The sequence below is a fragment of the Mesorhizobium sp. 2RAF21 genome, from assembly GCF_052115345.1.
Taxonomy (GTDB): Bacteria; Pseudomonadota; Alphaproteobacteria; order Rhizobiales; family Rhizobiaceae; genus Mesorhizobium; species Mesorhizobium terrae.
In genome coordinates this window covers 1-223,188 of the sequence record NZ_JBFRGM010000008.1, presented here as the reverse complement: position 1 = coordinate 223,188, position 223,188 = coordinate 1, and the positions used below count along the sequence as shown (strand labels likewise).

The following is a 223,188-nucleotide window of genomic DNA, read 5'->3' as shown; positions in this document are numbered from 1 at the left end:
GTATCGGTTGCGCCGTTAAAGCCTTTGCCGGAACCGAAAGGGCCCGAAACGATCATAAGCGAGATTGGCCGGCGCAGGCCGATGAAAGGGCGGTTCAATGAACAGTGCGTGCGCGTCCGATTCAGCAAACTCGGAGCAAGTCCCACAATTTCATAGCGGAATGGTGTGCCCACAAAGGCGGTCGCAGCGGCATGATTTGTTGGCCTGTCGGGAAACACGCGACCTGTGTCTACACTCAGCCCAAGCGTATTTCTCGTTCGGCGGCGGAAATCATGGATTTTGGAGGCTGATGGCGGAGAGAGCGGGATTCGAACCCGCGTTACGGTCTCCCGTAAACACACTTTCCAGGCGTGCGCCTTCAACCACTCGGCCACCTCTCCGTCCTTGCGCGTGATCGCGGCTGGTTGCACCGCGCCGGTCGATGGGATGCGCTCCCCTGGAAACCGGACCTTGGTCCGCGCCGGATTTCCTTATCGACCAAAGGCAATCCGTTTCCCGCGCCCTGAGCCGTCGAAGCTTCGGGCGCGGGGCTCATCTAGTCGATCCGACGCGGAATGCCAAGTCATATCGGCAGCGATCGTGGTGCTTCTCCGCCGCTTTCGGTCGCTGGTGCCCAAATGCCGGTCAAGCGTCGGCCATTGCCGGGTGAAATTCCGAGGTTCATGCGCGGGCCAGGCCTCAAGCAAATGCCAAGCCGAGGTGTCGGCGTCGCGGTGCGATCAACTGCGGGTAAAGTCGTCGCGCCGATTGCGCGAGCGGGCGCCAGGCCATATCTCTAGGGGCGAAACAGACGCTGGAAGGGCCTGCATGTTGCGTTTCCTGTTCAGGCTTGCCGCCATGGTGGCGCTTGCGATCGCGGTCATCATGGCCGTGCTCGACGCCACGCGCACGGTGGCTGCCTCGCATCTGGTGGTGACGCCGCTCAAGACGAGTTGGGGAGCGGTCTCGCCCGATACGCTTGCCGCCACGGAGGCTTTCGTGCGCGAAAAGGCCGGTGTCGTTGCCTGGGACGGGTTCGTCGACAAGGCGCTCGATCTGCCCGGATTCGCCTTGTTCGCGCTCCTGGCCTTCCTTCTCTACGCGATCGGTTATCGGCGGCAGCGGCGAACCGGGCGTGTCGCCACCAGTGCGTAACATTTTGGCGTCCGCAGCGAATTAGCTTTCGACGAAACAAGGAGAAATCACATGTTTTTCCTCAGTGACATGTTGAACAAGAAGCTCAACCTGCCGAAGCCGGAAGAGGCGTTGCCCGGCCGCGACAGGCCGATCCCGACCGCCTCGAAGCACTATGTCTCGAAACGGGCTCTGAAAGGCCCCTATCCGGAAGGCTTGGAAACGGCGCTGTTCGGCCTTGGCTGCTTCTGGGGCGCCGAGCGCCTGTTCTGGCAGACCGAAGGGGTCTGGGTGACGGCGGTCGGTTATGCCGGCGGCGTCACCGCCAATCCGACCTATCAGGAAACCTGCACGGGGCTCACCGGCCACGCCGAGGTGGTGCTGGTGGTGTTCGATCCGAAGATCGTGTCCTATGCCGAATTGCTCAAGCTGTTCTGGGAGGCACATGACCCGACGCAAGGCATGCGCCAGGGTAACGATGTCGGCACCACCTATCGTTCCGCCATCTACACCTTCTCGGATGCACAATATCAGGCCGCGGTTGCCTCGCGCGATGCCTATGAGGCGTCGTTGCGCAGTGCTGGACGCGGCAAGATCACGACCGAGATCGCCCCGGCGCCGACGTTCTATTTCGCCGAAGAGGATCACCAGCAATATCTGGCGAAGAACCCCTATGGCTATTGCGGGCTGAAGGGCACGGGCGTGTCCTGCGCCATTCCCGCCGCCGCGCCGGCCTGACGAACGGCTTTCGCCGGAAACCGCCAGCCTTGACGATGGCGGTTTTCCATTGCCGGCAAAGGATTTTTCATGGCGCCGCTTCGGCGCCATGCTTTTTCCAAAGGGTCAAAATTCCACGTGAATTTTGTCCGCAGCCGTGCAAGATAAAGCTTGAGCGGGAGGGAGAAGCTCCTGCCGGACGTCGCAAGCCGGGCCGGAACCTGGATTTGCGACCAAATTGGAAAAATAAACCGACAGGGTGTGGATCCTATGAAACGTATCGTTCTCGGCCTTCTGGCCGCAACCGCGATGATCTTCCCGGCCGTCGCCGAAGAGATCAAGCCGGCGCTGCTTTACGACCTCGGCGGCAAGTTCGACAAATCCTTCAACGAGGCTGCCTTTAACGGCGCCGAGAAATTCAAGAAGGAGAGCGGCGTCTCCTATGTGGAATTCGAAGTTTCGAACGCCTCGCAGCGCGAACAGGCGCTGCGCCGCTTCGCCGAAGACGGTCGCAGCCCGATCGTCATGGCCGGCTTCTCCTGGGTTGATTCCCTGACCAAGGTGGCCAAGGAATATCCGGAGCTGAAATTCGCCATCATCGACGATCAGGTCGATCTGCCCAACGTGCGCTCGCTGAAGTTCAAGGAACAGGAAGGCTCCTACATCGTCGGCCTGCTCGGTGCGATGGCCTCCAAGACCAAGAAGGTCGGTTTCATCGGCGGCATGGACATTCCGCTCATCCGCAAGTTCGGCTGCGGCTATGTCGGCGGCGCCAAGGCAAACGGCGCGACCGATGTCATCTACAACATGACCGGCGACACGCCGGCTGCCTGGAACGACCCGGCCAAGGGCGGCGAAATCGCCAAGACCCAGATCGATCAGGGCGCCGACGTGATCTACGCGGCGGCTGGTGGCACGGGCGTGGGCGTGCTGCAGGCGGCGGCTGATGCGGGCAAGCTCGGCATCGGCGTCGATTCCAACCAGAACGGCCTGCAGCCCGGCAAGGTGCTGACCTCGATGCTGAAGCGCGTCGACGTTGCTGTCTACAGCGCTTTCACCGACGCCAAGAATGGCAAGTTCACCGGTGGCATCAATAATCTCGGCCTCAAGGAAGGCGGCGTCGACTACGCCCTGGACGACAACAACAAGGCTCTCATCACGCCGGAGATGAAGGCTGCCGCCGACAAGGCCAAGGAAGACATCATTGGCGGCAAGATCCAGGTGCATGACTATTCGAGCGACAACAAGTGCCCTTACTGATCGGCATTTGACGGACGAATGACGAACCGCCGGGCGAAAGTCCGGCGGTTCTTTTTTGAGAACCGATAGGTCCGGCGTGGTCTATCCCGGCGATGCACTGTGCGCCTTGCCCTTGTGCGACCATGGCGGCAGAGGGTGGCGGTAATTCGAGGCGCTTTTGCCGACACTGACGAGAACCGCCATGCCCCCAGTCATTCGCAAGATGCGACATTCCGATCTCGCCGCGCTGGTGAAGCTACGCCACGTTACTTTCTTTGACGACGGCAAGATTTCGCGGGAAGCCGACCGGGCCGGGCTGGCGAAACTCATCGACGGCGATGGTTTCGAAGCCGGTTTCGTCGCCGAGATCGATGGCGAGCCGATCGGCTCGTGCCTGTTCGTGCGCGAGGAGATCGAGCCGCTGCATGAGGTGTCGCCATGGCTCGCCGGCCTGGTCGTCGCCGAAAATCATCGCGGACAAGGTCTCGGCACAACGCTGATCGCGGCGGTCGAACGCCATGCCCATGCAGTCGGCTGCCGCGAGTTCTATCTCTACACCGATAGCGCCGAGGCGCTCTACATCAAGCTCGGCTGGACGGTCGCCGAAAGGATGGTCATCGACGGCGAGCCACTGGTGCTGATGAAACGGAAACTTTAGCACGCTCTCAAAAGCCGGTCGCCGAACTGCCTCATCTGTCGTTGCCGCGTGCTAGAGTGCCTCGGCTGGGGATGCTGCAAGGGGAGATGACAGCATGGCGAGGGTAACCGGTATTGGTGGCGTGTTCTTTCGCGCCCAAGATCCGAAGCTGTTGGCCGAATGGTACGAGCGCCATCTCGGCATCGATGACATCGCCAAGACCGTATGGCGCCAGGATGCCGGGCTTACTGTGTTCAGTCCATTCGCTCAGGACACGGACTATTTCGGCCGCGACGAACAGCAGTGGATGGTCAATTTCCGCGTCGACGATCTGGATGGACTGATCGCCGGCCTAAAGGCCGCCGGCATCGCGGTCGAGACGCGGGGCGAGTGGGATTCCGAGGTCGGCCGCTTCGCCCGCATCCATGACCCCGAAGGCAATCCGATCGAATTGTGGGAGCCTTCGGCAGGCTCGTCGGCCATGGCGGATGAAGCCGGCGAAGGCTGACGATGTCCTGACGGCGATCAGCCGGCGAAACGCCCGGCAAGGTAGCCAAGCGCAAAGGCGATGATCAGCCCCGCGGCCACCGATAGGGCCAGCCGGCCGGGCAATGCTTGCAGGCCGATGCCTATCGGCGGGCGCGGGCCGTCGATGACGGGCTTGCCGCTTCCCACCCGATCCTGGCCGAGCGGCGGCATCTGTGGCAGCGCGGCGATATGGGCGGCGATGTCCTGCCAGGGGCGGCTGGTGTTTTCCGTGTCGCTGCCGGCGCGATCGAACAGATGCATGCGCTCGGCAAGTTGCATGACGGCATTGCGGAAGGCCGGATCGATTTCGAGGTCACGTTCGGCCCGCTCGCGGTCCCGTTCGTTCATCAGGCCAAGTACGTAGTCACTGGCCCGCGCAATGCGGTCGCCTTCTCCGGTCATCGCTGCGCCTCCCTCATCCCCCAAAACTCCTTCTACCAGTGCGGCGGCTTGGTGACCGGAACGTCCGGCGCCGTCTGCTCTTCCAGCGCGAGAAAGCGGCTGGTCAGCGCGTCGAGCTTCTTCTGGATGCGCTCGATCGTCTTCCACTGCTCCGCGATCTGGCCGGACAGCTCCTCGATGGTCTTGGCCTGTTCGGCGACGTGGATCTCCAGCGTCATCAATCGGTTGTCGGTCATGTCAATTTCCCTGGGGACCCTGCTCTCGCGGGCTTGAGTTGCACAACGGCGCCTGTCAATGGCGCATGCCGCGCGTGTTCGAAATTGACAAGCATGCCGGGATTTGTCGAGAGTGGGCGTCATAGCCGGCCAATTGGCAGGGGACAGGTGCCGTGCTAGTCATTTTGACCAAACGATAAAAAAATTATGGGAACGATCGCATGGCGGAAGCCGCAATCGAGCTGATCGGCATCAACAAGAGTTTTGGCGCCGTGCGCGCCAATCGCGACATCAATCTCGAGATCGCCCGCGGGACGATCCATGGCATCGTTGGCGAAAACGGCGCCGGCAAGTCCACGCTGATGTCGATCCTCTACGGCTTCTATCAGGCCGACAGCGGCGAAATCCGGGTCAACGGCAAGCCGGCTTCGATCAAGAGCTCCAACGACGCCATCGCCGCCGGTATCGGCATGGTGCATCAGCATTTCATGCTGGTCGACAATTTCACGGTGCTGGAAAACATCATCCTCGGCGCCGAGAGCGACGCGCTGCTCAAATCCTCGATCGCCAAGGCGCGCGCCGAGCTTGATCGGCTGGAGCATGAATACGGGCTGGAGGTCGACCCCGACGCGATCATCGAGGAGCTGCCGGTCGGCCTGCAGCAGCGCGTCGAAATCCTCAAGGCGCTCTATCGCGGTGCCGAAATCCTCATTCTCGATGAGCCGACGGGCGTGCTGACACCGGCCGAAGCCGACCATCTGTTCCGCATCCTCAAACAGCTCAAGGACCAGGGCAAGACGATCGTGCTGATCACGCACAAGCTGCGTGAAATCATGGCGATCACCGACACTGTTTCCGTCATGCGCCAGGGCACGATGGTGGCGACGCGCGTGACCAAGCAGACCACCGTCGAGGAACTGGCCGAGCTGATGGTCGGGCGCCGCGTGTTGCTGCGGGTCGAGAAGGGCGAGGCCAAGGCCGGCGAAGTCAAGCTTTCGGTCAAGAACCTCGTGGTGAAGGACCAACGCGGCGTCACCATGGTTGACGATGTTTCATTTGACGTGCGCGCCGGCGAGATCGTCGGCATCGCCGGCGTCGCCGGCAACGGCCAGTCTGAGTTGCTGGAGGCGATCTCCGGCATCCGCAAGGCGGTTTCGGGCAGCGTCACGCTGGACGGCAAGCCGATCGATCTGACAGGGGCCGCCGATCCGGCCGAATTGCGTCGGCGCGGGCTCGCGCATGTGCCGGAGGACCGGCATCACGTCGGCCTTGTGCTGGCCTTCGAGGAGCATGAGAATTCGATCCTCGGCTATCACGCGGACAAGCGCTACGTGAAAGGGCCGCTGCTCGACATCGACGCCATCGTCGCCGACGCCGAGGACAAGATCGCGAAATACGATATCCGGCCCGCCAATGCGCGCTTGAAGACCGCCAATTTCTCTGGCGGCAACCAGCAGAAGATCGTGCTCGCGCGAGAAATTGAACAAGATCCCGGGGTGCTCATCGTTGGCCAGCCGACGCGCGGCGTCGATGTCGGCGCCATCGAGTTCATCCACAAGCGGCTGATCGCCATGCGCGATCAGGGCAAGGCGGTGTTGCTGGTCTCGGTCGAACTCGACGAGATCCGCTCGCTTTCCGACCGCATCCTTGTGATGTTCGCCGGCCGTGTCGTCGGCGAGCGCGGACCGGATGCGAGCGAAGGCGAACTCGGCCTGCTGATGGCAGGTGTCGAGCAGAAAGAGGCAGCCGAATGAGCACACCTTATGCCAAGCTGCCGGCCTGGGCCGACTATGGCCTGATCCCGCTCATCAATCTTGCGGTCGCCTTTGCCGTCGCCGGCCTGGTGGTGTTGCTGGTTGGGGAAAATCCCTTGCGCGCCGCGGTCATCCTGGTGGAGGGGGCGTTCGGCCGCGGACAGGGCATCGCCTACACGCTGTTCTACGCCACCAATTTCATCTTCACCGGCCTTGCGGTTGCGGTGGCCATGCATGCCGGCCTGTTCAACATCGGTGGCGAAGGCCAGGCCTATGTCGCCGGGCTCGGTGTCGGCCTGGTCTGCCTGGCGCTCGACAGGGTCGTGCCCTGGTTCGTCACTTTCCCGTTCGCCATCGCCGGCGCCGCTCTCTTCGGCGCGGCTTGGGCCTTTATCCCGGCCTATCTGCAAGCCAAGCGCGGCTCACACATCGTCATCACCACGATCATGTTCAACATGATCGCGGCGAGCCTGATGATCTACATGTTGCGCGACGTGCTGAAACCGGAGGCGATGCAGGAGGTCAAGACACGCACGTTCGAAGCGGGCGCCCAATTGCCCCGGCTGAACTGGATCATCGAACTGTTCGGCGCCAAGATCCGTTCGGCGCCGTTCAACGTCTCCTTCCTGCTGGCCCTGGTCATGGCCTATCTGGTCTGGCTGCTGATCTGGCGAACGAAGCTCGGCTACGAGATACGCACCTTCGGCTTCAGCCAGAAGGCCGCGCGTTATGCCGGCATTTCGGAAGTGCGGGTGACAATCATCGCCATGCTGATTTCGGGCGCGCTCGCCGGCATGATGTCGATCAACGCGATCATGGGCGACCAGCACAGCGTCTATGTCGATCTGGCCGGCGGCGCCGGCTTCATCGGCATCGCCGTTGCGCTGATGGGACGCGCGCATCCGGTGGGTATCATCCTGGCGTCGATCCTGTTCGGCATGCTCTATCAGGGCGGCGCCGAGCTCTCCTTCGAGATGCCGGCCATCAGCCGCGACATGATCGTCATCATCCAGGGTCTCGTCATCCTGTTCGCCGGCGCGCTGGAGCACATGTTCCGGCCCTATATCCAGACACTGTTCGCTTCGTTCAGTCCGAAATCGGTCGGCATGGCGGCGGTGAAGGGCGAGGGGGCCTGACATGGATTTCTTCAACATCGTCATCCAGACGCTGGACTCCACCATCCGTCTGTCGGTGCCTTTGCTTCTGGCCTGCCTGGCAGGGCTCTATTCCGAGCGGTCAGGCATTTTCGACATCGGCCTCGAAGGCAAGATGCTGGCCGCCGCTTTCGCAGGTGCCGCCGCTGCATCGGTCTTCCACTCGGCCTGGATTGGCCTCGGCATCGCAATCCTGATTTCGGTGTCGCTGGCCCTGGTGCATGGCTTCGCCTCGATCACCCATCGCGGCAACCAGATCGTCTCCGGCCTCGCGATCAACTTCGTCGCCGCCGGCTCGACCATTATTCTCGGCCAGGCATGGTTCCAGCAGGGCGGCCGCACGCCGGCTCTGGCGCCGAACGAACGGTTCGAGGCGATCACGCTTCCCGGCGCCGACGCCATGCGCGACGTGCCGATCATCGGACCGATCTATTCGGAGCTGATCTCCGGCCACTCGTTGCTGGTCTACGTCGCCTTCCTGGCGGTTCCATTCACCTGGTGGGTGTTGTTTCGCACCCGCTTCGGCTTGCGTCTCCGCGCCGTCGGCGAGAACCCGGCGGCGGTCGACACCGCCGGCATCTCGGTCACCTGGCTGCGCTACCGCGCGGTCATCTGCACCGGTATCCTGACCGGCATCGCGGGCGTCTATCTTTCGATGGTGCAGAGCGGCGGCTTCGTGAAGGACATGACGGCGGGCAAGGGTTACATCGCGCTTGCCGCGCTGATCTTCGCCAAATGGCGGCCGGTCAACGCCATGTTCGCCTGCCTGCTGTTCGGCTTCCTCGACGCGTTGGCGATCCGCCTGCAAGGAACGCCGCTGCCCATCATCGGCAAGGTGCCGGTGCAGTTCATGCAGGCGTTGCCTTATGTGCTTACCGTGATCCTGCTTGCCGGCTTCATCGGCAAGGCGATCCCGCCGCGCGCCGGCGGCGTGCCCTATGTGAAGGAACGCTGACCGATGTCGCATGACCTCTACCTCGCCGCCAAGGCGGCCATGGCCAAGGCCTATGCGCCTTATTCGAAATTCCCGGTGGGTGCAGCGCTGCGCACCGAGGATGGGCGCGTGTTTTCCGGCGCCAACATCGAAGTGGCGTCCTATCCGGAAGGCTGGTGCGCCGAGACGACCGCATTGGGCCATTACATCATGGGTGGCGGCGGCAAGATCGTCGAGATCGCGGTCATCGCCGAACGCATGGCCAAATGCTCGCCTTGCGGCGGTTGCCGCCAGCGGCTCGCCGAATTCACCCGGCCCGATACCAAACTCTATCTCTGCGACGAGACCGGCGTGGCCGAGACGGTGACCATGGGCGAGATGCTGCCCTATGGGTTCCGGGGCGACATCCTCAAATGAAGGACGCGATCGATCGCCTCGTCGAGCGGCTGGACGGTCTTGTGCCGAGTGCCGCGCTCGTGCTGGGCTCCGGGCTCGGCGGACTGGTCGATGAGGTCAAGGACGCCATCCGCATTCCTTATGCCGAATTGCCCGGCTTTCCGCAGAGCGGCGTGACCGGTCATGCCGGCGCGGTGGTGGCGGGACACTTCGCCGGCAAGCCGGTGCTGATGCTGGCCGGTCGGGCGCACTACTATGAACATGGCAATGCCGCCGCGATGCGCCCGGTCATCGAAACGCTGGCCGGCATCGGCGTGACGAAGTTGCTTTTGACCAACGCCGCCGGCTCCGTCGACCCGGACATGCCGCCCGGATCGGTGATGCTGATCGACGACCACATCAATTTCTCCGGCTCCAATCCGCTGTTCGGCGAGCCAACCGACAGGCGTTTCGTCGGGCTGACCGAGGCCTATGATGCTGGCATGCGGGCGGCGATCGAGCGGGCGGCGAAGTCGACCGGCACTGTCTTGCACAAAGGCGTCTACATGTGGTTCTCCGGCCCGTCCTTCGAGACGCCGGCGGAAATCCGCATGGCGCGCATCATGGGCGCCAACGCGGTCGGCATGTCGACCGTGCCGGAGGTGATCCTTGCCCGGTTCTTCGGCCTGCGCGTGGCGGCCTGCTCGGTCATCACCAATCTGGCCGCCGGCATGACCGGTGCGGAACTCTCCCACACCGAGACCAAGGACATGGCGCCGATCGGCGGAGCCAAGCTCGCCACGGTGCTGAAGAAGATGTTCCAGGACGGCTTGCTGGACGGGTGAGCCTTCATGCTGCCTCAGGAAATCATCCGCAAGAAACGCGACGGCTTCAGGCTGTCGGCTGACGAAATCGCTGCCTTCGTCGCCGGCATCACCATCGGCTCGGTCAGCGAGGGACAGGCGGCGGCGCTGGCCATGGCCGTCTTCTTCAACGGCATGAGCCGGGAGGAGGCGGTGGCGCTGACGCTCGCCATGCGCGATTCCGGCGACGTGCTCGACTGGTCCGACCTGCCGGGCCCGGTCACCGACAAACACTCCACCGGCGGGGTTGGCGACAATGTCTCGCTGATGCTGGCGCCGATGGTGGCGGCCTGCGGCGCCTATGTACCGATGATCTCGGGACGCGGTCTCGGCCATACCGGCGGGACATTGGACAAGATGGATTCGATCCCTGGCTATATCAGTCAGCCAGATGTCGCTCTGCTGCGCAAGGCGGTACTCGAGGCGGGTGCGGCCATCATTGGCCAGACCGGCGATCTCGCCCCCGCCGACCGGCGCCTCTATGGCATTCGCGATGTCACCGCCACGGTGGAGTCGGTGCCGTTGATCACGGCCTCGATCCTGTCGAAGAAACTGGCGGCCGGCCTGCAATCGCTGGTGCTCGACGTGAAGCTCGGCAACGGCGCCTTCATGGAAAAGTCGCGCGATGCGACGGCGCTGGCCACCAGCCTGGTCGAGGTGGCGAATGGCGCGGGTCTGAAGACCAGCGCGCTGATCACCGGCATGAACGAGCCGCTCGCTTCCGCCGCCGGCAATGCCGTCGAAGTCTTGAATGCGGTCGATTTCCTGACCGGCCGTTATCGCGACAAGCGGCTGGAAACGGTGGCGCTGGCGCTGGCCGCGGAAATGCTGCAGTCGGCGGGTCTCGTTTCGTCCAATCAGGATGGCATGCAGCGCGCCACTGAGGCGCTGGCCAGCGGCCGGGCGGCGGCCGTGTTCGGCCGTATGGTCAGGGCGCTCGGTGGGCCGGCCGATTTCGTGGAAAAGCCTGGAAAATACGTGCCCGTGGCGCCGGTTCAGTTCCCGGTGAAAGCCCCGCGCAGCGGTTTCGTCACCGGTATCGCGACCCGCGACATCGGTCTTGCCGTGGTGACCCTGGGCGGCGGCCGCATCCGCCCACATGACAGCATCGACCACACGGTCGGGCTCACCCGGCTCCTGCCGGTCGGTTCCGAAGTGCGCATCGGCGAAGCGCTGGCGCTTGTCCATGCCCGCTCGCAAGGTGACGCCGAGATAGCCGCCGCCGCAGTGATTTCGGCCTATACGATCGGTCCCGCCAAGCCGGCCGGCGAAAAGGCGATCATTCGAAGGATCGCACCGCGCGCCTGACGCCGACGGCGCTATTGCGCCATCATCAGCGCGCCATTCTCGACCGTGTATTTGTCGAGCCGTTTCAGGAAGCTCATGCCGATGAGGTTGGTTCCGAGCGACCTGTCGTCGATGATGACGGCGTCGACATCGTCGAGCGCGATCTTGCCGATCTGCAGGCTGGAGAGGCGAACCAGCGCCACCTTGACCGGGCCGTTGGCAGTGTTGACCTGATGGTTGAAATCGGCCGGGCCGACGGAGACGCCGACGCGGCGCGCCGTCGAGGCGTTGAGCGCCACCAATGTGGCGCCCGTGTCGACCATGGCGTCGACCTGACGACCGTTGATCTTGAAGCTCGCCAGGAAATGCCCAGTCGCATTGGCCTCGATCAGCACCTTGCGGCCCAGCGGCTGTTGCGGCGCGGAGTTTGCCGTTGCCTGAGCGGCAGGCGAGGAGATGTTCTGGACCGGCGCGTTGGAGCCGGTTCCCAACAGCCGCTCGAGCAACTGCGGGTTTGCCTGAAAGATGCTGGGTATGGCGGCGGAACCGCCGGCGAAGATACCCAGGATGACCAGTTTACGCAGCATGAAACGCCCCTATGCGAGGCGCACCCTAAGCCGTCTTGGTATTCGACGCTTTAATGCCGGCCCGTGAATGCGTGCCTTGGCGTTGAAACCGCTGGGCTGCGTAAACGAAGGGTAAAGGCAGCCTATTTGGTGCCGAACATACGGTCGCCGGCATCGCCGAGGCCGGGCAGGATGTAGCCCTTCTCGTTGAGCTGGCGGTCGATGGAGGCGGTGTAGACCGGAACATCCGGATGGGCGCTGGTGAAACGCTCGATGCCCTCGGGCGCGGCAAGCAGGCACAGGAAGCGGATGTTGGTGGCGCCGCGCTCCTTCAACTTGTCGATGGCCGCGATCGCCGAATTGGCGGTGGCAAGCATCGGGTCGACGACGATGATGAGGCGGTCGGCGAGGTCGCTTGGCGCCTTGAAGAAATACTCCACCGCCTGCAGCGTCTCGTGGTCGCGATACAGGCCGATATGGGCGACGCGCGCCGCCGGCACCAGATCGAGCAGCCCTTCGAGCAAGCCGTTGCCGGCGCGCAGGACCGAAGCGAAGACAAGTTTCTTGCCTTCCAGCGTGGGGGCTTCGATCGTCTCGAGCGGGGTCTCGATGGTCGTCTTAGTCAGTTCGAGATTGCGGGTCACCTCATAGCCGAGCAGCAGCGAGATCTCGCGCAGCAGCCGCCGGAAGGAAGCCGTCGAGGTATCCTTGTTGCGCATGATGGTCAGCTTGTGCTGGACAAGCGGATGGTCGACGACGGTTACGCCCTTCATGGTCTTCTCCTCGATGCTTGGAAAAGACCCTAGCGGCTATGGCTTGGCCGATAAACGCCCAAGCCTGCTGGAACCACAGTTTTTGCGGGCGTTCAGCGCGCGCCGGCCTTGTCCAGCCGTGCGATGAGAGTGGCTTTGGTCTTCTTGTCGACGAAGGCAGCCTCGATCGCGGTACGGGTCACGGCGGTCAGCGCCTTTTCGTTCATGCCGAAATGCTCGGCCGCGATGTCGTATTCGCGCTTCAGCGAAGTCCAGAAATAGGGCGGGTCGTCGGAGTTCAGCGTCACCTTGCAGTCGGCGGCCTTCAGGGCCGGAAAGGGATGTTCGGCGAAACTGTCGAACACCTTGAGCGCGATGTTGGAACCCGGGCAGCATTCCAGAACGACGCCTTCGTCGGCGATGCGGCGCACGAGGTCTGGGTTTTCGATGGCGCGCACGCCATGGCCGATGCGGGAGGGGCGGATATGGTCGAGAGCCGCCTGCACGCTTTCCCAGCCCATCAGTTCCCCGGCATGGATGGTGATGCCAAGGCCGGCCTCGCGCGCGATCTCGAAGGCCCGCACATAGTCCTCGAAGTCGCCCATGCGCTCGTCGCCGGCAACACCGAAACCGGTCACCAGCGGGTGGTTGCATTTGGCGGCGAAACGGGCGGCTTTCTCGATCGCCTCGACGCCGACATGGCGCACGCCGGTGACGATCATGCGCCCTTCGATGCCGGTCTTGGCCTTGGCGCGCACCATGCCTTCGCCGAGCGCGTCGGTATAAGCCTTGGGCGACAGGCCGGCGCGGATGGCATGATCGGGCGAGGTGAAGACCTCTGAATAGATGGCGCCGTCGCGCGCCAGGCTGGTCAGATAATGTTCGGCCAGCAGGACATAATCCTCCTCGGTGCGGAAGAGATCGGCGGAGAAGTTGTAGGCGGCAAGAAACGAGGTGAAGTCATGCCACACGAAAGACCCGTCGCGGATGAAGGGCGAGGGGTCCTTGCCATATTTCCGCGCCTGCTGGATGACGAGTTCGGGCGCCGCCGCCCCTTCGACATGGCAGTGCAATTCGGCTTTCAAGATCATGAGGCATTCCTGTGAACGGGCCGGCCGGCGCGGCCGAACACCGCGCCTTTGACAATAGCGTCGCGTATCTCGATCGGCTATGGTCCGGCCGATTTTATGGCGGATCGAAAAGATGTCAGTTGAGAGAACCACTGCGGCCGGTGGCATGGAGACCTCCTACGGCTTCAGGCAGGTGGGCAGCGGCGAGAAACAGCCGCTGGTCAACGAGGTGTTCCACAAGGTCGCCAAGCGCTACGACCTGATGAACGACCTGATGTCGGCCGGCATGCACCGGTTGTGGAAGGACGCCATGGTCGCTTGGCTCAATCCACCGAAGCGGCCGGGCTGGAAGGTGCTGGATGTGGCGGGCGGCACCGGCGATATCGCATTCCGCATCATCGACGCCAGCCAGGGTCAGGTGCATGCCACCGTGCTCGACATCAATGGCTCGATGCTGGCCGTCGGTCGTGAGCGGGCGGAAAAGCGCGGGCTGGCGGCGAATACGGATTTCGTCGAAGCCAATGCAGAGGAACTGCCCTTCGCCGACAACTCCTTCGACGCCTATACGATCGCCTTCGGCATCCGCAACGTGCCACGCATCGAAGTTGCGCTTGGCGAGGCATTCCGGGTGCTGAAGCCCGGCGGGCGGTTCCTGTGCCTCGAATTCTCCGAGGTTGAGATGCCGTTGCTCGACAAGGTTTATGAGAGCTGGTCGTTCAACGCCATTCCGAAGATCGGCAAGGCCGTGACCGGTGACGGCGAGCCATACGCCTATCTGGTCGAATCCATCGCCAAGTTCCCGAATCAGCAGAATTTCGCCGCCATGATCGGCGCGGCCGGTTTCGAACGCGTCAGCTTCCGCAACTATACCGGCGGCATTGCCGCCGCGCATTCGGGCTGGAAGCTTTGAGGCAGGTGCGTTCATGAGTTCGGTCGGCGCTGCATTCCGCCTCGTTCGGGCCGGCTGGGTGCTGGTGCGCGAGGGCGTCGTCGCGGCGATTCCCGGCGACCAGCTTTCCGGCCTGCCTAAATTCGGCTGGCGGATGGCGCGGCTGTTCACCCGCCGCCGGGCGTTGCGGGAAGGCAGAAGCGATCGCATGGCGCATGCGGTGGCCCGCCTCGGGCCGTCTTACGTCAAGCTTGGGCAATTCCTGGCCACGCGGCCGGATGTGGTCGGCAACGACATCGCGCTCGATCTTGCGCTGCTGCAGGACAAGATGGGAACCTTCCCGCAATCGCAGGCCATTGCCGCCATCGAGTCTTCGCTCGGCCGGTCGCTTTCCGACCTCTATGCACGTTTCGACGAACCGGTAGCTGCCGCCTCGATCGCGCAGGTGCATGAAGCCGAAGCGTTGCTGGAAGGGGTGCCGACCAGGGTAGCGGTCAAGGTGATCCGACCTGGCGTGCGCAGGCGCTTCCATCACGATCTCGAAAGCTACTTCCTCGCCGCGCGCCTGCAGGAAAAATACATCCCGTCGTCGCGGCGCCTGCGCCCCGTAGAAGTGACGGAGACGCTCGCCCAGACCACCAAGATCGAAATGGACCTGCGTCTCGAGGGTGCTGCGCTTTCCGAACTCGGCGAGAACACCAAGGCCGATCCCGGCTTCCGCGTGCCTTCGGTCGACTGGGAGCGCACCGGCCGCGACGTGCTCACCATGGAGTGGGTCGACGGCGTCAAGATGAACGACATAGCGGGGCTGGCCGCCGCCGGCCACGACCTCAAGGCGATCGCCGCCAATCTGATCCAGTCGTTCCTGCGCCATACGCTGCGCGACGGCTTTTTCCACGCCGACATGCATCCGGGCAATTTGTTCGTGGAAGCCGATGGCACCATCGTGGCGGTCGATCTCGGTATCGCGGGCCGCCTTGGCAAGAAGGAGCGCCGGTTCCTCGCCGAAATCCTCTACGGCTTCATCACGCGCAACTATCTGCGCGTCGCGGAAGTGCATTTTGAGGCAGGCTACGTGCCGCACAAGCACGACGTTGCCGCCTTCGCCCAGGCGATCCGCGCCATCGGCGAACCGATCCACGGCCAGCCGGCCGAAACCATCTCCATGGCGAAGCTCTTGACGCTGCTGTTCGAGGTGACCGAACTGTTCGACATGCAGACGCGCCCGGAACTGGTGCTTTTGCAGAAGACCATGGTGGTGGTGGAAGGCGTGGCCCGCACGCTCGACCCGGCCTTCAACATGTGGAAGACCGCCGAGCCGGTGGTGGGCGACTGGATCCGCTCCAATCTCGGCCCGCGCGGCATGCTGGAAGATGCGCGCGAAGGCGTCGGCGCGCTGGTTTCGCTGGCCCGGCAGGCGCCTGACCTCGCGGCGCGCGCCGAGCGGCTGTCGCGCGAGATTGACCTGATGGCCGAACATGGCCTGCGGTTCGACGACGCAACCGCCAAGGCGATCGGCAAGGCGGAAGCCCGCCACACACGGTCGGGCCGCGTTGCGCTTTGGGTGATCGCGCTGACCTTGATCTTCATTGCCTGGAAGCTAATCTGACAGCATTGCTGTTGAGAGCAAAGCATGACCCTTTCCGGAAAACGCATCCTGCTTGTCATCGGTGGCGGCATCGCCGCCTACAAGTCGCTGGACCTGATCCGGCGGCTGCGCGAGCGGGGTGCCGCGGTGCGCTGCGTGATGACGGCGGCGGCGCAGCAATTCGTCACCCAGCTCTCGGTCGGCGCGCTGTCGGCCGACCATGTCTTCGCCGATCTGTTCGATCGCCAGGATGAGCACGATGTCGGCCATATCCGGCTGTCGCGCGAGGCCGACCTCATCGTGGTCGCGCCGGCGACCGCCGACCTGATGGCCAAGCTTGCCAATGGTCACGCCAACGACCTCGCCTCCACGGTTCTGCTCGCCACCGACAAGAAGGTGCTGATGGCGCCGGCGATGAATCCCAGGATGTGGGCGCATCCGGCGACGCGGCGCAACCACGCTACGCTCGTCAAGGACGGCGTCAGTTTTGTGGGGCCTACGAAAGGCGAGATGGCTGAAAGCGGCGAAGCCGGCGAGGGCCGCATGGCCGAGCCGCTGGAGATCGTGGCGGCAATCGAGGCGCAATTCGACAGCCGGCCGAAGCCATTGGCCGGCAGGAAGATCATCGTCACCTCCGGGCCGACGCATGAGCCGATCGATCCGGTGCGCTACCTCGCCAACCGTTCGTCCGGCAAGCAGGGGCATTCGCTGGCTGCCGCCCTGGCCAAGCTTGGCGCCGAAGTGCATCTGGTCTCGGGTCCGGTCGCCATCGCCGATCCGGCGGGCGTGGCAACGGTCCATGTCGAGACAGCGCGGCAGATGCAGGCAGCCGTGGAAAGCCTGCTACCGGCCGATGCGGCGGTTTTCGTCGCGGCGGTGGCGGATTGGCGGACAGCGGGTTCCGCCGAAGAGAAGATCAAGAAGGTGGCCGGAGAGGGGCCGCCGGCACTGCAGATGGTGGAGAACCCCGACATTCTCGCCGGTGTGGGCCACCATGCGAAGCGGCCATATCTGGTGGTCGGCTTCGCTGCGGAAACGCAGGATATTTTGAAGAATGCGGCTGCCAAACTCAGCAAGAAGGGCGCTGACTTCATTGTTGCCAACGACGTCTCGCAAGACAGTGGCATCGGCCCCGGCGGCGTCATGGGCGGCGACCGCAACCGGGTGCGCATCGTCTCGAAATCGGGCGTCGAGGAATGGCCGGAACTCAGCAAGGAAGCCGTCGCGGCGCGCCTTGCCGAGCTGATCGCGGAACGCCTGAAAACGACGGTCGTCTAGCCTCGCCCGCACGAGGGGCGGGTTTCGCGGCTCCAGCCAAGCGGACTGCCACGCAATGGTCGGGCCGGGCGAAGACGCCCGACCCTCGCGCTCAACTTTTACTTCAGCGAATGCTGCAGCTCGAGCGAAGTCACGGCGGCAGCGACATTGAGGCCGGTCTGCGCCTGTACCGAGAGCGGCTGCAGCGCGTAGGAGTTGTCGAAGCCGCCGACCAAAACGTTGAGGCCGCCGCCGGTGACGACGCTCGCTTCGGCGTTGACGCCGAAATACTTGCCGGCCAGAGCACCTGAATCGTAGCTGCTCGATGCCGCCAGAACCGCCCAGGACAACTGGCCCTGATGGGTCATGCCGAGATCGACGCCGAGTTTCGAGATGACGCCGGTGTAGAGTTCGGACTTGCGGCTGTTATAGGGGCGGAAGGTGCAGGTGACGCCCTTGTTCGAGGCGATGATGTAGGACTGACCGCCATCGATGACGCAATCGAGGACGCCGAGTTCCAGCTTGCCGGCATGAGCCGGGGCCGCGAAGGCGAGCGTTGCCAGTGCGGCGGAAATGACGAGCTTTTTCATGGGGACGGGTCCTTCCAATGTTCCATGCCGGATAACGGTCCAGCGCGCGCAGCGTTCCAGAAAACCATGGCGCGACAGCGGCAAGGTCGGAGCGTGGTCAAAATAGGAGATGGCCGTTGCTCATCGGCAACGGTGAAACAGCAACGGCTCAGCCGGCGCTGCTCACTCTGGAGAGGCCGTCCTTGGCCGGCTGGTAGGTTGGCGCCAGTCGCGCCGCCTCGCGATAGGACTTGGCGGCCTTGGCCTTGTCGCCGCGCCGTTCATAGATCAGGCCCTGGTTGGTCCAGGCTTCGGCGTTCTTGCCGTCGAGCTTGATGGCCATGTTGAAGTCGGCGAAGGCGTTGTCGTCCTGGTTGAGCGCCAGGTAGGAGAGGCCACGACCGTTATAGGGCTCGGAAGCGTCCGGCGACAGCGAGATGGCGGTCGAGAAATCCTCGATCGCGAGATTGTGCTGGCCCTGGGTCTGATAGATCAGGCCGCGATTGTGATAGGCGCGCGCGTCGGTGGTATCGAGCTGGATCGCCTTCTGGAAATCGTTGAAGGCGTCCTGCGTGCGGTTGGCCTTGCGGTAGAGGTTGCCGCGGCCGATATAGGCGGCGTCGTAGTTCGCGTTGATCTGGATGGCACGATTGTAGTCGGCAAGCGCCTTCTGCTGGTCGCCGATGAAACGGTAGATCAGCGCGCGGTTTGAATAGGCCTGGTAGAAATCGGGCTTCAGCTGGATCGCCGTGTCGAAGTCCTTCAGCGCGGCCTGGTATTTGCCGCCGCGGCCGAGCGCCGAGCCACGCACATTATAGGCTTCCGGGTCGCGCGGGTTGCGGTCGACGACTGACGACAGCGAGGAGATGTTCTCGCTCGATCCCTGCGCCTGGTCGATGGAGCCGAGCTCGCCGGTCGGGGTCGACTGGCATCCCGCGAGCGCCAGGCCCGACAGCAAGGCTGCTGTCAGAACGAGCCTGTTCACGGAGTTTCCACGCTCTGCGGTCAAAACATGCATCGGCTGCCGTATCCTCAATATCCGACGCCCGGCATTCCGGATCATCGCACCGGCCCCTATCCCGCAGTCCTGCGTATACAAATACCGGCTTGCGTCAAACAAAAAGGTGGCGGCGATTTCCATCGCGCCACCTTGGCTATCCTTCGAAAAGGACGAAAACTTGGCAGGATCAGCGCGGAGCGCGCGCTGCACCGGCGCCAGCAGGAGCCGGACGCGGGGTCGAGGGCAACAGGCCTTCGCGCTGAGCGCGCTTACGGGCCAGCTTGCGGGCGCGGCGCACGGCCTCGGCCTTCTCGCGAGCACGCTTCTCGGACGGCTTCTCATAGTGACCGCGCATCTTCATTTCACGGAAGATGCCTTCGCGCTGCATTTTCTTCTTGAGCGCGCGAAGCGCCTGATCAACGTTGTTGTCGCGGACGAGTACCTGCACGGGCGATCCTGTCTTTCAATTTGAAATCATTGGGCTATCGGCAATAGCCCTAAGCTTCCGCAGCGGCTTCCACCGCGAATTCTGGCGGCTGATAGCAGAATCGGGATGGAATGTCCACAGTTCAAGCGGAAAACTTGGTGCTTTCCGTGCGCCACGCCGGACACACGGAAAGCCGTTCCTCTTCTTATCCTGTTATCCGACCGCGCGCCACCGCCTCGTTAGGATCATGTCGAAGATGAGAACGAAAATCAGCGATGCGCCGACAAGCGGATAGATGGCGCCGCCAATGGCGAGGATGGTGACGACGCCGGCGAGCTTCCTGCGGTCGCCGGGCAGCGGCGGAACGCCGAGCCGCCCTATCGGCCGGCGTTTCCACCACATGATGGCCGCGCTGACCGCCAAAATCACGATGGCGATGCAGGCGGCAAGCAGCACATATTGATTGAGGGCGCCATATTGCTGGCCGAGATGCACATTGATGCCCCATTCCATTGCCTTCGCGCCCGGCCCGTAATCGGCATAGCTCAAATCGATCAATGGCTTGCCGCTATACTGGTCGAGGTGGACAACGCGCTGCTTGTCGAGATCGTCGGGGTAGACGGAGCCGGTATAGACGCCTTCGGCGGTCGTCGGGATGTTGACGGCGTAGCCTGGCGCCAGCCCAAGCCGATCGAAGGTCTTCATCGCTTGGTCGACGGAGATAGCAGCGGTTCCGGACACCGAGGATAGCGGGACTTCCGCCTGCTGGAGCGACCAGCTGGTCTGGCCGAGATGGTTCATGTGCTCGTCGGACATTGGCACATTGACCCTCAGGCCGGTGGGGTAGCCGAAATTGCTGCCATTGGCCCACTCGTTCACCTTGTCTCCCCAGAAGACGGACCAAGGCATGCCGGTGATGGCGAGGAACAGGATTACCGCGCCGACGAAAATGCCGGTCACGGCATGGAGGTCGCGCCAGAAGATGCGCTGGCTGGGTGCGCCGCGTACGCTGACCACGCCGCCGCGGCCCTTGCGAGGCCACCACAGATAGATGCCGGTCGCCACAAGGAGGATTGCCCAGCCGCCCGCTATCTCGATGGCGGTCCGGCCGATGGTTCCGAAAAAGCTCAAGCTGTGAAGATCGCGGACGAAGGTCATGATCGTGCCCTTGTCCGGCAAGGTACCAAGCACCGCGCCCGAATAAGGGTTCACATAGACCGCCAGCTTTTCGCCGTCGGTCTTCTTCACGGTTATCTCGGCCGATGAGGTTGGGGTGGCCGGTGTCGTGAATTTCACCGCTGTGCCCGGAACGCGCGCGATGGCGGCTTCGATCATCGCCGACGGGGTCGCCGTGGTCGCGGCGACCTCGACACGCTTCAGATCGGCGTGGACGAGGGCATCGATCTCATCGCGGAAGAGATAGAGCGCGCCGGTGACGGCGAGCGTGATCAAAAAGGGCAGCACAAGCAGCCCCGCATAGAAATGCCAGCGCCAAACAGCGCGGTAGAGGTCGGATGCATTGGTAGGGCTGGCCGGACGCGCCGCCTGCCTGAGAGCAAGATCAGTCATGGTCTTTCACCGAAATGGAGGAATGGTTCGACGGTCCCGCACCGGCACGTCAAAAGACGCGGCGACCGCGGAACTGTCGTTGGTTCTCGTCAGTGAAAGGGTGCGGGCGGTCCCCGGGCGTCGAACGCAAGGTCGCGAACGGAAGGCAGACGGCCGTCTTCATTCGGGACATTGAAGTGGAGATCGCGATATGCTGGCGGCGGCGCAAGCAGCGATGCCGGTGTGGTCGTGGGGACCGCGATCAGCCCCGCCGATATCTGGCACAGGCTTCCACAGGGACAAAGGTTCTTCTGGTGGGTATTGGATGGGTTTGGCGGTGCATCGCCCGACGGCGCGCAGATGACAAAGCCGGCATCGTCGAACGCCGCCGCCATCGCCCCGGAGGAAAAGCCGGAGACCAATGCCTGGATGACGATGAAATAGACGAAGAGCGCGGCAACGATGTTCCGCGTCAGCCTGTCTTTCAGAGCGCCCCTCATCTCCTCCATGGACGAGGTGAATAGCGGGAGACGCCGCGCCTGTCACCGCGACAGGCTGTAGCTGGCACGGGCTGGGTGCATGGCCTCTCTTGTCCGGCGAAAATATCTCGAAGTCTCACCCCTTCTCCAGCATTGGCCGGAGAAGGGATGAATTCAGGGAAATTGAGATCGATTGGAGCTCAGGTGCGGTTGATGGAGACGCCGCCGTCGGCGAACAAAGCCGTGCCGGTGGTGAAGGACGATGCGTCCGAAGCGAGATAAAGCGCCGAGCGGGCGATCTCTTCGGGGCGGGCGATGCGCTTCAGCGCATGCAACCCCTCGACGAAAGCACGTTCATCGGCGGTCTTGAAGGTCGCCGCCGGCGTGTCGGTACCGCCCGGCAGCAATGCATTCACGCGGATGCCTTCGCGTCCGTATTCGGCGGCGAGCACCTGGGTCAGGCCGACCAGGCCGGCCTTGGCGGCGGCGTAGGCGGCCATGCCTGGCATGCCGGCGGTGACGCCGACAAAACTCGAGGTGAAGATCAGCGAGCCGCCACCACGCGCCAGCAGCGCGGGGATCTGATGCTTGGCGGCGAGGAAGGCACTGGTCAGATTGGTGTCGAGGACGTCTTCCCAGGTTTTGCGCGGCATATCGGATACCGGGCCCATCGGGCCGACGGCGCCGGCATTGTTGAAGGCGACATCCAGTCCGCCGAAGCGGGCCTGCGCCAGTTCAACCAGAGCCTTGGCATGGGTTTCGTCATTGACGTCGCCGGCAAGGGCGACGGCCTCGCCACCTTCCTCGGCGATTTCGGCGACGAGCGCATCGAGCTCGGCCTGCCGGCGGCCGGCGACGATGAGCTTGGCGCCTTCGCGGGCAAAGAGCAGCGCGGTGGCGCGGCCGATGCCTGAAGACGCGCCGGTGACGATGGCGACCTTGTTGGTCAATGCGAGCATATGCTTGGTCCTTTCCAGAAGTGGATGGCGCTTGCTCGCAGATCGATGGAAGGCGAACCACCCGAAACGCGCCGGATCTGATGCCCCTTGCTGCCGAATGAAAGTCAGGTTATCGAAAACCTCTGAAAACATGCGGGTGGACGCGCCACCCTTTTCAAATGACTCCCCAAAAAATGATCGAGAGGTTGCTCGAACCCGAGTTCGAGGACGTGAGCAAATTAATCTGGGATGTCTACGGCCAATTCTACGACGGATTTCCGATTGCGAACCTTCGGCCCTTGATTACTTCGCCGTCTGAGGAGGTGCTGCGGCGAGGCGCTTTTCTAGCCAATGAACTTGGTTGGAAGGTGAGGGCGCTGACGCAGGAAATAGCTGCGCTTCTGGATTGTTCCAATTCAGGCATTCGCTTTTATGCGATTGGGGCTCTAACTGCTTGTACTACGCCAGAAGATGGTGAGGTTTTGGGAAAGCTACTTCAGCATCTCGAAGACCCCGACAGTGGTGTCCGATGGCGTATGGTTGAGTTTGTTCGCTTGGCTGGTTCCAAACAATTTTCAGCAGCGATCAAAAATGCGGCATTGCAGCGGCCTGACTCGATTTATACTGAAATCAGCAAAGTCATCAGATGGTCTATGCCTGTGTCGGAGGCTCAAGTTCGAGGGTTGGCAAACCACTCAGATCCAGGGGTCCGTTTACTTGCGGCAGGTATCGCCTTGAGACCGCGCAAGATCATAGATGAAAAGTTCGCCGAGATTGTCTTGGAAGCCGGTGAGCCCGAACTAAGTGATCTGATTTCGCGAGCGTTTCAACACCACGCGATACCTATCGACGCCGAATTCGGGCGAGTTGAGAAATCCAGGCTAAAAGACTGAAGTAGTCATGTCTCTTGCATCGTTCGTGTTGGATTTTCGAGTGAAGGCACGGCACAAAACGGCAATTGCCGTCGCAAACAGCGCTGGGATGGCAGCCATGTTTCGCTAGTGATACACCTCGCGCGTCGGACGCCCGATTGCCCATACGCGAGGCTAGGTAACGTGAAAAAATATTCGGTATTCGCCATCGCCCGCGAGGCCATGCGCGGCCACAAGGGCTGGGAGGAGCAATGGCCCTCGCCGGAGCCGAAAAAGAGCTATGACATCATCATCGTCGGTGCCGGCGGGCATGGGTTGGCCACTGCCTATTATCTGGCCAAGGAACATGGCCTGACCAACATCGCGGTGCTGGAAAAGGGCTGGCTCGGCGGCGGCAACACTGGCCGCAACACCACCATCATCCGCTCCAACTATCTCTATGACGAGAGCGCCGGCATCTACGACCATGCCGTGAAGCTGTGGGACGGCCTGTCACAGGACCTCAACTACAACGTCATGTATTCGGCGCGCGGCGTGATGATGCTGGCGCACAACGTGCACGACGTCCAGGTACTGAAGCGCCACGTCCATGCCAACCGCCTGAACGGTATCGACAATGAATGGCTGACGCCGGAAGAGGCGAAGGCCTACTGCCCGCCGCTCAACATTTCGCGCAACGCGCGCTATCCGGTGGTGGGCGCCACCCTGCAGCGCCGGGGCGGCACCGCCCGTCACGATGCAGTCGCCTGGGGTTATGCCCGTGGCGCGGCGGCGCGCGGCGTCGACATCATCCAGAATTGCGAGGTTACCGGCATCCGGCGTGGCGCCGACGGCGCGGTAACCGGCGTCGATACCTCGAAAGGCTTCATCGGCGCGCGCAAGGTTGGCGTCGTCGCAGCTGGCCATTCCTCGGTCATCATGCAGATGGCCGACGTGCGCATGCCGCTGGAAAGCTACCCGCTGCAGGCGCTGGTGTCGGAACCGGTCAAGCCGGTTTTCCCCTGCGTGGTCATGTCCAATACGGTGCATGCCTATATCTCGCAGTCCGACAAGGGCGAACTGGTGATCGGCGCCGGCACCGACCAGTATGTCTCCTATTCGCAGACCGGAGGCCTGCACATCCTCACCCATACGCTGGATGCCATCTGCGAGATGTTCCCCATGTTCACGCGCATGAAGATGCTGCGGTCCTGGGGCGGCATCGTCGACGTCACGCCGGATCGCTCGCCGATCCTGGCCAAGACGCCGGTCAAGGGGCTCTATGTCAATTGCGGCTGGGGTACGGGCGGTTTCAAGGCGACGCCGGGTTCGGGGCACGTCTTTGCGCACACCATCGCGCGCGACGAGCCGCATCCCATCAACGCGCCTTTCACCATCGAACGGTTCCGCACCGGCCGCCTGATCGACGAGGCGGCGGCCGCCGCCGTCGCGCACTGATGCAGACGCTGGCGGCGACGATGGCTGTGGCTGCGCCCTTCGTGTTGACCGGCGAGAAGGGGATGTTCCACCTTCCGCAAGCCAGCGAGGTTCGGCTGCAGGAGATCAATCGCGTCGCTCACGAGGATGACTGGCCGTTTTCGGTGCCGTCCGGTTTTCTCGCCTGTGTCTGGAGCGGTGGTCGTAAGACCGTTAGTTTCGTGGAAAAGCGGGAACACGACGGGGATGACACGCCAGCACTGCGCACCGTCATCATCTCCACGGACCCCTTTCAGGTCACCCTGTTGAACATGGCAAACCGCGACCTCTTCCAGCCGATGGATTCGGTAGAAACACTGATCAAGCGCGTGGCGCCCTTCGAAGCGCTCGGACAACGGCTTTGCGACCAGCCGCAAGGCGCGCGCATCGGCGACGGTGAATTATAGGAAACAGACAATGCTTCTCATCCGCTGCCCCTATTGCGAGGAAGAGCGTCCGGAACTCGAATTCCGTAACGCCGGCGAAGCGCATATCGCGCGATCGTCCGACATCGCCGCCGTCAGCGACGACGATTTCGAGAAGTTCTTCTTCATCCGCTCGAACACCAAGGGCATCATCTATGAACGCTGGCGGCATGTGCATGGCTGCGCGCGCTTCTTCAACGCGGTGCGCGACACCGTCACCGACAAGTTCGTGATGACCTACAAGGCCGGCGAGCCGAAGCCTTCGAAGCTGCCCGGAGTTTCCAAATGAGCGGCGCTTTCCGCATCAGCAATGCCGGCCGCCTGACGCCGGCCAAGACCGCCCGCTTCACCTTCGACGGCAAGGCTTTCACCGGCGTCGAGGGCGATACGCTGGCCTCGGCGCTTCTGGCCAATGGCGTTCATCTGGTCGGCCGCTCGTTCAAGTATCATCGCCCGCGCGGTTTCCTGTCCGCGGGCGCGGAAGAGCCGAATGCGCTGGTCGAGATCGCCCGCGATGGCGCGCGCAAGACGCCCAATGTGCGCGCCACCGTGCAGGAACTCTATGACGGGCTTGTCGCCAAGTCGCAGAACCGTTGGCCGTCATTGTCCTTCGACGTCGGCGCGGTCAACAACCTTGCCTCGCCGATGTTCTCGGCCGGCTTCTACTACAAGACCTTCATGTGGCCGAAGTCGGCCTGGAAGAACTTCTACGAACCGAACATCCGTTCCGCCGCCGGCCTCGGCGTGGCGCCGGACCAGCCGGATCCCGACCACTACGCATCGCGCTTCGCGCATTGCGACGTGCTGGTGCTGGGCGGCGGCGCGGCTGGCCTTGCCGCCGCCCTGGCCGCGGCCGAGACGGGCGCGCGGGTCATCGTTGCCGACGAACAGGCGGAATTCGGCGGCGCGCTGCGCTTCGAAAGCGGCGCGCGCATCGAAGGTCAGGCCGGCTGGGCCTGGGCGCAGGGCGCTGTCGCCCGGCTGAAGGCCATGGGCAATGTGCGGGTTCTGTCGCGCACGACCGCCTTCGGCTATTACGCGCAGAATTTCGTCGGCCTGGTGGAACGCGCCGGCGACCATCTCGCCAATCCCGGTCACGACCTGCCGCGCGAGCGGCTATGGCAGGTGCGCGCGAAGCGTGTCGTGCTCGCCACCGGCGCGATCGAGCGGCATATGGTGTTCGCCGACAACGACCGTCCGGGCGTGATGCTGGCTTCCGCCGCACGCACCTATCTCAATCACTACGGCGTTGCGGTGGGCCGCAATGTCGGCGTCTACACCGCCAACGATTCCGCCTATGCGGCGGCGATCGACCTGAAGAAGGCCGGTGTCAATGTCGCCGCCATCGTCGACCTGCGCGACAACCCGTCCGGCGCCTTGATCGACCAGGCGCGGGCGGCTGGCATCGAGATCCACGACGGCCGCGCCGTCGTGCGCGTCGGCGGCAAGCTGCGCGTTTCGTCGATGACCGTGCAGCCGAAGAATGGCGGCGGCGAGCGCACCATCGCCATCGACGCGCTGCTGATGTCGGCAGGCTGGACGCCGTCCGTGCATCTTTTCTCGCAGTCGCGCGGCAAGGTCGCCTTCAACGAGGACAAGCGTTTCGTGCCCGGCACCTATGCGCAGGATTGCGTGTCGGCCGGCGCCTGCAACGGCACCGACGGCTTGGCCGCCTCGGTCGACGAGGGGTATGCAGCCGGTGCCAAGGCCGCGAAGGAAGCGGGCGGCAAGGCTGCCAAGGCCGCAAAGCCCAAGGTCGAGGTTGGAGAGACCTGGTCACGCGGCATGCTCGGCTCGGCGCCCGGCGCCGGCCCGGACACCACCGTGAAGGCCTTCGTCGACTTCCAGAACGACGTTACCGCCAAGGACATCCGCCAGGCGGTGCGCGAAGGCATGCGCTCGATCGAGCACGTCAAGCGCTTCACCACCAACGGCATGGCCACCGACCAGGGCAAGACTTCCAACATGCACGGCCTGGCGATCGCCGCGGACATGCTGGGCAAGCCGATCCCCGAGGTCGGCCTGACCACCTTCCGCGCGCCTTATACGCCGGTGACTTTCGGCGCCATCGTCAACCATGCGCGCGGGCCGCTGTTCGATCCGACGCGGCGCACGCCGATGCACGGCTGGGCTGAGAAGCACGGCGCTGTGTTCGAGGATGTCGGCCAGTGGAAGCGCGCCTGGTATTTCCCGCGTGCCGGCGAGGACATGCATGCCGCGGTCGACCGCGAATGCGTGACGGTGCGCAAGACGGCCGGCCTGTTCGACGCTTCGACGCTGGGCAAGATCGAAGTGGTCGGTCCCGACGCGGCGAAATTCATGGAGCTGCTCTACACCAATCCGTGGGAGAAGCTGGAGCCCGGCCGCTGCCGCTATGGCATCATGCTGCGCGAGGACGGTTTCATCTATGACGACGGCGTCGTCGGGCGCCTGGCGTCGGACCGCTTCCATGTGACGACGACCACCGGCGGTGCCGCTCGCGTCATGAACATGATGGAGGACTACCTCCAGACCGAATTCCCGCATCTCAATGTCTGGCTGACCTCGATTTCCGAGCAATGGGCGGTGATCGCGGTGCAGGGGCCGAAGTCGCGTGACATCATCGCTCCGCTGGTCGAGGGCATCGATATGTCGGACGAGGCGCTGCCGCATATGTCGGTGCGCGAAGGCAAGATCTGCGGCGTGCCGACCCGGCTCTTCCGCATGTCGTTCACCGGCGACCGCGGCTTCGAGGTCAACGTACCGGCCGACTACGGCCAGGCGGTTTGGGAAGCGTTGTGGGCCGAAGGCCAGAAGCACGGCGCCTCGGCCTACGGCACCGAGGCGATGCACGTGCTGCGCGCCGAGAAGGGTTACATCATCGTCGGCCAGGACACCGACGGCACCGTGACGCCGAACGACGCCGGGCTGGATTGGGCGGTCGGCAAGAAGAAGACCGATTTCGTCGGCATTCGCGGTATGATGCGGCCAGACCTCGTTGCCAAAGGCCGCAAGCAGCTTGTCGGCCTCAAGACCAAGGATCCGAAAGTGGTTTTGGAAGAGGGCGCGCAGATCGTCGACAATCCGAACCAGCCTGTGCCGATGAAGATGCTGGGTCACGTCACCTCGAGCTACTGGTCGCAGAATTGCGGACGCTCGATCGCACTGGCGCTTGTCGCAGGCGGGCGCGATCGCATGGGCGAAACGCTCTATGTGCCGATGCCCGACCGTGTGATTGAAGTCGAAGTCACCGGCATGGTGTTCTTCGACGAGAAGGGGGAACGCCTCAATGGCTAAGGCTGCCCAGAAAACCACAACCGCTCTGGCCGAGCGGCATCCGGCACTTGCCGGTCGAAATGCCTCGGCCGCCCATGTCACGTTGACCGCGCTGGAGCCGGCCGAACGCATCTCGCTGCGCGCGCCGGAAGCCTCGCTGGCGGCGCTGTCCAAGGCGCTCGGGCTGACATTGCCGAAGAAGCCGAAGACCTCTGCCGCCAAGGATGGCCGCTTCGCGCTGTGGCTCGGGCCGGACGAATGGCTGATCATCGACGAGACCGGCGCTGATCCGCTGGCCGATTGCACCAAGGTCAAGCAGTTGCATTCCGCGGTCGGCGTCTCGCACCGCAATGTGGCGATCGCGGTCGCCGGTCCGGGCGCCGAGGCGACGCTGAACGCCGGCTGCCCACAGGACCTGTCGCTCGCTGCATTCCCGGTCGGCGCATGTTCCCGTACCATCCTCGGCAAGGTCGAGATCGTGCTTTACCGCACGGCCGAAGAAACCTTCCGCGTCGAGTGCTGGCGCTCCTTCTCGGATTATGTTTTCACTTTCCTGTCCGAGGCAGCACGCGACGCGGCAGCATAGGAACCATTGCCGGGCGGCGCCGTTCTGTCCCCAGAGCCCGTCATGGGCTTTGGATAGAGGGAGTTGCCCATGGCCGATCCGTCGAAATCCGCAACATCCGGGAAGCCGAAGAAGACGGCGGCGGTGCGCTCGTTCGAGAAACGTCGGCGCAGCGAGCCCAACCGCGAGGAAAAACTCGAGGAGGGGTTGGAGGATACGTTTCCGGCCAGCGATCCCATCTCGGTGATATCGACGTCGATCTCGGGCGCGCCGAGGCGCAAGAAGACATAGCACCTGATGACGCCATGGTTGGCGCAAGGCTGCGGCGGTCGTCAACGGCGCGTGCCTACGGTTTTCGACATGCAAAAAGGGCGGCTGGTTTAATCAGCCGCCCTTTTTGTTTGCCGTTCTCAACCAGACGGTTGGGGGAACCTTACTGGGAGATCGGCATGACCCACGGGCTGACGTCGATGCCGAGGCGCGGGCCGGCGGTGCCAGCCTTCGAGCCTGCCTTGTCGACCGAGCCGGTGGTGGCATAGTCGAGCTTGCCCTTCACGGTGGTTTCGGCGTGGGCGGCGGGAGCCTTGATCTGCTTGGTGGTGGCCTGGCCAGCGAAGGCGGTACCCGACAGGGCAACGAGGGTGGCGAGGGCAAGAGCTGTCGTTTTCATCGACTTTCTCCGGTTCAATATCTGAATTTCTATTTCCGTACATGTACGTTGCATCGTCCATGTATGCCCCTCTCAGCGGGATTTCAATGAAAAATCGTACGCGTACGGAAAATTTTTTGGACGCGACTTCTGGCGCGAACCAACCTTGCCGGCTTGCCTGGCTTCAACACATTGAAAGGGCTGGGTAAAAAATGGCGCTCGTCAAAATCGTGTCGGCGGGCTCGGTTTGTCGCAGGGCGGCAATTTCCGGCGACTAACGCCGATGCGTCAAAAAACAGACGCGGAAACGGGCAGTTTGCGGATTTCTCCGGCAGCCGGCTTGGCGTTGCTGCCTGCTTCCTGTCTCAGCAGGGCTTGGCCGGCTGGTCGCTTAACGCTTTGACTTCATCGCTGCTCAGTGCGGCGAGACTGAAGTCGCACATGCGCTTCACGAATGCCTGATGGTCGCCAAACGGGTAGAAGGGGTGGGTCACCAGCAGCGAGATGGTGCCGTGGCCGACAGCCCAAAGCATGGTTGCGATGGCATGCGGGTCGCCCTTCAGCCGGCCAGCAGCAACGCAGGCCTCGACACGGCTGATCAGCACGGCCATCGCCGGATTGTTGTTCTCCATTTCCTCGAATGTACGGCCGGCCGGCGGCTTCACCTTCTCGGTCATGAAGACGGTGCGGTATTCGTTGGGGTTGCCGAGGCCAAAGGCGGCATATTCGGTCATCACCGCGCGCAGCGCATCCATCGGATCGTCGGGCGCGTTCTGCTCGATGCGCTTGGCCAGCGTCTGGAAAGCGTCTTCGGCGAGCGCGAACAGGATGTCCTGCTTGTCAGCGAAATAGGAATAGACCGACATCGGCGCATAGCCGACCATCTTGGCCAGCTTGCGGATGGTCAGGCCTTCATAGCCTTCTTGCTGCACCAGCTTATGGGCTGCGGCCACAAGTTCGGATCGCAAGGTCGCTTTTTGTTGTTCGCGACGTGTTTGCGCAGTTTGCGGCAATCCTGTTGCCTTTCTCGCTCCCATTTCCCCTCTTTTTCAGTATATACTCAGTACGGTCATCCGCAAGTTATCGTTGGGGAATTACCGGCCGGGGTCTTTCTCAAATCGCGCCGACGCCACCGTCGACGGCGAGCGTGTGGCCCGTCATAAAGGTATTTTTGGGATCGGCCGCGAACAGCATCGCTTCGACGATCTCCGGGACTTCGCCCACCCGCTTCATCGGTACGCCGCGTGTCAGTTCCGACAGCGCCAGATCCTGCGGGGCGCCTGAGATCTTGACGAAATCGTCGACCATCTTCGTGCGGGTGTGGGCCGGGCAGATCGCGTTCACACGCACGCCTTTGGTGGCATATTCCGCCGCTGCCGATTTGGTCAGGCCGACCACGCCGTGTTTGGCTGCGGCATAGACGGACAGTTTCGGCGCACCGACCAGTCCGGCTACTGAGGCGATGTTGACGACCGTGCCACCCTTGCCGCGAGCCTTGAATTGCCGTTCCATCTGCGGCAGCTGATGTTTCATCGCGTAGAAGACGCCGAGCAGGTCGATCTCGAGGATGCGGCGCGCCTCGTCGGAGGGAACCTGCGGCAGGCGCACGAAGCTCTGGGCGATGCCGGCATTGTTGACGGCGATGTCCAGCCGGCCGAAGCGGTCGACGGCCAGTTTCACCAGCGCTTCGGAAAGGTCTTCGTCGGCAATATTGCCGGCAAGCGTGGCCGTCTCCGTGCCGAGCGTCGCGGCAAAGCGTTCCAGCGCGGCCCTATCGATATCAGACAGGATCAGCTTGGCGCCCTCGGCCGCGAAGCCTTTGGCTGCCCCCTGGCCAAGCCCACCGGTGGCGCCGGTGATCAGCACGGCAGCACCATCGAAACGGCCCATGATCACTTCTCTCCTTCGATCAGTCGCGCTGCCAGATGCGTCAGCAGTTTCACGGCGTCGGCATAGACCTTGGCCTTGGCAGGATTGGAGGCATTGCCGTCCAGCGCGCGCTTGTAGACACCCTGACAGATCGCCGCGAGCCGGAAGAAGGAGAAGGCAAGCAGGAAGGTCCAGTTGGCGATGCCGCCGAGTCCGCGCCGACGGCAATAGGCGGCGACATAGTCTTCTTCCGAAGGCAGGCCGACTGCCGCGCGGTCGATGCCGCCAAGGCCTTTGAAGCCGGACTGGTGCGGCAGGCGCCATTGCATGCACTGATAGGCGATGTCGGCGAAGGGGTGGCCGAGCGTCGACAGCTCCCAGTCGAGCAGCGCAATCACCTCAGCCTGGTCCTTGGCGAAGATCATATTGTCCAGCCGGTAGTCGCCATGCACAAGCGAGAGCCGGCCGTCATCGGCGGGCTGGTTCGCCTCCAGCCAGGCGATCAGCGCGTCCATCTCGCCATTGGTTTCGGTTTCGGAAGCGCGGTACTGGCTGGTCCAGCGTGCGAGCTGGCGCTCGAAATAGTTGCCGGGCCGGCCGTAATCGCCGAGGCCGACGGCCTCGACGTCGACATCGTGCAGGATTGCCAGTGTCGCGTTCATCGCGTCGTAGACCGCCGCTCGCTCACTGCTGGATGCTTCCGGCAAAGCCGGGTCCCAGAAGATGCGTCCGTCGACGAAGGCCATCAGATAGAACATGCGCCCGATCGGCGAATTCTCGTCCGAGAGATGCAACATCTGCGGCACCGGCACGCCGGTCCCGGCAAGGGCCTTCATGACGCGGAATTCGCGGTCGACCTGATGCGCCGATTTCAGCAACTGTCCCGGCGGCTTGGCGCGCAGCACGTAGCGGCCGCTTTTCGCGGTCAACAGATAGGTCGGGTTGGACTGGCCGGACTTGAACTTCTCGATCGCTCCCAGCCCTGAAAAGCCTGGAACTTCGCGCTCCAGATAAGGAGCCAGAAGGGCGGGATCGAGCGTGTTCGGATCGGTCATGCGTCCTGCGTTTCGGGTTCCACGAAGGTGAGTGTCAGCCAGCGCGCGGTCAATGCCGGCTTCAGCGAGCCTTCGATCTCGATGGTGACGTCATGGGAGGCCTGCACCCAGCCCGACGGGCGCGCCTTCACTTCGGCCAGCACGAAGCGGGTGCGGATGCGCGCGCCGGTCTTGACCGGGGCCGGGAAGCGGAGCTCGTCGAAGCCATGGTTGACGCCCATCTTGCCTTTGGCCAGCGGGGGCAAGGTCTCGAATGTCATCGCCGACAGCAGCGACAGGGTGAGGAAGCCGTGCGCGATGGTGCCGCCGAAGGGGGCTTCGGCCGCGGCCCGCGCGGGATCGCAATGGATGAACTGATGGTCGTCGGTGGCGTCGGCGAACTGGTCGATCATCGTCTGGGTGACGACGCGCCAGGGCGAAAGGCCGACTTCCTTGCCGACGCTGGCGAGCAATGTTTCGAGACTGATGGGTTGCACGGGCATCTCCTGGTGGCGGCGCGGCCGTCATTCCTTGAATAGGGTCAGGCCGTGCTGCACCGATTGTCCGCCATCGATCGGCAGGATCGCGCCGGTGACATAGCTGCCAGCCCGGCTGCACAAATAGAGCGTGGCGCCGCCAATGTCATCCGGCTCGCCGATGCGACCGATGGGAACATGGCCACCGACATGTTTCGCCTTCTCCTCGGTGCCGGTGGCGAACGCCGTCATGCGGCTCTGGAAGGGGCCTGGCGCAAAGGCGTTGACGGTGATGCGCCGCGCCGCCAGCTCGATAGCCAGCGTGCGGGTGAGGTGGTGAACGGCGGCCTTGGAGGCGGTGTAGGAATAGGCGTCATCGGCCAGCGGTTGCGTGCCCATCACCGAGCCCAGATTGATGACGCGCGCCGGATCGGCATCGGAGGCGGCCTTCTCAAGCAGCGGCAGCAGGTCGCGTGTCAGCTGGAACACCGCCGTCACGTTGACGCCGAACACCTTGGCCCAGGCATGATACGGGAAGGTCTCCAGCGGTGCGCCCCAGGAAATGCCGGCATTGTTGATCAATATGTGCAGCCGATCGGTGCGTGCCTTGACCGCTTCGACAAGGGCGGCAATACCGGCTTCGGAGGAGACATCGCCGGCAAAACCCTCTGCTTTGCCGAGTGCGCCAACTGCATTCAGCTCATCGGCGACCTTGGTGCAATCTTCGCCCTTGCGCGAGGCGATCATGACGGTGGCGCCGGCGCGAACGAGCGCGGTGGCGGCCATGCGGCCAATGCCGGTGGCGGCGCCGGTGACCAGGGCGATCTTGCCGGTTACCGAGAACATGTCGTCGAGGTAGCTCATCGGCCCTCCCTACAATCAGTCCGCTCGTCGCCGATGCTTCTATGAGTATCGAAAATCGGCATTCGGATTGACAACATACCGAGTAGTATGTTGAACTTCGCATGTTGTAAAGCCGGCAAATCGAGGGGCAATGGCAGCGAGACCGCACTTGGCGGAGCGGGAAGAGGAGGCCGGAGCCGTCGGTGGCACCATCGCCGCCGACGGCTCCCGCGCCGCGATCCTCGACGCTGCTGCCGCCTGTTTCATGGCGCGGGGCTATGCTGCCAGCTCCATCGACGATGTCGCCCGCAGCCTCGGCTCGACCAAGGGCCGCATCTATCATCACTATCCATCCAAGGGCGATCTGTTCGCGGACGTGTTTCGCACCGGCATGGCGATGAACTATGCCGCGATCGAGCCGGCGCGCCGCCTTGCCGGCACGGCGGTGGAACAATGGCGGCATATGGCGACGATCCATACGCGCCAGATGATCGTGACACGCAGCTATCAGCGCGTGGTGTGGGAAGGCGTCGAGCTTTATCTGCGCGGTGCGACCACGCCGGAGCAACGCGAGGAATTCGCGCGGCTGATGCAGGTTCGCAACGACTATGGCGCGATCTTCCGGCAGGTGATCGTGGCGGCGCGCCAGGCGGGCGCCATGCGCTTCGACGATCCCGGCATCACCGAACAGCTCATGTTCGTGTCGCTCAATTCTCCGCTGTTCTGGTACACGCCGCGCCCCGGCGAAACCAAGGATGACATCGAGGCGATCGTGGCGCAGGTCGTCCATTTCACCGCGCGTGGACTGGGCGTCGGGGAAGGGAACCTGTGATGGCCGACATGAATCTCGGCATGACCGAAAAGCTGAAGCCGATCCACGCCCAGGTCGCTGCCATGGTGCGCGACGAGGTGATGCCGCTCGACGAGGAGTTCCTGGCGGAGGTCGGCAAGGCCGGTGACCGCTGGGCCTATTCGAAACGTCAGACCGAAATCCTCGAAGGGCTCAAGGCCAAGGCGCGTGAGCGCGGCCTGTGGAACTTCTGGTTGACCGGCTCCGATCGCGGCTACGGGCTGACCACGGTCGAATATGCCTATCTGGCCGAGGAGATGGGCAAGGCGCATCTGGGTGCGGAGACCTTCAACTGCTCGGCGCCCGACACCGGCAACATGGAGGTGCTGGAACGCTACGGTTCGGCCGAACACAAGAAGGCGTGGCTGGGTCCCTTGCTCGAAGGCAAAATTCGCTCGGCCTATCTGATGACCGAGCCGGATGTGGCCTCCTCGGACGCGACCAACATTTCCATGCGTTGCGGGCGCGACGGCGGCGACTATGTGCTGAATGGCGAGAAATGGTGGGCTTCCGGCGCCGGCGATCCGCGCTGCGCGATCTATATCGTCATGGTGAAAACCGGCGGCGCCGGCGAGCCGAAGCACAAGCAGCACTCGATGATCCTGGTGCCGGCGGATACGAAAGGCGTCACCAAAATTCGCGCCATGCAGGTCTATGGCGATGACGATGCGCCGCATGGGCATATGCATCTGCGCTTCGACAATGTCCGCGTGCCGGCCACGAACATGATCTTGGGCGAGGGCAGGGGCTTCGAGATCGCGCAGGGCCGGCTTGGCCCCGGCCGCATCCATCACTGCATGCGCGCCATCGGTCAGGCCGAGATGGCGCTGGAATTGCTGTCGCGCCGCTCGGTGCGGCGTGAAGCGTTCGGCCAGCCGCTGGCCAGGCTCGGCGCCAATTTCGACATCATCGCCGAGTGCCGCATGGAGATCGAGATGGCCAGGCTGCTCTGCCTCAAGGCAGCCTGGATGATCGACCGGGGCGACGCGCGCGCGGCAGCTCCATGGATCAGCCAGATCAAGGTTGTGGCGCCGCGCGTGGCGCTGAAGGTGGTCGACGAGGCCGTGCAGATGCACGGCGCGCAAGGCATCAGCCAGGATACGCCGCTGGCGCGAGCCTGGACGCACCTGCGCACGCTGAGACTCGCCGATGGGCCCGACGCGGTGCATCGCCGCCAGGTGGCGCGCGAGGAACTGAAGAAATACACGCAGGAAAAGCTGTAAGGTCCGTTCAGGGCAAAATGCTCGATCCGGGAGGAGAGACATGAAAGCCGTCATCGCTCGTGCCTTCGCGCCGCTCGATCAGCTCGCCTATGGCGATTGGCCGGAGCCGGAAGCGAAAGGCGATGGCGTGGTGATCGCCGCCGAGGCGATCGGCGTCAACTATCCCGATGGCCTGCTGGTCCAGGGCCTCTATCAGATGAAGCCTCCGGTGCCGTTCGTGCCGGGCATGGAAGTGGCCGGGCGGGTGATCGCGGCCGGTTCGAAAGTGCAAAGCATCAAAGTCGGCGACCGGGTCGCCGCGCTGACCGTCATCGGCGGCTATGCGGAGAAGGTCGCGTTTCCCGAGACGATGGCGATGAAGCTGCCGGATGCGATGAGCGCGGCGGACGCCTGTGCGCTGATTTGCGGCTATGGCACATCCCATCATGCGCTCAAGCAGCGCGGCCAGCTCGAACAAGGCGAAACGCTGTGCGTTCTGGGTGCGGCCGGTGCCACCGGCGTTGCCGCCGTGCAGATCGGCAAGGCGATGGGCGCCAAGGTCATCGGTGTCGCCTCGTCGCCGCAAAAGCAGCGCATCGCCGCCGAGGCCGGCGCCGACATCGTGCTCGGCTACGACAATTTGAAGGACGCGCTCAAGGAAATCACCGGCGGCAAGGGCGTCGATGTCGGCTTCGATCCGGTTGGCGGCGATGCCTTCGAGGCACTGGCGCGCGCCATGGGCTGGAACGGACGGCTGCTCGTCATCGGCTTCGCGTCGGGCACCATCCCGAAACTGGCGGTCAACCTGACACTGGTGAAAGGTTTCTCCGTCGTCGGTGTTTATTGGGGCGATTTCACCGTTCGCGAGCCGCAGACCTATGCCGGCAACATGCGCGAACTGGTCGATTGGTATCTCGCCGGAAAGGTCAAGCCGGTAATCGAGGGCGTCTACCCGCTGGCCGATGCGGCCAGCGTTCTGAAACGCGTGCTGGGGCGCGGCGCGTCCGGCAAGTTGATCCTCAAACCCTAACCACCCCTGGGCAAGGAGCATTGCGATGACCATTGCATCCGAAATGAAGGCGCTACTCCTGGTCGGCGACGGCTACGCCCGACAGCCGAGCGGAAGCGCACTGGAAGCCATGGAGCCTTATGTGCGTCCGGGCGTGATCGGCGTGCCGGTGCCTGAAGCAACGCAGGTGCTCATCAAGGTGAGCCTGGCTTCGATCAACCCGTCCGACGTGATGTTCGTGAAGGGCCTCTATGGCCAACCGCGCGTGCAGGGGCAGCCGGCCGGCTTCGAAGGGGTTGGCACGGTGGTCGCCGCCGGCGACGATGCCTATGCGCAGAGCCTTGTTGGCAAGCGCATTGCCTTCGCCACGGGCCTGACCAATTGGGGCGCCTGGGCCGACTATGCTCTGGCCGAGGCGCTCGCCTGCATTCCGCTGATCGATGCGGTCCGCGACGAGGATGCGGCCGCGATGATCGTCAACCCGCTGACCGCCATTGCCATGTACGGCATCGTCAAGGACGAGGGGCACAAGGCCTTCGTGATGACGGCCGGCGCCAGCCAGCTCTGCAAGCTGATCATCGGCCTGGCCAAGGAGGACGGCTATCATCCGATCGTGACCGTGCGCCGCGACGACCAGATCCCGCTGCTGAAGGAACTGGGGGCCGCCCATGTGCTCAACGAGAAGGCGCCGGATTTCGTGCAGACGCTGCGCGAGGTGATGAAGGTCGAACAGCCTCGCATCTTCCTCGACGCGGTCACCGGTCCGCTGGCTTCGCTGGTGTTCGACGCCATGCCCAAGCGCTCGCGCTGGATCATCTATGGCCGGCTCGACCCGTCTGACACGATGATCCGCGAGCCCGGCCAGCTCATCTTCCAGCAGAAGCATGTCGAGGGTTTCTGGCTGACCGACTGGATGCGTCGCAACAAGGATCGCCGCGGCCCGGCGGCGCTTGAGGCGCAGAGGCGCTTTGCCGACGGCCGCTGGTCCACTGACGTCACGGCGGTGGTGCCGCTGGCCGAGGCGATGGCGCGCCTACCCGAAGAACTGGCCAAACCCAACGGCAAGGTCTTCATCCGGCCCTGATCGCAATTCCCGCGCAATGTTGGGCCCATAGACACCGGACCCGAAAAGACGCTCGTCGTGGAGCGTTCCCGGTTCGCGGGCTGTACCGAACAGCCTTGGCCATGATATGCCCGCGCCCTGATAAAAGGCGGCTCAGGTTCATCGGAAGCCGCCGGCATTGGGCAATGTTGGGCAATGGCAAAATCTAGACAGGCTTGGGATTGGGGCGGCCTGGCACTTTGGCTTGGCGGGTTCGCGGCGATCCTTATTATATCCGGCATGGCGCCAGACCATCGGTCCGTGATGCGCAGCTACCGCACGGCCAGCGAGTTGTTCCTCGACGGTAAGCCGCTCTACAATCTCGATATCGCCATGGGCTATCTCTATTCACCGGCCTTCGCAGTGCTCTATGTGCCGTTCATGAAGCTTGGCCCCGTGGTCGGCGACGGCTTGTGGCGGGTAGTCGGTTTCGCAGTCCTGACCTATGCCGCATGGCGGCAGGTCCGCACGATCGATCCGGCCAACCGGCTCTGGATGTTGTCCTATGCACTTTTCCTGGCGGTGCCGATCACGGCCGGAGCCTTGCGCAACGGCCAGGCGACCATCCTGCTCGCGGGTGCCTGCTGGCTGCTGGTTCTGTCGGCGCTCGAAGGCCGACGTGTCGAAACCTTCCTGTGGGCGATGGTGGCAGTGATTGCCAAGCCGACCGCCATCATCGTTTTGCTCCTTGTCGGAGCGCTGCGGCTGCGGTTGATCCCTTTGCTGTTGGCGTCGCTGCTTTTTGTGCTGGCCATTCCCTATGCCTTTGCCCCGGCGGACTACGTCACCCAGCTTTATCGCGATTTCGCCACGCTGATGACGTCAATGTCGGTCGACAAAGCCGTCGTTTTCGAAACGGCCGATTTCACCGCGCCGTTCACCGCCTTAGGCATGCCTATCTCTAGTGAGGCGGCGACATTGGTGCGGATCGCCGTGGCGCTGCCGACGCTCGGATTGGTACTCTGGTACGATCGCAATCTCGACCGGCGCCTGGCGGGCCTCGCCATTTTCCTGACCGCCGCCTTCTATATGAGCCTGCTCAACCCGCGCGTCGAGTATAACACCTTCGCCGTGTTAGCGATGCCGGCTGGCATGGCACTGGCGGTGATGTGGGACAATGAAGAGGGTGGCATTCTGCCCTCCGTGCTCGCCATCGCCTTGTTCGCGACGGGGCTGACGGGCATCAATTCACATCTTCACGAGGCCCTGCGCCTCTGGTTCCGGCCCATCGCCATGAGCGCGATCGTCCTGCCGGTGTTGTGGTGGTTCTGGTCGGTTGCGCATGGCAGGTTCAAACGGATCGGAGCACAAGCGCATGCCTGAGCGCCAGCCCACGCTCGACATTGTCACGCCGTTCTGGAACGAGGCCGCCTCGGCGGAAGGTTTCGCGCGGCTTTTGTTGGAACTGGAGACCGAGGTTTCCCGTCGCTTCGGTTTCGCCACGCGCAAGATCCTGATCGATGACGGCAGCGTCGACGACAGCGCCGCGCGCTTTGCCGAGGCACTGGGTGGCGAATGGGAAATCGTCCGGCTCAGCCGCAATTTCGGCAAGGAAGTGGCCGTGCTGGCCGGTCTCGACAGGACACGCGGCGACATGGTTTTGATCATGGACGCCGATCTGCAGCACTCGCTGGAGGTGAGCCTGAAGTTGATCGGCGAACTGGTCGAGAACCCGGACGTCGACGTGGTCTATGCCCGCACCAATCGCGAAGGTGCGAGCTGGAAGCGCAGCCAGTCGGCCAAGCTGTTCTACAGTCTGATCAATTCGAGCCAGCGCTTCGATATCCCCGAAAATGCCGGCGACTTCCGCGTCATGCGCGGGACGGTGGCGCGCGCGTTGACTAAGCTTCGCGACAAGCGGCGTTTCAACAAGGGGCTCTATGCCTGGGCGGGGTTCCGGCACAAGGCGGTGACCTACACGCCGGGGCAGCGCATTAGCGGCACGAGCAAATGGAGCCGGCTCAACCTGCTTGCCTTTTCGATGGAAGGCTTTGCCTCCTTCTCCGTGCTGCCGCTGCGCATCCTCAGCCTGTCGGGGCTTGCCGTTGCGCTGGCCGGCGGCATTTATGGCCTCAAGGTCTTTTTGGAAGTGTTTTTCTACGGCGTCGCCGTGCCCGGTTATCCTTCCCTGCTTGTCGCCATTGTCGTGCTCGGCGGTTTCAACCTCGCGCTGCTCGGCCTGATCGGCGAATATGTCTGGGTGGCGCTCAGCGAGAGCAAGGACCGTCCTGTCTACATCGTGCGCGATATCGTCAGCGGCGCGGGTGAGCAGAAGCCTGACGCATGATCCGCTCTATCCGCCTGATCGCCGACGACTACGGCCTATCGCCCGGCGTGTCGGACGCGATCCTTGACCTGATCGGGCGCGGACGGTTGACCGGCACCAGTTGCATGACCGGCTTCCCGGAATGGGAACAGGCCGCCGAAAGGATCAAGCCGTTCGTCGGCCGTGCCGCGATCGGCCTGCATCTCACGCTGACCGACCAGCCGGCGCTGACGGCGCCTTCGGGCCTTGCGCCGCAAGGGCAATTGCCCTCACTCGGCGACCTGGCGTCGCCGCTCAAGCGTCGGCGCTTCGGCACCATCGACATCCACACTGAGCTCGACGCGCAGCATCGTCGTTTCGTCGAGGCGCTCGGCCGTGAGCCCGATTTCATCGACGGACATCAACATGTGCATTTCCTGCCTGTGGTGCGGGATTGGCTGAAGACGCGTTTCGCCGGTTCTCAAAGGCCGATGTTGCGCGGCGCGCCCGTTTTGTCGCGGGGCGTCGGCGTGACGGCACTGAAAGTCGCTGCCATTGCAACGCTGGCGCGCGGGTTCGACCGGTCGATGCAAGCAGCCGGCTTTCCCGTGATGAAGCCGCTCGCAGGCATCTATGACTGGCGCCAGCCGTCGGATTTCGCGCCGGCCGTGCGCCGCGCAGTCGAGGATTTGCCGGAAGGGGGCGTGTTCATGTGCCATCCGGGCCATGTCGATGCCATTCTGGCCACACGCGATCCGATGCAGGCGGTGCGGCAGGCGGAATATGACTTCCTGGCTTCGAACAAATTCGGTGCCATGCTTGCCGCAGCCGGTGTTACCATCCAAGGCGGCACGCGATGAGCGACGATCCCCGTCGTACGCTTGGCAGCAAGATGGGGCGCTTCGCCGTGGTCGGCGTGGCGAATACGGTCATCGACCTCGCGGCCTTCTCGGCCCTGCTGTGGATTGCCGTGCCGCCGCTGGCCGCCAATGTCGGGGCCTGGCTCGTCGCCGTCGCCTTCTCCTTCACGGCCAACCGATTCTGGTCGTTCGAGCGCGACCGTTCGATCCCGCTTGGCCGTTCCGTTTTCCGTTTCGTCTCGCTGGGGGCATTGATCTCGCTCGGCGTATCCAGCCTGTTCATCGCCGCACTCGCCGGCTGGATCGGTGTGTGGCCGGCCAAGATTGCCGGCATCGTGGTCGCTGCCGTCCTGAACTTCCTGGCGGCGCGCTGGTCGATCGAGGGGCGGCTGGTCCGGTGAGAGGCTGGCGTTAGCGCAGGCCTTCCATTTCGCGAATACGCCTGGCGCTTTCCGGTTCCATCTGGCGGGTGACGGCGCCGATCAACGTTTCGGCCACCACGAACAGCGCCGCCGATGAGTCCCAGGGCGAGGGGACGGCGGTGCGACCGGCAATCACGTGGCGGGCGAAACGCGCGATGGGCGACAGCCACTGGTCGGTGAACAATACGATCTGCACGCCGCGCTGATGCGCCTTCTCGGCGAAGCGGATGAGGCTGTCCTGGTAGCGGCGGATGTCGAAGATGACCAGAACGTCGCGCTTGCCCATGTCGATCAGCCGGTCGCGCCACATGCTTTCCTGGCCGACGAGGTGGAAGACGTTGGGACGGATGATGGCGAGGTGGGCAGCCATGTAGCGCGCCAGCGGATCGGTGAAACGGCCGCCGATGAGGAACATGTGGCCGCGGCGGTCGGCCATCTTCTCGGCGATCTCGTTCAATTGCCTGTCCGAGAGGTGGCGGAACGTCTCGCGCAGATTGTCGAGTGTCGCCTCGATCATCGGCGAGGCGGCATCGCTGCGGCTCGGCGCCGTGGCGGCGCGCGAGGCCGGCGATTGCAATTGCGCGGCGAGTTCGTCCTGCAGCGCCGACTGGAATTCCGGGTAGTTCTGGAAGCCGAGGCGGGCGACGAAACGCAGGATGGTGGGCGACGAAACGCCCGCCTGCTGGGAGAAGTCGGCCACGGTCTTCAAGCCGATCACCGGATAGTTGGCGACCAACGTCTGCGCCGCCCTGCGCTCGCCCGCTGGCATCGCGTCGATGCGGTCGGCGATCAGTTCGGCGATGGAAGTGGTTGTCGTCTGCGTTTCCAACCCGGCACCCCCAAGCATTTCGGAAAAGGCGTTTGACAAAGTTCGGCAAACTGTATGAAATCATCCATGGGAGCGCAATGACACAAAATACGTAACATACGATACGCTCCCAGGGGACGGCGGATCGATGGAGACGACAAGCCGGGGAAAGCTTGCGACGGCGGATTCCGTGAGGGTGACGAACCCGGACGGAAACGGCGCCTATGTCTTTACCTGCGACCACGCCTCCAACTTTCTGCCCGCCGAATATGGAACGCTCGGCCTCGCGGCATCGGAGCTCACCCGCCACATAGCCTGGGACCCCGGCGCGCTGCCGGTGGCGCAGATATTGAGCGAACGGCTCGGTGCGCCGCTGGTCGAGACCTGCATTTCGCGCCTGGTGCTCGACTGCAACCGTCCGCTCGATGCGCCCGACCTGATCTCGCCCGTCAGCGAGACAACTGCCATCCCCGGCAATGAAGGCCTGTCCGCCGCGGACCGGCAGGCACGTATCGACCGTTGCTGGAAACCGTTTCACGAAACGATCGACAGGCTTATCGAGACGCGCGCGGCACGCGGACTGGAGACGCGGCTGGTCTCCGTGCATTCGTTCACGCCCGTCTACAAGGGTGTCGACCGTCCCTGGCACATCGGCATCATTCATGACGATGACGCCCGGTTGTCGGCTCCGCTGATCGCCGCCCTGCAACAGCAGGGTGGCTTCACCGTTGGCGCCAACCAGCCTTACTCGCCCGCCGACCGCGTCTACTTCACCCTGGAGCGGCACGCGCGCTCGCGTGGCCTGTTGTGCGCAATGATTGAAATTCGCAACGATGAGATCCGGGACAAAGCCGGACAGAAAAAATGGGGAGAACGACTGGCGGGCATCTTTACCGGTCTTGAGCCGGCGCGGCTGCCAAAGCCGCCGCCGTTCCGGCCGCTCCACTCGATTGAAGGCACCATCTGAAGGTATAAAAAAGGGAACACTCTCATGGCAGCGCCTGGTAATGTCGAACACAATAGTGAGGACGTGAAGGTCCTCCATTCTATGGGCTACGCGCAAGAATTGGCGCGTCGCATGAGTGGCTTTTCAAATTTCGCGATCTCCTTCTCGATTATCTGCATTTTGGCGGGTGGCATCACGTCTTTTCCGCTAGCGATGGCTACCGGGGCTGGCTTTGAGGCTACCATCGGTTGGGTTATCGGCGGCTTGTTCGCGTTGGTTGTTGCCGCGTCGCTTGGTCAAATTGGCTCGGCCTATCCAACTGCGGGCGGCCTCTATCACTGGTCGTCGATCCTAGGAGGTCGAGGCTGGGGTTGGGCAACGGCCTGGATCAATCTACTTGGCCTCATTTTCGTCGTCGCATCGGTCAATGTCGGTGTTTTCCTGTTGTTCAGGGACCTAGTATGGGCCGGTGTGTTCGGCCACGACGTGTCGCAATGGGGTTATCAGGAGCAGGTAATCGGTGTCGCGCTGATCACCCTGACCCAAGCCCTCTTCAACCATTTCGGCATCAGAATCACGACGGCGCTGACGGATTTCTCCGGTTATCTGATCTTGGTCGTCGCCGTGGTTCTTACAGCTATGTTCCTAATCTGGGGCGCGAGTTGGGACTTCTCGCGGCTGACCACCTTCGTCAACAACACTGGCGAAGCGGGTGGCGGCTATGTGCCGGAGGCAAGAACGGCGCTGGTCGCCTTCCTGATTGGCCTACTCTATCCGCTCTATACGATCACCGGTTTCGACGCTTCCGCACATACTTCGGAAGAGACCCACAACGCGCGCGTTGCCGTTCCGCGCGGCATGATTCATTCCGTGTTGTGGTCGCTGGTCTTCGGCTTCGTGATGGCGGTTTCGTTCATCCTTGCGAGCCCGGATCTCGCGGCTACAGCCAAGGACGGCGCCAACGCATGGTTCAATCTGTTCAATAATTTGCCGGCACCAGGCTGGTTGAAGGACATCATCGCCATTGCAATCGTGCTGGCCAACTACATCTGCGCGCTGGCCGGTCTCACTTCCACTTCGCGCATGATTTTCGCTTTCGCGCGCGACGGCGGCCTGCCGGGCTCCTCGATGTGGAAGTCGGTCAGCCCGACATGGCGTACGCCCGTACCGGCTATTTGGCTGGGTGCGGTGCTTTCGGTTGCGGCGACACTCTACTCGCCGGCGTTCGCGGCGCTCGCGGCAGGTTGTGCGCTGTTCCTCTACGTGTCCTACGCGATGCCGGTAGCAGCGGGCTTCCTGGCGGAAGGTAAAACCTGGACCGAATTCGGGCCTTTCCGTCTAGGCGTCTGGTCCAAGCCGTTCGCCGGCATCACCGTGCTCGGTGTTCTGATCCTGATGTATGCCGGCATCCAGCCGCCCTTCGACATCCTGATCAACTACGCCATCGGCTTGCTCATCCTGTTGGTGGTGCTCTGGTTTGGTATCGAGCGCCGCCGCTTCCAGGGTCCGCCGATCGGTGACGAGGTGGCCAAGCGTGCCGCCGAGATCGCCGCCGCGGAACGCGCCGTCGGCGAGACGGCTGGCGGCCACTAAGTCCCAAAAACACGACCATGGCCGGCGGTCGCCGGCCATGGTCGCCCTTCCATCAAATCCGTTCCTAAAAAATGAAAACCGGAGTGCTCTAAGAATGGCAGGCAACCTTTCGTTCGATCAGTTGAAGAAGGCGGTGCAGGCAGGGGAGATCGACACCGTTCTCGCCTGTGCCGTCGACATGCAGGGTCGCCTCGTCGGCAAGCGTTTCCTGGCTCAGTATTTCGTCGAGTCCGCGCATGACGAGACGCATGGCTGCAACTATCTGCTGGCGGACGACATCGATATGGAGCCGGTGCCCGGCTACAAGGCGGCGAGCTGGTCGAAGGGTTATGGCGACTTCGTCATGAAGCCGGACCTCGCAACGCTGCGGCAGGTGCCGTGGCTCGAAAAGACCGCGTTGGTGCTGTGCGACCTGCTCGACCACCACAGCCATGAAGACCTCGCCCATTCGCCGCGCGCCATCCTGCGCAAGCAGGTCAAGCGGCTGACCGAACGCGGCTATATCGGCTATTTCGCCTCCGAACTCGAATTCTACCTGTTCAGCGAAGGCTATGACGCCGCCCGCAAGAAGCACTGGCAAGGCATCGAGACCGCGTCGCCCTATATCGGCGACTACCAGATCGGCATCACCACCAAGGAAGAAGGCATCATGCGCCGCCTGCGCAACGAGATGCAGGCCGCCGGCATTCCGATCGAGAATTCCAAGGGCGAGTGGGGCCCGGGCCAGGAAGAGATCAATGTGCGCTACGCCGAAGCGCTGGAGATGGCCGACCGCCACGTTATCCTCAAGAACGGCGCCAAGGAGATCGCCGATTCCGAAGGCAAGGCGATCACCTTCATGGCCAAGTACAATTACGGCCTGGCCGGTAATTCCAGCCATATCCACAATTCGCTGTGGAGCGCCGACGGCAAGACGCCGCTGTTCTTCGACAAAAAGGGCCCGTGGACGCTGTCCAGCCTCGGCCAGCAATGGTCCGCGGGCCAGCTCAAATATGCCAAGGAATTCACCTGGTTCCTGGCGCCCTACATCAATTCCTACAAGCGCTTCCAGTCTGGTACCTTCGCACCGACCAAGATCATGTGGTCGGAAGACAACCGCACGGCGGGCTTCCGCCTGTGCGGCGAGGGCACCAAGGGCATCCGCATGGAATGCCGCATCGGCGGCGCCGACCTGAACCCCTATCTCGCCTTCGCGGCGCTGATCGCCGCCGGTCTTGCCGGCATCGACGAGAAGTTGGAACTACAGAAGCCGTTCGTGGGTGATGCCTACCAGGCTTCGCGCCTGCCGGAGATACCGAAGACGCTGCGCGAGGCGACCGAGACCATGGCCAAGTCAAAGATGCTCAAGGCCGCTTTCGGCGAGGACGTCATCGACCATTACGTGCACACGGCGCGCTGGGAGCAGTTCGAATACGACCGACGCATCACCGATTGGGAACTGCACCGGGGGTTCGAGCGATATTGAGGAGGGAGCCGGCCTTCCCTCTTGTGGGAGGGCGCGGTGACCGGATATCGCAAGGCGAAGTTGGTGAGACGGGGCAGGGCGAACAGGGTTCGGTCTGCCCTTTCGCCCGCGCCACGACAAGACGTTAGCGGACCGGCCTTTGCCGAGATGGCGGGCTAGGACGCGCAATGAGGAAAAACGAAGCATGACTGAAACCGTAAAGCTTACTTCCCCCATCGATGGCTCGATCTATGTCGAACGGCCGATCGCCAGCGATCAGGCGGTTAACGCCGCCGTTGAGCGCGCCCGCGCGGCGCAGGCCGACTGGGCGAAGGTGCCCGTCGCCGAGCGCGCCAAATACATGCTGAAGATGCTGGAAGCGCTGGTTGCCATGAGCGACGAGATCGTTCCGGAACTGGCATGGCAGATGGGGCGTCCGGTGCGCTACGGCGGCGAATTCGGCGGCGTCAAGGAACGCACGCAATACATGGTCGAGATCGCCGAGCGCGCACTGGCGCCGGTGCCAGCCTCCAATCCGAAGGACGGTTTCCGCCGCTATGTGAAGAAGGACCCGCTCGGCGTGGTCATGGTGATCGCGCCGTGGAACTACCCGTACCTCACGTCCGTCAACACCATCGTGCCGGCGCTGATCGCGGGCTCGACCGTCATCCTCAAGCACGCCGCGCAGACGCTGCTGGTCGGCGAGCGCTTCGCCAAGGCCTTCGAGGCGGCCGGCCTGCCGAAACATGTCTTCCAGAACATGGTGCTCAACCACGCCCAGACGGAAAAGCTGCTCGGCTCGGGCAAGATCGACCACGTTAACTTCACCGGCTCGGTCGCCGGTGGTCGCGCCATCGAAAAGGCCGCGGCCGGCACCTTCATGACGCTGGGTCTCGAACTCGGCGGCAAGGATCCCGCCTATGTGTTGCCCGACGCCAAGCTCGACCATGCGGTGGCCAATCTCGTCGAAGGTGCCTTCTTCAATTCCGGCCAGTGCTGCTGCGGCATCGAGCGCGTCTACGTGCACGAGAAGATCTATGACGATTTCGTCGAGGGCTTCATCGCCGAGACGAAGAGCTATGTTCTCGGCAATCCGCTCGACCAGGCAACGACGATGGGCCCGATGGCGCAGGCGCGTTTTGCCGACTTCATTCGCGAGCAGAAGGCCGAAGCGCTGCGCAAGGGCGCGACGGCTCACATGAACACCAGGGACGCGGCCGACAAGGCTGGTTCGCCCTATCTGCCGGCCGAGGTGCTGACCAATGTCGACCACCAGATGTCGGTCATGCGCGAGGAGAGCTTTGGCCCGATCGTCGGCATCATGAAGGTGCGCAACGACGAGGAGGCGGTCGCCCTTATGAACGACAGCCCCTATGGCCTCACCGCCTCGATCTGGACCGCCGACACCGAGCGCGCCGTGGCCATCGGCGACCGCGTCGAGACCGGCACCGTGTTCATGAACCGCTGCGATTACCTCGATCCCGCGCTTGTCTGGACCGGCGTCAAGGACACCGGCAAGGGCGCGGCGCTTTCGCAGATCGGCTACGACAATCTGACCCGGCCGAAGTCGTATCACCTGCGCGAGAAGATCTAGTTAGCCGCCCATTCCAAGGAAAACTGCATGTCCAAGCTCGTCTCCAAATGGAACTACCCGACCACCATCCGCTTCGGCGCCGGCCGCATTTCCGAATTGCCGGACGCGCTGGCCGCGACTGGCATCAAGCGTCCGTTGTTCGTCACTGATCCCGGTCTCGCAAAGCTGCCGGTGGTGGCCTCGACGTTGAAAATCCTCGACGATGCGAAGATCCCCTACGGCGTCTTTTCCGATGTCCGCCCGAACCCGGTGGAATCGAACCTCACCGCTGGCATCGCCGTCTTCAAGAAGGGCAAGCATGACGGCGTCATCGCCTTCGGCGGCGGCTCGGCGCTCGATCTCGGCAAGCTGATCGCCTTCCAGGCCGGCCAGACCCGCCCGGTCTGGGATTTCGAGGATATCGGCGACTGGTGGACGCGCGCCGACAGCAACGCCATCGCCCCGATCGTCGCCGTTCCGACGACCGCCGGCACCGGCTCGGAGGTTGGCCGCGCCAGCGTGCTGACCCACGAGGCGACGCACACCAAGAAGGTCATCTTCCATCCGAAGATCCTTCCCGCCATCGTCATCGCCGATCCCGCGCTGTCGGTCGGCATGCCGCAATTCATCACCGCCGGTACCGGCATGGACGCGCTGGCGCACTGCCTCGAAGCTTATTGCGCGCCGGGCTATCACCCGATGGCCGACGGCATCGCGGTCGAAGGCGTACGGCTGGTGTTCGAGAACCTGCCCAAAGCCTATGCCAACGGCAAGGACCTGACCGCCCGCGCGCATATGATGAGCGCCGCTGCGATGGGCGCCACCGCCTTCCAGAAGGGGCTCGGCGCCATCCACTCGCTGTCGCATCCGATCGGCGGCCTCTATGACACCCATCACGGCATGACCAATGCCGTGTTCATGCCTTATGTGCTGGCCTTCAACCGCGACGTCATCGAGGGCAAGATCGAGCGCCTCGCAGCCTATTGCGGCATCAAGGGCGGCTTCGACGGTTTCGCCAAGGCGATCACCAAGCTGCGCAAGGAACTGAAGGTTCCGCACACGCTCGGCGGCCTCATCAAGGACCTCGACATGGACAAGAAGCGCAAGGGCCTGATCGCCGACATGGCAATCGTCGATCCGACTGCCGGCGGCAATCCGGTGAAGCTGACTAAGAAAGCGGCGCTGTCGCTCTTGGAAAACTCTTTGTCGGGAACGGTATAAGAGACGCGCGAGGCAGGTGCGACTGTCTTTCGCGAACTTGCGAAAAATAAAAAAAGCAAGGGGAACGAAAGGGCTGGGAGGAGGCGCCAGAAAGTTTAGCCGGAAAACGAACGGGCACCCGATTGCGGGTGTCCGGCAAAAGTAGTTAACTTTCCGTGCCTTTCGGGGCGCGGGGCGGTCCGCCTTCATCGGACTGTCATATAACGGGGATACCGCATCGCAGGCGTCCCTCGGCGTCAGTTCAACGGAGAGAAAAATGTTCAGATTCACGGGAAAAGTGCTTTCCCTTACGGCAGTCGCCCTGATGGCCTCTTCCGCTTTCGCTTCGGCCTCGTCGCTGGACGAGCTGGCAGCTGCGGCCAAGAAGGAAGGCCAGCTCACCACGATCGCGCTGCCGCATGACTGGTGCGGCTACGGCGCCGTCATCGATGGCTTCAAGAAGAAGTACCCGGAAATCAAGATCAACGAACTCAATCCCGACGCCGGTTCGGGCGACGAGATCGAGGCGATCAAGGCCAACAAGGACAACAAGGGCCCGCAGGCTCCCGACGTCATCGACGTTGGTCTCTCCTTCGGCCCGTCCGCCAAGGCCGACGGCCTGATCCAGCCCTACAAGGTCTCGACCTGGGATTCGATCCCCGACAGCGCCAAGGATGCCGACGGCTTCTGGTACGGCGACTATTACGGCGTTCTCTCGTTCATGGTGAACAAGGACCTGGTCAAGAACGCCCCGACCGACTGGGCCGATCTCTTGAAGCCGGAATACGCCAACTCGATCGCGCTTGCCGGTGACCCGCGTGCGTCCAACCAGGCCATCCAGGCTGTCTATGCCTCGGGTCTGTCGGGCGGCGCCGCTGCTGGTGAAGCCGCTGGCAAGGCCGGCCTCGAATACTTCAAGAAGCTCAATGCCGCCGGCAATTTCGTTCCGGTGATCGGCAAGCCGGCAACGCTCGCCCAGGGCCAGACGCCGATCCTGATCAACTGGGACTACAATGCGCTCGCCGGTCGCGACACGCTGAAGGACAATCCTCCGGTTGAGGTCGTCGTGCCGAAGACCGGTGTCGTCGCCGGCGTCTACGTTCAGGCGATCAGCGCCTACGCGCCGCACCCGAACGCAGCCAAGCTCTGGATGGAGTATCTCTATTCCGACGAAGGTCAGCTCGGCTGGCTGAAGGGCTACTGCCACCCGATCCGCTTCAACGATCTCGCCAAGAAGGGCGCGATTCCGAAGGAGCTGCTCGCGAAGATGCCGCCGGCCGCTGCCTATGAAAAAGCCGCGTTCCCGACGCTCGACGAGCAGAAGGTGTCGAAGGAAGCGATCACCAAGAACTGGGATTCGATGGTCGGCGCCAACGTCAAGTAAGTTCACGACAATTGTCCGGGCGGCTCCACGCCGCCCGGACTTTATCTAACGAAGACAGGCCGGCATGACCGATATCAGTCTTTCAGGACCGGCTGCTGCCGGAAAGATCGTACCGCCAGCACAGGCGCGGGCCATGCGGCTGCCCACGCAATGGTTGGGCGTGGCGCCGTTCATCATCTTCGCGCTGATGTTCCTGATCCTGCCGACGCTGTATCTCATCCTCGGCGCGTTCCAGAACAGTGACGGTGCCGTCACGCTGGAAAACATCATCGAGCTGGCGCAACCGTCCATCGTCGCCGCCTATCTGATCTCCATCAAGGTTTCCGTTGCCTCGGCGCTTCTCGGGGCGTTTATCGGCCTTGCCATCGCGATCGCCATCGTGCGCGGCGGCCTGCCCAACTGGACGCGCTCGGCAACGCTCACCTTTTCCGGCGTGGCCTCGCAGTTCGCCGGCGTGCCGTTGGCCTTTGCCTTCCTGGCGACGCTCGGCCGGCTCGGCCTTGTCACCGTTTTCCTGCGCGCGCTTGGCTTCGACCCCTACCAGCACGGCTTCAACGTCCTGTCCTTCTGGGGCCTGACGCTCACCTATCTCTATTTCCAGATTCCGCTGATGGTGGTCATCATCACGCCGGCCATCGATGGCCTGAAGAAGGAATGGGGCGAGGCTGCCGCGACCTTGGGTGCCACGCAGTGGCAGTACTGGCGCATGGTGGTGATCCCGGTGATCTGGCCGAGCTTCCTCGGCACCGTGATCCTGCTCTTCGCCAATGCCTTCGGCGCCATTGCCACCGCCTATGCGCTGACCGGTTCGTCGCTCAATATCGTGCCGATCCTGCTCTATGCGCAGATCCGTGGCGACGTGCTGCACAATCCACATCTCGGCTATGCCATCGCTTTCGGCATGATCTTCATCACGGGCCTCGCCAATGTCTTCTACATCTGGTTCCGGACCCGTTCGGAAAGGTGGCTGAAATGAAGTCGGGCAGATTCTGGGCCTGGGTCACTTTTATCCTCGGCGCCGCCTATTTCTTCATTCCGCTGATCGCGACCATGGAATTCTCCATGCGTATGCGGCGCGGCACCTATTCCTTCGACGCCTACAAGGTGGTTCTGGGCGACGAGCGCTTCCAGGCAACGTTCACCTTCTCGGTGCTAGCCGCGGTCTTCACCATCATCCTCGGTGTGCTGCTGGTCGTGCCAACCGCCTACTGGATCAGGCTACGCCTGCCGCAGCTCCGGCCGGTCGTCGAGTTCGTGACGCTTCTGCCGCTGGTCATCCCGGCCATCGTCATCGTCTTCGGCTACATCCGCATGTATGGCTCGAACTCGCCGCTGCCGTTCCTGTCGAGCGACATGGGCACCAACGCGCTTCTGGTCATCGGCTATGCGACGCTGGCGCTGCCCTATATGTACCGCGCCGTCGACACCGGCCTCAGGACCATCGACGTGCGCACGCTGACCGAGGCGGCGCAGATCCTCGGCGCCGGCTGGACCACCATCATCGGCCGCGTCATCCTGCCCAACGTGCTGATCGCGGTGCTGTCGGGCGCATTCCTGACCTTCGCCATCGTCATCGGTGAGTTCACCATGGCCAGCCTGCTCAACCGTCCGGCCTTCGGCCCGTATCTTCAGAACATCGGCGCCAACCGCGCCTATGAGCCGGCGGCGCTTGCCATCATCGCCTTCGTCATCACCTGGGGCTGCATGTCGGTCATCCAGGTTCTGTCCCGTTTCGCGCCGAAATCGGCGAATCGCCCGAATTGAGCCCGAGAAAGTCCTGAACCCATGGCTGATCCGTTCCTTTCCATCCAGCATGTGAAGAAAGCCTTCGGCGCCACCACCGTGGTCGAGGACTTCAACCTCGATATCGCACGCGGCGAGTTTGTCTCGTTCCTCGGGCCTTCGGGCTGCGGCAAGACGACGGTGCTGCGCATGGTCGCCGGCTTCGAGGAGCCGACGGCCGGCCAGATCATCGTCGGCGGCAAGGATGTCACCCGGCTGAAGCCGAACCAGCGCAATGTCGGCATGGTGTTCCAGGCCTATGCGCTGTTCCCGAATCTTACCGTGGCGCAGAACGTCGCCTTCGGTCTCAAGGTCGCCGGCATACCGAAGGCTGACAGCGACAAGCGCGTCGCCGAAATGCTCGACCTGATCAAGCTGCCGCAACTCGGCGACCGCTATCCCTACCAGCTTTCCGGCGGCCAGCAGCAGCGCGTGGCGCTTGCTCGTGCATTGGCGCCGAAGCCGAAACTGCTTCTGCTCGACGAGCCGCTGTCGGCACTCGACGCCAAGGTGCGCGTGTCGCTGCGCGACGAAATCCGCGCCATTCAAAAAGAGCTCGGCATCACCACCATCTTCGTCACGCATGACCAGGAAGAAGCGCTGTCGATCTCCGACCGCATCGCGGTCATGTATGGCGGCAAGGCCGAGCAGGTCGGCGCGCCCTTCGAGATCTACAACCGTCCGGCCACCAAATTCGTCGCCAATTTCGTCGGTACCCTCAATGTGCTGGAAGGCGTGGTCAGCGATGCCGGTTCCGGCCGGGTGCGCATCAATGCCGAGGAAATCGGGCTTAAAGGTAAGTTGAACGGTTCCAAGACCGGTGACACGCTGTCGCTGGCGCTGCGCCCCGAGGCGATCGCGCTCGGCGAACGTCCCGGCAACGACGCCAAGCTCACCGGCGAAATCTCCGACGTGCATTTCCTGGGCTCGGTGATCCGGGTGCGGGTTGGCATCGGCCAGTCCAAGATTTCGCTCGACACCTTCAACAATTCCTCGACGCCGCCGCCGAATGTCGGCGACAAGGCCGAGATTTCATTCTCCTCCGGCGACGTGCTGGTTCTGCACTAGGGCTGAAACGCCGCCGCTTCCATCCTTAGTGGGATGGGGCGGTGCGCACGGCGCAAAGACCAATTGTTTGGCTGTTTTGAATGCCACGCGCCCAGAGCCTGCGCAGGGCAGGCGTAGCTTTACGCGCCGTGTTTCGCCTTTATCTCAATCGATGGTGGGAAGCGACGGATCGCCATCGGCGGGTTCCTGGTCCAAGAATCCAGGCCTTGCCTGCCCATTGCCCGGCCTCTCGCGGCGGGTTATGCCTTCAATGAACCTAAGCCGGGTAACAGATTGCCGGCAAATCGGTTCTTCGAAGTGGGCACCATTTTCACGGCCGATCACGACACGCAATGAGCCTTCTGGTCTTCCTGGCGGTGCTGTCCGCCGCCGCCATGCATGCCACCTGGAACGCCATGGTCAAGGTTCATCTCGACCGCTTCCTGTCGGTGACGGTGCTGACGCTTGGCATGGCGTCGATGGCGCTGGTGGCGGTGCCCTTCGTCGAATTTCCTCGGGCCGAGGTCTGGCCCTGGATCTTCGCCTCGACGCTCTTCCACATGGGCTACAAACTCTGCCTGATCGGCGCCTACAAGGCCGGCGATCTGGCCCAGACCTACCCGCTGGCGCGCGGTACCGCGCCCTTGCTGGCGGCCATTGGTGGCATCTTCGTTGTTTCGGAAATCCCGGGCACTTTGTCGATCGTCGGCATCGTGCTGCTCTGTGGCGGCACGCTGCTGATGTCCTTCCGCGGCGGCGCGCATCTGGAAAAGCTCAATCTGCGCGCGGTCGGTTTCGCGCTGGCGACGTCGGTGTTCATCGCCAGCTACACGCTGTCCGACGGCAGTGGCGCGCGCCTTGCCGCGACCGCGTCGAGCTATGCCGTCTATCTGTTCCTCTGCGACGGCATCTGGTCGCTGATCCTGTGCCTTCTGGTGCGCGGGCGGCAATCGCTGCCGGCGATGGCGCGCGACTGGAAGGCGGGCATCATCACCGGCTGTCTGAGCGGCACGGCCTACTGGATCGTCATGTGGGCGATGACCAAGGCGCCGATCGCCTCGGTGGCGTCATTGCGCGAAAGCTCGATCCTGTTCGCCATGATGATCTCGGTCTTCGCGCTCGGCGAAAAGATGACGGCCTGGCGCGGCGCCGCGGCCTTGTCCATCGTGGCCGGCGTCATCGCGCTGCGCATGGGCTAGTGCGCCGATCCGGACCGCTCTGAACATCTGCAGGCTCAGGCGCCGGCAGTCTCCAGATCGAACACCATCAGCCCGTCCGTGCCGCCGTCGAGCGCGGCGACCAGCCTCGCGCCGGCTTTCTGGTGCGCCTCATGCACCAGATAGGCGTCGCGGGCGGCGGCATCGCCGAAGTCGATGGTGAAGCCATGCGTGAAGCCGCGCGCGAAAGGCTCCGGACTGACATTGGCGCTGAAATGCACGGCGCCCATGCCATCGATCAGGCCGCGCAAAGCCGACAGGTCGGCATGGATCGCGGCGCGCTCCGTCGTCGATACGTCGGCACGGAATTTCACGAAGACGCAGTGGCGGATCATGGCTGTTTTTCCTTCACGCCGCGCGGTTGCCGGCAAAGACGGCCGGCGGCAGCGGCTCACGGCCGAGGATGATGTCGCCGCCTTTTTCACCAACCATGATGGTCGGTGCATTGGTGTTGGAAGAAGGCACGCGCGGCATGATCGAGGCGTCGCAGACGCGCAACCCCTCGATGCCGCGCACTTTCAGTTCCGGTGTCACCACCGCCATCGCATCATGGCCCATGCGGCAGGTGCCGACCGGATGATGATCGGTCTTGGCCGCACGGCAGGCATAGTCGGCAAGTTCGTCGTCGCTGGCGAGTGATGGGCCTGGCAGAACCTCCCGCAGCACATAGGGCTTCAGCGCGTTCTGGCGCATGATTTCGCGGGCAAGCCGCAGGCCCTTGATCGACATCTCGCGATCGTACGGGTCGGCCCAATAGTTGGGGTCGATCAGCGGCATGGCGGCCGGGTCGGCGCTGCCCAGTCTCACCGTGCCGCGCGAGCGTGGGCGCAGGAAAGCGGAATTCAGCGTCACACCCGGATTGTTCAGCTTCTCCACGCCGGCCTCGATGCCGGATCCCAGGCCGAGATGGAACTGGATGTCGGGATGGGACGCGGTCGGGTCGGCATACCAGAAGCCGCCTGTCTCGAAGAGGCTGGAGGCGACGGGTCCCTTCTTCAACAGCACATATTGCAATCCGGCCCAGAGGGTGCGGTGGAATTTGGCGTAATTGTCATAGGTGTGATCGCCGGTACATTCGGCGATCACGAAGAGATCGAGGTGGTCCTGCATGTTGGAGCCGACGCCGGGCAGGTCGTGTAGCGGCGTGACGCCGACCGATTTCAGATGGTCGGCCGGGCCGATGCCCGATTGCATCAGCAGTTTCGGCGAACCGATGGCGCCAGAAGACACGATCACCTCGCGCTCAGCCCGCAGGATCTGCGGTTGGCCGCCGGGCTTGTCGACCACCTCGACGCCAACGGCGCGGCTGCCTTCCAGAACGATGCGCGTCACCAAAACGTCGGTGCGCACGGTGAGGTTCTTGCGGTCGCGGATCGGCTTCAGATAGGCGACCGAGGCGGAGGAGCGGCGCGCATCCTTCTGGGTCAGCTGGTAGTAGCCGACACCATCCTGCGCGGCGCCGTTGAAGTCGGGATTGAACGGGATGCCCATTTCCTGCGCGGCGCGGAAATAGGCCTCGCAGATCGGCAATGGCGAGATCGGATTGGAGACGCCGAGCGGGCCCTGGTCGCCGTGATAGTCGTTGGCATAACGCTGGTTGTTCTCGGCGCGCTTGAAATAGGGCAGCACGTCGCGATACCCCCAGCCGGCCAGCCCTTCCTCCTTTTCCCAGGCGTCGTAATCGCGGGCATTGCCGCGCGTGTAGATCTGCGCGTTGATGGAGGAGCCGCCGCCGATAACCTTGGCTTGGGTGTACCAGAACACGCGGTCCTTCATGTGTTTCTGCGGCACGGTCGACCAACCCCAGGAAGCGATGCCCTTGGTCATCTTGGCGAAGCCCGCCGGCATGTGGATCAGCGGATGCCAGTCCTTGCCGCCGGCTTCCAGGAGCAGCACGGAATTCGCCGGGTCTTCCGACAACCGGTTGGCGAGCACGCAGCCTGCAGGGCCGGCGCCGACGATGATGAAGTCGGTCATGGGATCATCCGTTCATAGTCTGGGCACCGACAGCGCACCGTCGACACGGATCACCGAGCCGGTGGCGAAGCCGAGCCTGCCACCCGCAAGAGCAGCGACCGCGGCGCCGATGTCGGCGGCCTCGCCCCAGCGCTTGGCCGGCACCAGCCCGCCCTCGATCAAGGCATCGTATTTGGAGGCCACGCCGGCGGTCATTTCCGTTCGGATGATGCCGGGGCGCACCTCGAACACGCCGATATTCTCCGGCGCCAACCGTAGCGCCAGCGTCTTTACCCACATGGCGAGGCCCGCTTTGGAGACGCAGTAATCCGCACGTTCGGGCGAGGCCATTTCGGCACTCACGGAGGTGACGGTGACGATCGATCTCGGATGATGCGGCGGCTGCGCCAGCATCGCCTTGGCGACGGCCTGGGTGAAGAAGACCGTGCCGCGCAGGTTGACGTCGATCACCCGGTCGAAGTTTTCGGGCTTCAGCTCCAGCAGATCGCCGCGTACCACGGCGCCGATGCCGGCATTATTGACGAGGCAGTCGATGTGGCCGAAGGCGTCGAGCGCGGTCTCGATCACCGCCGGGTGGTTGGCGAGATTGGCGATGTCGCAGCGGCGATAGGCAAGCCGCGCGCCGCGTAAGCCGACGCTTGCGGCCAGTTCCGGGCTTGGCTCGGGGGTGAGGTCGGCGGCGGCGATGTCGAAGCCAGTTTCGGCAAGCGCGTTGGCGCAGGCGAGGCCAATGCCGCGATTGGCGCCGGTGACGATGGCGACGGGACGGGTCATGCCTTCAACTCCGTCTTGCGAATATGGTCTGCTACCCTCAGCGCCTGCGCGGCGATGGTCAATGCCGGGTTGACGGCGGCGGAAGTCGGCAGGAAACCGCCGTCGACGACGAACAGGTTGCCGTGATCCCAGGCACGGCAGAAGGTATCGAGCGGGGACGTGGCCGGGTCGCTGCCCATGCGGACCGTGCCGCACTGGTGCGAGGGCGTGCGCTTGTCGAATGGCCTGGACAGCACGATCGGATAGCCGCAGGCGCGAAAATGCTCGCGCATCACCTGGGTCAGCCGGTCGAGCGCTTGCATGTTGCTGCGGCGCCATTGCAGGACGATGTCGTTGCCGTCGACCATGACGCGGCTTTCGGGATCCGGCAGGTCTTCGCACATCAGGTACCAGTCGACCGCATGGCTGGCCATGAAATCGAGCGCGAATTTTGGCGCTAGGCGGACATTGGCCTTCAGCATGGTGCCGTCGATCTTGCCCAGAAGCTGGACATTGCCGAGCGGCTTTCCGCCCTTGCCGTCGGAGAGGTAGTAGTCGTTCAGCATCAGCGTCTTCTGGTAGACGCTGTCGTTTCTGCGGCGCGGATCGATCGCTAGCATGGCGGCCGAATTGTGGTTCATGAAATTGCGTCCGACCTGGTCGGAACGGTTGGCGATGCTCTTGCCGCCGGGCGCCGGTGAACGCAGCAGGATGACAGCGGAGTTGATGGCGCCGGCCGACAGGACGACCAGTTTCGGCGTGACGCGCTTGGCCTCGCCGTTGCGGTGATAGTGTACGGCGGCGACCGTCTTGCCGCCGGGCGTCAGTTCGAGATGGTCGACAGCGGCTCCCGTTTCGAGGCAGATGTTGTTGTCGGCCAGCGCGACCGGAAGCGGGCCGGTCTCGGCATCGATCTTGCCGATGCCAGTGTTCGGGAAAGCGTCCCACGGCGTCTTTCCATCCCGCAGCCAGGCATCGATATCGACGCCGAGCGGCAGCGACGCGGGATTGAGGCTGATGCCCTTCAACTCGGCGCGGGCGCGCGCGATTGCCGGCTCGTCCGGCACCGGCGGGAAGGCGTAGGGTACGGAATGAAAAGGCTCTGTCGGGTCCTCGCCGAGCCTGCCGCGCACGCGGAACAGTTGCTCGGCTTTCGAATACCAGGGTTCCAGTTCTTCATAGCCGAAGGGCCAGGCTGGCGAGATGCCGCCGAAATGCTCCATCGCCGCGAAGTCTTCGCGCCGGTAGCGGATCAGCACCGCGCCATAGAATTTCGAATTGCCGCCGACATAGTAGTAGTTGCCGGGGTTGAAGGGCTGGCCACCGGCCTCTCGCCACATCTCCTTCGGCCGGTAGTGGCCGTCGACGAAGATCGAGCGGCTGTCGCGTGCATGCGCGGTCGCAGGCAACTTCTCTCCGCGCTCGAGGATCAGCACCGAGGCGCCGCTTCCGGCCAAACCGGAGGCGATCGTGGCGCCGCCGATGCCGGAGCCGATGATGACGATATCGGGAGACATGGTTGCCCGCTACGCAATCCGTTCCTGGGTCGCCGGATCGAAAAACACCGCCTTGGTCAGATTGAAGGTCAGCGGCGCGGTGGTGCCCGGCTTGATGCGCGCGTCGGCGCGCAACCGCGCCACCACGCCCTTGCCGCCCAGATTGGTCACCGCGAAAGTATCGGAGCCGGCCGGCTCCACCACCTCGATGTGACAGTCCGCCGTCACCAGATGGGTGGCGTTGCGGTCGGCGCCGTCCGGATCGGTCAGCGCTTCGGGGCGGATGCCGAACATCACCTGCTTGCCACGATAGGCCGACAGCCCTTGCGGCGCGCCGTTCAGCGCAAGAGACACCGGTGCCGAACCGTTGCGGGCAAGCTCGACGCTGAGCTGGTTGCCGGTTTCCCCAATGGTGGCCGGCACCAGGTTCATGGCCGGCGAGCCCATGAAGTCGGCAACGAACATGTTGACCGGGTTGTTGTAGATCTCCTCCGGAGTACCGAACTGCTGCAGGATGCCGTCCTTCAACACTGCGATCTTGGTCGCCAGCGTCATCGCCTCGATCTGGTCGTGGGTGACGTAGACGATGGTCGTCTTCATGCGGTGGTGCAGGCGCTTGATCTCGGTGCGCATGTCGATGCGCAGCTTGGCGTCGAGATTGGACAGCGGTTCGTCGAACAGGAAGACCTGCGGCTTGCGCACCAGGGCGCGGCCCATGGCGACGCGCTGGCGCTGGCCGCCGGAAAGCTGGCTCGGCTTGCGGTCGAGCAGGTGGCCGATCTGCAGCAATTGCGACACATCGGCGATCGCCTTGTCGCGTTCCGCCTTGGCGATGCCGCGGATTTCCATGCCGAAGCCGATATTCTCGCCCACGGTCATGTTGGGATAGAGCGCGTAGGACTGGAACACCATCGCGATGTCGCGCTTCGACGGGTGCAGGTCGTTAACCCTTTTGCCGGCGATGCGGATTTCGCCGCCGGTGATCTGCTCCAGCCCGGCTATGGTGTTGAGCAGAGTGGACTTGCCGCAGCCGGACGGGCCGACCAGCACCAGGAAGCCACCTTCCTCGATGCCGAGCGTCACCCCTTTGAGGATTTTGGTGGCGCCGAAGGACTTTTCGAGATTGTCGATCTCAAGAAAGGGCATTGTATCTCAGCCTTTCACGGCGCCGGCCATCAGGCCACGCACGAAATAGCGTCCGGAGACGATGTAGACGATGAGGGTAGGGAGCGCCGCCAGGATCGCCCCGGCGAAGTGGACGTTGTATTCCTTCACGCCCGTCGAGGAGTTGACCAGATTGTTCAGCGCCACGGTGATGGGAATGGAATCGACGCTGGAGAAGGACGAACCGAACAGGAAGTCGTTCCAGATGTTGGTGAATTGCCAGATCACGGTAACCACGATGATCGGTCCCGACGACGGCAGGAGGATGCGCCGGAAGATCTGGAAGAAGGATGCGCCGTCGATCTGCGCCGCCCGCACCAATTCGGTCGGGAAGGCCTCGTAGTAGTTGCGGAAGAACAGCGTGGTAAAGCCGAGGCCGTAGATGGCGTGGATCAGGATCAGGCCCGGCACCGTTCCGGCGAGGCCGAGCAGGCCGAGGATGCGGGCCGACGGAATCAGCACGATCTGGAAGGGGATGAAACAGGCCAGAAGCATCATGCCGAAAACGATGTTGTCGCCCTTGAAGCGCCATTTGGTCAGCACGTAGCCATTCAATGCACCGAGGATGGTCGAGATCGCCACCGCGGGCACCACCATCATCACCGAGTTCAGGAAATAGGGTTTCAGCCCGGTCGGCGAGACGCCGATTTGCGCCGTCGACCAGGCCGACAGCCATGGCGCGATCGTCCATTGCTGCGGCAGCGCCAGCATGTTGCCCTGGCGGATCTCCTCCAGCGGCTTCAGCGAGTTTACCAGCATTACGTAGAGCGGCAAAAGATAGTAGACCGCGAAGACGATCAGCAGGGCGTAGATCAGGGCACGGACAAAAATGCCGTTGCGGGTGGCGACGTCCTGGGAGGGGGCGCTCATTTCTTCTTCCCCCCGAGTTCGGAGTAGAGATAGGGCACGATGATGGCGAAGATCATCATCATCATGATGATCGCCGAGGCCGCGCCCATGCCCATCTCGTTGCGGCCGAAGGTGAATTTCTGCATGAACAGCGCCGGCGTCCAGGTGGCTGTACCCGGGCCGCCATCGGTCATCGCCACCACGAGGTCATAGGACTTGATGGCAAGGTGGGCGAGCACCACGAAGGCCGACAGGAAGACCGGGCGCATCAGCGGAATGATGATGCGGCGGTAGATGGTCATGGTCGAGGCGCCGTCGATCTGGGCGGCCTTGATGATCTCGTTGTCGACGCCGCGCAGGCCGGCGAGGAACATCGCCATGACAAAGCCGGACGACTGCCAGACGGCAGCAATCACGATGGTGTAGATCGCCATCTTGCCGTCCTTGATCCAGCGGAACGAAAAGCTTTCCCAGCCGATCGACTGCATGACGTGCTCGAGGCCGATGCCGGGGTCGAGAAACCATTTCCAGGCGACGCCGGTGACGATGAAGGACAGCGCCATGGGGTAAAGATAGATGGGGCGCAGCAGGCCTTCGCCGCGGATTTTCTGGTCGAGGAAGATGGCAAGCGCCAGGCCGATCACCGAGCAGACGACGATGTAGAGGATCGAGAAGATCGCCAGGTTCTGCAGCGCCGTGATCCAGTTGGGATGGTTGAACAGGCGCACATAGTTATTGAGCCCGACCCAGGTCGAGAAATCCGGCAGGAGCTTCGAACCCGAGAAAGAGAGCACGGCCGTGAAGGCGATGAAGCCGTAAACGAAGATGAGGATCACGGCGAAGCTCGGCGCCAGCACGATCTTCGGCAAGAGGTCTTGCAAGGTGGCGCGCGGATTCGCTGCAGCAGCACGCGCGGTCATGGTGGCGTCGGCCATGGGTTCAGCCCCGGTTTATTAAAGAGTGGGTGCCTCGACCGGAGCCGAGGCACTGCGTTTCAGACGCTATCAGCCCTTCGCGGCGGCAACTGCTTCAGCCAGTGCCTTGGCGGCGGCCTTGGAGTCCAGCTCGCCGTTGAAGTGGCGGGTGATGACGTCATACATGGCGTTCTTCACCGCCGCCGGCACTGCATAGCCGTGAGCCATGGAGCCGAACAGCTTGCCCGAGGAGTTGGCTTCCGCCAGGTCCTTGATGCCCTTCTTGCCGCAATCGTCGAAGGCGGTGTCCGGCACGTCGGTGCGCGCCGGCACCGAGCCCTTGACCACGTTGAAGGACGACTGGAAGTCCGGGCTCTCGATGTCGGATGCCATCGTGAGCTGCCCGGCCTTCTTGTCGTCGCCGACCTTGAACATCATGAACATGTCGGAGTTGAAGGTGACGGCGCCTTGCGTGCCCGGGAAGCGGATGCAGACGAAGTCGGTACCAGGCTTCTGCTTGGCCTTGAGGAACTCGCCCTTGGCCCAGTCGCCCATCATCTGCATGCCGGCCTTGCCTTCGATGACCATGGCCGAGGCAAGGTTCCAGTCGCGGCCGGAGAAGTCCTTGTCGACATAGCTCTTCAGCTTGGCCATGCGGTCGAAAGCCTCGACCATCTTGTCGCCGCCAAGAGCCTTGGGATCGTTGTCGATAAACGCGGCCTTGTAGAAGTCGGTGCCGAGCGAGAGCACGACTGCGTCGAAGATGGTGGCGTCCTGCCAGGCCTGGCCGCCATGGGCGAGCGGGGTGATGCCGTTGGCCTTCATCTTGTCGAGCACGGCGATCAGTTCGTCCCAGTTCTCCGGCACCTTGCCGCCAGCGGCATCGAGTGCCTTCTTGGAGATCCAGACCCAGTTGGTCGAGTGCACGTTGACGGGTGCCGCGATCCACTTGCCGTCGTGCTTAGCGAAGTTCTGAAGGGCCGTCGGGATGACCTTGTCCCAGCCTTCCTTGTTGGCCACATCGCCGAGATCGCCGACCACGCCCTGCTTGGCCCAGTCAGTGATGTCGAAGCCTAGCGCCTGCACGGCGGTCGGCGGGTCACCAGCGGTGACACGGGCGCGCAGCGCGGTCATGGCGGCTTCGCCGCCGCCACCGGCCACGGGCATGTCCTTCCAGGTGATACCCTGGCTTTCCAGCTTCTTCTTCAAGACGTCGAGCGCGGCGGCCTCGCCGCCCGAGGTCCACCAGTGCAGCACTTCGACCGAGCCGCCAGCGGCATAGGTCGATGCGGTATAGCCGACGGTAAGCGCCGAGCCGAGCATCGTTCCGATTAGCAGTTTGCGCAACATGTACTACCTCCCTTGTTGCAGTCACACGACCGGCTATCGCCGGCTACCTCCCAACTCAGCTCGCCCACCACCCGGTGCGCGGGCCGCGATGAAACTGGATCGTTTTTTCCTCGGTGTAATCCTCGACGGCGCGCCTGCCCAATTCGCGCCCAAGCCCGGATTGCTTGTATCCACCGAAAGGCAATTCCGGATAGCCTTCCATGAATGTGTTGACCCAAACGGTGCCCGAACGCACGCCGCGCGCCACCGACATGCAGGTATCGATATCGGCGCTCCAGACGCCCGCAGAAAGACCATAGGGCGTGTTGTTGGCGATATGCAATGCCCTTTCAATCGTTTCAAAAGTCAGCACCGAAAGCACCGGTCCGAACACTTCCTCGCGGGCGATGGCCATGTCTTCCCTGACGCCGCTGACGATGGTCGGCGCCAGATAATCGCCGGCGCTGGAGGCGAGCTTCACACCACCTGTGGCCAACTTGGCGCCTTCGCTGGAGGCGGCGCCGACATAGGCGGTGACCTTGCCGAGATGGTCCGGCGAGATCATCGCGCCGACCTTGGTGCGGTCGTCGAGCGGATCGCCGACGGTGACCTTGGCGGTCAGCGATTTCACGGCTTCGAGGAAGTCGTTGGCGATCGCTTCATGGACGATCAGGCGCGAGCCGGCGTTGCAGCATTCGCCCGCATTGAAGAAGCCGCCGAACACGGCAGCATCCGCCGCGGCCTCGAGATCGGCATCGGGGAAGACGATCTGGCCGTTCTTGCCGCCGAGTTCCATCGACACCTTCTTCAGCGAATTGGCGGCGGCCGCCATGGTCATCTTGCCGACGCGGGTCGAGCCGGTGAAGGAGACCATCTCGGCCAGCGGGTGCGAAACCATCGGCGCGCCGACATCGGCGCCGAGGCCGGCAAGGATATTGACGCCGCCGTCCGGCAGGCCGGCCTCCATCAGCAGGTCGCCGAGCAAAAGGGTCGAGGCCGAGGTCATTTCGCTGGGCTTGACCACCGCGGTGCAACCGGCGGCGAGCGCGAAGGGCAGTTTCTGGCTGACGATGAGGAAAGGGAAGTTCCAGGGCGTGATGATGGAAACGACGCCGACCGGCTCGCGTAGCACGACGCCCAGCATGGCGTCGCCCAGATTGGCGTAGGACTCGCCGGAAAGCGTGCGGGCAAGGGCTGCCGAATAACGCCAGATGTCGGCCGCGCCGGCGATCTCGCCGCGCGCCTGGGCGATCGGCTTGCCGGATTCCAGCGCTTCGAGCCTGGCGATGTCTTCCAGCCGGGAGTCGATGAGGTTGGCGGTCTTCAAAAGCAGGGCAGCGCGCTCGGCCGCCTTCATGCGTGGCCACGGCCCGCTCTCGAAAGCCTTGTGGGCAGCCAACATCGCTGCCTCGACCTCGGCCTCGCCGGCCTGCGCATACCGCGAAACGACAAAGCCGTGGCCGGGCGAGCGACGCTCCAGCGTGCGGCCGTCGCGTGCATCGACATGTTTGCCGCCGATCAGCAGCTTGTAACCCTTCGGCGCGACCGAGGCCTCAGAGGGCATTTTGATGTTCAGCGGGGCATTCATCATTGTCGTCCTAGCTCCGCGAAAAAGCGGGCTTCTGTTTGGTTCGGAAGGCGGAGACACCGGCCTTCAGGTCTTTAGTCAGCGCGATGAAGCCGCTGGCCAGCGCCTCGGTCGCGGCGGCGGTTTCCTCGCCTTCGGCAACGGCGATCATCAGCTTGGCGGCCTCGGTGGCCAGCGGTCCGCGCTCGGCGATCTTTGCGGCCCAGTTTTTAGCTTCTGCCAATGCCTCGCCGGTAGCTGCCACGCGGTCGACAATGCCGAGCGCAAGCGCGTCGGTCGCCGCAAAGACCTCGCCACCCAGCGCCATGCGCCGCACTGCCTGGGCGCCGAAGCGGCGCACGGCGCGCTGCGTGCCGGACCAGCCGGGCACGACGCCGATCGAGGTCTCGGGAAAACCGAGCTTCGCTTGCGTTTCCGCGACACGGAAATCGCACGCGGCGGCAAGTTCCAACCCGCCGCCCAGCGCATGACCGGACAACACCGCGATGGTGGGCTGCCTGAGGCGCGCCAGTCGGTCGAAGACACGATGGCCATAGCGCACCCACTGAACCTGGAAATCGGCGGCGCTCATCGCCGCCCAGGCATCGACGTCGCCGCCGGCGCAGAAACCCTTGCCTTCACCGCACAGGAGCACGACGCGCACGCTTTCGGCAGCCTCAGCTTCGTCCAGCGCTTTTTCCAGCGCCCGCAGCATCGGGATATCGAGCGCATTGAATTTTTCGGGCCGCCTCAGCGTGACAATGCCGATCGCGCCTTCAGCCTGGAATGTGACGAGTTCAGCCATGCGCGCCTCCCGCTGTCCGTGCCGGCTTTTGCGGCAGCGAGAGCCCGATCGGCGCCTCGGCAAAAAGAGCAGCATCCATCGTCTTCAGCCTGTCGGAGACGATGAGCGGGAATTCCGACTGGTCGAGGATATGCGCCTTGAGATCGACGCCCGGTGCGATCTCGTTCAGCACGATGCCTTGCGGTGTCAGCTTCATCACCGCCCGTTCGGTTATGTAGGTGACGTCCTGGCCCTGCTCGACGCCGCGCCGGCCGGAGAAGGTGACGTGTTCGACCTCGTTGACCAGCTTCTTCAGCTTGCCGTCCTTCTCGATCACCAGCCTGCCGTCGGCGACCGCGAGCTTCGCGCCGGCGTTAAACATGCCGGAGAAGACGATCTTCTTGGCGCGCGCGGTGATGTCGACAAAGCCGCCGGCGCCGGCCGTCACATGCGGGCGGAAGGAGAGCTTCGAGACGTTGACGGAGCCGTTCCGGTCGATCTCCAGGAAGGACAGCAGCGAGGCGTCGAAACCGGCGCCCTGAAAGTAGGTGAACTGGTAAGGCGAGGGCATGAAGGCGTCGGCGTTGGAGGCGCAGCCGAAGGCGAAGTCGAGCAGCGGCACGCCGCCGACCGCACCCTGTTCGATCACCCAGGTGACGGCGCCATGCAGGCCTTCCTCGATCAGGATACGCGGCACGTTAGCGGAAATGCCGAAGCCGAGATTGACGGCACTGCCGGCCTCAAGCTCCTGCGCGACACGGCGGGCAATGACCTTCTGCACGTTGAATTCCGGCACGCGGAACGAACCCAGCGGGCGCATGATCTCGCCGGAGATCGCCGGGTCGTAGCCAGTCTGCGTGGTCTGTTTCTGGTCTGGGTCGATGACGATGTAGTCGACCAGCACGCCCGGCACGCGCACGTCGTGCGGGCGCAGCGAACCGTCCTTGGTGACGCGCTTGACCTGCGCAATGACGATGCCGCCATTGTTGCGGGCGGCGAGCGCCTGGTCGAGGCCGCCGAGATAGGCGCCTTCATGCTCGTAGGTCAGGTTGCCGCGCTCGTCGGCGGTGGTGGCGCGGATGATGGCGACGTCCGGCCGGATCGCCGGGAAATAGAGCCAGTCCTCGCCTTCGAATTCGACCTTCTTCAACACCGGTTCGCTTGCAGCGCGCGCATTCATGGCGCAGCCTTGCCGGTCGGGGTCGACGAAAGTGTCGAGGCCGACCTTGGTCAAGACGCCGGGACGCTTGGCGGCGGCCTCGCGATGCATGTCGAAGAGGATGCCGGAGGGGATGTTGTAGGCGGCAACCTCCTCATTGCCGATCATCTGCCAGATTAGCGGCGGTTCGGCGGAGGACGGCCCGGAAGGATAGGAGCCGCCAATGATCTTCTTCAGCAGGCCCTTTCTTGCGATGTAGTCAACGCCCTTGATGCCACTCATGTCGCCGGCGGCGATCGGGTGCAGCGTGGTGAGGTCGCGCGGATGGCCTTCCGCCTCGAAACGTTCGCCGATCGCCTTCAGCATCAGGTCCGGGCAGCCGAGACCGCTGGAAGACGAGACCGAAACGGTCATGCCGTCCTTGATCAATCGCGCAGCGGCTGAGGCGGAGACGAGCTTGCTCATGCCGAGGCTCCGAGCCCGGTCTCGATGGTCACGGCGCGACCGGTCTTCGCCGAGGCCAGCGCTGCCTCGGCGCAGGCGAGCGACCAGACGCCGTCCTCGCCGGTCGCCGAAGGCTTGCCTTCGGTGCGGATGGCGGCGTGGAAGGCGCGCAGCGAGCGGGTGTAGAGGTCCTCGCGGTCGAAGGAGAGTTCTTCCTCGCCGGTTGCCGTGCGCAGGGTAACCGAGCCAACCGGCTTCTGGGTCATCACACCCCTGGCGATCAGCGAACCTTCGGTGCCGTGCACCTCGAAACCGGTGCCTGCGAATTTGGTGGTGAAACCCTCATGGCTCTGGGCGATGAGGCCCGACTGGAAGCGCCACACGCACATGGCGCCGTCTTCCAGCCCGCTGCCGGCCATGCCGGCCGACTGGGTGAAGGCGGAAATCTCGACCGGGTCTTCGCCGAGCACGAAGCGCAACGTGTCTGCGTCATGCACGGTGATATCCAGCACCACGCCGCCGCCGGCCTCCGGCTTGGTGATGCGCCAGCCCTGCAGATGTTCGGGCAGATAGACCGAGTGGAAAACGCGGGCGGCGACCGGCCTGCCGATCTTGCCTGCCGCGATGGCCTCTCGCATGGCCCGATGGGCGCCGGCATTGCGCAGATGATGGTTGGTGCCGAGCACGACGCCGGCGGCCTTGCACGCGGCAAGGATCTTGCGGGCATCGCCGCTGGTCAGCGCCAGCGGCTTCTCGCACAGCACATGCTTGCCGGCCTTGGCGGCGGCCACCGCCTGTTCCAGATGCAGTTCATTGGTGGTGGAGATATAGACAGCGTCGATATCGGCATCGAGCAGGGCGTTGAGCGAGGAGAAGGCGGCAGGAATGCCGTTTTCCCTGGCGTAGGCTGCCGCGCGTTCCGGGCTGGAGCTCATCACGGCCACCACCTCGCCGTCGGCTTGCGCGCGGATGGCGTCGATCACGAATTGCCTGGCGATCGTGCTCGCGCCGATCAGGCCCCAACGGACGGTCATGCCGCACCTCCCGGCGAATGAATGCGGGTCTCGTGGCTGCGGTTCGGGCCGCAGCTTTCGCGTACCACCAGATTGACGGCGCCGATATGGTCTTCCGCGCGCGTCGTGCGGGACTGGATCATCTTCAGGACGACATGGGCGGCGCGCTCGCCAAGGCCGGGCGTATCCACCGCCACGCTGGTCAGCGCCGGAATGTAGTGTTCGGCCTCGACCACGTCGTCGAAACCGACGACGGCGAAATCGCGGCCCGGCTCCAGTCCCTGCTTGCGCAGCGCCAGCATTGCGCCGAAGGCGACCGCGTCGTTGAAACACAGCGCGCCCGTCGGTGGCTGCGGCAGGGCGAGCACCGCATCCAGACAGGCCATGCCGCCACGACGGCTGGTCTCGCCCTCGACAATGGCTGTTTCGTCCGGGCCGATGCCCTCGGCCTCGCAGGCCTCGCGGAAACCGCCGAGGCGTTCGTGATAGACGACCAGATCGGACGAGCCGCCGAGGAAGGCGAGGCGGCGGTGACCCTTGGCGATCAGGTGGCGCGTGGCGAGATAGGCGCCGCGATGGTTGTCGGGCGCGATTACCGGGATGCGGCTCTCCGGCAGCCGGCGCATGGCGAAGACCACCGGGATGCCCGCCGTTTCCAGGCGACGGAAGGCATCCGGCCGGGTGCCACGCGCCGGCGACACGATGAGGCCGGCGACATCCTGCTCCATCAGCGATTTCAGCACCTCTTCCTGGCGCACCGGATTTTCGGCCGTGTTGGCGATGAACGGCACGATGCCCGCCGACTGGAAAACGCGTTCCATGCCGACCGCGAGCTCCGCGAAGAAGGGATTGGTCAGATCGTTGATGACCATGCCGATGACGTTGGAATGAGCCTTGCGCAGGTTGGCGGCGCCGCGGTTGTAGACATAACCGACATCCTCGATCGCCTTGCGGACCCGGTTCGCCGTTTCCGGCCGGATCAGCCCGCTGCCCTGAAGCACCAGCGACACGGTCGACTTGGATACGCCGGCCTCGCGGGCGATGTCCAAAATCGTTGCCTTGGCCCGGCTGGCCATTCCGATGCGTCCTCCCTGATCGCAATTTATTCTTTGGAACGTTCTAAACACAATCGATCGGAGGCGTCAATCGGAATTGTTCATGGAGTATGATGAATATGGAAACCCAAGGCAGTATGCGGATATACGACTTAATTCGTTGTGCGTCGCAGCAAAATTTTGTGCGCTGCCACGAATCGTAAATCTTCTTGATTTATTGGAACGTTCCATTTATGGCGAAACTCAAGGGAGCGAGCATCATGGACATCATCTTGCCAGTGGAGGATGGTCGCCGGGCGTCATACCGCCTTATTGGTCGGCCGGTCGAAGCCGTGGCGGGCGCGCGATTTCCGCGCATCGCCTATGCCGCCGCCCATGTCGTCGCCGACCCGCTCGCGATGTCCGATCCCTGGTCGAAACCGGTCGTCGACTGGGACCGCACGATGGCGTTCCGCCATCATCTGTGGCGTCTCGGCTTCCGCATCGCCGAGGCGATGGACACATCCCAGCGCGGCATGGGTTTCGACTGGAGCAGTGCCAGGGAATTGATCCGCCGCTCGATCGTGGAAGCGCGCACGGTGGAGGGTGCCGATCTCGCCTCGGGCGCTGGCACGGATCATCTCGAGGTCCGCGCAGGGCTGACGTTGGACGACATCATTGCTGCCTATGAGGAGCAGTTCGGCTTCATCGAGGGCGAGGGTGGCAAGGCGATCATGATGGCCAGCCGTGCGCTGGCGGCAACTGCAAGAAGCGCGGACGATTACGCAAAAGTTTACGACCGTGTTCTCTCGCAGGCCTCCGGCAAGGTCATCCTGCATTGGCTGGGCGACATGTTCGACCCGGCGCTGAAGGGCTATTGGGGCGCGGACAACTTCGAAAACGCGCTAGATACGGTTGTCGCCATCATCGAGCGCCATGCCCACAAGGTCGAAGGCATCAAGATCTCGCTGCTTGACGCCGACAAGGAGGTCGCGCTGCGCAACCGTCTGCCGGACGGGGTCGTCATGTTCACCGGCGACGATTTCAACTATCCCGAACTGATTGCGGGCGACGGCCACCGTCATTCGCATGCGCTGCTCGGCATCTTCGACGCGATCGCGCCGGTCGCCAATTCAGCGCTTGCCAGATTGGCCGCCGGCGACCGCGCCGGCTATGACGCGCTGATGGCGCCGACGGTGCCTTTGTCGCGCAAGATCTTCGAGGCACCGACCGAATATTACAAGGCCGGCATCGTCTTCATGGCCTGGCTGAACGGTCATCAGGACCATTTCACCATGGTCGGCGGCATGCAGTCGGCGCGCGGCATCTGCCATTATGCCGAGGTGTTCCGGCTGGCCGACCAGGCCGGGCTGCTGGCTGATCCCGATCTTGCTGTCTCGCGCATGAAAAGTCTGTGCGCAGTGGCCGGTATCTGAGCGGACACGGCTCCATCCCGGTTCGAAATATTCGGGTTGCGGCCGGCGCTGAGGACGGAAAAATCTTTCATCCGATCTTCCGTTGTGGCGAAATACGCCTTCATCCTGCCCTAATCGCGCAAGAACAAGAAGGTGAGGGGGACTTTTGTTTAAATATCGAATGGAGGATAACATGCTTCGTAGGGTTGTTTTGGCGACCGCAGCCGTCGCCGTGTTCAGCATGCCAGCTTTTGCCGCGACCGAATTCTGGGTGGCCAAGTCTGCCGCGACCAAGAAGTGCGAAATCGTCGACAAGAAGCCGGACGGCACCAAGATGATGGACATGGGCAAGAAGTCCTATGCCACCAAGGGCAACGCCGAAAAGGCGCTGAAAGAACTCAAGGACTGCAAGTGATCTGACGGAAACTTCGCGTTCCTCGGTCCACAGCCCGTCCCGATCTTTCGGGGCGGGCTTTTCATTTGTGCTGTTTGGGCTATCAGCCGGCCCGTGTATGCTGGCGATCCGGAGGTTGCCCATGGCGTTTTTCGACATCGACCAGCAGGAACGGCTGAAAACCGCCAAGGGCAAGGAGATGCTGGATACGGTTCCGGTCCATGACGTTGTGCCGACGCATGTCGCGCCGCCGCCGACTGATCTCGGCGGCAAGGTGGAAATCAGCCTTGGCAAGGACGGCAAGGTGATCGCCAAAATCAAGGATCCGACACTGCGCTGACATGCGCGGGGCCATCCTGGCAAACTCCAGGCGCGATTGTCCCGCGCGGCGCTTCCAGGCGCGCCCCGGATGGCGGCTGGCCGAACGAGGCGACAAGGCGCTCGTCGGCAGTATCTAAAATTGTCAGGATCGAATGGTGGGCGTGACAGGGATTGAACCTGTGACCCCTACGATGTCAACGTAGTGCTCTCCCGCTGAGCTACACGCCCATCCGATGCCGCGCATACACCACTTTTGTTTCGGTGCGTCAATAGCGAGAAACACGAAAGAAAGCCGACATCCAAAATGCCGCGATGGGATTGTCTCATGTGGCCCCGGGAGTTGGCGGAATCGTGCGTGCCGAGCGCAATTTGCTTGTGAAAAGGTCGCACCAAGGCCGCAGGTGAGGCCTGCCAACCGGTTCACGGCCGATACTGGGGAATAGCTATCTGGAGCTGTTTAGGCCGCGTGCAGCATCTTCTCGACCTCATTGACGAGGTCGCGCAGGTGGAACGGCTTCGACAGAACCTTGGCGTCGCGCGGCGCTTTCGAATCGGGGTTCAGCGCGACCGCGGCAAAACCGGTGATGAACATCACCTTCAGGTCCGGATCGATCTCGGTGGCGCGGCGGGCTAGTTCGATGCCGTCCATTTCGGGCATGACGATGTCGGTCAGGAGCAGCGAGAACGGCTCTTCGCGCAGCCGCTCATAGGCGCTGGCGCCGTTGTCGAAATCGCTGACCTGGTAGCCTGCACGCTCGAGCGCCTTGACCAGGAACCGGCGCATATCGTCATCGTCTTCCGCCAGCAGAATGCGTGCCATTCTTGTCCCGTCCGAATCATCCCCCCGGAGATTGTAGAGAAACAATCCCGTTAACCATCTCGTATATGGAATCACAGCGGTAAACATCAAGTGAATGTTGGCGCCTCATCCCCAGCGTCACGTCATCAAAGAGTGCCGAAATGCTGGACATGCGGCCAGTGCGATGGCACGGTGGAGCCATGAAACGCCTGTGTCAGTGGGTTCCTGAGATTTGACGTCGGCAGCCGAGGATTTTGCGGTCGTCCCGCCCTTCGAAATCCGCTCGGGCGCTGAACAGCGCGTTCCTTTCGTCTTCAACTCGCCGCACAGCGGCAGGCATTATCCCGACCGCTTCCTGGCCATGGCCAAGCTCGATCGCACGGCGATCCGCCGTTCGGAGGATTGTTATGTCGACGAGCTATTCGGCGCGGCGGTCGCACTCGGCGCGCCGATGCTGGCCGCGAATTTCCCACGCGCCTATCTCGATGTGAACCGGGAGCCGTGGGAACTCGACCCGCGCATGTTCGCCGAGCCGGTGCCGCCTTATTGCAATATCCGCTCGGCCCGGGTGGCAGGCGGGCTCGGCACCATTCCCAGGCTGGTCGGCGAGGGGCTCGACATCTACGCCGCAAGGCTGCCGTTGTCGGAAGCGTTCGGGCGCATCGAGACCGTCTACAAGCCCTATCACGACACGCTGAAGAAGCTGATCGCCGGTACCCACACCCGCTTTGGTTTCGCCGTGTTGATCGACTGCCATTCGATGCCGGCCAGCGTGCGGACCGGCGACCAGGGCATGCGGCCAGACTTCATTGTCGGCGACCGTTTCGGCACCTCGGCATCGGCCGCGCTGACGCAATGCGCGATCAGCCTCCTGACCGGTATGGGTTATTCGGTCGCCTACAACAAACCCTATGCCGGCGGCTTCATCACCGAACATTACGGGCGGACGGCGCGAAACCTGCATGCACTGCAGATCGAGGTCAATCGCGGCCTCTACATGAACGAGCGGACCCTCCAGAAATCCGCCGGCTTCAGTGCCTTGGCGGATGATCTCGCCCGCTTCGCGGCCGATCTGATGGCGATACCGGACCACCATTTCCTCGACCTGCCGGAAGCGGCGGAGTGAGGAGTGGATAGAGAGTAGGGAATAGTGAGTAGGGAATAGTGAGTAGTGAGTGGGGAAACGGTACTGACGCCCCGGCTCGCGCCAAGGCTACCTGACTACTCACTGAAATCTCACGGAAATCCAGCCTATAAAAAAGGACCGCATCGTTGACACGACGCGGTCGAAGTCTAGGGAGGAAACGCCCAAGGTGGGCATGGACAGGAGAACCTGTCCGCATCCGAGATTATTGTGCGCTGCACAAAAGTCAAGCGAGTTATTAATTCAAAATGAAATATGAAATGTCGGCCGCGCGTCGCACGTGACATTGCGGCAACGCGTTTGGTAAGTACGACGGCCGGACGCGAGGGCGCGTTGAGGTTAGAGAAAAGCCGGCCAGCAGGGGCCTCAGGAGAAAACATTGAACATTTCCCCCGATTTCATGCGGCGGATCGCCGGCGCGGCCGCAGCCGAGACCTTGCCGCGTTTCCGCAGCCAGGGCGCGGTGGTCAACAAGCTCGCCGCCGGTTTCGACCCGGTCACCGAGGCTGATCGCGAGGCCGAGCGCGCTATCCGCGCGCTGATCGGCGCGGAGTTTCCGGACCATGGCATCCTTGGCGAAGAGCATGGCAGCGAGAACCTGGCCAGCCGCCATGTCTGGGTGATCGATCCGATCGACGGCACCCGCGCCTTCATCTCGGGTCTACCGGTGTGGGGCACGCTGGTCGGGCTGACGGTGGATGGCGATGCTGTGGCCGGCATGATGTCACAACCCTTCACCGGCGAATTGTTCTACGCCAATGCCGATGGCGCCTTCTATGAAGGACCGGGCGGCCCGCGCAAACTCGCGGCGCGCAGGACGACGAAGCTGGAGGACGCGACGCTGTTCACCACCACGCCGGCACTGTTCAAGGGTGAGGCGCGTGGCCGCTTCGACCGCTTCGAGACCAGGGTGCAGCTCTCGCGCTACGGCACCGATTGTTATGCCTTCGCGATGGTGGCGGCCGGCAGCGTCGACATCGTCGTCGATCCGGGCCTGAAACCCTATGACATCGTGGCGCTGATCCCGATCATCGAGAAGGCCGGTGGCGTTATCACCACCTTCGACGGCCGGCCAGCCGAGAATGGCGGCGACATCCTGGCCGCCGCAACGCCCGAACTGCACGAGGCGGCCATGGAAGCGTTGCGGGCCTGAGAAGCTGGTTCGCCGAAGGCGAATTGAAAGGTCCGGTGGACCTTTCAAAGCTACAAATGCCCGAGGGCTTGCGGCAGCCGGTCAGAAACCGTCGCAGTTCTCGGCGAGACGCTTCTGGCGGGCGTCGACGATCTTGCCGTCGGCGACGCTGTAGGTTTCCTGGTTGAGGGTGAGACCCGGCTGGAAATCGTAACAGACGATCATCGTGATCGAGGTTTCGCCTTTTTCCTGCAGCCTGTGGCGGATGTCGGCATTGGCCAGGATGTCCTGCGACTGCTCCATATAGGCGATGAATTCATCGCGGCTCTGCGACTTGCCGGAAGCCTCGGTGTGGAATGTGGCGCTCGGTGCGATCAGGCCGGCAAGGCCGGCAATATCGGGTTGGTCGAGCAGCCGGTACCATTCCTGCATCACCCGCTCCGGCTCGTCGGCCGCCGCCGGCGCAACAGCGAAGGCGGCCAGCGCCAATGCGGCTGCGAACTTGAGGCTGCGGGTCGTCATGGCCGGTATCCTCGTCTCGCTCTATCCCGTCAGCCCGCGGCCAAAGCCGCCTGCGCTTCGCTGCCGGGAATGAAGGCATCGAAGGCCGCCAGCAGCTGTTCGCGATAATAATCCTTTTCCTGCAGGATCTCGTGTTCGGCGCCGTCGATCATCAGGAAGGAGCCCAGCCGCACATGCCGGGCGAAATGCTCGACGGCACGGGTCGAGACGACCCGGTCGGCGCTCGCGCCGATGATCAGCGTCGGCACTTTCATCGCGGCCATGAATTCGGGATCTCGCACCGTCTCGGCGGCGATCGCGGCGGCACGCAGCCAGCGCACCGTCGGCCCGCCGAGCGCGAGCTGCGGATAGGCCTGGTAAAGGCCGGTGTTGCGCTTGTAGCGGTCCGGGTCGCTGGTCAGCTTGTTCTCCTCGAACGGCGTCGGCAGCGCCTTTCGCGGTCCCCAGGCAGCGTAGAGGCGGCCGAGGCCGAGCACAGTCGCCGCCGTGGTCAGGCCGCGCAGCGTCTTCATCGACACCGGCTGGCCGGGCAGGGCCAGGAAGGGCGCGATCAGCACCATGCGCTGCACCCGGTTCACCATGGTGGGCGCCGAAAGCAACGCCACCAGCGCGCCGGCCGAATGCGCCAGGATGTAGTACGGCCCGCGGCAATCCGGCAGTACTACCTCGGCAAACAGCTGTTCGAGGTCGCGGGCATAATCGCGGAAGCTCTTCACATAGCCGCGCTGCGGGTTGCGCAGCAGCCGGTCCGACGCGCCCTGGCCGCGCCAGTCGAGGATGGCAACACCGAACCCCCGGCTGGAGAGATCGCGGATGGTCTCGAAATATTTCTCGATGCACTCGTTGCGGCCGGGCAGCAGCACCACTGTCCCCTTGAGCGGTCGGCCGGTGGCGGCGAAGCGGGCGTAGCGAATCTGCTTGCGGTCGCGCGTGGTGAAGAAGCCCGCAACGGCATTTTCAGGAACGGGATTGCCGGGGAGGTCGTAGAACAGGTCGGTCATCGCGCGCAATCAGGCGGTTCGCGCCCGCAACCGGGCCAATCATCAGGTGATAGAAGCAAACGGGTAAAATGCAAAGCAAATCCGGTCGGCCGCGAATGCGCGAAGCCGGAAGCCGCCTTCAGGCGCGCTTCCGGCTCCTGTCGATCCGGGAGGAAGGGACGTTGCTACCCGGCTCGGCCTCGTCGCGGCGCCTTTGTTGCCGCCGCTCATCGCGATGTTGAGGCAAGCCTAACGCAAGCCGTCTGAACGGCGGCAAAAGGGGCGGTTCATCCGCCGTTCATCTAGGGTCTGGAGCGTAGATGCCCTTCGAGGCCGGCAAAGGCGCTCGGTACGATCTTCGGCGAATGTCTTGAAACACTTTTCGAGGCCACCCAAATGTCCTGTGCGGCCGCCGATGTCGGGGTCGCTGGTCCGTTGGGAACGCCGCAAGGGTTTCGTCAGGGCCATTACGCAAACCATGTTGCTCAACAGGAGAACACACCATGCGTCATGTCGATTTTTCCCCGCTCTATCGCTCGACCGTCGGTTTCGACCGGCTGTTCACCATGCTGGATTCGCTGGCCCAGCCGGAAGGCGGCCAGAGCTATCCGCCCTACAACATCGAGCGCACCGGCGAGGATTCCTACCGGATTTCGATGGCGGTCGCCGGCTTCGCGGAAGATGAAGTCTCGATCGAGGCCCACCGCAACGTGCTGACCATCAAGGGTGAGCGCAAGGACGAGACCAATGGCGAAGGTTCCGAAGTGCTTTATCGCGGCATCGCCGCGCGTGCCTTCGAGCGCCGCTTCCAGCTTGCCGACCATGTCGATGTCGTCGGTGCCGCGCTCAAGAACGGCCTGCTTCACATCGACCTGAAGCGCAACATTCCCGAAGAGCTGAAGCCCCGCAAGATCGCCATCTCGGCTGCTCCGGCCAAGGCCAAGCAGATCGAGGCCAAGGCCGCCAACTAAAGCGGTCGGCTTCGCAAAGCCTCCCTCCCAAGACGAAAGCGGCGCCGCGAGGCGCTGCTTTTTGTTTGTCGTGTCCCGATCAGCGCCTGTTCCCGCCGTCGCCTTTCAGCGCGATGGCCGCGCAGATGATGGCGAGGACCGCAAGGCCGCTCGCGGCGGCAAGATAGGCCTCCTGATAGCCGAAGGCCTCAATCAGCGGTTGGCTGGCGAAGGGCGAGGTGAAATGGCCGATGAACATCGAGGCCGTGACCATGCCGGCCAGCCTGCCGCGCGTGGTGGGACTGGTCAGCGCGATGATGGCCGATATCAGGTTGGGAATGGTGAGGCCGAGGCCTGCTCCAGCGACGGCCATGGCGAAAAGCACCGAGGTCATCGTCGTCGAGAACGAGATGAGCACGAACCCTAGCGTCATCAGGCAAAGGCCAATGACGAAGATCGTCGAAACGGACAATCTCGAGCGCAGGCGGCCATAGGCGAGGGCCGATCCAGCCATCACCAGATTGTGCAGCCCCAGCGTGAAGCCGGCGCTGCTGGCGGCGCCGATGCCGACCGCGCGCATGTAGAACGGTAGCTGCGAGGGGATGAAATAGAAGATCATGTTGACGAGGAAGGCGAGCAGACAGAGCGCCGCGACCGGCAGCCACCGGATCGCGTTTTCGCCGGTCGGTGCAGGCGCCTGGGTGACGCGGACGGCGCGCGTGGGCTCGGTCAGGAAAGCGACGACCGCGGGGATAATGGCGAAGGCCACGGCATAGACGGCGAAGGGGGCGCGCCAGTGATAGTCGGCGAGGAGCCCGCCTGCGGCGACGAAGGCGACGCCGCCAATGCCGGTGAAAGCCTGCTGCAGCCCGAGATAGCGTTCGCGTTCGGCGCCGCTGAAATAATCGCCGACGAGCGCCGTGGCCAGCGTCATGATACCGCCAATGGCCACGCCAAGTGCCGCGCGGCCGACCAGCAGCGACATCAGACTGTCGGCGAACAGGCCCGAAATGCCGGCGAGCCCATAAAGCAGGATCGAGCCGACCAGCAGCCTTAGCCGCCCGTAACGGTCGGCGAGGCCGCCGATGAGCGGCGCGCAGAAGGCGACGAACAGCGCCGGCAGGGTCAGCATCATGCGGCTGAGCAGCTTGACGCCGTCGACCCGGGCAAAGGCCGTCTCGATTGCCGGCAGCGCGGGCGAGATCGTCGTGCCGGCCATGATGGTCAAGGTCGCGACGAGCAGAAGGGACGCCTTGCGGCCAATTCCCGGTCGTGTCGCACTGGCGGGAAATGCTGTTTCTGCCCATGTCATATTGTCGTCTCCTTGCTGCGGACCGCTCCGGCAATGCCCGGCGGCGCGGCCCCATCCTTGAATTGCGATTGTCCTGGAAGCCGCCTGACGGCGGTCCGGATCGACCGTTTCGCGGTTCTACAAGTTCAAGTTAACTTGAAGTCAAGTGGGCTGAAGACGGAATTTTGGCGCCGGCGCCCCTATCTCCCCCCTTGCGGGGGAGAAAGCGATTTCAGCATCTTAGCGAGCACGCCCGCAGGGCGGCACAGTCTAAGTGCTAGAAATCGCAAGAGAGGGGATTTGTCGGCAATGCGTCAACCGGTCAGACCGTCACATCGTGGCTTTGCCCGCTCTATGCGCGCCCACGCGACCAAGGCCGAGACCATGCTTTGGCAGGCTTTGCGCAACCGCCAACTCAACGGCTTGAAGTTCAAGCGACAGGTTCCGCTCGACGGCTTTATTCTCGACTTCGTCTGTTTCGAGGCGCGGCTGATCATCGAGGTTGACGGCAGTCAGCATGCAGATTCGCAAGGTGATGTTGTTCGCGATCGCCATTTCGAAGCGCACAGCTTCCGCATCCTGCGTTTCTGGAACGAGGAGGTGGAGAGGAATCTCGACGCGGTCTGCGAGGCGATCCTGCAGGAAACCAAAGGTCGCGGCTGAATATCCCCTCTCTTGCGATTTCTAGCACTTAGACTGCGCCGCCCTGCAGGCGTGCTCGCTAAGATGCTGAAATCGCTTTCTCCCCCGCAAGGGGGGAGATAGGTCGCTTCCCTCACGTCCTCTGCAGGGCCAAATGCGCGCCGAGCCCGACCAATAGCGTGCCGCCGGCGCGGCGCATCAGGCGCTGGGCGCCGCTCGAGCGCTTGAGCCGGGCGACAAGCACGCCCGCCAGCATCACGCAGACCAAGTCCGCCGACGAGAAGATCAGGTTGACGATCGTTCCCAGGATCAGGAACTGAGCCCAGACCGGCAGGCCGGCGGAGGCGTCGATGAACTGCGGCAGGAAGGCCAGGAAGAACAGTGCGGTCTTGGGATTGAGCACTTCGACGGTGATGCTCTCCAGGAAGGCGCGTCGGCCGGATTTTGCTTCCAGCGCGGGCAGCGCGGCATCGCCGCCTTCCGCCTTGGCGCGGAGCATCGAAATGCCCAGCCAGACCAGATAGGCGGCGCCTGCGAGCTTCACCACCAGATAGAGCACCGGCACGGCATGGAAGAGTACCGAGAGGCCGGCGGCCGCGGCCATGACGTGGACATAGCAGCCGAGATGGATGCCCAGCGTCGCCATCAGTCCAGACCAGCGGCCACGCGCAATCGTCTGCGCCGCGGCATAGAGCATGGCAGGCCCCGGAATGTAGGCGAAGATCGCCGTGGTGACGAAGAAGGCGATCAGCAGCTCGGTCGATGGCATGGTCTTTACCCATATCGTTGGCAGAGGCGGCCGCGCCGGAACGGGCGCGCCGGCATCAGGATAGGTGGATTTCCGCTTCCATGAAAGTCACGGCCTTGCCGGTGATTAGCACCCGTTCGCCGGCAAGCTCGCACAAAAGATGTCCGCCGCGCGCCGAGGCCTGAAATGCCGACAGCCGGTTCTTGCCAAGCTTGTCCGCCCAATGGGGAACAAGCGTGGCGTGGATCGAACCTGTCACCGGGTCTTCCGGAATGCCGGCGCCGGGCGCGAAATAACGCGAGACGAAATCGTGGGCCTGGCCCTTCGCGGTGATCACAAGGCCCTGCGCGCCCAGTTTAGCGATGTTCGGTAAATCCGGAACGAAGGCGCGCACCGCCGCTTCGTCCGGCAGTTCGGCGAAGACGTTCTCGAAATTGCGGAAAATCGCGCGGGCGACACCTTCGAGCGGCCCGGCAATCGTCGCCGGCAATTCGTGCAGTGTTTCGGGGGCGAAGCATGGCAGGTCGAGCTGATAACCGCCTTCGACTGGCGCGACGCGCAACTCGCCGACACGGGTCGAAAACGCCATGATGCCGGTGACGCCAAGATGGGCCGCCAGCACATGCGCCGTCGCCAGCGTTGCATGACCGCAGAAGTCGACCTCGTGGACCGGCGTGAACCAGCGCAGGTCCCAGCCCTTGCCGTTGGGGCGGGCGAAGGCTGTTTCGGCGAGATTGTTCTCGGCCGCGATCGACTGCATGACGGCATCGGCCAGCCAGTCGTCGAGAACAAGCACTGCGGCGGGGTTGCCACCGAAAATCCTGTCCGAGAATGCATCGACCTGAAACATCGCGGTCATCGCGGCTACTCCCGTGCCTTTCAGGAAGATCGCTCAGGCCTTGAGCAGGTCGGCGAAGCGATCGACGTCCTTTTCGGTGGTGGCGAAGCTGGTCACGAAACGGTAGAGCCCTTCGTTCTCGCCGATATGGCTGTCGAAGCCATGCGGCTTGTGCCAATCGTAGAAAGCGGCGCCCGCCGCCTTCAGTTTCTCGACTTTCTTCCTGTCGATGACGGCGAACACCTCGTTGGCCTGCGGCAGCCAGGCCAACCTGGAGCTCGATGCATCCTCCAGCGCGGCGGCCAGGCGCGCCGCCATGGCGTTGGCGTGGCGGGCCACTTCCAGCCACAGATCGTCCTTGAAATAGGCTTCGAACTGGGCGGCGATGAAACGCGACTTGGAGAAGAGCTGGGCGGCGCGCTTGCGCAGGAAGGCGAGTTCCTCGGCGCGGTCGAGATCGAACAGCACGATCGCCTCGGCGCACCAGCAGCCATTCTTGGTACCGCCGAAGGAGAGGATGTCGACGCCGCGTTTCCAGGTCATATCGGCCGGCGTTGCCTCCAGCGAGACCAGCGCGTTGGCGAAGCGGGCGCCGTCCATGTGCAATGGCAGGCGGTATTTTTTGGCGATCCTGGAAATGGCGTCGATGTCGTCGAGGCCGTGCACAGTGCCGGTCTCGGTCGCCTGGGTGATCGACACGGCCATCGGCCGGCCAGCATGCACATTGTCGACGGCGAAGCGGGCGACTGCCCTTTCGAGGTTCTTTGGCTCCATGCGGCCGAGCGCGCCGTCCACCGGATGCAGGCGCGCGCCGCCGCTGAGATATTCGGCTGCGCCGCACTCGTCCTCGATGAGGTGGGCTTCCCGGTGGCAGAAGGCGATGCCGCCAGATTTGTTGTAGGCGGTCAGCGAAAGCACGTTGGCGGCGGTGCCGGTAGCCACGAAGAAGACCGCTACCTCGCGCTCGAAGATTTCGCTGAAGCGCTGCGTCACGGCCCGGTCGATCTCGCTGTCGCCATAGGCGGTGGCGAAGCCGCTGTTGTGCGCGCCGAGCGCGGCATTGATGCGGGGATGGGCGCCAGCCCAGTTGTCGGAGGCAAAAAACATGCTGTAGCCCGTCTTTCCTGGGAATTAGAGCGAGACGAGGCCGGGTCGATGCATTCCGATCGCACCTCGCCTCGGGGAAGGCGCGAACCATGATCGCATTCCGCTTGTGTCCGCAAGGCCCAGCACTGTCCTGATGTTTGGAGCCAGAGGCTGGACGTGCTACCGAGCCACAAAGTTTCGATGTCGGGCAGTCTGAGGTAATTTTCTTTCGTCAAATGACCGTGAATTTTCCGAATCGGTCTTGAATGGCGTCGGGAATTCTGCCATAGAAATTTAGGACAGTATTGCTGTCTTATTTACCGATACCAACCAGGCTGGATTGGCGTATGATCGACGCCGGTCCGGCTGCCGCCGCGATCGGCGAGCGATGACAGGCCGGAACCCGGCCGGACAGTGCCCGGTCCAGGGCATGTTCGCCAGGATTTCGCGACAGGTGCGAGAATTATGAACGGGAAGCGCCAAGCTTCCCTTGGAGAAGAGGCGCCCAAAAGGCGCAGAACGGAGGACAGGACGATGACGGAAGCGACGCTATCTGTGACGACGGATTTTGCACCGGTTGCACAGACGAAAGCGGCCACCGTCAAAACCGCCCTGCGAACCACCACTACCCCGACTACGGGGCTCTTCGATCGATCGCCTTCGGCTCAAGGCATGTACGATCCGCGCAACGAGCATGATGCCTGCGGTGTCGGCTTCATCGCGCAGATGAAGGGCGTGAAGTCGCACCAGATCGTCAAGGACGGCCTGTTCATGCTGGAAAACCTGACCCATCGCGGCGCGGTGGGTGCGGACCCGCTGATGGGCGACGGCGCCGGCGTGCTGGTGCAGATCCCCGACAGGTTCTTCCGCGAGGAGATGGCCAAGCAGGACATCGAGCTGCCGCCGGTCGGCCAATATGGCGTCGGCCACTGGTTCATGCCGCGCGATCCCGAGCTGCGCGCGCATGTCGACGAGATCATCCGCGACTCAGCGCAGTCGGAAGGCCTGCCGCTGATCGGTTTTCGCGATGTGCCGGTCGACAACTCCTCTTTGTCGAAGGCGCCCGATATCGCGGCTGCCGAACCGTACCACCGCCAGGTCTTCATCGGACGCACGCCGGATATCGACAATGACGAGGAATACGAGGCACGCCTCTATCTCCTGCGCAAGGTCATCTCCGGCCGCATCTATGCCGAGAACAACAACAAGGACATCGGCTCCTACTGCGTCTCGCTGTCGGCGCGCACCATCGTCTACAAGGGCATGTTCCTGGCCTACCAGGTCGGCGCCTATTACAAGGACCTGTCCGACCCGCGTTTCGAGACGGCGCTGATCCTCGTCCACCAGCGCTTCTCCACCAACACCTTCCCGTCGTGGAAGCTGGCGCATCCCTACCGCATGGTCGCCCACAATGGCGAAATCAACACGGTGCGCGGCAACAACAACTGGATGGCGGCGCGCCAGGCCTCGGTCGACAGCGAGCTGTTCGGCAACAACATCTCGAAGCTGTGGCCGATTTCCTATGAAGGACAGTCGGACACGGCCTGCTTCGACAACGCGCTCGAGTTCCTGTTCCAGGGCGGCTACTCGCTTGCCCATTCGATGATGATGCTGATCCCGGAAGCCTGGGCCGGCAACAAGTCGATGGATGCCGACCGCAAGGCCTTCTACGAATATCACGCCGCCCTGATGGAACCGTGGGACGGGCCGGCCGCCGTCTGCTTCACCGACGGGCGCCAGATTGGCGCCACGCTCGACCGCAACGGCCTGCGTCCGGCCCGCTACATCGCCACCGACGACGACCGCGTCATCCTGGCTTCGGAAGCCGGCGTGCTGCCGGTTGAGGAAAAGAGCATTGTCCGGAAGTGGCGCCTGCAGCCGGGCAAAATGCTGCTCATCGACCTGGTCGAGGGTCGCATCATCTCCGACGAGGACATCAAGAAGGAGATCGCCGCGCAGCATCCCTACAAGGATTGGCTGAAGCGCACCCAGCTCGTGCTGGAAGACCTGAACCCGGTGGAGCCGCGCGCGCTGCGCAAGGATGTCACCTTGCTCGACCGCCAGCAGGCGTTCGGCTACAGCCAGGAAGACCTGAAGCTTTTGATGGCGCCGATGGCCGTCACCGGCCAGGAAGCCGTCGGCTCGATGGGCACCGACACGCCGATTTCGGCGATGTCGGACAAGTCGAAGCTGCTCTACACCTATTTCAAGCAGAACTTCGCCCAGGTCACCAACCCGCCGATCGACCCGATCCGCGAGGAACTGGTGATGAGCCTGGTCTCCTTCATCGGGCCGCGGCCTAACATTTTCGACCTCGTCGGCACCTCGCGCAAGAAGCGGCTGGAAGTGCGCCAGCCGATCCTGACCAATGGCGATCTGGAGAAGATCCGCTCCATCGGCCACACCGAGGATCGTTTCGACACCAAGACCATCGACATCACCTACGCGGTCGCCGAAGGCGTGTCGGGCATGGCGGGCGCGGTCGAGCGCCTGTGTGACCGTGCCGAGGCGGCGGTTGCCGGCGGTTACAACATCATCATCCTGTCCGATCGCCAGATCGGCCCGGACCGCATCGCCATCCCGGCGCTTCTGGCCACGGCCTCGGTGCACCATCACCTGATCCGCAAGGGCCTGCGCACGTCGGTCGGCCTCGTCGTGGAATCGGGCGAGCCGCGCGAAGTGCACCATTTCTGCTGCCTTGCCGGCTTTGGCGCCGAGGCGATCAACCCCTATCTCGCTTTCGACACGCTGCTCGACATGCACAGGAAGGGCGAGCTGCCGGAAGAGGTCGACGCCTACGAAGTGGTCTCGCGCTACATCAAGTCGCTCGGCAAGGGCGTGCTCAAGGTCATGTCCAAGATGGGCATCTCGACCTACCAGTCCTATTGCGGGGCGCAGATCTTCGACGCGGTCGGGCTGAAGAGCGAGTTCATCGAGAAGTACTTCACCGGCACTGCCACCCTCATCGAGGGCGTCGGGCTGGACGAAGTCTCGGCTGAAACGGTCGAGCGGCACGGCGATGCCTTCGGCGACGATCCGGTGCTGCGCAACAGCCTGCAGGTTGGCGGCGAATATATGTACCGCATGCGCGGCGAAGCCCATATGTGGACGCCCGACGCGGTCGCCACGCTGCAGCACGCCGTGCGCAAGGGGTCGTGGTCGACCTTCAAGGAGTTCTCGGCCCAGATCGACAGCGAAGCGGCGCGCGCCCAGCAGATTCGCGGCCTGTTCCGCATCAGAAAGGCCGAAGAGACCGGCCGCAAGAAGGTTGCGCTGGACGAGGTGATGACGGCGGCAGAGATCGTCAAGCGCTTCTCCACCGGCGCGATGTCCTTCGGCTCAATCTCCAGGGAGGCGCACACCACGCTGGCGGTCGCCATGAACACCATCGGCGGCAAGTCGAACACCGGCGAGGGTGGCGAGGAGCCGGACCGCTACCTGCCGCTTCCGGGCGGCGGCCGCAATCTGGAGCGCTCCGCCATCAAGCAGGTGGCATCGGGCCGCTTCGGGGTGAGCGCGGAATATCTCGTCAACTCCGACATGATGCAGATCAAGGTGGCGCAGGGTGCCAAGCCCGGCGAGGGCGGCCAGCTGCCCGGCCATAAGGTCGACGCGACGATCGCCAAGGTGCGCCATTCGACGCAAGGCGTCGGCCTGATCTCGCCGCCGCCGCACCATGACATCTATTCGATCGAAGATCTGGCGCAGCTGATCTACGATCTGAAGAACGTCAACCCGGCCGCCGACGTGTCGGTCAAGCTGGTGTCGGAAGTTGGCGTCGGCACGGTCGCGGCGGGTGTCGCCAAGGCACGCGCCGACCACATCACCATCTCCGGTTATGACGGCGGCACCGGCGCATCTCCGCTCACCTCGCTGAAGCATGCCGGCAGCCCTTGGGAAATGGGTCTTGCCGAAACGCACCAGACGCTGGTGCTGAACGGGCTGCGTTCCCGCGTGGCGTTGCAGGTCGACGGCGGCCTGCGCACCGGTCGCGACGTCATCATCGGCGCGTTGCTCGGTGCCGACGAGTTCGGCTTCTCGACCGCGCCGCTGATCGCGGCCGGCTGCATCATGATGCGCAAGTGCCATCTCAACACCTGCCCGGTCGGCGTCGCCACCCAGGACCCGGTTTTGAGGAAGCGCTTCAAGGGCACGCCCGAGCACGTCATCAACTACTTCTTCTACGTGGCGGAAGAGGTGCGCGAGCTTTTGGCCGAAATGGGATACACTCATCTCGACCAGATCATCGGTGACACCGACCTCCTCGAAAAGCGCGAGCTGATCGATCACTGGAAGGCGCGTGGGCTCGACTTCTCGAAAATGTTCTACAAGCCCGAGGCGCCGCGCGAGGCCGTGCACTGGACCGAGCGCCAGAAGCATCCGATCGACGACGTGCTCGACCGCCAGATGATCGAACAGGCCAAGCCCGCTCTCGAAGCGCGCCAGCCGGTCGAGATCGCGCTGCCGATCCGCAACGTCGACCGCTCGGCCGGCGCCATGCTGTCGGGCGAGGTCGCCAAGCGCTTCCGCCACAAGGGGCTGCGCGAGGACACCATCAAGGTGACGTTGACCGGCACCGCCGGCCAGTCCTTCGGCGCCTTCCTGGCGCGCGGCATTTCGTTCGATCTGATCGGCGCCGGCAACGACTATGTCGCCAAGGGCCTGTCGGGCGGACGCATCGTCATCCGCCCGCCGGATGATGCCAGGATCGTCGCCGAGGATTCGATCATCGTCGGCAACACCGTGCTCTACGGGGCCATCGAAGGCGAGTGCTACTTCCGCGGTGTCGCCGGCGAACGTTTCGCGGTGCGCAACTCCGGCGCGGTCACGGTCGTCGAGGGTGTCGGCGACCACGGCTGCGAATACATGACCGGCGGTGTCGTTGTCGTCATCGGCAAAACCGGGCGTAACTTCGCCGCCGGCATGTCCGGCGGCGTCGCCTATGTGCTGGACGAGGAGGGCGATTTCGCGCTCCGCTGCAACATGGCCATGGTCGAGCTGGAGCCGGTTCCCGAAGAGGACGACCTGATGGAAAAACTGCTCCATCACGGCGGCGACATCGACCACAAGGGCCGCGTCGACGTATCGGGCGACATGACCAGCCACGACGAGGAGCGCCTCTACCAGCTGATCTCGAACCATGTGCATTACACCGGTTCGACGCGGGGCAAGGAGATCCTCGACAATTGGGCGACCTTCCGGCCGAAATTCCGGAAAGTCATGCCGGTCGAATATCGCCGCGCGCTGCAGGAGATGGAGCGCGCCCGCATGAGCGTGGCGGCCGAATAGGCAATTGGTCGGCCGGGAGGCAATCGCTTCCCGGCGCCCATCACCACCCAGCCAATCAATGACCCGATCCCGCGGTTGCGCTCGCGACCGGATGAGGATAACGGGTGCGGCGGTAACCCCGCCACGTGCTCTACAGGAACCGAGACATGGGCAAGGTAACAGGTTTTCTCGAGATCGACCGGCAGGTGCACAAGTACCAGCCGGCATCCGATCGTATCCGGCATTTTCGCGAATTCACGCTGCCGATGTCGCAGCCGGAAGTCGAGAAGCAAGCCGCGCGCTGCATGGATTGCGGCATTCCCTTCTGCCACGGCCCGACGGGCTGTCCGATCCACAACCAGATCCCGGACTGGAACGATCTCGTCTACAATGGCGACTGGGACGCGGCGATCCGCAACCTGCACTCGACCAACAATTTTCCGGAATTCACCGGCCGCATCTGCCCGGCGCCCTGCGAGGAAGCCTGCACGCTGAACCTCGAGGACATCCCGGTCGCGATCAAGACGGTTGAACAGGCACTGGCCGACAAGGCCTATGAGACCGGTTATGTCCGTCCCTATCCGCCGGAGAAGAAGACCGGCAAGAAGGTCGCCATCATCGGCTCGGGTCCCGCCGGCATGGCGGCGGCCCAGCAGCTTGGCCGCGCCGGCCATGACGTGCATGTCTATGAGCGCGAGAGCCGCCCCGGCGGCCTGCTGCGCTTCGGCATTCCCGACTTCAAGATGGAAAAGCACTATATCGACCGCCGCGTCGAACAGATGGCGGGCGAAGGCGTGACCTTCCATTGCGGCGTCAATGTCGGCGTCGACAAGAAGGTGGAGGAGTTGCTCGCCGAGTTCGACGCCGTGCTTTATTGCGGCGGTTCGGAAACGCCGCGTCCTGCCGGCATTCCGGGCGACGATCTCGAGGGCGTGCATGACGCGATGCCCTATCTCGTCCAGCAGAACAAGCGCGTCGGCGGCGAGGACATCCAGTCGGTTGCCTGGCAGTCAGAGCCGATCACGGCCGGTGGCCAGCATGTCGTGGTGGTCGGTGGTGGCGACACCGCTTCCGACTGTGTCGGCACCGCCTTCCGCCAGGGCGCGGTGCGCGTCACCCAGCTCGACATCCGCCCGCAGCCGCCGGAGAAGGAAGACAAGCTCGCCGTATGGCCCTACTGGGCGACCAAGATGCGCACGTCCTCGTCGCAGGCCGAAGGCGCTGAACGCGAGTTCCAGGTGGCGACGTTGGAGTTCATCGGCGAGGAAGGCCAGCTCACCGGCGTGAAATGCTGCGAAGTGGACGAGAAGCGCAAGCCGATCCCGGGTTCGGAATTCGTCATCCGCGCCGATCTCGCCTTCATCGCCATCGGCTTCGCCGGACCGATCGACGGCGCGGTGACCGCTGAACTGGATGGCAAGCTCGACATCGCCACCGACGCACGGCGCTCCAGGAATGTCGCCGCCAACGACAGCGACTACCGCACCAGTGTTGACCGGCTTTATGCCGCCGGCGACATCCGCCGCGGCCAGTCGCTGGTGGTCTGGGCGATCCGCGAGGGTCGCCAGGCAGCGCGCGCCATTGATGAGGCGCTGACCGGTTCGAGCGTTCTGCCGCGCTGACGCGGCCTGGCGCCGGGGCCTTTCAAGGAAATCCGGCGCTTCGTTCTCCCCTTTATCGTAGAGGCTTGTCCGCTTAGGGCCGCAAGGCGCCGGTCTTGTCCGGTGCAGCGGCCGGCTGCGATTTTGGCGACAGCGAGAAGTCGTCCGCCCGGCCGGGCGAAGCGGGCGGCGCGATACCCTGCACCGCCAGTTTTTCGCCGGGAAGCACCAAGGCGGGTTTCGCGGGCGGTGTCGCACCCAAAAGCTCCGAGCCGCCGTCGAGCGCCGGGTCGCCGAGCGCCATCGGCTCGGTGCGGTCGATCGGGATCGGTGCCGCCGCCGGCGGCATCAGCATGCCCGGCGGTGAAGGACTGGCCGGCAGCGCGGCGGGTGCGGCACCGAGCAGCCCTGAAAGCCCGAGGATCTTCAGGAGCGGCTTTTCGGCATAGAAGGCCACCTTGCGCTTGCCGCCGCGCGTCAGGTTGATGCCGTCGTCGCCACGCAGGCGGGCCGGCTGGCCGTTGACGTCGGGACCAGTCGAAACGAAGGCGCCGTTCTCGTCGACGAAGCCGTCCCATATGTCGACGAACTCGCCGTTATAGGCTTCGGCGGCAGCGCGGTAGATGCCGTTGAAGGCCAGCATGTCGGCGGTCATCTTCGAAGGCTTGAAGGCCGGCATGCCGACCCACAGATAGGGCACCTTCGTGCCGGCCAGCGCCTTGGCCAGCGCCTGGGTGCGCAATTCGTAGGCCTTGGTCCACACTTCCGAACGCGGGGTTTCGCGCTCGTCGCCCACCTTCATCTGCTGGCGGTCGTTGGAACCCATCATGACGATGACGGCGGCGGGCTTCTCCGCCGCCACCAGTGCGGCGATCTCCTGCGGCCAATTGTAGACGTCGTCGCGCACGAAGCCGGACGAGCCCTTGGCGCGGTCGACGACCTTGATGGCCGGATTGTTGGCGAAGAACTCGTTCAGCCCTTCGGCAAGGCCGCTGGCCAGGAAGTCGCCAACCACCAGGATGACGCGGGCGTCGGTCGTCTTCTCGACGGCGGTGACCGGCGGCTCGACGGGCTTGCGCACGACCGGCTTCGGTTTGTGCTTCGGCTTCTGCGGCTGGCCGATCTGGCCGGGTGGCACCAGCCGCTCGCTACGGCGGGGAAAGAACAGGTCGCGCAGCGACCACGGCCGCGCCTCCGGGTCTTCCTGGGCGAAGGCCGGCGCCTGCCAGGCGGCGGCGATGCCGACGGCAAGGAAGCCGGCGGCCAGGAGCAGAACCGGCAGGCGGCGCAAAGGTGCCAAGAACCGCGATGCCAAGCTATGCGTCTCCGTTGCCTATGCGGTCATTTCCGCCGCAATACCTTCAGCACTTCCATGCTCGGATGGCCGTCCGGGGTCAAGCCGGCGCTCGACTGATAGGCGGAGATGGCATCCTTGGAGGCCTGGCCGATCTTGCCGTCGAACTTGCCGTCGTAATAGCCGTGCTCGGCCAGGCGCTGCTGCAGTTCCTGTTTCTCGGCGAAGCTCAGTTTGGTGAAGGGCCGGCTCCAGTCGTTGACCAGCGCGCCGCGGCCGGCAATCTGGTCGGCCAGCAAGCCGACGGCGAAGGCGTATTTGTCGGCGTTGTTGTAGCGCTTGATCACCTGGAAATTCTTGATGATCAGGAAGGCGGGGCCTTCGCGGCCGCCCGGCAGCTTCAGTTCGGCGCGGTCGGTGCCGTTCTTGAACGGCTTGCCGCTGGCCCGGGTTACGCCCAGCGCCTGCCATTTCGACAGCGACATGGAGCCGCCCGGCACTTTTCCGTCGGGCAGGGTCACTTCGTAGCCCCAGGTCTTGCCCGACTGCCAGCCGTTCTTCTTGAGCAGGTTCGCGGCGGTGGCCAGCGCGTCCGGCACCGAGTTCCAGATGTCGCGCTTGCCGTTGCCGTCGAAATCCACGGCATAGGTCTGGTAGCTGGTCGGAATGAACTGGGTGTGGCCCATCGCGCCGGCCCAAGAGCCCTGCAGGTGGCTTTCGTCGATGTCGCCCGTCTGCAGGATCTTCAGCGCGGCGATCAGCTGGGTGCGGGCATATTTCGAGCGCTTCTGGTCGCCGTAGCCGAGGGTGGCCAGCGAGCGGATGACGTTGCGCATGACGTCGTCGCGCTTCAGCATCTCGCCATAGTTCGATTCCATCGACCAGATCGCGAGCAGGATGTAGCGGTCGACGCCGAAGCGGGCCTCGATCTTGTCCAGCCACGGCTTCCATTTGCGGGCCATCGCCTGGCCGTTGGAAATCGCCTGCTCATGCACGCGGTTGTCGAAATAATCCCAGGCCGGCGCCGTGAATTCGGGCTGGAAGCGCGCCTTCTGCAGCACTTCCGGGTCGGGGTCCTTGATGTCTCGGAATGCGGCGTCATAGACGGCGCCGGAAACGCCCGCCTGCACCGCGCTGGCGCGGAAGGACGCGACCCAATGACGGAAGCCGGCGTCGGCGAAAGCCGGGCCCGCCGGCAGAATAAGAGCAAGCGAAAGCGCCGCTGCCGAGATCATGCCGGCAAACTTTTTGGCGGCGGTGCGAATGGGCATCATGTCCTCCATTATCATCGCAGGAAGAGCATTCATGGCCGAACCCGGTTAGGATTTGGTTTACCATAGACCCGACGCGAGGCCAAAAGCAGTGCTGATATAATTTTTAATGATTTTTGACTGCAAAGCCCTAGTCTGGCAGCCTGTTCACTAGTCTTCAATTCCGGCATGGAAATGTCGTGAAGCAGGGATTGACCCTGTCATCCGCAATGGATCGTTGATTGATGAAAAGAGTACGCAAGGCAGTTTTCCCGGTCGCCGGCCTCGGCACGCGCTTCCTTCCCGCCACCAAGGCCATCCCGAAGGAGATGCTGACCGTCGTCGACAGACCGGTCATCCAATATGTCGTCGATGAGGCCCGCGAAGCCGGCATCGAACATTTTATTTTTGTCACCGGCCGCAACAAGGCGGTCATCGAGGATCATTTCGACGTCCAGTTCGAGCTCTATGACACGCTCGCCCAGCGCGGCAAGGACGAGGTGCTGTCGCGCCTGCAGCGCCTGCAGCCGGCGCCTGGACAGACCTCGTTCACCCGCCAGCAGGTGCCGCTCGGCCTTGGCCACGCGGTGTGGTGTGCGCGCGACCTGGTCGGCGACGAACCGTTCGCGCTTCTCTTGCCCGACATGATCATGCAGTCTGAAAAAAGCTGCATGAAGGACATGGTCGAGCTCTACGAGGAGACCGGCAACAACATCATCGCGGTGCAGGAGTGCGATCCGCAAGAGACGCACAAATACGGCATCGTCGGGCGTGGCGAGGACACCCACACCGGCTTCCGCATCACCGAAATGGTCGAGAAGCCGAAGAAGGGCACGGCGCCGTCCAATTTCTACATCAACGGCCGCTACATCCTGCAGCCGGAAATCTTCGGCATCCTGGAAAACCAGGAACGCGGCGCCGGCAACGAGATCCAGCTCACCGACGGCATGCTGAAGCTGAAGGACAAGCAATCCTTCTACGGCTATCACTACCAGGGCCGCACTTTCGATTGCGGCTCGCCCGAAGGTTTCATCGAGGCCAATGTCGCTTTCGCGCTCTGGCGCAAGGACGTGAACGGCAACATGGCGAGCGTCATCCGCACATTGCTCGACGAGTTCGAGAAGGCCGGCGTGAAGGCTTCGGTCGTCTGACCGCTTTCCACATCTTCGATCCCTGTCGAAACCGGTCGCCGCAAGGCGGCCGGTTTTGTTTCGGGCCTGCATTTGGTCTTGGGCAGCCTCAGCGCTGCAGCGTCAGCCCCAGATAGACGCTGTTGGTCTTCGAGGGGCGGCCCTCGACATTGCTGCTCAGCCGTTCGTGGCGGAGATACGAGGTGACGCCGAGATAGCGGTTGAGCCACCAGGTGGCGCCGACCTGGCCACTGTAGATCAGGTCGTGGTCGCTGGAGCCGATATAGTCGCGATAGGCGAGGCCAAGGGCGGCGTTGCCGGTCAGGTTGGCGCGCAGCTGGCGTTCGAAGGTGAGGCCGCTGGAATAGAGGATCGAGCCGCTCTGGCCAGGCGTGGTGGTGTCTTCCAGCGTGGTTTCGCCAGTCAGGCCGACGATGGTTCCGCGCACCGGCGACCAGCGCATATTGGCGGCAACGGTGGCGCCCGAAACCGGCTGCAAGCGGTTGTCCTGGAAGGCTTCGCGCATCCAGCCGGCCGAAACCTCGCCGCTCAACTTTTCGCCCATGTCGAGTTCGAGGCCGCCGCGCACGCCAAGCCGGTTGGACGAACGCTCGAAGCCGTTGAGGTCCGCGGTCTGGTCGAAGACGCGCCGGCCGACCTCAATTTCGGTGAAGGGGGTGAGGGCCGGCGAGATCTGGTAACCGCCGCGCAGGGTGGCGGTGTAGAGGGTGGAGTTGCGCGTCTCCTGCGACTGGATGGTGCCGTCGCCCAGGGTGGCGTCGCCAAAGACGTCGCGCTGGGCGGCACCTTTCAGCCCAAGCCGCAGCTTGCCGATGTTCTTCTGGATGGCGAGGCTGCCGTCGAACGTGTTGCGCTGCGGCTGCGTGATCGCGCCCGGCACGCCGGCTGGCGAGGTCGCGCCCTCAGGCGCCGTTTCGTAGCCCAGCTTGGCAATGGCGCGCCAATCATGGTCGAGGTCGACATTCAGCGTTCCCTCGATGCGGCCGCGCCGCTCCTTCACATCCTGGCCGGAGAAGCTCTTGCGGAAGGTGCCATAGCCGTCGATGACGGCCGAATTGGTCGCCCACTCGGACGTCGCGTTGAGACGCAGCGTGCTTTGCGAGATCGTTGCCGAGCGGCCGTTCGCGCTGGAATCGGCATTGGAGGTGGCCAGCACGCCCTGTCCCAGCGAAGGCCGCAGCGTGAAGGAACCGACCTTGATGCCGAGCGGTGCGTAAGGCGTGTCGTCCGGCCGCGCGCGGCCGCCCTCGATAGGGCCGGTGCGTTGGGCGCGGGGGTCGAGCGGTTGGCGATCGGCCAGATCGACGGTTCCCGTGCGCAGGTTACGGTCGACCTCGGCTTCCGCTCCGGCTGCCGCCGCGGTCGCCGTCGCGCCTGGCCGGCGAGGGGCATTGCGCCGCGCCGTCGCGCGGTTGTTTTGCCCGTTGTTCCGCGCGGTCGTCGCATCGTTGCGGTTGCGCTGTCCGGTCGTGTTGGCGCGGGCGGCATTGGCCGCGGGTGTCCTTGCCGAAGCGCCGGCCTGGCGCCGGTTGGTCGTCAGGGGCTGGTCGGCGAAGGGGTCCGCCGGAGCGGCTGCTGCCGCACCGTTGGCGCCGCCATTGTCGGCGGGCAACGCGTTGCCGGCGGCGTCGACATTGCCGGTGGCATCGGCGGGTGCCGCGTTGAGGTCCTGGGGCAGGGCGCCGCGGCTCGTTGGCCGGTAGGCCGGTTCGGCGATGCCGGCCGCAGGTGCTGCAGGCGCGGCCGCGCCGTTGAGCGGCTGGTTCTGCGCGACGCCCGGCTGGTTGGCGGGGGGCAGGGCACCCGGCTGGGCTTGCGGCGTGAACGGGTCGTTGACGGCGCCGCGCAGGTCGAGTTGCTGGGCAAAGGAGGGCTGCATCAAAAGCAATGGCAAAGCCGTCGCCGCCAGCAGCAAAGCGCCGGCGGCCGTCCTTTTCTGGCTGCTCTTGTCAGGCTGGGCCCGCGACATCGTCACCACACATTCGTGGCGCACCCCCGCGCCATGCTTACCGAACCGTAAATTGTGATGGTTAATGGAGTGTTAGGCCGGGGCCTGTTCACGGCCCTGGACGATTGAATTGGACAGATTGTGCATGAAGCGCTAAGCGCTTCGTCCATGCATGCTGCAAGCTTGAAGAGGAAGCGGGCGGACCGTCAGGCCGCGATCGCTTCGGCGCTCAGAACCGTAGCCACCGAACAGGCGGGATTGGCCGCGCTCAGCACGGCCCTTGAAGACGGCCTGGCCGAGCCGTTCGCGCAGGCTGTCGACGCGCTTTCGCGCATCACCGGCCGCGTTATCGTCACTGGCGTCGGCAAGAGCGGCCATATCGGCTCCAAGATCGCCGCGACGCTGGCTTCGACCGGCACGCCGGCTTTCTTTGTTCATCCCGTCGAGGCCAATCACGGCGATCTCGGCATGATCGCGCCGGACGATGCCATCATCGCGCTGTCGTGGTCGGGCGAGAGCTTGGAGCTCAAGGGCATCATCGACTATTCGCGGCGCTTTTCCATTCCGCTCATCGGCCTCACCGCCGGCGAGAAATCGGCGCTGGCGCGCGCCGCCGACGTGGTGCTGGCGCTGCCCAAGGCGCAGGAAGCCTGCCCGCACGGACTGGCACCGACCACCTCGACGCTTTTGCAGCTGGCGATGGGCGATGCACTCGCCATCGCGCTGCTTGAGGCGCGCGGCTTCACGCCGGACCATTTCCGCACCTTCCATCCCGGCGGCCAGCTCGGCGCCAATCTGACGCTGATCTCCGAGATCATGCGCACCGGCGACCAGATTCCGCTCGTTGCGCTCGGCACCAAGATGCCCGAGGCGGTGATGACGCTGGCGCAGAAGAAGGTCGGCTGTGTGTGCGTGGTCGACAGCGACGGCAAGCTGGCCGGCATCGTCACCGACGGTGACCTGGGTCGTAACCTGCACCGCAACCTCGCCGAGACCACGGTCGACAGCATCATGACCCGCTCGCCGAAGACGATCGAGCCGAGCTTGATGGCAGGCGCGGCGATCGCCTTGATCAACAAGCATAATATCGGTGCGCTGGTTGTGGTTGAAAACGGCGTGCCGGTGGGCCTCGTGCATTTCCACGATTTGCTGCGCATCGGCGCGGCCTGACCTTTTTTCATCGCGAAGCCAGTCCTTGAATGACCGCCGGCTTCGCGCCCGAGCGGGAGCAACGTCATGGACGAAGTGATCGAAATCGGCGGTGCGCGCGTGCTGCATTGCGCCAAGGAAGGCGCGCTGCTTGCCCGCGAGGCCGACATCAACGATTTCATCGGGACGGCCTTTTCGCACCAGGCCGATGTCGTCGCCATTCCGGTCGAGCGGCTGGGGCCGGATTTCCTGAAACTCTCCACCGGTCTTGCCGGCGCGACATTCCAGAAGATGGTCAACTATCAGCTGAAATGCGCGATCGTCGGCGATATCGGCGATACGCTGGAACGCAGCGGGCCGCTGCGCGACTTCGTGCGCGAAACCAACAAGGGCAGTTCGATCTGGTTCGTGCCCGGCTTCGAGGTGCTGAAAGAGAAGCTGCTGTTGCGAGCGGGTGCGGCGTAGGTCGTTCACGTAACCCTCCCCACACAGGGGAGGGGTAAAGCTCAGATCTTCTCGACCGTCAGCTCCAGGTCGGTTTCCGCGGCACCTGTCACCTTGACGCGGGTGCCCGCCGGCAGGTCCGGCCCGGAGACACGCCACAGCGTATCGCCCAGCTGGATGCGGCCGCGACCCTCGCGGATCGGCTCGGCCAAAGTCGCGGTGCGGCCGATCATCTGTTCTCCACGCCGGTTGAGCAATGGCTGGTCGCTCTTGGCGTGCTGGCTGCTGAAGAAGCGCTTGCCGGCATAGGCCGACACCAGCGCCAGCACCAGAAAGGCCAGCACCTGCACCTGCCAGGTCCAGAAGGCGGCGTCCCACAGGAGGAGCGAGGCGGCGCCGATCAATAGCGCCGCGATGCCGATCCATATCAGGAAGACGCCGGGGGCGAGGATTTCGGCGACCAGCAGGACAAAACCCAGAACCATCCAGTTCCAGGGGCCGAGTTCGACGATCAAGCGTTCGATCATGGCGTTGTTCCCGACAGCGCTCAGCTTTCGCCGGGCCGCACCAGCGGCGGGCGGGTCGATTGCCGCTGGCTGGTGCCGCCCCGGCCATCGTCCCTGAACACTTCCTTGGCGATCTCGCCGATGCCGCCCAGCGTGCCGATCAGCGAGGAAGCCTCCATCGGCATCAGCACGATCTTGGAATTGCCGGCGGTGCCGATCTTGGCCAAGGCCTCGGTGTATTTCTGCGCCACGAAATAGTTGATCGCCTGCACGTCGCCCTTGGCGATCGCCTCCGACACCACCTGGGTGGCGCGGGCTTCTGCTTCGGCCGAACGCTCGCGCGCCTCGGCATCGCGGAAGGCAGCTTCGCGACGACCTTCGGCTTCCAGGATCTGCGACTGCTTCAGGCCCTCGGCGGCCAGGATCTGCGCGCGCTTGTCGCGCTCGGCCATCATCTGGCGGGCCATGGAATCGACCAGATTGGCCGGCGGGTTGATGTCCTTGATTTCGACGCGGGTGATCTTGACGCCCCAGGGATGCGCCGCCTCGTCGACCACGCGCAACAGCCGCTCATTGATGGCGTCGCGGTTGGACAGGAGTTCATCCAGGTCCATCGAGCCCATCACCGTGCGGATGTTGGTCATGGTCAGGTTGAGGATGGCGTTCTGCAGCCCCGACACCTGGTAGGCGGCCTGGGCGGCGTTCAGGATCTGGAAGAAGGCGATGCCGTCGACGCCGACAATGGCGTTGTCGCGGGTGATGATTTCCTGGGTGGGAACATCGAGCACCTGTTCCATCATGTTCAGCTTGGCGCCGATGCGCTCGAAGATGGGGTTGATGATGTTCAGGCCCGGCGTCAGCGTCTTGGTGTAGCGGCCAAAGCGCTCGACCGTATGGTTGTATCCCTGCGGCACCGTGCGGATGCCCTTGAACAACAGGATGAGCACCAGGGCGACCAAAACAACGATCGCAATGTCGAAACCCGTGAAACCGCTGACGTCCATTCGGCTCTCCCTCAATTGCCTCACAAAACACTTAAGTGTGTTTCAGCGCCGTTACAATCGAAAGAGGCGGTAGGGATTGGGATGCCGCTTCGTGGCGGCCAGCCGAAGTCTCGGCGAAAGCTTAAATCCAGCCGGCCAGTTCGCCGCGCGCCAGCGTCTCGATCACGTCCATGCCTTCGGGACTGTCGTTGAGGCAAGGGATGTGGGCGAACTTCTCGCCGCCGGCGTGCAGGAAGATTTCCCGCGCCTCCTGCGCGATCTCTTCCAGCGTCTCGATGCAGTCCGAGGAAAAGCCGGGATTGACGACGGCGATGCGCTTCACGCCTTCCTTGCCGAGCCGCTCCATCGTCTTGTCGGTGTAGGGCTGCAGCCATTCCTGCGCGCCGAAGCGCGACTGGAAGGTGGTGATCAGCTTCTTCTCGCTCCAGCCCAGCCTTTCGCGCAAGAGCCGCGTCGTTTCCAGGCAATGCGCCTGATAGGGATCGCCCTTGTCGGAATAGGGTTTGGGAATGCCGTGATAGGAGGCGGCAATCACCTCCGGTTCGAAATCCAGCGTGGCGAGGTGCTTTTCGATCGAGCGGGCGAGCGCGTCGATATAGACGGGCTCGGCATAGTAAGGTGGCACTGAGCGGACCGCCGGTGCCCGCCGCAGCTTCATCAGCGCGCGAAACAGCTGGTCGTTGGCGGTCGCTGTCGTGGTCGCCGAATATTGCGGATAGAGCGGGAAGGTGAGGATGCGGTCGCAGCCCTGGCCGACCAGCTTTTCGACGACCGCGCGGGTCGAGGGGGTGCCATAACGCATCGCCCAGTCGACGCTGACATTGTCGAGGTCGGCGAGACGCTCCGTCAGTCTTTCGCTCTGCCCGCGCGTATAGGTGCGCAGCGGCGATTCGTTCTTCTCGCGGTTCCAGATCTTGGCGTAGTTGGCGCCCGATTTCTTTGGGCGCGTCGTCAACACCAGGCCGTAGAGGATCGGATACCAGAGCCAGCGCGGCATCTCGATGACGCGCGGGTCGGATAGGAATTCGCGCAGATAGCGCCACATCGGCCCGTATTCGGTGCCGTCGGGCGTGCCGAGATTGACCAGCATCAGGCCGACCTTTTGCGGTGCGGCGTTGGGCAGGCTGCCGGCAGGCGCGGCGGCGGCTTTGGGGTCGGTGGCGAGCGTCATGGCAGTGTATCTAGCAGCGGCGTCGCAGGTTGCAATGTCGCGTCTGGCCGCACCTTTGCGCCAATCCACCCTCTCCCCTTGCGGGAGAAGGTGGCCGAGCCGCAGGCGAAGCCGCCTTAGGTGAGGTCGGATGAGGGGTTGGACGGAGCGCGACATTCCCCGACATAGCTCGTCAGGACAGGGCGGTTCCCTTGCGCCGCCTCATTCCTTGCAACACCCCTCATCCGTCTTGTCGCTGCGCGCCGATCCACCTTCTCCCACAAGGGGGAGAAGGTAAGTTCCTCACTTCGCCGGTATCTTCAGCTCCGAACCGACCAGCAGGCGGTGCGCCTCCTGGCCGGGGTTGGCATTGGCGATGCGGCGCCATTTGGTGCCGTCGCCATAGGCCTTGACCGCGATATCCCAATAGGTGTCGCCCTTGACGATGGTGTGCGTGCCACCGGCCTGGATCGGGGCGGCGGTCTCCGCCGGCTTGGCCGTTTCGACGGGTTTTGCAGCCTCTGCCGGCTTGGCTGTCTCAGAGGAAGCTGCATCGGCGGGCTTCGCCGCCGGGGCTGCGGTGCCGCCGGCCTGCGCCGTGTCTGCCGGTTTGGCGGCCTCCGTCGCGGCAGCCGGTTGCGTTGCCGCCGCCAGCTCGGTGATGCGACCGTCCAGTTTCGGCGTATAGGGGCTGTGCGTTCCGACATAATCGGCCACGACCTGCTCCAGGCTCGGGCCGTAGTCGTAGGCGTCCTTGGCGTCGACGAACAGCTTGTAGCCGTCGCCGCCCTGGCGCACGTAATTGTTGGAAGCGACGATGTATTCCTTGGCCGGGTCGATCGGCTTCCACTGGCCGCCTTCCATCACCTCGACCGACTTGACGCGGCCGCCATTGGCCGGCGCCGACTTGTCGAAGGCGTATTTCAGCCCGGCCACCTGCGGGAACTGGCCCTTGCCTTCCTCGACGCCGGAAACGCCGTGTTCCAGTGCGCCGACGATAGTCTTGCCGGGCACCTTGAAGGTGGCGACGGTGTTCTGGAACGGCAGCACGGTGAGCACGTCGCCCATCGTCACCTTGCCTTCCTTGATCGAAGCACGCAGGCCGCCGCCATTGGTGAAGACGATCTCGACGCCCTGGCCCTTCACGCGGTCGAGCACGGCGTCGGAAACAAGATTGCCCATCGTGCATTCGCGCGCGCGGCAATTGTCGCGGCTGCCGTCGATGGCGGCGGTGGTCTCGCCGACCTGCTTGGCCTTCAGTTCCTCGATCGGCGCGCCGAGTTCCTTGATGCGGGCCAGAACCTGCGGGTCCGGTGTCACCGACTTGTCAAGCGGGATCGGGTTGCCGCTGGCTTCCTTGACGACGCCGTTGTCGTCGAACACCACCTTGAACTCGCCGAGCAGCTTCGAATAGGAGGCGGCCTGGGTCACCGGCACCTTATAGCCGCCCGGGTTGTCGATCATCGTCGGGTAGGGACCCTCGGCCTTCGGGTCGGTGTTGGACAGAAGCGAATGCGAATGTCCGCCCACCACCACGTCGATGCCGGGGATCTTGGCGATCATCTCCTTGTCGCGCGGATAGCCGACATGTGTGAGCGCGATGATCTTGTTGACGCCCTGGCCCTTCAGTTTCTCCACCTCGGCGGTGATCGTCTTGACGTCGTCCTCGATGGTGATGTTGGGGCCGGGCGAGGCGAGTTCGGGCGTGTCGTTGGTGACGGCGCCGATGATGCCGATCTTCTGACCGCCGACCTCGACCACGACCGAAGGCTTGATGCGGTCGCCGACCTTGGCGGCGGCGCTCGCCTTCACATTGGCCGACAGGACCGGGAATTTGATGACGTCGAGGAACGGCGCCAGCGCGTCCTCGCCATCGTCGAACTCGTGATTGCCGACGGTCATGGCGTCGAACTTCATCTCGTTGAGGAACTCGGCCTCCACCTTGCCCTTGTAGGTGGTGTAGAAAAGCGAGCCCTGGAAATTGTCGCCGCCGTTCAGCAACAGCACGTTCTGGCCTTCCAGCTTCTTGCGCTCCTGGGCAATCGCGGTGATCAGGCGCGCGGCGCCGCCAAAGCATTCGCCCTTGGTCTCTTCCTCGGCCGAACAGGTGGATTCGTATTTGTTGTTGCTTTCGATGCGGCTGTGCCAGTCGTTGATGTGCAGGATGTTGAGTGTATAGTCGGCAAAGGAAACGCCGCTGCTCATGGCAAGCGCCGAGGCCGAAAGGGCCATTACGACAGCGATCTTCTTCATTCCTGCTCTCCCTCTTGTCGTGGCGGCTCGCCTTCGCCCCAGCCGGGCGTCTTTCGGGGCGATGCGCGCGAGCCCGTTCACGGCGTTGTAGCCGCCCTGCTTGACTGGAATTTTACATGCCCTCTGGCGGCATGTTCCCATCGCCTCCCGGCCGATGCAAGCGGATTCGGGTCAGGCTTTGCCGGCGAAAAATGTTGAGTAAACGAAAACAGCCGCATCGCGACGATGCGGCTGTTTTCGAAATGAGAGCCGGTGGTGAAGCCTTGTCGCGCCTGGAATCGGCGCGGTCAGCTCCGCCGCGTCAGCACGAAGTTCTGGCCGGCCTGGCTGGTGCAGTTGAGCTGGTTGATGGAAACCAGCAGGCAGTTGAAGGCGATCGGCGACTGGCGGATCAGCGACGTGCCGTTGATCTCGATCGAGGTCTGGCTGGTCAGCCGGTAGCTGCCGTCGGCCAGTTTCTGGCCGGTGTCGGTCGCCACCGTCTGGAACTTGCCGCCTGAAATGGTGGAAAGGCCGGTGCCCTGTGCGTCGATCCACGAGCCCTCGACGCCCTTGGGAGCGGCGTTACGTGGCGGCTCGGCCGGGCCGCCGGTCTGGCACGCGGCCAACGCCATGGTTGCGCCGGCGGCGAGGCCAGCCAAGACAAGTTTGCGCGCTGTCGTCATGTCGAAAAAACCTCTCCTCGGTCCGCACCCTTTCCTTCGCTCGAATTGCGGATGAAAACAAGGCTCGCCAATCTAAGGGCGATGCCGAGCGTTGCGATCCGGCAACAGTCGGTCAGTCCACCACTTTGTCGGGCTGGTCGATTGACAGCTTCTTGAAACATTGCAACTTTCGTATATCGAAGAACACAAATGTTCTGGAGAAACCGCACCGGAAACCAATCGGGCGGTCTTGGGGAGGGAAAATGGACAGTTTCTTGACCGGCCTGAAAGCGGCCGTGGACACGCTTGGCGCAACGGTGCTGTTGCCCATCGTCATCTTTATCATCGCCGTCGTGCTGGGGGCCAAGGTCGGCCGCGCCTTCCGCGCCGCCGTCACCATCGGCGTCGCCTTCATCGGTATCAACCTGGTGCTCGGCCTGATGCTCAATTCGATCGGCGACGTGGCCAAGGCCATCGTCACCAACACTGGCATTCATCGCGACATCGTTGACGTGGGTTGGCCGTCGGCCGCGGCCATCGCCTTCGGCTCGTCGGTTGGCCTGTGGGTCATCCCGATCGGCATCGCGGTCAACGTCGCGCTTCTGCTTCTGCGCCTCACCCGCACGCTCAATGTCGACGTCTGGAACTTCTGGCACTTCGCCTTTGTCGGCTCGCTGGCCACCGCCGCCACGGGCAGCCTGGGTTACGGCCTGGCAGTGGCGGCACTTGTCGCGGCACTTGCGCTGCTGTTCGCCGACTGGTCGGCGCGCGCGGTGCAGCAGTTCTACGGCATTCCGGGCGTCTCGGTGCCGCATCTGGCCTCGGCGCAGATCCTGCCCATCGCCATCGTGCTCAACTGGGTGATCGACCGTATCCCCGGCATCAACAAGATCAACATCTCGACCGAGACCATCGAAAAGCGCTTCGGCGTGTTCGGCGAGCCGGTGGTGCTCGGCCTCATCATCGGCCTCGTGCTCGGCGCCATCGCTTATTACAACGCCGGCGATTTTGGCACGGTGTTGTCCAAGGTCCTCACCACCGGCATGACGCTGGCCGCCGTGATGCTGCTTCTGCCGCGCATGGTGAAGGTCTTGATGGAAGGCCTGCTGCCGGTCTCGGACGCCGCCCAGGAATTCGTGCGCAAGCGCACCGGCGACCGCGAGCTTCTGGTCGGCCTCGATTCGGCGATCCTGATTGGCCACCCGGCCGCCATCTCGTCGTCGCTGATCCTGGTGCCGATCGCCATCATCCTGTCGGTGATCCTGCCGGGCAACCGCGTCATCCTGTTCGCCGACCTCGCCGTCATCCCCTTCATCGTGGCGATGACCGCGCCGCTCCTGAAAGGCAACGTCTTCCGCATGGTCGTGGTCGGCACCGTCACGCTGGCGCTCGGCTTCTATGTCGCCAACGCTCTGGCGCCGCTGTTCACCAGCGCGGCCATCTCGTCGGGCTTCAAGATGCCGGAAAACGCGGTGCAGATCACCTCGGTGGTCGACGGCTTCCTCTGGGTGCCCTACGTGATCATCGAGGCGATCCAGGGTCTCGGCATCGCCGGCCTTGGCCTGCTGGCGGTGGTGATAGCGGCCGTCTTCGTGCTCTATCGCCGCAACACGCTGGCCTGGGAGCGCGCCGCCGGCGCCGAGGATGAGCAGTCCGCCTGAAAGCGGGCGCTTTCGCCTGCATGATTAAGAAGGGGCCGGTGGCGTGACAGCCGCCGGCCCCGAACATTGGAGAAGACTTGATGGCGCAAGCCTTGATCGACCATATCGACCCCGAAGCCATCCTGCTTGGCGTGGACGCCGACACAAGCGAGGCGGTGATCCGCCAGCTCGCCTCCAGGCTGGAGACGCTCGGCTACGTCAAGCCAAGCTATGCCGACGCCGTGGTGAAGCGCGAACAGACGATGCCAACCGGCCTGCCGCTGGGTCTCGCGGAAAACGTGGCGGTTCCCCACACGGACCCGGTGCATGTCAACAGAGCGGGCGTGGCGCTGGCGGTGCTGTCGAAGCCGGTCACCTTCGCCAATATGGAAGAGCCGGACGAGGCGGTACCGGTCGGCATCGTCTTCCTGCTTGCCATCAACGACAAGGACAAGCAGATAGAAATGCTGCAGGAGATCATGGGCACCATCCAGAGCCCGGAAGCGCTGGCCGGCCTGAAGCGGGCAGCAAGCGTCGACGACGTCAGAGCGGTTCTGGGTTAAGCGGGAAAGGACATTTACATGGCCAGACAGAAGACCATTCTATTTGCCTGCGGCACCGGCGTCGCCACCTCGACGGCGGTCAACGTCGCGGTGACCGAAGCCATGAAGGCGCGCGGGCTCACCTTCAACGCCATGCAGTGCAAGGCGACCGAAGTGGCCTCGATGGCCGACAATGTCGACCTTATCGTCTCGACCACGCCGATCTCGGCTTCGGTGACGGTGCCGCTCGTCAAGGGCCTCGCCTTTCTCACCGGCATCGGCAAGGACAAGGCGCTGGACGATATCGAGGCCGAGCTGCGGAAGTAGAGACGGCCGCAGCGACAGCAGCCGTCACGGCCGGTTAAATGAAAAAGGGCGTCGATGACGCCCTTTTTTGTTTTGGATCTGCTGGTGCTTACCGCACCAGGATGTTGCGGAACTGCCAGGGGTCTTTCTCGTCGATGTCTTCCGGGAACAGGCCGGGGCGGCCGTCCAGCGGGGTCCAGTCGGTGTAGTGGCCGTTCACCGGGCCGAGATAGGGCTTCTGCACTTCCAGGCAGCGGTTGAAATCCATCTCGTCGGCCTCGACGATGCCGGCTTCCGGGTTTTCCAGTGCCCAGACCATGCCGGCCAGCACCGCCGACGATACCTGCAGGCCGGTGGCGTTCTGGTAGGGAGCGAGCTTGCGCGCCTCTTCGAGCGTCAGCTGCGAGCCGTACCAGTAGGCGTTTTTCTTGTGGCCGTAGAGCAGGACGCCCAACTCGTCGGAGCCGTCGACCAGTTCGTTCTCCTCGAGCACGTGGTGCACAGGCTGCGCCTTGCCGGCGGCGCCGAACATCTCGTGCAGCGACAGCACGGCGTCGTTGCTCGGGTGATAGGCATAGTGGCAGGTCGGGCGGTAGGTCACTTCGCCATGCTTGTCGCGCACGGTGAAGAAATCGGAGATCGAGATCGCCTCATTGTGGGTGACGAGGAAGCCATATTGCGGGCCGGGCGTCGGGCACCAGGTGCGCACGCGGGTGTTGGCGCCGGGCTGTTCTAGATAGATGGCGGCCTTGGAGCCCTTCTTGTGCTTTTTGGCGTTCTTCGGCAGCCACTTCTCATGCGTGCCCCAGCCAAGTTCGGCGGGCTGCAGGCCTTCCGAAATGAAACCTTCCACCGACCAGGTGTTCCAGAACACATTCATCGGCTTCGGCTTCTTGGTGCGCTGAGTGTCGCGCTCGGCGATGTGCACGCCCTTGACGCCGGCCTTTTTCATCAACCTGGCCCAGCCTTCGCGGTCGTCCTGCGCCGGCGTCTCGGCATCGAGGCCGAGCTCCTTGGCGAGGTCGACCAGCGCCTGCTTGACGAACCAGGAAACCATGCCGGGATTGGCGCCGCAGGTCGAAACGGCGGTCGGACCGCCCGGATGCTTGCGCTTCTCGGCCAGCAGGCTTTCGCGCAGCGCATAGTTGGTGCGCGAGGCATTGGAAGCCTCGGTGTCGAAATAGAAGCCCAACCACGGCTCGACGACGGTGTCGACATAAAGCGCGCCGAGCTTGCGGGTCAGCCGCATGATGTCGACCGAGCCGGTGTCGACCGACAGGTTGACGCAGAAACCCCGGCCGCCGCCATTGGTCAGCAGCGGCGTCAGCAGTTCCTTGTAATTATCCTTGGTGACAGATTCCTTCAGGAAGGTGATGCCGCGCTCATCCGCCAGTTTGCGGTTCTCTTCGCTGGGATCGATGATCACCATGCGCGACTTGTCGAACTTGAAATGGCGCTCGATGAGCGGAAGCGAGCCACGGCCGATCGAACCGAAGCCAATCATCACGATCGGGCCGGTGATCTCACCGTAGACGGGCCATTTTTCATTCGCCATTTTTTGCGGCACTCCTTCTTTGACGCATTGTCCTCATAAGAAAGCCGGACGCGGATGCGCCCGGCTGCAACTGCTAAACCATACATGCTTGTCACAATAAAGCGAATCCGGCCGCTGGCGCCTAACCTTCTCCCACAAGGGGAGAAGGAGATGCCGCCATCTCGCCAAGATAGACCACCAGCCGGTCGCGGTCGGCGGTCAGCCCCTTGTAGTCGAGCTGCGCCTCGTCCAGTTCGCCAAGCTGCGTGGCGAAGGAGGCGGCGATGCGGGCGCGCTCGGGATGGCGGGCGAGCACCGCCAGCGGGTCGAGATGGATGCGGATGGTGAACAGGATGTCGCGCGACAGAGGTAGCTTGCGCAATGTCTGCCGCTCGACGCGGATGAAGGCATGCGCGTTGATGTCGCCGTCGGGGAAGTTCGACGGCCGGTCGGCGGCGCGGGCGATGCGCTGGCGGTCCGACAGCGGGTGGTAAAGCGCATCGTTGGCCTGGACCGACCAGTTGAAGCGTTCCACCGCCTGGCCTTGCAGATTGTCGAACATGCGGCTGATCACTTCGGCGGGCCGCGTGCCGGTGCCGAAACCCGGCACCGGATCATGGATCCGGTGCAGCGGCTTGCCGAATTTCTCGGTCAGCGACCAGGAGGAGGGGAAGCACAATGAGCCGGCGGCAAGCCGCCAGCCGTCCTCGCCGCGCCGCATCAGGATGAGATCGTCCTGAACCATCAGCGAGGCCGCCACCAGCGGTGCGTCGGCCGGCGCGCTGGAGCCTGCGCCGCCCGCCGCCCGCGCCTCATCCAGCATCCCTGGGTGATAGGCGGCCATATGCGCCTCGACCAGCTCCAGCACCTCGCGCTGCGCGTCGCGGGTTCCCGCCTCCTCGACAAAGACCTTGTCGGGCAGTTCGGCATAGAGCCGGCGCTTCTCGGTCAGATAGGCACCGAAATCATCGTCGATCTCCAGCCAGCGGTCGAGTTCGAGCGGCTTCAGGCCGATGGCGAACAGCTTGGAGGAACCGTCATAGGGGGTGTGGGGAGGCATCATGACCAATCAAGTGGGCGCAAACGGGCGGTGTGGAAGACGCGAAGGATGATCACCCTTTCGGCCTCTACACGGTAGGGGATGAGGTAGGGCAGGCCCGGAACGGACCATTCGTGTCGCCTGGCGCCAGTGGCGCCCTGCCGGCCAATCGCCGGGCGTTCCGCGATCATTTTCAGCGCCTTGACCAGCCGGCGCATGACGTCATTCGCCGCTGACGGGTCATCATGCGCAATATAGGAGTGGATGTCGTCCAGATCGCGCGCGGCTCTGGGGGTGACGACGAGGATCAAGATTTGCCATCATTGGCCGGAAAGACATCCGGTTCGGGCCGCGGCAATTCCTTGTCCGTGCCCCAAGACTCCATCCATTTGAATACCGCCTCGCCCGAAACGAAGACGCCGAGATCGGCCTCGCGTTCGCCCTCTTCGATCGCCTCTAGATAGGCGCGGCGCTCCGCCAGATGTGCCTCGACAGCCTCCTTGACGATGAAGGCGCTGGAGCGCTTTGTGGCCTTGGCATACTCCTCCAACTCTCGTTTCGTCTCCGGGGGGAGGCGCACCGAAAACGTGCCGCCGGCTGCCATCGTCGTCTCCATGAACACAGGTGAACACAATGTATGCGCCGCTGGTCGGAAGGTCAATAAACCAGCCTTGCGGCGATCAGCCCGCGCAGTGAATTGCCGACGTAAAGTTGCTTCGCTGCGGCGAGGTCGGCCAAGGTTAGAACCGCTTCGTGCGCCTTGCCTTGATCCAGCAGTTCGCCGCGCAATATGCCTGGCAACAGCCCGCAACCGAGCGCGGGAGTAAGCAACGGGCCGCCGTCGCCAGCATCGACGAAGAGGTTGGTGATGGTGCCCTCGCAAATCTCGTCGCGCTCATTGGCCAGCAGCACTTCGTCGGCTTCCGCCGGGGCGTATTCGGCGCGCGCCGCCAGATAGGCCTCGCGGCGGCTTGTCTTGTGGCGCAGCAACGCGTCTGTGGAAGCGAGCCGGGTCTGCGCCAGCCGCAGTGTCCATACCATCCCCGTTGGCAAAGGCTGGAACGGTTGCGCGGTCGCTTCGACGGTCCCGTCGGCAGCGAGCGTCAGGCGCATGCGCAGCGGGCCGTCGGCGTCTCGGATGGCATCGTCCAGCGCGGTTCGCACTGTTGCCGGTTCGTGGCGGAAGCCAAGCGTCTTGGCCGAGCTTGCCAGTCGCGCCAGATGCCGGTCCAAGCGCAGGAAGCCGTCGCCGGGCTGCCAGCGCAACGTCTCGATCAGCGTGAAGCCGGGGCGGTTCCCGTCGCGAAGCGGGCCTTCAGCAGGCATTCCTCATACTCCTCCTGCGCCGTGGAATCGAACACCACGCCGCCGCCGACATTGTAGACGGCCTCGCCGTCGGCGAAGAGCGAGATGGTCCTGATGGCCACCGAAAAGCGCATCGTGCCATTGGGCGCTATCCAGCCGATGGCGCCGCAATAGACGTCGCGCGGCACGCCTTCCAGCTCGCGCAGGATTTCCATGGCGCGGATCTTCGGCGCGCCGGTGATCGAGCCGCATGGAAAGAGTGCCGAAAAGATGCGGCGGATGCTGAGATCGGGCAGCAATCTTGCGCGCACGGTCGACACCATCTGGTGCACGGTCGGATAGCTTTCGATGCGGAACAGGTCCGGCACATCCAGCGTGCCGACCTCGGAGATCAGCGAGATGTCGTTGCGCAACAGGTCGACGATCATGCGGTTTTCGGCCTGGTTCTTCTCGTCGTTGCGCAAAAACTCCTTCAGCGCCGCGTCTTCCTCTGGCGTTGCGCCGCGCGGTGCGGTGCCCTTCATCGGATGTGTCTCGATCCAGCCATTGCCGTCGATCTGGAAGAACAGTTCGGGCGAGCGCGACAAGACGGTCGGGCCGGCCAGCGAAACGAGCGCGCCATATTTCACCGGCTGGCGCGCGACCAGCGCGTTGAAAGCGGCGAGCGGATCGCCCGACCAATGCGCGTTGATGGGGAAGGTGAGGTTGCCCTGGTAGCAGTCGCCTTCGCGCAGATGGCGGTGCAGGCGCGCAAAGCGTTTCTCGTAATCCTCGAACGACCAACGTGCGGTCGCATCGAAGATCGGCCCGTTGGTGTCGGGCTGGCCAGACGGCAGGCTGCGGTCGGAGGGTCCGTCAAAGACGCCGAGCGCCACCAGCGGCGCGCGCCGGCCCTCGGGCAGCAGTGGCTTCAGCTTCGATTCCAGCAGGTAGCCGGCTTCGTATGAAAAGTAACCAGCCAGCCATTTTCCGGCGCGACGCGCTGCCTCGGCCTGTTCCAGCGCCGCTTCGAAATCATGGGCTTCGTCGGCGACGATTAGCGCCGACGGCTCCTCGAACAGCACTTCGCGGCCGGCCTGATCGTCGCGGAAGAGAGCGAAAGGGGCTACCGTCAATTTGTCTTATACCCCCAACCCGATCCGTCGCGCGGATCGCCCCTCCCCGCAAAGGGGGGGGTAAGCCGTCCTAATCCAGCGCTTCCAGTTCGTCGATCAGGTTGGAGATGATGCCAAGCCCGATCTGCCAGAAGGCCGGGTCCGAGGCATCCAATCCGAACGGTTTCAACAGCTCGGAATGATGCTTGGTGCCGCCGGCGCGCAGCATGTCGAAATACTTCTCCTGGAAGCCGCGTTCGGCGTTCTGGTAGACGGCGTAGAGCGAGTTCACCAGGCAGTCGCCGAAGGCATAGGCATAGACGTAGAACGGCGAATGGATGAAGTGCGGGATGTAGGCCCAGAAGGTCTCGTAGCCCTCGCGCAGCTTGATCGCTGGGCCCAGGCTTTCCGCCTGCACCTCCAGCCAGAACTTGCCGAGCTGGTCGGAGGTCAGCTCGCCGTTCTTGCGCTCGGTGTGCACCTTGCGCTCGAATTCGTAGAAGGCGATCTGGCGCACCACCGTGTTGATCATGTCCTCGACCTTCTGGGCGAGCATGGCCTTGCGTTCGCGCCGGTCCTCGGTTTTGTCGAGCAGGGAACGGAAGGTCAGCATCTCGCCGAACACCGAGGCGGTCTCGGCCAAGGTCAGCGGGGTTGAAGCCATCAGCGCGCCCTGGCCGCCGGCCAGCACCTGATGCACGCCATGGCCGAGTTCGTGCGCCAGCGTCATCACGTCGCGCGGCTTGCCCATATAGTTCAACAAAACATAGGGATGCGCCGACGGCACCGTCGGATGGGCGAAGGCGCCGGGCGACTTGCCGGGCCGCACGGGCGCGTCGATCCAGTTGCGGTCGAAGAAGCGGCGCGCAATATCGGCCATCTCCGGCGAGAAGCGGTGATAGGCTGACAGAACGGTGTTCCTGGCTTCGTCCCACGGTATCGTCGCTTGCGGCGTTTCGGGCAGCGGCGCGTTGCGGTCCCAGTGGTTCATCTCGTCCATGCCGAGCCAGCGCGCCTTCATGCGATAATAGCGGTGCGACAGGCGCGGATAGGCGTCGCGAACGGCGCTCGCCAGCGCATCCACGACGCTGCGCTCGACGCGATTGGCGAGGTGGCGTGAATCGGCGATGTCCTGGAAGCCGCGCCAGCGGTCGGAGATTTCCTTGTCCTTGGCCAGTGTGTTGGTGATCAGCGTGAAGGTGCGAAGGTTCTTGGCGAAGGTCGCGGCCAGCGCCTCGGAAGCCTGGCGGCGCACCGCGCCGTCTGCGTCCTGCAGCCGGTTGAGCGTCGGCTCCAGCGCCAGCTGTTCGCCATCGATGTCGAAGCGCAGCTCCGTCATCGTCTCGTCGAACAGCCGGTTCCAGGCGCCGCGCCCGGTCACCGACTTTTCGTGGAACAATTGCTCGATGCGGTCCTCGAGCTGGTAGGGCTTGTCCATCCTGAGGTCGAGCACCCAGGGTCGGTAGTGGCCGAATTCCGGGTCGGCGGCGAGCGCCTGCTCGATCGCCGCGTCGTCCACCAGGTTCAGCTCCAGCCCGAAGAACAGGAGATGCGAGGAGGCATCCGTCATCTTCTCCTGGACGTCGCCGTAAAGCTTGGCGCGCTGCGGGTCGGAGGTGTCGCCGGCATAGACCAGCCCGGCATAGGAGACGATCCTGCCGATCAGCTCTTCCAGCGCTTCATAGGATTTCAGCGCCTCGCCGAGCTTGCCGTCGGCGCCGCGCGCGGCTTCGGCCGCCAAGGTGCCCTTCCAGCGGTCCTCGAAGGCGGCGGCATCGGCGCCGGCCTTGTCGATGTCGCGCTTCAGTTCCGGCGCGTTCATGCCGGCGTAGAGGTCGGCCAGGTTCCATTCGGGCAGATTGCCGAGTTCGGCTGCCTTGCGGCCGATTTGGGCCGGCGCATGAAGCCGGTCAAAAAACGTTTGCATTTCAACACCTTCCGGAAAATGCCGCGCGGGCCGGTCAAATCCTAAGCAATTCGTTCACCGGCTTTTTTGAAAGCTTATTTAGAACCCTGTGCCAAGATGATCCATAGGGCACAAGCGATGGCGACGGGGAAATCGCGACACTCATGACAGGTTCCATCCTCATCGTCGACGACGATCCGGTCCAGCGCAGGCTGGTGGAGGCCGCGCTCAGCCGTTTCGGCCATTCGGCGCTCACCGCCGATGGCGGCGAGGCCGGGCTGGCGGCGATGGATGGGCCGGGCGCCCGCGACGTGTCGGTCGTGGTGCTCGACCTCGCCATGCCCGGCATGGACGGTATCGCCGTACTCAAGGCAATGCGCGAGCGCGACATCCGCATCCCGGTCATCGTGCAGACCGCGCAAGGCGGCATCGAAACGGTGGTGAAGGCGATGCGCCACGGCGCTTTCGACTTCGTCGTCAAGCCGGCCTCGCCGGAGCGCCTGCAGGCGGCAATCGCCAGCGCGCTCAAGGTCGAGGAGGTCGAGGTGGCGGTGAAGCGCACCGCGCGCCGCGCCGGCCAGACACTCTCCTTCAAGGACCTCGCCACGCGAAGTGCTGCGATGGAGCGCGTCATCCGGCTCGGCCAGAAGGCGGCGGCTTCGTCCATCCCGATCCTCATCGAGGGCGAATCGGGCGTCGGCAAGGAAATGGTGGCGCGCGCCATCCAGGGCAGCGGCGACCGTCGCTCGAAACCCTTCGTCACCGTCAATTGCGGCGCCATCCCCGCCAATCTGGTCGAATCGATCCTGTTCGGCCACGAGAAGGGTTCCTTCACCGGCGCTTCCGAAAAACATGCGGGCAAGTTCGTCGAGGCGCATTCGGGCACGCTGTTCCTCGACGAGATCGGCGACCTGCCGCTCGATGTGCAAGTAAAACTCCTGCGTGCCGTGCAGGAGGGCGAGGTCGACCCGGTCGGCGCCCGCGCCACGGTCAAGGTCGATATCCGGCTGATCTCGGCCACTCACCGCGACCTGTTGCAGCAGGTCAAGGATGGCGGCTTCCGCGAGGATTTGTTCTATCGCCTCAATGTCTTCCCGATCATGGTGCCGCCGCTGCGCCGCCGTAAGGAGGACATCCCCTTCCTGGTCCGGCATTTCATGGACAAGGTCACGCCGGTCGGCCCGAAGCGCCGGCTGTCGATCGCCGAACCGGCGCTGGCCATGCTCCAGGCCTATGACTGGCCGGGCAACATCCGCCAGCTCGAAAACGCCATCTACCGCGCCTCGGTTCTGGCCGAAGGCGAGACGCTGACGGTGGAGGAATTCCCGCAGATCCGTGCCCAGGTCGAAGGTACCGTGGTGCTGGAAGCGGCCGCGCCGTCCGTGGTGCCCGACCTTGCCGACGAGGCGGTGGAGCCAGTGCCGCAAATGCCTGCTCACGCAAGCCTGCCGCCGCGCCTGGAACAGCGCTTCGGCACGCTGGCCGCGCTCGACGATCGTGGCGATGTGCGTTCGCTGGCGGCGGTCGAACTGGAGATGATCCGGCTTGCCATCGACCACTACAATGGCCAGATGAGCGAGGTGGCGCGGCGGCTTGGCATTGGTCGCTCGACGCTGTACAGAAAACTCAAGGAATATGGCATTGATCCCGAAACCGGTCGGGCGGAAAAGATAGCCTCCTGATTCCCGCGCAAGCTTCGGGCGAGTTTCCTCGTTTAAACCAGTGGTTTACCAAGAAGCGAATTGCGGAAATTAGGGCGGGATATCGCCACGGTGTTACCGCATTTCGGCTTCAATAAGTGTCGATTAACCATTAGGATCGATTATCGGGTGTGAATCCACCATGCCCGTTTGATCAAATCCGGGGACAAACGGCAGTCTGCAAGGCCTTTTGATTTGAGCAGAATCGAACGACACCAGAACAGGCGTCAATCCTCGTTGAGCGTCTGGCGGAAATGGCTTGCCGGCGCCACGATGGCGGCTGGCCTGCTTGCCGTCTCGGCTGGCGCCGCCCATGCCGAGGTGCGCGCGCTCAAGCTGCGCAATCTGCACACCGGCGAAGTCGACGAAATCGTCTTCAAGCGCAACGGCCGCTATGATCAGGCCGGCCTCAAGAAGCTGAACTTCTTCCTGCGCGACTGGCGTCGCAACGAACCGACCAAGATGGACCCGCGCCTGATGGATCTGGTGTGGGAAGCCTATCGCCAGAGCGGTTCGCGCGGCTATATCCAGGTCATCTGCGGCTATCGCGCGCCGTCCACCAACGCCATGCTGAAATCGCGCAGCCGCCGCAGCGGCGTCGCCGAGAAGAGCCAGCATATCCTTGGCCGCGCGATGGACTTCTACATCGAAGGCGTGCCGCTGAAGAAGCTGCGCGACATCGGCCTGAAGATGCAGGGCGGCGGCGTCGGCTACTATCCGACCTCCGGCTCGCCTTTCGTGCACATGGACGTCGGCAATGTGCGCCATTGGCCGGGCATCAGCCGCCAGGAACTGGCGCGCCTGTTCCCGAACGGCAAGACGCTGCATGTGCCGAGCGACGGTCGCCCGCTGCCGGGTTACGAGCAGGCGATGGCCTCCTACAAGGCGCGCAAGTCCAACGGCACGCCGAATATCGAACTGGCCAGCGCCGGCGGCACCACCCACAAGTCGGGTGGCTTCCTGGCTGCCTTCTTTGGCGGCGGCGAGGACGAGGAAGACGATTCCGCCGATGTCGCGATGACGCCGGCGCCGAAGCCGAAGGCCGCGATGAAGCCGGCCGCGGCATCGAAGCCTGGCATCGCCATCGTTTCGCCTGAGAACGCGCAGCGCACCGACGTTCCGGCCGTGGCCGAAACGCCGGAAGAGCCGCAGCTGGCCGACGAGCCGAAGAAGGAAACGCCGGAGACGATCATCGCGGCGCTGCCGGCCCGTTCCGTGCCGCTGCCGGGTGCGGCGCCGCGTCCGAAGGCGGATGTCGGCGTGCAGACGCCGCCGACGCCCGAGACCGTTCCATTCGGCGTGGCGGACGCCAGCGCGACCAGCCAGGCCGAGCAGCCGACTGTCGTGGCCGCCGCGGCACCTGTTTCGCCTGACACCGTGCCGTTCGGCATGGCCGATGCCAATGCGCCGCAGCCGGTTGCCGCCGCTAGCGCGGATGATCAGGCTGTCGCCGCCAATGTGCCGGTTCCGACCCGGCGACCGGAAACAGCGACGGCCCAGGCCGAACCCAACCAGCAGGCGGTGCTTCTGGCGCTTGCCGACACCGGTAAGGGCTCGCGACCGACGGCCACCGACGCGTTCGCGGTACCGCCCGGCGGGCGTACCGACGCGGTCAAGGCCGTGCTGGAGCAGTCCTCCGCCGCCGACACCTATCAGGTCGCCGCCGTCACGCCGAGCCCGGCGCCGCGTTCGGCCTTCAACGATCCGTCCGGCGTCGATGCCGCCACGCCGCGTGGCGCCGTCGCCGCCCGTCCCGCCGGCTCCGATCCGGCCGCGGCCATGGGCGGCAGCGTGAAGACGACGCGCAAGGAAGCCCGCGCCAACGTGCAGGATGCCAAGCCGACCGCGAAGTCCGTGGTGCTTCCGGCCGCGCCGAAGGCGGCGCGCTGGGCGCTGCAGGCCAACGAGCAGATCGCCAAGGTGACGGATTCCACCACCGCGCCGCGTCTGGCCTACAATCTGGTGCGTTCGGCGCCGAGCGAGGTCTACACCGCCGGCTTCCAGCCGGACGGCCAGCCGACCGACGCCAGCCGCTTCACCGGCACCGCCGTGAAGTTCCTCTCGGTGGCCCGCTTCCAGACCAAGTAAGTCTGTGGGTTCCCAAAACGAAAAACCGCGCCCATGAGGCGCGGTTTTTGTTTGCGGCTTAGTTTTTGATCTCCCACGCGGGGAGGGACAAGTCACTTCTTGCGCAGCTTGCTCGCTTCGCGCGCCAGCGCCTCGATGCCGGCCCAGTCGCCGGCCTTGACCATCTCGTCGGGCGCCACCCAGGAACCGCCGACGCAGATCACGTTCGGCAGGCCGAGATAGTCCTTGGCGTTGTTTGCACCGATGCCGCCGGTCGGGCAGAAGTGGATGCCGCCGAAGGGCGAAGCCAGCGATTTTAGGAAAGCGGCCCCGCCGGCCTGTTCGGCCGGGAAGAATTTCAGGAAATCGAGCCCGGCCTCGGCGGCAGCCATGATTTCGCCCGGCGTGATGACGCCGGGCAGCAGCGGCACGTCGCTGCCGCTGGCGGCCGCGATCACTTCCCGGGTCAGGCCGGGGCTGACGATGAAACGCGAGCCGGCCTTGGCCGCCTCGTCGAACTGGCGGGCATTGAGGATGGTGCCGGCGCCGACCACTGCCTCCTCGACCTCGGCCGCCACGCGGCGGATGGAGTCGAGCGCCGCGTCGGTGCGCAGCGTGATTTCGATGGCCGGCAGGCCGCCACGCGCCAGGGCACGCGCCAGCGGCACGGCATCCTTGACGTCGGCGATCTTGATCACCGGGATCACCGGCTGGCCGTCGAGCAGCGAAAGCAGCTTTGCGGTCTTGTTCGACATTCCTGTTGTCCTTGGCTTGTTGTTCCCGGCTTCTCGCCGACGCCGTTTTCCGGCAAAAATTCAACCGATTTAAATTTGTCTAGCAGAGGGCCATGTCCAAGTCCACGTAGCTTCGCACTGATAGGAGGCCACACCGGCGCTTGGCCTGAAGGATAGCGTCGGTCGGCCGGATAACCAGTGTCAGCCGGTGGAAAATCTTAAGCCTGGCGTTTGCCATCGACCGGCGGTGTGGAGCCGACGTTTAGCGACCGACCTGTCGGCCGAGCCAGTTGAGAACGCGGCGGTGGAGCGGATCGGCGGACGGCGCCGGGGGCTCATCCTTGTCCAGTTCTTCAAACGTGCCGATGGCCAGGCCGGCATGGCGCCGGTAGGCGGCGGCAAGCTTGCGGTCATAGGCGTTGCGGCGATAGCCGGGGCCGTTATAGCCGCGCGCGAAAGCGGTCCAGTCGCGGTTGCGCAGCGCCGGCGCCAGACCGGCCTTGTCGACATAGCGCAGCATCAGCCGCAACTGGCCCTCGATACCGGAGCGCGCTTCGGCCACCAGCGCCTCGACGTCCGCAAACCCCAGCCAGGCCCAGTGCGCGCCCATGACCTGGCCGACACCCCAGGAGGTCGATTCATAGGCGGCCTTGCGGTCGATGGCCGCCGCCCGCGTCAGCAGCGCCCAGCGCGCCGCCTGGGTTCGCGGATTGGCGACCGCTCCCGCGACGGGAGAGGCGAGACCGGCAGCCTGTGCTGCCTCGCGGGAGGCCCCTTGCAGCCGGCGGTCGAAATAGTGTCCCTCGAAGCGGATCGGCGGTTCGGCCCTGCCGTCCATTTTCGTGAAAAACCGGCCGCCGCTTTCCACCTCGACGAGAGCAAACAGGGCTGCGGCGTCGAGATCGGCGGCGCGGGCGGCGCGACGGATTGCGGTGTTGACGGTTTCATCGAACATGACGGACGGTTCTCCATTTTTCGACCGATTTTCGAACCGTTCGCGGGCCTGTGTATAAATTCGGGCGCCGGAATCCGGCCCCTGCCGCGCAAGGGCTTGAACGGGCAGGCGCTTTTTTGTGCACCGGAGCCGCCACCCCGTGCTTGTGTCCACAGGCGCGAGGGGGTACGGACGTGCCCGATGAACCAATCCGCGCCGCCCAGACCCGTTCGCGTCGCCGCGCTCTACCGCTTCGCCAGGCTTGCCGACCACGAAGCGCTGCGCGCGCCGCTGGCCGCTTTCTGCTGCGGACACGGCATCAAGGGCACGCTGCTTTTGGCGCATGAAGGCATCAACGGCACCGTCGCCGGCAGCGCCGAGGCCATTGCGGCGCTCATCGAACATCTTGAATCCATTGCGGAATTGTCCGGGCTCGAGGTCAAGTATTCGGAAGCGGCCGAGATGCCGTTCCATCGCATGAAAGTGCGGCTTAAGCGCGAGATCGTCACCATGGGCGTCTCGGACATCGACCCGCTCGGCGCTGTCGGCACCTATGTCGAGGCCAAGGACTGGAACGCGCTGATCTCAGATCCGGGCACCGTCGTCATCGACACCCGCAACGACTACGAGGTGTCATTGGGCACCTTCGAGGGTGCGATCGATCCGCAAACCAAGAGTTTTCGCGATTTCCCGCAATGGGCGCGCGACCACAGCGCCGAGCTGGAAGGTAAGAAGGTCGCTATGTTCTGCACCGGCGGCATCCGCTGCGAGAAGGCGACCGCCTATGTGAAATCGCTCGGTTTCGACGAGGTTTTCCACCTCAAGGGTGGCATCCTGAAATATCTCGAAGACGTACCGGAAGACGCAAGTCTCTGGAAAGGCGAGTGTTTTGTCTTTGACGAGCGCGTCTCCGTCTCGCATGGGCTGGCCGAGGGCGAGGCTGAGCTGTGCCGCGCCTGCCGGCATCCGCTGACGCCGCAGGAGCGGGCTTCGCCTCATTACAAGGCCGGCATCTCGTGTCCGCATTGCCATGAGGCGCGCTCCGACGACGACCGCGCCCGTTATGCCGAGCGCCACCGCCAGGTCGAACTGGCCGCCCGGCGCGGCGACCGCCGGCATATCGGCAGTTGATCCCGGCATCTGGCCGGCGGCACGAAAGCCCGTTTGGGGGGCCTTCCATGCGCATGCGACGCAGCAAGAAAGGCGCCGATGTCATTGTAATGTTGCCTTCGCCCGCCTACCTCTGCGGATGAAAACCGCCGAGACAAGCTGGAGCCCTTGATGTTCGACCCCAAGAAACTGCTCGACGATCTTCTGAGCTCGCAAGTTCCCGGCGCCACCGGAACCGTGCGCGACAAGGCAGGCCAGGCCGTTCAGATGGCCAAGGACAATCCGCTGGCCGCCGGCGCCTTGGCTGCCGTGCTTCTGGGCACCGGCGCGGGGCGTCAGGTGACCGGCACGGCCGTCAAGCTTGGCGGTCTTGCCGCCATTGGCGGGCTGGCCTACAAGGCCTACCAGAACTACAAGGCCGGCCAGAAGCCGGCCGATGTCGCCAGGGAGCCGGAATTGTTGCCGCCGCCGGCCGGCGACAGCTTCGATCCGGCTCAGGCGCCGCAGGGCGAGGCCGAATTCGCGCTGACCATCGTGCGCGCCATGATCGCCGCCGCCAAGGCGGACGGCCGTATCGACGAGGCGGAGCGCGGCAAGATCATCGACAAGGTCGGCCTGTCGGGCCTCGGCGCCGAGGCCACCGACTTCCTTCGGGATGCGCTGGCGGCGCCGACGGATGTCGACGCGCTCGCTGCCGCCGCGAAGACCGAGGCGCAGAAGATCGAGCTCTACACCGCCTCGCGTCTCGCCATCGACCCGGACACACGCGCCGAGCGTGGCTATCTCGACATGCTGGCCGGACGGCTCAGCCTGCCCGACGCGCTGGTCGATCATATCGAGGCGACCGTCGCCTCGGCAAAAGCGCCGGTCGGCGTCAATCCGAAGTGGTAGGAAGCTGACGCGACAGCGCAAGGTTGACCGGCGCCGGCTGCGTTAATCTTTCGTTAACCAGTCAGGCGCATCATTTTAAGCATCGGATCGGCTATCCTCCTCCCAAGCTGGTTCAGACTGGGCGGTCGCCAATGACCGCCCTTTTTGTTGGCCATCTCCATCCATCCCTCTGATCCTCGCGCCGCGGCTTGCCACGGCGGCATTCATTTGCCATGCCTCGGTCTCTGTTGAGCGCCGCACCCTATCGTTCGCCCAAAGGACGCTCTAACACTTTAAGTTGGCGCCCGATCCTGTCCGAAAACCGTTCCGATTTTCGGGGGCATGCGCCGGGGAGGACGGCATGACAATCAAGGGCACGGCAATCGTCACCGGCGCGGGTACCGGCATCGGCAAGAGCGTTGCGACAGCCTTGCTGAAGGACGGCTGGAACACGGTGTTCTGCGGCCGGCGCAAGGCGGTGCTCGAGCCCGCAATCGCGGCTGCCGGCAAGACCAAGGCGGCGGCGCTGGCGGTCGCCTGCGACATCACCAAGCCCGACCAGGTCGAGGCGCTGTTCAAGACGACCACGGATGCGTTCGGACGGGTCGACCTGCTCTTCAACAATGCCGGCATGGGTTACAAATCGACACCGATCGACGAAATCCCGGTCGAGGTCTGGAACGACATCGTTGCCGTCAACCTGACCGGTTCCTTCCTGTGCGCCCGCGCCGCCTTCGGCGCCATGCGTCGGCAGACGCCGATGGGTGGGCGCATCATCAACAACGGCTCCGTTTCGGCACAGGTGCCGCGACCGGGCTCCGTGCCCTATACAGCGACCAAGCACGCGATCACCGGCCTTACCAAGACGCTGGCGCTGGACGGCCGTCCCTTCGACATCGCCTGCGGGCAGATCGACATCGGCAATGCGCTGACCGAAATGGCCGTGCCGATGACGGTGGGTGTACCTCAGGCCAATGGCACTATCGCGGCGGAAGCGGTGATGGATGTCGAACGTGTCGCCGAAGCCGTGGTCTATATGGCCGGCCTGCCGCTCGACGCCAACGTGCTGTTCATGACGGTGATGGCGACCAAGATGCCGCTGGTCGGGCGAGGCTGATAACGTCGCCGCGGATAAAAACGGGTCTAAATTGGCCTGGTACAGAAATTCTGCCAGAGTGTCGTCTGACGTCGGGGGTGTCGATGAGCAAGTTTTCGGATATTTGGGTTTTAAAGCGCGTAGACGTCGAGAAATTGGCAATCGTTCTGTGGAGGCTAGCACTAGTTATTTTCACGATGAGAATTGTTTTAGAGTCGTTGGGTACGACTATTTGGCTTCTTCTTGTTCCCAAAACTCCAGCTGTTCTCGGTGCGTCGGCATCGATCGTCGCCTTTGGAGGGGTAATGAGTGCGGCGACCTTAGTGCTTCAGTTGTTGGCAGTGCGTCTTATCGTTGAGGTTGCGCTGCGCTTGACTAAAGTGCAAAGCACCTAATTCTTGGGTGATAGGCTTTCCGGCAGTGCCGGGATTGGTTGAATGAGTGCAGCGCCATTGGTCTGACGGTATTCAGCACTCCCCATCCTTGAGCTTGGCAGCGCCTGCGGCGCGGCGTGCGCAATCGTTGCCGTAGGTCTTGCCGTCGCAACCGCACACCGGCTGATATTGCTCCGTGCAAATCTCAGGCCTCTGCATGCAAATGCCCATGCGATCAGCGCGGCCACATTGGGTCTCGACCGGAAACTCGCAGAATTGGCTGGCACTACAGGAGAGGCCCCTTATGCCGCCGCAGGCTTTTATCGGCTCATCGGCCGACACCTGAAACGTGCCAACGAGAAACACCAGCGATATCAGCCCGAACAGGGTTGTACCTCTCATGGGGTGCCTCCCGTCTTTGCGTTCGCGATCAGGAAATCGCCGATCCTTTGCAGGGCACGGGCGATGTTGTCTTCCGAGTTGGCGTAGGAAAGCCGCATGTAGCCTTCGCCAAGCACGCCGAAATCCGGTCCGCCGATCAGAGCCACGCCCGCCTCTTCCAGCAGCGCGGAGGCAAGTTTCTTGGCTTTCCAGCCGGTGCCGGAGATGTTGGGGAAGGCGTAGAAGGCGCCCTTCGGCGTGATGCAGGAAATGCCGGGCAGGGCATTCAGGCCCTCCACCACCAGCTTGCGGCGGCGATCGAAGGCCCGCATCATGGCGGCGACTTCGTCCTGCGGGCCGTCGATAGCGGCGATGCCGGCATATTGGCTGGGCGCGTTGACGCAGGACCAGCAATTGACCGCCAGCTTGCGCACCTTGTCGTAGAGATGCGCGCCCTTGTCGCCGTTCGGCCAGATCGACCAGCCCATGCGCCAACCGGTCATCGCCCAGGTCTTCGACCAGCCGTTGAGCACGATCAACCGGTCGCGGATTTCCGGGAAGGTGAGCAGCGAACAATGTCGCTCGCCGTCATAGGTCATCACGTCGTAGATCTCGTCGGAGAGGATCGCGACATGCGGGTGCCGTTCCAGCCCTTTCACCAGCTTCTCGATCTCCGTACGTGGCGTCACCCCGCCCGTCGGATTGGCAGGCGAGTTGAGGATGAGCAGGCGCGTGGTGGGTGTGATCAGCGCCAGCGTTTCGTCGGCGGAGAAGGCAAAACCGTTTTCCTCGCGGATCGGCACCGGCACCGGCCGGGCGCCGGTGAATTCGATCATCGAGCGATAGATGGGAAAGCCGGGATCGGGATAGAGGATATCGGCGCCCGCTTCGCCGAACATCAGGATGGCGGCGAACATGGTCGGCTTGCCGCCGGGAAGGATCATGACGTTGTCGGGCGAGACTTCGACGCCGGTGGTGGCGAGCGTGCGGCGCACCACCGCCTCGCGGGTGGCGGCAAGGCCGGTGGCCGGCGTATAGCCATGGTGGCCGTCGCGCAGCGCCTTGATGGCGGCCTCGACGATGTGTTCCGGCGTGCGGAAATCCGGTTGGCCGATGCCGAGATTGACGATGTCGCGTCCCTGCCCGGCAAGCGCGGTAGCGCGGGCGAGCACCGCGAAGGCATTTTCCTCGCCGAGGCGATCGAAGGCAGGGATTGTGTGGATCATTTTGTTGGTCCAGCTGGTGCTAGTTGCGCATCCGTGTTTTTTGAAAGGGTGCGCGAGCCCTGTCAAACGTTAAGGAGCCAATGGTGTCCGAAGATCTGAAGAACTGGCAGCCGCGCCCGCGTCCGGAGCGCAAGGTGCTGGAAGGCCGTTATGTGCGGCTGGAGCCGCTGGACGCGGCGCGGCACGGCGACGGCCTGTTCGAGGCCTCCTCGGTGACCGACGCCGACGGCCGCTTCCGCTGGCTGTTCGAGGTGCCGCCGGAAAGCCGGGCGGCGTTCCAGCCCTGGCTGGACAAGGTGGAAGCCAGTAGCGACCCGCTGTTTTTCGCGGTGATCGACAAGGCGAGCGGCAAGGTCGCCGGCCGGCAGACGTTGATGCGCATAGAGCCCGCCTTTGGCGTGATCGAGATCGGCAACATCTATTGGGGGCCGCTGATCGCGCGCAAGCCGGCGGCGACCGAGGCACAGTTCCTGTTCGCCCAATATGCTTTCGACGAGCTCGGCTACCGCCGCTACGAGTGGAAGTGCAACAACAACAACGAACCGTCAAAGCGGGCGGCGGAACGCTTCGGCTTCAGTTTCGAGGGTATTTTCCGCCAGCATCTGGTGGTCAAGAGCGAGAACCGCGATACGGCGTGGTACTCGATCATCGACAAGGAATGGCCGGCGCTGAAGAAGGCTTACGAAGCCTGGCTGGACCCGGCCAATTTCGACGCCGCCGGGCAGCAGAAGCGGCGTCTGGAGGCGTTCCGATCACATTGACGGCTGCTGAGCCGAACTTAAATGACTCGGTGCGAAAAGCGTGGTCCATAGGGCGGGCAGGGGATTTTTAGTTGAATTTTATCCTTAGCCGGCTGGTTTCTGAATATCTTGTACTAAAGTCGAAGATTAGTGGCCGCTGGATGGCAGCGGAATGCTTCTATATCCAAATGAATTGATTTAAGTTCCCCCGCCAAGAGGGTTGGCTGATGGGATATGATCATTCGCACGACCACGGTTCGTACAGCCAAGACCATGATGCAGGCGGGCACGATCTTGGTGCCGCCGACAAGAAGCGCGTTCTCGCCGCGGCGGTTCTGACCGGTGGTTTCATGGTCGCCGAAGTGATCGGCGGCCTGCTAACCGGTTCGTTGGCGCTGCTTGCCGATGCCGGCCACATGCTGACCGACGCAATCGCGCTGGGGCTCGCCTGGTACGCCTTCCATCTCGGCGAGAGGCCGGCCAACGGCCGGCACACCTATGGTTATGGCCGCGTCAAGACGCTGGTCGCCTATACCAACGGCCTCGCAATCTTCCTGGTGGCGTTGTGGATCTGCTACGAGGCGTGGCGGCGCTTCCAGGCGCCGCTACCGGTGCTCGGCGGGCCGATGCTTGTGGTCGCGGCGCTGGGCCTGGCTGTCAATGTCGCGGGCTTCGTGATCCTGCATGGCGGCGACCGCGGAAGCCTCAACATGCGCGGTGCGCTCCTGCATGTGCTGGGCGATATTTTGGGATCGCTGGCCGCCATCGTCGCGGCGCTGGTGATCCTGGCAACCGGCTGGACGCCGATCGATCCCATCCTGTCGGTGTTGGTGGCCGTTCTGATCCTGTCGACGGCCTGGAACCTGATGCGGGCGGCCGCACATGTATTGCTGGAGGGAACGCCGGCGGGACTCGACCGCGACGCCATCGTCAACGACCTCCAGGACAATGTGCCCGGCGTGCGCGAGGTTCATCACGTGCATTTGTGGTCCATCGACGGGGCCCGCAACATGGCGACGCTGCATGCCAGCCTGAAGGACGGCGTGGACGCGCATGTCGCCGTCGACGCCATAAAAAGCCGCCTGCGTGCCGGGCACGACATCAGCCATGCGACCGTGGAAATCGAATTCGACCGCCGCGCCGAGGACGGCCGCCCGCGAGAGGCCGTGCGTGGCGTCTCACCGCAGCCCAGGCACCTGCATTGAACGGCAGGCTGTGCTAACGAGACGTCGACAAACGGAAACCGAGACCCGGGATCGGACCCACCATGGACCGCGAAAGCAAGCGCTCGGCCATCGCCGCGCTGTCGATCATGCTTCTGTTCGGCGTGACGGCCTTCTATCTTCCAACGATCATGCTAGCGATCGGCAATATCTCGACGGTGCTGGCCGGCATTGTCGCGGTGCTGTTCGTGGCGGCCTTCTTCCTCGTGTTCTGGCTGCGCAGCCGCGCCCAGCGGCGAAAGGGAAACTGATATGCGCGTGCTGATCACCGGTGCGGCCGGTATGATCGGCCGCAAGCTCACGACGCGACTGGCGAAGGACGGCGCGCTGCGCGGCAGGCGCATCGCAGCGCTAGACCTGCATGATATCGTGGCGCCGAAAACGCCTGTCGCGGCCGGCATTTCGACCACCATCCACACCGGCGACCTTGCCGCGCCCGGCGCGGCCGACGCGCTTTTGAGAACGCGCCCAGACATCGTCTTCCATCTGGCCGGTGTCGTCTCCGGGGAGGCGGAAGCCAATTTCGACCTCGGCTACCGGGTCAACCTCGACGGCACGAGAGCACTGTTCGACGCGATCAGGGTGGCGGCTTACAATCCACGCGTCGTCTTCACCTCGTCGATCGCCGTGTTCGGCGCACCGTTTCCGCCGGTCATTCCCGACGATTTCCACGCCACGCCGCTGACCTCCTACGGCACGCAGAAACTGGTCGGCGAGGCGCTGCTGGCCGACTATTCGCGACGCGGCTTCTTCGACGGCATCGGCATTCGCCTGCCGACGATCTGTGTCAGGCCCGGCAAGCCGAACAAGGCCGCTTCCGGTTTCTTCTCCGGCATCATCCGTGAGCCGCTGAACGGCGTCGAGGCGATGCTGCCGGTGCCGCGTTCGGTGGTGCACACCCATGCCAGCCCGCGCTCGGCGGTCGGGTTCCTGATCCGCGCCGCCGAGATCGACGGCGCGACCGTAGGCCCGCGCCGCAACATCACCATGCCGGGTGTCGGGGTCAGCGTCGCCGAGCAGATCGAGGCGCTTGGCCGCGTCGCCGGTGTAAAAGCGGTCGCGCTGATCCGCGAGGCGCCGGACGAGGCGGTGTGGGCGATCGTCAAGAACTGGCCGACCCGCTTCGAGGCACGCCGCGCACGGGAACTGGGTTTCGAAGCGGAGACCAGTTTCGATGCTATCATCCATGCGCATATCGAGGATGAACTGGGCGAGTAGGTGTTTTTCTCCACCGCAAGGGGAGACAGCGCTTAAGCTCGCAGACTGGCCGTCAGCAGGATAAGGCCGAACAGGAACACCATCGCCGCGCCGCCGATTTCGATGGCGGAATGGACGCGGTTGCCGAAACGGCCGTCGCCGGCCAGCATCACGGCCCAGTCCTTGGCCGTCACTGCCAGCGTGGCGAGCAGGGAGACGGTGATCGCCGTTCCCACCGCCATCGCCAGCACCGACAGGATGCCGCCAGCCCACAGGCCGTTGAGGAAGGCGAAGGACAGCACGATCAGCGCGCCGGAGCAGGGCCTGATGCCGACGGCGGCAACCGCCGTCCAGGCGCTGCGCCAGTCGAAGCGGTCGCCGGCGAGCAGGGTCGGGTCGGGTGCATGCGAATGACCGCAGCTCTCGCAGACCTGGCCCGGGCCATGATCGTGATGATGGTGGTCGTGGTGGTGATGATCATGGCCGGCATGATCGTGGTGATCGTGCCCGTGGTCATGATGGTCGTGGGCGGAATGGTCATGCGAATGTGCCGCGCGGGCATGACCATGGTCGGCATGGCTGTGGCCGCCGGCATGGGCATGCGCGGCTGACAGGCTGTAGGTGGGTGCCGCGCCGAACAAGCGCTTCACCGCCGGGCCGAGCTTGCGCCACAATAGCCAGGCGCCGAAGACCGTCACGAAGGCGTAAGACGCGATCTCCAGGAACCAGGCGGTGTCGGTCATCGAGATCGAGGTGCCGCGCAGCACGAAATAGGCAAGCAGCATCACCACGATGGCGGTGATCGCCTGCAGGAAGGCGGAGATGAAGGAGAGCAGGATGCCGCGCCTCAGCGCCACTTCATTGGCCAGCATGTAGGAGGAAATCACGGCCTTGCCGTGGCCAGGGCCGGCGGCATGGAAGATGCCGTAGACGAAGGACAGGCCGATCAGCAGCCAGAGTTTCGAACCGTCCTGGCGCATCGCTTTGATGGCGTCGGCGAGCGCGTGGTAGAATTGTTGCTGGCGCAAGTTGACCCAGGTCAGGAAGCCGGAAAACAGGCCGGTGCTCGGCGCCATCGCGTCATTGGTGCCGATGCCCAGCGAGCTCTGCGCGTGGGCGTGGCCGGCCAGCTGCGCCGTCACGAAGGCCGTCGCCAGCAGGCAGAAGATCAGGCGTGTCGTCGTCTTGGTCACGGGGGGTTACCCTTCTGGCCGACAGTTCAACTCGAGTTTGGTCGCGAAGATCTTGCTCATGTCCGTGCCTGTCGGATCGTTGAAGAACGCTTCCGTCAGGGTCTTCTGGTTCTGGGCGATCGCCTGGTCCGGGTCCGGCCGGATGACGGAGCGGTTGCAGGAGGAAGGCAGGTCCTTCACCGAGAGGTTGGTATCGTCGGTGAAGTCGATGGCGGTATAGAAGGTCGGATCGTAGACGCCGAGGTCGATCTTGCCTTTCAGCCTGAGTGGTTGCTGCGGCTGGTCTTCGAACAGAACGATGAGCTGGTTGTTGTCGAAGGAGGCGACGATGTCGGCCGGCGCCTTCATCTTGACGTCCTTGCCGTCGACGGTGACCATCTGGAAATAATTGTACTCGGCCAGCGACGCCTTAATGGTGTTGGCCACTTCCTTCAGCTCGGCATCGTCGAGCTTGAGGTCGGAATTCTTGTCGAACTCCATCAGCACCGTCGAGGAGAACAATTCGTCGAAGCGCCAGAGGTGGCGCAATGCCGCGATCGACTGATGGTCGGGGGAAAGCACGACGTCGAGGCGGGCCTCGGCAAAGACGTGCGGGTGGACCATGGCCGGCACCGTGCCGGTAAGCAAGGCGCCGAAGGCCGCGGCCGTAGTGGCTATTCGTCCCCGGACGTTCATGGACCCTGGCGATTCCTTCGGATGAGCATGGCCCCGAGGGTTACCAGAAACCGGGCGAAAGTGGGACCGGGCTAACGAAAATGTTATGACGTTTCGTGCGTCTTGAACCACTGCACCATGAAGTCGACGAAGACACGCACCTTCGCCGGCAGGTAGCGGCGGTGCGGATAGACCGCGAAAATGCCGCCGTTGAAGTCGATGCGGTCCTCGAGCAGCGAGATCAGCCGGCCGCTCTTGATTTCCGGTGCGGCGACGAAATCCGGCAGCAGGGCAAAGCCCAGGCCGGCGAGGGCCGCCATGCGGGTGGTGATGGGGCTGTTGACCATCATCGGGCCGCTGATCGGAACACTGGTGATGTCGCCGTCGTCGCCACGGAACGGCCAGTTGGAGGCCCAGCGGCCATTGGTGTCGACCACGCAGGGCATGTGCGCCAGGTCCTGAGGGCGGGTCGGCTTGCCATATTTGGCGATCAGCTCCTGCGAACCGCAGAGTTTCAGCGTAAACGGCGCCAGCTTGCGGGCGATCAGCGAGGAGTTTTCAAGCCGCGTGATGCGGATGGCGAGGTCGAAGCCTTCCTCGACAAGGTCGACGAAGCGATCGTCGAGATGCACCTCCAGCGAGACGTCCGGATATTGCCTGGCGAAATCGATCATCGATTGACCGACCGCCGCGTCCGCCATGGTGCGCGGCGCCGAAAGCTTGATCCTGCCGCGCACGTCGCCGGAACTGTCGCGCACCGCGTCCGACAGGCTGTCGATCTCGCGCACGATCTCGGAGGCGCGTTTGTAATAGGTATGGCCGGCCTCGGTCAGCGAGAACTGACGGGTGGTGCGATTGAGCAAGAGCGCGCCGAGTTCGTCTTCCAGTTCGCGCACATATTTGGAGAGCAGCGCCTTCGAACGGCCGATCTTGCGACCTGCGGCCGAAAAACCCTCCGCCTCGACCACGTCGATGAAGGCGCGCATGCGGGTGAGAGTGTCCATCGCGTCAGGCCTTTCCGGCTGTTTCGAGAATACGCCGCCCAAGCCGGACAAGCGCGAGGTCGCTGCCTTGCGGGCTGAGCAGCGAGATGCCGAATGGCGCGCCATCGACGGTTCCAAGCGGCAGCGTGATCTGCGGGAAGCCGGAAAGCCCGGACAGGCAAAGCAGATGCAAGGCACGCTCGCGATAGGCCTGCGTTTCGTCGAAACTCGAAGCTGCCAACGGTGCCGCGCCCGGTACGGTCGGCAGGACGAGGATGCCGTCGTCGCCGAGACGGTCGGCGAGTTCGGCGCGGAAGGAGGCGCGGCACGCGGTTTCGGTCGTCACGGTACCTTGGTCGATGCTGGCGCCATAGGCAAACCGCTCCTTGACGCCCGGACCGAGGCGGCGGTCACCCTCTTCGATCCAGCGGCCATGCGAACCCCAGGCTTCGGAAGCCTGCAGTTTGCGGAAGCACCAGTAGAGGTCGTCAAGGTCGTGGGTGAGGGCAGGGGCGATCTTGGATTCGCCGAGGATTGGCGCGATGGCGTCAATCATGCGGCGATATTCCGCCGCTTCCACATTGCCCAGCAGCAGGTCGTTGAGGGCTGCGAGGCGGAAGGGGCGCGGGTGAGCGAGGCTCACCGCATCCTCTCTCCCAAATAGCACCTCCGCCACCTTCTCGTAGGTCCCGATGTCCCGTGCGAACCAGCCGAAGGTATCGAAACTGGGCGCCAACGGCATGGTGCCTTCAAGCGAGATCGCGCCATGGGTGGTGCGCAGTCCGATCAGGCCGCAGAAGCTTGCCGGCGCGCGGATCGAGCCGCCGGTGTCGGAGCCCGTTGCGATGTCGGCAAGACCGCTGGCAACGGCCGCTGCCGAGCCCGAGGACGACCCGCCAGTGACACGGTTGGGGGCGGCCGGGTTCACAGGCCTTGGAAAATGGGCGTTCTGACCCATCAGCGAGAAAGCGAGCTCGTCGGTCTGTGTCTTGGCGACGAATCGCGCGCCGGCATCGAGCAGTTTTCGCACCGTGGGTGCCGTTTTAGCCGCTGCTGCGCCGTTTTCGCCCTTGTCGGGATTGCCGCAGCCGGTGACGTAGCCAGCGACGTCGAAAATGTCCTTCACGGCCAGGGACAGGCCGGCTAGCGGGCCGGATTGTGCATGGGAAACAGCCACTTGTGGCAAATCGAGGAAGGCATTGAAGGGGTCGCGCTGGCTGGGCATCGTTCAATATCTGGATACTGTGCGTCCACAGTCGTTCGACAGCCGAATTTTTTCAAGCCGGGGTTCGATTTTAATTGATTGTGAAAGCATGCGCGCCTATATCGCGCTTGCCCAAAGTCGCACGTGCCTGTGGGCGTCCCCCGACCCTCGAATGGCGAGGATATCGGGACGGTACCCGGGAAGTAACGAGCCCGGTCGGTTCAGCGGCCAACCGCCGATCCGAGGACGTCTTGAAGCAACGACGGTGCGGGCCTTTCTGGTGTTTTCCGGTTGTCCATAGACCGGGGTTACTGAAGAGGCACACCCTCATTGCCGGCAGTGCGGTTGGGATTTCCCATCCAAGCCAAGGCAGACAAAGCGGATCATAGCCGGGCAAGGCTAGGTCCATCGCCGCGAGACGGCTTTCCATGGTTCCGGGGTCTCCACCGGCTGGTACCATCGGATTTTCGTCCCGCCTTTGTTTGACCGCGTGTTCGCGAGGCAGAAGGCCCGCGTTCCGCACCTTTGCACGCACCGCCTGGTGCGATGGAGGTTCCGATGGCTACGCAACGTGTACTCGATTTCCTCGCCACCCGACGCCCCGAAGGCCCTTGCCTCGTCGTCGACCTCGATGTCGTGCGCGATAACTTCCGCGCCTTCGAGAAGGCGCTTCCCGATTCCCGGATCTACTACGCGGTGAAGGCAAACCCGGCGCCGGAAATCCTGCGCCTGCTCGCAGCGATGGGCTCGTCTTTCGACACCGCGTCGGTTGCCGAGGCCGAGATGGCGATGGACGCCGGCGCGCCCGCCGACCGCATCTCCTTCGGCAACACCATCAAGAAGGAGCGCGATATCGCTAAGGCCTATGCGCTCGGCATCCGCCTGTTCGCCGTCGACAGCGTCGAAGAGGTGGAAAAGGTGGCCCGCGCCGCTCCGGCCGCGCGCGTGTTCTGCCGCGTGCTGACCGACGGCGAAGGCGCCGAATGGCCGTTGTCGCGCAAGTTCGGTTGCGTGCCGGCGATGGCGGTCGACGTGCTGCGCCGCGCCAAGGTGCTGGGCCTCGACGCCTATGGCGTGTCGTTCCATGTCGGCTCGCAGCAGACCGACCTGACCGCCTGGGACCGTGCGCTGGGCGATGCCAAGCGCGTGTTCGCGACGCTTGCCGAGGAAGGCATCGTCTTGAAGATGGTCAACATGGGCGGCGGCTTCCCGACCCGTTACCTGAAGGATGTGCCGGCGGCGCAGGCCTATGGCCAGGCGATCTTCGGCGCGCTGCGCAAGCACTTCGGCAACGACATCCCGGAGACCATCATCGAGCCGGGCCGCGGCATGGTCGGCAATGCGGGCGTCATCAAGTCGGAAGTCGTGCTGATCTCGAAGAAGGCCGACAACGACAATGTGCGCTGGGTCTATCTCGACATCGGCAAGTTCGGCGGTCTCGCCGAGACGATGGACGAGGCGATCCGCTACCCGATCGTGACCGCGCATGACGGTGGCGAGGTGGCTCCCTGCGTGCTCGCCGGACCGACCTGCGATTCGGCCGACGTGATGTACGAGAAGGCGCCGTATCCGCTGCCTTTGTCGCTGACCATCGGCGACGAGGTGCTGATCGAAGGCACCGGCGCCTATACGACCACCTATTCGGCGGTCGCCTTCAACGGCTTCGAGCCTCTCCGATCCTACGTGATCTGACGGGCGCAAAGCTCGTCAGATCATCCCGCTCGCCGGCAGCAATGCCGGCGGTGGGTTCGCTTGTGGAACACCTCCGCTCGTGAAGGATCGCGGAAATGGACATCGCCAAAATTCTCCCGGCAGCGCTGCCTGCCTTCATCATCACCGCCGAGAACGGCGCCGACGCTGCCGCGCGCGAAGCGCTGCTCGACCGCGCCATGGGCGCGGGCCGTAAGCGCAAGTCGTCGGAAAAGCTGCGGCGCGGACGCCGCCCGTCCGAAGGCTTGGCTTTCGTTGCCCGCAACGAGACCGGTGCCATCGTCGGCACCGTGCGGCTCTGGGATGTGCGGCTGGGCGAGGGTGGTGCGCCAGCCCTGCTGCTCGGTCCGCTTGCGGTCGATCCGATGGTGAAGAGCGCCGGCATCGGCTCGGCGCTGATGCGGCAGGCGATCACTGAAGCCGGCAGGCTCGGCCATCGCGCCGTGCTCTTGGTCGGCGATGCACCCTATTACGGGCGTTTCGGCTTCTCGGCTGAAAAGACCGGTCGCCTGGCGATGCCCGGCCCTTATGAGCGCGACCGCTTCCTGGCGTTGGAGTTGGCGGAGGGCGCGCTGGACGGCGCGCACGGTACGCTGAAGGCCGCTGGGCGCAAGGCCGGCGAGCGGGCGGGAATGCGGATCGTGGCGGCCTGAAGGCGGCAGGTAGCTTTCAGCTCAATCTGCCGCCGTTATCATTGATTTCTGGCCGATACGCCAGGACAAGGCCGTGGTAGTATCTCGGCGATGGTCTTCGGGTCAGCCGACGAGCTGGCTCAGCGCCATGGCGACCGTCATGTCGCCCTCGACCTTCAACTTGCCGGTCATGAAGGCCATGGTCGGGTTGAGGTCGCCGGCAAGCAGCGATTCCAGATTGTCGAGCGAGAGCTTGATGGTGCAGTCAGTCGGGGCGTCGGTGGTCGAAACGGTCGCGCCGTCGATGACGATGACGCCGTCGGCGCCGGTATCGAACTTCACCGACTTGTCGAAGCCGGCGCTGGCAACTTTGGACTTGAGCTGATCTGCGATTTCCTGAACGCCCATGACTGTCTCCCTTGTTAACGGCGCATTTGCGCCAGTTGTGCAGTCCGGACCGTTCCGAACCCGTGCGGACCGGTGGCGAGCGCCTGCGCGCCCGAGCTTGTCGGCCGTCGAGCACGCATATAGCCTTTGATTGACGTTTACGTCAACGTGATTTCGGTGACAAATGCGGCGTGCCGATGGGGCTCACCGCACCAGCGATTTTGCCGCCAGAATGGACTGATCCGTGGAGCTCAGTGCGCGGATGTCGGCGGCGGAACCTTGTTCATCGCCGGTTCCGTCGGTTCTGCGCCGCTGCGCCGCTTGATGGCGTTGTCGCGCACTTCGTCCTTGCTGAGATAGTTGACCTGATTGACCAGGACCTCGTGGATCAGGTCAATGCCGACGCGGGCGTTGACGGTGTCGCGGATCGAATTGCGGAACTTGTCCAGATCGATCGTCGCCTGCTTGGAGAAGTCGATCTGCGGGTTGGCGTAGAGATAGGAATAGACCTGGTCGGTGATCAGCGCTGCGGCCGGTACTGACAGCTTGGCCATCTCTTTCGGCTCGACCGTGTAGACGAGCTTGGTCAGGAAATAACCCTCGACGGTCGAGTTGCGGATCAGCGGCACCGAGATGATCTCGGTCGAGACATAGTCCAGTCCGCCGAGCAAGGGTTTCGGTGGCGGATCGTCGCCACGCGCGCCGGCCGCCTGGAAGGCGTAGAAGACCGCGCCGACGGTGGCGGCGACGATCCATAGCGCTGCGATGACGAACTTGATCATGGGACGGGGCCGTTACGAACGCGCCCAGCCGAATTCGCCGGCGGAATAGGTGCCGTCGGTCTCGGCATACTGGATGGCGCTCTTCATCAGGTTCGCCACCTCGCTGACGGCGCTGAGGTGAGCGAGAAGGGCCGCCTCGTTGCGTTCCAGCTTGCCGCGCAGGCGCAGCAGGCCTTCCTGATGCTCGGAGGCGAGCTCCTCGGGGGTGACGGTCTTCATGACGCGGTTGAGCTCGTAGAGGCAGCGGCTCTTGCGCGCATTCGAGGCCTTCAGATCGAAATTCACGTCGGTGCGGATCGCCGCCGTTTCGGTCTCGACCGCTTCCTCGATGCGATTGATGATGGCGTTGAGGCTGCCGATCCTGGACACGTTGAGGTCGGAATGCGCAACCAGGCCAGAAGTGTGTTCCGAGTGATCCATCATCGTTCCTAAACCTTGGACTTTGTTTCAACGGGCGTCGCATCACCGCTCATCGTGCGGACCATGCGGCGCTGCATTTCCTGCACGAGCGAATCCGACAACCGGTTCTGCTCGTCGATCGCTGCTTTTTCCGGCCCGCCGGAGACGGTTCCGACCGGCAAGGTCTTTTCGCCATCGCGATAGTGGTCGGTCAGCATCGAGCGGGCGATGCCGATGCCGCCGCGCTCGGCCATGACGTTGGCGAGGTGTTCGGCCAGCTGCGATTTCCACATGTCGCCGGCCAGGCCCTTGCCGTAGACGTTCTGGCTATCCTTGGGCAGCATGTTCTGGATGAAGGTCTGCAGCACCATCGCTTCGAAGCGCTTGAAGTCCTTGCTGCGGTCGGTGCCGGCCGGTGGATCCGCGGGGCGCGAGGCCATGTCGCCGCCAAGCGAGAAGGCGACGTTGGCACCGCCGGCGCGCTTGGTCAGCGCGGCGCGCGCGGCCTCGACGTCCATCGGCTCCGCGGCGCGGGCCACGTCCAGTACGATGTCGCTGGGAGGGGAGATCGCCAAAGCTGTACCTTCTTCCGATTTCGGGTTGAGTGATGATGGCTGAACAAGCTTGCCGCAGGCTTACGAGGCAAAAGCGCCCCCGGCGTTGTCATCCGTCGCTGCCGCGCTTCATCTCGATCAGATCGAGCCGCTCGCGATCAGAGCGCTGGCGTTCATCCTGGCGCCGTGCGTCGCGATAGGCGCGCTCGACCATGTTGGTGCGGGCGGTGGCCGTGGCGAGGCTTCCGGCCTCGAGGCGTGCACCTTCGAGATTTTGGTCGCGCCGCGCCAGCGCCCCAGCGATGCGCTGCTGGTAGATTTCGGGAAACAGCGTCGATAGCGAATCCGGCGCGTCGAAACGCTGGGCGAGTTCCGCCGCTTCCTGTTCGGCGGTCTGCGCCTGCGCCAGGAAGCCGGCGCGGCGCATTTCGTGCAGAGCTCGCAACTGTTCCTGCACCTGCACCAGCTTCTTCAGGCGGTCCTTGCGCGTTGTCATCGCCTCACCTTGCCAGCGTCGTTTCGATGAAGCCGTCGCCGAACAGCGACAGCAGCGTCGGCACGGCGAAGTAGAACAGGATCAGGCCGCCGGCGATTACGAAGGGCAGCGAGATGAAGTAGATGGGGATCTGCGGCGTCAGCTTGTTGACGAAGCCGATCGCCAGATTGACCAGGATGGCGTAGGCGACGAAGGGGCTGCCCAGCCGCAGCACCAGCAGGAAGGCCTCGGAAAGCGTGTCGGTGACATCGACCAGCGAAGCCTGGCCGCTGAAGAAGACGTTGACCGGCGCTACCTTGTAGGACGCAACCAGCGCGCGGATCACCTCATGGTGGAAGTTGAGCGCGAACAGGAGCATCAGCGCCGCGAACGAGATCAACGCGGCAAGTGCCGCCTGCGGTTCGGGCTCCTCGATGGCCGGACCGCCGACGCCGCCATAGCCGATCAGCATGGCGATCGCTGCACCGATGAAACGCAGCGCCTCCATGTAGAGCCGGGTCAGGGTGCCGATCAGCGCGCCGACCAGAAGCTCGGAAAAGATCATCGGCACGAAGATGGCCGGCCGCATATCGACATGGGGATAGATGTTGTCCCACAGGAAGGCGAGCAGGCCGACAGTGACGGCCACCGCCGCGAACAGGCGGATCTGCATCGGCAGCCGGATGGAGGAAAGGCCCGGCATCAGCATCAGGCAGGCGCCGACACGGCAGAAGGCGAGGAACGCCGCCAGGATAAAACTTTGCGAGAGGGTGGTCAGTCCCATCGTCACGAAATGGTCCCGAGCACCCTGATCTCGACACCCTTGGCGATCTCGACATGGCTGAGCACCGGCAGCGTGGTGAACAGGCGCTCGATGATCATGCGGACATAGGGGCGAGCGTCGGGCGCGGTGACCAGCACGAAGCGCTCGCCGGCCTCCATGTGCTGGCGGATCGCCTTGGTGGCTTCCTGGCCGAATTCCTCGAGCTGGCGCGGGTCGATGTCGAACTCGCGCACCTCGCCCTTGGCGTCGCGCTTGAGGCTCTGGTGGAAGGCGAGGTCCCAACGGTTGCCGAGGCGCAGCACCTTGAGTACGCCGCCCTCGGTCAGGTCGCCGCAGATCTGCTGCGCCATGCGGATGCGCACATGCTCGACGATCTGCTCGGTGCGCCGCACATGCGGCGCGATCTCGGCGATCGCCTCGATGATGAGATGCAGATTGCGGATCGACACGCGCTCGGCGAGCAGCAGCTTCAGCACCGCCTGCAGGCCGGGATAGGAGATGTGCGAGGTGCAGATCTCGTCGGCGAGCTTGCGGTATTCGGGGTCCTGGCGATCAAGCAGCGCCTTCATGTCCTTGTAGGAGAGGAGCTGCGGCAGGTTGTTGCGGATCACCTCGGACAGGTGAGTGAGTAGCACCGACATGTTGTCGGCGAACGTATATTGCTCGCGCTTCAGGTCCTCGGCGAAAGCTTCCATCACCGAATAGGCGCGCATGCCGAAGGCTGGCTCGCGCACTTCCTCGCCGGGGATTTCCGGCAGGTCGCGGGTACCCAACAGCACCATCAGTTCGCCGACGCGCATCTGGTGCTCGGCCACCACCGTGCCGTGGATCTTGATCTGGTAGCTTTTCGGCGGGATGCCGAAGTCGTCGCTGAGCTTCACCTCCGGCACCACGAAGCCATATTGCGCGGCGAACTTCTTGCGCATCTTGCCCATGCGGAACGCCAGTTCCTGGTGCGAGGTGAGCAGCTTGGTCGAAAGCTGCTTGCCGATCAGCAGTTCGATCTCGGCGGTGGCCAGCGAGGCCTTCACCGAATTCTTCTCTTCCTCGACCTTGGCGGCGGCCTCCTTGCCGAGCGCTTCCTCCTGCTCGGCCACGCGGCGGTTGTGGCGCAGCGGAATGATGTAGCCCATGGCGGCCATGCCGGCGCCCAGCGTAACGAAGGGAAACATCGGCAGGCCCGGCATCAGCGCCAGCAGGCCGAGCAAAGCGGCCGCCACATAAAGCGCGCGCGGATAGGCGCCGAGCTGGCCGAACACCGCCTGGTCGGCCGAGCCGCGCGTGCCACCCTTGGAAACCAGCAGGCCGGCGGCCAGCGAAACGATCAGCGCCGGGATCTGGGTGACGAGGCCGTCGCCGACCGAAAGCTTGATGAAGACGTCGGCCGCCTCGCCGAGACCCATGCCATGGCGCAGATAGCCGATGGCGATACCGCCGACGATGTTGATGGCGGTGATGATGAGGCCGGCGATGGCGTCGCCGCGCACGAATTTGGAAGCGCCGTCCATCGAGCCGAAGAAGGAAGACTCTTCCTCCAGTTCACGGCGGCGCAGTTGCGCGGTCTTGTCGTCGATCATGCCGGCGGAAAGATCAGCGTCGATCGACATCTGCTTGCCGGGAATGGCGTCGAGGGTGAAACGGGCGCCGACTTCGGCGATACGCGTCGCGCCCTTCGTGATGACGATGAAGTTCACCACGATGAGGATCAGGAACACGATCAGGCCGATGACGAAGTCGCTCGACATGACCAGCTTCGAAAAGCCGCTGATGACATAGCCGGCGGCGTGGGTCCCTTCATTGCCGTGCGACAGGATCATGCGGGTCGTGGCGATGTTCAGCGACAGGCGCAGCATCGTGGCGATCAGCAGCACCGTTGGGAAGGACGAGAAATCGAGTGGGCGCTGGATCCACAGCGCCACCATCAGGATCAGCACCGACAGCGCGATCGAAAAGGCGAGGCCGACGTCGATGAGGAAAGCCGGGATCGGCAGGAACAGCACCGCCAGGATGACGACGATACCCAGCGCGAAGAAGATATCGCGGCTGCTGCGCGGCACGGCGCCCGCCGAAATGCTCTCGCTGATGGCCATATCTACCTCACGTCCAATGCCTGCCAGGCCCGGAACGGCAATCCGGGCCATGCACCGTAACCGGCCAAGCTTGCGCGAGGGGTGAGACGCGGTCGGTTGAGCGGCAAAAGCCGTTGCCTGGTTTTCGGGCTTCCAGGACCTGGAGCTCGCCGGCGGCCGATGAACCGCGGCGCTCGGTTCCACCAGTCCGACAAACTGTGTCGGCATTCGCCGTTGTCATGCCATAAAGTCAGGCGTATCAGGCGGTTGGGGCTTGGTGCCTCATGAGACATTCGCGAGCCGTCCGTTGTCTTCGACCCATTCGCTGCCCGTCCACGCCCGTCGCCTGCGCGCCCTTCTGGTCCGTTCCGTTCCCGTGCTGGAAGCGCGCGGCATCATCGTCGTCTTTATCGCGGCCGTTGTCGGCGCTTTTTCGGGGGCTGCGGTGACGGCGATGAGCGCGCTGGTGCAGGGCATGCACTGGCTGCTGTTCGACGTGCCGGCAGGCGGACGCCTGTCTGCGATGTTTTCGCTGGGCAACCCGTTGCAGGCGATGACCCCGGCGATCGGCGGGTTGTTGCTCGGCCTTTCCATCATCTGGCTGCGCAAGCGCAAGTTCCGCACGCCGGTCGACCCGATCGAGGCCAACGCGCTTTATGGTGGGCGCATGTCGCTGACCGACACTTTCATCATTGCCGGCCAGACCATTCTGTCGTCCGGCTTCGGCGCCTCGGTTGGCCTAGAGGCAGGTTATACGCAAGTCGGCGGCGGCTTCGGCTCGCGGCTGGCGCGGTTCTTCCGCATGCGGCGCAACGATGTGCGCATTCTCGTCGGCGCCGGCGCCGCCGGCGCCATCGCGGCCGCCTTCGACGCACCGCTGACCGGCGCCTTCTATGGGTTCGAACTGATCATCGGCATCTACTCCATCGCCAATGTCGCGCCGGTGATGACGGCGGCCATCTGCGCCACGCTGGTGACGAACTGGCTGGGCGGCGCGCCGTTCCCGCTGGAACTTGGCGCCGTGCCGACATTGACTGCCAGCCAGTATCTGCCGTTCCTCGCGCTTGGCCTGATCGCCGGCGGTATCGCAATCGCCATCATGTATATGGTGGCGACTGTCGAGCGTGGCCTGACCCGGCTTTCGATCGATGCGTCGCTCAGGCCGTTCCTCGGCGGCTGCGCGGTCGGGCTGCTCGGCCTCATTACCCCGCAGGTCCTGTCCAGCGGCCATGGCGCGCTGCACCGCGAATTCGCGATGAATTACGGGCTCACCGTCATCGCTTCCGTTTTCCTGCTCAAGATCGCCGCCTCGGTTATCTCGCTGGGTTCCGGTTTCCGCGGCGGTCTGTTTTTCGCTTCGCTGCTGCTCGGCGCGCTGCTCGGCAAGATTTTCGCGGCGCTGATGTTGCTGATCGCACCCGCGTCCGGCATCGATCCCGCCATTGCCGCCGTGGTCGGCATGACGTCGATGGCGGTTGGCATCATCGGCGGGCCGCTGACCATGACCTTCCTGGCGCTGGAATCGACAGGTGACCTGACGCTGACCGGCGTGGTGTTGGCCGCCGCGATCATGACCTCGATCCTGGTACGCGAGACATTTGGCTATTCCTTCTCGACCTGGCGTTTCCACCTGCGCGGCGAGACGATCCGTTCGGCGCAGGATGTCGGCTGGATGCGCAGCCTCACCGTCGGCGTGATGATGCGCAAGGAAACTCGCACCATCAGTGCGGCCACCACCATCGCGGAATTCCGCGAGAAGGTGCCGCTTGGCTCGGCGCAGCGCGTCATCGTCGTTGATGGCGATGGCCGCTATGTCGGCATGGTCATCGTCTCGGACGCCTATGGCGACGTGCCCGACAGCGCAAGTACGGTGCTGACGCTGGCGCGCTCCGCCAATTCGGTGCTGGTGCCGTCGATGAACGTTCAGTCGGCGGCCGAGACCTTCCAGCGCGCCGGCGCCGAAGAGCTTGCGGTTGTCGACGACTTCGAAAGCCGGATGGTCGTCGGTCTGCTCACCGAGGGCCATATGCTGCGCCGCTATACGGAAGAGCTCGACAAGGCGCGGCGCGATCTTTCGGGAGAAAGCTGAGCGGCGTTACCCTGGCGCGGCGCTCTAGTGCTCCTCGTGCGGCTTCGGCGTGCCGTAATAGCCGTTCGGGTTGGTCGGGCGCTCGATCATGCGCCGCACTCTGGGTCGCTCGGTGCCGGAATGCAGGGCGCGGATGCGTTCGGTGATTTCGGCGTCGGCATGGGTCGCGCGCTTGTTGTGGCGGATGTAATCCAGCCAGGTCGGCGTGTGGTAGCTTTCCATCCACACTTCCGGATGTTCGAGGTCGCGCGCCAGCACCCAGTTGCGGGCGCCGTCGCGGCGGCGGACGCGACCGCGCTCGGTCATCACCTTGAGGAACTCCGGAACGTCTTCCTCCTTGATGACGTATTCGATCATCACGGCGATCGGCCCCGAACGCGGCCTGAGGTCCAGCGCCAGCATCGGCTCGCGCCAGCGGTCGAGCGGGTCGAGATTGGGCGCGATGTGCTGCGGCAGCGGCAGGAAGAAGCCGATGGCGGCACCGACAAGCATCGTGGCCGCCGCCGCCAGAAGGGCGACGCTCGGGCCATGGGTGTCGGCGGTCACGCCCCAGATCCAGCTGCCCAGCGCGATGCCGCCGAAGGTCGCCATCTGATAGATGGACAGCACCCGCCCAACCACCCAGCGCGGCGTCGACATCTGCACGGTGACGTTGAAGTGCGAGAGCGCGGTGACCCAGCAGGCGCCACCCACCAAGAGACCGAGCGCCACCTGCCAGGCGGCGGGGCTGATGGCGGCGACGGTTGCGCAGAGCGCGAAGCCGAGAAAGGCCGAGCGCACCATGGTTTCGCTGGACAGCATTTGTCTCAGCCGCGCGCTGGTCAGCGCGCCGATGACCGCGCCGATGCCGAATGCGCCGAGCATGATGCCATAGGTCAGCGCCCCGCCCTTGACGAGGTCGCGCGTCACCAGAGGCAGAAGGGCCAGCACCGCGCCGGCGCTGAAGCCGAACATGAAGCCGCGTACCAGAACCTTGCCGATATGTGGCGACATGGCGACATAGCGCAGTCCGGCACCCATCGCGGCGCCGAGAGATTCGCGCGGCAGGCCGGAAACCGGCAGGTTCGGTTTCCAGCGCGCCATCACGACGATCAGGCCGACATAGCTGACGGCATTCGCGGCGAAAGCGGCGGCGGCGCCGGCCGTCGCCACGATGATGCCGCCGAGCGCCGGACCGACGCTGCGGGTGAGGTTGAAGCCCATCGAGTTGAGCGCCACTGCCGCCGGCACCTTGTTGCGCGGAACCATGTCGCCGACGGATGCCTGCCAGGACGGGCTGTTCAATGCCGTGCCGCAGTCGATCAGGAAGGTGAAGGCCAGAAGCAGCCAGGGGGTGAGCAGGTTGAGGTGGGTGAACACCATCAAAAGCAGCGACACCACCAGCATGAAGCTCTGCGCGATCAGCATCACCTTGCGGCGGTTGTAGCTGTCGGCGATGGCACCGGCGACGAGCGCGAACAGCATGATCGGTAGCGTCGTGGATGCCTGCACCAGCGCCACCTGATAGGGCGAGGTGGCGATCTGCGTCATCATCCAGGCGGCGCCAACGCCTTGGATCAACCCGCCCAGATTAGAAACCAGGCTGGCGCTCCAGACCGCGCGGAAGATGCCGTGCTGAAAGGGTGCGAGCGCTGAAATGCGCTGGCTACTCGGCTCGTCCTCGATCGCCGGACCGCTGTCGTGAGGCATGTCTCGTCTCGTGAATCGCCGCTCTTAATGGCTGCGTTTGCCGACGAAATTAGACGAGACTGCGGAAAAGGCGAACGCCTTTTCGAAATTGGACTGGTCCAGGCGGCGGATAGAATCCCGCCACAGCGGCCCAGATTTTGACCCAGGTCAGAAGCCGTGCTGGATTCGCTCGAAGACGACGTTGGTGAAGGCCGAGATCTGGCCACCGACAAAGGGGCCGGTCAACGCCACGACCAGCATGATGGCGACGATCTTGGGCACGAAGGTCAGCGTGATTTCCTGGATCTGCGTCAGCGCCTGGATGAGCGCGATGCCGATGCCCACCACCATAGCTACCAGCACGACGGGCGCCGAGGCGGTAAGCACCGTCCAGACCGCGAACTGGACGATATCGAGTGCGTCGGCCTCGTTCACAGGCGAAACCTCAGGTGGTCGGCGCGGGCTTGATGGAAACGCCCGGCAGCACCGGCACTTCCTTGCCGTTGGCCAGGATCGCGATCAGGCCATCGCTGGCCAACTTCACTTCCTTGACCACGCCGGTGTCCTTGCCGTCGGCCGAGGTCAGCTGGCGGCCGATGAGTGAATCGGCCTGCGACAGAGCCGAGGATTGCAGGATGTATTCAAGCCGCTTGTTCATCTGCACTGACTGCTCGACCTGCGAGAAGGTGGCAAGCTGGGCCACATACTGGGTCGAATCCATCGGCTTGGTCGGATCCTGGTTCTTCATCTGGGCGACGAGAAGCTTGAGGAACGACTGGTAGTCGACCGAGGTCTTCGACTTCTGCTCCGAGGGCTGGGTGTTGTTCGAGTAGGTGGTGTTGTTGGTGTTCATGTCGACGGCCATGATCAGCGTGCTCCCACTGCCATAGGACGCTTTGTGTCCTGGGTTTCGTTGTCGTCGTTCTGGAGTGCCAGCCGTTCGAGCGGATAGAGTGAACGGATCGCCTTCAGCGCTTCGTAGACATGGTCTTCGCCGACCATGCGGTCGACATCCTTCAAGGTCGAGCGGATGCGCTCATTGTCGAAGGAGGCGAGCAAAAGCGGCAGCGAATGCCGGAACATTTCGCGCGCTTCATTGGCGCCCTGCGGATTGATCAGCATGATCTGCGCGACGAAATAGAGCTGCCTGAGTGGTGTCGAGGCTTCTTCCGCCTGCAAAACGTGGCTCTCCAGCAGGAACTGGACATCGTTCAGGAGTTCCAGCGTGACCTTGCGGTCGACGCGGATCACGGCGCCGTTCAGATAGATGCGCTCGCCCGGCTTCAGGGAGAGTTTCAGCGTGCTCTTGGCCGGGGTCATTGAATGCCGTCCCGAATGATCTGGGAGACTTCGATCAGGCCGTCGAAATTGTCGGAGCGGCCCTGGCGGATGTCTTCGGTCTCGCGCAGCAGCCACATGCCGATGGAGATGAGATTGGCGCGCAGTTCCTTCGGCAGGGCGTTGTCGCTGGAGGAAAGGTCTTCGAGCAACGTGGTCCAGACGCGGTTGGTGAAATGCAGCGCGTCCACCGCCTGCATCGAATCGCGGCCGGCATTGGCAGCGGTGATGAGCAGGTCGATCGACCGCGTCAGCAATTGCCGCTCGCGTTCCTTGGCGTCCGCCATGGAGTCAGTCTGAACATCGGCATAGGAGAATTGGTACATCACTTGTCCGATCGGCGGTTACTTCAGGAAGTTGATCAGGCTGAGCTGCGAAATACGGGCGGTCAAGGCGTACGAGTTCTGGATGTGCGACATCAGATCGTTGACGCGACTGGCGGCCTCGTACTGATCGACGCCTTCCAGGTCGACTACATGTTTTTCAAACAGACCAATCTGTGCCTTCATGCGGTCGCTGGCGTCGCTCACCCGCTGTTCGATGATGCCTGCCTGCGACTGGGTCTGGGCGTTGGCGCCGATAGCCTCGCCGGTAATCGTCATGACGCGCTGGGCCACCGCCTTCTTGGCTTCGGCACCGAGATTGCCGGAGAAAAGCTCGTTGACGATGGTCGCGGCCATGGCGAGTTTCTTGACACCATCGGTGTTGGCGCTGATCGAGGATTCGGTCGTCTCATTCAGTGAGATGCGGCTGACGATCTGCTGATCGGTGGCGTTCGACCAATTGGCCTTCCAGCCTGCCCCAAGGAACTGGGGCGCCACATCGTTGGTGATGAAGTCGTTGATTTGGGTGGCGGTGATGCTGGCCGCGGCCGGATCGGTCGCGGGGAAACCGAAGCGCGCCACAAAGGCGGCATCGAAGGCAGCCTTCGCCGGCGAGCCCGCCGCCCCATAGTCGTTGATCGGCTTCACATCGGTGTTGGTGCCGGCAAACAGATATTCGCCGTTGATGCTCGAATTGAGGATCGACGTCATCGATTGCAGCGCCGCCTTGCCGGCGTCGCGGGTGACGTTGGAGCCCGGGTCGCCGCTCGCGGCGGTGGTGACGGCCGTCAGCAGACGCTGCGCCGCATCGCCCATCTTGCCGAGGGCGTCCTGCGTGGTCGACAGACGGGACGAAATCAGTTTGTTGGAATCGACGATGCTGTTCAGCCGCTCGAGATCGCGGGCGAAGGTGACCGACTGCGACGTGCGGGCACCGAGCGCCAGGCCGAGATCGGCCACGCGCAGCGTATCCATTTCCTTCTGGCGCTTCACGAGTTCCGCTTGCATGCGCGACTGCGAATAGCGCATCGCGTTGGACATGGCTGACGATGAAACGGACGTGGTTTTCATGATTTTTATCTCACGGCGCTCAGGAGGGTATCCAGCATCTGGTTGACGGTGGTCAGGATTTTCGCCGACGCTTGGTAGGTGTGTTCCAGATCCAGCATCAGCGACATCTCGGTATCGACATTGACGCCGGTGGCGTTGGAAAGGGCTTCGCCGGTGCGTTGCGCCAGCGCTTCCTTTGTGTCGGCCAGGGTCGATGCCTGCTGGCGCACGCCCTCGAACCAGCCGATCGAACTGGCTGCGTAGGAGACGAGGCTGGAGTTTGCCGTGATGCCGGCTGCCGGATCGAAGGCCATCGGCTGGGTCAGCTTCTCGCCATAGGCGATCAGCCGGTCGGCATAGGAAGCGCCGCTGCCCGCGGCGTTCGGATTGGTGCGATAAACCGCCCCGTTGATGCCGCCGTCGCGGAGAAGGACGGGATTGCCGCCAGCTGACGGGTCGACCGCCGGGTTGATTTTGATCGTGCCGGCTATCCCGTCGACCAGCGTACCCGCGGGCGGCACGGCCGGTCCGCCGGACCAGGTGAACAGGCCGGCGAGCGTCGGCTGCCCGGTTGCGCTCTCACTGAAGGCCGTGACCAGGCCGCGCGCGATTTCGTCGAGCTGGCTCTGCATGGTGACGGTGACGTTGTCGCGCAATTGCAGCATGCCGGCGAGCTTGCCTGGCGCATCGGTCACGCCTGTCGTCTTCAGCGGCACATTGTCGATATAGATTTGGCCGCCCACCGCGCCGGGCGCATAGCCGGCCGAGGGCGTGAAGGTCACCGAACGCGGGATGGTCTCGAACAGCGTGGTGCCGTCGCCCGTGGTGATGACCATGTCATTGTCGCCACGGGTGTAGGTGGAGATCGGAACATATTCCGAGATCTTTTTCAGGATCGCGTCGCGGTTATCGAGCGCATCGGAAACATCTCCGCCGGAGCGCGTTCCCGAGACGACCGCCTTGTTGGCGACCTCGAACTGCTTGAGCAGGTCGTTGATGTCGTTGACTGCGGTCGTGATCTCGCCGTCGGTCTGGGTGCGGAAATCCTGGATCGCCTTGGTGCCATCGTTCAGCGAACGGACGACCTGGCGCGCGGCCTCGACCACGCTGGAACCAAGGTTCTGGTTCGATGGCGTGGTGGCGTAAAGCTGCAAGGCTTTCTGCAGGTTGCCGATCGCGGTGGACGCGGACGACGCGTTGTCGACGCCGTTCACCTGCAGTTCCAGCTTGTCCATGCCCTTGGCCAGGGCGCCCTGGCCACTCCACGCGGAAAGGGCGCTCAGGTTCTGGCGAAACAGCAGGTCGTTGGCTTCGCGGCGGATCTTGACGACGCTGACGCCGGGATCCGTGTAGACCAGCATTGCGGAACGGCGCGAGTAGTCGGGATTGGAGCCGTCCGAGACGTTGCGCGAGACGATGCTTGTCTGCCGCGACGTTGCCTTGAGCGAGGACTGGGCGATGTTGAGTGCGGATGACAACGACATGCGGATCTTTCAGGCAGTGATGCGGCCGGGGAGCGGTCGACCATCGACCGCTCCCCAATGCCGCGCCTCATCTCTTCAGGTTCACGAGGATGTCCATCAGCTCGGAGCCGGTCTGGAACACCTTCGAATTGGCGGTGTAGCTGCGCTGCGAGGAGATCATGTTGGTGAGCTCCTCGGCGATGTCGACGTTGGAATTCTCGAGATTGCCCGACATGATGTCGCCGAGCTTGCCGTCACCGGCGAAGCCGATGCGCACGTCGCCCGAGTCCGGGCTCTGGGTGAAGACGTTGCCGGACTGCTGGACCAGCCGGTCTGGGCTCGGCACCGTCGCTAGCGGGATTTTGTAGAGCGGCTTGGTCGAACCATCCGCGTACTGGGCGTAAATGGTGCCGTCCTTGCCGATCGACACCTTTTCGATGCTGCTCGGGCCGTTGCCGTTCACCTGCGCGGTGGCGGTATAGCCGGTTCCCAGCTGGCTGAGGCCCTTGAGATCGAGTTTCAGCGGATTGCCGCCGGGAACGGTGAAGGTGATGCTGTCGGTGCCGCCGGTGAGCTTGCCGTTGGCGTCGAAGGTGATGTTGGCCGTCTGCAACGCGCCGCCTGTATAGGGGAACGGTCCGCCAGCTGTTGCCTTCGACTGATCGAAGACCGAGACTTCCCAGGCGCCGGCGCCTGTCTTGGTGAAATAGACGTCGACCATCACCTTGTTGCCGAGCTTGTCGTAGACGACCATCGACGATTTGTTGGTGTATTGGGCGCCCGCGGCGTTGCCGGACGGCGGTGTAGCCACCACTGTGGCGCCAGAAGGCAGGTTGCCGCTGAAGGTGCCGGTGGTGGACGGCGTCGCGGTCATGTCGCCACTGGTGATCTGGACCGGCACCAGACCCTGGAAGCCGTTCACCGTCGGTGCCGGGGTGCCGTTCGCGTAGCTGTAAGCCATCAGCTGGAAGCCGGCGGCGTTGACCAGCCTGCCCTGCGCGTCCGGCACGAAGGAACCGGCGCGGGTGAGGAACGGGGTGCCGCCGGAATCCTGGACGACGAAGAAACCGTCACCGCGAATGGCGAGGTCGGACACCGAGGAGGTGCCTCTCAGATCGCCGCGGTCGGTGACAGCGGTGCGGATCGTCGAGTTGACGCCGCCGGAATTATAGGCGCCGCCGGTGTTCGACATGACCAGGCTGGAGAACTCGACGGAAGAGCGCTTGTAGCCGGTGGTGTCGGAGTTGGCGATGTTGTCGGCGACCGCGGACAGGCGGTTGGCCTGCGCGTTCATACCGGAAACGCCGGTCCGCATCATTCCATAGAGGCTCATCGCAACGTCTCCGTTCTGCGCATGGGGTCGCCGTTCACGCTAGCGGCTTTGTCTTGTGCGAGGCTGGCGCGGGCTGCGGTCGGCTGCATCAGGCGATAAGCCGGTAGCCGAGGAAGCGCTTGGAATCGATCGGGTCGTGACCGAGCCGTTCGCGCAGCTTCTTGCGCAGCTTCGAGATGTGGCTTTCCACGACGTTCTCTTCGACCTCTTCGTCGAAGATGCCGTAGATGGCGTTGAAGACCTGGGTCTTGGTGACCCTGCGGCCCCGATTGCTGGCCAGATATTCGAGGATGCGGCGTTCGCGCCGTGGCAGCGGCATCGGCTGGCCTTCGATTTCGGGATCGCGGCCATCCATGAAGATGCGCATCGATCCGATCTCGGTATAGGTGGAATCTTCGTTGGCGCGCCGGCGGATCGCCGAAATGCGTGCCAGAATCTCGCGGATGTGGACCGGCTTGCGTACGACGTCGTCGACGCCGGATTCGAACAGCCGCAATGTGTTTTCGAGAGAGTTGTGCTCGCTGAGCGCGATGACCGGGGCGCCGGTACGGTCGCGGATCTGGCGCGGCGACACCGCGCCTTCGCGGCAGTCGCCGATGAGGAAAGCCCGGACCGATTTCAGATCGTCCGCTGGCGCGCTCGACACCCAAGCATCGAACTCGCTTGGCGCGAAACCCGCGCTAGCCACACCTTCCCGATCGAACAGCGAATTGTAACCCTCGGTCACAAGTTCTCGTTCGTCAACGATCACGATCATCGCCCACCCCCGAATCAGTTCATCTGCCCCGTTGGCGAAAGGCGTAGTCCGGGTGCCGAATCCTGACTAACCGTCATTTTTTGTGGCTGGTTTCTTGGGAGTCGGGAATCGTCGTGGTTGTACCGTGTACAATTTCGCTACCGTGGAGAGTCGGGAACGTCGAAAAATCGCGGCTCCGGCAGGGCGTGCCAGACGTCCGAGATACTCTCTGAGCATACAACCTAAAGGTTGCAGAAGCTGCGCGCGTTGGCCGTCCATTTGCCGAAGCCGACGGCCACCATATTGGCGATGACGCGGCACACGTAGCGTTTCTGCGCCGGGTCGTTGTCTGGCCCCGCATGGTAGCGCGCCACCGCCATCGACCAGGTCTCGTGACGGGCATGCAGCTGCGTCAGGAAGCGCGCCGCATAGTCGACATTGCGGCGTGGGTCGAGCATGTCATCGACGCTGCGGAACTGGTCGCCATGGTAGCGGTGATTGATCTGCATGCAGCCGAGATCGATCAGCGTCTTGCCTTCGCGGCGCGCGTTTTGAAAAGTGATGAGCGCCTCCGAACGACTGCGCGGAAACACGGCTTTTCCTTCTATATTCAGAGCATTAGGTTGGAGGCTGCCCTTGTTCCCGGTCTCGGTGAGGCCGACAGCATAGAGGATGCCGGCCGGAATTTTATACCGGTCGGCGGCGCGCAGGATTTCGGCTTCGCATGGGTTTGCAGCTGCCGAAGCGGCCGTGGCGGCAAGCGGGCTAGATAAACAAGCCGCTACCAGAATTTTGGCGAGAAGACTGCGCCTGGCGCTGATCCTGATGCCTTTCATCGCCATGGTTCCTTCCCGATTGCTGTCCACCCATGCCGTCGCCATTGCCGCCGGAGCCTCCCGGCTGGAACGAGGACTGGTCGCGGCCAGCGCTCGCGCCGTTCGCCGTCGCATCCACGCGCGCGGCAGGCGTCGCTGCTATCGAGGGTTGTAGAATGGTGACCTTGTCGATATCGAATCCGAGCGCCTTCAGCGACTTCACGATGGTCTCGCTGTCCGACGACAATCGGCGATGCGCCTCATGCGTTTCAGGCCTCAGTTCAATCGACAGTTGCTCGCCGGCAAGGCGAAGGTTGGCGGTGACCGCGCCGAGCTCGGCCGGATGCAATTCTATCTTCAAGACGTGTGCCGGAACTGCAACAGAAGCACCGTTCTGATTGGCTGCGGCGGGTGTCGGCGAGGCCAGTTCGGACTTGCCACTGGCGGCAATCGCATCAATGACGTCGCGCGCGGTCTGGCTGACGGCCTGCGAGGCGGGCGCCGGGAAGTTCTGCTCGCTGACCACCGATGCGCGCGCGGCGCCGGACTGTTTCAGGACGGCGCTTGAGCTGCGATGGCCGTCGTTTTCGACCGACAAGGGATCGACCTGCGCTGGTTGGCTGCCGCCGGTTCCGGCGGCTTCGAGTGTCGCGTCGACGGGGTCCGCATTGCCTTCGGCGGGCAGGTTCGTCAGCGAGTCGGTTTTACCCGCCATCGCTGCGGATGATGCGCCATCCGCGCTGCGCATCGCTTGCGTGGATTTGTCGATCTGGAGTTTTGGCGCCTGCTCACCGTCTTCTTCGACGGTTCCGTCCGCCTTTTGCTGGCGCGCGACATTCGTTCGCATCAACTTACTGATGCTGTCCGGATCGACATTTCCCGCCGAGGCGTTGGGGTCGGTCGCCTGGTCCTTGCCATCAGCCTGCGCGCGGTTCAGCCCGTGCAAGGCCATCATCAGCGGCAGCCGATCACGCAAACCGGCGGTGCGGTCGTCGGCGTCCGTGGTTTCATCATCGGTGGCCTGCTTGCGCTTGCCCTTGCCGTCGGGGCCGGCGACCGCCTCGTCGTTCGCGAGTAGTCCTGCCGCATCGGGCTGTTCGCCGGCTTTGCCAACGGCGAAATCGGCGCGCGTCTTTTCCCCATGCACCATCCGTTCCTTGCCTGGCGTCTTTTCGTGAGCAAGCAATTCGCCGAAGGCGGGGCTGTCTTCGCCGGTCCTGGCGTCGGACTGCTGGGTGGTGGACCGCTGCAGCGCGGTGCCTACGAAAGTCTGGCCAACGCTTGCGGTCATTGAGGGGAGGCTCCGAGCAAAAGGTCGATCTTGTTCAACTTGCGCCTGGTATCGGCGATCGCTGAATCGGTGGTGTCGGGTGCTGCTGAGGCACTCGCGGAGGCCGGCAGAACGGCTGCTGGCAACTGTGCCGCCGCACCTTGATTTGCTGGCGCGGCACCGGGCTTTGGCTGGGCTGCGGCGGCAGTCGCTGGCCGTTCGGAGACTGCGCCTTCTACCGGCGGCAGGTCCGAGCCGTCCTCCGCTACGGCTTGCGGCGCGGACGTTTTCGCGGCTTGTTGAGTCTCTGCCTTTGCCTTGCCTTTGGCCACGCTCTTGGCCGGAGGGTCGGACTTGTCGGTTTTCGGCTCAGGCTGCGGCTGGTTGAACACCGCCGTAGCCGGCGGCGCGACGACCTCCTGGGTGATCTGTTGCGCGGCGTCGAGCAACTCGCGGTCGCTCGGCGACAGCTTGGTGCGGTCGATCGTCTTCAGCTTGGCGCGGATGTCGTCGACGGTGGCCGAGGTGATGTTGGAAAGACTTGCATAGAGTTCGGCCCGCGGGTCGCCGGTTCCCACTGCGCTGGTACCGTCGGGGATGGCCTTGGCCGCGGCGAAGGCGGACAATTCGTTCAAGCCGTCTATTGCCGCGCGGCGGGCGATGCGCAGATAGATGACCCGTTCGCGTTCGCGGTCCATCATCGAGGTGATGTCGGCGAGTTTGTCTTGGCTCAGCGCCATGTGCAGCGTGACCACGCCGGAAACGAAGCTGTCGGCGAACTGACTGGCATAGGGCGAGAGCAGGTAGCGTTCGACATATTGGGTCGAGGCCAGCGCAAAGCGGGCGGCGTCTCCGGTCGTGGTGGCAATCGCCACCGAACGCCGCAGTGCTGCTTCCTCCACCAGCGTGCCGGGGCTGAGCAGGCGGGCCTGATCCAGAAGTGTCAACGCCTGGACCGGGTCTTCGGAAGCCAGCAGCGAGCCCTTCACCAGCGCGACGAAGGCACCGACATCCGGCGGCAGCATCATCGGATCGACTGGTTTCAGCGCTTCGATCGCCGGAGCCGGGCGGCCGCCGAGATAATCGAGAACGCCTTCGACGATCGCCTGGTTCGTCTGGTCGAGCTGAATGCGCCCGACCGCGGCCTTGACCGTTGCCGGGTTGCCGCCGCTCATGCCGTAGACGAGCAGGGCGCGCAGGTTCTTTAGTTCCTTGAAATCATCTGAGCTGGCGGCGCGAAAACGGGCATCGACCATTTCGAGCAGCTTGTTCTGCATCGGCAGCGCGGCGTGGTCGCCGGATGCGAGCCTGTCCTGCACGAGTTGCAGCGACCGCACCATCTGGTAGGGCTGCAGCGGGTCCTGGGCGAAGGCTGCGCTGGCCGTCCCCAGCATCAGCAAGGCGAGGCCGGCAGCGCCGATGCGCGCGGCGCGGATCATCCCCCCGCCTCCAGCAGGATCTCGATGCGGCGGTTGACGGCGGCCAGCGGGTCGGCCTTGTTCTTCGGTTCGCGATCGGCGAAGCCGGAAACTTCCTTGACACGGCCCTCGTCAAGGCCGCCGCGCACCAGCATGTAATAGGCCGAATGCGCGCGCGCGGTGGACAGGCGCCAGTTGTCGTAGTCGCCCCGGAACGGGCGCGCGTCGGTGTAACCCTGAATGGCGATCCGGCCTTTCTGTTCCATGACGATGTGGCCGATCTTTTCCATGGCGAGCACCAGTTCGCGCCGGGGAACCGCCGAGCCGATCTCGAACATGCCGAAATTGAAGCTGTCGGTGACGGAGATGACGACACCCTTGTCGGTCGCTTCGACGCTGACGCCGTCGGCTACCGCATCGCCGGGCTTGAAGGCCTGGGCTATCTGTTTCTTGACGTCTTCGGCCGCCTTGACGGTCGCGTCCGTGGGCTTCTTGTCCTGCTTTTCGGCTTGCTCGATTTCTTCGGCAGCCGCCTTCTTGGCCATCGCAGGGTCTTTCGCCGCTGTGCCGTCCTTGGCCGTCTGCTGGGCTTGTGCAGCCGTCTCGCCGGGCTTGGTCGCTTCGTTGTCGGTCTTCGGGTTTTCGGCGCTGGCTTCCGGCAACGGCGTCGACACCTGCTGCGACCAGAAATCGGGCGCGAATGGGTCGCGGTAGGATTCGCCGCCAGAGGCGCCGGTCGCGGGCCCGGCGGTCTGGACGCCACCTTCGCCCTTGGCGCTTATGTTCTGGCGGGTGCCGGTTTCGGCGGCGATCTCGGCCAGCACGGCGTAGGGGTCGGCGAACAACTTCTGGTCGGAATTCTTGGCTTCTTCCGCCTTGTTGGGCTTCTCGTTGCTGCCGGTCTGCTTGTCCTGCGCCGTGCCGGGATTGCCCTTGCCGTTGTGGCCCTGCTTGGTCTTTCCTTCGACGGGATCGTTGGAGGTGTAGCCGGGCTCGTCCGGACCGTCGCCGACATCTTCGAGACCCTTGCGGCTGGAACTGCGGTCGACCAGCGGCACCGGGTTGAAATAGGAGGCGACGGCGGCGCGCGTCTCTTCGTTGGCGGCGTTGATCAGCCACATCACCAGGAAGAAACACATCATCGCGGTCATGAAGTCGGCGAAGGCGATCTTCCAGACGCCGCCGTGATGGCCTTCGTCGTGATCGTGATGATTGCGCCGGACAATGATGATTTCCTGGCGCGGCTCGGCGCCGTCTGCCGTACTCATGCGAGAACCTCCGACAGGGCGGCCGACCATTCCGACATGCGCGTCTCGACGACGGTGTCGTTCACGGTCATGGTGAGGTCGAGGCTGGCAGCCTCGGCGAAGTCGAGATTGGCGGCGCGCGTGCCGAGCGCGGCCTTCAGCGGCTCGTAGAGCGACAGTGGTCCGCGAACGCTGATGCGGACCGCTTCGGCATCGGCGAGCGTGTCGCGGATGACGCGTTCCAGCGCCGCCAGCGAGCGCTTCTGCAATTCGTCGCTCAACAGCCCGCTGACGATGCGGGCGACGGCATCGCCCATCAGATCGTAGAGCCTGTGTTCCAGCTTTTCCGCGCGGTCCGCGATCGCGGTGCCGAGGTCAGTGCCCAGCGTCTCGACCATCGCCCTGGCTTCGTCGGCCAGTGCCTGGCGTTCGGCCGCCAGCGCCTCGGTATGCGCCGCCGTCAGCGTAGCTTCCAGCGCGTCTTCCGCCTTGGCGACGGCCATGGCGACAAGTTTGTCGATGTCGACCGGGGCAGGCATATCGAGCGGCGGATGCGGGTGCGGATCGACATGAGTAACCGTGACGCCACTATGGATCTGTGGCGTGCCGAAGTCCGGCAACAGATCGGAAAGCGAAGCCTGACGCATCAGCCGGCGGCTTCCTGGGCCGTCCATTTGCGCAGGATGTTGGCGGTGCGCTCTTCATTGATGTCGACCATGCGCGCCAGCCGATCCTGCGGCGCCGGCCGCAATTTCTTGCGCAGGTCGTCGAGCGGCGTTGGGCGGTTGTCAGCCAGCGAGCCGACCGGCGCCTCCGTCGCGGTGGCATCCGGAGTGGGCAGCGAACGCTGGACGTCGTCGAAGCTCGGACCGGCGAGCGCCGCCGGCTTGTTCGACAGGGCCGCAGCCATCGGGCGTAGGCCGAAGAAGGCGACCAGGAAGACGACGACGATGAAGGCGGCCGCATTGATCAGGCTGCCGGTGTAGCGCGAGACGGCGTCGAGGATGCCGGGGGAGGCCAGTTGCTGGCCGTCCAGCCCGTCGATGAACTCGACCGCCGAGACATCGATGATGTCGCCGCGCTTTTCGTCGAGGCCGGTCGCGGACGCCACCATCTTCTTGATGTCGGCGACGCGCTGGGCGATCTGCTCCGGCTTGGCGTCCTTGCCGAGCACCGACATCAGGCGCTGCTGATTGACGACGACGGCGATCGACATCTTGGTGACCGAATAGCCGTTGGACACCGTGGCGATCTTCTTGGAATTGATCTCGTAATTGGTGATCTCTTCCTTGCGGTCGTTCTGCGAGCTCGACTGCGGACCATCGGTGGCGGCGGCTTGCGTTTCCGGCAGGTTCTGCTCGACGGTGGTCGGCGTCGCCGCCTGGCGCTGATTGCTGTTCTCGTTCGCCTTGACGGTCTGGACCGAGCGTTCGACACGCGATTCCGGATCGAAGATGGTCTCCTCGGTCTGCCGCGTATCGGTGTTGACGTCGGCCTTCACGCTGGCGCGGAAATTGTCAGGGCCGAGATAGGGCGTCAGCGCGCGGCGGATATTGTCCTCGATCTGGCTTTCGACGGTGCGCTCGACGCCGAGCGAGCGGGCGGCGCTGGTGTTGGAGGGGTCGTCGCCAGCGGCGAGCAGATTGCCGGCCGAATCAAGCACGGTCACCTTTTCCGCCGACAGGCCGGGCACGGCGGCTGCAACCAGATGGCGGATCGACATGGCGGCCTTGCCGCCGTCGACGCCGGCGTAGCGGATCACCACCGAAGCCGAGGGCTGCTGCTCCTCGCGGCGGAAATTGGCGCGTTCGGACATGACGATGTGGACACGCGCGGCCTTCACACCCGCCAGCGACTGGATGGTGCGGGCGATTTCGCCTTCCAGGGCGCGCACGCGGGTCACCTGCTGCATGAAGGAGGTGAGGCCGAGCGAACCGACCTTGTCGAACAATTCGTAGCCGGCATTGGCGCTGGTGGGCAGGCCCTTTTCGGCCAGGAGCATGCGGGCTTTTGCCGTGGTGCCGACCGGAACCAGCACGCTGGCGCCATCGGAACCGACATCGAAATTCATGCCGGCCTCGGCAAGCACCATGCCTATCTGGTTCACGTCGGAGCGTTCGAGGCCGACATAGAGCGTCTCATAGGAGGGGCGGTTGAGATAGACCGAGGCGATGCCGATGACGGCCAGCGTCAACAACGCGATGCCGGCCATGATGGCCAGCCGCTTGGTGCCGAAATCCTGGAGATTGATGACGATGCTTCTGAGTTGTTCCGGCACGGATCGATAGTCCCATGGTTGCCCGTCGAAACACTAGACGCTGAAGCTTGTGCGAAAATGGTATCGGGCCGCGCTGGTGGCGCGGCCCGATTGGAAAGAAGCAAATGAAATGGATCAGTTCTTGAACAGCGACAGGATGTTCTGGGCGCTGGAATTGGCGATCGACAGTGCTTGGACACCGAGCTGCTGCTGAACCTGGAGCGCCTGGAGCTTGGTCGATTCCCGGTTCATGTCGGCATCGACGAGCTGACCGACGCCGCGGTCCACCGAATCGCTGAGGTTGGACAGGAAGCTCTTCTGGGTGTCGATGCGCGACTTGGCAGCACCCAGCGTCGCCGCGCCATCCGCCAGTTTAGCGAGGGCCGTTTCGACGGTGCCCAATGCAGTCGTGAGGGCTGCGTCGGTGAGCTGCGCCGCGCTGGGATCGAAGAAGCCTGGCTGGAGCAAGCCGCCGACAAAACCGCCTGTACCGCCGGTATCCAGCACTTGCGTGTCGGCTGCGGCGACGTTGATGGTGTCGATGTTGACGGTCGTTCCGGTGCGGTTGTAAGCGGCAACGATCTTCAGGTCTGAAGCGGCCAGGCCGTCGGTCTGCAGCATGTTGGTGCCGGCATAAGACGCATTGGTGACCGAGGACTTGATGCCGGACTGGATCGCCTTGATTTCGGTCGCGATCTGCTTCTGGATGTCCTGGCCCTTGCCCATGGCAGCCAGCAGCTTGGTCTTGATCTTGTCGACCTGATCCTTGACGTCGATGATCGCGGCGTAAGCGGTGTCGACCTTGCCGGCCCCGAGGCCGAGTGCGTCCTGCACGGCCGAGTTGGCCTTGTTGTCGGAACGCATGGTGGTGGCGATCGACCAATAGGCGGCGTTGTCGCTGGCGGTGGAGACGCGGAGGCCGGTGGAGATGCGGGACTGCGTCTGTTCAAGTGCCTTCTGAGTGGCGCTCAGGCTCTGCAGCGCAGTCAACGCCTGGGCATTGGTCATGATACTCGCCAAGATAACTCCCCTTCTCAAATGGCGCGCCGTCGCCGCGCTATGCCTTGCCTCGGTTGTCGCCGGTCGAATGAGCGGGCGGAACAAACGTGGTTAACCACAACTAACCAGTCATGGTTAATAGGCCATTAAGATGAAGCTAATGTAGGGGGTGGCGAAAGCCAAAAAAGAGAATGGGCCGCGCTTGCGCGCGGCCCATTCATAGGATCGTTGTTGCCTGAGAAGGTTCGGCTTAGCCGCGGAACAGCGACAGGATCTGCTGCGACGAGCCGTTGGCGATCGACAGAGCCTGGACACCGAGCTGCTGCTGGACCTGGAGGGCCTGCAGACGGGTCGATTCCTTGTTCATGTCAGCGTCAACGAGCTGGCCGACGCCCTTGTCGATGGAGTCCGACAGGTTGGACAGGAAGTTCTTCTGCGTGTCGATGCGCGACTTGGCGGCACCGAGCGAGGCAGCGCCGGTGGTCAGACCGGCAAGTGCGGTTTCAACCTTGACCAGAGCAGCGTCGACATTGGCGTCGGTGACAGCGGTCGCGCCGCTGGTGTCGAACAGGCCGGTCGCGCCGGTGGCGACGATGTCCTTCAGAAGACCAGCAGTGAAGTCCGGAGCGCCGCCGGCGGCCTTGCCGAAGATCTGGATGTCGGAGGCCTTCACGTTGACGGTGTCGATCGTGACGGCGGTACCGACGCGGTTGTAGGAAGCGACGACGTTCAGGTCGGAAGTCGCGGCACCGTCGCTGACGAGCAGGTTGGCACCAGCGTAGTTGGCGTTGGTCGCCGACGACTTGATCTGGTTCTGGATGCCGGTGATTTCGGTCGCGATCTTCTTCTGGTCTTCAAGGCTGGCGCCACGGGCGTTAACCAGCTTGGCCTTGATCTTGTCGACCTGGTCCTTGATGTCGTTGATGGCGGTGTAGGCGGTGTCCACCTTGCCGGCGCCGAGGCCGAGCGCGTCCTGAACGGCCGAGTTGGCCTTGTTGTCGGAACGCATCGAGGTCGCGATCGACCAGTAGGCGGCGTTGTCGGAAGCGGTGGCAACGCGCAGACCCGTCGAAATGCGGCCCTGGGTGGTTTCGAGCGACTTCTGGGTAGCGCTCAGGCTCTGCAGAGCGGTAAGAGCGGCGGTATTCGTGTTGATGCTGGACATGGGAAAAAAGCCCCTAAAACACAGTACAGGGACATACCGGATCGGCCGGTATGGCGGAGAGGCATCATGCCAATGAGTGCTTCAGGGAAGGTCACCCGCCATAGGGGGCACTATCGCGGCGACTTGCTAGCAAAGTTCTAAGGAACATGGTTAACCAGCATTAACCCGCTGATTATTTTAGCAATTGGGTGTGCACGCGGCGACGTTGCAACCACAGCGCGCCACGCTGGCAAATGAACCGAATAAACGTTCGAGCAAAGGGGGAACGAGCCGCTCTGCGGGCTAGTTGAACGATCGCACCAGGCTGCCGACAAGCAGGTTCCAGCCGTCGATCAGCACGAAGAACATGATCTTGAAAGGCAGTGACACCACCGTCGGTGGCAGCATCATCATGCCCATCGCCATGGTGATGGTGGCCACGATCAGGTCGATGACCAGGAAGGGCAGCACGATCAGGAAGCCGATCTCGAAACCGCGGCGGATCTCTGAGATCATGAAGGCGGGCACCAGGATGCGCAGGTCGACCGTTTCCTTGGCCACCGTCTGGCCGCGTTCGCGGGCGAGGTCGGCGAACAGGTCGAAATCCTTGTCGCGCACATTGCTCAGCATGAAGGTACGGAACGGATCGGAAATGCGCTCCAGCGCCACCGTCTGGCTGATCTGGTTGTCCATCAAGGGCTTCACGCCGTTCGCCCAGGCGCGGTCGAAGGTCGGCGCCATGACATAGAAGGTCATGAACAGGGACAGCGAGATCAGGATCAGGTTGGCCGGCGTCGATTGCAGGCCGATGCCGGCGCGCAGGATCGAAAAGGCAATAATGAAGCGGGTGAAGCTCGTCACCATGATCAGCAGGCCCGGTGCCACCGAAAGCACGGTGAGCAGCCCGAACATCTGGATGATCGTGGCCACGGTAGTGCCACTGGCCTGGCCGATGCCGCCGAGGTCGATCTGCTGGGCGCTCGCTGCCGTTACCGTGGCCGCGAAGACGCCGGCGAAAAGGAGGATTTTTTTCATTCGAACAGCAGCGCCCTGACCAACACTTCCTTGACCTTGCCGCCGCTGCGGATCGCGGCGCGCTCCTGCAGGTCGGCCCGCAGATGCTGATAGCCGCTGGCGCCTTCGACCTGATGCATCTTGACGGTGCGCAGGAAGGCAAGCAGGTCCTGATGGATATTTTCCGCCATTCCCGGCGGCGGCGTACCGTCGAAGACCAGCGAGACCTGCAGCCGCGCCCAGACATCCGTCGGCGCGGCCAGGTTGGTGGTCAGCGAGGCGAGCTCGACCAGAACCGGTCCGGTGGTCTCGCCTTCTTTCTTGGTTTCCTTGGTCGGCAGCTTCTGGTGGCTTTCCTTGACCGGCGGTGCCGGCTTCTCGGAATTCTTCAGATAAGTGCCCGCGAACCAGCCGACGCCGAGTGCCGCCCCGGTCATGGCAAAGAGCATCCCCATCTGCACGATGAGGGAGGGGCCCTTCGGTGCTGCGATCTGCTCGGTGTTTGCCACGCTCTTCTATCCCGCGCCTAGAACGGCAGTACCTGGTCGAGAATTTGCTGGCCGTAACCCGGCTGCTGGACTTCCGACACGCGACCGCGGCCGCCATAGGAGATGCGGGCTTCGGCGATGCGCTCGTAGGAAATGGTGTTTTCCTGGCCAATATCGGCGGGCCGCACGATACCGGCGATGGTGAGCACGCGCATCTCGTAGTTGACGCGTACTTCCTGCGAGCCGGTGATCATCAGATTGCCGTTGGACAGCACATTGGTGACGACGGCGGCGACGTTCAGCTCGATGGTCTCCGACCGTTCGATGGCGCCGTCGGCATTGGTCTTGGTCTTCGATTCCATAGAGCCGTCGAGCTTGCCGCCTGTCTTGGCGCTATCCCACTCGGCATCGGCCTTGAGACCGAGCGAACGGCTCGCAGTGCGGCTGCGGTCGTTCTGGTTCTTGAACTTGGCGCGGTCGTTGATCTTGATCTTGACGGTCAGGATGTCGCCTGCGCGCAGCGCGCGCGGATCGGTGAACAGGCGGCTCTGGCGGTCGTCCCACAAGGAAAAACGGCGACGCGGCGCGGCAGGCGATTCCGGATATTGATAGACAGGCGCGGCCTGGCTGCGGATGCCGGACCCGACAGGCGACATGGCCGGTTCCTTGTTGACCTGGTTCAGGTCTGTCCCGCAGCCTGTGAGGCTGGCGGCAGCGAACAAAATCAAAGTTTTGCGGATCATGTCGGGTCTACCCTGCGCGCAGCGCTGCCTATGATGCCGGTGAGCGCGGCGGCCGCTTTCTTGTCCATCTCGTTCAGTATGACGCCTGCCTTGCGCGCATCGAGCTTCATCAGGATGGCGGCGGCGAGCTCGACATTGGTGCCGGCCAGCCGCTCGGCGGCGGCATCGGGCTTCATGCCGGAATAGATCTTGACGAGGCTGTCCTCGGCGCGCGCCAGGAACACTTCGCGCCGCTTCAGCCAGGCTTCATATTCGGCGCGTTTTTCCTCGAGCGCGGTGATGCGCTTGTCGACTTCGCTCTGCAACTGCTTGAGCTCGGCCGACTGCAGCGAGTAGCGGCGGTCGCGCGCGGCGTCGGCGATGTTGGAGCAGAAACGCTGCACCTCGCTTTCGTTGCTGGCGGGCGCCGTCGGCGTTGAGCCGGTGGTGAGGTTGGCTACCGCCGCCGGCTGCTTCAGCGGCAATGGCAATGGAGCCTCGGCGATCTCGGCGCGCGGCGCCTCACGGGTCAGGTTCTGCGGGGCGTCGGCCGTCGGCCCGCCGGGCAGTACCTGGCGCACGGCGTCTTCCGCGCGAACCGGTCCGAGCGACGCCAGAAGGGCGACGACGGCGCCGACGACGGCGAGGCGCGGCGGTGTGCGGCGGTGGCGGGAAGGGCGGGTCGCTTCGGTCATCGGACAGCCTATTGGAGCACGAGATCGGCCTGCAGCGCGCCGGCCGACTTGATGCCCTGCAGAATGGCGATGATGCCGTCGGGCTTGACGCCCAGGCGGTTGAGTCCGGAAACCAGCGTCTCGAGGTTCGGACCGTCGAGCACGGCGACGCGGCCGTTGGGCCGGCTGATGTCGATGGCCGTGTTTGGCTCGACCGCTGTCACGCCGCGCGAGAAGGGCTCCGGCTGGATGACGGTCGGTGCCTCGGTAATGCGCACGGTGAGCGTGCCGTGGCTGATGGCGACGCGCGAAATCTTGACCTGGTTGCCGATGACGATGGTGCCGGTGCGTTCGTCGATGACGACGCGGGCAGGCGTGTCGGCCTCGATCACGAGGTTCTCGATCTCAGCGTAGAAGCGTGCCGCCGAGACACCCTTCGGCTTCTTGACGGAAACCGTGCGGCTGTCGCGTTCAGCTGCGACCCGCGCGCCGAAGCGCTGGCGTGTGTAGTCGTTGATGACGTCGGCGATGCGGACGGCCGTCGAGAAGTCCGCGTTGTAGAGCTGCAGCGTCAGCATTGCCTGGTCGCCGAATTCCGCCTGCACTTGGCGTTCGACGATGGCGCCGTTGGGCACGCGGCCGGCGGTCGGCACGCCCTGCGTCACCTGCTGCGCCTGACCCTGCGCGGTAAAGCCGGAAACGACCACAGAGCCCTGGCCAACGGCGTAGATTTCGCCGTCCGCGGCCTTCAGCGGCGTCATGATCAGCGTGCCGCCCTGCAATGAGGTGGCGTCGCCCATCGAGGATACATTGATGTCGATGCGCGCCCCGGATTGCACGAAGGGCGGCATGTTGGCGGTGACGATGACGGCGGCGACGTTCTTGGCGCGCGCATTGGTGCCGAGCGAGGCGATGCCGAGATTTTCCAGCATGGCGCGGATCGACTGCTCGGTGAAGGGCGAATTGCGCAGCGAGTCGCCGGAACCCTGCAGGCCGATGACCAGGCCATAACCGACGAGCTGGTTGTCGCGGGCGCTTTGCAGGCGGGCGACGTCCTTGATGCGCGAGGCCACCTGGCCGGGCGGCAGCGAGCTCGGCCCGGGCGAGACCTGGAACATGCGGCTTGCCGTGTCGGGATCGTAGTTGGGATCGTCGAACTGGCCGCCTTCGCGCGTCGCCTTGGCCGCGAGCTCACGCTTGGCCTTGGCATTCAGGCCGTCGGCGAGGACGGGCTGGGCGCAAAGCAGTGCCGCAAGAGTGAAAGTGAGGCACTTCTTCATGAAGCGCTGACCCGAATGGTGCCGTCGGCCATGACCGTGCCGGTTAGCACCTTGCCGCTGTCGACATTGCGGACCTTGATCAGGTCGCCGGCGGAGCCGGGCTGCAAGGAGATGGCGGACGCGGTGATGGAGAGGCTGTCGACGACGAAGTTGATCAGGACGGGCGCGCCCTGTTCGACCAGCCAGGCATCGCGCAGCGCGGTGGCAGGAATGTAGCGACCGGGCAAAAGCGTGCGCTTGGCGATCTTGCCTTCGAGGTCGGCGGCGACGGTGACGACGCCCTGCGGCTTGCGTTTGCCGGCGCCGAGCGTGACTTCCTTCAGCGCGGCGAGGCCGATCGTTTCGCCGGGATAGATCACGCGGTTGGGGATCAGCACGACCTCGTCGGCAAAGGCCGGCGCGACGCCCATGGCCAATGCCAGAGCGAGCGCGAGACGGCGGAAATAAGGACCGAGGGCGAGCCGGATCATGATGTCACCGAATGTTCTTGGAGACGACCGCTGCCATTTCGTCGGCGGCCTGGATGACCTTGGAATTCATCTCATAGGCGCGCTGCGCAGAGATCAGGTCGGTGATCTCCTTGACCGGGTCGACGTTGGAGTTCTCGACATAGTTCTGCCGGATGGTGGCGTAACCGGGGTCGCCCGGCACGCCGACATTGGCCGGGCCGGAAGCCACGGTCTCCTGGAACAAATTGTCGCCGAGCGGCGCCAGGCCGGCCTCGTTGGCGAAGGTGGCGATGGTCAGCTGTCCGAGGTTCTGCAGATCCATCTGGCCATCGACACGCGCGAAGACCTGGCCGGTCTTGTTGATGATGAGTTCCTTGGTGTCGAGCGGCACGGTGATGGCCGGAACGATCGGCGCGCCGTCAACGGTCACCATCTGGCCGGTGGCGTTGGTGTTGAAGGTGCCGGCGCGCGTGTAGCGCGTCTGGCCATCGGCGCCTTCGATCTGGAACCAGCCTTTGCCGTCCAGCGCGAGGTCATACTCGTTGCCTGTGTTGGTGAACGTGCCCTGGATGTGGACGTTGCGCACGGCGCTGGTCTTGACGCCGAGGCCGATCGACACGCCTTCCGGCACGACCGAGGTGTTGCCACGGTCGGGAACGCCCTGGGTGCGGTCGACCTGGTAGAGAAGATCCGAGAACTCCGCCCGCGCGCGCTTGTAGCCGGTGGTGTTGATGTTGGCGATGTTGTTGGCGATGACTTCCAGATTGGTCTGCTGGGCATTCATGCCGGTGGCGGCTATGGCAAGGGCTTTCACGGATGTGTCCTCAGATGCTCATACGGCTGACTTCGAGATAGGCGGAGACGATCTTGTCGCGGATGGCGATGGTCGTCTGAAGCGCCTGCTGCGCGCCCATCACGGCGTCGACCACCTGGCGGGTGTCGACATCGCCCTTCAAGGCCTGGATGGAAGCCTGCTCGGCATGCTGCAGGGTGTTCACCGTCTTCGTGGCGGCCTGGTTGAGCGCCTCGGCGAAAGTGGATGCGACCTGGGTTCCGGTCGGGGCGGCGCCCGTTCCGGTGAGAAGGTCGGTGGAGGTTTCCGAACCGCTGTTGGCGGACTTTAGGTGGACAGCGCCGATACCGCCGATCATGACTGGTTCCTCATCAGGTCTATGGTCATCGAAATGAGATCGCGAGCCTGCTTCACTACCTGCAGGTTCGCTTCGTAGGAGCGGTTCGCCTCGGTCATGTCGGCCATCTCGATCAGCACGTTGACGTTGGGCATCTTGACGTAGCCCTTCGCGTCGGCCGCCTGGTTGCCGGGCTGGAATTCAACCGGGAAATCAGCGGGGTCGCGGGCAATGGAGTTGATCTCGACCAGCGAGCCGCCGGAAGCGCGGTCGAGTTCGGAGACGAAGGAGATGGTCTTGCGCTGATAGGGATTGGCGCCGGGCGTCGTGCCGGTGGACTGCGCGTTGGCGAGGTTTTCGGAAACGACGCGCATTCGTTCGGACTGCGCACCGAGACCGGAGGCTGCAACCTTGAGAGCGGCGGCTAGTGCGTCCATCGGATCAGCTCTTCACTGTGGTCATGAGCATGGTGTGGAAGGCCTTGACGACGGCCGTGTTCAGCTCGAAGGCGCGGCGGATTTCGCCGGCCTTCATCAGCTCGTTCTCCATCACCACCGTGTTCTTGGACGGCATCACCGGACCGGTGGGTTCCTGCGGCTTGACGGTGAAGGCGGCTTCCGTGGCGCCGCCGAGATGGCCGCTCTGCGTCGCGCTCAGGCGAACGGCGGTGCGGTCCAGCACTTTCTCGAAAGGCTCGACGTCGGTGGCGGTGTAACCGGGCGTGTTCGCATTGGCGATGTTGCCGGCAACCGAGGATTGCCTGACCGACAGCCATTGGGACTGTCGGGTCGCGAGGTCGAAGAGGTTGACAGGCTCCATGGGAATCTCCGGATCGTTAACCGGAAATTAGGACACCAGTCTTGCGCGGGCCTTACGCGTATCGGCAAGGCTCGGTGCGCGTGGTCCTATTTGGAGACTTCGATGACCCGGTCGGTGCTGGTGACCAGAACCCACTTGCCCTTGCGCTGCTCGATCGACTTGACGCGCGAGGAGTCCGGCAGGGTCGAACCGGGCTGGACGATCCAAAGCCCGGCATTGTCCTCGATCATGGCGCGTCCGTTGGCGACATGGACCAGGCGGAACGTCACTGCCTCGAGCGGATAAGGCTGTTCGTCAGCTCCCGGCGCCTGTTCCGGCGTCAGCGATTTGGTTTGCAGCGAACCGGTGAAGCCGAGGTCGAGATTGGCGTTCAGCGCGGCGAATTGAGCCGGCAATGGATCGGCGGTGCCGGCGCCGTCCGGCTGGACCATGATGCGCCCGGCATTGTGGCCGCGGCCGCCGAACTTCATTGCCTGCACGCCGAACTGATCGGGATTGAAGAAGATATACCAGGGAAACAGCGCGCACGTGAGGCCGAGCGCCACGCCGCAGGCGGCCATGATAAAATCAGTGCGCCGGGTGTCTTTCTTCATCCTCGGGGTCGGCTCGCTCGATTGCTGGGGCCGATCTCGGATGACATCGGTCCGGGCAGTCTTACGCCTGCGCGAGCTTAGATTTGGTAAATGTTGCCTGGGCTCGGGCGTAATATCGGGCGGCGCGAACAGTTCGGCCAGCGCATCGCTTCTGCCGACCTCCCGTTGAGCCTTGCCAGCCGAAGCGCGTTTGCGGCCCAATCCCGAAAGCGGGTTGGGCAGTTTGGACAACAGGCGTTTGCGGGGGCGGGCGCGCTCCTCGGCTTCTTCCGCCTGCGCCAGCATCTCGCGCAACAACGCCTCTGTTTGTTGAAGATCAATCTCCCGCATCTGCACTCTGCCTGCCTCTCAGGTGATGGGCGAGATCCGAGAAAGGATCGATCGAGGGGCCATCCTTGGGCGATTGCGTCAACGCTTCGTAGATCAACGGAACCTGGCGCACCGCCATGTCGAGCTCCGGGTCGGCGCCGCCTTGATAAGCACCCAGCAGGCGGATGTCGCGCGTGTCCTCGAAGCGCGAGATCATCGACTTCAGCTTGGTCACCAATGTGCGCTGGTCCGGCGTCCATGCCTTCGAGGCAAGGCGCGAGATGGATGCGAGCGGGTTCACCGGCGGATAGCGTCCCTGCTCGGCGATCGTGCGGTCGAGCACGACATGGCCGTCGAGAATGCCGCGCACGGAATCGGCGACCGGGTCGTTGTGATCGTCGCCGTCGACAAGCACGGAGATGATGGCGGTGATCGAACCTGTTCCCTCGAGGCCAGGTCCAGCGCGCTCAAGCAGCTTCGGCAGGTCGGTGAAGACGGAGGCAGGATAACCGCGCGCCACCGGCGGCTCGCCGGTGCCGGTTGCCACTTCGCGCAGCGCGTGCGCAAAGCGTGTGATGGAATCCAGCACCAGGAGCACGCGATGGCCCTGGTCGCGGAAATGTTCGGCAACCCGCATCGCCGTATCAGGCGCGCGGCGGCGCATCATGGCGCTTTCGTCGCTGGTCGCGACCACCGCCACGGTCTTGCGCATCGCTTCCTCGCCGATCGTGTCCTCGAGGAATTCGCGCACTTCGCGGCCGCGTTCGCCAACCAGAGCAACCACCACGGTGTCGAAAGCGTCGGCGCCGGCGAGCATGGCGAGCAGCGTCGACTTGCCGACACCAGAGCCTGCGAACACTCCCATGCGCTGGCCGAAGCAGAGCGGCGTGAAGATATCAATGACACGCACGCCGGTCGTGAAGGACGTGCCGACGCGCTGCCGCGCCATGGCGCCGGGCGTCGCATCGTGGTGTGCGCCGGTGTCCGGGCTGCGCAGCAGCGGCGGGCCGCCGTCGATGGCGCGCGCAAGCGCGTCGATGGTACGGCCGCGCCAGGACGAATGCGGCGTCACCGTCAACGGACCGCGCCGGAAGACGGCGTCGCCGATGCCGGCATCGGGGCTGCGCTCAAATGGGGCGACGACGACATCGTCGCGCCCGATATGGACGATTTCGCCTTGCCGCGAACCGCTGCGGCTCCGGTGTTCGACGACGTCGCCGAGCCGGGCGATGTCGGAAAGTCCGTTCACCTTGTAGTGCGTGGGTGAAACCTCGGCGACCAGCCCGCCCTGTTTCAACATCGCGGTGTCGTCGTCGAAACGGCGCCACACATGCTCCAGCACGGCCAGCCGGTTTTCCGGCATGCCGTCCCTTTCGGTAATGCGGATCAGGGACCGGTCGGCGGCCATGGGCGCTTACTTGGATCCCAGGGTCTTGATTGCGTCGTCGGTCGAGCTGCCGGCCTGGCGCACCATCGCCGCGACGTTCTCGAAGGCGCGCTGCACCTGGATCAGCCGCATCATCTCCATGATCGGATTGACGTTGGAATCCTCCAGAAAGCCCTGGGCGACACCGACGTCGGAGCGGTCGGTGATGGGTTCCGGCGGTTTCGGCGGCACGATGCCCGAATTGCCATAGCGGGTGAAATTCACACCTGGGTCGAAACTGAACAGGCCGATGGCGCCGACTTGGCGATCACCCTGGCGTAGCGCGCCGTCGGCACTGACCTTCGGCGGACCGCCACGAGGGTCGAGCTGGATCGGCGCGCCGCCGGCGTCGAGCACCTGGTGGCCCTCGATCGACAACAGCTCGCCATTCTCGTTCATCGAGAAACGGCCGTCGCGCGTCATTACCGTGCCGGCGGGCGTCTGGATACCGAACCAGGCGTCGCCCTGCACGGCGAAATCGAACGGACTGCCGGTTTCGCGCATGCCGCCATGCGCACCTGAAAGAAAGGTGTCGCCAGTGGAGGCGAAGGAGACCGCCTTTTGCCCGGTGCCGGAAACGACGTCCTCGAACTTCACGCCGGTGGCGCGAAAGCCGACCGTCGAGGCGTTCGCGACGTTGTCGGCGATGGTGTTGAGGCGTTTTTCCAGCGCGATCTGCGAGGAGAGGGCGACGTAGAGGCTGTCTTGCATGGTCAGAATTTCATTCGCTGCATGGTGAGCAGGAGGTCGGTCGAAATGCCTGCGGTGGTGGGCTGTGCGAACAGGACGCTGGCCGCCGAGATCTGCGGCGAGGAAGGGTTGTTCATCTCGTACATGGTGGTGAAACGGCCGATGAACTTGCCGAGCTTCTGCGGGTTGGCGAAGTCCTTGATGTTGAACTTCTGCTGGAAGAGCTGCACCTGCTTGTCGATATCGGCCTTGGCGAAGGAGTCCGGCAGACCGAAGGCCGTACGCACCACCTGGGACAGCGCCTTGTCGGCCAGAACCTCGTACCAGTTGGTCAGCGTCGGCGCCTTACGCTGGAAATAGAGCGCCAGGCGAACGCCGTCATTGGTTTTGCCGGCGTCCTCTTCCAGCGTCTGGCGCACATATTTGTCGGTCGATGGCTGCTGGGCCAGCGTGCGGGTCGTCGCCTTCTCGCCATACTGGGCGAAGTTGAAAGCGGTGACGAAGGCGACATAGGCCTTGCTGCCGGACTTGTTGGCCGGACTGTTGGGGTCGGTGATGCCGCCCTCGAGCATCTTGCGGACGGTCGCTGGCGTCTGCGTGGACGGGTCCAGGCCATAGGCGCTCAGCGCATAGTTCAGCAGGCGCTGGTTCGCCATCAGGTCGTCGATGGAGGTCAGCTTGACGACGTTGGCGTTGTAATAGGCCGTCTCGGCGGCGATGTAGTCGGAACCGGGCTTGATCATGCCCAACGAGCTCTTGGTCGAAAAGAGCTTGAGCGTGTCCTTCTGCACCGCGTCGCGGCTCGTCGTCGTGTCGCCATACTGGACGAAGTTGAAGGCGGTGACGAAGTTCGCGTAACTCTTGTCGGTCAGCTTGTTGGCGGGGCTGTTGGGATCGGTGACGCCACCCTCCAGCATGTTGCGAATGGTCTTCGGCGTTTCGACATCCACATCCAGCCCATAGGCGGCCATGGCGGCGCGCAGCAGGCGCTTGTCGGCCATCAGGTCGTCGATGGATTTCACATTGCCGATATTGGCCTTGTAGTAGTCGCTCTCGGCCTTGGTGTATTCGGCGCGGGGCACGATGGTGACCAGGCCGGTGTTGGCGATGAACTGCTTCGGCACCAGGTTCTGCACCGAGTCCTGCGCCGTCGTCTGGTCGCCCTTCTCGACGAAATTGAAGGCGGCGACGAAGTTCGCGTAGCGTTTGTCGTAGAGCTTGTTGGCCGGGCTGTTGGGGTCGGTGACGCCGCCTTCCAGCATCTGGCGGACGGTCGCCGGCGGCTCCTTCTTCGCGTCCAGTCCGAAGGCGCCCATGGCGACGTAGAGCAGCCGCGAATCCGCCATCAGGTCGTCGATCGACTTAACGTTGCCGATCTTGCCGATGTAATAGCTGACTTCGTTTTCGACGAAGTCGACGCCCTGCTGCGAGTAGGTAAGGATTACCTGAGCGTTGAAGTTCTTCGGCACATCGTTCTGCGCGCCGTTATAGGTGGTGGCGTTCGCGCCATAGCGCTTGAAATTGAAGGTCTTGGCGAAGTCGGCGTAGCGCTTGTCGGTCAGCTTGTTGGCGAAGGAGTCGGGGCTGTCGACACCCTCGGTCAGCACCTTCTTCATGAACGCCTTGGCATAGGACATGTCCTCGAGGCCGAAGGCCTTCATGGCATATTTGAACAGCCGGTCGTTCTTGAGAAAATCGTCGATCGACTTCACCTTGCCGATGTTGTCGAGATAGTACTTCGTCTCGCGCGAGACGACGACCTGCTTGCTGGTTCGGTCGAGCGACTTGTTCAGGTCTCTCGTGATCAGTTGATAATCCAGATACGTCGTCACGCACGCCTCCCGCTGAAGCAGTTCGTGCTAAAGTAGCTCAGGTTCCTTGCGCGAAGCTGAATCGGATCGCTTAAAACCTAAGCGAGGTCGGCCACGGCGATTCAAGCCTCACACAAGGCACGGCGTCTATTTCCTGATGCAGTTGAATTGCGGAAGGACCGGCAGTGGGCATTCTGATCGGCTTGGTGGTGACGCTTGGTTGCGTCCTTGGCGGCTTCATGGCCATGGGTGGGCACATCCAGGTGCTGATCCAGCCGTGGGAAGCGGTGATCATCTGCGGTGCGGCGCTGGGGTGTTTCCTGGTCGCCAATCCGATGAAGACGGTGAAGGACACCGGTAAAGGCATCATGGAAGCCTTCAAGCAGTCGGTGCCGAAGGAACGGGACTATCTCGAAACCCTCGGCGTGCTGCATTCGCTGATGCGCGAGCTGCGCTCCAAGTCGCGCTCCGAGGTCGAGGCGCATATCGACAATCCCGAAGAGTCGCCGATCTTCCAGGCGTTTCCGACCGTGCTCAAGAACCACGACCTGACGCATTTCATCTGCGACTATTGCCGCATCATCATCATCGGCAATGCCCGTCCGTTCGAGATCGAAGCGCTGATGGACGAGGAAATCCAGACCATCAAGGCGGACAAGCTGAAGCCTTATCACGCGATGGTTGCCGTGGGCGACGGCCTGCCGGCGCTCGGCATCGTCGCGGCGGTGCTCGGCGTCGTCAAGGCGATGGGCGCGCTCGACCAGTCGCCGGAGATCCTCGGCGGCCTGATCGGCGCCGCCCTGGTCGGCACTTTCCTCGGCATCTTCCTTTCCTATGCGGTGGTCGGTCCTATCGCCACCAAGATCAAGATGGTGCGCGAGAAGAAGAACAGGCTCTACATCATCGTGAAGCAGACCCTGCTCGCCTACATGAACGGCTCGCTGCCGCAGGTCGCCATCGAGTTCGGCCGCAAGACGATCTCGTCCTATGACCGCCCCTCGATCGACGCGGTCGAACAGAGCACGATGAGCACCGGCTCCGCCGACAAGAAGGCGGCGTGAGCATGGCATTCGAAGGCAGGGGCGGGACGGCGTCATGAGCGGCCTGGCCACAATGGAAGACAGCCGCGCGCTGATCATCGAGCGCCTGGTCGGCGACAGTGGCGAGGCGTCGCATGTCATTGGCGCCGGCCGTTCGCTGGCCGAGCGTGTCGTATCCCCGCTGCAGAAGCGTCTCTCGGGCGAGATCGGCGCGCAGGTAACGATCGATCTGAGGGCGGTCGAAGTGTCGCGCACCACCGAGGCGCGCGAACAGGCCGGCGACAATTTCGCGATGACCGTGGTGTCCTCGCCGGTGTCGTCGGATGCGCTGACCCTGGTGATGGACGCGCGGGCGGTGGCGGTGATGATCTGCGCGCTGTTCGGCGGCGACCCTGACCAGGCCGTCACGCCGATCCAGCGCGACCTCTCGCCGCTCGAGGCGGATGTCGCGACCTTGGTGTTCGAAGAGATAGCGCAGATCCTCAACGGTTCGGGCAAACGGTCGCTGGACCTTCGCCTGCCGGTGCCGCGCGCGATGTCCGGCCACGAGGCGCGCCGCCGCGTGTTGCGCGACGGCGCTGCCGTGCGCATCATCTTCGGCCTGTCGACGCCGACCGAAAGCGGCACGATCACCGTCATGATCCCGCAGCGCGTGCTTCTGGTGCAGCGCAACGGTCCCGGCGCAGCTGGCGAGGAAGAGGGCTCGGAGACCGACTGGCACGAGCGTTTCTCGGAAGAGGTCAAGCGTTCGGCGGTCACGCTCGAGGCGACGATGCCGCTTGCCAGGATGACGCTCGGCGATCTCGCCCTGCTGCAGGCCGGCCAGGTGCTGGAAATCGAGGAAAACGCGCAGGGGCGCGCCAGGCTGTCGGCGCGCAACAAGACCCTGTTCGTTTGCGAATTCGGCAAGCTTGGACAGAACTACACGGTCCGCATCAATCAGCCATACGATGCCGGGCAGGATTTCATCGACGGGTTGATGCCCGGCTGAGCCGGCAGCTGCTTCTTGGAGACGACGCATGAACAAGACCAACAACGAAACCGATCTCGACGCTCCGGACGACCAGCTCAACCGCGCCATCGAGGAACTGCGCGGCGTGTTGCAGGAGGAAGAGCAGCGCGTCGGCGGTCCGGCGCGGGATGCGTCCGCCGCCAACCCCGGCGTCATCCTCAACATCCCGGTCGACGTGCAGATCGTGCTGGGCAGCGCCGAAATGCAGGTCTCGGACCTGATGGCGCTGCAGAAGGGTTCGACCGTGGCGCTCAACCGCCGTATCGGCGAGCCGGTCGACGTGGTGGTGAATGGCCGCCGCATCGCGCGCGGCGAAATCACCGTTCTGGAAAACGATCCGTCGCGCTTCGGCATCCGGCTGACCGAGATCGTCACCGCCACCAAGGCTGGTTGACAAAATGACGGCGGGGGCCTCCATGCGATCGGGGAATGAGACGAGATGAGCACGATGCTGACGCTGTCGCGTGCGCAGAAGGCTGCCGCCATTCTGGTTGCCATGGGCAAGCCCTCGGCGAGCCGTCTGCTGAAGTTCTTCAAGCAGGAAGAGCTGAAGGCGCTGATCGAAGCCGCGCGTCTGTTGCGCACCATCCCGCAGGCCGATCTGGAACGCGTCGTCGCGGAGTTCGAGGCCGAGTTCACCGAGGGTGCCGGCCTACTCGATTCCGCCGACAAGATGGACACGATTCTCAACGAATCGCTGTCGCCCGAAGAAGTCGACGCCATCATGAGCGGCAAGAAGGCGGAAGCCGAGCCGTCCGGCCCGCCGCCGATCTGGCCGCAACTGGAAAAGCTGGAACCCCAGCGGCTTGGCACCTTCCTGGCCGGCGAACACCCGCAGACCGCCGCGATGGTGTTGTCGATGCTGTCGCCGCAGCCGGCATCCGCCGTGCTGCTTATCCTCGACAAGCCGCTGCGCAGCGAAATCCTGCGCCGCATGGTAACGATGACGGTGGTGCCGGAAACGGCGACTCGGATCATCGAGAACCAGTTGCGCGCTCGCGTGCTTGCCGAAACCGCTTCGAGAGACACCACCGCCGGCCAGATCCGCGTCGCCAGCCTGCTCAACGAGATGGACAAGACCCAGCTTGACGAGACGATGCAGGACCTGGAGGCAGCAGGCACCCCTGACCTGGACGGGGTGAAGGCGCGCATCTTCAACTTCGACGACCTGCCGCTGCTCACCCAGAAGGCACGCGTTCTGGTGTTCGACGGCCTGTCCAGCGAAGTGGTGACGCTGGCGCTGCGCGGGGCGCCGCCGGCGCTCACCGAGGCGGTGCTGTCGTCGATCGGCCAGCGCTCGCGGCGCATGATCGAGGCGGAGCTCAGCCAGGGCTCGGAAGGCATTCCGCTGGCCGATATCATGGGCGCCCGCAAGACGATCGCGGCGACCACGGTGCGTCTCGCGCGCGAAGGAGCCTACGAGCTGCCGTCCGCGCCGAGCGCAGACGCCGCCTGATCGCGCCTTGACGGGTCGGGCGCGACATGGCTGACGGCGAGGACAAGGACTCCAAAACCGAGGAAGCCACAGAGAAGAAGATTCGCGACACCGTCGAGAAGGGCAAGCTGCCCCACTCGAAGGAAGCCGCGATCCTCACCTCCTTCGTCGCCATCCTGGTCTTCACCGTGTTCTACGCGCGCGAAGCCGTTCTCAGCCTCAGCGTATTCCTCTCATCGTTTCTCGAACGGCCGGAATCCTGGCCGATGGACACCGAGACGGACGTCATCCAGCTCTACAGCATGGTGCTGGCCGAGATCGGCCGCGCCGTGGTCAGCCTGCTCGTGCTCCTGGTGGTCGCGGGCATCGGGGCTTCGATCTTCCAGAACCTGCCGCAATTCGTCGGCGAGCGCATCCGGCCGCAATGGTCGCGCATCTCGCTCTTCCAGGGCTGGAAGCGGATGTTCGGCGTGCAGGGGTTCGTCGAGTTTCTGAAATCGCTGGCCAAGGTCGGTTTCGCCATCACGGTGCTGTTCTTCGCGCTTTCGCAAACGCATCGCCAGTTGCTCAACGGCATGATCACCAGCCCGGTCGAATTCGTGCAGGTCATCCGCTCGATCGCCGTGCAGATCCTCGTTGCCATCGTCTTCGTCATGGCGGTGATCGCGTCTGCCGACTTCGTCTGGTCACGCTTCCACTGGAAGCGCGATCTCAGGATGAGCAAGCAGGAAGTGAAGGACGAGTTGAAGCAGTCGGAAGGCGACCCCATCGTCAAGTCGCGGCTGCGTTCGCTGGCGCGCGACCGGGCAAGACGGCGCATGATGACGGCGGTGCCCAACGCCACTTTGGTCATCGCCAACCCGACGCACTTCTCGATTGCGTTGCGATATGTGCGCGATCAGGACGCCGCGCCGGTTGTGCTGGCCAAGGGCCAGGATCTCGTGGCGCTGCGTATTCGCGAGATCGCCAAGGAGCACAATATTCCGATTTTCGAGGACGTTGCTTTGGCTCGCTCCATGTACAAGCAAGTTTCGGTTGATAGCGTCATCCCATCACAATTTTACCAAGCAGTCGCCGAGTTGGTACGGGTGGTTTACTCAAACAAGGCGGAGCGCCGACGGGTCACATGAATCGACAGCCGCACACACTTTCGCGTGAAATCATCGTCGCCCGCGCCATCGAGCAGGTCGTGTCGGAGCTTCGGCTGATCGATGTCGCCGACTATATCGCCTTCATCCGGCTGGAGCATTTCGCCTGCCTGTCGGACCTGGTGGATTCGGCGTCGGAACTCTTCTTCATGCCGGGTACGCTGCGGCTGGGCCATGGTGGCGAGGTGCATGTCGACTGGAGCGGCTGGCCGCGCATCGTGCTCGACCTGGAGCTCAGGCCACGCGGCGCAACGGTCTATTTCCAGCTTACGCTGACCGAGAACGAGGCTTCGGTCGTGCTCAACTATGTCTCATTCGAAAAACCGGACGAAGACCCGGAGCGCAACACCGAACTGCTGGAAGCCCTGCTCGAAGATGCCCGCATCCGCCGTCCCGAGGCGATCGGTTAGAGCGCCGCGCGTCCAATTGGACGCGCAAAGGACACTCTAACACTCTTTATCTGCTGCATCGTGCCTACCGAAAATCGATTCCGATTTTCTGGCCGATGCAGTAGGCGACCGCCGGCAACAGGCAGCCCAAGCCGCTTTCTTGTCCGTCTTTGCTAGTCGATGAGCCCGAGGCGCAAGGCCTTGGCGACCGCCTGGGTGCGGTTCACTGCGTCCAGCTTCTGCGCCGACTGGGTCAGATACTGGTTGGCAGTGTGTACCGACAGTTTCAGCAGCCGGGCGATCTCTTCGCTGGTATAGCCATTGGCGGTGAGCTTCAGGCATTCCAGCTCGCGTTTCGACATAGCGCGGGCTCGCCCGGTTTCGCCGGGCCGGATCCGCGCCACGGCGTTGAACAGTGAAAAACACCGGGCGTGAATGTCGTAGACGGCGTTGCCGGACAGGGTCATGGCGGCGCCGAAGAACACCACCAGTCCGCACTGGCCGTGGTCGGCATGGACCGGGAAGGCGATGCCGGTGGTGCCGGGAACGAGCGGCGTCGTCCGCTCCACCCAGGTGAGGTCGCGCAACGCGCCTCCGCTTTCGGCCTGGCTGTCGTCACACCACCAGCGCGGGCCGGTCGATTGACGCGTGTGCTGGACGATCTCTTCGCCAGCCGGATCGGAGACCATCCGTGTCGCCTGGGCGACGCTTGGATAGTCGGAATCGAAGCAGGCCACCAGCCGCGCACGCTCGGCGGCGGGGGCGACGAAAAAGAGCCCGAAAGCCTCGGCGTTGATATCCATCGCGATCCAGCGGCAGCGGCGCACGGCATCGGGAATGGTGACGGCCTGCAACTCGGAACCGCCGACGAAGCCGCCGAAGGGGTTGGAATGGGAGCCGAAAGCGTGCTCGGCGGTCGCGCTGGCATGAGCCCGTGTCAAATGATGCCACTCCTGATCGCTGTTGCGATGGCCATCGCGCGGTTGGAGGCCGAGAACTTCTGGATGGCGTGGGTGATGTAGCTGTTGACCGTGTTGGCCGAGACGCCGAGGATTACCGCGACCTCCTCGGTGGTCTTGCCTTCCGACACCCAGAACAGGCATTCGCGCTCGCGGTCGGAAAGCGGGTCCTGCACCGCCGCCGCTGCCAGAAGCTGCGAAACCTGCGACAGAGCGTAGCAGCATTTCAGCTGCGCGCGATTGAGCGCCGCCGGATCGATCCGGTCTGTCTCGGCGGCGGAAAACAGCACGAAGAGGCGTTGCCGGCCGACATCCAGGCGCAGCGAATAAAGCTCGGCATGGCCGAGCACGTCGAGCAGCCTCGCTTCCTCGCCGCTGAGCAGGCCGCTCGCGGTGTCGGCATGGGCGGTGACCAGGGGCTGGGCGCGGGTGCCGGGTGCCGCCGTCAGCGGTCCGTGGGCGAGGCTGGCGATCAGGCGCTTGCCGATCAGTTCGATCGCGTCATAGAGCCAGTTGGAGGCGACGATGCGGGCATCGTTGCGTTCCTGTTCGTGAACGATGGCGACCAGCATATAGCTGTCGGCGCCGATCTCGTCGGCGAGCTGGGTGAGGAAGCCGGTCAGGTCCGCCCGGGAGGAGAGGCGAATTCCGACTGCATCCGATGTCAAAGGCGCTGCGAAGGCTGTCATAGTCTTGAGGCCAGAATCCATCTTTCTTGCCCGGCGCTGTTTTCATCAGCCCCGGACGCGGATACGCGTCACAATTACCTTAAACTCACTCCGGGCACGAAAAGGCGCCCGATCGGACGAATCCGTCAGGGGAACGCGAAACCAATCGCGCCTTGCGCCGGAAAACACCGGAACATCAGGACTTTAGATGGTTCGCCGCGCCCCCGCGGAACGGCTGATTCGGGTTTAATTTAGCCTCTGCTGAATCCAACTTCAAACAGGATTTGACAGATTTGGATTCAGCGGACTCACAAATGCGACTCACCCGCGCATTTGCTGGGTTTTGCCATGCGCAACGCCTCGCCGATCGATGCCGGCGAGGCGCCGCATTGCGTCAGCGGCCCTCGAAGCCGGTCAGCACGCCGACGGCGTTGACGCCGATCTCGTCGACGGCATAACCACCTTCCATGACGAACAGTGTCGGTAGGTTCAGCCTGGCGATGCGGGCGCCGATCTTCGGATAGTCGCCGCTCTTCAGCTTGAACTGGCTGATCGGGTCCTTTTCGAAAGTGTCGACGCCCAGCGAGACGACGACGACATCGGGTGCGTAGGCGGCGAGCTTGGCGCAGGCGTCTTCCAGCGCGGCGTTCCAGGCTTCCCAGGTCGTGCCGAAGGGAAGCGGGTAGTTGATGTTGAAGCCTTCGCCGGCGCCCTCGCCATCTTCGTCGGCATGGCCGAGGAAATAGGGGTACTCGACCATCGGATCGCCATGCAGGTTCAGCACCTGAACGTCTGCCCTGGCATAGAAGATTTCCTGCGTGCCGTTGCCGTGGTGGTAGTCGACATCGAGGATGGCGATGCGTTTGGCGCCCTGGTCGAGGAACCATTGCGCGGCGACTGCCGCGTTGTTGATGTAGCAATAGCCGCCCATGAAGCCGGCGCCGGCATGGTGGCCGGGCGGACGGCACAAGGCGAAGGCGGCGCGCTCGCCGTTCTTGACCAGCTTGGCGCCGGTCATGACGACGTCATAGGACGATTTGATCGCTTCCCAAGTGCCCTTCACGAAAGGTGCGCCGGCGTCGAAGGAATAATGGCCGAGCTTGCCGTCGAGCGTAGCCGGCACCACGTCGCCGCGCAGGCCGCGCGTCGGCCAGGTGTAAGGGATGGCCGAGCCGGAACGTCCAAGCGCCTCCCACTCCGGATAGACGGTCGGCAGGAAGTCGATGTAGTCGGCCTTGTGCACGCGCTTGGCGGCGGCGAGGTCGTGAACCTCCGGCGCCAGGATCGGCCCCAGCTTCTCGCCCTCGACCCGTGCCTTGATGATTTCGGCCCGGGACGGTTTCTCGAAGCCAGGCATGATCGCTCCCGACATCAGTTCCATCGTGCCGGCGTGGCCGGCATGGAGCGGCGAATAGACAGTCTTCATAAGGTTCCTTCCCTGGAATGGTTTTTAGTCGAGATCGAGATAGGGTGTGACCAGAGCGAGCCACATGATTTCCACGTCGTCCTGGATGAGATCGAAGGCCTTGCGGTCTCTCTTCAGGCCGACCAGCCGGCATACGTGCCCGACTTCCATCATCAAGACGCCCAGCCGGCCGGCGACCTCGTCCTTGAGGGCGGGGTTCACATGCTGCAGCCAGGCGGCGTAGAGGGCGATAATCCGCTCGTCATATTCGTTCTGGATCGGCCTCAGCTCGGCATTGCCGGTGATGGCCTCGATGACCGGCATCAGGCTGGCGTTGTCGAGATAAAGCCTGGACGTGTCGATGAAGAGTTCGCGCACCTCCCGCCGGAAGGCGTCGCGGTCGGTCGGTCGTGGTGCCTCGATGCGTTTTGCGATCACTTCCGGAAACGCGCCCAGCCAGCGCCGTGCGAGATCCAGAAGAATAGCTTCCTTGTTGGGATAATATTGGTAGACCGAGCCGACCGACAAACCGGCGCGCTGCGCAATGGCAAGCGTCGTCGGTGTCTTGGTTCCCTGTTCTCGCGTCAAGATCAGCGCAGCATCGAGAATCCTGTCCACGACTTTGCTCGACCGCTCCTGCCGCGGCTGCTTGCGGGGCTCGAGCGCAATCCTGGTTTTCCGTTTGAGATCGCGATTCACTGCTCGAATCCCCCATCCTCCGCTAGCTCTCACCACACGCGAAGGGTGCTGTCCACAATGCATTCCAAAAACCGCGTATTGACAAACGCGAATAATTAGTCGCATTTTTTCATCACGCTGTCTTTAGGGAAACCAGGGGAATTCCGAGGGCGGCGGACTGGCATCAGCTTTCCGTCTCACAACGTCGTTCCAGCGGAGCGGTCGGTCGTGGAACAGTAGGCTGGGCAGTCTAGGTCAGTCACAAAGCGCGGAGCTGCGATGTCTGTCACGGGTACGGTTCGTCAAGCCGATCTGATCGTCTTCAATGGTCGTGTCCTGACCATGGATGACGATCTGCCAGCCGCCGAAGCCGTTGCCGTGAAGGATGGCGCTATCCTTGCCGTCGGCAGCCGCGCTGCCATCGAGGCGCTCAAGGGGCCGGCCACGAAAGTCATCGACGCCAAGGGCGGTTCGGTGATCCCCGGTTTCATCGAAGCGCATATGCATCTCTTTTCCGGCGCCGCCGAACTGGCGCATCTGCAGCTCATCGGCGTGCACGGGTTCGACGCGTTGCGTGACGCGGTCCGTGCCTATGCGGCCAAGCGCCCCGATGCGCCGATGCTGGTCGCGCAGTCGGCCGATTACACCATTCTCGGCGATGAACGCGTCACCCGGCATCATCTCGACGCAATCCTGCCCGACCGGCCGTTCTGCATGGCCGCGCCCGACCACCATACGATGTGGGCCAACACCAAGGCGCTTGAAGCCGCCGGCGTGCTGCATGGCCGCGCGCTCGGACCCGGCAACGAGATCGTCATGGGCGAGGACGGGCTAGCCGAGGGCGAATTGCGCGAAGGCGAGGCCTTTGGCCCGGTGCTGGCGCTGGCCGACGAGGAACGCGTGCGGCTCGGCCTGTCGACCGGCGGCGAGCCCGATCCCGCGCCGACGCCCGCGCAGCGCGCCGCCGACCGCGACATCATGCGGCGCGGCCTTGCCTGGTGCGCCGAACACGGCATCACCTCGATCCAGAACATGGATGGCAATCTCTACCAGCTCGAACTGCTGGCCGAGATCGAGGCCGAGGAAGGGCTCTCCTGTCGTGTCAAGATGCCCTTCCATTTCAAGAATTTCATGAAGCTCGAGATGCTGGAAAAGGCGTCGACAATGGCCACGCGATACGACAGCGAATGGCTGTCGTCGCGCATGGTCAAGGTTTTCTACGACGGCGTGCTGGACTCCTGGACCGCCGTGATGGTCGAGCCCTACGCCGATCGTCTCGACTGGGTCGGCGAACCGCTGTTCACGCCGGCCGAGTTCAAGGAACTGGCCGTCGCCATCGATGCGCGTGGATTGCAGATCGCGGTGCATGCGATCGGGGATGGCGCGGTCAATGCCGTGCTCGACGGCTACGAAGCCGCCGCCAAGGCCAATGGCAAGCGCGACAGCCGCCACCGCATCGAGCATATCGAGGTGGTCGCGCCGACGGACGTGCCGCGTTTCTCCGAACTCGGCGTCATTGCCTCAATGCAGCCTCCGCATCCTCCGGGCGCGATGGATTTCCCGCTGGAGCCGACCGTGTCGCGCATCGGCAAGGCGCGCTGGCCGCTGAGCTATGCCTGGCGCACGCTGAAGAGCGCCGGCGCCCATGTCGTGTTTGCTTCCGACTGGCCGGTCGCCTCGATCGATCCGATCCGTGGCATGCAGGCGGCGATGCTGCGCAAGCCGTGGGCCGAAGGCGACCCGGACCAGAGTTTCTCGCTGATGGAATCGCTTGCGGCCTACACGGTCGAGGGCGCCCATGCCGAGTTCACGGAGCACCGAAAGGGCAGGCTGAAGGAAGGCTTCATGGCCGACCTTGTGGTGCTCTCGCACGATATCGAAGCGGTGGAACCGCGCCAGCTGCACGAGGTGCGGCCGGCGGTCACCATCTGCGGAGGTAAGGTCACCTATCAGGTCGCAAGCTGAACATTCGTTTCGCTTCCTGAACTGGTATTCAATGCGATTGTTGCCAAGCGTGGCGGCTTGTGGTGACAATCTGAGACAGAAAAAGAAGCCTGCTTTCGAGGGCAGGCCGAGAACAAAAAGAGGGGTTTGCGTGCCGGAACAACCGGGTAAGAACGCGATCGAAGTCCGTGATGTACGGAAAGTCTTCGGTTCTGGGGAAGCGGCGGTTGCCGCGTTGGACACGGTCTCGGTATCGATCCGGGAAAACGAGTTTTTCACGCTGTTGGGGCCGTCGGGCTGCGGAAAGACGACGCTGCTCAGGCTGATCGCCGGCTTCGACTATCCGAGCGCCGGCGAGATCCAGCTCTATGGCGACAACATCGCGCTGCTGCCGCCGTTCAAGCGGCCGGTCAACACTGTTTTCCAGAGCTATGCGCTGTTCCCGCACATGACGGTGGCGCAGAATATCGGCTTCGGCCTGGAGATGCTGCGTAAGCCAAAGGCCGAGATCAAGGCGCGCGTCGCCGAGATGCTGAAGCTGGTGCGCATGGAGCATCTGGCCTCGCGGCGCACCAGCCAGATTTCCGGCGGTCAGCAGCAGCGCGTGGCGCTGGCACGCGCGCTGGCGCCGCAGCCGAAAGTGCTGCTTCTCGACGAGCCGCTTTCGGCGCTCGACTACAAGCTGCGCAAGGAAATGCAGATCGAACTGAAGCGGCTGCAGAACCAGACCGGCATCACCTTCATCTTCGTCACCCACGACCAGGAAGAAGCGCTGACCATGTCCGACCGCATCGCGGTGATGTCGTCGGGCAAGATCCTGCAGGTGGGTTCACCCTGGGACATCTATGACAAGCCGGCCGACCGGTTCGTCGCCGACTTCATCGGCGAGACCAATTTCCTGACCGCGTCGATCGCCGGCGTGGAAAACGGCAGGGCACGCGCGACGCTCAAATCGGGTGCCACCATCATGGCCAGCGTTGCCGACGGCTTCCAGCCGAAGGGCGAGGCGACCGTCGTGGTGCGGCCCGAACATGCGAAGCTCGTCAAGGGCAAGGGCGAGCTTTCGGGCACGGTCGAGAACATCGTCTATTTCGGCACCGACACGCACATCCATTTGCGGCTCGACGGCAGCGACGACCTCTTCATCGTGCGCCAGCAGAATGCGCGCAGCGCCAGCTGCGGCTTCGAGACGGGCGAGAAGGCGGGCATCTCTATCAGCGACGACGCAGCACAAGTGTTGAGGGACTGATGGCCACCGCCGAGGAAATCGCCAAGGCGGCCGACCGGCGCGACGTTCGCAACCGCTGGTACCTTACGACGCCTGCCTTGCTCACCATCTTTTTCGCCGCGGTCGGCCCGTTGGCCATCGTGCTCGTCTATTCCTTCCTCACGCCCGGCCCCTATGGCGACGTGAAGTGGCAGTTCTCGACCGACGCCTGGGTGTCGGTGCTGTTCGAGCGCGACATCTTCGACGACACGCTGTCGCTGGCTGCCGCCCATATCAGCATCTTCTGGCGCTCGGTGAAGCTGGCGGTCATCACCACGCTCGCCACCTTGGCGCTCGGCTTCCCGACGGCCTATTTCATGGCCACGCGCAGCGAGAAGACGCGTGACCTGTGGCTGTTCCTGATCACCATCCCGTTCTGGACGAACCTTCTGATCCGCACCTTCGCGGTGCTGCAGATCATCCGCAACGAAGGCATCGTCAACACCATCCTGTTGAAGCTCGGCATCATCTCGGCGCCGATCCAGATCCTCTACACCGACGTCGCGATCCTGATCGGCATGGCCTATGTCTATCTGCCGCTGATGGTGCTGCCGGTCTACGCCTCGATGGAAAAGCTCGACTTCCGTCTGGTCGAGGCGGGCTACGATCTCTACGCCTCGCGCTGGCAGGTGCTGCGCCGCATCATCTTCCCGCTGGTCAAGCCCGGCGTCATCGCCGGCTCGATCCTGGTCTTCATCCCGGCCATCGGCGCCTATGTGACGCCGAGCGTGCTCGGCGGCGGCAAGAACATGATGCTGTCCAACCTGATCGAGCTGCAATTCGGTCAGGGCCGCAACTGGCCGCTGGGCTCGGCGCTGTCGATCACGGTCATGTTCATCGTCATGGCGGCGCTCCTGGTTTACGTGCGCAACGCCGGCTCGCAGGAGGTGCGGCATGGCTAAGAGCTTCTCCATTCGCCACCAGCCGGGCTTCACCACGATCGCCGCCGTGTGCTTCGTGGCGCTCTACCTGCCGATCATCGTGCTGGTGGTCTACGCCTTCAACGAGGCACCCTCGACGTCGGAATGGGGCGGCTTCTCGCTGAAGTGGTTCCAGTCGGCCTCGCAGAACGCGCAGGTGATCGATGCCACGCTGCGCTCCTTCCAGATCGCGGCTGTGGCCGCCACGCTCGCCACCATCGCGGCGACCATGGCGGCCTTGGCCACCACCCGCACGCCGCCCTATCCGGGGCTGACCTTCAAATATGCGATGATCAACCAGCCGCTGATGGTGCCGGAAATCGTCACCGGCGTGGCGCTGCTGATCTTCTTCTCGCGCATCAAGATCTTCACCGGCTATTCGGGCCTGGGTTACCTGATCGCCGCGCATACGGCGTTCTGCATTCCCTTTGCCTATCTGCCGATCCGCGCGCGACTGGAAAATATGGACCTGTCGCTGGAACGCGCGGCGGCCGATCTCTACGCCACGCCCTGGCAGGCCTTCCGCCGCATCACGCTGCCGCTGCTCTGGCCCGGCATCCTCGCCGGCCTGATGCTCGCCTTCGTCATTTCGCTCGACGACGTCGTCATCACCGAATTCGTCAAGTCGGGCGGCCAGGACACGTTGCCAACTTACATGCTCGGCCAGATCCGCCGCGGCATCACCCCTGAAATCAACGCGATCTCGACGGCCTTCCTGCTGCTGTCGGTCATCATCGTCACGTTGTTCTTCTTCGTCAGCAGGAAACGCGACTAGGCCTAAACCAACCAAAAAAATGGGAGACTGAAATGAACTGGAAGACAACCGCGACAGCCGTCGGGCTGGCGCTGATGGCCTCGACGGGCCTCGCCCGCGCCGAGGGCGCGCTCAACATCTACAACTGGGGCAATTACATCAGCCCCGACATGATCAAGAAGTTCGAGAAGCAGTACAACGTCAAGGTCACCGTCACCGACTACGATTCCAACGACACCGCACTCGCCAAGGTGCGTCAGGGCGGCACCGGTTTCGACATCGCCATCCCCTCGCAGACCTTCATCCCGATCTGGATCAAGGAAGGTCTCATCCAGGAGACCGATCCCGGCAAGATGGCGAACTTCAAGAACGTGGCGCCGGAATGGGCCAATCCCGATTTCGATCCCGGCCGCAAATACACCGTGCCATGGGCCTGGGGCACGATCGGCGTGGTCGTCAACACCGACGCCTACAAGGGCCCGGCCAACAGCTGGGGCATCGTCTTCAACACGCCTGACGAGCTGAAGGGCAAGGTCAATGTCGTTCCCGAGATGAACGACGTCATCTTCGCCGCCATCAAATATGTCGGCGGCAAGCAGTGCACCGACGACAAGGCGGTGCTGAAGAAGGTGCGCGACACGCTCGTCGCCGCCAAGCCGAACTGGATCGCGATGGAATACAACACCATCGAGAAGATGGGCGCCGGCGACTTCAAGGCCACCAGCGACTGGAACGGCTCGGCGCTGCGCCAGCGGCTGGCCAACCCGGCCATCCACTACAACTATCCGAAGGAAGGCTACGGCCTGTGGAGCGACAACGTCGTCGTTCTGAAGGAAGCCAAGAACGTCGAGAACGCCAAGCTGTTCCAGAACTTCATGATGGATCCGGAAAACGCGGCGCTGAACTCGGCCTTCCACCGCTATGCCAACGGCATTGCCGGTTCGGAGAAGTTCATGCCCGCCGACATGAAGGACGCGCCGGAAGTCAACATCCCGGCCGACGTGAAGTCGCTGGGCGAACTGCAGCACCTCTGCGCGCCGGAAATCCAGGACATCTACTCGAAGATCTGGACCGAGCTGCAGAAGTAAGCTTCGCAGCCAGCCTACCCGACATGACGAACCCGGGACCGATGAAATCGGTCCCGGTTGTCACACCCCTTTTGCCCGAAGCAGGCAGAAAACACCGCAACCAAGAAAAAGGAGCCCTGCCATGAATTCGAGATTGTTCGCCGCGACGGCGGCATTGGCGCTCGTTGCCGCGACCGGCTTCGCCCGCGCCGAGGGCGAGCTCAACATCTACAATTGGGGCAACTACACCAACCCCGACGTGATCAAGAAGTTCGAGGAAAAGTACAAGGTCAAGGTCACCATCACCGACTACGATTCCAACGACACCGCGCTCGCCAAGGTGCGCCAGGGCGGTTCCGGTTTCGACATCGCGGTGCCGTCGCAGACGCATCTGCCGATCTGGATCCAGGAAGGCCTGCTCTTGGAAACCAATCCGGGCGGCATGGAGAATTTCAAGAACATCGCCCCGGAATGGGCCAATCCCGATTTCGACCCCGCCCGCAAATATTCGGTGCCATGGGCCTGGGGCACGGTCGGTATCGTCGTCAACAGCGACACCTACAAGGGCGACATCAACACCTGGGACATCGTCTTCAAGACGCCGGACGAGCTGAAGGGCAAGGTTAACGTCGTTCCGGAAATGAAGGACGTGATGACCGCCGCCATCCGCTATGTCGGCGGCGAGCAGTGCACGGCCGACAAGGAAGTGCTGAAGAAGGTGCGCGACCTTCTGGTGGCGGCCAAGCCGAACTGGATCGCCATGGAATATGGCGCCATCGACAAGATGGGCGCCGGCGACTTCAAGGGCTCGACCACATGGAACGGCGCCGGCCTGCGCATGCGCCTGGCGCATCCGCAGATCCACTACGGCTATCCGAAGGAAGGCTTCACCTACTGGTCCGACAACGTGGTCGTCCTGAAGGACGCCAAGAACGTCGAGAACGCCAAGCTGTTCCAGAACTTCATCATGGACCCGGAAGTTGCCGCAGGGCTTTCCGCCTATCACCGCTACGCCAATGGCGTTGCCGGCTCGGAGAAGTTCATGCCGGCCGAGATGCGCGACGCGCCCGAGATTGTCGTGCCGGCCGAGGCCAAGCCGCACGGCACGATGGCGTTGATGTGCTCGGAAGAAGCCGACGCGCTCTACAAGAAGATCTGGACCGAACTGCGCAAGTAAGTGGTCCTGTCGTCCGGCGGCAATAGCCGCCGGACGACCTGCCCGGCGCTGACGAGCATAGTCGGCACCGGCCATTGAACGACAAGTTTAGAGAATGTCGCAGGAGGCGCTTCTCATGCAGCCCTACCGCAACAGCGATCCGCATCCACCGATCATGCAGGGGACACCGCCGATCTTGGTGCCACCCCGGCTTGACTGGGACAGGGCGCCCTGGAACCGCTGGGCCTTCCAGAACATGCGCCAGATCGTGCCGACCGTGGAGGTTTGGCGTGGCACTGGCCCGGCAAGCGAATTGCCGCGCGCCGAGACCAATCTCGATGCGCTGGCTGTGACCGACAGTCTTGGCCGTCCCTCAACGCTCGCCGGCCTTCTCGACGAGACCTATACCGACGGCTTCCTGGTGCTGAAGGACGGCACGGTCGCCTATGAACGTTATTTCAACGGCATGACACCGCGTTCGTTGCATCTGTCGCAGTCGATGGCGAAATCGGTTACGGCTGCGGTCTGCGGCATCCTTGTCGGCCGGGGTCTGATCGATCCGGCAAAACCTGTGACGGCCTATCTTCCTGAACTTGCAGAAACTGGCTGGGCAGGCGCGACGGTCCAGCACGTGCTGGACATGACGACCGGCGTTAAGTTTTCGGAAGCCTATACCGATCGCTATTCCGATATCGGTCAGGTTGACGTCGCTTCCGGCTGGAAACCTGCGCCGCCCGATAGCGATCCCTCTTTCCCGTGGCCGGCCCATGTGTGGGAACTCATCCTGCGGCTGAAGGAAACCACCCGGCCACACGGCGCAGCCTTTGAATATCGGTCAATCGAGACGGATGTGCTGGCCTTCGTCATGGAACGCGTGACCGGGCGCAGGCTGGCCGAGCTTGTTTCCGGAGAGCTCTGGCAGAAGCTTGGCGCAGAGGAAAGCGCTTGTTTCACCGTGGACAGCGCCGGCTACGCGCTGGCCGACGGCGGTTTCAACGCGACGCTTCGTGACTATGCACGTTTCGGCCAGATGATCCTCGACAACGGTGCCGGCATCGTGCCCGCCGACTGGATCGAGGCGACCAGGAACGGCGTGCATGGCACGCAGTTTTCCGAGAGCCTGCCGGAAGGCAGCTACCGCAACCAGTTCTGGATCCAGGATCCGCGTTCGCGCGCGCTCATGTGCCGTGGTGTCTTCGGGCAGCTCATCCATGTGGACTGGAACAACCGGATGGTGACGGTGAAGCTGTCGTCCTTTCCGGACTTCTCCAACACACCCTATGCGGTGGCGACGCTGAAGGCGATCGCGGCAATCGCGACGGAGCTGGGCTCGGCCGCCGAATAGATCAATCGATGCAGAGCCGGTGTGGCCGCCAAGGTTCCCGCGCTGCGTGCACTACCCAGGAAGGACAGGACGTGACCAACCCAACCGCATTCGAGGACAAATTCGGCTTTCGCCGCAGCGACGTAGGCCTGGCAAACTGGCGCACGACGCCGTTCAACCGCTGGGCGTTCCAGAATGTCGGCGAACTGGTGCCCAGCGCGCGCATCGAAGCTGGCCCGGCGGCCGGCGAGACGGCGGCAGCCGATATGAGCGGTCTGCTTGGCGAAACGGTCGCGCTGGCCGAGGGCAGCGAAACCGTGGCGGGCTTTCTGGCGCGTTCGCATGCCGATGCGCTCACCGTCATGAAGGGCGGTAGATTCGTCGGCGACTGGTTCGCGCCGCATATGGCGTTCGGCAATCGTCATCTCGTCTTTTCGATCAGCAAATCGCTGACCGCGATCCTCGCCGGCATCCTGGGAGGCGAAGGCCGCCTCGATCTGGAAGCGCCGGTCACCACCTATATTCCCGAAGCGGTCGGGTCGGCCTATGGCGACGCCACGGTCCGCCACGTGCTCGACATGACGGTCAGCCTCGACTTCGAGGAAGCCTATCTCGATCCCGAGAGCGCCTTCGCCCGCTATCGCCGGGCGACGCTGTGGAACCCGGGCGGCGGCGAGGAAGGGCTGGAAGAATTCCTCCTGTCGATCAAGCGCCTGCCTGGGCCGCATGGCGAAGTGTTCCGCTACCGCTCGCCGAACTCCGACCTGCTCGGCATGCTGGTCGAGCGCGCTTCCGGCCTGCGCGTGCCGGAATTGCTGCGCGAGAAACTCTGGGCACCGCTTGGCGCCTGCGGCGAAGGCGCGATCACCGTCGATCGTCTTGGCGCGGCCCGCACCGCCGGCGGCATTTCGCTGACGCCGCGCGATCTCGCCCGCATCGGCGAGATGATGCGCCAGGGCGGTCTCGCCAATGGCACGCGCGTGGTGTCGGAGGCATGGGTTCGCGACACGACGACAGCCGGCAGCCAGGATGCCTGGAAGCGGGGCGACATGGCGCAGCTGTTCCCTGAGGGACGCTATCGCAACAAATGGTACCAGAGCGGCAAGGGTTCCTATTGCGGCATCGGCATCCACGGCCAGTGGCTGTTCGTCGATCCGGCGAGCGAGGTCGTCATCGTCAAGATGTCGTCGCAGCCGGAACCGGTCGACGATCCGCTCGACCACGAAAACGTCGCCTTCTTCGAGGCGCTAGCGACGATGGTCTAAGGCGTCTGGAGCGTCCCTTCTCCCGCAAGGGGAGAAGGCAGAAAGGGTGTTGCGGGCCGACCTCAGCTTTCGCCTGCCTCGCCGGCCAGTGCCGTGCCACGAAGCCTGCGGTCCAGCGCGCGCAGCAATTCTCCGACACGCCCGCCGCCGGGCGGTGCTGGGGGATAGCGGCATAACACCTCGATCACCCTTGGGCTGGCTAGCCGAGCGGCCTGCTCCAGATGGTCGGCGCCAGCATCCGGCGCCGCACCGGCCGCCAGTTCGGCGGCGTGGGTCGCGTGGGCGGCGGCGCCGAGAATGTGCCGGACCTGCGTGGCGCGGGCCAGCGGGTGAAGATAGGCCGCCCCGCATGCGCTCATCGCCGCCCGTGCCGCCTGGTTTGCCGCCGCATCGTCGGCTTGCCCGGCGGCCTCGAGCGCGGCCCAGGCGGCGTCGCGCAACGCCTTGCCGCGCTTGCCGCCTTGCGCGAAAGCCCGGGCGACCGCGATGGCGTCGCGCGGACGGGTATCCGAAGGATGCGATGCTTCGAAGATAGCCAGCACGCCCGCCGCGTTTTCGGCAGCATAGGCGGTGACCGCGCGCAGGTCGTCGATATCCAGAGCGATCGCGTCCGTCATTGCTCGACCGCCCCGTCAGTCTGTCTGCGGCAGCTTGGCGAGCAGCCAGCTGCGGAAACTGGCGACCGGCGGGTAGAGCCGCTTTTCGTCCGGCACCACCAGGTAATAGGCGCTGCGGCTTTGCATCGGGCCACCCGGTGCCGGCACCAACTGGCCGCGCTGCAATTCGCCGGCGATCAGGAACAGCGGCAACAGGGCGATGCCGAGGCCGGCGATGCAGGCCTGGGCGGCCGTCGAGAACTGCTCGAACTGCATGCCGGGGCCGGTCGGCGCCGCCAGCCCCTGATGCTCGAACCATTCCGCCCAGCCGCCGGGGCGCGAGGCCATGTGCAGGAGCGGCAGGCGGCCGAGGTCGCGCGGCGCGGCAACGGCGTTTGCTTCCAGGAATTCGGGCGCGGCGACCGGCGCCACCTCCTCGCGCATCAGAAGGGTCGAGGTGGCGCCCGGCCAGTCCGGCTGGCCGACATGGATGGCGGCGTCCAGCCGCTCGCGGGAGAAGTCGAACCGGCCGATGCGGGTGGCGAAGTTGATGGTGATGTCCGGGTTCTTTTCGACGAAATCGGGGATCAGCGGCATCAGCCAGCGCGTGCCGAATGTGGGCAGGATGGCAAGGTTCAGGACCCCTCCATGCCGATTGCTCATCAATCCGAGGGCCGCCTCGCGCAATTGGCCAAGTGCCGCGCGCACCGTCTCGGCATAGATCTCGCCCTCCGGCGAGAGCCGGACGTTGCGGCTGTCGCGCTCGATCAGCCGTTTGCCGAACTGATCCTCCAACTGCTTGATCTGCCGGCTGATGGCGCCCTGCGTCAACGCCAGTTCCTGTGCCGCGGCGGTGAACGAGCCGAGCCGTGCCACCGCCTCGAAGGCGGCGAGGGCGCCGGTGGCCGGCAGAAGGCGACGTTGCACGCTCATGATCCATTACTAATCGTCATTGATCGCGGTGGCAATTTCATTTGATTTTTGCGGGGCGGGGGCCGATAAGCCGGACGTTCCGCGCAATCCGGGAGAGATATGCCATGGCCGCCGACAAGAACGCCTTTGTCTGGGACGATCCGTTCCTGCTCGACGACCAGCTGTCCGAGGACGAGCGCATGATCCGCGACGGCGCGGCCGCGTTCGCTGCCGACAAGCTGATGCCGCGCATCGAAGACGCCTATATGAACGAGACGACCGACCCGGCGATCTTCCGCGAAATGGGCGAAGCCGGCCTGCTCGGCATCACCGTTCCGGAAGAATATGGCGGTCTCGGCGCCAACTACGTCACCTATGGGCTGGTCGCCCGCGAGGTCGAGCGTGTCGACAGCGGCTATCGCTCGATGATGAGCGTGCAGTCGTCGCTGGTCATGTATCCCATCCACGCCTATGGCTCGGAGGAGCAACGCAAGAAGTACCTGCCGAAGCTCGCCTCCGGCGAATGGATCGGCTGCTTCGGCCTGACCGAGCCGGACGCCGGCTCGGACCCGGGCGGCATGAAGACCCGCGCCGAGAAGACGCCTGGCGGCTACCGCATTTCCGGTTCGAAGATGTGGATTTCCAACGCGCCGATCGCCGACGTGTTCGTGGTGTGGGCGAAGTCCGCCGCGCATGACAACCAGATCCGCGGTTTTGTGCTGGAAAAGGGCATGAAGGGCCTGTCGGCGCCGAAGATCGGCGGCAAGCTGAGCCTGCGCGCCTCGATCACCGGCGAGATCGTCATGGAAGGCGTCGAGGTCGGCGAGGACGCGTTGCTGCCGAATGTCGCCGGCCTCAAGGGTCCGTTCGGCTGCCTCAACCGCGCCCGCTTTGGCATTTCCTGGGGCGCGCTGGGCGCGGCCGAGGATTGCTGGCATCGTGCCCGCCAGTATGGGCTCGACCGCAAGCAGTTCGGCAAGCCGCTGGCCGGCATGCAGCTCTACCAGAAGAAGCTCGCCGACATGCAGACCGACATCGCGCTCGGCCTGCAGGGTTCGTTGCGCGTCGGCCGCCTGATGGACGCCGGCAAGATGGCGCCGGAGATGATCTCGATCGTCAAGCGCAACAATTGCGGCAAGGCGCTCGACATCGCCCGCATGGCCCGCGACATGCATGGCGGCAACGGCATCCAGATCGGCTACCACGTGATGCGCCACGCGCAGAACCTGGAGACGGTCAACACCTATGAGGGCGCGCATGACGTGCATGCGCTGATCCTCGGCCGCGCCCAGACCGGCTTGCAGGCGTTTTTCTGAGTTGAGGCAACTTTGCCCTCCCCCATTCGCGGGGAGGGGTAAAAGGGTACGTCCTTCCAGGATGCCACGCTTCTTCATCGCCACGCTGCGGAAGACCGCCCTGGCTTTTGTCAAAAAACACTCCCCTTGAGGGAGGTGGGAAAGCGGGGCGCCGGGTCGGTGCCTCTCTGTAATAGTACGTGGCGCCTCACAGGCGCCCCGCCCGGTGTTCTTGCCCCGGACCGACCTCGCCGTCCTTCGCGACGGCAGACTTCGGGCCTCAAGCCGCCATTTGCGGCGGCCGGGTTTTTCCAGGGCCCGGACTTAGGGCTCATCACCAGACAGCGCCACCGTTAGCGCTGCCAGTCCGGCACCGACGTCCTCCCTGATACCCGGTGCGCACCAGGTTCCCTTGAGGACGGCTTTCAGGCCCAAGGATGCCGCAGACCGAAAGGGTGTGAGTTCGATTTCGATGAATTTTCCTGATCTGTTCGACCAAGGCATTGGATAGACAGGATTATTTCTTAGCCAACACGCGCTGACCTGCGTGTGTCGTCCACATCGGATGGCGTCGTTTCGCCGCCTTATGGCGAGATCAACCGATCGCGACCGGTTGCTTGCCGGCACTGCTCAGAAAGGCTGCGTCGATCAGCTTCTGCATGTCGGCGGCGCGGCGGAAGGATGGGTCGCCGTTGATGCCGGAAGTGAGCGCATCGATGAAGCGGCGCGCGTTGCGCCTGGTCTCCTTAAGGGCGATGTCACGCCAGACGGCGTCGTCGATATCCTTGCCGAAACAACCCTTGAGCGACGAGGTCTTGCCGTTGGTCTGGACCCACAGCGCACCCTTGGTGCCGTGCAGCTTGAGTTCCAGATCGTTGAGGTGGCCGGTGGCGTAGCGGGTGGCCAGGATGGTGGCCAGCGCGCCTGAACCGAAGCGCGCGGTCATCGCCATACTGTCATTGGCGTCGAGCCGGTATTTGCCGATCCGATCGCCCTCGGCCTTCGGGAAGGTGACCAGTTCGGCATTGAGGCTGGCGATGTCGTCGGCGGCGCCATAGGTGGCGAAGTCGAGAATGTGGATGCCGACATCGCCAAGCACGCCGGTCGAGCCGTGTTCGCTCGACAGCCGCCACAGCCACTGGTCCATGGCGCGCCAGTCGCCCCAGGCCTTGCCGACCAGCCAGCTCTGCCGGTAGCTCGCCTCGACATGGCGCAAGTCGCCGAGCTCGCCGGCCTCGACCATCTGGCGCGCCAGCTGCAGGGCGGGCGAGTTGCGATAGGTGAGGTTGACCATGTTGACGAGGCCGGCGCGCTCGGCCGCTTCCGTCATCTCCAGCGCGTCGGCATGGTTGGGCGCCAGCGGTTTCTCGCAGAACACATGCTTGCCGGCGGCGATCAGCTGGAGTGTGGTGTCCTTGTGAACGCCATCCGGGGTCGCGTTGATAGCGGCGTCGAACTCGCCCCAGGCAAGGGCTGCGTCGAGGCCGTCGAAGGCTTGGGCGATGCCGTTCTTTTCCGCATAGGCGGCGGCACGGCCGGGCAGGGCGTCGGCGCAGGCGACGATCCGGCATTCCGACAGCTGGCCGAATTCTTCCATGTGCTGGCCGGCAATGCCGCCGGTGCCGAGCAGGAGCAGGCGGCGCATCAGCGCAGGCCCTCTTCGCCATCCTTGTGCAGTTTCGGCCCCTTCTCCACCAACGGTTCCCTGGCGGCCGAAATCGGCACGTTCGGCGCGTCCGTCACCGCCGTCCAGGCGGGCATCGGATTGTGGGCCCAATGCACGGCGTTGCGCAGCACGGTGTGCACGTCCGGATGATGGTAGGTGGGATAGGTCTCGTGGCCGGGCCGGAAATAGAAGATGCGGCCGGCGCCACGCTGATAGGTGAGGCCGGAGCGGAACACCTCGCCGCCTTCGAACCAGGAAACGAAAACCGTCTCCATCGGCTCCGGCACGGTGAAGGGTTCGCCGTACATTTCCTCGTTGGGCAGTTCGATGCATTCGCCGAGCCCGTTGGCGATGGGATGGTTGCGGTTGACAACCCAGATGCGCTCGCGCTCGCCGGCCTCGCGCCATTTCAGCGAGCAGGGCGTGCCCATCAGCCGCTTGAAGATTTTCGAGAAATGCCCGGAATGCAGCACGATCAGGCCCATGCCTTCCCAGACGCGCTTCTGAACGCGCTCGACGATGGCGTCCTCGACCTTGCCGTGCGCGGCATGGCCCCACCAGACGAGCACGTCGGTCTTGGCCAAGCGTTCCTCGGTCAGGCCGTGCTCGGGATCCTGCAGGACGACGGTCCCGGCCTTGATGTCCTTGTCCTGGTTGAGGGCCGCCGCGATGGTGCCATGCATGCCGAGCGGATAGAGGCCGGCGACGACCTGGCTGGTCTGCTCATGAACGTTTTCGCCCCATACCAGTGCGCTGATCGGCATGCTGCTCCTCCGTGGAAAACCAATGATTGGATCGGTTCAATCTACAGTATCCAATGTCGGTTGCAAGAACGTCGGCGTTTTTTTCCGGGATGATTTATGCGGCTGCTAGCGCCTGGCGGGCCGACGGGCTGCGAAGGGCGTGGCCGGGCTTTTCAGGCGCAGTGTCACTTCGCCTTGAGCGTGGCGAGCCGGCGCAGCACTTTTTCCAGCCGGGTCCGCTTGGCCGATTGCGGAATAGAGCCGGCACGTGCCCCTACCACTTCGGCCAGGGCCTCGACGTTTTGCATCGGGGCGGCACGCAGCGCCTGTTCGGCGTACATCGGCGTCTGGTTGTCCGCGCTGGTGCGCAGGATGGCGAGCAGCCTGTCCCAGGCGAAGGAATTGCCGTTGGCGGCGAGCGTCGCCAGCATGGAAACGGCCTTGTCCTTGGCGATCACGCTGCCCTGGTCGGCGGCATCCAGGATGTCGGGCAAATGTGCCGCGATCAGCTCCGACGCGGTCGCGGCCAGGGTGTCCAGCGCCGTCAAGGCGCCCCAGACGATGCGGTTGTCACGGCTCTTCAGTGCCGTCAGGAAGGCTTGCGCATGCGGTGCGATCAGGTCGGGCCGCAGCGCGCCGATCTCGTAGAGCACCTTGATGGCGTCGTGGCGAAGCGGTTTGGCTGCGGTCGCCAGCGCATGCGCGAGAACGGCTATGTCGTCGCTATTGCCACTTGCGGCCAGAGCGGCGGCCAGCTCCTGGTTGGGTTTCTCGTCGCCTCGACCCAGCGCGCTTGCCAGCCGGGCGAGCACGCCGGCCGGCTGAGCTGGGTCGCGGCCCGAGACCATGCGGCTAACCGAAGAACTTGGCGATGATGGCATCGCCCATGGCAACGGTGGCGATTTCGGTCTTGCCTTCCGACATAATGTCTTTGGTGCGCAGGCCGTCGTCGAGAACCGCGGCGATGGCAGCCTCGAGGCGATCTGCCTCGGCGACCATGTTGAAGGAATAACGCAAGCACATGGCGAAGGAGGCGATCATGGCGATCGGGTTGGCGATGCCCTTGCCGGCAATGTCGGGGGCCGAGCCATGCACCGGCTCGTACAGCGCCTTGCGCTTGGCCGTACGGGCATCGGGCGCACCGAGCGACGCGGATGGCAGCATGCCGAGCGAGCCGGTCAGCATGGCGGCGACATCGGAAAGCATATCGCCGAACAGATTGTCGGTGACGATGACGTCGAACTGCTTGGGCCAGCGCACCAGCTGCATGCCGCCGGCGTCGGCCAGCATGTGGTCGAGCTTGACGTCGGCATATTTCGCCTTGTGCGTGGCCGTGACGACCTCGTTCCACAAGACGCCCGACTTCATGACGTTGCGCTTTTCCATCGACGTCACGTGGTTCTTGCGGGTGCGGGCGAGCTCGAAGGCGACGCCTGAGATGCGTTCGATTTCGAACGTGTCGTAGACCTGCGTGTCGATGCCGCGCTTCTGGCCATTGCCGAGGTCGATGATCTGCTTGGGCTCGCCGAAATAGACGCCGCCGGTCAGTTCGCGAACGATCAGGATGTCGAGGCCCTCGACCACTTCCTGCTTGAGTGAGGAGGAGGCGGCGAGCGCGGGATAGCAGATCGCCGGGCGCAGGTTGGCGAAGAGTTCCATGTCCTTGCGCAGGCGCAAGAGACCGGCTTCGGGGCGAACCTCGTAAGGCACGCTATCCCATTTCGGGCCGCCGACGGCGCCGAACAGCACGGCGTCCGCCGCCATCGCCTTTTCCATGTCGGCATCGGAGATCGCCGCGCCATGCGCGTCATAGGCCGAACCACCGACCAGGCCTTCGTCGGTGACGAAGCCGGAGCCGAGCTTCTCGTTCATGGCGATGATCAGTTTTTTCACTTCCGCCATGGCCTCGGGGCCGATGCCGTCGCCGGGGAGGAGGAAGAGGTTTTTCGAAGCCATGGAGACCGTCCTGGAAAAGTGCCGTGAACCGCGGTCTTGCTAGCGTTGCCGCAGCATCTGCGCAAGTCCGCGTTTGGCGAGAGCCGTCGGCCCAAGCTTATGGAAACGACCTCAGTGGTGTTCCAGAATGTTGACCAGCCGCCCGAACGGGTCGCGCACGAAGAAGCGGCGCACACCCCAGGGCTCGTCGGTCGGGCCGTATTCGACGGCAAAACCGGCCTGCTTCATGCCGGCCAGCACGGTATCGACATCGTCGACCTCGATGGAAAGGTCAGGCACCGGCGTGCCGGCGCCGCCCTGTTCGGCAAAGGATATCTGCACCGTCATGCGCTCGTTCGAGCCGTAGGTGGCGATCCAGCCATGATCCATGACCAGATCGAGGCCGAGAACGTCGCCATAGAAGCGTCGGGCCGTGGCGGTGTCGGCCGTGGCGATGTTGGCGACGATGCGCTTGACCGTCACAGGCCGGTTGCGCCGCGGCGCAGCGCGGTGACCTCGATCTCGATCTTCATTTCCGGCTTGTTGAGCAGGCACACGACCATGGTGGCGGCCGGGCGGATGTCGCCGAAATATTCGCCGAGGATGGGGAACACCTTGTCCACGTCGCTCTGGTCGGTGATGTAGTAGTGGGCGCGCACGACGTCGGCCAGTTCGAAACCACCTTGCCTGAGCGCGCCGGAAATCGTCTCGAGACAGTTGCGGGCCTGCGCCTCGACCGTGTCCGGCATGGTCATGGTGGTGTAGTCATAGCCGGTGGTGCCGGCGACGAAGCACCAGTCACCCTGGACGACAGCGCGCGAATAGCCCGCGGTCTTTTCGAAGGGCGAACCCGTCGAAATCAATCTGCGCATTGAACTGCTCCTGATCCATCGACCCCTGACAGGGTAATTATTGCGGCTGCTCGAACGCCTTCTTGAGAGCGTCCTTCATCTCATTGGGCCATTCCGCCAGCGGCGGCCAGGCGTTCGGCTCCGGCTTGTCGGTCTGCTGGGCGAAATAGAGCGCCTTGTTGTTGGCGTCGACCGCCATGAAGCCGTCGCTGCCGCCGCACGCATGCGGCACGCAGCCGGTGGCGTAGAAGGCGCCGGACGGCGTCTTTTCCGTGCCGCCGCCGACGAGCAGGCTGGTCGCGACGTCGCTCATCTTATCGCCGAGCAGTTTTTCGGCGGCCTTGTAGACGGCCTCATTGTGGAAGGCGTCGATGATGTTCTGGTATTTCGACGCATCGATGTCGCCCCAGCCAGTGTTCGGCTGCGGCGTGTAGCTCAGTCGACCGGCGATCAACAGCCCATCCTGCGGTGTCCACTTCAGCGCATCGCCGGAATCGCCGGGAAGCAGATAGGGGACGAAATAGAGCGCGTCGTCGGCGACGGAGGTCGGTGGCGCGCCGCAGTCGTTCTGGTCGACGGTGACCGATTGCAGCGTGCCGCCCTCCGGTTTCCAGGCAATCACCGTGTCGGGCCCGCACTGGTTGCCGCCCGGTCCGGCTGCGAAGAGGGCGACATTGATACCGCCCACCTTCACGATCCTGTCGAAGAAGACGTCGTAGTTGCGCGCGACTTCCTTGCCGTCGAAGGCCAGGATCTTGTCGGAATCGGGAGTTTCGGTGACGGTGAAGCTGCCGCCCTCGAAGGGGATAGGCGCCTGTTTGTCACTGCTATCGGCATCAGGCGCGGCATTGTCCGCCGGTGCCGGATTGGCTGTGGCGGCGGGAGCCTCCGTCGTTGCCGGCGCCTGCTGCGCCATCGCCGCCCCGCAAAGACTGGCCGAGACAAGAGCGGCGGCCGACAATCGCGTTAGCAATCCCATCACGGCATCTCCCGTTGAACGGCAACGGAACGCTCCGCTGCCACGGATCAGACCATATCGACAGGGTCTGATCCTAGTCCGTCCCGGCGGCCGGGCTAGGGGCCTGGCCGCCGGCAAGGAAAAGCGCCGACAGAAAACTGCCGGAAGGCGAGCGAACGCCGGTTCAGGCCCAGGGGCGCTCGGCGGCGTTGCGCTGCTCGAAGCTGGCGATAGCGCCGGCCTTTTCCATGGTCAGGCCGATGTCGTCGAGACCGTTGAGCAGGCAGTGGCGCTTGAAATCGTCGAGGTCGAAGGTGACGACGCCGCCATCCGGGCCACGGATTTCCTTGGCTTCGAGGTCGACCGAGAGGGTGGCGTTGGCGCCGCGTTCGGCGTCGTCCATCAATTTGTCGAGATCTTCCTGGCTGACCGTGATCGGCAGAATGCCGTTCTTGAAGCAGTTGTTGTAGAAGATGTCGGCGAACGAGGTCGAGATCACGCAGCGGATGCCGAAGTCGAGCAACGCCCAAGGCGCATGCTCGCGCGAGGAGCCGCAACCGAAATTGTCGCCGGCGACCAGGATCTGCGCCTTGCGGTAGGCCGGCTTGTTGAGCACGAAATCGGGGTTTTCCGAGCCGTCCTCGTTGAAGCGCATTTCGGCGAAAAGTCCCTTGGCCAGGCCCGTGCGCTTGATCGTCTTGAGATAATCCTTGGGGATAATCATGTCGGTGTCGACATTGACGATCGGCAGGGGCGCCGCAACGCCGGTGAGCTTGGTGAACTTGTCCATGGCTTTTTGCCCGTCTTGGGAGTTTGCTGGTCTCGCTTTACACAAGGAGCCGGACAAATGAAAGGCAGCTGTCATCCCGACGTTTAGGCCCAGCCCATCATCAATGAGCCGGAGCACATATAAAGACCCTTTGGCCAACAAGGCTTGACCTCAAGCGGCAACCGACGTTCTAGATCGATCATGGCGAGCGGGAATCAGCAGCGAACCGGGGCGGCAGGCCAAGCAGACAGCCTGCTTGAGCACTATCGGCCGATCGACGGCGTTGTCGACGAGATGGTGGATGCCGCTGGCAATCCGCGACCGTTGTGGAAGCCGTTCATCGCTTCGCTGGAGGCGCTCGGTCCCGAAAAGCTCGTCAAGCGCTTTGCCAGGGCTGACCAATATCTGCGCGATGCCGGCGTCTATTATCGCGTCTATGACAAGGCCGGCGCCAACGAGCGCGAATGGCCGCTGGCGCATGTGCCGCTGCTGATCGAGGAGAAGGAGTGGTCGGCAATCAGCGCCGGCCTGATCCAGCGCGCCGACCTTTTCGAAAAGATCGCCGCCGACATCTACGGACCGAACAGGCTGGTGGAGGGCGGCCTGCTGCCGCCCGGCCTGATCGCCAGCAGTCCGGAATATCTGCGGCCGCTGGCAGGAACCGTGCCTGCCGGCGGGCACTACCTGCATTTCTGCGCCTTCGAACTCGGCCGCGGGCCGGACGGGCGCTGGTGGGTGCTGGGCGACCGCATGCAGGCGCCGTCGGGGGCCGGCTTCGCGCTGGAGAACCGGGTCGCCACGACGCGCGCGCTGTCGGAACTCTATGGCGAACTGCATGTGCACCGGCTGGCCGGTTTCTTCCGGCGTTTCCGCGATGCGCTCAACACCACGGCGGCAGCCTCGCGCGGGCGCGTCGCGATCCTGACGCCGGGACCGCTCAACGAGACCTATTACGAACATGCCTATATCGCCCGCTATCTCGGCATCATGCTTTTGGAAGGCGAGGACCTGACCGTCTCGAACGGCCGGTTGATGGTGCGCACGGTGGCGGGGCTGGTGCCGATCTCCGTGCTGTGGCGGCGCATGGACGCGGCTTTCGCCGACCCGCTCGAATTGCGGCCGGATTCGCAAATCGGCACGCCGGGGCTGGTCGAAGCCGTGCGGCAAGGCGCGGTGACCGCGGTCAACGGGCTTGGCACGGGGCTTCTGGAAACGCGTGCGCTGTTGGCCTTCCTGCCGCAGATCCACAAGGAGCTTGGCGGGGAAGAATTGCTCTTGCCGAGCGTCGCGACCTGGTGGTGCGGACAGGGAGCGGAGCGCGCGCATGTGCTGGCCAATCTCGACAGGATGGTGATCGGACCGGCGCTGTCGACCCGGCTGGCCTTCGAGGATGACGGGGCCAGCGTGCTGGGCGCGGCGCTGTCGGAAGAGGAGCGGGCCGCGCTCGCCATGCGGATCGAGGTCGAGGGCGGCGATTTCGTCGGCCAGGAGGCGGTGACGCTTTCGACCACGCCGGTCTATGTCGACGGGCGGCTGGAACCGCGCCCGGCCAGCCTTCGCGTCTACCTGGCCCGCACCCCGAACGGCTGGACGGTCATGCCGGGCGGTTTCGCGCGTGTCGGTTTCTCGCTCGACCCGACCGCGATCGCCATGCAGCGCGGCGGCCAGGCGGCGGACGTCTGGGTGGTGAGCGACAAGCCGGTGGAGCGCGAGACATTGTTCCCGCGCGAAAGCGAAGGCTTCGATCGCACCGTGCCCGGCAGCCTGCCCAGCAGGGCGGCGGAAAACCTGACATGGCTCGGCCGCTACATCGAGCGGGCCGAGGACACCGCCCGCATCCTGCGCGCCTATCACGTGCGCCTGGCCGAGACTTCCGATCCCGCCATGCCGCTGCTTGCCGAACTGCGCGGCTATCTCGACCCGATCGGCATCGATGTCGCCGATCCGGTACCGCAAGGCCTGCTCGATATGCTGGACAGTGCCGTCTACAGCGCCGGCCAGATCCGCGACCGCTTTTCGCCCGATGGCTGGCTGGCGCTGAAGGACCTGTCCAAGACGCTGCATCTGTTCGAGACCACCGTTTCGCGCGGCGACGACGCGACACGCGCCATGACGGTGATCCTGCGCAAGCTGGCCGGCTTTTCCGGCCTGCTGCACGAAAACATGTACCGTTTCACCGGTTGGCGCTTCCTGGAAATCGGGCGGCGGCTGGAGCGCGGCATCCAGATGGCGCGCATGCTGACCAGGCTGACACGCGCCGACGCGCCGGAAGGCGCGCTCGACATGATGCTTGAGATCGGCGACAGCGTCATGACCCATCGCCGCCAATATCCGGTCCAGGCCGGTCGGCGCACGGTCATCGATCTGCTTGCGCTCGATCCGCTCAATCCGCGCTCGATCTTCTTCCAGGTGGAACGGCTAAAGGAAGAAATCGGGCTGCTGCCGACCGAGGGCAGCGGTGGCCATATGTCGCCGGCGGCCAAGGAGGTGCTCAGGCTCAACACGGCGCTCGCCATCAAGGAGCCGTCCGACATGACGACCCAGGCGCTCGGCGAACTGGCGGAGGAAATCGGCGGCCTCTATAACAGCCTCGCCAAGGCCTATTTCGGCTGACTCCGGTGCTCTACGACATCCGCCTCAATCTGCACTACGACTACGAGGCCGCCGCCGGCGGCGGCCGGCATCTGGTGCGGGTGCTTCCGGCTAACCTTACCGGCACCCAGCGCATCGTGGCGGCGTCGTTGTCGTTTTCGCCCAAACCTGGCGAGCGGTCGGATTTCCACGATTTCTTCGGCTCCAACGTCACCGCCATCGCCTTCCGCGAAGCGCACAGGACACTCGACGTGCATATGAGCGCGCGTGTCTCGGTGACACGGCCCGAGCCCGGCCTGGATGTTTCGCCCAATGTCGACCAGCTCGCGCTGGAGATCGGATCGGTGCGCTCGCTGGGACCGGACGCGCCGCACCATTTCCTGACCGGGACCGACTATGCCGGCCTCGATGCCGCGATCACCGCCTATGCACGCGTGAGCGCGAGCGGCTCGGCGATCGCCACCGCTACCGAGCTTTGCAACCGCATCCGGCGGGATTTCACCTATGACGGCACGGCGACCGACGTAGAGACGCGCGCCTCCGACGCTTTCGCGCTGAAACGCGGCGTCTGCCAGGACTTTTCGCATGTCATGATTGCCGGCCTGCGAGGGCTGGGCATCCCGGCCGGCTATGTCAGCGGCTTCCTGCGCACCATTCCGCCGCCCGGCAAGGAGCGGCTGGAGGGGGCGGACGCCATGCATGCCTGGGTCAGGGTCTGGTGCGGGCGGGAAGCCGGCTGGCAGGAGTTCGATCCGACCAATGGCATGCGCGCCTCCAACGACCATATCACCGTTGGTTACGGTCGCGATTACGGCGATGTCGCGCCGATCGTCGGCGTGCTGAAAACGACCGGCGGCCAGGCCGGCGTGCAGGCCGTGGATGTCATCCCCGTGACGCGCGGCAAGGCCTGAGCGGACGCCGCCCGCGGCGCCGCCGAAATTTCAGATTTTTTGTCGACGCAATGTCGGGAAATACCTAACTCTTACGTCCTTAGACACAGAAAGGGTTTGCAATGCTCTACGCCGTCCTCTGCTATGCCTCCGAAGACGTCGTCGGTACCTGGACCAAGGAGCAGGACGACGAGATCATGGTCAAGCTGTCGAAGGTGCAGGAGAAGTACGTCAAGGCCGGGAAACTCGGCCCTGTGGCGCGCCTCCTGCCGACGACCGCCGCCACAACGCTGCGCAAGGTCAAGGGCGAGCCGCTGGTCATCGACGGGCCGTTTGCCGAGACCAAGGAGCAGTTCCTCGGCTTCTATACGATCGATTGCGACAATCTCGACGAGGCGCTGGACTTCGCGCGGGAGCTTTCGGACGTCAATCCCAGCGGCGGATCCTACGAGATCCGGCCGATTTCCATGTTCGACAGAGTAAGGGTTCCCGTATGAGCGATCTCGCCTGGATCAGCAACACCATCAGCGCCGCGCGCCCGCAGGCGATGGGGGCGTTGCTGCGCTACTTCCGCGATCTCGATACGGCGGAGGAAGCATTCCAGGACGCATGCCTGCGCGCCTTGAAGAGTTGGCCGCAGAACGGACCACCGCGCGATCCCGCCGCCTGGCTGATCTTCGTCGGCCGCAACAGCGGCATCGACGCGGTGCGCAAGCGAAGCAAGCAGACGGCGATGCCGGACGAGGACCAGGTTTCCGATCTGGAGGATGCGGAAGCCGACATCGCTGAGCGGCTGGACGGCGCGCATTACCGGGACGACATCCTGAGGCTGTTGTTCATCTGCTGCCACCCGGACCTGCCGTCCACCCAGCAGATCGCGGTGGCCTTGCGCATCGTTTCCGGCCTTTCGGTGAAACAGATAGCGCGTGCGTTCCTGGTCGGTGAAAGCGCCATGGAACAGCGCATCACCCGCGCCAAGGCGCGCATCGCGGATGCCGGCGTGCCGTTCGAGGCGCCGGGCGCGGTGGAGCGGGCCGAGCGGTTGGCCGCCGTCATGGCGATGGTCTATCTCGTCTTCAACGAAGGTTACTCCACCAACAGCAGCGAAGCGCCGGCGCGCGAGCCTCTATGCGAGGAAGCGATCCGGCTTGCCCGCTTGCTGCTGCGGCTGTTCCAGACCGAGGCGGAAGTGATGGGCCTGACGGCGCTGATGCTGCTGCAGCATGCGCGGGCGCCGGCGCGTTTCGACGCCAATGGCGAAATCGTGCTTCTGGAGGACCAGGACCGCACGCAGTGGAACCGCAAGATGATCGAGGAAGGTTTGGCTCTCGTCGACAAGGCGCTGCGCCACCGCAAGCCCGGCCCCTATCAGGTGCAGGCCGCGATCGCCGCGTTGCATGCCCGCGCGGCCAAGGCAGCGGAGACGGACTGGCAGGAAATCGACCTGCTCTACGGCCTGCTCGAGCGCATGCAGCCGTCGCCGGTGGTAACGCTGAACCGCGCTGTCGCCGTCTCCAAGGTGCGCGGGCCGGAGGAAGCGCTGGCCATGATCGAACCGCTTGCCGAGCGGCTTTCCGGCTATTTCCATTTCTTCGGGCTGAAGGGCGGGCTGTTGATGCAGCTTGGCCGCAACGAGGAGGCGCGTGTCGCCTTCGACAGGGCGATCGCGCTGGCCAATACGGCGGCGGAAGCGGCCCACATCCGCATGCATCTCGATCGATTGAAGGCGGAAGCCGCGCAAGGCAAGGCTGAAAAGGCCAGCTAGGTCGAAGGCACGATCATTCGTTCGGATCGTTTTTCACTGGATCAATCGTCACTGCCACAGGCTTGGACCATGCCGGGGTGGCGGTTTGCCCCTGAAACGGGTAATGCCACGCCAAAGACCCGCGCAGGAGGAGCCGCGGGGTGGCGGATGGCTGCTGCTGTCGCCATATCAGCACAAATTCGAAAGGGATGACGATGACGATTGCGAAGGAAACCGCCGAACTGCTCGCGAAACTTGGCGTTGCCAAGGAAGCCCTTTCGGGCGGCGATCTGGTGGTGCGCAGCCCGGTGACGGGCGAGCAGCTTGCGGCGCTGAAGCAGATTTCGGCGGCCGATGCCGGCAAGGCGATCGATGCCGCGCATGAGGCCTTCAAGGCCTGGCGCCTGGTGCCCGGTCCGAAGCGCGGCGAACTGGTGCGGCTGCTGGGTGAAGAACTGCGCGCCCACAAGGCCGAGCTCGGCCGCCTGGTTTCGATCGAGGTCGGCAAGATCCCGTCCGAGGGTCTGGGCGAAGTGCAGGAAATGATCGACATCTGCGATTTCGCCGTCGGCCTGTCGCGCCAGCTCTACGGCCTGACCATCGCCACCGAGCGCCCCGGCCACCGCATGATGGAGACCTGGCATCCGCTCGGCGTCGTCGGCGTCATCTCGGCCTTTAACTTCCCGGTCGCCGTGTGGTCGTGGAACGCGGCGCTGGCGCTGGTTTGCGGCGACTCCGTGGTGTGGAAGCCGTCCGAAAAGACGCCGCTGACCGCGCTCGCCTGCGAGGCGATCTTCGCACGCGCCGTCAAGCGCTTCGGCACTGATGCGCCGGCCAATCTGGCACCGGTGCTGATCGGTGAGCGCGGCATCGGCGAAGTGCTGGTCGACAATCCCAAGGTGGCGCTGGTTTCGGCCACCGGCTCGACCCGCATGGGTCGCGAGGTCGGCCCGCGGCTGGCCAAGCGTTTCGCGCGCGCCGTGCTTGAACTCGGCGGCAACAATGCCGGCATCGTCTGCCCGTCGGCCGATCTCGACATGGCGCTGCGCGCCATCGCCTTCGGCGCCATGGGCACCGCCGGCCAGCGCTGCACCACGCTGCGCCGCCTGTTCGTGCATGAGAGCGTCTATGACCAGCTCGTGCCGCGCCTGAAGAAGGCTTATGAGAGCGTTTCGGTCGGCAATCCGCTGGAAACCTCGTCGCTGGTCGGCCCGCTGATCGACAAGATGGCGTTCGACGGCATGCAGAAGGCACTGAAGGAAGCCGGCGAGCATGGCGGCAAGATCACCGGCGGCGCTCGCGTCGAGAACGGCCATAAGGATGCCTATTATGTGCGTCCGGCGCTGGTCGAGATGCCGAAGCAGGCCGGCCCGGTTCTGGAAGAGACCTTCGCGCCGATCCTCTATGTGATGAAATATTCCGACTTCGACCAGGTGCTCGACCTGCACAATGCGGTGGGCGCGGGCCTGTCGTCGTCGATCTTCACGCGCGACCTGCAGGAATCGGAACGCTTCCTCAGCGCCGACGGTTCCGACTGCGGCATCGCCAACGTCAATATCGGCACCTCCGGCGCCGAAATCGGCGGTGCGTTCGGTGGCGAGAAGGAAACCGGCGGCGGTCGCGAGAGCGGCTCGGACGCCTGGAAGGCCTATATGCGCCGCGCTACCAACACGGTGAATTATTCCAAGGCACTGCCGCTGGCGCAGGGCGTGTCCTTCGACATCGATTAAGCGATCTCGCGCTTTCCGAGCATGATGAACGGCGGGCCTTGGTCCGCCGTTTTTCGTTGTCTTCGCATCGCCGGCGTTCCGGGTGGCGTTCGGCCTATCCGGGTAGGGGCTTGGCCTACCCGGCAGGCAGGTTTGTGCCGACGCTAGATGGTGGAAGGTTCCACCTTGGCAGGTGTTGTGAGAGGCGCGGCAGGAAAAGATTATTCTTCCCACGGCGGAGCCCGCCGAATTGCCCGCCGGCCTTGGCAAGGGTTGGCGCAGACAGATCGGGAGGATCATCATGGCTGGTTTCACGCATCTCTTCATCCCAGGGCCGACAAACATTCCGGAGCAGGTCCGGCAGGCCATGAACCTGCCGATGGAGGATATGCGCGCCTCGACCTTTCCCGAGCTGACGCTTGGCCTGTTCGCCGGGTTGAAGCGGGTGTTCAAGAACGAAAGCGGCCGCGTCTTCATCTACCCGTCGTCGGGCACCGGCGCCTGGGAATCAGCGATGACCAACACGCTCAGCCCTGGCGACCGCGTGCTGATGTCGCGTTTCGGCCAGTTCTCGCATCTGTGGGTCGACATGGCCGAGCGGCTCGGCCTCGAGGTCGACGTCATCGACACCGAATGGGGCACCGGCGTGCCGGTCGAGATCTATGCGGAGCGACTCGCGGCGGACAAGGAGCACCGTATCAAGGCGGTGTTCTGCACGCATAACGAGACGGCGACCGGCGTGACCAGCGATGTCGCCGGCGTGCGCAAGGGGTTGGATGCGGCAAACCATCCGGCGCTGCTCTTCGTCGACGGTGTCTCGTCGATTGGCTCGATCGATTTCCGCCAGGACGAGTGGGGCGTCGACTGCGCCGTCTCGGGCTCGCAGAAAGGTTTCATGCTGCCGGCCGGCCTGGGGTTCCTCTCGGTCAGCCAGAAGGCACTTGAAGCGGCCAAGACCGCAAAGGGCCGCCGCTGCTATTTCTCCTTCGATGACATGATCCGCAACAACGACAACGGCTTTTTCCCCTACACGCCGGCGACGCAACTGTTGCGCGGCCTGCGCGTCTCGCTCGATCTCATCGAGGCCGAAGGGCTGGAGGCGATCTTCGCCCGTCATCACCATCTCGCGGAAGGCGTGCGCAAGGCGGTCGATGCCTGGGGGCTGAAGCTCTGCGCCAAGGAGCGCAAATGGCATTCCGACACGGTGAGCGCCATCCATGTGCCGGAAGGCATCGACAGCGCGGAAGTCGTCAAGCGCGCATACCACAAGTACCAGACGTCGCTTGGCGTCGGCCTGAACAAGGTGGCGGGCAAGGTGTTCCGCATCGGCCATCTCGGCTGGTTGAACGAGGTGATGGTGTGCGGCGCTCTCTCGGCGGCGGAAATGGCGCTGCGTGACTGTGGCGTGAAGCTGGCGCCGGGTTCCGGCGTCGGCGCCGCGCTCGAGCACTTCCGGCTGGCCGGGCCGGTCGCCGTCGCCAAGGCCGCTTGAGCAGAGCGCGGGGAGAGCCGGCATGAGCCACACCATCAACCATCTGCGCAAGCTGCGGCTGCAGCGCTCCGAGCTTGCGGTCCCGGGTTCCAATCCGGACATGATCACGAAGGCGGCGTCGAGCGCCGCCGACTTCATCTTCCTCGATATCGAGGATGCCGTGGCGCCGCCCGACAAGGAGCGCGCGCGCAAGAACATCATCGAGGCGCTGAACGACATCGATTGGCGCGCCAAGGGCAAGACCGTGTCGGTGCGCATCAACGGCCTCGACACCCACTACATGTATCGCGACGTCGTCGACATCATGGAACAGGCCGGCGACCGGCTGGATACGATCCTGGTGCCGAAGGTCGGTGTGCCGGCCGATCTCTACATGGTCGAGGCGATGGTCAACCAGATCGAGATGGCCAAGGGCTACAAGACACGCGTCGGCCTCGAAGCCCTGATCGAGACGGCACTCGGCATGGCCAATGTCGAGGCGATCGCCGCCTTCGGAAGCCGGCTGGAGGCGCTGCATTTCGGTGTCGCCGACTATGCGGCGAGCTGCAAGGCGCGCACGGTCAATATCGGCGGTCTCAATCCCGACTATCCCGGCGACCAATGGCATTTTGCGCTGTCGCGCATGACGGTCGCCTGCCGGGCCTACGGTCTTCGCGCCATCGACGGTCCGTTCGGCGATTTCTCCGATCCGGACGGCTACATCGCGGCCGCCCGCCGGGCGGCGGCGCTGGGCATCGAGGGCAAATGGGCCATCCATCCTTCGCAGATCGAACTCGCCAATGCGGTGTTCTCGCCGCCGGAGAAGGAAGTCACTCGCGCCCGCCGCATCATCGAAGTGCTGAAGGAGGCGGAAGAACAGGGCAAGGGTGCGGCCGCGCTCGACGGCAAGATGATCGATGCCGCCTCCGAACGCATGGCCCGCAATGTGCTGGTGACGCACGAAGCAATCGAGCAGTCGGCGCGTTCGCGCCAGGCGCTGCCGAACTAAGAGGGAGTTCGACATGGACATTCACGAATATCAGGCCAAGGAACTGCTTTCGCGCCACTCCGTCCACATTCCGCGTGGCGGGCTGGCCTACAGTCCCGAACAAGCCGCCTACCGCACCCGCGAGATCGGCGGCGACAAATGGGTGGTGAAGGCGCAGATCCATTCCGGCGCGCGCGGCAAGGCCGGCGGCATCCGCATCTGCAAGTCCGACAAGGAAGTGTCCGATGCCGCCGAAACCATGCTCGGCCGCAAGCTGGTGACGCATCAGACCGGGCCGCGCGGCAAATTGGTGTCGCGTCTCTACATCGAGGAAACCGTCGATATCCGCCAGGAGATCTATCTCGGCTTCGTGCTCGACCGGAAGGCCGAGCGCGTGATGATCGTGGCGTCGGCCTCCGGTGGCATGGAGATCGAGGAGATCGCCGAGCGGCAGCCGGATTCCATCATCCGCGCCACCGTCGACCCGGGTGTCGGCATGCAGCAGTTCCAGGCGCGCGAGATCGCCTTCGGGCTGGGGCTGGAAAACAGCCTGATCGGCAAGGCGACCGACACCATCATGGGCTGCTACCAGGTGTTTCGCGACTATGACGCCTCGATGCTGGAGATCAATCCGCTCGCGGTGACCCGCGAAGGCAATCTGATGGCGCTGGATGCCAAGATGTCGTTCGACGAGAACGCGCTGTTCCGCCGGCCGGAGATTTCGGAACTGCGCGACAAATCGCAGGAAGACCCGCGCGAAACCTTCGCCAGCGACCGCGGTCTCTCCTATGTCGGCCTCGACGGCAATATCGGCTGCATCATCAATGGCGCCGGGCTGGCGATGGCGACGATGGACATGATCAAGATCGCCGGCGGCGAGCCCGCGAACTTCCTCGATATCGGCGGCGGCGCTTCGCCGGAGCGGGTGGCCAAGGCGTTCCGCGCGGTGCTCGCCGACAAGAATGTCGAGGCCATTCTCGTCAACATCTTCGCCGGCATCAACCGCTGCGACTGGGTGGCCGAGGGCGTGCTCAAGGCCATGACAGAAGTGGGGGTCAATGTGCCTCTGGTGGTGCGGCTTGCCGGCACCAATGTCGAGGAAGGCCGCCGTATTCTCAGCGCTTCGGGCCAAACCATCATCGTGGCCGAAACGCTTGCGGAAGCCGCTGAAAAGGCGGTCGCCGCGATGCGCCAGTCGACGCTCAAGAAAGCCAGCTGAGGGAGGACCAGATGTCAGTTCTGCTCAATCGCAATACGAAAGTCATCGTCCAGGGCCTGACCGGCAAGATCGGCTCCTTCCACGCCGAGGACATGAAACGCTACGGCACCAATGTCGTCGGCGGCGTCACGCCCGGCAAGGGTGGCCAGTCGCAACAGGGCATTCCGGTTTTCAACACGGTCAAGGGTGCGGTGCGCGAGACCGGCGCGGAGGCCAGCATCGTCTTCGTGCCGCCGCCCTTCGCGGCCGACTCGATCATGGAAGCGGCCGATGCCGGCATCAAGCTTTGCGTCTGCATTACCGACGGCATCCCCTCGCAGGACATGATGCGGGTGAAGCGCTACATGCTGCGCTACCGCCGCGAGGACCGCATGACGCTGATCGGCCCGAACTGCGCCGGCGTCATCACGCCCGGACAGGCGCTGATGGGGATCATGCCCGGTTCCATCTATCTGCCGGGCCGCGTCGGCATCGTCGGTCGCTCCGGTACGCTGGGCTACGAAGCCGCCTCGCAGATGAAGGCGCTCGGCATCGGCGTGTCGACCAGCGTCGGCATCGGCGGCGATCCGATCAACGGCTCGTCGTTCAAGGACATTCTCGAACTGTTCGAGAAGGACGATGAGACGGACGCGGTGGTGATGATCGGCGAAATCGGCGGGCCGCAGGAGGCGGAAGCCGCCGAATGGGCCAAGACCAACATGAAGAAGCCGCTGATCGCCTACATCGCCGGCCTGTCGGCACCGAAGGGAAAACGCATGGGCCACGCCGGCGCCATCATCTCGGCCTTCGGCGAATCCGCGCAGGAGAAGGTGGAAATCCTGCGTGACGCCGGTGTCACCATCGTGGCAACGCCGGCTTCCTTCGGGCCGACCGTGGCCGGCGTGCTGGCAGAGCAGCGCAAAGCCGCTTAAACAGGTTGACGCAATATCCAATCGGGGCGGCGCCGGCCCACGGCACTGCCCCGATACCGTGTCCTGGAGGAGCAATCGATGAAGCCACGCGTGATCGTGACCCGGAAGTGGCCGGCCGCTGTCGAACAGGTGCTCGCCGAGCGCTTCGACACCACGCTCAATGCGGGCGACATTCCGTTCACGGCGACCCAGCTCAAGGCGGCGCTGCTGAATTTCGACGCCGTGCTGCCGACCGTCAGCGACAGACTGCCGGCGGAGGTTTTCCCCGAGGAGCAGCCGCGCACCAGGATCATCGGCAATTTCGGCGTCGGCTTCAGCCATATCGACGTCGAGGCGGCGAAACGGCGTGGCATCGTCGTGACCAACACGCCGGGTGTGTTGACCGACTGCACAGCCGATATCGCGATGAGCCTTTTGTTATCCGTTGCCCGCCGCACCGGCGAGGGCGAACGCCAGCTTCGCGCCGGCGAATGGAAGGGCTGGTGCCCGACCCACATGATCGGCGCCAAGGTGACCGGCAAGACGATCGGCATCATCGGCATGGGGCGGATCGGCAAGGCAATGGCCCGCCGCGCGCATTTTGGGTTCGGCATGAAGGTGATCTTCTTCAACCGCTCGCGTGTCGATGACGAGGAGACGCGGGCGCTGGGCGCGGTGCAACTGCTGTCGATCGAGGATGTGCTCGAGCAGGCCGACTTCGTCTCGCTGCATTGCCCGGGCGGTGCGGAGAACCGCAGCCTGATCAATGCGGATCGGCTGGCGCGCATGAAAAAAAGCGCGTTCCTCATCAACACGGCGCGCGGCGACGTGGTGGATGAAAACGCGCTTGCCGATGCGCTGGAGCGTCATGCGATCGCCGGCGCCGGGCTCGACGTGTTTGCGCAAGAACCCCAGGTTCCGGAGCGGCTGATCCGGCTGGAAAACACCGTATTGTTGCCGCATCTGGGCAGCGCCACGGAAGAAACCCGTGTCGCCATGGGCATGAAGGTGGTGGATAACATCACCGCTTTCTTCGCCGGCGGGACTGTTCCCGATCGCGTTGTTTGAGCACGCGTCCGGTCAAGGGAGGTCGATCGCGCAAAAAGCTTAGCTGATCTTTTTGGTCCGAGAGGGTTGGTTTTTCCCAAGCCCCTTGCACTTCGTCGCACTTATCCTTTGGTCTTGAACCAAAGGGTGAATATGTTTACCTATGGTGAACAGCGAAGTTGCGGGGGTATATAATGGACAAGTCCGTCAAGGATGGTAAGGGCGGCGGTGACGTCACCAAGGCTTCCAAGAAGGCAAAAGCTTCCGTTCAGCCCAAGTCGGCTCCGCTGCATCAGGATCCGCATGCGGTTCGCGATACGCGCGAGAAGGTTCTGGAAGTCGCCATCGGTCACGAGGTGCGGGCTTTCCGCAAAAAGCTCGGCATAACTGTCGCCGATCTTGCCGCAACCACCAATATTTCACTCGGCATGCTGTCGAAGATCGAGAACGGCATCACGTCGCCGTCGCTGACGACTTTGCAGGCGTTGTCGCGCGCACTCGGCGTGCCGTTGAGTTCCTTCTTCCGGCGTTTCGAGGAAGAGCGCAATGCCGTGTTCGTGAAGGCCGGCGAAGGCGTCGACGTCGAACGCCGCGGCACCCGCGCCGGTCATCAATACAACCTGCTCGGTTATATCAGTTCGAATACAGCGGGGGTGACGGTCGAACCCTATCTCATCACGCTGACGGAAGATTCCGATGTCTTCCCGGCCTTCCAGCATGACGGCATGGAATTCCTCTATATGCTGGAAGGTGAAGTGGTTTATCGCCACGGCAACAACCTGTTCCGGATGCTGCCGGGCGACAGCCTGTTCTTCGACGCCGATGCGCCGCACGGCCCCGACGAACTGACGAAACTTCCGATCCGCTACCTGTCGATCATTTCCTACGGACAGGGCTCCAACCAGGACTAGCGCGGGTCCGGCTCCTCGTTCTCCGCCCCGACAGGTGAAGTCTAGTCCGGGCCGAAGCCGGGCGAGGTCGGGGCGCCGTCATCATATTTCGACAGCCATTCGATGACCGTCGGCCGATAACGGGTGAGGCCCTTGTAGTCGACCAGTTGCTGCGGCAGGTCGCGCAGCACGCGGTGGAAGCGACGCGCCCATTTCGGCTGGGTTACCAGCTCGTCCATCTTGATGAGATAGCAGCGGATCGGGAAGACCAGGGCGTTGGAGCGCGGCAGGCGCCAGAAGCTCTGCAGTTCGACCCGCAGATGCACCTTGTCACCGACGTTTTCAGGGGTGACCGTCGTTCGGTCGGTGCCCCATTTGTGGTAGTTCTCCGGGCTGGTGTCGAGGCGCGGATTGATGGTCATCGTCCAGTTCAGCCGCCGCGCCGGCTTGCCTTGCTGGATGTTGGTGAGGAATTTCAGCGCACGGGTGAAGATGCCTTTTTCATGCGCCAGCGGCACCGGTGCATGCCATTCGAAGAAGTTCATGCCGATGTCGAAATCGAGCGACCAGTCGGCTTGCGTGGTGACCATGCCGGCATCCATCCAAAGATTGCCGTCGCGCTGGTCGAGAATGCAGAAATCGCCCTGGCTCTGGCGGGTGATGTATTCCATCGGCCCATAGGGCAGGGTGGAGAGGTCGCCGAAGGTGAAGGTGTCGTCGATGCCGAGCGGCCGGTTGATCCAGCGCCAGCGGTCACCCTCGCGCGTCAGCGAGAAATGCTCGGGATAACCCTTGGCCTGTTCGGTCATCAAAAGTTCGAGCAGGTCCCAGCCGGCCAGCGTCATGTGCGGCAGCGATTGGCAGCGCAACGGGTCCTCGGCCAGCACCATGGCGCGGTCCCGCATCTCGGCGACGTAGTGTTCGTCGACATCGATCAGGTTTTCAAAAACGCTGTCCTTCGGGCCCTGCACATGCGGCTCGATGTTGACCGCGTACATGTAGGCGTCTTCGTGGAAGGGGAAGGGAAACCGCCGGATGAATTCCGGGCTGTTCCTGAAAGTGAAATCGTCGCGGAACGTCTCTTGCCTGAAATTGATGCCCATAGGTTCCTCCCTGTGGTTCCGCTAGCGCTCAAGCACGAGGGACTTGCCCTCGAAGCGCGAGACGCAAGGCATGATCTTCCTGCCCGAGCAGTGTTCGGCCTCGGTCAGCCAGTGGTCGTTGTGTTTAAAAGTGCCGTCATGGGAGACGACATTGGTCTCGCACTGGCCGCAGACGCCGCCGCGGCACAGATAGGGCGGGTCGATACCGGCGGCTTCCATCGCCTCGAGCAGGCTCTGCTCTCCGCCGACGCGTATCTGCTTCCTGCTGAGCGCGAGCGTGACGTCGAAGGGCAAGCCCGGCTGCGGGGCGGCAAAGTGCTCGTAGTGCACGGTCTCGTCCGGCCAGCCATGCGCGGCCGCCGTTTCGCGGACCCAGCGGATCATGCCGGCGGGGCCGCAGACATAAAGATGGGTACCGAGCGGCTGCGCGGTCAAAAGGCGTTCGAGCGGCAGGCGCTCGTTGGCGTCGTCGTAATAGATGTTGATGCGCTTGCCATAGCGTTCGCGCAAAGTGTCGGCGTAGGTGGCGAGCGCCGGCGTGCGGCAGGTGTAATGGAGCTCGAAATTGCCGCCTTCACCGGCAAGCTGCGCGGTCTGCGCCATGAACGGCGTGATGCCGATGCCGCCGGCCAGCAGCACGTGCTTTTTCGCGCGCAGATCGAGCGAGAACAGGTTGACGGGATAGGAGATCACCATCTCCATGCCGCGCTTGACCTGGCCGTGCATGAACAGCGAGCCGCCGCGACCGGAATCGTCACGCCGCACCGAGATGGTGTAGTCGCGCGTGTTGAGCGGCGAACTCATCAGCGAATAGGGGTTCAGCCGCGATTTGTCGCCGTCGCGCATTTCCACCACGACATGGGCACCGCCGGAAAAGGTTGGCAGGTCGCCGCCATCGGTGCGCTCGAAATGGAAACGCTTGACCAGTTCGTTGACCGCGACCACGTCGGTTACGGTGACGTTCAATTTCGTGGTTCCCGCGCTCACCGGAAAATCTCCTCTTTCTGAGGGATCTCGCTCGGATCCTCGGCATTGATGCAGACGCCCTGGAAGGCGGCGAGGCGGCGCGAATAGTGATCGCGCACCAGAAGCAGGAGGCCGCAATGCGCGCAGGTAACCGGCTGCGTGGTGACGTTCTCGGTGATGCCCTTGCAGTGCACGCATTGCACACGGCGCGCCCAGGAGCCGCGATGCTCGGTCTGGATCGAGGAATGGTCGATGCCGGTTTCCAGCGCCGCCTGCATGGCCTGGCCGATCAGGCCTTCGGTGCCGGCAAGATAGAGCCGCAGCCCCATATGCGCATTGGCGAGCGTCTGCTTGAGCCGAGGCAGTGCAGCGGCGATGGACGGCCCCTCGTAGAATTGGGCGGCGTTCAACGCGCGAAGCGCGGGCTGGAACTGCTGCCCGGTCCTGCCCGGAACGTAGATGATGTGGGCACTGGCGAAGAAACCTTCGGGGGCCTTCTTCGCCAGATCGAGGATCGCGGACGCGCCTTCGGCGTCCGCGACGAGGAGATGGTTCTTGCCGGTCTGGGGCGACAGGGTTCCATAGACCGGGCGACTTAGGATCGTCTTTGCCGGCATCCCGTCCAACGTATCAGCCTTTCGCCGTGCGCTTCAGCTTTTTCGGATCGTCGAATGGCAAGGCCTGGGCGGTCGCCTTCACCGATCCGGACGCGTTGCGGATTTCGAGCTCGGTGCCGACCACGGCGCAGTCAACGTCGAGCCGGGCAATGCCCATCGATTTCTTCACCAGCGGCGAATACATGGCGCAGGTGACGACGCCGACCTTCTTGCCGTTGCGATAGATCGGAGCGCCTTCATCCGCCGGCTTGGTGCCGTCGAGCAGGACGCCGAAAATCTTGAAGCGCTCCTTGCCCTTCAGGCGATAGTGCTCCTCGGCGCCGCGGAAGCCGGTCTTGCCCGGGCTGACGGTGAAATCGAGGCCGAGCTCCCACAGCGTGTCGCCGGGGCCTTCGTTCTCGAAGGGGTATTTCTGCGAATTGTCGTAGGGGTAAAAGAGCAGGTAGCTCTCGACGCGCAGCATGTCGAGCGTGGTGAAGCGGCAGGGAATGATGCCGTCCGCCTTGCCTTCGGCGAGGATGCGGTCCCAGATCGTCCCAGCATCCTGACCACGGCAGAAAATCTCGTAGCCGCGCTCGCCGGTGTAGCCGGTGCGCGAAATCATCACCGGCAGGCCGAACAACTGGGTCTGCATGTGGTGGAAGTAGTTGAGGTCGCGAATGCCGGGCACATGCTTGGCCAGATAGTCGACGGCGGTCGGGCCTTGCAGCGACAGGTCGTGAAGATTGTCGTCGAAGCGAACCGAAACATCGCGTCCGATGGAGGCTCGGGTCAGTTCCTCGTGGCCGGTTCCCGAACCGTGCACGACCATCCAGGAATTGGTGCTGATGCGGTAGATGACGCAGTCGTCGGTGAATTTTCCGGCCTCGTTGAGCATGCAGGCATAGACGGACTTGCCCGGATAGATCTTCTCGACGTCGCGCGTCGTGCAAAGATCGATGAGATGCGAGGCGTGCGGGCCGGTGATGTGGACCTTCTTCAGGCCGGACACATCCATAAGGCCGGCTTTGGTGCGGATGGCGGTGTATTCTTCATCCGCATCCTTGTCGTAGGACCAGGCCGTGCCCATGCCGCTCCAGTCTTCGAGCTTGGAGCCCAAGGCCCTGTGACGGTCGGCCAATGTCGAGAAACGCCAGGAAGCTGTCATTTTGGGTCCTTCTCCTCAAGGGTACCATCGAAACGCAGCCGTTCTTTTTCTTATCGGCTTGCGCTTTCGTAGGAAGCATATTGACTCGAAATTCGCCGGCAGGGCAATATCTTTGTGCAAGAAATATTACTGCCAGGCAACTTTTTTATACCCCGGCCGTGGAAGCGCCGGTCGTGCCGTGCATCCAGTATGAGAGTTTTCTGTAGGGAAAAAAACATTCACAGCAGTTGAATTGGCAAATCAAAGCTGCTAGCGTTTCGTCATCAGACTGCTGCCATTGGAGGTGATGTCGTGTGCGGAATCGTGGGACTGTTCCTCAAGGACAAGACATTGGAGCCGCAGCTCGGCGCCATGCTGTCCGAAATGCTGGTGATGTTGACCGACCGTGGCCCGGACAGCGCCGGCATCGCGGTGTATGGCGCGGCGACCAAGGGCAAGGCCAAGATCACAATCCAGTCGCCGGCTCCCGAAGCTGATTTCGCGGGTCTCGAGGCGGACCTTGGCAAGAAGATCGGCATCAAGGTGAAGCTCCTGGTGAAGTCGACCCATGCGGTGATCGACGTACCGGTCGCCAAGGTCGAAGCGGCGCGCGAAGCGATCGCCGAACTTCGTCCGGGCGTGCGCATCATGGGCGCCGGCGAAGCGATCGAGATCTACAAGGAAGTCGGCCTGCCGGTTGACGTGGTGAAGCGCTTCGATGTCGCCAAGATGACCGGCTCCCATGGTATCGGCCATACGCGCATGGCGACCGAATCCGCCGTCACCACGCTCGGCGCGCATCCCTTCTCGACCGGCCCCGACGAGTGCCTGGTGCACAATGGCTCGCTGTCGAACCATAACAATCTGCGCCGCGAACTGATCCGCGAGGGCATGAAGTTCGAAACCGAGAACGACACCGAAGTGGCGGCCGCCTACCTGTCGTCGAAGATCGCGCACGGTCAGAACCTCGGTCAGGCGCTGGAAAGCAGCGTCAACGATCTCGACGGCTTTTTCACCTTCGTCGTCGGCACCAAGAACGGCTTCGGCGTGGTGCGCGATCCGATCGCCTGCAAGCCGGCGGTGCTGGCCGAGACCGATCGCTACGTCGCCTTCGGCTCCGAATATCGCGCGCTGACCAAGCTGCCCGGCATCGAGGATGCCAAGGTCTGGGAGCCCGAGCCGTCAACCGTCTATTTCTGGGAGCACTGAGCCGATGTCCGTGACAAACCTCGCCAAGGCGCCTCAGCGCGAAGTCAATTATGCGCCGCGTGTCTTCGATCTCGATGCGACGCCGCTGCGCGAGCTCAACCTCGCTCTGCACCAGGTGACCGACGCGGCCGACGAGCCGAGTTGGGAAGTGGTCAATCCGAAGGGCAATCATGCGGTGGCCGCCGGCGTCGACCAACCGATCAATGTCGAGGTGCGCGGTAGCGTCGGCTATTATTGCGGCGGCATGAACGACAAGGCCAGCATCACCGTTCATGGTTCGGCAGGGCCGGGCGTTGGTGAAAACATGATGTCGGGCCAGATCATCGTGAAAGGCGACGCCAGCCAGTATGCCGGCGCGACCGGCCGTGGCGGCCTGCTGGTCATCGAAGGCAATGCCTCGTCGCGTTGCGGCATTTCGATGAAAGGCATCGACATCGTCGTGCACGGCAATGTCGGCCACATGTCGGCCTTCATGGCGCAGTCCGGCAATCTCGTCGTGCTCGGCGATGCCGGCGATGCGCTGGGAGATTCCATCTACGAGGCGCGGCTGTTCGTGCGCGGCAAGGTGAAGAGCCTGGGCGCCGATTGCATCAAGAAGGAAATGCGCGCCGAGCACATCGCCAAGCTCAAGGAGCTGCTCGACCGTGCCGGCATCGCCGACGTCAAGCCGGAAGAATTCACACGCTACGGATCGGCGCGCACGCTCTACAATTTCAATATCGACAACGCCGACGCGTACTGAGGGGACCGCATAAATGACCTATCACAATCCTCCGACGACGCCCCGCAGGTCGGCCACGTTCGACGAATACACGATGTCGGAAATCCGCCGCGCGGCGGCGACGGGCATCTACGACATCCGTGGTTCCGGCGCCAAGCGCAAGCTGCCGCATTTCGACGACCTCTTGTTTCTCGGCGCCTCGATCTCGCGTTATCCGCTTGAGGGCTACCGCGAACGCTGCGACACCAGTGTCGTCCTCGGCGCACGCCATGCCAGGAAGCCGATCGAGCTGAAAATCCCGATTACTATAGCCGGCATGAGCTTCGGTTCGCTGTCCGGTCCGGCCAAGGAAGCGCTCGGGCGCGGCGCCACCATCGCCGGCACCTCGACGACCACCGGCGACGGCGGCATGACCGAGGAGGAGCGCGGTCATTCCAAGACGCTGGTCTATCAATACCTGCCATCGCGCTACGGCATGAACCCGCGCGACCTGCGCCGGGCCGACGCCATCGAGATCGTGGTTGGCCAGGGAGCCAAGCCCGGCGGCGGCGGCATGTTGCTCGGCCAGAAGATTTCAGACCGCGTCGCCGAAATGCGCACGCTGCCCAAGGGCATCGACCAGCGCTCGGCCTGCCGTCATCCCGATTGGACCGGCCCGGACGATCTCGAGATCAAGATCCTTGAAATCCGCGAAATCACCGACTGGGAGAAGCCGATCTATGTGAAGGTCGGCGGCGCGCGGCCTTATTATGACACCGCGCTGGCGGTGAAGGCGGGCGCCGATGTCGTCGTTCTCGACGGCATGCAGGGCGGCACGGCGGCGACGCAGGAAGTGTTCATCGAACATGTCGGCCAGCCGACGCTTGCCTGCATTCGTCCGGCGGTGAAGGCGCTGCAGGATCTCGGCATGCATCGCAAGGTCCAGCTCATCGTTTCCGGCGGCATTCGCAATGGCGCCGATGTCGCCAAGGCGCTGGCGCTGGGTGCCGACGCGGTTTCGATCGGCACGGCCGCACTTGTTGCGCTGGGCGACAACGATCCTCGCTGGGAGGACGAATACCAGAAGCTCGGCACCACCGCCGGTGCCTATGACGACTGGCACGAAGGCAAGGACCCGGCCGGCATCACCACGCAGGATCCGGAACTGATGAAGCGGGTCGACCCGATCGCGGCCGGCCGGCGTTTGGCGAATTACCTGAAAGTGATGACGCTGGAGGCACAGACGATCGCGCGAGCCTGCGGCAAAAATCACGTTCACAATCTCGAGCCGGAGGATCTCTGCGCGCTCACCATTGAATCCGCTGCCATGGCCGGCGTGCCGCTTGCCGGCACCGGCTGGATACCGGGAAAGGGCAGCTTCTAGGCAACTTCTTCGATCAATCAAAACAACAAGAAGAACAACCCAGGGGAAAACAATGGGAACCAATTTCGAGGCCAGCACGGCAGTTACCGCAGAGCTGAAGGATTTCGCTCGGGCGCACAACGTCAAATATTTCATGATCTCCTACACCGACCTGTTCGGCGGCCAGCGCGCAAAGCTGGTGCCGGCACAGGCGATTTCGGACATGCAGAAGGACGGAGCCGGCTTTGCCGGCTTTGCCACATGGCTGGACCTGACGCCGGCGCATCCGGACATGCTGGCGGTGCCGGATCCGTCCTCGGTGATCCAACTGCCGTGGAAGCCGGAAGTCGCCTGGCTGGCGTCCGACTGCCTGATGGAAGGCAAGAGCGTCGCCCAGGCGCCGCGCAACACGCTGAAGCGACTGGTCTCGGAAGCCGCCGAATTCGGCATCCGCGTCAAGACCGGTGTTGAACCCGAGTTCTTCCTGACGACGCCGGACGGCAAGCAGATTTCGGACGAATACGATACCGCCGCCAAGTCCTGCTACGATCAGCAGGCGGTGATGCGCCGCTATGATGTCATCGCCGAAATCTGCGATGCCATGCTGTCGCTCGGCTGGGAGCCCTACCAGAACGACCACGAGGATGCGAACGGTCAGTTCGAGATGAACTGGGCCTTCGACGATGTGTTGGCGACAGCCGACAAGCACTCCTTCTTCAAGTTCATGGTGAAATCGATCGCCGAAAAGCACGGCCTGCGTGCGACCTTCATGCCGAAGCCCTTCCAGGGGCTCACCGGCAACGGCTGTCATGCGCATATCTCGGTCTGGGACCTCGGCGGCAAGACCAATGCCTTCGCCGACAAGAGCATGGAACTCGGTCTCTCCGAACAGGGCCGCTTTTTCCTCGGCGGCATCATGAAACATGCCTCCGCACTTGCCGCCATCTGCAACCCGACGGTCAATTCCTACAAGCGCATCAACGCGCCGCGCACCGTCTCCGGTGCCACCTGGGCTCCCAACACCGTGACCTGGACCGGCAACAACCGCACCCACATGGTGCGCGTGCCTGGCCCTGGCCGCTTCGAGCTTCGGCTGCCGGATGGCGCGGCCAATCCGTATCTGATGCAGGCGGTGATCATCGCCGCCGGCCTCGACGGCATGCGGAGCAAGGCCGATCCCGGCCCACGCAGCGACATCGACATGTACAAGGACGGCCACACCGTCACCCATGGCGCCAAGCTGCCGCTCAACCTGCTCGATGCGCTGCGCGAATACGACAAGGACGCATCGCTGAAGGCGGCGATGGGCGAGGAGTTCTCCGCTGCGTTCCTGCGCCTCAAGCAGCAGGAGTGGAATTCCTACGCTTCGCACTTCACTCAATGGGAGCGCGACCATACGCTCGACGTGTAGTCGTACCAACAGAAGCCAGAACAGACTGAAATGCGGTACTCGATCTTCTCGCTCGCCAAGGCGGCGCTTTCAGGCCACAAGGGCTGGACGCGCGCCTGGCGCGATCCCCAGCCGAAAAAACACTATGACGTGGTGATCATCGGCGGCGGCGGTCATGGACTGGCCACCGCCTATTACCTCGCCAGGGAATACGGCATCCGCAATGTCGCGGTGCTTGAAAAGGGCTGGATCGGCTCCGGCAATGCCGGCCGCAACACCACCATCATCCGCTCCAACTACATGCTGCCTGGCAATACCGGCTTCTACGAACTGTCGATGAAGTTGTGGGAAAGGCAGGAGCAGGACCTCAACTACAACACCATGGTGAGCCAGCGCGGCATCATCAACCTCTACCATTCGGATGCGCAGCGCGACGCCTTTGCCCGACGCGGCAACGTCATGCGCATCAATGGCATCGATGCCGAGCTGCTCGACGCGGAACAGATCCGAAAAGTGCTGCCGTTCCTGAACTATAACAATGCCCGTTTCCCGGTGATGGGTGGGTTGTGGCAACCACGTGCCGGCACGGCCCGCCATGATGCTGTCGTGTGGGGTTATGCGCGCGCCGCCGATTCCTTCGGTGTCGACATCATCCAGAATTGCGAAGTGACCGGTTTCACGCGCGACCAGAACGGAAAAATCACCGGCGTCGAAACTTCGCGCGGCACGATCGGCGCCGGCAAGGTCGGCATGGCGGTGGCGGGCAGCACCTCGCGCGTCGCGGCGATGGCGGGCATGCGCCTGCCGATCGAAAGCCATGTGCTGCAGGCCTTCGTATCGGAAGCGATCAAGCCGCTCATCCCCGGCGTCATCACCTTCGGCGCCGGCCATTTCTATGTCAGCCAGTCCGACAAGGGCGGGCTTGTCTTCGGTGGCGATCTCGACGGCTACAATTCCTATGCCCAGCGCGGCAACATGCCTGTCATGGAGGACGTCTGCGAAGGCGGCATGGCTTTGATGCCGATGATCGGCCGCGTACGGCTCTTGCGCCAATGGGGCGGCATCATGGACATGTCGATGGACGGCACGCCGATCATCGACAGGACACCCATCGACGGGCTCTACCTCAACGCCGGCTGGTGTTATGGCGGCTTCAAGGCGACGCCCGCCTCCGGGCTGGTCTTTGCCCATCTGCTTGCCCGCGACGAGCCGCATGAGGAGGCGAAACGCTTCCGGCTCGACCGCTTCCGGCGTGGCGCGATGATCGACGAGAAGGGCCAGGGCGCCCAACCCAATCTGCATTGAAAGCGAGTAAGGCGTCATGCGCATTGCATGCCCATTCTGCGGCGAACGCGAACTCGGCGAGTTCACCTATCTTGGCGACGCGGCACCGAAGCGGCCGTCGGCTTTTGCTGCCGACGGGGGCGAACAGCCTGACGCGCAGGATTTGTTCTTCGACTATGTCTATCTGCGCGACAACATTGCCGGCGACATGACCGAGCACTGGTACCACGGCGGCGGTTGCCGCTCGTGGCTGACCGTCACCCGCAGCACGACGACCCACGACATCACGGCCGTGCGCGCCGCTACCGGCGCGGGCGCCGCGACAGGAGGCCGCTGATGGCTGACGCCGTGCAAACCGATCGGCTGCAGCGGGTCGACGCCGCCGGCCAGACGGCCTCGGTTGGGAGCGCCACGCAGTCCCACCGCCTCGCCGCCGGCGGGCTGGTTGACCGTGCCAGGCCGCTGTCCTTCAGCTTCGACGGCAAGACCATGAGCGGCTTCGCCGGCGACACACTGGCTTCCGCGCTGGTGGCGAATGGCGTCAAGTTGGTCGCGCGCTCGTTCAAATATCACCGGCCGCGCGGCATCCTGACCGCCGGTGCCGAAGAGCCGAACGCGTTGGTGGAACTGCGCACCGGCGCCCGCCGCGAGGCCAATACGCGTGCCACGACGACCGAGCTCTATGACGGGCTCGTTGCCGAAAGCCAGAACCGCTGGCCGTCGCTGCGCCATGATGTGATGGCGGTGAATTCGCTGTTCTCGCCGATCTTCGTCGCCGGTTTCTACTACAAGACCTTCATGTGGCCGGCGAAGTTCTGGGAAAAGCTCTACGAGCCGGCCATCCGCCGCGCCGCCGGCCTCGGCAAGGCTTCCAACGAGGCCGATCCCGACCACTATGAAAAAGCCTGGGCGCATTGCGACGTGCTGGTGGTGGGCAGCGGCCCGGCGGGTCTTGCCGCGGCACTGGCTGCCGGCCGCGCGGGAGCGCGCGTCATCCTGGCCGAAGAGGACAACCGTCCGGGCGGTCGCCTGCTTTCGGACGGCGGTGAGATCGACGGCAAGCCGGCATCGGACTGGCTGGCCGGCGCGCTGCGCGAGATCGAGAGCCTCGCCAATGTCCGCATCATGGTCCGCACCGCCGTGTTCGGCGTCTATGACGGCGGCACCTATGGTGCGTTGGAGCGTGTCAACGATCATGTCGCGACACCGCCTGCGCATCAGCCGCGCCAGCGGCTGTGGCGCATCGTTGCCAAGCGGGCCGTGGTCGCCGCCGGCGCGATCGAGCGGCCGATCGTTTTCCCCGGCAACGACAGGCCGGGCGTGATGATGGCGTCCGCCGTGCGCAGCTACATCAATCGGTTTGCGGCGATGCCGGGCCGCCGGGTCGCGCTGTTCACCAACAATGACGACGGCTGGCGCACTGCCGAGGCCGTACGGCGCGCCGGTGGCATCGTCACGGCGGTGATCGACAGCCGCGGCGATGGTTCCAAGGCACAGCGGGACCCCGATACCAGGCTGCTCGCCGGCGTGGTGAGCGAGGTCGGCGGCGGTGTCGATGGCGTGCGCAGCGTCGTGGTGCGCGATACCAACGGACGCACGCAGCAGATCGAGGCTGACTGCCTGGCGATGTCGGGCGGGTGGAACCCGAATGTCGCGTTGTCCTCGTTCCATCGTGGCAGACCAATATGGCGCAATGACATTGCCGCTTTCGTACCCGGCCAATGTCCGCCCGGCATGGTCATGGTGGGCGCCGCCAACGGCGATTTCTCGCTGGCCGCCTGCCTGCGTGCCGGACATGAGGCGGGGGCGACCGCCGCCAAGGAATGCGGCGCCAAGGGCAAGGCCGGCGCGATCCCGGCCGGCGACGACGAAGGTTATGCGATTGCACCGCTCTGGCATGTCGAAGGCGGCAAGGCCTTTGTCGACTTCCAGCATGACGTGACCGCATCGGACATCAAGCTTGCCCAGCGCGAAGGTTTTGAAAGCGTCGAGCACCTGAAACGCTACACCACGCTTGGTATGGCGACCGACCAGGGCAAGTTGTCCAACGTCAACGGCCTTGCTCTCATGGCCGAGGCGACCGGGCGCAATATCGCCGACACTGGTACCACCATCTATCGTCCGCCCTATGCACCGGTAGCGATCGGCGCGTTGGCCGGCCATCATCGCGACGAGAATTTCCACGCTTGGCGGCTGACGCCATCGCATCACTGGGCGGCGGAACGCGGCGCGGTGTTCGTCGACACCGGACTTTGGAAACGCGCGCAGTGGTATCCGATCGCCGGCGAAAAGGACTGGCTGGAATCGGTGACGCGCGAGGTCAAGGCGGTGCGCAACGGCGTCGGCTTCTGCGATGTCTCGACGCTTGGCAAGGTCGACGTGCATGGCCCCGACGCGGGTAAATTCCTCGACCGCGTCTACATCAACACCTTCTCCAATCTTGCTGTCGGCAAGGCCCGCTACGGGCTGATGTTGCGCGAGGACGGGCTGGTCTATGACGATGGCACCACGTCGCGGCTGGCCGAAGATCACTATTTCCTCACCACCACCACGGCCAAGGCCGGACTGGTGATGCAACATCTGGAATTCTGCCGGCAGGTGCTGTGGCCGGAACTCGACGTACAGCTCACCTCGGTGACCGACCAGTGGGCGCAGTTCTCGATTGCCGGGCCGAACACGCGCGATCTCTTGAAGAAGCTGTGCGATCCTTCGGAAGACCTTTCCAACGAAGGGTTCCCGTTCATGGGCGTGCGAGAGGTGTCGCTGCGCGGCGGCATGCGGGCCAGGCTCTATCGCATTTCCTTCTCCGGCGAGATGGCCTTCGAGATCGGCGTGCCGGCGCGTTACGGCGAGGCGATGGCGCAGAACCTGATGTTGGCAGGCGCCGAATTCGGCGTCACGCCTTACGGCACGGAAGCGCTCGGCGTGATGCGCATCGAGAAGGGCCATGTCGCCGGGCCGGAACTCAGCGGCACGACGACGGCCGATGATCTCGGCCTCGGCAAGATGGCGTCGAAGAAAAAGGACTATATCGGCCGTGCCATGGCCGGGCGCGAGGCGCTGGTTGCGTCCGACCGGCAGGTGGTGGTCGGCATCAAGCCGGTCGACAAGGCCAACAGGCTGCGCTCCGGCGCTCATGTCGTCCCCAAGGGTGCGGTTCCCGGCCCCGATACCGACCAGGGCTATCTCACCTCGGTCTGCTATTCGCCGATGCTGGGCCACTGGATCGCGCTGGCGCTGGTCGAGCGCGGCCGCGAGCGTTTTGGCGAGATCGTGCGCGCCTATGATCCGCTGAGAGGCGAGGACATGGAAGTCGAGATCACCAGTCCGGTCTTCTACGACCCTGAAGGAGGGCGTCAACGTGGCTGAGTTTTCCTGGCAAGCACAGTCGCCGTTGCGCAAGGCGTTATCGCCGGGCCGGTTGGGCCTGGCCGCAGGTCAGGCCGGTGTGGCGATGACCGAGATCAGCGACTTCAGTCTGGTGCAGGTGATGGCAAGGCGCGGTCGTGCCGCCGACTTGGCCAAGGCCGCCAAGAAGGAATGGGGGGTGGCGGCGCCCGATCGTCCGGCCGCGATTGCCGGCAAGGGCGCGACACTGATCTGGTCCGGTCCAGACCAGTTCCTCGTTGTGCGTATCGGCAACGGACTGCAGAATGCGGTCTTGCCGCTTGCGGCTGTCTTTGGCGATGCGGCATCGCTGAGCGATCAATCGGGCGGGCGCTGCCTGATCCAGATCTCGGGCAACAAGGCGCGCGATGCGCTGGTCAAAGTGTCGTCGATCGACCTGCATGAGACGGTCTTCCCGGTTGGAGCTGCCGCGGCGACCTCGATCGACCATACCGGCGTCAATCTCTGGCGCGGACCCGATGCGCCGGACGGCAGTCCGGTCTACAATCTGCTCGTCTTCACCAGCTTTGCCGACAGCCTCTGGCATACGCTGGCCGATGCCGCCGCCGAATATGGCGTCGAGGCATCGCGTACCCCTTTGGCCTGAACGCTCGCCTTCATATCGGACGGGCACGGGTGACCCGCCGGGATCCTGTCCGGTCGGTTGGACGCGTCGCCACGCCGATCTGTGCCATGGCGTGACGGCCGGGTGCGCGATAGGTTCGCCCGGTTTGTTATCCCGGCATAAGGCAATTCCATGAGCGATCAGATCGAACGCGCACGCGCTTTCCACGCCCTTCACGTCAAGGGCGACCCGGTGGTGCTTTTCAATGTCTGGGACCCCGGCAGCGCCCAGGCGGTCGTCAAGGCTGGCGCGAAAGCGCTGGCGACCGGCAGCTGGCCGGTGGCTGCGGCCTTCGGCTTCGCTGACGGCGAGAAGATCCCGCTGGCGCTGGCGTTGGATAATTTCCGTCGCATCACCGCCTCGGTGGAGTTGCCGGCGACGATGGATCTGGAAGGCGGTTACGGCCCGGCTCCGGCGACGGTTGCAAGCACGGTAAGGCAGGCGATCGAGGCCGGCGCGGTCGGCTTCAATTTCGAGGACCAGATCGTTGGTGGCGGCGGCCTCTATGAGATCGCGGTTCAGGTGGAGCGCGTCAGGGCAGCGGCCGATGCGGTCAAGGCGAGTGGTGTCCCGGCCTTCATCAATGCCCGCACCGACATCTTCCTGAAAGCAAAACCGGAAGAACACAGCGAGGCGCTGGTCGAGCAGGCGATTGCTCGCGCGGCTGCCTATGAGAAGGCTGGCGCGCATGGCTTCTTCGCCCCGGGACTGGGCGATCCGGCGCTGATCGAGAAATTGTGCAAGGCCGTTGCACTGCCGGTCAACATCATCGCGCTGGCGCATGTGCCACCGCGCCAGAAGCTGGCGGAACTCGGCGTCGCCCGCGTCAGCCACGGCCCGGTGCCCTATCGCAAGATGGTGGTCTGGCTGGAAGAGCAGGCGCGGGCCGCGATTTCCGGGTAGCTAGTCCTGGTTGCGGGCGATTTCGGCCGCCCGCGTCAAATGCTGCATCAGCAGGCTGGCGGTCGGTTCGGTGATGCCGGCCACAGCTACAGCCTTCATCATGCATTTCAGCCACAGATCCCGCATGTCGGGACCGATCGGAACATGGTCGTGAATCTCGCGCAGCCGCGAATGGCCATGCCTTTGCACATAGTGCTGGGGACCGCCGAGAAAGCCTGAAAGATAATCGAACTGTTCGATGCGGGAATGCGCGATGCCGTGGCCTCGGCGATGCAAAAGGTGCAACTCCTGCGCTTCCGGGGCCTGCTCGATGATGTCGTAGAAAGCCCGCACGAGCCGGCTCAAGCCGTCGTCCTCGCCGATGGCTTCGTAAAGCGAGACTTTTCCGGGGGGTGTCATCAGTTTTGAGGCAGGTTGAAGAGGGCAGTCGGGAGTGGGCAGTCGGCAGTCGGGTGAACTCCTGTTCCGACTGCCGACTGCCGATTGCCCTTTGTGCCTAGAACAGCCCCTCGATCTGGCCCTGGTCGTTGAGGAAAATCTTCTCCGACGAGGGTTTTGAGGGGAGGCCCGGCATGGTCATGACCTCGCCGCAGATGATGACGACGAAGCCGGCGCCGGCGGCAAGCCGCACCTCGCGCACCGGCACGGTGTGGCCGGTCGGCGCGCCGCGCAGGTTCGGATCGGT

General features: G+C 63.9%; 221 protein-coding genes and 2 tRNA genes. 102 read left to right on the top strand and 121 right to left on the bottom strand.

Annotation, left to right across the window (positions count from 1 at the left end; all coding sequences use genetic code 11):
- Positions 1–290: 290 nt before the first annotated feature.
- Positions 291–380: transfer RNA gene (locus AB4136_RS15205), tRNA-Ser, on the bottom strand.
- 427 nt (positions 381–807) lie between these two features.
- Between AB4136_RS15205 and AB4136_RS15200 the strand changes: the two genes are divergently transcribed.
- From AB4136_RS15200 to AB4136_RS15180, 5 genes are all read left to right on the top strand, one after another.
- Positions 808–1,134 (top strand): hypothetical protein, encoded by a 327-nt coding sequence (locus AB4136_RS15200; RefSeq protein WP_024926648.1) that lies wholly within the window; start codon positions 808–810, stop codon positions 1,132–1,134.
- A 51-nt stretch (positions 1,135–1,185) separates the two neighbouring features.
- Entirely contained in the window at positions 1,186–1,851 is a 666-nt protein-coding gene (gene msrA / locus AB4136_RS15195; RefSeq protein ID WP_024926649.1) for a peptide-methionine (S)-S-oxide reductase MsrA, read from the top strand.
- A gap of 249 nt (positions 1,852–2,100) precedes the next feature.
- Entirely contained in the window at positions 2,101–3,090 is a 990-nt protein-coding gene (locus AB4136_RS15190; protein ID WP_024926650.1) for a BMP family lipoprotein, read from the top strand.
- Between the two features lie 181 nt (positions 3,091–3,271).
- Positions 3,272–3,727 carry a GNAT family N-acetyltransferase gene (locus AB4136_RS15185; RefSeq protein ID WP_024926651.1) on the top strand — a complete coding sequence of 152 codons (456 nt, stop codon included), beginning with the start codon at positions 3,272–3,274 and terminating at the stop codon, positions 3,725–3,727.
- Positions 3,728–3,821: 94 nt separating this feature from the next.
- Positions 3,822–4,214, top strand: a complete 393-nt coding sequence (locus AB4136_RS15180; protein WP_024926652.1) for a VOC family protein — start codon at positions 3,822–3,824, stop codon at positions 4,212–4,214.
- Between the two features lie 17 nt (positions 4,215–4,231).
- Here AB4136_RS15180 and AB4136_RS15175 read toward each other — a convergent pair whose 3' ends face one another.
- Together AB4136_RS15175 and AB4136_RS15170 are read right to left on the bottom strand one after the other, a co-directional pair.
- Positions 4,232–4,636 carry a hypothetical protein gene (locus AB4136_RS15175; protein ID WP_024926653.1) on the bottom strand — a complete coding sequence of 135 codons (405 nt, stop codon included), beginning with the start codon at positions 4,634–4,636 and terminating at the stop codon, positions 4,232–4,234.
- A 32-nt stretch (positions 4,637–4,668) separates the two neighbouring features.
- On the bottom strand, positions 4,669–4,872 hold the full coding sequence (locus AB4136_RS15170; protein ID WP_024927252.1) for a SlyX family protein: 204 nt from the start codon (positions 4,870–4,872) through the stop codon (positions 4,669–4,671).
- Between the two features lie 200 nt (positions 4,873–5,072).
- Between AB4136_RS15170 and AB4136_RS15165 the strand changes: the two genes are divergently transcribed.
- The 6 genes from AB4136_RS15165 to deoA are packed head-to-tail and all read left to right on the top strand — an operon-like array spanning position 5,073 to position 11,239.
- Positions 5,073–6,605, top strand: coding sequence for an ABC transporter ATP-binding protein (locus tag AB4136_RS15165; protein WP_024927253.1), 1,533 nt, complete (start codon positions 5,073–5,075; stop codon positions 6,603–6,605).
- The gene (locus tag AB4136_RS15160; RefSeq protein ID WP_024926237.1) at positions 6,602–7,741 is read left to right on the top strand and encodes an ABC transporter permease; all 1,140 of its coding nucleotides are present in this window, start codon (positions 6,602–6,604) and stop codon (positions 7,739–7,741) included. The genes AB4136_RS15165 and AB4136_RS15160 overlap by 4 nt, the downstream gene beginning before the upstream one ends.
- Before the next feature lies 1 nt (position 7,742).
- Positions 7,743–8,714, top strand: coding sequence for an ABC transporter permease (locus AB4136_RS15155; RefSeq protein ID WP_024926236.1), 972 nt, complete (start codon positions 7,743–7,745; stop codon positions 8,712–8,714).
- Positions 8,715–8,717: 3 nt separating this feature from the next.
- On the top strand, positions 8,718–9,110 hold the full coding sequence (gene cdd, locus AB4136_RS15150) for a cytidine deaminase (RefSeq protein ID WP_024926235.1): 393 nt from the start codon (positions 8,718–8,720) through the stop codon (positions 9,108–9,110).
- Positions 9,107–9,913: a purine-nucleoside phosphorylase gene (locus tag AB4136_RS15145; RefSeq protein ID WP_024926234.1), complete on the top strand. Its 807-nt coding sequence runs from the start codon at positions 9,107–9,109 to the stop codon at positions 9,911–9,913. The genes cdd and AB4136_RS15145 overlap by 4 nt, the downstream gene beginning before the upstream one ends.
- A gap of 6 nt (positions 9,914–9,919) precedes the next feature.
- Complete coding sequence (deoA, locus tag AB4136_RS15140; protein ID WP_024926233.1) at positions 9,920–11,239, top strand: thymidine phosphorylase; 1,320 nt, start codon at positions 9,920–9,922, stop codon at positions 11,237–11,239.
- 11 nt (positions 11,240–11,250) lie between these two features.
- On the opposite strand, the gene AB4136_RS15135 is transcribed toward deoA, so the two are convergent.
- The 3 genes from AB4136_RS15135 to AB4136_RS15125 all read right to left on the bottom strand — a co-directional run bounded on the left by AB4136_RS15135 (position 11,251) and on the right by AB4136_RS15125 (position 13,627).
- Positions 11,251–11,805 (bottom strand): retropepsin-like aspartic protease family protein, encoded by a 555-nt coding sequence (locus AB4136_RS15135; RefSeq protein ID WP_024926232.1) that lies wholly within the window; start codon positions 11,803–11,805, stop codon positions 11,251–11,253.
- A gap of 122 nt (positions 11,806–11,927) precedes the next feature.
- On the bottom strand, positions 11,928–12,557 hold the full coding sequence (upp, locus tag AB4136_RS15130) for a uracil phosphoribosyltransferase (protein ID WP_024926231.1): 630 nt from the start codon (positions 12,555–12,557) through the stop codon (positions 11,928–11,930).
- A gap of 92 nt (positions 12,558–12,649) precedes the next feature.
- A complete protein-coding gene (locus AB4136_RS15125; RefSeq protein WP_024926230.1) occupies positions 12,650–13,627 on the bottom strand; it encodes an adenosine deaminase in 978 nt (325 codons plus the stop codon).
- Between the two features lie 112 nt (positions 13,628–13,739).
- Between AB4136_RS15125 and ubiE the strand changes: the two genes are divergently transcribed.
- From ubiE to coaBC, 3 genes are read left to right on the top strand one after another with little or no spacing between them, the layout of a single operon-like run.
- Complete coding sequence (ubiE, locus tag AB4136_RS15120; RefSeq protein WP_036255092.1) at positions 13,740–14,516, top strand: bifunctional demethylmenaquinone methyltransferase/2-methoxy-6-polyprenyl-1,4-benzoquinol methylase UbiE; 777 nt, start codon at positions 13,740–13,742, stop codon at positions 14,514–14,516.
- A gap of 13 nt (positions 14,517–14,529) precedes the next feature.
- Positions 14,530–16,104, top strand: coding sequence for a 2-polyprenylphenol 6-hydroxylase (gene ubiB / locus AB4136_RS15115; RefSeq protein WP_024926228.1), 1,575 nt, complete (start codon positions 14,530–14,532; stop codon positions 16,102–16,104).
- Positions 16,105–16,128: 24 nt separating this feature from the next.
- Positions 16,129–17,361 carry a bifunctional phosphopantothenoylcysteine decarboxylase/phosphopantothenate--cysteine ligase CoaBC gene (gene coaBC / locus AB4136_RS15110; RefSeq protein ID WP_024926227.1) on the top strand — a complete coding sequence of 411 codons (1,233 nt, stop codon included), beginning with the start codon at positions 16,129–16,131 and terminating at the stop codon, positions 17,359–17,361.
- 98 nt (positions 17,362–17,459) lie between these two features.
- Here coaBC and AB4136_RS15105 read toward each other — a convergent pair whose 3' ends face one another.
- The 6 genes from AB4136_RS15105 to AB4136_RS15080 all read right to left on the bottom strand — a co-directional run bounded on the left by AB4136_RS15105 (position 17,460) and on the right by AB4136_RS15080 (position 22,322).
- Positions 17,460–17,930, bottom strand: a complete 471-nt coding sequence (locus AB4136_RS15105; RefSeq protein ID WP_024926226.1) for a DUF992 domain-containing protein — start codon at positions 17,928–17,930, stop codon at positions 17,460–17,462.
- Between the two features lie 148 nt (positions 17,931–18,078).
- Entirely contained in the window at positions 18,079–18,927 is an 849-nt protein-coding gene (locus AB4136_RS15100; RefSeq protein ID WP_024926225.1) for a tetratricopeptide repeat protein, read from the bottom strand.
- Positions 18,928–19,096: 169 nt separating this feature from the next.
- Positions 19,097–19,357 carry a 30S ribosomal protein S21 gene (rpsU, locus tag AB4136_RS15095; protein ID WP_024926224.1) on the bottom strand — a complete coding sequence of 87 codons (261 nt, stop codon included), beginning with the start codon at positions 19,355–19,357 and terminating at the stop codon, positions 19,097–19,099.
- Positions 19,358–19,549: 192 nt separating this feature from the next.
- On the bottom strand, positions 19,550–20,905 hold the full coding sequence (locus AB4136_RS15090; protein ID WP_024926223.1) for a PepSY-associated TM helix domain-containing protein: 1,356 nt from the start codon (positions 20,903–20,905) through the stop codon (positions 19,550–19,552).
- A gap of 89 nt (positions 20,906–20,994) precedes the next feature.
- Positions 20,995–21,384, bottom strand: coding sequence for a hypothetical protein (locus AB4136_RS15085; protein WP_024926222.1), 390 nt, complete (start codon positions 21,382–21,384; stop codon positions 20,995–20,997).
- 179 nt (positions 21,385–21,563) lie between these two features.
- The gene (locus AB4136_RS15080) at positions 21,564–22,322 is read right to left on the bottom strand and encodes an SDR family oxidoreductase (protein ID WP_024926221.1); all 759 of its coding nucleotides are present in this window, start codon (positions 22,320–22,322) and stop codon (positions 21,564–21,566) included.
- A gap of 173 nt (positions 22,323–22,495) precedes the next feature.
- Between AB4136_RS15080 and AB4136_RS15075 the strand changes: the two genes are divergently transcribed.
- The 7 genes from AB4136_RS15075 to AB4136_RS15045 all read left to right on the top strand — a co-directional run bounded on the left by AB4136_RS15075 (position 22,496) and on the right by AB4136_RS15045 (position 29,164).
- On the top strand, positions 22,496–23,194 hold the full coding sequence (locus AB4136_RS15075; RefSeq protein ID WP_036265094.1) for a hypothetical protein: 699 nt from the start codon (positions 22,496–22,498) through the stop codon (positions 23,192–23,194).
- A gap of 162 nt (positions 23,195–23,356) precedes the next feature.
- Positions 23,357–24,610, top strand: coding sequence for a sarcosine oxidase subunit beta (locus tag AB4136_RS15070; protein WP_024926219.1), 1,254 nt, complete (start codon positions 23,357–23,359; stop codon positions 24,608–24,610).
- On the top strand, positions 24,610–25,035 hold the full coding sequence (locus AB4136_RS15065) for a hypothetical protein (RefSeq protein WP_036255084.1): 426 nt from the start codon (positions 24,610–24,612) through the stop codon (positions 25,033–25,035). The genes AB4136_RS15070 and AB4136_RS15065 overlap by 1 nt, the downstream gene beginning before the upstream one ends.
- A gap of 10 nt (positions 25,036–25,045) precedes the next feature.
- The gene (locus AB4136_RS15060) at positions 25,046–25,342 is read left to right on the top strand and encodes a sarcosine oxidase subunit delta (protein ID WP_137900652.1); all 297 of its coding nucleotides are present in this window, start codon (positions 25,046–25,048) and stop codon (positions 25,340–25,342) included.
- Complete coding sequence (locus AB4136_RS15055; protein ID WP_137900651.1) at positions 25,339–28,329, top strand: sarcosine oxidase subunit alpha; 2,991 nt, start codon at positions 25,339–25,341, stop codon at positions 28,327–28,329. Before AB4136_RS15060 ends, AB4136_RS15055 begins: the two co-directional genes overlap by 4 nt.
- Positions 28,322–28,894, top strand: coding sequence for a sarcosine oxidase subunit gamma (locus tag AB4136_RS15050; protein WP_137900650.1), 573 nt, complete (start codon positions 28,322–28,324; stop codon positions 28,892–28,894). The genes AB4136_RS15055 and AB4136_RS15050 overlap by 8 nt, the downstream gene beginning before the upstream one ends.
- A 69-nt stretch (positions 28,895–28,963) precedes the next feature.
- Positions 28,964–29,164: a hypothetical protein gene (locus tag AB4136_RS15045; protein ID WP_024926920.1), complete on the top strand. Its 201-nt coding sequence runs from the start codon at positions 28,964–28,966 to the stop codon at positions 29,162–29,164.
- Between the two features lie 142 nt (positions 29,165–29,306).
- Here AB4136_RS15045 and AB4136_RS15040 read toward each other — a convergent pair whose 3' ends face one another.
- The 6 genes from AB4136_RS15040 to AB4136_RS15015 all read right to left on the bottom strand — a co-directional run bounded on the left by AB4136_RS15040 (position 29,307) and on the right by AB4136_RS15015 (position 33,765).
- Positions 29,307–29,543 carry a DUF680 domain-containing protein gene (locus AB4136_RS15040; RefSeq protein ID WP_137900649.1) on the bottom strand — a complete coding sequence of 79 codons (237 nt, stop codon included), beginning with the start codon at positions 29,541–29,543 and terminating at the stop codon, positions 29,307–29,309.
- A gap of 344 nt (positions 29,544–29,887) precedes the next feature.
- Complete coding sequence (locus AB4136_RS15035; RefSeq protein WP_024926918.1) at positions 29,888–30,535, bottom strand: TetR/AcrR family transcriptional regulator; 648 nt, start codon at positions 30,533–30,535, stop codon at positions 29,888–29,890.
- 100 nt (positions 30,536–30,635) lie between these two features.
- Positions 30,636–31,412: an SDR family NAD(P)-dependent oxidoreductase gene (locus AB4136_RS15030; protein ID WP_024926917.1), complete on the bottom strand. Its 777-nt coding sequence runs from the start codon at positions 31,410–31,412 to the stop codon at positions 30,636–30,638.
- Positions 31,413–31,414: 2 nt separating this feature from the next.
- On the bottom strand, positions 31,415–32,446 hold the full coding sequence (locus tag AB4136_RS15025) for a phosphotransferase family protein (RefSeq protein ID WP_024926916.1): 1,032 nt from the start codon (positions 32,444–32,446) through the stop codon (positions 31,415–31,417).
- Complete coding sequence (locus AB4136_RS15020) at positions 32,443–32,928, bottom strand: MaoC family dehydratase (RefSeq protein WP_441931252.1); 486 nt, start codon at positions 32,926–32,928, stop codon at positions 32,443–32,445. The genes AB4136_RS15025 and AB4136_RS15020 overlap by 4 nt, the downstream gene beginning before the upstream one ends.
- A 21-nt stretch (positions 32,929–32,949) precedes the next feature.
- The gene (locus AB4136_RS15015) at positions 32,950–33,765 is read right to left on the bottom strand and encodes an SDR family oxidoreductase (protein WP_024926914.1); all 816 of its coding nucleotides are present in this window, start codon (positions 33,763–33,765) and stop codon (positions 32,950–32,952) included.
- A gap of 130 nt (positions 33,766–33,895) precedes the next feature.
- On the opposite strand from AB4136_RS15015, the gene AB4136_RS15010 reads away from it, so the two are divergent.
- The 8 genes from AB4136_RS15010 (at position 33,896) to AB4136_RS14975 (ending at position 41,413) form a co-directional block, all read left to right on the top strand.
- Positions 33,896–34,576: a TetR/AcrR family transcriptional regulator gene (locus AB4136_RS15010; RefSeq protein ID WP_081766981.1), complete on the top strand. Its 681-nt coding sequence runs from the start codon at positions 33,896–33,898 to the stop codon at positions 34,574–34,576.
- A complete protein-coding gene (locus AB4136_RS15005; protein ID WP_024926912.1) occupies positions 34,576–35,817 on the top strand; it encodes an acyl-CoA dehydrogenase family protein in 1,242 nt (413 codons plus the stop codon). The genes AB4136_RS15010 and AB4136_RS15005 overlap by 1 nt, the downstream gene beginning before the upstream one ends.
- Positions 35,818–35,857: 40 nt before the next feature.
- Positions 35,858–36,826: an NADPH:quinone oxidoreductase family protein gene (locus AB4136_RS15000; RefSeq protein WP_024926911.1), complete on the top strand. Its 969-nt coding sequence runs from the start codon at positions 35,858–35,860 to the stop codon at positions 36,824–36,826.
- A gap of 25 nt (positions 36,827–36,851) precedes the next feature.
- The gene (locus AB4136_RS14995; protein WP_024926910.1) at positions 36,852–37,889 is read left to right on the top strand and encodes a zinc-binding dehydrogenase; all 1,038 of its coding nucleotides are present in this window, start codon (positions 36,852–36,854) and stop codon (positions 37,887–37,889) included.
- A 174-nt stretch (positions 37,890–38,063) separates the two neighbouring features.
- Positions 38,064–39,230 (top strand): glycosyltransferase family 87 protein, encoded by a 1,167-nt coding sequence (locus tag AB4136_RS14990; protein ID WP_137900647.1) that lies wholly within the window; start codon positions 38,064–38,066, stop codon positions 39,228–39,230.
- Complete coding sequence (locus AB4136_RS14985; protein WP_137900646.1) at positions 39,223–40,194, top strand: glycosyltransferase family 2 protein; 972 nt, start codon at positions 39,223–39,225, stop codon at positions 40,192–40,194. Before AB4136_RS14990 ends, AB4136_RS14985 begins: the two co-directional genes overlap by 8 nt.
- Positions 40,191–41,012 (top strand): ChbG/HpnK family deacetylase, encoded by an 822-nt coding sequence (locus AB4136_RS14980; protein ID WP_137900645.1) that lies wholly within the window; start codon positions 40,191–40,193, stop codon positions 41,010–41,012. The genes AB4136_RS14985 and AB4136_RS14980 overlap by 4 nt, the downstream gene beginning before the upstream one ends.
- A complete protein-coding gene (locus tag AB4136_RS14975; protein WP_137900644.1) occupies positions 41,009–41,413 on the top strand; it encodes a GtrA family protein in 405 nt (134 codons plus the stop codon). The genes AB4136_RS14980 and AB4136_RS14975 overlap by 4 nt, the downstream gene beginning before the upstream one ends.
- A gap of 10 nt (positions 41,414–41,423) precedes the next feature.
- On the opposite strand, the gene AB4136_RS14970 is transcribed toward AB4136_RS14975, so the two are convergent.
- Positions 41,424–42,281 carry a MurR/RpiR family transcriptional regulator gene (locus AB4136_RS14970; protein ID WP_137900643.1) on the bottom strand — a complete coding sequence of 286 codons (858 nt, stop codon included), beginning with the start codon at positions 42,279–42,281 and terminating at the stop codon, positions 41,424–41,426.
- 109 nt (positions 42,282–42,390) lie between these two features.
- On the opposite strand from AB4136_RS14970, the gene AB4136_RS14965 reads away from it, so the two are divergent.
- From AB4136_RS14965 to AB4136_RS14920, 10 genes are all read left to right on the top strand, one after another.
- Complete coding sequence (locus AB4136_RS14965; RefSeq protein WP_137900642.1) at positions 42,391–43,209, top strand: N-formylglutamate amidohydrolase; 819 nt, start codon at positions 42,391–42,393, stop codon at positions 43,207–43,209.
- Positions 43,210–43,233: 24 nt separating this feature from the next.
- Positions 43,234–44,781, top strand: coding sequence for an amino acid permease (locus AB4136_RS14960; RefSeq protein WP_024926903.1), 1,548 nt, complete (start codon positions 43,234–43,236; stop codon positions 44,779–44,781).
- 94 nt (positions 44,782–44,875) lie between these two features.
- Positions 44,876–46,246 carry a glutamine synthetase family protein gene (locus tag AB4136_RS14955; RefSeq protein WP_024926902.1) on the top strand — a complete coding sequence of 457 codons (1,371 nt, stop codon included), beginning with the start codon at positions 44,876–44,878 and terminating at the stop codon, positions 46,244–46,246.
- A 184-nt stretch (positions 46,247–46,430) separates the two neighbouring features.
- Entirely contained in the window at positions 46,431–47,819 is a 1,389-nt protein-coding gene (locus AB4136_RS14950; protein WP_024926901.1) for an aldehyde dehydrogenase family protein, read from the top strand.
- Positions 47,820–47,846: 27 nt separating this feature from the next.
- Complete coding sequence (locus AB4136_RS14945) at positions 47,847–49,019, top strand: iron-containing alcohol dehydrogenase (RefSeq protein WP_024926900.1); 1,173 nt, start codon at positions 47,847–47,849, stop codon at positions 49,017–49,019.
- A 256-nt stretch (positions 49,020–49,275) separates the two neighbouring features.
- Complete coding sequence (locus tag AB4136_RS14940; protein WP_024926899.1) at positions 49,276–50,382, top strand: ABC transporter substrate-binding protein; 1,107 nt, start codon at positions 49,276–49,278, stop codon at positions 50,380–50,382.
- Between the two features lie 64 nt (positions 50,383–50,446).
- Entirely contained in the window at positions 50,447–51,358 is a 912-nt protein-coding gene (locus AB4136_RS14935; RefSeq protein WP_024926898.1) for an ABC transporter permease, read from the top strand.
- The gene (locus AB4136_RS14930) at positions 51,355–52,146 is read left to right on the top strand and encodes an ABC transporter permease (RefSeq protein WP_024926897.1); all 792 of its coding nucleotides are present in this window, start codon (positions 51,355–51,357) and stop codon (positions 52,144–52,146) included. Before AB4136_RS14935 ends, AB4136_RS14930 begins: the two co-directional genes overlap by 4 nt.
- Positions 52,147–52,167: 21 nt before the next feature.
- A complete protein-coding gene (locus tag AB4136_RS14925; RefSeq protein WP_024927255.1) occupies positions 52,168–53,232 on the top strand; it encodes an ABC transporter ATP-binding protein in 1,065 nt (354 codons plus the stop codon).
- A 332-nt stretch (positions 53,233–53,564) separates the two neighbouring features.
- On the top strand, positions 53,565–54,410 hold the full coding sequence (locus tag AB4136_RS14920; RefSeq protein ID WP_024927103.1) for an EamA family transporter: 846 nt from the start codon (positions 53,565–53,567) through the stop codon (positions 54,408–54,410).
- A gap of 35 nt (positions 54,411–54,445) precedes the next feature.
- Here AB4136_RS14920 and AB4136_RS14915 read toward each other — a convergent pair whose 3' ends face one another.
- From AB4136_RS14915 to AB4136_RS14855, 13 genes are all read right to left on the bottom strand, one after another.
- Positions 54,446–54,763, bottom strand: coding sequence for a Dabb family protein (locus AB4136_RS14915; RefSeq protein WP_024927102.1), 318 nt, complete (start codon positions 54,761–54,763; stop codon positions 54,446–54,448).
- Between the two features lie 13 nt (positions 54,764–54,776).
- Positions 54,777–56,405, bottom strand: a complete 1,629-nt coding sequence (locus AB4136_RS14910; protein WP_024927101.1) for a GMC family oxidoreductase — start codon at positions 56,403–56,405, stop codon at positions 54,777–54,779.
- A 12-nt stretch (positions 56,406–56,417) separates the two neighbouring features.
- On the bottom strand, positions 56,418–57,179 hold the full coding sequence (locus AB4136_RS14905; RefSeq protein ID WP_024927100.1) for a 3-ketoacyl-ACP reductase: 762 nt from the start codon (positions 57,177–57,179) through the stop codon (positions 56,418–56,420).
- Entirely contained in the window at positions 57,176–58,675 is a 1,500-nt protein-coding gene (locus tag AB4136_RS14900) for a GMC oxidoreductase (RefSeq protein ID WP_024927099.1), read from the bottom strand. The genes AB4136_RS14905 and AB4136_RS14900 overlap by 4 nt, the downstream gene beginning before the upstream one ends.
- A 9-nt stretch (positions 58,676–58,684) precedes the next feature.
- Positions 58,685–59,800 (bottom strand): ABC transporter ATP-binding protein, encoded by a 1,116-nt coding sequence (locus AB4136_RS14895; protein WP_024927256.1) that lies wholly within the window; start codon positions 59,798–59,800, stop codon positions 58,685–58,687.
- 6 nt (positions 59,801–59,806) lie between these two features.
- On the bottom strand, positions 59,807–60,688 hold the full coding sequence (locus AB4136_RS14890; protein WP_024927078.1) for a carbohydrate ABC transporter permease: 882 nt from the start codon (positions 60,686–60,688) through the stop codon (positions 59,807–59,809).
- On the bottom strand, positions 60,685–61,602 hold the full coding sequence (locus tag AB4136_RS14885) for a carbohydrate ABC transporter permease (protein ID WP_024927077.1): 918 nt from the start codon (positions 61,600–61,602) through the stop codon (positions 60,685–60,687). The genes AB4136_RS14890 and AB4136_RS14885 overlap by 4 nt, the downstream gene beginning before the upstream one ends.
- A 69-nt stretch (positions 61,603–61,671) precedes the next feature.
- Positions 61,672–62,904 carry an ABC transporter substrate-binding protein gene (locus AB4136_RS14880; protein WP_244431173.1) on the bottom strand — a complete coding sequence of 411 codons (1,233 nt, stop codon included), beginning with the start codon at positions 62,902–62,904 and terminating at the stop codon, positions 61,672–61,674.
- A gap of 82 nt (positions 62,905–62,986) precedes the next feature.
- Positions 62,987–64,498 (bottom strand): aldehyde dehydrogenase family protein, encoded by a 1,512-nt coding sequence (locus tag AB4136_RS14875; protein ID WP_024927075.1) that lies wholly within the window; start codon positions 64,496–64,498, stop codon positions 62,987–62,989.
- A 10-nt stretch (positions 64,499–64,508) separates the two neighbouring features.
- Entirely contained in the window at positions 64,509–65,282 is a 774-nt protein-coding gene (locus tag AB4136_RS14870; protein WP_024927074.1) for an enoyl-CoA hydratase/isomerase family protein, read from the bottom strand.
- The gene (locus AB4136_RS14865) at positions 65,275–66,885 is read right to left on the bottom strand and encodes an acyl CoA:acetate/3-ketoacid CoA transferase (RefSeq protein WP_024927073.1); all 1,611 of its coding nucleotides are present in this window, start codon (positions 66,883–66,885) and stop codon (positions 65,275–65,277) included. The genes AB4136_RS14870 and AB4136_RS14865 overlap by 8 nt, the downstream gene beginning before the upstream one ends.
- Positions 66,882–67,898 (bottom strand): Gfo/Idh/MocA family protein, encoded by a 1,017-nt coding sequence (locus tag AB4136_RS14860; RefSeq protein WP_024927072.1) that lies wholly within the window; start codon positions 67,896–67,898, stop codon positions 66,882–66,884. Before AB4136_RS14860 ends, AB4136_RS14865 begins: the two co-directional genes overlap by 4 nt.
- Positions 67,895–68,953 carry a LacI family DNA-binding transcriptional regulator gene (locus tag AB4136_RS14855; protein ID WP_024927071.1) on the bottom strand — a complete coding sequence of 353 codons (1,059 nt, stop codon included), beginning with the start codon at positions 68,951–68,953 and terminating at the stop codon, positions 67,895–67,897. Before AB4136_RS14855 ends, AB4136_RS14860 begins: the two co-directional genes overlap by 4 nt.
- Before the next feature lie 239 nt (positions 68,954–69,192).
- Between AB4136_RS14855 and AB4136_RS14850 the strand changes: the two genes are divergently transcribed.
- The 3 genes from AB4136_RS14850 to AB4136_RS14840 all read left to right on the top strand — a co-directional run bounded on the left by AB4136_RS14850 (position 69,193) and on the right by AB4136_RS14840 (position 71,060).
- Positions 69,193–70,347 carry a dihydrodipicolinate synthase family protein gene (locus AB4136_RS14850; RefSeq protein ID WP_024927070.1) on the top strand — a complete coding sequence of 385 codons (1,155 nt, stop codon included), beginning with the start codon at positions 69,193–69,195 and terminating at the stop codon, positions 70,345–70,347.
- 172 nt (positions 70,348–70,519) lie between these two features.
- Positions 70,520–70,741, top strand: a complete 222-nt coding sequence (locus tag AB4136_RS14845; RefSeq protein ID WP_024927069.1) for a hypothetical protein — start codon at positions 70,520–70,522, stop codon at positions 70,739–70,741.
- A 121-nt stretch (positions 70,742–70,862) separates the two neighbouring features.
- Positions 70,863–71,060: a hypothetical protein gene (locus AB4136_RS14840; RefSeq protein ID WP_024927068.1), complete on the top strand. Its 198-nt coding sequence runs from the start codon at positions 70,863–70,865 to the stop codon at positions 71,058–71,060.
- Positions 71,061–71,194: 134 nt separating this feature from the next.
- Here AB4136_RS14840 and AB4136_RS14835 read toward each other — a convergent pair.
- Positions 71,195–71,269, bottom strand: a tRNA-Val gene (locus tag AB4136_RS14835).
- A gap of 229 nt (positions 71,270–71,498) precedes the next feature.
- A complete protein-coding gene (cpdR, locus tag AB4136_RS14830; RefSeq protein WP_018429348.1) occupies positions 71,499–71,861 on the bottom strand; it encodes a cell cycle two-component system response regulator CpdR in 363 nt (120 codons plus the stop codon).
- 211 nt (positions 71,862–72,072) lie between these two features.
- On the opposite strand from cpdR, the gene AB4136_RS14825 reads away from it, so the two are divergent.
- Both AB4136_RS14825 and hisN read left to right on the top strand, forming a co-directional pair.
- Complete coding sequence (locus tag AB4136_RS14825) at positions 72,073–72,966, top strand: N-formylglutamate amidohydrolase (protein WP_036254561.1); 894 nt, start codon at positions 72,073–72,075, stop codon at positions 72,964–72,966.
- A 397-nt stretch (positions 72,967–73,363) separates the two neighbouring features.
- Complete coding sequence (hisN, locus tag AB4136_RS14820) at positions 73,364–74,137, top strand: histidinol-phosphatase (protein ID WP_024926879.1); 774 nt, start codon at positions 73,364–73,366, stop codon at positions 74,135–74,137.
- Between the two features lie 81 nt (positions 74,138–74,218).
- On the opposite strand, the gene AB4136_RS14815 is transcribed toward hisN, so the two are convergent.
- On the bottom strand, positions 74,219–74,638 hold the full coding sequence (locus tag AB4136_RS14815) for a nuclear transport factor 2 family protein (protein WP_024926878.1): 420 nt from the start codon (positions 74,636–74,638) through the stop codon (positions 74,219–74,221).
- 29 nt (positions 74,639–74,667) lie between these two features.
- Positions 74,668–75,639 carry an alpha/beta fold hydrolase gene (locus AB4136_RS14810; RefSeq protein ID WP_024926877.1) on the bottom strand — a complete coding sequence of 324 codons (972 nt, stop codon included), beginning with the start codon at positions 75,637–75,639 and terminating at the stop codon, positions 74,668–74,670.
- A gap of 482 nt (positions 75,640–76,121) precedes the next feature.
- On the opposite strand from AB4136_RS14810, the gene AB4136_RS14805 reads away from it, so the two are divergent.
- Complete coding sequence (locus tag AB4136_RS14805) at positions 76,122–76,589, top strand: Hsp20 family protein (protein ID WP_137900641.1); 468 nt, start codon at positions 76,122–76,124, stop codon at positions 76,587–76,589.
- Between the two features lie 79 nt (positions 76,590–76,668).
- On the opposite strand, the gene AB4136_RS14800 is transcribed toward AB4136_RS14805, so the two are convergent.
- On the bottom strand, positions 76,669–77,880 hold the full coding sequence (locus AB4136_RS14800; protein WP_024926875.1) for an MFS transporter: 1,212 nt from the start codon (positions 77,878–77,880) through the stop codon (positions 76,669–76,671).
- Positions 77,881–77,913: 33 nt separating this feature from the next.
- Between AB4136_RS14800 and AB4136_RS14795 the strand changes: the two genes are divergently transcribed.
- Entirely contained in the window at positions 77,914–78,522 is a 609-nt protein-coding gene (locus AB4136_RS14795) for an endonuclease domain-containing protein (RefSeq protein ID WP_343039669.1), read from the top strand.
- 112 nt (positions 78,523–78,634) lie between these two features.
- Here AB4136_RS14795 and AB4136_RS14790 read toward each other — a convergent pair whose 3' ends face one another.
- Genes AB4136_RS14790 through AB4136_RS14780 form a run of 3 tightly spaced genes read right to left on the bottom strand, consistent with a single transcriptional unit; the run spans position 78,635 to position 81,194 of the window.
- Positions 78,635–79,270, bottom strand: coding sequence for a LysE family translocator (locus AB4136_RS14790; RefSeq protein WP_024925854.1), 636 nt, complete (start codon positions 79,268–79,270; stop codon positions 78,635–78,637).
- Positions 79,271–79,325: 55 nt separating this feature from the next.
- On the bottom strand, positions 79,326–80,108 hold the full coding sequence (locus tag AB4136_RS14785) for a PhzF family phenazine biosynthesis protein (protein WP_024925853.1): 783 nt from the start codon (positions 80,106–80,108) through the stop codon (positions 79,326–79,328).
- Positions 80,109–80,141: 33 nt separating this feature from the next.
- Entirely contained in the window at positions 80,142–81,194 is a 1,053-nt protein-coding gene (locus AB4136_RS14780; protein ID WP_137900640.1) for a threonine aldolase family protein, read from the bottom strand.
- A 513-nt stretch (positions 81,195–81,707) separates the two neighbouring features.
- Here AB4136_RS14780 and gltB point away from each other — a divergent pair.
- A complete protein-coding gene (gene gltB / locus AB4136_RS14775; protein WP_137900639.1) occupies positions 81,708–86,462 on the top strand; it encodes a glutamate synthase large subunit in 4,755 nt (1,584 codons plus the stop codon).
- 146 nt (positions 86,463–86,608) lie between these two features.
- The gene (locus AB4136_RS14770; RefSeq protein ID WP_024925850.1) at positions 86,609–88,063 is read left to right on the top strand and encodes a glutamate synthase subunit beta; all 1,455 of its coding nucleotides are present in this window, start codon (positions 86,609–86,611) and stop codon (positions 88,061–88,063) included.
- A gap of 73 nt (positions 88,064–88,136) precedes the next feature.
- Here AB4136_RS14770 and AB4136_RS14765 read toward each other — a convergent pair whose 3' ends face one another.
- Both AB4136_RS14765 and AB4136_RS14760 read right to left on the bottom strand, forming a co-directional pair.
- Positions 88,137–89,357, bottom strand: coding sequence for an SGNH/GDSL hydrolase family protein (locus AB4136_RS14765; RefSeq protein WP_024925849.1), 1,221 nt, complete (start codon positions 89,355–89,357; stop codon positions 88,137–88,139).
- A gap of 26 nt (positions 89,358–89,383) precedes the next feature.
- Complete coding sequence (locus AB4136_RS14760) at positions 89,384–90,607, bottom strand: lytic murein transglycosylase (RefSeq protein ID WP_024925848.1); 1,224 nt, start codon at positions 90,605–90,607, stop codon at positions 89,384–89,386.
- Between the two features lie 224 nt (positions 90,608–90,831).
- On the opposite strand from AB4136_RS14760, the gene galU reads away from it, so the two are divergent.
- Positions 90,832–91,737, top strand: a complete 906-nt coding sequence (galU, locus tag AB4136_RS14755; protein WP_024925847.1) for a UTP--glucose-1-phosphate uridylyltransferase GalU — start codon at positions 90,832–90,834, stop codon at positions 91,735–91,737.
- 88 nt (positions 91,738–91,825) lie between these two features.
- Here the strand turns inward: galU and AB4136_RS14750 are convergent, their stop codons facing one another.
- Positions 91,826–93,706, bottom strand: coding sequence for an outer membrane beta-barrel protein (locus AB4136_RS14750; RefSeq protein ID WP_024925846.1), 1,881 nt, complete (start codon positions 93,704–93,706; stop codon positions 91,826–91,828).
- 147 nt (positions 93,707–93,853) lie between these two features.
- Here AB4136_RS14750 and AB4136_RS14745 point away from each other — a divergent pair, with 147 nt between their 5' ends.
- Positions 93,854–94,855, top strand: a complete 1,002-nt coding sequence (locus AB4136_RS14745) for a KpsF/GutQ family sugar-phosphate isomerase (protein WP_024925845.1) — start codon at positions 93,854–93,856, stop codon at positions 94,853–94,855.
- A 66-nt stretch (positions 94,856–94,921) separates the two neighbouring features.
- On the top strand, positions 94,922–95,299 hold the full coding sequence (locus tag AB4136_RS14740) for a DUF4180 domain-containing protein (protein ID WP_024925844.1): 378 nt from the start codon (positions 94,922–94,924) through the stop codon (positions 95,297–95,299).
- A gap of 41 nt (positions 95,300–95,340) precedes the next feature.
- On the opposite strand, the gene AB4136_RS14735 is transcribed toward AB4136_RS14740, so the two are convergent.
- From AB4136_RS14735 to AB4136_RS14715, 5 genes are all read right to left on the bottom strand, one after another.
- Positions 95,341–95,805 (bottom strand): NfeD family protein, encoded by a 465-nt coding sequence (locus tag AB4136_RS14735; RefSeq protein WP_024925843.1) that lies wholly within the window; start codon positions 95,803–95,805, stop codon positions 95,341–95,343.
- Between the two features lie 20 nt (positions 95,806–95,825).
- A complete protein-coding gene (locus tag AB4136_RS14730; protein WP_024925842.1) occupies positions 95,826–96,788 on the bottom strand; it encodes an SPFH domain-containing protein in 963 nt (320 codons plus the stop codon).
- A gap of 121 nt (positions 96,789–96,909) precedes the next feature.
- Positions 96,910–97,959, bottom strand: a complete 1,050-nt coding sequence (gene hemH, locus AB4136_RS14725; RefSeq protein ID WP_137900638.1) for a ferrochelatase — start codon at positions 97,957–97,959, stop codon at positions 96,910–96,912.
- Between the two features lie 282 nt (positions 97,960–98,241).
- The gene (locus AB4136_RS14720) at positions 98,242–100,191 is read right to left on the bottom strand and encodes a 5'-nucleotidase C-terminal domain-containing protein (RefSeq protein ID WP_024925840.1); all 1,950 of its coding nucleotides are present in this window, start codon (positions 100,189–100,191) and stop codon (positions 98,242–98,244) included.
- A gap of 287 nt (positions 100,192–100,478) precedes the next feature.
- The gene (locus AB4136_RS14715) at positions 100,479–100,856 is read right to left on the bottom strand and encodes a hypothetical protein (RefSeq protein ID WP_024925839.1); all 378 of its coding nucleotides are present in this window, start codon (positions 100,854–100,856) and stop codon (positions 100,479–100,481) included.
- Between the two features lie 242 nt (positions 100,857–101,098).
- Between AB4136_RS14715 and AB4136_RS14710 the strand changes: the two genes are divergently transcribed.
- From AB4136_RS14710 to AB4136_RS14700, 3 genes are all read left to right on the top strand, one after another.
- The gene (locus tag AB4136_RS14710) at positions 101,099–102,496 is read left to right on the top strand and encodes a PTS galactitol transporter subunit IIC (RefSeq protein WP_024925838.1); all 1,398 of its coding nucleotides are present in this window, start codon (positions 101,099–101,101) and stop codon (positions 102,494–102,496) included.
- 80 nt (positions 102,497–102,576) lie between these two features.
- Positions 102,577–103,038: a PTS sugar transporter subunit IIA gene (locus AB4136_RS14705; protein ID WP_024925837.1), complete on the top strand. Its 462-nt coding sequence runs from the start codon at positions 102,577–102,579 to the stop codon at positions 103,036–103,038.
- A gap of 18 nt (positions 103,039–103,056) precedes the next feature.
- Positions 103,057–103,344 carry a PTS sugar transporter subunit IIB gene (locus AB4136_RS14700; protein ID WP_024925836.1) on the top strand — a complete coding sequence of 96 codons (288 nt, stop codon included), beginning with the start codon at positions 103,057–103,059 and terminating at the stop codon, positions 103,342–103,344.
- An 88-nt stretch (positions 103,345–103,432) separates the two neighbouring features.
- Here the strand turns inward: AB4136_RS14700 and AB4136_RS14695 are convergent, their stop codons facing one another.
- The 7 genes from AB4136_RS14695 to AB4136_RS14665 all read right to left on the bottom strand — a co-directional run bounded on the left by AB4136_RS14695 (position 103,433) and on the right by AB4136_RS14665 (position 110,222).
- Complete coding sequence (locus tag AB4136_RS14695; protein ID WP_024925835.1) at positions 103,433–104,878, bottom strand: homospermidine synthase; 1,446 nt, start codon at positions 104,876–104,878, stop codon at positions 103,433–103,435.
- A gap of 121 nt (positions 104,879–104,999) precedes the next feature.
- Positions 105,000–105,920, bottom strand: a complete 921-nt coding sequence (locus AB4136_RS14690; protein WP_024925834.1) for a heme-dependent oxidative N-demethylase family protein — start codon at positions 105,918–105,920, stop codon at positions 105,000–105,002.
- A complete protein-coding gene (locus AB4136_RS14685) occupies positions 105,917–106,207 on the bottom strand; it encodes a type II toxin-antitoxin system RelE/ParE family toxin (protein ID WP_024925833.1) in 291 nt (96 codons plus the stop codon). The genes AB4136_RS14690 and AB4136_RS14685 overlap by 4 nt, the downstream gene beginning before the upstream one ends.
- Positions 106,204–106,500 carry a CopG family ribbon-helix-helix protein gene (locus AB4136_RS14680; protein ID WP_024925832.1) on the bottom strand — a complete coding sequence of 99 codons (297 nt, stop codon included), beginning with the start codon at positions 106,498–106,500 and terminating at the stop codon, positions 106,204–106,206. Before AB4136_RS14680 ends, AB4136_RS14685 begins: the two co-directional genes overlap by 4 nt.
- Before the next feature lie 53 nt (positions 106,501–106,553).
- The gene (locus AB4136_RS14675) at positions 106,554–107,222 is read right to left on the bottom strand and encodes an aminotransferase class IV family protein (RefSeq protein ID WP_036254675.1); all 669 of its coding nucleotides are present in this window, start codon (positions 107,220–107,222) and stop codon (positions 106,554–106,556) included.
- Positions 107,171–108,316 (bottom strand): aminodeoxychorismate synthase component I, encoded by a 1,146-nt coding sequence (locus tag AB4136_RS14670; RefSeq protein WP_024925830.1) that lies wholly within the window; start codon positions 108,314–108,316, stop codon positions 107,171–107,173. The genes AB4136_RS14675 and AB4136_RS14670 overlap by 52 nt, the downstream gene beginning before the upstream one ends.
- A gap of 70 nt (positions 108,317–108,386) precedes the next feature.
- The gene (locus AB4136_RS14665; protein WP_137900636.1) at positions 108,387–110,222 is read right to left on the bottom strand and encodes a M3 family oligoendopeptidase; all 1,836 of its coding nucleotides are present in this window, start codon (positions 110,220–110,222) and stop codon (positions 108,387–108,389) included.
- A gap of 143 nt (positions 110,223–110,365) precedes the next feature.
- On the opposite strand from AB4136_RS14665, the gene AB4136_RS14660 reads away from it, so the two are divergent.
- Both AB4136_RS14660 and AB4136_RS14655 read left to right on the top strand, forming a co-directional pair.
- Entirely contained in the window at positions 110,366–111,883 is a 1,518-nt protein-coding gene (locus AB4136_RS14660) for a sigma-54-dependent transcriptional regulator (RefSeq protein WP_024925828.1), read from the top strand.
- A gap of 255 nt (positions 111,884–112,138) precedes the next feature.
- Positions 112,139–113,989: a DUF882 domain-containing protein gene (locus tag AB4136_RS14655; protein ID WP_024925827.1), complete on the top strand. Its 1,851-nt coding sequence runs from the start codon at positions 112,139–112,141 to the stop codon at positions 113,987–113,989.
- A gap of 92 nt (positions 113,990–114,081) precedes the next feature.
- On the opposite strand, the gene AB4136_RS14650 is transcribed toward AB4136_RS14655, so the two are convergent.
- Both AB4136_RS14650 and AB4136_RS14645 read right to left on the bottom strand, forming a co-directional pair.
- The gene (locus tag AB4136_RS14650) at positions 114,082–114,723 is read right to left on the bottom strand and encodes a 2-dehydro-3-deoxy-phosphogluconate aldolase (protein ID WP_024925826.1); all 642 of its coding nucleotides are present in this window, start codon (positions 114,721–114,723) and stop codon (positions 114,082–114,084) included.
- Between the two features lie 241 nt (positions 114,724–114,964).
- Complete coding sequence (locus tag AB4136_RS14645) at positions 114,965–115,657, bottom strand: N-acetylmuramidase family protein (RefSeq protein ID WP_024925825.1); 693 nt, start codon at positions 115,655–115,657, stop codon at positions 114,965–114,967.
- A 180-nt stretch (positions 115,658–115,837) separates the two neighbouring features.
- Between AB4136_RS14645 and trhO the strand changes: the two genes are divergently transcribed.
- From trhO to AB4136_RS14625, 4 genes are all read left to right on the top strand, one after another.
- Positions 115,838–116,767, top strand: a complete 930-nt coding sequence (gene trhO / locus AB4136_RS14640) for an oxygen-dependent tRNA uridine(34) hydroxylase TrhO (RefSeq protein ID WP_024925824.1) — start codon at positions 115,838–115,840, stop codon at positions 116,765–116,767.
- A gap of 150 nt (positions 116,768–116,917) precedes the next feature.
- Positions 116,918–117,637, top strand: a complete 720-nt coding sequence (locus tag AB4136_RS14635; protein ID WP_024925823.1) for a tellurite resistance TerB family protein — start codon at positions 116,918–116,920, stop codon at positions 117,635–117,637.
- 340 nt (positions 117,638–117,977) lie between these two features.
- A complete protein-coding gene (locus tag AB4136_RS14630) occupies positions 117,978–118,733 on the top strand; it encodes an SDR family oxidoreductase (protein WP_024925822.1) in 756 nt (251 codons plus the stop codon).
- Between the two features lie 83 nt (positions 118,734–118,816).
- Positions 118,817–119,107 (top strand): hypothetical protein, encoded by a 291-nt coding sequence (locus AB4136_RS14625; protein ID WP_024925821.1) that lies wholly within the window; start codon positions 118,817–118,819, stop codon positions 119,105–119,107.
- 72 nt (positions 119,108–119,179) lie between these two features.
- On the opposite strand, the gene AB4136_RS14620 is transcribed toward AB4136_RS14625, so the two are convergent.
- Positions 119,180–119,488, bottom strand: coding sequence for a Kazal-type serine protease inhibitor family protein (locus tag AB4136_RS14620; RefSeq protein WP_024925820.1), 309 nt, complete (start codon positions 119,486–119,488; stop codon positions 119,180–119,182).
- Entirely contained in the window at positions 119,485–120,693 is a 1,209-nt protein-coding gene (locus tag AB4136_RS14615; RefSeq protein ID WP_024925819.1) for a pyridoxal phosphate-dependent aminotransferase, read from the bottom strand. Before AB4136_RS14615 ends, AB4136_RS14620 begins: the two co-directional genes overlap by 4 nt.
- Positions 120,694–120,776: 83 nt before the next feature.
- Here AB4136_RS14615 and AB4136_RS14610 point away from each other — a divergent pair, with 83 nt between their 5' ends.
- The 4 genes from AB4136_RS14610 (at position 120,777) to denD (ending at position 123,874) form a co-directional block, all read left to right on the top strand.
- Complete coding sequence (locus tag AB4136_RS14610; protein WP_024925818.1) at positions 120,777–121,454, top strand: GNAT family N-acetyltransferase; 678 nt, start codon at positions 120,777–120,779, stop codon at positions 121,452–121,454.
- 206 nt (positions 121,455–121,660) lie between these two features.
- Positions 121,661–122,638 (top strand): cation diffusion facilitator family transporter, encoded by a 978-nt coding sequence (locus AB4136_RS14605; RefSeq protein ID WP_024925817.1) that lies wholly within the window; start codon positions 121,661–121,663, stop codon positions 122,636–122,638.
- 62 nt (positions 122,639–122,700) lie between these two features.
- Positions 122,701–122,907 (top strand): hypothetical protein, encoded by a 207-nt coding sequence (locus AB4136_RS14600; RefSeq protein WP_024925816.1) that lies wholly within the window; start codon positions 122,701–122,703, stop codon positions 122,905–122,907.
- Position 122,908: 1 nt separating this feature from the next.
- Complete coding sequence (denD, locus tag AB4136_RS14595) at positions 122,909–123,874, top strand: D-erythronate dehydrogenase (protein WP_024925815.1); 966 nt, start codon at positions 122,909–122,911, stop codon at positions 123,872–123,874.
- 32 nt (positions 123,875–123,906) lie between these two features.
- Here denD and AB4136_RS14590 read toward each other — a convergent pair whose 3' ends face one another.
- The 4 genes from AB4136_RS14590 to AB4136_RS14575 form a co-directional block, all read right to left on the bottom strand.
- Positions 123,907–125,046: a nickel/cobalt transporter gene (locus tag AB4136_RS14590; protein WP_024925814.1), complete on the bottom strand. Its 1,140-nt coding sequence runs from the start codon at positions 125,044–125,046 to the stop codon at positions 123,907–123,909.
- A 6-nt stretch (positions 125,047–125,052) separates the two neighbouring features.
- On the bottom strand, positions 125,053–125,721 hold the full coding sequence (locus AB4136_RS14585; RefSeq protein ID WP_024925813.1) for a DUF1007 family protein: 669 nt from the start codon (positions 125,719–125,721) through the stop codon (positions 125,053–125,055).
- Between the two features lie 83 nt (positions 125,722–125,804).
- A complete protein-coding gene (locus tag AB4136_RS14580) occupies positions 125,805–126,704 on the bottom strand; it encodes a LysR family transcriptional regulator (protein ID WP_024925812.1) in 900 nt (299 codons plus the stop codon).
- A 4-nt stretch (positions 126,705–126,708) separates the two neighbouring features.
- Positions 126,709–127,908, bottom strand: a complete 1,200-nt coding sequence (locus AB4136_RS14575) for an amidase (protein ID WP_024925811.1) — start codon at positions 127,906–127,908, stop codon at positions 126,709–126,711.
- 537 nt (positions 127,909–128,445) lie between these two features.
- On the opposite strand from AB4136_RS14575, the gene odc2 reads away from it, so the two are divergent.
- On the top strand, positions 128,446–129,579 hold the full coding sequence (gene odc2 / locus AB4136_RS14570; RefSeq protein WP_024925810.1) for an ornithine/lysine decarboxylase: 1,134 nt from the start codon (positions 128,446–128,448) through the stop codon (positions 129,577–129,579).
- Between the two features lie 95 nt (positions 129,580–129,674).
- Positions 129,675–130,250 (top strand): GNAT family N-acetyltransferase, encoded by a 576-nt coding sequence (locus tag AB4136_RS14565; protein ID WP_024925809.1) that lies wholly within the window; start codon positions 129,675–129,677, stop codon positions 130,248–130,250.
- A gap of 102 nt (positions 130,251–130,352) precedes the next feature.
- Here the strand turns inward: AB4136_RS14565 and AB4136_RS14560 are convergent, their stop codons facing one another.
- The 7 genes from AB4136_RS14560 to flhA all read right to left on the bottom strand — a co-directional run bounded on the left by AB4136_RS14560 (position 130,353) and on the right by flhA (position 135,700).
- Complete coding sequence (locus AB4136_RS14560) at positions 130,353–130,637, bottom strand: SCP2 sterol-binding domain-containing protein (protein ID WP_024925808.1); 285 nt, start codon at positions 130,635–130,637, stop codon at positions 130,353–130,355.
- Positions 130,638–130,867: 230 nt separating this feature from the next.
- Entirely contained in the window at positions 130,868–131,398 is a 531-nt protein-coding gene (locus AB4136_RS14555) for a hypothetical protein (RefSeq protein WP_024925807.1), read from the bottom strand.
- Positions 131,399–131,410: 12 nt separating this feature from the next.
- Positions 131,411–131,821: a hypothetical protein gene (locus AB4136_RS14550; RefSeq protein ID WP_024925806.1), complete on the bottom strand. Its 411-nt coding sequence runs from the start codon at positions 131,819–131,821 to the stop codon at positions 131,411–131,413.
- 5 nt (positions 131,822–131,826) lie between these two features.
- On the bottom strand, positions 131,827–132,372 hold the full coding sequence (locus AB4136_RS14545) for a rod-binding protein (RefSeq protein ID WP_024925805.1): 546 nt from the start codon (positions 132,370–132,372) through the stop codon (positions 131,827–131,829).
- Positions 132,373–132,460: 88 nt separating this feature from the next.
- The gene (locus tag AB4136_RS14540; RefSeq protein WP_024925804.1) at positions 132,461–132,847 is read right to left on the bottom strand and encodes a hypothetical protein; all 387 of its coding nucleotides are present in this window, start codon (positions 132,845–132,847) and stop codon (positions 132,461–132,463) included.
- Between the two features lie 4 nt (positions 132,848–132,851).
- Positions 132,852–133,604, bottom strand: a complete 753-nt coding sequence (gene fliR, locus AB4136_RS14535; RefSeq protein ID WP_024925803.1) for a flagellar biosynthetic protein FliR — start codon at positions 133,602–133,604, stop codon at positions 132,852–132,854.
- Positions 133,605–133,612: 8 nt separating this feature from the next.
- Positions 133,613–135,700: a flagellar biosynthesis protein FlhA gene (gene flhA, locus AB4136_RS14530; RefSeq protein ID WP_024925802.1), complete on the bottom strand. Its 2,088-nt coding sequence runs from the start codon at positions 135,698–135,700 to the stop codon at positions 133,613–133,615.
- Positions 135,701–135,986: 286 nt separating this feature from the next.
- Here flhA and AB4136_RS14525 point away from each other — a divergent pair, with 286 nt between their 5' ends.
- Complete coding sequence (locus tag AB4136_RS14525; RefSeq protein ID WP_036254657.1) at positions 135,987–137,768, top strand: chloride channel protein; 1,782 nt, start codon at positions 135,987–135,989, stop codon at positions 137,766–137,768.
- Positions 137,769–137,792: 24 nt separating this feature from the next.
- Here AB4136_RS14525 and AB4136_RS14520 read toward each other — a convergent pair whose 3' ends face one another.
- From AB4136_RS14520 to AB4136_RS14370, 31 genes are all read right to left on the bottom strand, one after another.
- A complete protein-coding gene (locus AB4136_RS14520) occupies positions 137,793–139,457 on the bottom strand; it encodes an MFS transporter (RefSeq protein ID WP_036254655.1) in 1,665 nt (554 codons plus the stop codon).
- A gap of 147 nt (positions 139,458–139,604) precedes the next feature.
- Positions 139,605–139,871, bottom strand: coding sequence for a flagellar biosynthesis protein FliQ (gene fliQ / locus AB4136_RS14515; protein WP_024925799.1), 267 nt, complete (start codon positions 139,869–139,871; stop codon positions 139,605–139,607).
- Positions 139,872–139,881: 10 nt separating this feature from the next.
- Positions 139,882–140,301, bottom strand: a complete 420-nt coding sequence (flgD, locus tag AB4136_RS14510) for a flagellar hook assembly protein FlgD (protein ID WP_024925798.1) — start codon at positions 140,299–140,301, stop codon at positions 139,882–139,884.
- A 2-nt stretch (positions 140,302–140,303) separates the two neighbouring features.
- Positions 140,304–140,756 carry a flagellar biosynthesis repressor FlbT gene (flbT, locus tag AB4136_RS14505; RefSeq protein WP_024925797.1) on the bottom strand — a complete coding sequence of 151 codons (453 nt, stop codon included), beginning with the start codon at positions 140,754–140,756 and terminating at the stop codon, positions 140,304–140,306.
- Positions 140,753–141,100 carry a flagellar biosynthesis regulator FlaF gene (flaF, locus tag AB4136_RS14500; protein WP_024925796.1) on the bottom strand — a complete coding sequence of 116 codons (348 nt, stop codon included), beginning with the start codon at positions 141,098–141,100 and terminating at the stop codon, positions 140,753–140,755. Before flaF ends, flbT begins: the two co-directional genes overlap by 4 nt.
- Positions 141,101–141,118: 18 nt before the next feature.
- Positions 141,119–142,168, bottom strand: a complete 1,050-nt coding sequence (locus AB4136_RS14495) for a flagellar hook-associated family protein (protein ID WP_024925795.1) — start codon at positions 142,166–142,168, stop codon at positions 141,119–141,121.
- Positions 142,169–142,173: 5 nt separating this feature from the next.
- Positions 142,174–143,631: a flagellar hook-associated protein FlgK gene (gene flgK, locus AB4136_RS14490; protein WP_024925794.1), complete on the bottom strand. Its 1,458-nt coding sequence runs from the start codon at positions 143,629–143,631 to the stop codon at positions 142,174–142,176.
- A gap of 67 nt (positions 143,632–143,698) precedes the next feature.
- Positions 143,699–144,943: a flagellar hook protein FlgE gene (locus AB4136_RS14485; protein ID WP_024925793.1), complete on the bottom strand. Its 1,245-nt coding sequence runs from the start codon at positions 144,941–144,943 to the stop codon at positions 143,699–143,701.
- Positions 144,944–145,031: 88 nt separating this feature from the next.
- The gene (locus tag AB4136_RS14480; protein WP_024925792.1) at positions 145,032–145,700 is read right to left on the bottom strand and encodes a response regulator transcription factor; all 669 of its coding nucleotides are present in this window, start codon (positions 145,698–145,700) and stop codon (positions 145,032–145,034) included.
- Positions 145,701–145,921: 221 nt separating this feature from the next.
- Entirely contained in the window at positions 145,922–146,521 is a 600-nt protein-coding gene (locus tag AB4136_RS14475; RefSeq protein ID WP_244431134.1) for a transglycosylase SLT domain-containing protein, read from the bottom strand.
- Complete coding sequence (locus AB4136_RS14470) at positions 146,445–147,785, bottom strand: flagellar hook-length control protein FliK (protein WP_024925790.1); 1,341 nt, start codon at positions 147,783–147,785, stop codon at positions 146,445–146,447. Before AB4136_RS14470 ends, AB4136_RS14475 begins: the two co-directional genes overlap by 77 nt.
- Positions 147,782–149,203 (bottom strand): chemotaxis protein MotC, encoded by a 1,422-nt coding sequence (locus AB4136_RS14465; RefSeq protein WP_024925789.1) that lies wholly within the window; start codon positions 149,201–149,203, stop codon positions 147,782–147,784. Before AB4136_RS14465 ends, AB4136_RS14470 begins: the two co-directional genes overlap by 4 nt.
- Positions 149,200–150,450: a MotB family protein gene (locus tag AB4136_RS14460; protein WP_024925788.1), complete on the bottom strand. Its 1,251-nt coding sequence runs from the start codon at positions 150,448–150,450 to the stop codon at positions 149,200–149,202. Before AB4136_RS14460 ends, AB4136_RS14465 begins: the two co-directional genes overlap by 4 nt.
- Positions 150,447–151,076, bottom strand: coding sequence for a hypothetical protein (locus tag AB4136_RS14455; RefSeq protein ID WP_024925787.1), 630 nt, complete (start codon positions 151,074–151,076; stop codon positions 150,447–150,449). Before AB4136_RS14455 ends, AB4136_RS14460 begins: the two co-directional genes overlap by 4 nt.
- A complete protein-coding gene (gene fliF, locus AB4136_RS14450; protein ID WP_024925786.1) occupies positions 151,076–152,707 on the bottom strand; it encodes a flagellar basal-body MS-ring/collar protein FliF in 1,632 nt (543 codons plus the stop codon). The genes AB4136_RS14455 and fliF overlap by 1 nt, the downstream gene beginning before the upstream one ends.
- A 114-nt stretch (positions 152,708–152,821) precedes the next feature.
- The gene (locus tag AB4136_RS14445) at positions 152,822–153,706 is read right to left on the bottom strand and encodes a flagellin N-terminal helical domain-containing protein (protein WP_024925785.1); all 885 of its coding nucleotides are present in this window, start codon (positions 153,704–153,706) and stop codon (positions 152,822–152,824) included.
- A 229-nt stretch (positions 153,707–153,935) separates the two neighbouring features.
- Positions 153,936–154,850: a flagellin N-terminal helical domain-containing protein gene (locus AB4136_RS14440; protein WP_024925784.1), complete on the bottom strand. Its 915-nt coding sequence runs from the start codon at positions 154,848–154,850 to the stop codon at positions 153,936–153,938.
- A gap of 282 nt (positions 154,851–155,132) precedes the next feature.
- A complete protein-coding gene (gene fliP, locus AB4136_RS14435) occupies positions 155,133–155,864 on the bottom strand; it encodes a flagellar type III secretion system pore protein FliP (RefSeq protein ID WP_024925783.1) in 732 nt (243 codons plus the stop codon).
- Entirely contained in the window at positions 155,861–156,352 is a 492-nt protein-coding gene (locus AB4136_RS14430) for a flagellar basal body-associated FliL family protein (RefSeq protein WP_024925782.1), read from the bottom strand. The genes fliP and AB4136_RS14430 overlap by 4 nt, the downstream gene beginning before the upstream one ends.
- A 17-nt stretch (positions 156,353–156,369) precedes the next feature.
- Complete coding sequence (gene flgH, locus AB4136_RS14425; protein WP_024925781.1) at positions 156,370–157,074, bottom strand: flagellar basal body L-ring protein FlgH; 705 nt, start codon at positions 157,072–157,074, stop codon at positions 156,370–156,372.
- Complete coding sequence (locus tag AB4136_RS14420; RefSeq protein WP_137900635.1) at positions 157,071–157,748, bottom strand: MotE family protein; 678 nt, start codon at positions 157,746–157,748, stop codon at positions 157,071–157,073. The genes flgH and AB4136_RS14420 overlap by 4 nt, the downstream gene beginning before the upstream one ends.
- Positions 157,749–157,756: 8 nt before the next feature.
- Positions 157,757–159,007 (bottom strand): flagellar basal body P-ring protein FlgI, encoded by a 1,251-nt coding sequence (locus AB4136_RS14415; protein ID WP_024925779.1) that lies wholly within the window; start codon positions 159,005–159,007, stop codon positions 157,757–157,759.
- Positions 159,004–159,477, bottom strand: coding sequence for a flagellar basal body P-ring formation chaperone FlgA (gene flgA / locus AB4136_RS14410; RefSeq protein WP_024925778.1), 474 nt, complete (start codon positions 159,475–159,477; stop codon positions 159,004–159,006). Before flgA ends, AB4136_RS14415 begins: the two co-directional genes overlap by 4 nt.
- 4 nt (positions 159,478–159,481) lie before the next feature.
- Positions 159,482–160,270: a flagellar basal-body rod protein FlgG gene (gene flgG, locus AB4136_RS14405; protein ID WP_024925777.1), complete on the bottom strand. Its 789-nt coding sequence runs from the start codon at positions 160,268–160,270 to the stop codon at positions 159,482–159,484.
- A gap of 10 nt (positions 160,271–160,280) precedes the next feature.
- A complete protein-coding gene (locus AB4136_RS14400; protein ID WP_024925776.1) occupies positions 160,281–160,607 on the bottom strand; it encodes a flagellar hook-basal body complex protein FliE in 327 nt (108 codons plus the stop codon).
- Entirely contained in the window at positions 160,604–161,023 is a 420-nt protein-coding gene (gene flgC / locus AB4136_RS14395) for a flagellar basal body rod protein FlgC (protein WP_024925775.1), read from the bottom strand. Before flgC ends, AB4136_RS14400 begins: the two co-directional genes overlap by 4 nt.
- Before the next feature lie 4 nt (positions 161,024–161,027).
- Positions 161,028–161,405 carry a flagellar basal body rod protein FlgB gene (gene flgB / locus AB4136_RS14390; protein WP_024925774.1) on the bottom strand — a complete coding sequence of 126 codons (378 nt, stop codon included), beginning with the start codon at positions 161,403–161,405 and terminating at the stop codon, positions 161,028–161,030.
- A gap of 86 nt (positions 161,406–161,491) precedes the next feature.
- Positions 161,492–161,998 carry a hypothetical protein gene (locus tag AB4136_RS14385; RefSeq protein ID WP_245317404.1) on the bottom strand — a complete coding sequence of 169 codons (507 nt, stop codon included), beginning with the start codon at positions 161,996–161,998 and terminating at the stop codon, positions 161,492–161,494.
- Between the two features lie 316 nt (positions 161,999–162,314).
- Positions 162,315–163,715: a flagellar protein export ATPase FliI gene (fliI, locus tag AB4136_RS14380; RefSeq protein WP_024925772.1), complete on the bottom strand. Its 1,401-nt coding sequence runs from the start codon at positions 163,713–163,715 to the stop codon at positions 162,315–162,317.
- A 6-nt stretch (positions 163,716–163,721) separates the two neighbouring features.
- The gene (gene flgF / locus AB4136_RS14375; protein ID WP_024925771.1) at positions 163,722–164,444 is read right to left on the bottom strand and encodes a flagellar basal-body rod protein FlgF; all 723 of its coding nucleotides are present in this window, start codon (positions 164,442–164,444) and stop codon (positions 163,722–163,724) included.
- Between the two features lie 2 nt (positions 164,445–164,446).
- Positions 164,447–166,255, bottom strand: a complete 1,809-nt coding sequence (locus AB4136_RS14370; RefSeq protein ID WP_024925770.1) for a DUF1217 domain-containing protein — start codon at positions 166,253–166,255, stop codon at positions 164,447–164,449.
- A gap of 164 nt (positions 166,256–166,419) precedes the next feature.
- On the opposite strand from AB4136_RS14370, the gene motA reads away from it, so the two are divergent.
- From motA to AB4136_RS14340, 6 genes are read left to right on the top strand one after another with little or no spacing between them, the layout of a single operon-like run.
- The gene (gene motA, locus AB4136_RS14365) at positions 166,420–167,295 is read left to right on the top strand and encodes a flagellar motor stator protein MotA (protein ID WP_024925769.1); all 876 of its coding nucleotides are present in this window, start codon (positions 166,420–166,422) and stop codon (positions 167,293–167,295) included.
- A gap of 34 nt (positions 167,296–167,329) precedes the next feature.
- Entirely contained in the window at positions 167,330–168,265 is a 936-nt protein-coding gene (locus AB4136_RS14360) for a flagellar motor switch protein FliM (RefSeq protein ID WP_024925768.1), read from the top strand.
- A 28-nt stretch (positions 168,266–168,293) separates the two neighbouring features.
- Positions 168,294–168,680 carry a flagellar motor switch protein FliN gene (gene fliN / locus AB4136_RS14355; RefSeq protein ID WP_024925767.1) on the top strand — a complete coding sequence of 129 codons (387 nt, stop codon included), beginning with the start codon at positions 168,294–168,296 and terminating at the stop codon, positions 168,678–168,680.
- A 45-nt stretch (positions 168,681–168,725) separates the two neighbouring features.
- Positions 168,726–169,742, top strand: a complete 1,017-nt coding sequence (locus AB4136_RS14350; RefSeq protein ID WP_024925766.1) for a flagellar motor switch protein FliG — start codon at positions 168,726–168,728, stop codon at positions 169,740–169,742.
- Between the two features lie 26 nt (positions 169,743–169,768).
- Positions 169,769–170,851 (top strand): flagellar biosynthesis protein FlhB, encoded by a 1,083-nt coding sequence (gene flhB, locus AB4136_RS14345; protein WP_024925765.1) that lies wholly within the window; start codon positions 169,769–169,771, stop codon positions 170,849–170,851.
- Positions 170,848–171,279 (top strand): hypothetical protein, encoded by a 432-nt coding sequence (locus tag AB4136_RS14340; protein WP_024925764.1) that lies wholly within the window; start codon positions 170,848–170,850, stop codon positions 171,277–171,279. Before flhB ends, AB4136_RS14340 begins: the two co-directional genes overlap by 4 nt.
- A 152-nt stretch (positions 171,280–171,431) precedes the next feature.
- Here AB4136_RS14340 and AB4136_RS14335 read toward each other — a convergent pair whose 3' ends face one another.
- From AB4136_RS14335 to AB4136_RS14320, 4 genes are all read right to left on the bottom strand, one after another.
- Positions 171,432–172,199: a helix-turn-helix transcriptional regulator gene (locus tag AB4136_RS14335; RefSeq protein WP_024925763.1), complete on the bottom strand. Its 768-nt coding sequence runs from the start codon at positions 172,197–172,199 to the stop codon at positions 171,432–171,434.
- A complete protein-coding gene (locus AB4136_RS14330) occupies positions 172,196–172,927 on the bottom strand; it encodes a helix-turn-helix transcriptional regulator (protein ID WP_373426377.1) in 732 nt (243 codons plus the stop codon). The genes AB4136_RS14335 and AB4136_RS14330 overlap by 4 nt, the downstream gene beginning before the upstream one ends.
- A gap of 352 nt (positions 172,928–173,279) precedes the next feature.
- Positions 173,280–174,311: a histone deacetylase family protein gene (locus AB4136_RS14325; RefSeq protein ID WP_137900634.1), complete on the bottom strand. Its 1,032-nt coding sequence runs from the start codon at positions 174,309–174,311 to the stop codon at positions 173,280–173,282.
- 24 nt (positions 174,312–174,335) lie between these two features.
- On the bottom strand, positions 174,336–174,908 hold the full coding sequence (locus AB4136_RS14320) for a TetR/AcrR family transcriptional regulator (protein ID WP_244431133.1): 573 nt from the start codon (positions 174,906–174,908) through the stop codon (positions 174,336–174,338).
- A 339-nt stretch (positions 174,909–175,247) separates the two neighbouring features.
- Between AB4136_RS14320 and AB4136_RS14315 the strand changes: the two genes are divergently transcribed.
- The 8 genes from AB4136_RS14315 to AB4136_RS14280 all read left to right on the top strand — a co-directional run bounded on the left by AB4136_RS14315 (position 175,248) and on the right by AB4136_RS14280 (position 184,665).
- The gene (locus tag AB4136_RS14315) at positions 175,248–176,933 is read left to right on the top strand and encodes an amidohydrolase (protein WP_024925759.1); all 1,686 of its coding nucleotides are present in this window, start codon (positions 175,248–175,250) and stop codon (positions 176,931–176,933) included.
- A 130-nt stretch (positions 176,934–177,063) separates the two neighbouring features.
- The gene (locus tag AB4136_RS14310; protein ID WP_024925758.1) at positions 177,064–178,161 is read left to right on the top strand and encodes an ABC transporter ATP-binding protein; all 1,098 of its coding nucleotides are present in this window, start codon (positions 177,064–177,066) and stop codon (positions 178,159–178,161) included.
- Positions 178,161–179,081 carry an ABC transporter permease gene (locus tag AB4136_RS14305; RefSeq protein ID WP_024925757.1) on the top strand — a complete coding sequence of 307 codons (921 nt, stop codon included), beginning with the start codon at positions 178,161–178,163 and terminating at the stop codon, positions 179,079–179,081. The genes AB4136_RS14310 and AB4136_RS14305 overlap by 1 nt, the downstream gene beginning before the upstream one ends.
- Entirely contained in the window at positions 179,074–179,874 is an 801-nt protein-coding gene (locus AB4136_RS14300; RefSeq protein WP_024925756.1) for an ABC transporter permease, read from the top strand. The genes AB4136_RS14305 and AB4136_RS14300 overlap by 8 nt, the downstream gene beginning before the upstream one ends.
- A gap of 32 nt (positions 179,875–179,906) precedes the next feature.
- Entirely contained in the window at positions 179,907–180,941 is a 1,035-nt protein-coding gene (locus AB4136_RS14295) for an ABC transporter substrate-binding protein (RefSeq protein ID WP_024925755.1), read from the top strand.
- Between the two features lie 121 nt (positions 180,942–181,062).
- Positions 181,063–182,097, top strand: a complete 1,035-nt coding sequence (locus AB4136_RS14290; protein WP_024925754.1) for an extracellular solute-binding protein — start codon at positions 181,063–181,065, stop codon at positions 182,095–182,097.
- 115 nt (positions 182,098–182,212) lie between these two features.
- On the top strand, positions 182,213–183,421 hold the full coding sequence (locus tag AB4136_RS14285; RefSeq protein ID WP_024925753.1) for a serine hydrolase domain-containing protein: 1,209 nt from the start codon (positions 182,213–182,215) through the stop codon (positions 183,419–183,421).
- A 71-nt stretch (positions 183,422–183,492) separates the two neighbouring features.
- Positions 183,493–184,665: a serine hydrolase domain-containing protein gene (locus tag AB4136_RS14280; RefSeq protein ID WP_024925752.1), complete on the top strand. Its 1,173-nt coding sequence runs from the start codon at positions 183,493–183,495 to the stop codon at positions 184,663–184,665.
- Between the two features lie 62 nt (positions 184,666–184,727).
- Here AB4136_RS14280 and AB4136_RS14275 read toward each other — a convergent pair whose 3' ends face one another.
- Positions 184,728–185,282 carry a putative immunity protein gene (locus tag AB4136_RS14275; protein WP_024925751.1) on the bottom strand — a complete coding sequence of 185 codons (555 nt, stop codon included), beginning with the start codon at positions 185,280–185,282 and terminating at the stop codon, positions 184,728–184,730.
- 15 nt (positions 185,283–185,297) lie between these two features.
- Positions 185,298–186,194: a LysR family transcriptional regulator gene (locus AB4136_RS14270; protein WP_024925750.1), complete on the bottom strand. Its 897-nt coding sequence runs from the start codon at positions 186,192–186,194 to the stop codon at positions 185,298–185,300.
- A gap of 104 nt (positions 186,195–186,298) precedes the next feature.
- Between AB4136_RS14270 and AB4136_RS14265 the strand changes: the two genes are divergently transcribed.
- Entirely contained in the window at positions 186,299–187,489 is a 1,191-nt protein-coding gene (locus AB4136_RS14265) for an acyl-CoA dehydrogenase (protein WP_024925749.1), read from the top strand.
- Between the two features lie 574 nt (positions 187,490–188,063).
- Here AB4136_RS14265 and AB4136_RS14260 read toward each other — a convergent pair.
- The 8 genes from AB4136_RS14260 to leuD all read right to left on the bottom strand — a co-directional run bounded on the left by AB4136_RS14260 (position 188,064) and on the right by leuD (position 194,411).
- Positions 188,064–189,113 (bottom strand): Gfo/Idh/MocA family protein, encoded by a 1,050-nt coding sequence (locus tag AB4136_RS14260; protein WP_137900633.1) that lies wholly within the window; start codon positions 189,111–189,113, stop codon positions 188,064–188,066.
- Complete coding sequence (locus tag AB4136_RS14255; protein ID WP_137900632.1) at positions 189,113–189,898, bottom strand: ThuA domain-containing protein; 786 nt, start codon at positions 189,896–189,898, stop codon at positions 189,113–189,115. The genes AB4136_RS14260 and AB4136_RS14255 overlap by 1 nt, the downstream gene beginning before the upstream one ends.
- Positions 189,899–190,062: 164 nt before the next feature.
- Positions 190,063–190,725 carry a hypothetical protein gene (locus AB4136_RS14250; RefSeq protein WP_137900631.1) on the bottom strand — a complete coding sequence of 221 codons (663 nt, stop codon included), beginning with the start codon at positions 190,723–190,725 and terminating at the stop codon, positions 190,063–190,065.
- Between the two features lie 4 nt (positions 190,726–190,729).
- On the bottom strand, positions 190,730–191,833 hold the full coding sequence (gene leuB / locus AB4136_RS14245) for a 3-isopropylmalate dehydrogenase (RefSeq protein WP_137900630.1): 1,104 nt from the start codon (positions 191,831–191,833) through the stop codon (positions 190,730–190,732).
- A 111-nt stretch (positions 191,834–191,944) separates the two neighbouring features.
- Complete coding sequence (locus tag AB4136_RS14240) at positions 191,945–192,295, bottom strand: VOC family protein (protein WP_137900629.1); 351 nt, start codon at positions 192,293–192,295, stop codon at positions 191,945–191,947.
- Positions 192,292–192,684 carry a RidA family protein gene (locus tag AB4136_RS14235; protein WP_137900628.1) on the bottom strand — a complete coding sequence of 131 codons (393 nt, stop codon included), beginning with the start codon at positions 192,682–192,684 and terminating at the stop codon, positions 192,292–192,294. Before AB4136_RS14235 ends, AB4136_RS14240 begins: the two co-directional genes overlap by 4 nt.
- 37 nt (positions 192,685–192,721) lie before the next feature.
- Entirely contained in the window at positions 192,722–193,642 is a 921-nt protein-coding gene (locus AB4136_RS14230) for a hypothetical protein (RefSeq protein ID WP_137900627.1), read from the bottom strand.
- Positions 193,643–193,805: 163 nt separating this feature from the next.
- Positions 193,806–194,411, bottom strand: coding sequence for a 3-isopropylmalate dehydratase small subunit (leuD, locus tag AB4136_RS14225; protein ID WP_024925741.1), 606 nt, complete (start codon positions 194,409–194,411; stop codon positions 193,806–193,808).
- A gap of 180 nt (positions 194,412–194,591) precedes the next feature.
- On the opposite strand from leuD, the gene AB4136_RS14220 reads away from it, so the two are divergent.
- From AB4136_RS14220 to AB4136_RS14170, 11 genes are all read left to right on the top strand, one after another.
- Complete coding sequence (locus tag AB4136_RS14220; RefSeq protein WP_024925740.1) at positions 194,592–197,003, top strand: circularly permuted type 2 ATP-grasp protein; 2,412 nt, start codon at positions 194,592–194,594, stop codon at positions 197,001–197,003.
- Between the two features lie 5 nt (positions 197,004–197,008).
- Complete coding sequence (locus tag AB4136_RS14215) at positions 197,009–197,893, top strand: transglutaminase family protein (protein ID WP_024925739.1); 885 nt, start codon at positions 197,009–197,011, stop codon at positions 197,891–197,893.
- 101 nt (positions 197,894–197,994) lie between these two features.
- The gene (locus AB4136_RS14210; protein ID WP_024925738.1) at positions 197,995–198,369 is read left to right on the top strand and encodes a YciI family protein; all 375 of its coding nucleotides are present in this window, start codon (positions 197,995–197,997) and stop codon (positions 198,367–198,369) included.
- On the top strand, positions 198,366–199,637 hold the full coding sequence (locus AB4136_RS14205) for an RNA polymerase sigma factor (protein ID WP_024925737.1): 1,272 nt from the start codon (positions 198,366–198,368) through the stop codon (positions 199,635–199,637). The genes AB4136_RS14210 and AB4136_RS14205 overlap by 4 nt, the downstream gene beginning before the upstream one ends.
- Positions 199,638–199,831: 194 nt before the next feature.
- Complete coding sequence (amaB, locus tag AB4136_RS14200) at positions 199,832–201,346, top strand: L-piperidine-6-carboxylate dehydrogenase (RefSeq protein ID WP_024925736.1); 1,515 nt, start codon at positions 199,832–199,834, stop codon at positions 201,344–201,346.
- Positions 201,347–201,626: 280 nt separating this feature from the next.
- Positions 201,627–202,817: an aminotransferase class V-fold PLP-dependent enzyme gene (locus AB4136_RS14195; RefSeq protein ID WP_024925735.1), complete on the top strand. Its 1,191-nt coding sequence runs from the start codon at positions 201,627–201,629 to the stop codon at positions 202,815–202,817.
- A 22-nt stretch (positions 202,818–202,839) separates the two neighbouring features.
- Positions 202,840–203,805 (top strand): HpcH/HpaI aldolase/citrate lyase family protein, encoded by a 966-nt coding sequence (locus AB4136_RS14190; RefSeq protein ID WP_024925734.1) that lies wholly within the window; start codon positions 202,840–202,842, stop codon positions 203,803–203,805.
- 13 nt (positions 203,806–203,818) lie between these two features.
- The gene (locus AB4136_RS14185) at positions 203,819–205,003 is read left to right on the top strand and encodes a malate--CoA ligase subunit beta (protein ID WP_024925733.1); all 1,185 of its coding nucleotides are present in this window, start codon (positions 203,819–203,821) and stop codon (positions 205,001–205,003) included.
- 11 nt (positions 205,004–205,014) lie between these two features.
- Entirely contained in the window at positions 205,015–205,914 is a 900-nt protein-coding gene (gene sucD, locus AB4136_RS14180) for a succinate--CoA ligase subunit alpha (protein ID WP_024925732.1), read from the top strand.
- 78 nt (positions 205,915–205,992) lie between these two features.
- Positions 205,993–206,961, top strand: a complete 969-nt coding sequence (locus AB4136_RS14175) for a 2-hydroxyacid dehydrogenase (protein WP_024925731.1) — start codon at positions 205,993–205,995, stop codon at positions 206,959–206,961.
- Between the two features lie 173 nt (positions 206,962–207,134).
- Positions 207,135–207,851 (top strand): helix-turn-helix domain-containing protein, encoded by a 717-nt coding sequence (locus AB4136_RS14170; RefSeq protein WP_024925730.1) that lies wholly within the window; start codon positions 207,135–207,137, stop codon positions 207,849–207,851.
- Between the two features lie 41 nt (positions 207,852–207,892).
- Here the strand turns inward: AB4136_RS14170 and AB4136_RS14165 are convergent, their stop codons facing one another.
- The 4 genes from AB4136_RS14165 to AB4136_RS14150 are packed head-to-tail and all read right to left on the bottom strand — an operon-like array spanning position 207,893 to position 211,663.
- Positions 207,893–208,933, bottom strand: a complete 1,041-nt coding sequence (locus AB4136_RS14165) for a heme-dependent oxidative N-demethylase family protein (protein WP_024925729.1) — start codon at positions 208,931–208,933, stop codon at positions 207,893–207,895.
- Between the two features lie 21 nt (positions 208,934–208,954).
- The gene (locus tag AB4136_RS14160; protein ID WP_024925728.1) at positions 208,955–209,920 is read right to left on the bottom strand and encodes a PDR/VanB family oxidoreductase; all 966 of its coding nucleotides are present in this window, start codon (positions 209,918–209,920) and stop codon (positions 208,955–208,957) included.
- A complete protein-coding gene (locus tag AB4136_RS14155; RefSeq protein ID WP_024925727.1) occupies positions 209,917–210,516 on the bottom strand; it encodes a dimethylamine monooxygenase subunit DmmA family protein in 600 nt (199 codons plus the stop codon). Before AB4136_RS14155 ends, AB4136_RS14160 begins: the two co-directional genes overlap by 4 nt.
- A gap of 13 nt (positions 210,517–210,529) precedes the next feature.
- On the bottom strand, positions 210,530–211,663 hold the full coding sequence (locus AB4136_RS14150) for an aminomethyltransferase family protein (RefSeq protein WP_024925726.1): 1,134 nt from the start codon (positions 211,661–211,663) through the stop codon (positions 210,530–210,532).
- Between the two features lie 291 nt (positions 211,664–211,954).
- On the opposite strand from AB4136_RS14150, the gene AB4136_RS14145 reads away from it, so the two are divergent.
- From AB4136_RS14145 to AB4136_RS14105, 9 genes are all read left to right on the top strand, one after another.
- Positions 211,955–212,851 carry a class II glutamine amidotransferase gene (locus AB4136_RS14145; protein WP_024925725.1) on the top strand — a complete coding sequence of 299 codons (897 nt, stop codon included), beginning with the start codon at positions 211,955–211,957 and terminating at the stop codon, positions 212,849–212,851.
- 4 nt (positions 212,852–212,855) lie between these two features.
- Positions 212,856–213,593, top strand: coding sequence for a GXGXG domain-containing protein (locus AB4136_RS14140; protein WP_024925724.1), 738 nt, complete (start codon positions 212,856–212,858; stop codon positions 213,591–213,593).
- Between the two features lie 13 nt (positions 213,594–213,606).
- Positions 213,607–214,935, top strand: coding sequence for an FMN-binding glutamate synthase family protein (locus AB4136_RS14135; RefSeq protein WP_024925723.1), 1,329 nt, complete (start codon positions 213,607–213,609; stop codon positions 214,933–214,935).
- Between the two features lie 52 nt (positions 214,936–214,987).
- Entirely contained in the window at positions 214,988–216,325 is a 1,338-nt protein-coding gene (gene glnT, locus AB4136_RS14130; RefSeq protein ID WP_024925722.1) for a type III glutamate--ammonia ligase, read from the top strand.
- A 30-nt stretch (positions 216,326–216,355) separates the two neighbouring features.
- Positions 216,356–217,609: a sarcosine oxidase subunit beta family protein gene (locus tag AB4136_RS14125; RefSeq protein WP_024925721.1), complete on the top strand. Its 1,254-nt coding sequence runs from the start codon at positions 216,356–216,358 to the stop codon at positions 217,607–217,609.
- Between the two features lie 16 nt (positions 217,610–217,625).
- Positions 217,626–217,925, top strand: coding sequence for a sarcosine oxidase subunit delta (locus AB4136_RS14120; RefSeq protein WP_137900626.1), 300 nt, complete (start codon positions 217,626–217,628; stop codon positions 217,923–217,925).
- Positions 217,925–220,957 (top strand): sarcosine oxidase subunit alpha, encoded by a 3,033-nt coding sequence (locus AB4136_RS14115; protein WP_137900625.1) that lies wholly within the window; start codon positions 217,925–217,927, stop codon positions 220,955–220,957. Before AB4136_RS14120 ends, AB4136_RS14115 begins: the two co-directional genes overlap by 1 nt.
- On the top strand, positions 220,950–221,582 hold the full coding sequence (locus AB4136_RS14110) for a sarcosine oxidase subunit gamma family protein (RefSeq protein ID WP_137900624.1): 633 nt from the start codon (positions 220,950–220,952) through the stop codon (positions 221,580–221,582). Before AB4136_RS14115 ends, AB4136_RS14110 begins: the two co-directional genes overlap by 8 nt.
- Positions 221,583–221,732: 150 nt before the next feature.
- Positions 221,733–222,503, top strand: coding sequence for an isocitrate lyase/PEP mutase family protein (locus AB4136_RS14105; protein ID WP_137900623.1), 771 nt, complete (start codon positions 221,733–221,735; stop codon positions 222,501–222,503).
- On the opposite strand, the gene AB4136_RS14100 is transcribed toward AB4136_RS14105, so the two are convergent.
- Both AB4136_RS14100 and AB4136_RS14095 read right to left on the bottom strand, forming a co-directional pair.
- Positions 222,504–222,902 carry a group II truncated hemoglobin gene (locus AB4136_RS14100; RefSeq protein WP_137900622.1) on the bottom strand — a complete coding sequence of 133 codons (399 nt, stop codon included), beginning with the start codon at positions 222,900–222,902 and terminating at the stop codon, positions 222,504–222,506.
- 97 nt (positions 222,903–222,999) lie between these two features.
- Positions 223,000–223,188, bottom strand: a 189-nt coding sequence (locus AB4136_RS14095) for a formate--tetrahydrofolate ligase (RefSeq protein WP_441930940.1), incomplete at its 5' end; no start/stop codon positions are given.

What these genes read in the sequence shown, in the direction of transcription:
- AB4136_RS14620 (WP_024925820.1), bottom strand. Translation starts at nt 119,488, where the DNA reads ATGAGAGGTACAACCCTGTTCGGGCTGATATCGCTGGTGTTTCTCGTT.
- AB4136_RS14305 (WP_024925757.1), top strand. Translation starts at nt 178,161, where the DNA reads ATGGCCACCGCCGAGGAAATCGCCAAGGCGGCCGACCGGCGCGACGTT.
- AB4136_RS14960 (WP_024926903.1), top strand. Translation starts at nt 43,234, where the DNA reads ATGGCAGCGCCTGGTAATGTCGAACACAATAGTGAGGACGTGAAGGTC.
- AB4136_RS14520 (WP_036254655.1), bottom strand. Translation starts at nt 139,457, where the DNA reads ATGCCTCACGACAGCGGTCCGGCGATCGAGGACGAGCCGAGTAGCCAG.
- AB4136_RS14895 (WP_024927256.1), bottom strand. Translation starts at nt 59,800, where the DNA reads ATGCCCTTTCTTGAGATCGACAATCTCGAAAAGTCCTTCGGCGCCACC.
- flgF (WP_024925771.1), bottom strand. Translation starts at nt 164,444, where the DNA reads ATGCAAGACAGCCTCTACGTCGCCCTCTCCTCGCAGATCGCGCTGGAA.
- AB4136_RS14255 (WP_137900632.1), bottom strand. Translation starts at nt 189,898, where the DNA reads ATGCCGATCAGCGCACTGGTATGGGGCGAAAACGTTCATGAGCAGACC.
- AB4136_RS14140 (WP_024925724.1), top strand. Translation starts at nt 212,856, where the DNA reads ATGTCCGTGACAAACCTCGCCAAGGCGCCTCAGCGCGAAGTCAATTAT.
- AB4136_RS14495 (WP_024925795.1), bottom strand. Translation starts at nt 142,168, where the DNA reads ATGAAAACCACGTCCGTTTCATCGTCAGCCATGTCCAACGCGATGCGC.
- AB4136_RS14955 (WP_024926902.1), top strand. Translation starts at nt 44,876, where the DNA reads ATGGCAGGCAACCTTTCGTTCGATCAGTTGAAGAAGGCGGTGCAGGCA.
- AB4136_RS14965 (WP_137900642.1), top strand. Translation starts at nt 42,391, where the DNA reads ATGGAGACGACAAGCCGGGGAAAGCTTGCGACGGCGGATTCCGTGAGG.
- AB4136_RS14740 (WP_024925844.1), top strand. Translation starts at nt 94,922, where the DNA reads ATGGACGAAGTGATCGAAATCGGCGGTGCGCGCGTGCTGCATTGCGCC.
- AB4136_RS14905 (WP_024927100.1), bottom strand. Translation starts at nt 57,179, where the DNA reads ATGACCCGTCCCGTCGCCATCGTCACCGGCGCCAATCGCGGCATTGGC.
- AB4136_RS14690 (WP_024925834.1), bottom strand. Translation starts at nt 105,920, where the DNA reads ATGATGCCTCCCCACACCCCCTATGACGGTTCCTCCAAGCTGTTCGCC.
- flgB (WP_024925774.1), bottom strand. Translation starts at nt 161,405, where the DNA reads ATGGAGCCTGTCAACCTCTTCGACCTCGCGACCCGACAGTCCCAATGG.
- AB4136_RS14550 (WP_024925806.1), bottom strand. Translation starts at nt 131,821, where the DNA reads ATGATGGATCACTCGGAACACACTTCTGGCCTGGTTGCGCATTCCGAC.
- AB4136_RS14290 (WP_024925754.1), top strand. Translation starts at nt 181,063, where the DNA reads ATGAATTCGAGATTGTTCGCCGCGACGGCGGCATTGGCGCTCGTTGCC.
- flhA (WP_024925802.1), bottom strand. Translation starts at nt 135,700, where the DNA reads ATGGCCATCAGCGAGAGCATTTCGGCGGGCGCCGTGCCGCGCAGCAGC.
- flhB (WP_024925765.1), top strand. Translation starts at nt 169,769, where the DNA reads ATGGCTGACGGCGAGGACAAGGACTCCAAAACCGAGGAAGCCACAGAG.
- AB4136_RS14865 (WP_024927073.1), bottom strand. Translation starts at nt 66,885, where the DNA reads ATGAGCAAGCTCGTCTCCGCCTCAGCCGCTGCGCGATTGATCAAGGAC.
- ubiB (WP_024926228.1), top strand. Translation starts at nt 14,530, where the DNA reads ATGAGTTCGGTCGGCGCTGCATTCCGCCTCGTTCGGGCCGGCTGGGTG.
- AB4136_RS14300 (WP_024925756.1), top strand. Translation starts at nt 179,074, where the DNA reads ATGGCTAAGAGCTTCTCCATTCGCCACCAGCCGGGCTTCACCACGATC.
- AB4136_RS15050 (WP_137900650.1), top strand. Translation starts at nt 28,322, where the DNA reads ATGGCTAAGGCTGCCCAGAAAACCACAACCGCTCTGGCCGAGCGGCAT.
- AB4136_RS15010 (WP_081766981.1), top strand. Translation starts at nt 33,896, where the DNA reads ATGGCAGCGAGACCGCACTTGGCGGAGCGGGAAGAGGAGGCCGGAGCC.
- AB4136_RS15075 (WP_036265094.1), top strand. Translation starts at nt 22,496, where the DNA reads ATGATCGAGAGGTTGCTCGAACCCGAGTTCGAGGACGTGAGCAAATTA.
- AB4136_RS14575 (WP_024925811.1), bottom strand. Translation starts at nt 127,908, where the DNA reads ATGCCCAGCCAGCGCGACCCCTTCAATGCCTTCCTCGATTTGCCACAA.
- AB4136_RS14485 (WP_024925793.1), bottom strand. Translation starts at nt 144,943, where the DNA reads ATGAGCCTCTATGGAATGATGCGGACCGGCGTTTCCGGTATGAACGCG.
- flgK (WP_024925794.1), bottom strand. Translation starts at nt 143,631, where the DNA reads ATGTCGTTGTCATCCGCACTCAACATCGCCCAGTCCTCGCTCAAGGCA.
- AB4136_RS14635 (WP_024925823.1), top strand. Translation starts at nt 116,918, where the DNA reads ATGTTCGACCCCAAGAAACTGCTCGACGATCTTCTGAGCTCGCAAGTT.
- fliN (WP_024925767.1), top strand. Translation starts at nt 168,294, where the DNA reads ATGAACAAGACCAACAACGAAACCGATCTCGACGCTCCGGACGACCAG.
- AB4136_RS14805 (WP_137900641.1), top strand. Translation starts at nt 76,122, where the DNA reads ATGCGTCATGTCGATTTTTCCCCGCTCTATCGCTCGACCGTCGGTTTC.
- AB4136_RS14135 (WP_024925723.1), top strand. Translation starts at nt 213,607, where the DNA reads ATGACCTATCACAATCCTCCGACGACGCCCCGCAGGTCGGCCACGTTC.
- AB4136_RS14795 (WP_343039669.1), top strand. Translation starts at nt 77,914, where the DNA reads ATGCCCGGCGGCGCGGCCCCATCCTTGAATTGCGATTGTCCTGGAAGC.
- AB4136_RS14880 (WP_244431173.1), bottom strand. Translation starts at nt 62,904, where the DNA reads ATGCTCGGCTCGGCGCTTACCGTCGGCTATACCGCATCGACCTATGCC.
- fliI (WP_024925772.1), bottom strand. Translation starts at nt 163,715, where the DNA reads ATGGCCGCCGACCGGTCCCTGATCCGCATTACCGAAAGGGACGGCATG.
- AB4136_RS15080 (WP_024926221.1), bottom strand. Translation starts at nt 22,322, where the DNA reads ATGCTCGCATTGACCAACAAGGTCGCCATCGTCACCGGCGCGTCTTCA.
- AB4136_RS14945 (WP_024926900.1), top strand. Translation starts at nt 47,847, where the DNA reads ATGTCCAAGCTCGTCTCCAAATGGAACTACCCGACCACCATCCGCTTC.
- AB4136_RS14330 (WP_373426377.1), bottom strand. Translation starts at nt 172,927, where the DNA reads ATGGATTCTGGCCTCAAGACTATGACAGCCTTCGCAGCGCCTTTGACA.
- AB4136_RS14710 (WP_024925838.1), top strand. Translation starts at nt 101,099, where the DNA reads ATGGACAGTTTCTTGACCGGCCTGAAAGCGGCCGTGGACACGCTTGGC.
- AB4136_RS14250 (WP_137900631.1), bottom strand. Translation starts at nt 190,725, where the DNA reads ATGGTCTCGGGCCGCGACCCAGCTCAGCCGGCCGGCGTGCTCGCCCGG.
- AB4136_RS14615 (WP_024925819.1), bottom strand. Translation starts at nt 120,693, where the DNA reads ATGATCCACACAATCCCTGCCTTCGATCGCCTCGGCGAGGAAAATGCC.
- AB4136_RS14325 (WP_137900634.1), bottom strand. Translation starts at nt 174,311, where the DNA reads ATGAAGACTGTCTATTCGCCGCTCCATGCCGGCCACGCCGGCACGATG.
- fliP (WP_024925783.1), bottom strand. Translation starts at nt 155,864, where the DNA reads ATGAAAAAAATCCTCCTTTTCGCCGGCGTCTTCGCGGCCACGGTAACG.
- gltB (WP_137900639.1), top strand. Translation starts at nt 81,708, where the DNA reads ATGACGGAAGCGACGCTATCTGTGACGACGGATTTTGCACCGGTTGCA.
- AB4136_RS14350 (WP_024925766.1), top strand. Translation starts at nt 168,726, where the DNA reads ATGAGCACGATGCTGACGCTGTCGCGTGCGCAGAAGGCTGCCGCCATT.
- AB4136_RS14295 (WP_024925755.1), top strand. Translation starts at nt 179,907, where the DNA reads ATGAACTGGAAGACAACCGCGACAGCCGTCGGGCTGGCGCTGATGGCC.
- AB4136_RS14400 (WP_024925776.1), bottom strand. Translation starts at nt 160,607, where the DNA reads ATGATCGGCGGTATCGGCGCTGTCCACCTAAAGTCCGCCAACAGCGGT.
- AB4136_RS14790 (WP_024925854.1), bottom strand. Translation starts at nt 79,270, where the DNA reads ATGCCATCGACCGAGCTGCTGATCGCCTTCTTCGTCACCACGGCGATC.
- AB4136_RS14630 (WP_024925822.1), top strand. Translation starts at nt 117,978, where the DNA reads ATGACAATCAAGGGCACGGCAATCGTCACCGGCGCGGGTACCGGCATC.
- AB4136_RS14900 (WP_024927099.1), bottom strand. Translation starts at nt 58,675, where the DNA reads ATGTCTCCCGATATCGTCATCATCGGCTCCGGCATCGGCGGCGCCACG.
- AB4136_RS14910 (WP_024927101.1), bottom strand. Translation starts at nt 56,405, where the DNA reads ATGACCGACTTCATCATCGTCGGCGCCGGCCCTGCAGGCTGCGTGCTC.
- flgC (WP_024925775.1), bottom strand. Translation starts at nt 161,023, where the DNA reads ATGGACGCACTAGCCGCCGCTCTCAAGGTTGCAGCCTCCGGTCTCGGT.
- leuB (WP_137900630.1), bottom strand. Translation starts at nt 191,833, where the DNA reads ATGGCTTCGAAAAACCTCTTCCTCCTCCCCGGCGACGGCATCGGCCCC.
- AB4136_RS14980 (WP_137900645.1), top strand. Translation starts at nt 40,191, where the DNA reads ATGATCCGCTCTATCCGCCTGATCGCCGACGACTACGGCCTATCGCCC.
- AB4136_RS14115 (WP_137900625.1), top strand. Translation starts at nt 217,925, where the DNA reads ATGGCTGACGCCGTGCAAACCGATCGGCTGCAGCGGGTCGACGCCGCC.
- flgD (WP_024925798.1), bottom strand. Translation starts at nt 140,301, where the DNA reads ATGGCCGTCGACATGAACACCAACAACACCACCTACTCGAACAACACC.
- AB4136_RS14360 (WP_024925768.1), top strand. Translation starts at nt 167,330, where the DNA reads ATGAGCGGCCTGGCCACAATGGAAGACAGCCGCGCGCTGATCATCGAG.
- AB4136_RS14995 (WP_024926910.1), top strand. Translation starts at nt 36,852, where the DNA reads ATGACCATTGCATCCGAAATGAAGGCGCTACTCCTGGTCGGCGACGGC.
- AB4136_RS14650 (WP_024925826.1), bottom strand. Translation starts at nt 114,723, where the DNA reads ATGTCGAACAAGACCGCAAAGCTGCTTTCGCTGCTCGACGGCCAGCCG.
- AB4136_RS14970 (WP_137900643.1), bottom strand. Translation starts at nt 42,281, where the DNA reads ATGCTTGGGGGTGCCGGGTTGGAAACGCAGACGACAACCACTTCCATC.
- AB4136_RS14170 (WP_024925730.1), top strand. Translation starts at nt 207,135, where the DNA reads ATGGACAAGTCCGTCAAGGATGGTAAGGGCGGCGGTGACGTCACCAAG.
- AB4136_RS14120 (WP_137900626.1), top strand. Translation starts at nt 217,626, where the DNA reads ATGCGCATTGCATGCCCATTCTGCGGCGAACGCGAACTCGGCGAGTTC.
- flgH (WP_024925781.1), bottom strand. Translation starts at nt 157,074, where the DNA reads ATGATCCGCAAAACTTTGATTTTGTTCGCTGCCGCCAGCCTCACAGGC.
- AB4136_RS14985 (WP_137900646.1), top strand. Translation starts at nt 39,223, where the DNA reads ATGCCTGAGCGCCAGCCCACGCTCGACATTGTCACGCCGTTCTGGAAC.
- AB4136_RS14950 (WP_024926901.1), top strand. Translation starts at nt 46,431, where the DNA reads ATGACTGAAACCGTAAAGCTTACTTCCCCCATCGATGGCTCGATCTAT.
- AB4136_RS15020 (WP_441931252.1), bottom strand. Translation starts at nt 32,928, where the DNA reads ATGCCCGTGCAACCCATCAGTCTCGAAACATTGCTCGCCAGCGTCGGC.
- AB4136_RS15170 (WP_024927252.1), bottom strand. Translation starts at nt 4,872, where the DNA reads ATGACCGACAACCGATTGATGACGCTGGAGATCCACGTCGCCGAACAG.
- AB4136_RS14100 (WP_137900622.1), bottom strand. Translation starts at nt 222,902, where the DNA reads ATGACACCCCCCGGAAAAGTCTCGCTTTACGAAGCCATCGGCGAGGAC.
- AB4136_RS14885 (WP_024927077.1), bottom strand. Translation starts at nt 61,602, where the DNA reads ATGGCCGACGCCACCATGACCGCGCGTGCTGCTGCAGCGAATCCGCGC.
- AB4136_RS14940 (WP_024926899.1), top strand. Translation starts at nt 49,276, where the DNA reads ATGTTCAGATTCACGGGAAAAGTGCTTTCCCTTACGGCAGTCGCCCTG.
- AB4136_RS15060 (WP_137900652.1), top strand. Translation starts at nt 25,046, where the DNA reads ATGCTTCTCATCCGCTGCCCCTATTGCGAGGAAGAGCGTCCGGAACTC.
- ubiE (WP_036255092.1), top strand. Translation starts at nt 13,740, where the DNA reads ATGTCAGTTGAGAGAACCACTGCGGCCGGTGGCATGGAGACCTCCTAC.
- AB4136_RS14275 (WP_024925751.1), bottom strand. Translation starts at nt 185,282, where the DNA reads ATGACGGACGCGATCGCTCTGGATATCGACGACCTGCGCGCGGTCACC.
- AB4136_RS14845 (WP_024927069.1), top strand. Translation starts at nt 70,520, where the DNA reads ATGCTTCGTAGGGTTGTTTTGGCGACCGCAGCCGTCGCCGTGTTCAGC.
- AB4136_RS14815 (WP_024926878.1), bottom strand. Translation starts at nt 74,638, where the DNA reads ATGACGACCCGCAGCCTCAAGTTCGCAGCCGCATTGGCGCTGGCCGCC.
- AB4136_RS14730 (WP_024925842.1), bottom strand. Translation starts at nt 96,788, where the DNA reads ATGGACGTCAGCGGTTTCACGGGTTTCGACATTGCGATCGTTGTTTTG.
- AB4136_RS15155 (WP_024926236.1), top strand. Translation starts at nt 7,743, where the DNA reads ATGGATTTCTTCAACATCGTCATCCAGACGCTGGACTCCACCATCCGT.
- AB4136_RS15085 (WP_024926222.1), bottom strand. Translation starts at nt 21,384, where the DNA reads ATGAGGGGCGCTCTGAAAGACAGGCTGACGCGGAACATCGTTGCCGCG.
- AB4136_RS14780 (WP_137900640.1), bottom strand. Translation starts at nt 81,194, where the DNA reads ATGTTTTTTGCCTCCGACAACTGGGCTGGCGCCCATCCCCGCATCAAT.
- AB4136_RS14920 (WP_024927103.1), top strand. Translation starts at nt 53,565, where the DNA reads ATGAGCCTTCTGGTCTTCCTGGCGGTGCTGTCCGCCGCCGCCATGCAT.
- coaBC (WP_024926227.1), top strand. Translation starts at nt 16,129, where the DNA reads ATGACCCTTTCCGGAAAACGCATCCTGCTTGTCATCGGTGGCGGCATC.
- hemH (WP_137900638.1), bottom strand. Translation starts at nt 97,959, where the DNA reads ATGACGCTCGCCACCGACCCCAAAGCCGCCGCCGCGCCTGCCGGCAGC.
- AB4136_RS14475 (WP_244431134.1), bottom strand. Translation starts at nt 146,521, where the DNA reads ATGGCGATGAAAGGCATCAGGATCAGCGCCAGGCGCAGTCTTCTCGCC.
- AB4136_RS14715 (WP_024925839.1), bottom strand. Translation starts at nt 100,856, where the DNA reads ATGACGACAGCGCGCAAACTTGTCTTGGCTGGCCTCGCCGCCGGCGCA.
- AB4136_RS14720 (WP_024925840.1), bottom strand. Translation starts at nt 100,191, where the DNA reads ATGAAGAAGATCGCTGTCGTAATGGCCCTTTCGGCCTCGGCGCTTGCC.
- AB4136_RS14645 (WP_024925825.1), bottom strand. Translation starts at nt 115,657, where the DNA reads ATGTTCGATGAAACCGTCAACACCGCAATCCGTCGCGCCGCCCGCGCC.
- AB4136_RS15065 (WP_036255084.1), top strand. Translation starts at nt 24,610, where the DNA reads ATGCAGACGCTGGCGGCGACGATGGCTGTGGCTGCGCCCTTCGTGTTG.
- AB4136_RS15030 (WP_024926917.1), bottom strand. Translation starts at nt 31,412, where the DNA reads ATGGGCCGTTTCGATGGTGCTGCCGTGCTGATCACCGGCGCCACCGGT.
- AB4136_RS15015 (WP_024926914.1), bottom strand. Translation starts at nt 33,765, where the DNA reads ATGAGCTACCTCGACGACATGTTCTCGGTAACCGGCAAGATCGCCCTG.
- AB4136_RS14870 (WP_024927074.1), bottom strand. Translation starts at nt 65,282, where the DNA reads ATGGCTGAACTCGTCACATTCCAGGCTGAAGGCGCGATCGGCATTGTC.
- AB4136_RS14315 (WP_024925759.1), top strand. Translation starts at nt 175,248, where the DNA reads ATGTCTGTCACGGGTACGGTTCGTCAAGCCGATCTGATCGTCTTCAAT.
- AB4136_RS14850 (WP_024927070.1), top strand. Translation starts at nt 69,193, where the DNA reads ATGGACATCATCTTGCCAGTGGAGGATGGTCGCCGGGCGTCATACCGC.
- AB4136_RS14210 (WP_024925738.1), top strand. Translation starts at nt 197,995, where the DNA reads ATGCTCTACGCCGTCCTCTGCTATGCCTCCGAAGACGTCGTCGGTACC.
- AB4136_RS14190 (WP_024925734.1), top strand. Translation starts at nt 202,840, where the DNA reads ATGAGCCACACCATCAACCATCTGCGCAAGCTGCGGCTGCAGCGCTCC.
- AB4136_RS14705 (WP_024925837.1), top strand. Translation starts at nt 102,577, where the DNA reads ATGGCGCAAGCCTTGATCGACCATATCGACCCCGAAGCCATCCTGCTT.
- AB4136_RS14665 (WP_137900636.1), bottom strand. Translation starts at nt 110,222, where the DNA reads ATGCAAACGTTTTTTGACCGGCTTCATGCGCCGGCCCAAATCGGCCGC.
- sucD (WP_024925732.1), top strand. Translation starts at nt 205,015, where the DNA reads ATGTCAGTTCTGCTCAATCGCAATACGAAAGTCATCGTCCAGGGCCTG.
- AB4136_RS14660 (WP_024925828.1), top strand. Translation starts at nt 110,366, where the DNA reads ATGACAGGTTCCATCCTCATCGTCGACGACGATCCGGTCCAGCGCAGG.
- AB4136_RS14270 (WP_024925750.1), bottom strand. Translation starts at nt 186,194, where the DNA reads ATGAGCGTGCAACGTCGCCTTCTGCCGGCCACCGGCGCCCTCGCCGCC.
- AB4136_RS14935 (WP_024926898.1), top strand. Translation starts at nt 50,447, where the DNA reads ATGACCGATATCAGTCTTTCAGGACCGGCTGCTGCCGGAAAGATCGTA.
- AB4136_RS14585 (WP_024925813.1), bottom strand. Translation starts at nt 125,721, where the DNA reads ATGAACGTCCGGGGACGAATAGCCACTACGGCCGCGGCCTTCGGCGCC.
- AB4136_RS14185 (WP_024925733.1), top strand. Translation starts at nt 203,819, where the DNA reads ATGGACATTCACGAATATCAGGCCAAGGAACTGCTTTCGCGCCACTCC.
- AB4136_RS14235 (WP_137900628.1), bottom strand. Translation starts at nt 192,684, where the DNA reads ATGCGCAGATTGATTTCGACGGGTTCGCCCTTCGAAAAGACCGCGGGC.
- AB4136_RS14340 (WP_024925764.1), top strand. Translation starts at nt 170,848, where the DNA reads ATGAATCGACAGCCGCACACACTTTCGCGTGAAATCATCGTCGCCCGC.
- AB4136_RS14890 (WP_024927078.1), bottom strand. Translation starts at nt 60,688, where the DNA reads ATGAGCGCCCCCTCCCAGGACGTCGCCACCCGCAACGGCATTTTTGTC.
- AB4136_RS14700 (WP_024925836.1), top strand. Translation starts at nt 103,057, where the DNA reads ATGGCCAGACAGAAGACCATTCTATTTGCCTGCGGCACCGGCGTCGCC.
- AB4136_RS14105 (WP_137900623.1), top strand. Translation starts at nt 221,733, where the DNA reads ATGAGCGATCAGATCGAACGCGCACGCGCTTTCCACGCCCTTCACGTC.
- cpdR (WP_018429348.1), bottom strand. Translation starts at nt 71,861, where the DNA reads ATGGCACGCATTCTGCTGGCGGAAGACGATGACGATATGCGCCGGTTC.
- AB4136_RS14470 (WP_024925790.1), bottom strand. Translation starts at nt 147,785, where the DNA reads ATGACCGCAAGCGTTGGCCAGACTTTCGTAGGCACCGCGCTGCAGCGG.
- AB4136_RS15105 (WP_024926226.1), bottom strand. Translation starts at nt 17,930, where the DNA reads ATGAAAAAGCTCGTCATTTCCGCCGCACTGGCAACGCTCGCCTTCGCG.
- AB4136_RS14420 (WP_137900635.1), bottom strand. Translation starts at nt 157,748, where the DNA reads ATGACCGAAGCGACCCGCCCTTCCCGCCACCGCCGCACACCGCCGCGC.
- amaB (WP_024925736.1), top strand. Translation starts at nt 199,832, where the DNA reads ATGACGATTGCGAAGGAAACCGCCGAACTGCTCGCGAAACTTGGCGTT.
- msrA (WP_024926649.1), top strand. Translation starts at nt 1,186, where the DNA reads ATGTTTTTCCTCAGTGACATGTTGAACAAGAAGCTCAACCTGCCGAAG.
- galU (WP_024925847.1), top strand. Translation starts at nt 90,832, where the DNA reads ATGAAAAGAGTACGCAAGGCAGTTTTCCCGGTCGCCGGCCTCGGCACG.
- AB4136_RS14605 (WP_024925817.1), top strand. Translation starts at nt 121,661, where the DNA reads ATGGGATATGATCATTCGCACGACCACGGTTCGTACAGCCAAGACCAT.
- AB4136_RS15040 (WP_137900649.1), bottom strand. Translation starts at nt 29,543, where the DNA reads ATGAAAACGACAGCTCTTGCCCTCGCCACCCTCGTTGCCCTGTCGGGT.
- flgA (WP_024925778.1), bottom strand. Translation starts at nt 159,477, where the DNA reads ATGATCCGGCTCGCCCTCGGTCCTTATTTCCGCCGTCTCGCGCTCGCT.
- AB4136_RS14555 (WP_024925807.1), bottom strand. Translation starts at nt 131,398, where the DNA reads ATGATCAAGTTCGTCATCGCAGCGCTATGGATCGTCGCCGCCACCGTC.
- AB4136_RS14925 (WP_024927255.1), top strand. Translation starts at nt 52,168, where the DNA reads ATGGCTGATCCGTTCCTTTCCATCCAGCATGTGAAGAAAGCCTTCGGC.
- AB4136_RS14770 (WP_024925850.1), top strand. Translation starts at nt 86,609, where the DNA reads ATGGGCAAGGTAACAGGTTTTCTCGAGATCGACCGGCAGGTGCACAAG.
- leuD (WP_024925741.1), bottom strand. Translation starts at nt 194,411, where the DNA reads ATGGACAAGTTCACCAAGCTCACCGGCGTTGCGGCGCCCCTGCCGATC.
- AB4136_RS14975 (WP_137900644.1), top strand. Translation starts at nt 41,009, where the DNA reads ATGAGCGACGATCCCCGTCGTACGCTTGGCAGCAAGATGGGGCGCTTC.
- AB4136_RS14735 (WP_024925843.1), bottom strand. Translation starts at nt 95,805, where the DNA reads ATGATCGAACGCTTGATCGTCGAACTCGGCCCCTGGAACTGGATGGTT.
- AB4136_RS14800 (WP_024926875.1), bottom strand. Translation starts at nt 77,880, where the DNA reads ATGACATGGGCAGAAACAGCATTTCCCGCCAGTGCGACACGACCGGGA.
- AB4136_RS14125 (WP_024925721.1), top strand. Translation starts at nt 216,356, where the DNA reads ATGCGGTACTCGATCTTCTCGCTCGCCAAGGCGGCGCTTTCAGGCCAC.
- deoA (WP_024926233.1), top strand. Translation starts at nt 9,920, where the DNA reads ATGCTGCCTCAGGAAATCATCCGCAAGAAACGCGACGGCTTCAGGCTG.
- AB4136_RS14860 (WP_024927072.1), bottom strand. Translation starts at nt 67,898, where the DNA reads ATGACCGTCCGTTGGGGCCTGATCGGCGCGAGCACGATCGCCAGGCAA.
- AB4136_RS14580 (WP_024925812.1), bottom strand. Translation starts at nt 126,704, where the DNA reads ATGGACACTCTCACCCGCATGCGCGCCTTCATCGACGTGGTCGAGGCG.
- AB4136_RS15180 (WP_024926652.1), top strand. Translation starts at nt 3,822, where the DNA reads ATGGCGAGGGTAACCGGTATTGGTGGCGTGTTCTTTCGCGCCCAAGAT.
- AB4136_RS15045 (WP_024926920.1), top strand. Translation starts at nt 28,964, where the DNA reads ATGGCCGATCCGTCGAAATCCGCAACATCCGGGAAGCCGAAGAAGACG.
- AB4136_RS15200 (WP_024926648.1), top strand. Translation starts at nt 808, where the DNA reads ATGTTGCGTTTCCTGTTCAGGCTTGCCGCCATGGTGGCGCTTGCGATC.
- AB4136_RS15090 (WP_024926223.1), bottom strand. Translation starts at nt 20,905, where the DNA reads ATGACTGATCTTGCTCTCAGGCAGGCGGCGCGTCCGGCCAGCCCTACC.
- AB4136_RS14915 (WP_024927102.1), bottom strand. Translation starts at nt 54,763, where the DNA reads ATGATCCGCCACTGCGTCTTCGTGAAATTCCGTGCCGACGTATCGACG.
- trhO (WP_024925824.1), top strand. Translation starts at nt 115,838, where the DNA reads ATGAACCAATCCGCGCCGCCCAGACCCGTTCGCGTCGCCGCGCTCTAC.
- AB4136_RS14220 (WP_024925740.1), top strand. Translation starts at nt 194,592, where the DNA reads ATGGCGAGCGGGAATCAGCAGCGAACCGGGGCGGCAGGCCAAGCAGAC.
- AB4136_RS14680 (WP_024925832.1), bottom strand. Translation starts at nt 106,500, where the DNA reads ATGGCAGCCGGCGGCACGTTTTCGGTGCGCCTCCCCCCGGAGACGAAA.
- AB4136_RS14175 (WP_024925731.1), top strand. Translation starts at nt 205,993, where the DNA reads ATGAAGCCACGCGTGATCGTGACCCGGAAGTGGCCGGCCGCTGTCGAA.
- AB4136_RS14150 (WP_024925726.1), bottom strand. Translation starts at nt 211,663, where the DNA reads ATGACAGCTTCCTGGCGTTTCTCGACATTGGCCGACCGTCACAGGGCC.
- AB4136_RS15185 (WP_024926651.1), top strand. Translation starts at nt 3,272, where the DNA reads ATGCCCCCAGTCATTCGCAAGATGCGACATTCCGATCTCGCCGCGCTG.
- AB4136_RS15145 (WP_024926234.1), top strand. Translation starts at nt 9,107, where the DNA reads ATGAAGGACGCGATCGATCGCCTCGTCGAGCGGCTGGACGGTCTTGTG.
- AB4136_RS14195 (WP_024925735.1), top strand. Translation starts at nt 201,627, where the DNA reads ATGGCTGGTTTCACGCATCTCTTCATCCCAGGGCCGACAAACATTCCG.
- AB4136_RS15100 (WP_024926225.1), bottom strand. Translation starts at nt 18,927, where the DNA reads ATGCATGTTTTGACCGCAGAGCGTGGAAACTCCGTGAACAGGCTCGTT.
- AB4136_RS15125 (WP_024926230.1), bottom strand. Translation starts at nt 13,627, where the DNA reads ATGATCTTGAAAGCCGAATTGCACTGCCATGTCGAAGGGGCGGCGGCG.
- flaF (WP_024925796.1), bottom strand. Translation starts at nt 141,100, where the DNA reads ATGTACCAATTCTCCTATGCCGATGTTCAGACTGACTCCATGGCGGAC.
- AB4136_RS14785 (WP_024925853.1), bottom strand. Translation starts at nt 80,108, where the DNA reads ATGACCGCGATGTTTCAGGTCGATGCATTCTCGGACAGGATTTTCGGT.
- AB4136_RS15175 (WP_024926653.1), bottom strand. Translation starts at nt 4,636, where the DNA reads ATGACCGGAGAAGGCGACCGCATTGCGCGGGCCAGTGACTACGTACTT.
- denD (WP_024925815.1), top strand. Translation starts at nt 122,909, where the DNA reads ATGCGCGTGCTGATCACCGGTGCGGCCGGTATGATCGGCCGCAAGCTC.
- AB4136_RS15165 (WP_024927253.1), top strand. Translation starts at nt 5,073, where the DNA reads ATGGCGGAAGCCGCAATCGAGCTGATCGGCATCAACAAGAGTTTTGGC.
- AB4136_RS14990 (WP_137900647.1), top strand. Translation starts at nt 38,064, where the DNA reads ATGGCAAAATCTAGACAGGCTTGGGATTGGGGCGGCCTGGCACTTTGG.
- AB4136_RS14265 (WP_024925749.1), top strand. Translation starts at nt 186,299, where the DNA reads ATGGCCGCCGACAAGAACGCCTTTGTCTGGGACGATCCGTTCCTGCTC.
- upp (WP_024926231.1), bottom strand. Translation starts at nt 12,557, where the DNA reads ATGAAGGGCGTAACCGTCGTCGACCATCCGCTTGTCCAGCACAAGCTG.
- AB4136_RS14540 (WP_024925804.1), bottom strand. Translation starts at nt 132,847, where the DNA reads ATGACAACGCGCAAGGACCGCCTGAAGAAGCTGGTGCAGGTGCAGGAA.
- AB4136_RS14230 (WP_137900627.1), bottom strand. Translation starts at nt 193,642, where the DNA reads ATGGGATTGCTAACGCGATTGTCGGCCGCCGCTCTTGTCTCGGCCAGT.
- AB4136_RS14695 (WP_024925835.1), bottom strand. Translation starts at nt 104,878, where the DNA reads ATGGCGAATGAAAAATGGCCCGTCTACGGTGAGATCACCGGCCCGATC.
- AB4136_RS15135 (WP_024926232.1), bottom strand. Translation starts at nt 11,805, where the DNA reads ATGCTGCGTAAACTGGTCATCCTGGGTATCTTCGCCGGCGGTTCCGCC.
- AB4136_RS14385 (WP_245317404.1), bottom strand. Translation starts at nt 161,998, where the DNA reads ATGAAGAAAGACACCCGGCGCACTGATTTTATCATGGCCGCCTGCGGC.
- AB4136_RS14745 (WP_024925845.1), top strand. Translation starts at nt 93,854, where the DNA reads ATGCATGCTGCAAGCTTGAAGAGGAAGCGGGCGGACCGTCAGGCCGCG.
- AB4136_RS15005 (WP_024926912.1), top strand. Translation starts at nt 34,576, where the DNA reads ATGGCCGACATGAATCTCGGCATGACCGAAAAGCTGAAGCCGATCCAC.
- AB4136_RS14155 (WP_024925727.1), bottom strand. Translation starts at nt 210,516, where the DNA reads ATGCCGGCAAAGACGATCCTAAGTCGCCCGGTCTATGGAACCCTGTCG.
- AB4136_RS14285 (WP_024925753.1), top strand. Translation starts at nt 182,213, where the DNA reads ATGCAGCCCTACCGCAACAGCGATCCGCATCCACCGATCATGCAGGGG.
- AB4136_RS14875 (WP_024927075.1), bottom strand. Translation starts at nt 64,498, where the DNA reads ATGAATGCCCCGCTGAACATCAAAATGCCCTCTGAGGCCTCGGTCGCG.
- AB4136_RS14855 (WP_024927071.1), bottom strand. Translation starts at nt 68,953, where the DNA reads ATGGCCAGCCGGGCCAAGGCAACGATTTTGGACATCGCCCGCGAGGCC.
- AB4136_RS14565 (WP_024925809.1), top strand. Translation starts at nt 129,675, where the DNA reads ATGGACATCGCCAAAATTCTCCCGGCAGCGCTGCCTGCCTTCATCATC.
- AB4136_RS14750 (WP_024925846.1), bottom strand. Translation starts at nt 93,706, where the DNA reads ATGTCGCGGGCCCAGCCTGACAAGAGCAGCCAGAAAAGGACGGCCGCC.
- AB4136_RS15000 (WP_024926911.1), top strand. Translation starts at nt 35,858, where the DNA reads ATGAAAGCCGTCATCGCTCGTGCCTTCGCGCCGCTCGATCAGCTCGCC.
- AB4136_RS14930 (WP_024926897.1), top strand. Translation starts at nt 51,355, where the DNA reads ATGAAGTCGGGCAGATTCTGGGCCTGGGTCACTTTTATCCTCGGCGCC.
- AB4136_RS14165 (WP_024925729.1), bottom strand. Translation starts at nt 208,933, where the DNA reads ATGGGCATCAATTTCAGGCAAGAGACGTTCCGCGACGATTTCACTTTC.
- AB4136_RS14415 (WP_024925779.1), bottom strand. Translation starts at nt 159,007, where the DNA reads ATGAAGAAGTGCCTCACTTTCACTCTTGCGGCACTGCTTTGCGCCCAG.
- AB4136_RS14455 (WP_024925787.1), bottom strand. Translation starts at nt 151,076, where the DNA reads ATGCGTCAGGCTTCGCTTTCCGATCTGTTGCCGGACTTCGGCACGCCA.
- AB4136_RS14465 (WP_024925789.1), bottom strand. Translation starts at nt 149,203, where the DNA reads ATGATCCGCGCCGCGCGCATCGGCGCTGCCGGCCTCGCCTTGCTGATG.
- AB4136_RS14480 (WP_024925792.1), bottom strand. Translation starts at nt 145,700, where the DNA reads ATGATCGTGATCGTTGACGAACGAGAACTTGTGACCGAGGGTTACAAT.
- AB4136_RS15190 (WP_024926650.1), top strand. Translation starts at nt 2,101, where the DNA reads ATGAAACGTATCGTTCTCGGCCTTCTGGCCGCAACCGCGATGATCTTC.
- cdd (WP_024926235.1), top strand. Translation starts at nt 8,718, where the DNA reads ATGTCGCATGACCTCTACCTCGCCGCCAAGGCGGCCATGGCCAAGGCC.
- AB4136_RS14205 (WP_024925737.1), top strand. Translation starts at nt 198,366, where the DNA reads ATGAGCGATCTCGCCTGGATCAGCAACACCATCAGCGCCGCGCGCCCG.
- AB4136_RS14440 (WP_024925784.1), bottom strand. Translation starts at nt 154,850, where the DNA reads ATGTCCAGCATCAACACGAATACCGCCGCTCTTACCGCTCTGCAGAGC.
- AB4136_RS15055 (WP_137900651.1), top strand. Translation starts at nt 25,339, where the DNA reads ATGAGCGGCGCTTTCCGCATCAGCAATGCCGGCCGCCTGACGCCGGCC.
- glnT (WP_024925722.1), top strand. Translation starts at nt 214,988, where the DNA reads ATGGGAACCAATTTCGAGGCCAGCACGGCAGTTACCGCAGAGCTGAAG.
- AB4136_RS14760 (WP_024925848.1), bottom strand. Translation starts at nt 90,607, where the DNA reads ATGCCCATTCGCACCGCCGCCAAAAAGTTTGCCGGCATGATCTCGGCA.
- AB4136_RS15160 (WP_024926237.1), top strand. Translation starts at nt 6,602, where the DNA reads ATGAGCACACCTTATGCCAAGCTGCCGGCCTGGGCCGACTATGGCCTG.
- flbT (WP_024925797.1), bottom strand. Translation starts at nt 140,756, where the DNA reads ATGACCCCGGCCAAGAGCACGCTGAAACTCTCCCTGAAGCCGGGCGAG.
- AB4136_RS14460 (WP_024925788.1), bottom strand. Translation starts at nt 150,450, where the DNA reads ATGAGTACGGCAGACGGCGCCGAGCCGCGCCAGGAAATCATCATTGTC.
- AB4136_RS14600 (WP_024925816.1), top strand. Translation starts at nt 122,701, where the DNA reads ATGGACCGCGAAAGCAAGCGCTCGGCCATCGCCGCGCTGTCGATCATG.
- odc2 (WP_024925810.1), top strand. Translation starts at nt 128,446, where the DNA reads ATGGCTACGCAACGTGTACTCGATTTCCTCGCCACCCGACGCCCCGAA.
- AB4136_RS14625 (WP_024925821.1), top strand. Translation starts at nt 118,817, where the DNA reads ATGAGCAAGTTTTCGGATATTTGGGTTTTAAAGCGCGTAGACGTCGAG.
- AB4136_RS14840 (WP_024927068.1), top strand. Translation starts at nt 70,863, where the DNA reads ATGGCGTTTTTCGACATCGACCAGCAGGAACGGCTGAAAACCGCCAAG.
- AB4136_RS14810 (WP_024926877.1), bottom strand. Translation starts at nt 75,639, where the DNA reads ATGACCGACCTGTTCTACGACCTCCCCGGCAATCCCGTTCCTGAAAAT.
- AB4136_RS15025 (WP_024926916.1), bottom strand. Translation starts at nt 32,446, where the DNA reads ATGACCGATCCGAACACGCTCGATCCCGCCCTTCTGGCTCCTTATCTG.
- AB4136_RS14260 (WP_137900633.1), bottom strand. Translation starts at nt 189,113, where the DNA reads ATGCGCCGCCTGCTCCTGCTCGGCACCGGCGGCATTGCCGGCCAGCAC.
- AB4136_RS14675 (WP_036254675.1), bottom strand. Translation starts at nt 107,222, where the DNA reads ATGCCTGCTGAAGGCCCGCTTCGCGACGGGAACCGCCCCGGCTTCACG.
- AB4136_RS14560 (WP_024925808.1), bottom strand. Translation starts at nt 130,637, where the DNA reads ATGGGCGTTCAGGAAATCGCAGATCAGCTCAAGTCCAAAGTTGCCAGC.